Origin of the sequence: Klebsiella africana (genome assembly GCF_020526085.1) — a bacterium.
Lineage (GTDB): Bacteria > Pseudomonadota > Gammaproteobacteria > Enterobacterales > Enterobacteriaceae > Klebsiella > Klebsiella africana.
In genome coordinates, this window is record NZ_CP084874.1 from 5,075,150 (window position 1) to 5,243,981 (window position 168,832).

A 168,832-nucleotide genomic window follows, 5' to 3' on the forward strand; every position below is an offset into this window, starting at 1 on the left:
TCATCTCGGGGCAAGTTTCGTGCTTAGATGCTTTCAGCACTTATCTCTTCCGCATTTAGCTACCGGGCAGTGCCATTGGCATGACAACCCGAACACCAGTGATGCGTCCACTCCGGTCCTCTCGTACTAGGAGCAGCCCCCCTCAATTCTCCAGCGCCCACGGCAGATAGGGACCGAACTGTCTCACGACGTTCTAAACCCAGCTCGCGTACCACTTTAAATGGCGAACAGCCATACCCTTGGGACCTACTTCAGCCCCAGGATGTGATGAGCCGACATCGAGGTGCCAAACACCGCCGTCGATATGAACTCTTGGGCGGTATCAGCCTGTTATCCCCGGAGTACCTTTTATCCGTTGAGCGATGGCCCTTCCATTCAGAACCACCGGATCACTATGACCTGCTTTCGCACCTGCTCGCGCCGTCACGCTCGCAGTCAAGCTAGCTTATGCCATTGCACTAACCTCCTGATGTCCGACCAGGATTAGCTAACCTTCGTGCTCCTCCGTTACGCTTTGGGAGGAGACCGCCCCAGTCAAACTACCCACCAGACACTGTCCGCAACCCGGATTACGGGTCGACGTTAGAACATCAAACATTAAAGGGTGGTATTTCAAGGTTGGCTCCACGCAGACTGGCGTCCACGCTTCAAAGCCTCCCACCTATCCTACACATCAAGGCTCAATGTTCAGTGTCAAGCTATAGTAAAGGTTCACGGGGTCTTTCCGTCTTGCCGCGGGTACACTGCATCTTCACAGCGAGTTCAATTTCACTGAGTCTCGGGTGGAGACAGCCTGGCCATCATTACGCCATTCGTGCAGGTCGGAACTTACCCGACAAGGAATTTCGCTACCTTAGGACCGTTATAGTTACGGCCGCCGTTTACCGGGGCTTCGATCAAGAGCTTCTCCTTACGGATAACCCCATCAATTAACCTTCCGGCACCGGGCAGGCGTCACACCGTATACGTCCACTTTCGTGTTTGCACAGTGCTGTGTTTTTAATAAACAGTTGCAGCCAGCTGGTATCTTCGACTGGTCTCAGCTCCGTCCGCAGGGACTTCACCTACACACCAGCGTGCCTTCTCCCGAAGTTACGGCACCATTTTGCCTAGTTCCTTCACCCGAGTTCTCTCAAGCGCCTTGGTATTCTCTACCTGACCACCTGTGTCGGTTTGGGGTACGATTTAATGTTACCTGATGCTTAGAGGCTTTTCCTGGAAGCAGGGCATCTGTCACTTCAGTACCGTGGTACCTCGTCATCACACCTCAGCCTTGATTATCCGGATTTGCCTGGATAACCAGCCTACATGCTTAAACCGGGACAACCGTCGCCCGGATGACATAGCCTTCTCCGTCCCCCCTTCGCAGTAACACCAAGTACAGGAATATTAACCTGTTTCCCATCGACTACGCCTTTCGGCCTCGCCTTAGGGGTCGACTCACCCTGCCCCGATTAACGTTGGACAGGAACCCTTGGTCTTCCGGCGAGCGGGCTTTTCACCCGCTTTATCGTTACTTATGTCAGCATTCGCACTTCTGATACCTCCAGCAACCCTCACAGGTCACCTTCGCAGGCTTACAGAACGCTCCCCTACCCAACAACACATAGTGTCGCTGCCGCAGCTTCGGTGCATGGTTTAGCCCCGTTACATCTTCCGCGCAGGCCGACTCGACCAGTGAGCTATTACGCTTTCTTTAAATGATGGCTGCTTCTAAGCCAACATCCTGGCTGTCTGGGCCTTCCCACATCGTTTCCCACTTAACCATGACTTTGGGACCTTAGCTGGCGGTCTGGGTTGTTTCCCTCTTCACGACGGACGTTAGCACCCGCCGTGTGTCTCCCGTGATAACATTCTTCGGTATTCGTAGTTTGCATCGGGTTGGTAAGTCGGGATGACCCCCTAGCCGAAACAGTGCTCTACCCCCGAAGATGAATTCACGAGGCGCTACCTAAATAGCTTTCGGGGAGAACCAGCTATCTCCCGGTTTGATTGGCCTTTCACCCCCAGCCACAAGTCATCCGCTAATTTTTCAACATTAGTCGGTTCGGTCCTCCAGTTAGTGTTACCCAACCTTCAACCTGCCCATGGCTAGATCACCGGGTTTCGGGTCTATACCCTGCAACTTAACGCCCAGTTAAGACTCGGTTTCCCTGCGGCTCCCCTATACGGTTAACCTTGCTACAGAATATAAGTCGCTGACCCATTATACAAAAGGTACGCAGTCACACCCGAAGGTGCTCCCACTGCTTGTACGTACACGGTTTCAGGTTCTTTTTCACTCCCCTCGCCGGGGTTCTTTTCGCCTTTCCCTCACGGTACTGGTTCACTATCGGTCAGTCAGGAGTATTTAGCCTTGGAGGATGGTCCCCCCATATTCAGACAGGATACCACGTGTCCCGCCCTACTCTTCGAGTTCACAGCCTGTGCATTTTGGTGTACGGGACTATCACCCTGTACCGTCGGACTTTCCAGACCGTTCCACTAACACACAAGCTGATTCAGACTCTGGGCTGCTCCCCGTTCGCTCGCCGCTACTGGGGGAATCTCGGTTGATTTCTTTTCCTCGGGGTACTTAGATGTTTCAGTTCCCCCGGTTCGCCTCGTTAACCTATGTATTCAGTTAACGATAGTGCAACGAATTGCACTGGGTTTCCCCATTCGGACATCGCCGGCTATAACGGTTCATATCACCTTACCGACGCTTTTCGCAGATTAGCACGTCCTTCATCGCCTCTGACTGCCAGGGCATCCACCGTGTACGCTTAGTCGCTTAACCTCACAACCCGAAGACGTCTTGTTCTGTCCGGTTCGTTGCGCATCGTGAATCCTGCGTTGTTCCGTACTCGCGATGCTCATGGACATAGAGTCCACTCCGCTCGCTGCGTGCGGTACGCCTTGGCTTCACTTTGCTCACGTCACCTTTTACAGTGTCATCTTCAGATTGCGAAAATTTGAGAGACTCGAACACACTTAAACAGTGTGTCGTTTCAATTTTCAGCTTGATCCAGATTTTTAAAGAGCAAAACTTCGCAGTGCACCTTTTCAGGTTCACTCTGAAGTTTTCTTGTGTTCGCAGTAAAGATGGTGGAGCTATGCGGGATCGAACCGCAGACCTCCTGCGTGCAAAGCAGGCGCTCTCCCAGCTGAGCTATAGCCCCATCGAATGAATCTCTTTAACCTTAATTCGTTTTCGGGCGCGGCGTGGTGAAGCGAAGCATACTGAAGTATGCGAGCTTTGCCACAACAAAGCACGAGAGCGAATTTGGTAGGCCTGAGTGGACTTGAACCACCGACCTCACCCTTATCAGGGGTGCGCTCTAACCACCTGAGCTACAAGCCTGCAGAGATTACTTACTGCTCTATTTTCATCAGACAATCTGTGTGAGCACTACAAAGGCAGGTTCTTTAAGGTAAGGAGGTGATCCAACCGCAGGTTCCCCTACGGTTACCTTGTTACGACTTCACCCCAGTCATGAATCACAAAGTGGTAAGCGCCCTCCCGAAGGTTAAGCTACCTACTTCTTTTGCAACCCACTCCCATGGTGTGACGGGCGGTGTGTACAAGGCCCGGGAACGTATTCACCGTAGCATTCTGATCTACGATTACTAGCGATTCCGACTTCATGGAGTCGAGTTGCAGACTCCAATCCGGACTACGACATACTTTATGAGGTCCGCTTGCTCTCGCGAGGTCGCTTCTCTTTGTATATGCCATTGTAGCACGTGTGTAGCCCTGGTCGTAAGGGCCATGATGACTTGACGTCATCCCCACCTTCCTCCAGTTTATCACTGGCAGTCTCCTTTGAGTTCCCGGCCGGACCGCTGGCAACAAAGGATAAGGGTTGCGCTCGTTGCGGGACTTAACCCAACATTTCACAACACGAGCTGACGACAGCCATGCAGCACCTGTCTCACAGTTCCCGAAGGCACCAAAGCATCTCTGCTAAGTTCTGTGGATGTCAAGACCAGGTAAGGTTCTTCGCGTTGCATCGAATTAAACCACATGCTCCACCGCTTGTGCGGGCCCCCGTCAATTCATTTGAGTTTTAACCTTGCGGCCGTACTCCCCAGGCGGTCGATTTAACGCGTTAGCTCCGGAAGCCACGCCTCAAGGGCACAACCTCCAAATCGACATCGTTTACGGCGTGGACTACCAGGGTATCTAATCCTGTTTGCTCCCCACGCTTTCGCACCTGAGCGTCAGTCTTTGTCCAGGGGGCCGCCTTCGCCACCGGTATTCCTCCAGATCTCTACGCATTTCACCGCTACACCTGGAATTCTACCCCCCTCTACAAGACTCTAGCCTGCCAGTTTCGAATGCAGTTCCCAGGTTGAGCCCGGGGATTTCACATCCGACTTGACAGACCGCCTGCGTGCGCTTTACGCCCAGTAATTCCGATTAACGCTTGCACCCTCCGTATTACCGCGGCTGCTGGCACGGAGTTAGCCGGTGCTTCTTCTGCGGGTAACGTCAATCAACAAGGTTATTAACCTTATTGCCTTCCTCCCCGCTGAAAGTGCTTTACAACCCGAAGGCCTTCTTCACACACGCGGCATGGCTGCATCAGGCTTGCGCCCATTGTGCAATATTCCCCACTGCTGCCTCCCGTAGGAGTCTGGACCGTGTCTCAGTTCCAGTGTGGCTGGTCATCCTCTCAGACCAGCTAGGGATCGTCGCCTAGGTGAGCCGTTACCCCACCTACTAGCTAATCCCATCTGGGCACATCTGATGGCATGAGGCCCGAAGGTCCCCCACTTTGGTCTTGCGACGTTATGCGGTATTAGCTACCGTTTCCAGTAGTTATCCCCCTCCATCAGGCAGTTTCCCAGACATTACTCACCCGTCCGCCGCTCGTCACCCGAGAGCAAGCTCTCTGTGCTACCGCTCGACTTGCATGTGTTAGGCCTGCCGCCAGCGTTCAATCTGAGCCATGATCAAACTCTTCAATTTAAGTTTGATGCTCGTGAATTAAACTTCGTAATGAATTACGTATGTTCACTCAGAGACTTGGTATTCATTTTTCGTCCGAGGACGTTAAGAATCCATGTCACTTTGAGTGCCCACACAGATTGTCTGATAAATTGTTAAAGAGCGGTGCAACGCGGCGTTAAGCTCACCGTTGCGAGGTCCCGTATAATACGTTTTCCTCATTCAGAGTCAAGCCCTTATTTTGCTTTTCTCTGTTGGTTTTCAGCGCTGAACTTCACCGCTGAAACCCCGCTGACCCGGCGGCTTGTTTGCCGTTGTTCCGTGTCAGTGGAGGCGCATTATAGGGAGTTCTGAGACGTTGACAAGCCCTGTTTTCAAAAAATTATTCAACCGTCTCTTTTTTGTGCAAAACGCCCTTAGAGCGGTAATTTTTCCAGCGTTGAAAAGCCATAGCGACGCAGAACGGGTAAAAGCTGTTCTGTTTCTGCCGTCAGCGCCATGCAGAATGCTTTATTCTCGTCGCTGGACTTCGCATCCGGCGCTTCATGCTCTAACAGCCAGGCAGTGCGACGGGCAATCGCCGCGCCAGAATCGATCAGCCGCGTGCCCTCCGGCAGAACGCGCTGCAGCTCCTCCTGTAGAAGAGGAAAGTGGGTGCAGCCCAGCACCACCGTATCCGGCGGCTCCTGCATCCGCAGCCACGGCCGCAGGATGCGGCGGAGCTCTTCTAACGGCACAGGCTCGCCGTGCAGCTTCGCTTCCGCCAGCTCCACCAGCTCCGCCGACCCCAGCATTTCAATTCGGCATTCATTGGCAAAGCGGTCGATCAGCTCACGGGTATAAGGACGCTTAACGGTACCGCGCGTCGCCAGCAGGCCAACAATCCCGTTCGCCGTTAAGCGGGCGGCGGGCTTGATCGCCGGCACTACGCCAACGACGGGGAAGGCGAACTTTTCACGCAGGGCAGGCAGGGAGACGGTACTGGCGGTATTGCAGGCGATCACCGCCAGCGCCAAAGGATAGCGTTGCTGGACAGCGGTGACGATTTCCACAACGCGCTCAACGATAAACTCTTCGCTCTTCTCGCCGTACGGGAAAGCGACGTTATCAAAAGCATAGATGTAATGCAGATTCGGCAGCAGCTGCCGAATCTCATTATAAACCGACAACCCACCGACGCCGGAATCAAACACCAGCACGGTGGGACGTGGATCAGAAGGTGTAGCTGCCAGACAAGGTGTATTCCCGTCCTGCAGATTGGTAGCCATAAACTGTCTCGTAATCTTTATCGAACAGGTTGGCTATTTTACCACGAACTGTCAGGTGTGAGGTGACGGGATACGATAAACCGACATCCCAGAGGCTCAAGCCACCCATATTGACGGTACGCGAGTTGTCGTAGTCATAATCGTAACGCTTGCCGATGTAGTGATACGTCACATCCCACCCCAGATCGTAGACCTGGCCGTTCAGCTCATATTTCACCTGCTGCTTCGCCCGGCGATAGAGGATCTTATTGGTTTCATCATCGCGAGGGTCAACATACTGCAGCGTCAGATGATGCTCCACCGGCCCGGTGGTGACATTCCCCGTCCACTCCAGCCCCTTGATCGTCGCCGACTTGACGTTGTAGTAGGCGTTGTTGTCGTAATCGATGAGGTTCTGAATCTCATAGCGATACGCAGAGAGACGCCAGTCGACCGGCCCCGTCAGCCCTTCGAGGCCCACTTCCCACTGCTTCGACTCCTCGGGCTTCAGGTTCGGGTTAGAGGCGATGCCAAAGCGTTCTGCGCCGTACTGCTGCCCGAGGGAGGGGGCGAGGAATCCAGTGCCGTACGAGAGCGTTGTCCGATAACCGTCGATAAATTCCCAGCCTGCCGCCGTCTGCCAGGTACCGTGCCAGCCAAACTGCTCGTCATGATCCTCTCGGCCGGAAGCTTCCAGCGTCACGCTGTCAATCTGCTGCTGGCCCGTGAGATAAAGACCGGTGGTGTCACGCTTATACACGTCGGTACTGGTCGTTCCGCTGGATTTCAGCTTCTCTTGTTTCCAGTCTACGCCGCCGCTCACTGCGCCATGACCCACCACAACATTATTCCCCCACTGGATATAGCGCTGTTCCATATCATCCAGGGTGGTGCCCGCGGCATAGCGGCCAGCGTCGCTGCTGTAGTTGTAATCTTTGATGCGCTGATAGTTTGCAATCAACTGAGAGGAGTAAATCCCGGAGTGATAATGCAAACCGGTATCCCAGGACTGGGTGTAGGACTGGTCTTCATCGTTTCCGCCTGCGTAGCCCCAGTTACCCTGGTCATAGTCAGCGTTGGCGGAATAACCATAGCCGCGGAAGAAACCCGAGAAGTTGTCGTCGAACTGATGCTGTACCCCGCCCCACAGCATTTTATTGCGGTAGCCGTCGCGATCGCTGTCGCCGCTATAAGAGGAATTTGGCTGGACGTTAAATCCTTTGGTGGTCTGATAGGCGCCGGCAGCGGTAACCAGCGTATCGCCAAACCGCTTGTTAAAGGCGCCGTCATAAGACTGATAGCCATTCGTGCCCGCGCCAGCGTTGATTTGCGAACGCTCAGCGTCGGTCATGGTGATAATGTTCACCACCCCGCCGATAGCTCCAGAGCCGTAAACCGCGGAGCGCGGGCCACGGATATATTCCACCCGCTGGACCAGTGAGATAGGGATCTGACTGATATCTACGCCGTTGGAGATTCCCGGACGCGCCATCGGCACACCGTCGATCAGCACCAGCACGTGGCGAGCCTCCGTCCCCCGAACATACAGCGAAGCACTCTGCCCCATGCCGCCGTTGCGGGAAATATCAACCCCGGGAAGACGACGCATCACATCGTTTAAATCTTTGGACTGCCAGCGGTCGATGTCATCGCGCGTCACAACGTCGGTCGGCGCCAGCACGGTATTCACCGGCTGTTGAAAACGGTTTGCTGTCACTACCAGCGTATCTGAATTGCTATCCTGCGCCCAGCCGGAAAATGCCGTGACGGATAAGACCGTCATCAGCGAAGCTTTTTTAATCATTGTAAAAGCATCCGAAACAGAAAAAGGATGCCGCAGGTTTTATCATTTGCTCGCGACGATAAAACCCAGTGCGACGTATTCCGGCAGGTCTTCGGGCTTGGAGGCTGTTTCAAGAAATAATGACTTCCCACGGCTAGCCGCAGTGTCTGCACCGAGTGCGCTCATTTCTCACCTTCCTTACCGCTGCGCGTCAGCCCCAGATTTCCACTGGGTTCCCTTTTAACTCACAGGACCGGTAGGCGAATGCTACAATCAGAATCATATAGATGTCCAGACTGCTAATTATATTTCCCGCGGCATTCGAGGCTGGACATCCCCGGCGCTTTCCCTACAATCCCCGCGTACTTATTTTATTCAGGATGCATCATGACCCCCGAACACCTTCCTACCGAACAATACGAAGCGCAGCTGGCAGAAAAAGTCGTCCGTTTGCAAACCATGATGGCGCCTTTTGCCGCGCCGGTTCCGGAAGTGTTTCGTTCGCCGGTCAGCCACTATCGTATGCGCGCCGAGTTCCGTCTGTGGCACGATGGCGATGATCTGTACCATATTATTTTCGATCAGCAGACCCGGTCGCGGATTCGCGTTGATAGCTTTCCGGCAGCCAGCGCGCTGATCAATCAGCTGATGACCGCCATGCTGGAGGGCGTACGCAACAATCCCGTGCTACGCCATAAGCTGTTCCAGATTGACTATCTGACCACCCTCAGCAACCAGGCGGTCGTTTCGCTGCTGTATCATAAAAAACTCGATGATGCCTGGCGTGAGCAAGCGGAGGCGCTGCGTGACGCCCTGCGAGCCCAGGGACTCAATGTGCATCTGATTGGACGCGCGACCAAAACCAAAATCGAGCTCGATCAAGACTATATAGATGAACGTCTGCCGGTTGGTGGGCGAGAGATGATCTACCGTCAGGTAGAAAACAGCTTTACCCAGCCGAACGCGGCCATGAACATTCAAATGCTGGAGTGGGCGCTGGATGTCACCAAAGGGGCGACCGGCGATCTGCTGGAATTGTACTGCGGCAACGGTAACTTCTCGCTGGCGCTGGCGCGTAATTTCGATCGCGTACTGGCCACCGAAATCGCCAAACCGTCGGTGGCGGCGGCGCAGTACAACATCGCCGCTAACCATATCGACAACGTGCAGATTATCCGCATGGCGGCGGAAGAGTTTACTCAGGCGATGAACGGCGTGCGGGAGTTCAACCGGCTGCAGGGTATCGATCTGCAAAGCTATCAGTGCGAGACCATTTTCGTCGATCCGCCGCGTAGCGGGCTGGACAGTGAAACGGAAAAAATGGTGCAGGCCTATCCGCGTATTCTGTACATTTCGTGCAACCCGGAAACGCTGTGTCGCAATCTGGAGACGCTAAGCCAGACGCACAACGTTACCCGGCTGGCGCTATTCGACCAGTTCCCGTATACCCATCACATGGAGTGCGGCGTTCTGCTGACCCGGAAATAGGCCAAAAAAAACCGGCAACGTCATGTTGCCGGTTTTTTTCCGTTGGCGGCTTACTCGGCCGCCGTATTTTTGCGGTTACGCATCTTGTAGCCGATCCAGAAGACCATCGCGACGGACAGAACGGCCGGGAAGAAGTTAGAACCGATATCCGGGTACTCTGCACGCACGACGGTGCTGTACAACAGCACCCCGAGAATAAAAAAGGCGGCAGCCAGGCCCGGTAGCCCAACGGGCATACTGCGATTCTGATAGCGCTGATGCAGACAGTAGACCGTCAGCAGCAGGGATAAAATGGGGAAGACGGAAAACGGAACTATCGAACTGAACAGCGCCGCAAAGGCGCCATTAATGGATAACCCGGCAATCAGTGCCAGCAGCAGCGTACCTTTATCTTGAACTGAGTGTTTCATTGCTCGTCCTTCACGTTATTCGGAATGATGTGACATTTTTTCTTGTTCACGGCGATACCAGTAATACGCGCCTTTCGAGATCATTCTAAGCTGCAGTACCAACCGTTCTTCCAGCTGTCGGCGCTGCTCAGGGCCGACATCCAGCGCTTCCGCGCCAGCGCTAAAAACGATGGTCACCATAGCTTCAGCCTGCGCTTCGGTAAAGGCGCGCGGCATATGGTTTTCGAGTTCTAAATAGTCGGCAAGTTCCGCAATAAAGTGCTGGATCTCGCGTGCGACGGCGGCGCGAAACGCCGCAGAGGTTCCCGAGCGCTCGCGCAGCAGCAGGCGGAAGGCGTTCGGGTTGTTACCGATAAATTCCATAAAGGTGGAGACCGAGGTGCGGATCACGCTGCCGCCTTTGGCAATCCGCTGGCGCGCCTGGCGCATCAGCTGGCGCAGCATCAGTCCGCTCTCATCGACCATCGTCAGGCCCAGCTCATCGACGTCGCGAAAATGACGATAAAAGGACGTCGGCGCGATCCCTGCTTCCCGCGCCACTTCACGCAAGCTCAGGCTGGCGAAACTCCGCTCAGCGCTAAGTTGGCTGAATGCCGCTTCCACCAGCGAACGGCGGGTTTTTTCTTTTTGTTGTGCTCTTACGCCCATCACGATGTATGAATCCTTCCAATAGCCCTGCTGGCACTATACCAGAGATTAAAACTAATCGGTTTGCCCTGGATTGTGAATGATTGTTTACGAGCCGTTTCTGCTTTTATGCTGCAAAAAAGCACAACGATAATTGGGTTAAAGCGCAGCGAATGTTATCATCGTGTTTATTTTATGTATAAAACAGGTGAGTAATGCCATGTCACACTCTTGGGATTATGATGCAATAGTGATTGGTTCCGGTCCTGGCGGGGAAGGCGCCGCCATGGGACTGGTGAAACAGGGAGCACGCGTTGCCGTCATCGAGCGCTACCATAATGTCGGCGGCGGTTGCACCCACTGGGGTACCATCCCGTCGAAAGCCCTCCGCCATGCCGTCAGCCGTATTATCGAGTTTAACCAAAACCCCCTCTACAGCGACCACTCCCGCCTTCTTCGCTCTTCTTTCGCCGACATCCTTAACCATGCCGACAGCGTCATCAACCAGCAGACTCATATGCGCCAGGGATTCTATGAGCGCAACCACTGTGAAATTCTGCAGGGCAATGCCCACTTCGTGGATGAGCATACCCTGGCGCTGGAGTGCCATGATGGCACGGTCGAAACAGTGACCGCGGAGAAATTCGTTATCGCCTGCGGATCTCGCCCCTACCATCCGGCGGATGTCGATTTCCACCACCCGCGCATCTATGACAGTGATTCGATTCTCAGCCTGCAGCATGAGCCGCGCCATGTGATCATTTACGGCGCCGGGGTGATCGGTTGTGAATATGCGTCGATCTTCCGCGGCATGGAGGTGAAAGTCGATCTGATCAACACCCGCGATCGTCTGCTGGCCTTCCTCGATCAGGAGATGTCAGACTCGCTCTCTTATCACTTCTGGAACAGCGGCGTGGTCATTCGCCATAACGAGGAGTATGAGAAAATTGAGGGGGTGGATGACGGGGTGATCATGCACCTGAAGTCCGGCAAAAAGCTGAAGGCCGATTGCCTGCTGTACGCCAACGGCCGCACCGGCAATACCGACACTCTGGCGCTGGAAAATATCGGTCTGCAGACCGACAGTCGCGGTCAGCTGAAGGTTAACAGCATGTACCAGACCGCCCTCCCGCACATCTATGCGGTTGGCGATGTCATCGGCTATCCAAGCCTGGCTTCTGCCGCTTACGATCAAGGACGCATCGCCGCCCAGGCGCTGGTAAAAGGCGAAGCCTCAGCGCATCTGATTGAAGATATCCCGACCGGGATTTACACCATTCCGGAAATCAGCTCCGTCGGGAAAACCGAGCAACAGCTGACGGCGATGAAAGTGCCATATGAGGTGGGCCGCGCCCAGTTTAAACACCTGGCGCGGGCGCAAATCGTCGGTATGAGCGTTGGTACGCTGAAGATCCTGTTCCATCGGGAAACCAAGGAGATCCTTGGCATTCACTGCTTTGGCGAGCGCGCGGCCGAAATTATTCATATCGGCCAGGCGATCATGGAGCAGAAAGGCGGTGGCAACACCATTGAGTACTTCGTCAACACCACCTTTAACTACCCGACCATGGCGGAAGCGTACCGGGTCGCCGCGCTGAACGGCTTAAACCGCCTGTTTTAACGCCTTGTCGAAATGGCCATCCATCGTACCGCGGATGGCCTCCGCCAGATGTTCATAGCGGCTGCGCAGCGGTGAGCCCGGACGATAAACCAGACCGATGGTGCGTCTTGGCTCTGGCTTAATGCACGGCAGGTAGACCACGCCATCGCGTTTCCTTTCCTGTGGCACCGCCAGCGCCGGCAGCAGGGTAATACCGCTGCCTGCCGCCACCATATTGCGCAGCGTTTCCAGGCTGGTCGCGCGGAAGTGGGTATCCTCATCCGCCCCCGCTTCAAAGCAGAAGCCCATCGCCTGATCGCGCAGGCAGTGGCCATCCTCCAGCATCAGCAGCTTTTCACCGGCCAGATCCGACATCGGCACCCGGTCGCGGTTCGCCCACGGATGATCTTCATAGATAGCCAGCATCATCGGCTCATCGAACAGCGGCACCTCGATAAAGGCCTCGCTCTCTTTGACCAGCGCCAGGATGGCGCAGTCGAGCTTACCGCTGTCGAGCTGAGCCAGCAGCTGATGGGTCTGCGCTTCGTGCAGATACATTTCCAGCTTCGGGAAGGTTTGATGCAGCATCGGAATGATGTGCGGTAGCAGGTACGGGCCAATTGTCGGGATCAGGCCGATATGCAGCGGCCCGGACATGGTTTCCCCTTGTTGGCTTGCCATCTCCTTGAGCACTTTTACTTCGCGTAACACGGTACGCGCCTGATCCACCAGCAACAGCCCCGCCTGGGTAAACAGAACCTTACGGCTGGTGCGCTCCAGCAGCATGACGCCAAGCTCATCCTCCAGCTTGCGGATCTGTCCGCTGAGCGTCGGTTGGCTCACATGGCATGAGTCAGCCGCCCGCCGAAAGTGGCGGTGTTCGGCGAGCGCTACCAGGTATTCAAGATCGCGAATATTCATTATTCATCCTCCATCGCCACGATAGTCCATGGCGATAGATAGCATAGCAACGAACGATTATCCCTATCAAGTTTTCTGTTCAATAATACGCCCATAAAGACGGTCAACCTGTGAAAACCACTGGCCCGTCACACTGTTTCTCTACCCGAACAACTAAAGCCAACGTGAACTTTTGCGGACCTTGCGTCCGCTTTTTTTTGCATAAAAAACCCGGCGTCGCTGGGCTCGGCCGGGTTCGGGAAGGGGATGCCAGAAGATTAGCTCAAGCGAGCCTTCGCCTCGTTGATAGCCTGCGCTACCTGCTGCGGCGAGACGCCGCCTTTCGCTGCGCGTTTCTCGAGGCAGGACTGCAGGGACAGAATCGGGTACACATCGTCTGCAATAACCGGACTAAATTTCTGCAGATCGGCCAGGGCCAGCGCTTCCAGCGGTTTCCCTTGCGCAATGGCTTCCACCACCGCCTCACCAACAATATGGTGCGCCTCGCGGAACGGAACGCCTTTCGCCACCAGATAATCCGCCAGCTCAGTGGCATTGGCATAGCCCTGCTGCGCCGCTTCCGCACAGCGCGGACGTTTTACCTGAATGCCGTCCAGCACCAGGGCCGCCATATGCAGGCAGTCGAGCCAGGTATCCAGGGCGTCGAAAAGCCCCTCTTTATCTTCCTGCATGTCTTTGTTGTAGGCCAGCGGCAGGCCTTTCAGGGTCATCATCATGCCGGTCAGCGCACCCTGCACGCGGCCGCATTTGCCACGAATTAATTCCAGCGCGTCCGGGTTTTTCTTCTGCGGCATCAGCGAGGAGCCGGAGGTCACGCGATCAGAAAGCTCGACGAAGTTCGCCTCGCCGGAGTTGAAGAAAATCAGATCTTCCGCAAAGCGCGACAGATGTACCATGCCGATAGACGCATGGGAAAGCAGCTCCAGCACATGGTCGCGATCGGAAACGCTGTCGAGGCTGTTGCGGGTGGCAGAGGCAAAGCCCAGCCAGCCGGCCAGCTGCTCGCGGTCGATTTCATACGCCGTCCCCGCCAGCGCGCCGCAGCCCAGCGGGCTGACGTCGAGGCGCTTCAGCGCGTCCTGCAGACGGCTTTCGTCGCGCGCCAGCATTTCCACGTAGGCCAGACACCAGTGCGCGAACGTCACCGGCTGGGCGCGCTGCAGGTGGGTGTACCCCGGCATCACCGCGTCCTGATTCTGCTGGGCGGTCTCCACCAGCGCGCTCTGCAGCTGGCGATTGGCCGACAGCAGTTCGACAATGGTATCTTTACACCACAGTTTAAGATCGGTGGCGACCTGGTCGTTACGGCTGCGGCCGGTATGCAGTTTCTTGCCCAGCTGGCCCACTTTATCGATCAGTTTACCTTCCACCCAGCTGTGAATATCTTCGGCATCGCTGGCGAGAATTTGCTGCGGATTAGCGCGCACCTCTTCCAGCAGCACGTTCAGCGCCTCTTCCAGCTGCTGCTGTTCAGCGGCACTCAGAACGCCGACCGTTACCAGCGCTTTCGACCAGGCGACAGAGCCAACGATATCCTGCTCCGCCAGACGATAGTCGAAGCGCAACGAGTCGTTGAACTGTTTGAACCGTTGATCTGCTGCCTGTGTAAAACGCCCGCCCCAAAGTGCCATAACTTGCTTCCTTTATTCGTTAGTTCTGCCGGCGGCGTTGTGCCTCCCGGCCTACAGTCTGTAAGCCCGGCAGACAACGCGCCGCCGGGCATGAAATCTTAAGCCAGAATACGTGTGCCGATCGGCGTGCCGTTAAATAACGCCGGTAGCTGCTCGGCGTGACGCCAGGAGGCGATATCGACCGGACGGCCCAGGGCACGTGCGGCGTCGAGGGCCGCATTCACTTTCACAATCATGCCGTCGGTGATAATCCCCTGCTCGATCAGCTGTTCCGCTTTCTCGGCGGTCATCTCGGCAATACGCTGCCCTTTACCATCGAGGATACCGCTAACGTCAGACAACAGGATAAGATCCGCCCCCAGGGTGGCAGCCAGCGCCGTCGCCGCCTGGTCAGCATTGACGTTCATCAGCTGGCCCTCGTCGGTCACCCCGATAGAGCTCACCACCGGCAGGTAACCGCCGGCCAGCAAGGTATTGATCAGCGTCGGGGAGCCCGGCTGCGCCAGCCCGACATGGCCCAGCTCAGCATCCAGCTGCGTCACCTTCACGCTATCGCCATCGCCGAGGAACAGGCCGACAGAGGCCAGACCGTGCTTTTTCGCCCACGCCAGCAGCGTCTTGTTGGCGGTACCCGCCAGCGCGCCGGTGATGATGTCTATTTGCTCAGCCGGCGTAACGCGCAGACCATTTTTCTTCTGTACCGGCAGGTTAAGCTGTTTCATCAGCTCATCCACCACGCAGCCGCCGCCATGGACGATAATCAGCGGACGCTGATGCGCTTCACGGTAGTTAACCAGTGCGGTAAACAGGCGCTCCAGCGCTTCTTCGCTATCGAGTAAAACGCCGCCGAGTTTGATAATTAATGGGTTCATCATCACACCTTAAATAAGAGACTGCGTCTCAGCGAAGCCGAAACGAATATTCGCGCACTGCACCGCCTGCGCTGCGGCGCCTTTCAGCAGGTTATCTTCAGCCGCGACGACGATAAGATGGTCGTCCTGCACGGCAAAACCGATATCACAGAATGGCAGACCCTCGACGCTTTTCAATGCGGGTACGCCTTTATCATATAAACGTACCAGCGGTTTATCGGCGTAAGCCTGCTGGTAAACCGCCGCGATCTGCGCATGGCCAACGCCCGGCTTCAGGCGGCAGGTAATGGTTTCCAGGATGCCACGCTTAAAATTACCCAAGTGCGGGGTAAAAATTACCTTTGCCCCGAGGTGGCTGGCAATCTCCGGCTGATGGCGATGGTTAAATATGCCGTACGGCTGCAAGCTAACTTCACAGAAGCTGTTGCCGATCGCGGCCTTACGACCCGCGCCGCTCACCCCGCTGGTAGCGTTGATTACCGGCCACTGGTTCAGATCCAGCAGACTGGCATCAATCAGCGGCTTCAGCGACAGCTGCGCCGCCGTCGGGTAGCAGCCTGGCACTGCGATTAACTGCGCGTCTTTAAGCGCATCCGCGCTCCACTCCGCCAGACCATACACCGCCTGTTTGAGCAGGTCGGGATGCTGATGAGTGAAACCGTAATATTTTTCGTAGAACGCCCCATCGTTAACGCGGAAGGCACCGGAGAGATCGAACACCACGCAGCCGGCAGCAAGGAACTGCGGCGCCAGATCGTGACTCACTTCGTGCGCGGTGGCGAGAAACACCACGTCCACGCCAGCGCTGAATTCGCTGATATCGGACATCGGCTGCAGCGGCATATCGACAATGCCTTTGAGCTGCGGATGCAGGTCGGAAATTAATTTTCCCGCATCATTGCTTTGCGCGGAGACCGTTAAAGCGGTTATGTTCATATGCGGATGACGATTGATATAGGTCACCAGCTCTGCGCCGGCATAACCACTGGCACCCACAATCAGCGTATTTAACATTGGAAGCGCATCTCCTTACATTCGATGGGTTTTCTTACGCTCAACGATATTGTATTTTTATTCACAATAAATGCATGAATATTGATACTATCACGACCCAAGGTGTGTCAACAATGAAAAACAATTTACCGCCCTTTATCGAGATTTACCGCGCGTTGATCGCCACACCGTCCATCAGCGCGACCGAAGAGGCTCTCGATCAAAGCAATGAGTCTTTAATCAATTTGCTGGCAGGCTGGTTCCGCGATCTCGGCTTCAATGTTGAGGTACAGCCGGTGCCGGATACGCGCCATAAATTCAACCTGCTGGCCAGCACCGGACACGGCGCCGGCGGCCTGCTGCTCGCCGGGCATACCGATACCGTGCCGTTCGATGATGGCCGCTGGACGCGCGACCCGTTCACCCTCACCGAACACGATAACAAGCTCTACGGCCTCGGCACGGCCGATATGAAAGGCTTCTTCGCCTTTATTCTCGACGCCCTGCGCGATGTCGACGTCACCACACTAAAAAAGCCGCTGTATATTTTGGCCACCGCCGACGAAGAGACCAGCATGGCCGGCGCGCGCTATTTTGCCGAAACCACCCGGCTGCGCCCGGACTGTGCCATCATCGGCGAGCCCACCTCCCTGCAGCCGATCCGCGCCCACAAAGGCCATATGTCCAACGCGATCCGTATTCAGGGCCAGTCCGGCCACTCCAGCGATCCGGCGCGCGGGATCAACGCCATTGAGCTGATGCACGACGCCATCGGCCGCATTATGCAGCTGCGCGATCTGCTAAAGGAGCGCTACCACTTCGAGGCGTTTACGGTCCCTTACCCAACCCTCAACCTGGGCGCTATCCATGGCGGCGATGCCTCAAACCGTATCTGCGCCTGCTGTGAACTGCATATGGATATCCGCCCGCTGCCGGGGATGACCCTTAACGATCTTAATGGTCTGTTGGGCGAGGCGCTGGCCCCGGTCAGCGAACGCTGGCCGGGCCGCCTGACGGTCTCAGAGCTGCATCCGCCGATCCCTGGCTACGAGTGCCCGCCGGACCATAAGCTGGTGCAGGTGGTTGAGAAACTGCTTGGCGCCCAGACCGATGTGGTGAACTACTGCACCGAAGCGCCGTTTATCCAGACGCTGTGTCCGACGCTGGTGCTCGGCCCGGGATCCATCAATCAGGCCCATCAGCCTGACGAGTATCTGGAGACGCGCTTTATCAAGCCGACCCGGGAGCTGATTAGCCAGGTGGTCCACCACTTCTGCTGGCACTAAAATCGCCCTCTTTTTCCGCCCCGCTCTCCCGGGGCGGAACGGTGACGATCGTCACATTTCCATAAGCGATGCTTATCCAGCGACCCCTGAATTAAATTTCGCAAATTACGGCGATTTACTCGTTTGCTGAAGCGATTTCGCAGTAATTGACGTGGGGGTATTTACGTGGCTTTATAAAAGACGGGTTGCTTATCCGTTGCTCACGTTCCAGCGCAGCGGATATAACAAAATAAAATGAGATGGGGTGTCTGGGGTAACATGAACGAACAATATTCCGCATTGCGTAGTAATGTCAGTATGCTCGGCAAGGTGCTGGGCGATACCATCAAGGATGCATTGGGAGAAAATATTCTTGATCGTGTCGAAACTATCCGTAAGTTGTCCAAATCTTCACGCGCCGGCAACGAAGCTAACCGCCAGGAGCTGCTGACCACGCTGCAGAATTTGTCTAACGACGAACTGCTGCCGGTGGCCCGTGCCTTCAGCCAGTTTCTGAATCTGGCCAACACCGCTGAGCAGTACCACAGCATTTCGGCCAATGGCGAAGCGGCCAGCAATCCGGAAGTCATTGCGCGTACCCTGAGAAAGCTCAAAGACCAACCCAATCTCAACGAAGAGACCATCAAACAAGCGGTGGAATCTCTGTCTCTGGAGCTGGTGTTGACCGCCCACCCGACCGAGATCACCCGCCGGACGCTAATCCATAAAATGGTGGAAGTGAACAACTGCCTTAAGCAGTTGGACAACAAAGATATCGCTGACTACGAGCACCATCAGCTGATGCGCCGTCTGCGCCAGCTGATCGCCCAGTCGTGGCATACCGATGAAATTCGTAAGCACCGCCCTTCCCCGGTCGATGAAGCCAAATGGGGTTTCGCGGTGGTGGAAAACAGCCTGTGGGAGGGGGTGCCTAACTATCTGCGCGAGCTGAACGAACAGCTGGAAGCCAACCTTGGCTACCAGCTGCCGGTGGACTTTGTCCCGGTGCGTTTCACCTCGTGGATGGGCGGCGACCGCGACGGCAACCCGAACGTGACCGCCGATATCACCCGCCACGTGCTGCTGCTCAGCCGCTGGAAAGCGACCGACCTGTTCCTCAAAGACGTGCAGGTGCTGATCTCCGAGCTGTCGATGGTGGAGTGTACCGACGAATTGCGCGCCCTGGCCGGCGCCGAGGGCGCTCAGGAACCGTACCGTTACCTGATGAAAAAACTGCGCGCTCAGCTGATGGAGACCCAGGCCTGGCTGGAAGCGCGTCTGAAAGGTCAGAAGCTGCCGAAACCGGCCGGACTGATCACGCAGAACGAGCAGCTGTGGGAGCCGCTGTACGCCTGCTATAAATCGCTGCAGGCCTGCGGCATGGGCATTATCGCCAACGGCGAGCTGCTCGACACCCTGCGCCGCGTGAAGTCTTTCGGCGTACCGCTGGTGCGTATTGATATCCGTCAGGAAAGCACCCGCCACACCGAAGCGCTGGGTGAAATGACCCGTTACCTCGGGATCGGCGATTACGAAAGCTGGTCAGAAGCCGACAAACAGGCTTTCCTGATCCGTGAACTGAATTCCAAACGTCCGCTGCTGCCGCGCCAGTGGGAGCCCAGCGAAGAGACGCGCGAAGTTCTCGACACCTGCAAGGTGATCGCCGAGGCGCCGCGCGGATCGATCGCCGCCTACGTGATCTCGATGGCGAAAACGCCGTCCGATGTGCTGGCGGTTCATCTCCTGCTGAAAGAGGCCGGGATTGGCTTTGCTCTGCCGGTGGCCCCGCTGTTCGAAACGCTGGACGACCTGAACAACGCCAACGACGTCATGACCCAGCTGCTGAATATCGATTGGTACCGCGGCTTTATCCAGGGCAAGCAGATGGTCATGATCGGCTACTCAGACTCCGCCAAAGATGCTGGTGTGATGGCCGCCTCCTGGGCGCAGTATCAGGCGCAGGACGCGCTGATCAAAACCTGTGAAAAAGCCGGTATCGAACTGACGCTGTTCCATGGTCGCGGCGGCTCTATCGGCCGCGGCGGCGCGCCAGCCCACGCGGCGCTGCTCTCGCAGCCGCCGGGAAGCCTGAAAGGCGGCCTGCGCGTCACCGAGCAGGGCGAGATGATCCGCTTTAAGTACGGCCTGCCGGAAGTGACCATCAGCAGCCTGTCGCTGTATACCAGCGCCATTCTGGAAGCCAACCTGCTGCCGCCGCCGGAGCCGAAAGCCGAATGGCGCGATATCATGGCTGAGCTGTCCGACGTCTCCTGCAAGATGTATCGCGGCTACGTGCGGGAAAACAAAGATTTCGTGCCTTACTTCCGTTCCGCGACCCCGGAGCAGGAGCTGGGCAAACTGCCGCTGGGTTCGCGTCCGGCAAAACGTCGCCCAACCGGCGGCGTCGAGTCGCTGCGCGCCATTCCGTGGATCTTCGCCTGGACCCAGAACCGCCTGATGCTACCAGCCTGGCTGGGCGCTGGCGCTGCGCTGCAGAAGGTAGTCGAAGGTGGAAAACAGAGTGAACTGGAAGCCATGTGTCGCGACTGGCCGTTCTTCTCTACTCGCCTTGGTATGCTGGAGATGGTTTACTCGAAGGCCGACCTGTGGCTGGCGGAGTACTACGATCAGCGCCTGGTGAAACCAGAGCTGTGGGCGCTGGGTACCGAGCTGCGTAAGCTGCTGGCTGCCGATATCAACGTCGTGCTGGCCATCGCCAACGACTCCCATCTGATGGCAGACCTGCCGTGGATCGCCGAGTCTATCCAGCTGCGTAATATCTATACCGACCCGCTGAACGTCCTGCAGGCGGAACTGCTGCACCGTTCACGCCAGGCTGAAGAAGAGGGTAAGGACCCGGATCCGCGCGTTGAACAAGCGCTGATGGTCACCATCGCCGGCGTTGCCGCCGGGATGCGTAACACCGGCTAATCTATCACCCCCGGCCGCCCGGCCGGGGGATTTTTCACCCATTCTAGTGGTGCAGCATCTCATCAACGATCTGCTCTTTATGCAGCGCATAGGGATAATAGGTCGGCCAGTTATCCATCTCTTTCAGCAACGCCTCCTGTGATTCATTGCCCATGAAAATATGGAAATGCTGCGATTTACGCGGGCCAATGATATGGTCGCTGAATTGCACAAATTTCGGCGCATTGGCATCGCCCTGCTGGCACTCGAACAGATAACGCACGCCCTTCTTGCCGGAGGCGTAATGCAGAATTTTGTAGCCTGAATAGCGGTATTTGCAGCTATTAACGGTCTGGCCAACGTGGAACTCAATGACGTCATCTTCAATGCCAATCTGCTCCACATCGGTGGCGTAGCCCTTCTTATAATAGGCACGATACTCCTCCACGCTCTTGCCGCCGGGCTTTTTCGCCTTCTGCTCCAGCACCGGATCGAGATCGCCGTTGAGCAGATACGGGTTCACCGACTGCCAGACGCCCTCCCAGTCGCTCAGCGCGCGGTCCTGCACATCTTTATCCGCAAAAATACCTTCGCTGGCCTGACGCTCGACTTCGGTTAACGCCGGTCCATGGCTATGGTTGCCGTGGGCGAACGCCTGGGCGCTGGCTAACGCCATGCCGAATCCCAAGGCCAGTAGGGGGATCTTTCTGGTCATTACTCTCTCCTGAGTTTGATATCAATGGCGACAAATTGTTACGATATAACATATCTTCACTGAGAAGCAAGAGCGACAGACTGGCGCTTTTACCGCTGGAATAATGTTCGGTATGATGAAAGAGGTGATGCGCTGAACGGAAGAATGATGGACAACGATATCAATCAGCTTATTGATTCATTGCTAAAAAAGCAGAATGGCATCGGCCGGGTTCATTTTACCGGCGAGGTGCGCTCGCCTGCTGAGCCGGTGGTGCAAGTGGATTTTCCCCGTCTGAATATCCTCCTCGATGGGCAGTTGCGCGACCAGGCGCTCGGCGATAACGCCCCTCCCCTCGACGCCAACGACGTGCTCTATATTCCTGGCGATAGCTGGAACTGCCCGCAGTGGCAAGCGCCCTGCCTGCTGTTAAGCATCCTGTTCGATAAGCAGCAGCTGGAGTGCTCGCTGCAGCACTGGAATGGCAAGGCGATAACCGTTGTCGAAAAGCGGCAGGCGCTGCGCCGCGGGCCGCGTGTCGGCTCATTTCTGCTGCAGGCGCTCAATGAGCTCCGGATGCAACCGCAGGAGCAGCGAACTGCCCGCAGCATCGTCGTCAGCCTGCTGAGCCACTGCCATGATCTTCTCGGCAGCCAGGCACAAACTTCCTCGCGCAGCCAGGCGCTGTTTGAAGCGATCCGCCAATATATGGACATCCATTATGCGGAACCGCTGAGCCGGGAATCGGTGGCCCAGGCGTTCTACCTCTCTCCCAACTATCTTTCTCATTTATTCCAGAAATGTGGGCCAATGGGCTTCAATGAATATCTGAACCATATTCGTCTCGAACAAGCCCGTATGCTGCTGAAGGGCCACGACATGAAAGTGAAGGATATCGCCCACGCCTGCGGCTTCGCCGACAGCAATTACTTCTGCCGGCTGTTTCGCAAAACCACAGAGCGCTCACCGTCTGAGTATCGCCGTCAATATCACAGCCAGCTGACGGAAAAATCATCCCCGGCCAAAAACTAGATTTTTGTGTGTTAAACCTGACTTTTGTGCGCGCTAAAGTTTCCTCCCATCCCAGGCATCGTCGATAAATGTGATCTAAATCATCCTTACTCGTGATGCGTACATTTATCCAGTTTTTGGCAAATTTGTCATCTGGTGATCCTTCGAACGAAAGCCGTATGCTTACCTCAACGACAGAACCGAATTAAGTATTGAGGAAAACATTATGGAACTCTATCTGGATACCGCCAACGTCGCCGAAGTGGAACGCCTGGCCCGCATCTACCCGCTGGCCGGGGTAACGACCAACCCGAGCATTATCGCCGCCGGTAAAACCCCGGTCTGGGATGTACTGCCGCGCCTGCAAAAAGCCGTTGGTCCAGAGGGCACCCTCTTCGCGCAAACCATGAGCCGCGACGCGCAGGGTATGGTGGAAGAGGCCAAACGCCTGAGCAACGCCGTGCCGGGCATCGTGGTTAAAATCCCGGTCACCGCCGAAGGGCTCGCCGCTATCAAACTGCTGAAGAAAGAAGGCATTCCAACGCTGGGTACCGCCGTCTACAGCGCCTCGCAAGGCCTGCTGGCCGCGCTGGCCGGAGCAAAATACGTCGCACCTTATGTTAACCGCGTCGACGCCCAGGGCGGGGATGGCATCCGCATGGTGCAGGAGCTGCAATCTCTACTGGAAATGCATGCGCCCGAGAGCAAAGTTCTGGCGGCAAGCTTCAAAACGCCGCGCCAGGCGCTGGATTGTCTGCTGGCTGGCTGCGAAGCAATCACCCTTCCACTAGATGTAGCGCAACAAATGCTCGGCACCCCTGCGGTAGAGTCAGCCATAGAGAAGTTTGAACAGGACTGGAATAACGCCTTTGGCACGCTGAACCTGTAACCGGATCCGCGCGCCGCCTGCGGGCGGCGTCACGGTCATCGAGGAGGAATCGAAATGGATCGCATTATTCAATCACCAGGCAAATATATCCAGGGCGCAGGCGCCATCAAGCGCCTCGGCGACTATCTGAAACCGCTGGCCGAACGCTGGCTGGTGGTCGGTGATAAGTTCGTACTGGGGTTTGCGGAAGAGATGCTGCGTAAAAGCCTGGCCGACGCCGGCCTGGCGGCGGAAATCGCGCCGTTCGGCGGTGAGTGTTCGCATAATGAAATCAACCGTCTGCGCGATATCGCCGGCAGTGCGAAGTGCACCGCCGTGCTGGGGATCGGCGGTGGTAAAACGCTGGATACCGCGAAAGCGTTGGCCCACTTTATGAATGTGCCGGTGGCGATCGCCCCCACCATCGCCTCCACCGATGCGCCGTGCAGCGCGCTGTCGGTGATTTACACCGACGAAGGGGAGTTCGACAGCTACCTGATGCTGCCGCACAACCCCAACATGGTCATTGTCGATACGCAGATTGTTGCCGGCGCACCGGCCCGCCTGCTGGCTGCCGGGATTGGCGATGCGCTGGCCACCTGGTTCGAAGCCCGCGCCTGCTCCCGTAGCGGCGCCACCACCATGGCGGGCGGGAAATGCACTCAGGCGGCGCTGGCGCTGGCCGAGCTGTGCTACAACACCTTACTCGAAGAGGGTGAAAAAGCGATGCTGGCCGCCGAACAGCACGTGGTCACCCCGGCGCTGGAGCGAGTGGTGGAAGCCAACACCTACCTGAGCGGCGTCGGCTTTGAAAGCGGCGGTCTGGCGGCGGCGCACGCGATTCATAACGGCATGACGGCCATCCCTGACGCCCACCACTATTATCACGGGGAAAAAGTGGCGTTCGGTACCCTGACGCAGCTAGTGCTGGAAAATGCGCCGGTGGACGAAATAGAGACCGTCGCCGCGCTGTGCCACAGCGTTGGGCTGCCGATCACCCTGGCGCAGCTGGATATCAAAGGTGATATCCCGACCAAAATGCGCCTGGTGGCGGAAGCCGCCTGCGCTGAAGGCGAAACCATTCACAATATGCCGGGCGGCGTTGATTCCGACCAGGTCTACGCCGCGCTGCTGGTGGCCGACCAGTACGGTCAGCGCTTCCTGCAGGAATGGGAATAAACCAGAGCAAAACACCCGGCGTCAGTCGGGTGTTTTTTATGCATCTCTGCGGGCCGGAACAGGCTATGCCCCTCGTCTCTTGATACTGATCATCGCCAACGCCAGTACTATCAACGCAATGCCACAACCTTCCACCTTTCCTGGATTTTCATGTAGTAGCCACCAGGAAAATAGCACGCCACAGACCGGTACGGCCAGCGTACTCAGACCGGCTATACTTGCCGGTAAATTACGCAGTACAAAAAGCCACAGACTCCAGGCCAGCGCCGTTGCCAGGATCGCGCTGTAAGCCAGGGCCCAGAAAACGGGGGGCTGCCAGTCTACCGCCCGTTGCGGGACGAGCCAGGCCACTACGCTCATTACTACGGCGGCATATAGCATCTGCCATGTCGTTAGCGCCAGCAAATCAACCTGCGGATACCGGGTATACATACGCTTCGCGACGATCGCACCTGCCCCCCAGCTCACGCCGGAGAGGATCGCCAGCAAGGCGCTTTTCAGGGAAGTAAAGTCGAGTTGCCACGGCTGAAGTACAAGTATCAGGCCCACGCAGGCCACCCCGATGGCGATATACTGCCATCGCCGCATGCGCTCACCTAAGAATAACGCGGCCATCACCACTACCCAGAATGGCATGGTATAACTCAGGATCGCCACTTTACCGGCGCCACCGCTCATTAGCGCCCACTGTGCCAGACCGACCATGCCACAGGTTTGCAATAACGCGATTGCCAGGGTGTAGCCGAAAGGCGTCGGCTTGAGCGCTTTACCGCGGATCAACATCACTATCCATAGCACTACGGCGCCAAAAATACAGCGCAGCGCCGTGAAGTCAAAAGCGCCGATATAGCTCGTCACTTGCTTCATCGCGATCCAGCTAAAGCTCCAGATCAGCGTTAATAACACCAACCCGCCAAACGCCAGTGGATCGCTCTGCCTTGCCATTACCATAACCCATCCCTGTCAATTATCAGGCTGGCACTATACGCGCTTTATCTTCTGCTCACCCCTGACCTGTATCAGCGTTTTGGGCAAAAAAAAAGCGATGGCGAATACCGGCTTCGCCATCGCACTAAACGTTAATGAAAACTCAGGCCGGGCGTACGCCCAGCGTATGGCAGATGGCGTAGCTCATCTCAGCGCGGTTCAGGGTGTAGAAGTGGAAATCCTTGACCCCTTCCCGGCTTAAGATCTTCACCATATCCATGGCGATATTCGCCCCCACCAGTTGACGGGTTTCGGCGTCGTTATCCAGCCCTTCGAACATTTTTGACATCCACACCGGGATACGGACGTTGGTCATATCCGCAAACTTTTTCGCCTGTTTAAAGTTGGAGACCGGCAGGATTCCGGGAATGATTTCCACGTCGATGCCCGCCGAGACGCAGCGATCGCGAAAACGCAGGTAGCTTTCCACATCGAAGAAGAACTGGGTGATCGCGCGGTTGGCCCCTGCTTCTACTTTGCGTTTCAGGTTCAGTAAATCCGCCTGTGCGCTTTTCGCTTCCGGATGTACTTCCGGATACGCGGCGACAGAGATATCAAAATCGCCCACCTCTTTCAGCAGCGTCACCAGATCGGCGGCATACATATCCGGTTTACCGCTGCCCGGCGGCAGGTCGCCGCGCAGGGCGACGATATGGCGAATACCGTTGTTCCAGTAATCCTGAGCGATAGTGCGCAGCTCATCGCGGCTGGCATCGATACAGGTCAGGTGCGGCGCTGCTTCCAGACCAGTTCGTTCTTTAATGCCTTTGATGATGCTGTGGGTGCGATCGCGCTCGCCAGAGTTCGCGCCATAGGTTACCGAAACAAACTTCGGTTTCAGACTGCTCAGGCGATCGATGGATTTCCACAGGGTTTGCTCCATTTCACTGGTGCGCGGCGGAAAGAATTCAAAAGACACATTAATCTGGCCCTGGACTTCCGCCAGGCTCTGATTCAGGGCTTCCCGCTGATTGGCGTGAAAAAAGCTCATACCTTACCTCATCAATCGCATGTAATGGCTGTTATATTGCGAACTTCTATACGTTTAGACGTCCAGATGTAAAAATGACGGAAAAGCGCGCGGGCGTCAATAGAAAAATCTGCGTAAAGAGTGAGGAATAGGCCTCTAAAATGAAAAAAATTCATATTCCGGCGCTTTGCCAGCCGAAAGAGCTCGCTCTGCAGTCAATATGGGGTAGCACGATGTTCAGCCTGAGACTAGCGAGTCGTCAGGTGATCATCCAGCAGAGAAAGCCATTGCTGCACGGACTCTGCCTGGTGGGGCGCATAGATTACTCCAAGGCTTAACGGCATCGTGTCGCCCTCAGCCACCGGGCAGAACGCCACCCCCTGACGCTGGATCGCGGAAAAGGACGCCGGCAGCAGGATCATGCCTTCCCCGCGCGCAATACGCGCCAGCAGCACATCATGCTCGGCCGGCTCTTCCACATACGTCGGGGCATAGCCAGCCCGGTCGAAAATGCGGCGCGTGTAGTCAAAGAAATCGGGATTGCGCTCGCGTTTAAACCAGAACAGCGGCCGATGATTGAGCGCGCTTAACGTCAGCCCTGGCCTGGCGGCTTCCGCCCAGGAGGCAGGTAATGCCGCGATGAGCGGCTCCTGATACGGCAAAGGATGCAGGTGCAGCCCTTCGGTATTGAGCGGCAGCGCGACCAGCGCCGCATCGAGTTTGCCTTTGCGCACCTGCTGAGCCAGCGCCGGTGAAGCGTGGCGAGTGATATGCAACGCGCGGGTATGTTCGCTCAGCGCAGATTCAACAGCGGCGAAAATGCCTTGTTCGAAGGCGGTCGTCACGCCCAGACGCAAGGGCTGCGGCGAGTGAGCGGAGAGCTGGCTCAATGCCGCCAGCGTGCGTTCCTGGAGCGCCAGCAGAGGTCGAATCATCTCCAGCACCTCTCTTCCCGCGTCGGTCAGGATCAGGCCCTTGCTATGGCGCTGAAACAGCGTCACCCCCAGCTGCGCTTCCAGATGGCGCATATGGCGGCTCAGCGGCGGCTGCGAGATAAATAACCGCTGCGCCGCCCGACTGATGTTATTTTCCTCCGCTACCACGGCAAAGGCGCGCAGCAGGCGAATATCGAGGGAATGTAATCGTGAAGTTGTCATACTGAAAAGGTATCACGAAAAGGGTATTACTCAAGTCCGGCACACTTCCCTACCCTTCCTCTTAACGCACCATCACAGAGAGGAAAAAACGATGTCCAGCGAACGTTATATCATCGGTCAGGAAATGCTTCAGCGGGTGGATGGTAAGGGCGGGGAAGCCGTCGTCGACAGCCTACGGGATATCGCCCCCGATTTCGCCCGCTATCTGATTGAGTTCCCCTTCGGCGATATTTACGCCCGGCCAGGGCTTGATTTGCGCAGCCGGGAAATCGCTACCATCGCCGCACTCACGGCGTTGGGTAACGCCGAGCCACAGCTGAAAGTACACATTGCCGCGGGATTAAACGTTGGCCTGACGCAAGAGGAGATTACGGAAGCGATCATGCAGATGGCAGTCTATGCCGGATTCCCGGCGGCGCTAAACGGCCTGTTTGCCGCCAAAGCGGTTTTTGCGGCGCACTAACAAAAAAGACCAGGCAGCGCCTGGTCTTTTTCTCGGAACTACAGCAGCTGCGCCAGGCGGTTAATATCCGACTGGATCGCCCCGGCGGTCACATCGCGCCCGGCGCCTGGCCCGCGGATCACCAGCGGATTATCGCGATACCAGCGGCTTTCGATGGCGAACACGTTATCGCACGGCAGCAGCGCCGCCAGCGGGTGCTCTTCGCGTACCGCTTCCACACCGACGCGTGCTTTGCCGTTGGCATCAAAGCGCGCCACGTAGCGGAGCACCAGCCCCATCTCACGGGCCGCCTCCAGGCGCTGCAGCATCTGCTCGTTCAGCTCTTCGCCATTCTCAAAGAAGTGATCGACCGACCCCTCTTCACAGTGCGCCGGCACCAGTGATTCCACACGTACCTGATCGGGTTCGATGTCATAGCCCGCTTCCCGCGCGAGGATCACCAGCTTGCGCATCACATCCTTACCGGACAGATCGACGCGTGGATCCGGCTCGGTCAACCCCTGCTGCCACGCCTGATCCACCAGGTCGGTGAACGGCACGGTGCCATCGAACTGCAGGAACAGCCAGGAGAGCGTTCCCGAGAAGATACCGCTCAGGCCGAGGATGGTATCACCGCTGTCGATCAGGTCGCGCACCGTATGGTTCACCGGCAAGCCGGCACCCACGGTGGCGTTATACAACCAGTGGCGCCCCGTCTTCTCAAACGCATCGTGGATCTGACGATATTTATCACTGCTGCTGGCGCCCGCCAGCTTGTTGGCGCTAATGACGTGGAAGCCATGGCTGGCGAAATCAAGATACTGGTCGGCCAGCTGTTCGCTGGCGGTGACGTCCAGCACCACTAAATCATCGTACGGGTGCGCACGCATCCACAGGAACAGCGACTCTTCATCCTGCTCCACCGCTTCGTCGTTAAAGAAAGCCAGCGCCCGGCTGGCGTCCAGCCCCTCGTAGTTCAGCAGGCTGCGTTTACTGTCGACTACGCCGGCGAGAATAAACTCGAAACCGGTGCGCGCCGAGAGCGTAGTTTGTTCGCGAGCGAACAGCTCCAGCCAGCGGGAACCAATGTTCCCTTTGCCGAACAGCATCAGGCCAATACGCTTTTCGGCGCGAAACAAGGACTGATGCAGCCCCTGGATCAGGCTTTCCGTCGGCACGGCGCGCAGCACGGCCACCAGGCTGATTCCTTCTTCCGACTGCCAGGTGAACTCCACCGGCTGCCCTTTCAGCTGCTGCCAGAAACGGTGGCAGTGCAGCGGGTTACGGGTGACTCCCGCGCCCACCATCGCCACCAGCGCCAGCTTCTGACGCAGACGCAGCTCGCCCGGCAGACCGGCTTCATCGAGCAGTTTCAGCGCGCTGTCGGCCACCTCGGAGGTATAGCAGAACTGCAGCAGCTTACGGTCGGCATGGACGCCAACGGCTAACGGGCGCAGCTGAGCGCGTTTGAGCAGAGCGTCCAGCTCTTTATGCGCCAGTTTGAAATCGTGACCGGCCGGCACCTGGAACTCCACCAGGCAGACATCGTCATGACTGGTGACAATCCGGGCACCAGTACCGGAGGCCAGCACGCGCTCAATACGCGTGGAGCCCTGTTCCGGCGTATAGCTGCAGCGTAACTGCAGATCGATATCGCTGGCGGAAACCGGCTGTAGCGTTCGGGCATGGAGCACCGGCGCGGCCAGGCGCGCCAGCTCACTGGCTTCGTCCAGACGCAGCAGCGGCAGCAGGCAGGCGTCTTTCACCTTGCGCGGATCCGCACTGTAGACCCCGGCGACGTCGCTCCAGATAGTGACCCGGGAGGCGCCCGCCAGCGCGCCGATCTGCGTGGCTGAGTAGTCGGAACCGTTACGGCCCAGCAGGACGGTTTCACCGGCCTGGTTGCGGGAGATAAAGCCGGTCACCACCAGACGTTTGTTAGGATGCTGCGCCATCAGCTGCTGCAGCAGTGGATAGGATAATCCTTCGTCCACCTGCGGCTGCGCGGCACGTTCTGCGCGCAGGAACGCGCGCGCGTCAAGCCAGGCGGCTTCCATACCCAGCTGGTTGAGGACCGCCGCCATCAGGCGCGCGGACCACACTTCACCATGGCCGACCACTTCCGCATAAACCGCTTCGGTGACCCCCCCGTCCAGCAGGCCAGCCAGACGCTCAAGGTCATGGATAAAAGCGGCGATCAATATATCCGCCGCGGCGGGCTCTAGCAGACCACCAATCAGCTCGGTGTGATAGCGGCGAAGCGACTGCTGGACCTGATGCGCAGCGAGGCGATCGCTCTGGCTAAGCTTCAGCCAGCTGATCAGCTGGTTGGTGGTGCTGCCAGCGGCAGAGACGACCATCATGTCCCCCGCCTGCGAATACTCCGTCATGATCCCCGCGACGCGCAGGTAACATTTCGCATCCGCTAAACTACTCCCACCAAATTTGTGCAGCTGACGACCCTTCGCCCCTGCCTGCGCAATCACACTCATCTTTATTCCTCGTTTGCTGCCCGGAAGCCATTTTCCAGGTCGGCAATTAAATCTTCACCATCTTCAATACCGGTCGATATACGCAGGAGCGTTTCTGAAATTCCGGCGGCAGCACGCGCTTCAGGCGCCATGCCGGCATGCGTCATCGTTGCCGCATGGGAAATCAGGCTTTCAACGCCCCCCAGCGATTCCGCCAGTGTAAACAGCGACAGCCCGCTCAGGAAACGGCGCAGCGTCTGCTCGTCACCGTCAAGCTCGAAGCTTAACATCGCGCCAAAACCTTTTTGCTGACGCGCCGCAATTTCATGCCCCTGGTTTTCCGGCAGCGACGGATGATACAGCTTTTTCACCAGCGGCTGGGTTTTCAGATACTCAACGATCGCCAGAGCATTGCGCTGCGCTACTTCCATACGTGGAGACAGCGTCCGCAAACCGCGTAGCAGCAGGTAGCTATCGAAGGCGCTGCCGGTGACGCCAATATTATTCGCCCACCATGCCAGTTCGGTGACAGTCGCCGGATCGTTGGCAATCACCACCCCGGCCACCACATCGGAGTGGCCATTGAGGTATTTGGTACAGGAATGCAACACCAGGTCGGCGCCCAGCGCCAGCGGGTTTTGCAGCGCCGGGCTCAGGAAGGTGTTGTCCACCACGCTCACCGCCCCCGCCTCGCGCGCCAGGCCGCAGATTTTCGCAATATCCACCACCCGCAGCAATGGATTACTTGGGCTTTCCACCAGCACCAGCTTCGGTTTTTCCGCCAGCGCTGCCCGCAGTGCCTGCTCATCGTTTTGATCGACGAACTGAACACGATAGCAGCCGCGCTTCGCCAGGCTATCGAACAGACGGTAGCTGCCGCCGTAGCAGTCGTGCGGCGCCACCAGCAGATCGCCAGGTTTCAGGAACACTGTGGTCACCAGTAGGATCGCCGACATTCCGGTATTGGTCAGTACCGCACCCGCACCGCCTTCCAGTTCCGCCAGCGCGCGCTGTACGACATCGCGAGTCGGGTTGCCGCGACGGGAGTAGTCGTGGGCGCGAGGTTCATTAAAGCCGGTGAAATTATAGGTGCTGGAGAGGTGGATCGGCGGGACAACGCAACCGTACTGCTCGTCGTCATTTAAACCGCTACGCACTGCGATGGTGGCCTGTTTACGCGTCATGTTGGGAAGTTCCTGGGCTGAGTCGGTGAAAAGTCAGGCTCCAGAGTAATCATTGTCACAATAGACGTCAATACATCTGGACATCTAAACTTCTTTGCGTATAGATTGAGCAAAGTGCAAATAGCCGTTAAAATTATATGCATTAGCGCACGTCGGCGGCGGCTTATCTCATGTCAGAAAGCCCGCGCATACGGTAAACTACGCGCAATTATAGCCCGGGCGGAATATTCTGGCCCTTCACTAATAAACAGAGGATTAAGGTATCTCATGGCTGAATGGAGCGGCGAATATATCAGCCCATACGCTGAGCACGGTAAGAAGAGTGAACAAGTAAAGAAAATTACGGTTTCCATTCCTCTGAAGGTGTTAAAAATCCTCACCGATGAACGCACGCGTCGTCAGGTGAATAACCTGCGTCACGCGACCAACAGCGAGCTGCTGTGCGAAGCGTTTTTGCATGCCTTTACCGGACAACCGTTGCCTAACGATGAAGACCTGCGTAAAGAGCGCAGCGATGAGATCCCGGAAGCGGCGAAAGCGATTATGCGTGAACTGGGAATCGACCCGGATACGTGGGAATACTGAGACGATAAAAAGGGCGGAATAATCTTCCGCCCTTTTTTCTTTCCCGCCCAGGCAGGCGAGAGAAACAAAAAAGCCGCCCTGAGGCGGCTTCTTCTGGCAACTTACTTGCTGCCCGGGATGCTGAAGCGCTTGTTGAAGCGGTCAACACGGCCACCGGTAGCAACATCACGCTGTTTGCCGGTGAAGAACGGGTGGCATTTGCCGCACACGTCGAGGTTCAGGTCGTGACCAACGGTGGAGCGGATTTTCATGACATTACCGCAAGAACAGGTAGCAGTAATTTCGTCGTAATTTGGGTGAATACCTTTTTTCATGGGAGAACCTCAGTTAAGGCCGCGTCGCTCTTCCAGCCCTAACGCCAGACACCACGCGATATTAGTAATTTCCCGTCGCCTTCTACGCTGCTGACAGCGTGAAGCACGCGGTAATGGTCAATCTTCAATGCGATATAAAGCGCATCAAAGGCGGCGAATCATACAGAATTTAACCAGCATATGCAAACTGATCCGCGCCGCCTTATCGTAATGTGTATACTATCCCGCCAGATTTCAAGTCAGGAAGATGACATGCCCGTCGCCCACGTTGCCCTACCCGTTCCGCTACCGCGCACTTTTGACTACCTGCTGCCTGAAGGCATGGCGGTCAAAGCGGGTTGTCGGGTGCGGGTGCCGTTCGGCAAACAGGAGCGGATCGGCATTGTCGCGGCGGTGAGCGAGCGCAGCGAGTTGCCGCTGGAGGAGCTAAAACCGGTCGCGGAAGCGCTGGACGACGAGCCGGTCTTCTCTACGACGGTCTGGCGACTGCTGATGTGGGCGGCTGAATATTATCATCACCCGATCGGCGATGTGCTGTTCCATGCATTACCTATTCTGCTGCGCCAGGGCAAACCCGCCAGCGCCACGCCGCTGTGGTACTGGTTCGCCACCGAGCAGGGGCAGGTTGTCGACCTTAACAGTCTGAAACGTTCTCCGAAGCAGCAGCAGGCGCTGGCGGCGCTGCGCCAGGGCAAAATCTGGCGTCATCAGGTTGGCGAACTGGAATTCAATGAAGCGGCGCTGCAGGCGCTGCGCGGCAAAGGGCTGGCGGAGCTGGCCTGCGAAGCGCCCGCCCTCACCGACTGGCGCAGCGCGTATTCGGTTGCCGGCGAACGCCTGCGCCTGAATACCGAGCAGGCCACCGCCGTCGGGGCGATCCACAGCGCCGCCGATCGCTTCTCCGCCTGGCTGCTGGCCGGCATTACTGGCTCCGGGAAAACGGAAGTCTATTTGAGCGTACTGGAGAATGTGCTGGCGCAGGGGCGCCAGGCGCTGGTGATGGTGCCGGAGATCGGCCTGACGCCGCAAACCATCGCCCGTTTTCGCCAGCGCTTTAACGCGCCGGTGGAAGTGCTGCACTCCGGGCTCAATGACAGCGAACGTCTCTCGGCCTGGCTGAAGGCGAAAAACGGCGAAGCGGCCATTGTGATCGGCACCCGTTCCTCACTATTTACCCCATTTAAAGATCTTGGCGTCATCGTTATCGATGAAGAGCATGACAGCTCCTACAAGCAGCAGGAAGGCTGGCGCTACCATGCCCGCGACCTGGCGGTATGGCGCGCCCACAGCGAGCAGATCCCGATAATTCTCGGCTCGGCGACGCCGGCGCTGGAGACTCTGCATAACGTTCGCCAGGGCAAATACCGGCAGTTAACCTTAAGCAAACGTGCGGGCAATGCGCGCCCGGCCCAGCAGCACGTGCTCGATCTCAAAGGGCAACCGCTGCAGGCGGGGCTGTCTCCCGCGCTGATTAGCCGTATGCGCCAGCACCTGCAGGCGGATAACCAGGTGATCCTGTTTCTTAACCGCCGCGGCTTTGCGCCAGCGCTGCTGTGCCACGACTGCGGCTGGATAGCGGAATGCCCGCGCTGCGACAGCTACTATACGTTGCACCAGGCGCAGCACCATCTACGCTGCCACCATTGCGATAGTCAGCGTCCTATCCCACGCCAGTGCCCCTCCTGCGGCTCCACGCATCTGGTGCCGGTGGGTATCGGCACCGAGCAGCTCGAGCAGGCCCTGACGCCGCTCTTCCCTGACGTGCCTATCTCGCGTATCGACCGCGATACCACCAGCCGCAAAGGGGCGCTGGAGGAACATCTCGCCGCTGTCCATCGCGGCGGGGCGCGTATTTTGATTGGCACCCAGATGCTGGCCAAAGGCCACCACTTCCCGGACGTCACCCTCGTCTCCCTGCTGGACGTCGACGGAGCATTGTTTTCCGCTGATTTCCGCTCCGCAGAGCGTTTCGCTCAGCTTTATACCCAGGTCTCCGGACGAGCGGGCCGGGCAGGAAAACAGGGCGAGGTCATTCTTCAAACTCACCATCCGGAACACCCTCTTTTGCAGACCCTGCTGTATAAAGGCTACGACGCCTTTGCCGAACAGGCGCTGGCAGAGCGGCAGACAATGCAGCTGCCGCCATGGACCAGCCATGTGTTGATTCGTGCGGAAGACCATAACAATCAGCAGGCGCCGCTGTTTTTACAGCAGTTGCGCAATTTGCTGCAGGCCAGCCCGCTGGCCGACGATAAACTGTGGGTGCTCGGTCCGGTTCCGGCGCTGGCGCCGAAGCGCGGCGGCCGCTGGCGCTGGCAAATATTGTTGCAGCATCCTTCGCGGGTGCGCCTGCAGCATATCGTTAGCGGTACGCTGGCGCTGATTAACACGCTTCCGGAGGCGAGAAAAGTGAAGTGGGTACTGGATGTCGATCCTATTGAAGGGTAAGGCTTCTCTTGCGAGCCGGATCGAAAAATTCAACAAGCATCACGTTTTTCATGAAAATTCTGTAACTCACTGCTGCGACTATCTGATAAAAATGATGCAGCAGTTAGCGCCCAAGGGAAATGCCAGCGCCATTCAGCGAGGAGAAACCAGGTGAAGCCCAAAAAACAAGTGGTTGCCGCCACCATGAAAGACGTCGCCCTCAAGGCAAACGTTTCCACGGCAACCGTGTCCCGAGCGTTGATGAACCCTGATAAGGTGTCGCAAGCCACCCGTAACCGGGTCGAGCAGGCGGCGCTGGAAGTCGGCTATTTACCGCAGTCGCTCGGGCGTAATATGAAGCGCAACGAATCGCGAACGATCCTCGTGATCGTTCCGGATATCTGCGATCCCTTTTTTAGTGAAGTCATCCGCGGTATTGAAGTCACTGCCGCCGAGCACGGCTATCTGGTGTTAATCGGCGATTGCGCCCACCAGAACCAGAAAGAAAAAACCTTTATTGACCTTATCATCACCAAGCAGATCGACGGTATGGTGCTGCTCAGTTCGCGCCTGCCGTTCGACGCCAGCGTGGAAGAGCAGCGCAATTTGCCGCCGATGGTCATGTCGAACGAGTTCGCGCCGGAGCTGGAGCTGCCCACCGTCCACATCGATAACCTGACGGCAGCCTTTAACGCGGTGAACTATCTCCACGAGCTGGGACACCAGCGTATCGGCTGTATCGCCGGCCCGGAAGATATGCCGCTGTGCCATTATCGCCTGCAGGGTTACGTGCAGGCGCTGCGCCGCAGCGGTATCACCGTCGATCCACACTATATTGCTCGCGGCAACTTTACCTTCGAAGCCGGTGCCAACGCGCTGGAGCAGTTGCTGGCGCAGCCGGTGCCGCCGACCGCCGTCTTCTGCCATAGCGATGTGATGGCGCTGGGCGCCTTATCGCTGGCGAAACGCCGCGGCCTGAAGGTGCCGGACGACTTGTCAATTGTCGGCTTCGATAACATCGCGTTGTCTGAATTTTGCGACCCGCCGTTGACCACGGTTTCACAGCCACGGTTTGATATCGGCCGTGAAGGAATGCTGCTATTACTGGAGCAAATGCAGGGGCATAACGTGAACAGCGGCTCGCGTCTGCTCGATTGCGAACTGATTGTTCGCGGCAGTACGCAAAAAATCAGACGATAACCATCAGGCTTTCGGGCCTGCTCTTCTGGTCAAAGGCCCGCCGCTTAAGTAACATGGCGGGCTGACGAACGAATATAAGACAGCGAAACGATAGTGGCACAACGAGATTATGTACGCCGCAGCCAACCGGCTTCTTCGCGGCGCAAAAAGAGCACGACCCGAAGCTCAAGGAATAAGCAAAGCAGCCTTCCGGCGATTTCACCGGCGATGGTGGCGATCGCGGCGGCTGTGCTGGTGGCCTTTATCGGTGGCCTCTATTTCATTACGCATCATAAGAAAGAAGAAGCGGAAGCGATGCAAAATCGCCAGGCCGCCGGCAACGGCTTGCCGCCCAAACCGGAAGAGCGCTGGCGCTATATTAAAGAGCTGGAAAGCCGTCAGCCTGGCGTCCGTGCGCCGACCGAACCGACCGCCGGTGGCGAAGTCATGAAACCGGAACAGCTGACCGACGAGCAGCGCCAGCTGCTCGCCCAGATGCAGGCCGATATGCGCCAGCAGCCGACCCAGCTGACCGAAGTGCCGTGGAACGAACAAACGCCGGCGCAGCGCCAGCAGACGCTTCAGCGTCAGCGTTTAGCGCAGCAACAGCAGCAGGCGCAGCAGCAACAGTGGACGCAAACTCAGCCGCAGACCGTCCAACAGCAGCCGCGCGTTCAGCAGCCGAAGCCGGTTCAGCAGCAACAGCCGAAGCAGACCGCGTCAAACCAGCAGCCGTACCAGGATCTGCTGCAGACGCCGGCGCATACCAATACCACGCAGCCGCGTACCCAGGCCGCGGCGCCGGTAACTCGGGTGGAAGAAGCGCCGAAAACCACCGCCGAGAAGAAAGACGATCGTAGCTGGATGATCCAGTGCGGCTCCTTTAAGGGCGCCGAGCAGGCCGAAACCGTCCGTGCTCAGCTGGCTTTCGAAGGGTTTGCTTCGCACATTACCACCAACAATGGTTGGAACCGCGTGGTCATTGGCCCGCTGAAAGGCAAAGAAAGCGCCAACGAGATGATCACTCGCCTGAAGATGGCTGGTCACGCGAACTGCATTCGTCTCGCCGCCAGGGGTTGAAACCCTCAAAATCCCCCCCATCTATAATTGCATTCGGCCCCGCGAACAGCGCGGGGCCCCTGTTCCGCTTTTGCAACCAAGGGGTCTGCTCGTGACTACAATTGTAAGTGTTCGCCGTAACGGCCATGTTGTTATTGCCGGTGATGGCCAGGCCACGCTGGGCAACACCGTGATGAAGGGCAATGTGAAAAAAGTGCGTCGTCTGTACAACGACAAAGTAATTGCCGGTTTCGCTGGCGGCACTGCTGACGCCTTCACGCTGTTCGAACTGTTTGAACGTAAACTGGAAATGCACCAGGGCCATCTGGTGAAGGCCGCCGTTGAGCTGGCCAAAGACTGGCGAACCGATCGGATGTTGCGCAAGCTGGAAGCGCTGCTGGCCGTCGCGGACGAAAACGCGTCGCTTATCATCACCGGTAACGGCGACGTGGTACAGCCAGAAAACGATTTGATTGCTATCGGCTCCGGCGGTCCTTACGCCCAGGCCGCGGCCCGCGCGCTGCTTGAAAACACCGATATGGGCGCGCGCGACATCGCCGAGAAAGCGTTGGATATTGCAGGTGATATCTGCATCTATACCAACCATTTCCACACCATCGAAGAATTACCTTCTAAAGCGTAAGGATCTCCCATGTCTGAAATGACCCCACGCGAAATTGTCAGCGAACTGGACAAACACATTATCGGTCAGGACGCCGCCAAGCGTTCTGTTGCTATCGCTCTGCGTAACCGCTGGCGCCGGATGCAGCTTAACGAAGAGCTGCGTCATGAAGTCACGCCGAAAAACATTCTGATGATCGGCCCAACCGGCGTTGGTAAAACCGAAATCGCCCGTCGTCTGGCGAAACTGGCCAACGCGCCGTTTATTAAAGTTGAAGCGACCAAGTTCACCGAAGTGGGCTATGTCGGTAAAGAAGTGGATTCTATCATCCGCGATCTGACCGACGCGGCGATCAAAATGGTTCGCATGCAGTCCATCGATAAAAACCGTTACCGCGCGGAAGAGCTGGCGGAAGAGCGCGTGCTTGACGTGCTGATCCCTCCGGCAAAAAACAACTGGGGCCAGGCTGAACAGCCGCAGGAACCGTCTGCAGCGCGCCAGGCGTTCCGCAAGAAACTGCGTGAAGGCCAGCTGGACGATAAAGAGATCGAAATCGATCTTGCTGCGGCACCAATGGGCGTTGAAATCATGTCCCCTCCGGGCATGGAAGAGATGACCAGCCAGCTGCAGTCCATGTTCCAGAACCTCGGTGGCCAGAAGCAGAAACCGCGTAAGCTGAAAATCAAAGACGCCATGAAGCTGCTGATTGAAGAAGAAGCGGCCAAACTGGTCAATCCGGAAGAGCTGAAGCAGGAAGCCATCGACGCTGTAGAGCAGCACGGTATCGTCTTTATCGACGAAATCGACAAAATCTGTAAGCGCGGCGGCAACACCTCCGGCCCGGACGTGTCTCGCGAAGGCGTACAGCGCGACCTGCTGCCGCTGGTGGAAGGCTGCACCGTCTCCACCAAGCACGGGATGGTCAAGACCGACCACATCCTGTTTATCGCCTCCGGCGCGTTCCAGGTGGCCAGTCCGTCCGATCTGATCCCGGAACTGCAGGGGCGTCTGCCGATCCGCGTTGAGCTGAAAGCGCTGACCACCCAGGACTTCGAGCGCATCCTGACCGAGCCGAATGCCTCCATCACCGTGCAGTACAAGGCGCTGATGGCGACCGAAGGGGTGAATATCGAATTCACCGAAGACGGTATCAAGCGCATCGCCCAGGCTGCATGGCAGGTAAACGAAACCACCGAGAACATCGGTGCGCGTCGCCTGCACACCGTGCTGGAGCGCCTGGTGGAAGATATTTCCTATGATGCCAGCGAGATGAACGGCCAGACCGTCACTATTGATGCCGAATATGTGAGTAAACACCTGGATGTTCTGGTGGCAGATGAAGATCTGAGCCGTTTTATCCTATAATCCGGTGCAATGCATTTTCATCACTGTTGATGGGGGCTATAGCCCCCATTTTTATTGGCTAAAATAACTATGACTGATATCAGCCGTTCACAGGCGTGGCTGGAAAGCTTGCGTCCTAAAACGTTACCGTTGGCATTTGCCGCGATTATTGTTGGCACTACCCTGGCCTGGGAACAGGGCCATTTTGATCCCTGGGTCGCCCTGCTGGCGCTGATCACCGCCGGCTTGCTGCAAATTCTTTCCAACCTGGCTAATGACTATGGCGACGCGGTCAAAGGGAGCGACAAACCGGATCGCATCGGGCCGCTGCGCGGCATGCAGAAAGGGGTGATAACCCCCCAGCAGATGAAGCGGGCCCTGATCGTCACCGTCGTGCTGATCTGTCTGTTTGGTCTGGCGCTGCTGTGCGCCGCCTGGCAGAGCGTCGGCGATTTCATCGGCTTCCTCGCCCTGGGTGGCCTGTCTATCGTGGCCGCCATCACCTACACGGTAGGCACCCGTCCGTATGGATATATTGGTCTGGGTGATATCTCAGTACTCGTTTTCTTCGGCTGGCTGAGCGTCCTCGGCAGCTGGTATCTGCAAGCCCATAATGTGGAAGCGGCCATTTTTCTGCCGGCGACGGCCTGCGGTTTACTGGCGACCGCCGTGCTGAACATCAATAACCTGCGTGATATCGACAGCGACCGGCAGAACGGGAAGAACACCCTCGCCGTGCGCCTGGGCCCGGTCAATGCCCGCCGCTATCATGCCTGCCTGTTACTCGGCGCCCTGCTGTGTCTGGCGCTGTTTAACCTGCTGGCGCTACATTCAGTCTGGGGCTGGCTGTTTATTCTCGCCACACCGCTGCTGGTGAAACAGGCGCGCTACGTCCTGCGCGAATCCGATCCGGTGGCGATGCGCCCGATGCTCGAAAAGACGGTCAAAGGCGCTTTACTGACCAACCTGCTGTTTGTTATCGGAATTATTGCCAGTAAGCTGATGGCTTAACTGACAAATATCAATTAACAATTGATGATTTTGCCAACAATGCGATTCGCGGGATATACTAAAAACTCTCGCAGCAACTGAACGTTAAGCCTATGAAATACGATACTTCCGAGCTTTGTGACATCTACCAGGAAGATGTCAACGTCGTGGAACCGCTGTTCTCTAACTTTGGAGGACGGTCGTCGTTTGGTGGACAGATCATTACGGTTAAATGTTTCGAGGATAACGGGTTGCTCTACGATCTGCTCGAGCAGAATGGCCGTGGTCATATTCTCCTGATCGACGGCGGCGGCTCAGTACGACGCGCGTTAATTGACGCAGACCTGGCGCGTCTGGCCGTCCAGAATGAATGGGAAGGGTTGGTGGTCTATGGCGCGGTGCGCCAGGTTGACGACCTTGAGGAACTGGACATTGGTATTCAGGCGCTGGCGGCTATTCCGGTCGGCGCGGCTGGCGAAGGCATCGGCGAAAGCGACGTGCGCGTCAATTTCGGCGGGGTGACCTTCTTCTCCGGCGACCATTTGTATGCCGATAACACCGGGATGATCCTCTCGGAAGACCCGCTGGATATCGAATAAACCTTCCGCCATAAAAAAGGCCTTCTCCATGAGAAGGCCTTTTGTTTATCCGGCGCTTAACTTAGTACAGTTTCTTCGCGCAATCCAGCCAGTCGTTCTTGAACGGACGCTTCATGTTCTCGATGGCATCGATGATGTCGTGGTGCACCAGCTTCTCGTTCTGGATGCCGACGCAACGGCCGCCATGGCCCTGCAGCAGCAGCTCAATCGCATAGGCGCCCATGCGGGAAGCCAGGATACGGTCGTAAGGAACCGGGGAACCGCCGCGCTGAATATGGCCGAGGACGGTGGCGCGAGTTTCACGGCCAGTCTCTTTCTCGATGTAGCTTGCCAGCTCGTCAACGTCGCACATGTGCTCGGTGATGGCCACGATAGCGTGTTTCTTCCCTTTCGCGATACCGGCTTTGATTTCTGCCACCAGATCGTCACGGGTATATTCCACTTCCGGCACCATGATGAACTCACAGCCGCCGGCAATCGCCGCCGCCAGGGTCAGGTCGCCGCAATAACGGCCCATCACTTCCACCACGGAGATACGCTGGTGTGAAGAAGAGGTGTCGCGCAGACGGTCAATCGCTTCTACCACGGTGCTCAGGGCGGTGAAAAAGCCGATGGTGTAGTCAGTGCCTTTGATATCGTTGTCGATAGTGCCCGGCAGGCCGATGCACGGGAAGCCCATCTCGGTCAGGCGCATCGCCCCCATATAGGACCCGTCACCGCCGATAACCACCAGCGCGTCCAGGCCGCGCTTCTTCATGTTTTCGATAGCCACAGCGCGAATGTGTTCTTCGCGGAATTCCGGGAAGCGAGCGGAACCCAGGAAGGTGCCGCCGCGGTTGATCATGTCGGAAACGCTGTAACGGTCGAGCTGAACCATACGGTCTTCATACAATCCGAGGTAACCGTCATAGATTCCAAAAACTTCCAGACCTTCCGTTAATGCCGCGCGCACAACGCCACGAATTGCTGCGTTCATGCCCGGCGCATCACCGCCACTTGTCAACACACCGATTTTCTTAATCATGACTACCTCTGAACTTAGGAAGCAAAAAATAATTCTGTTGCCTGAAGCGCTCCCTCACCAGGAGTGCACGACGCTAATGACAATAGTATATCAAACGCCTCAAGCTGAATTGATTCAGGTCAGACCAAACGGCGGTAATTTATACAAAAAATGCCGATCTGCCCCACATTTTTACATCGAGTTTACAGACTATAACCTAACGCTCAAAAAAGCCCTGCTGCGCCGCTGGCACCACAGAACTGGGATCCTGATGGATAATGACATCGGAACCCGGGAAACGGCGCAGAATCGCCTGCTCCACTTGGTCTGCAATCACGTGGGCTTGCACCAGCGGGAGGTTATCTTCCATTTCCAAATGAATCTGAATAAAGCGGGTCGGCCCTGACTGCCGCGTTCGTAGATCGTGCGCCCCGCGGATGCCGGGCCATGCGGTCACGATGGTGATAATGTCCTGACGCTCCTCGTCAGGCAAGGCGCGGTCAAGTAATGACTGAACCGCTTCATAGCCCATCCGCAGCGCGCTATATAAAATATAGATGCCAATCCCTAAGGCAAACAACGCGTCGGCGCGATGCCAGCCGTACCAGGAGAGGCCCAGCGCCACCAGAATGGCGCCGTTCATCATAACATCAGACTGATAATGAAGCATATCCGCCCGCACCGCCTGGCTCTGGGTTTTTCGCACCACCCAGCGCTGGAAGGTTACCAGCGCCAGTGTGCTGAACAGGGCGATCAACGTGACGACAACCCCGACGCCGGCGGCCTGCAGCGGCTCCGGACGCACCAGGTGCTGAATGCCGGTGAGAAACAGAAACAGCGCCGAGCCGGAGATAAACATGCTTTGCGCCAGCGCCGCCAGCGACTCCGCTTTGCCGTGGCCAAAGGTGTGTTCTTCATCAGCAGGCTGCAGCGAATAGCGAACCACCAGCAGGTTGGTCAGCGAGGCGGCAATGTCCACCAGTGAATCCACCAGCGCAGCCAGAATACTGACAGAACCGGTATACCACCACGCAAAAATTTTGATCAAAAGTAACGCGGAGGCCATAGCCGTCGCTGCAATAGCGGCGCGGCTGACCAACCGGCCATAAGATTGATTCATATAGGCTCCTTCTCCTGCAATGCGCTTAGTATAACCCGAAGTTGTGACGCTCACGGGATGCGCGAAGAAGTTGATTCGCCGAAAAAAGGGCAAAAAAAACCCCCACATCATGTGGGGGAAGACAGGGATGGTGTCTATGGCAAGGAAAACAGGGTTTGTTACTGGGGTTGCAGGGTGTTGCTACTACTCGAAAGCATCATCGCTGAGCCTTTCTGCATCCTTGCAACCTCACGCAACTGATCCATACGTTGCTGGTGCTTAGCATTTAAAACCGCTTGCTGCTCTGGCGTAAGCAGGTGGTACATCTGGTTGCGGACCTTAGCCATTTCGACCTGGCGGGCAACCTGTTCCTGCGCCATCTTTTCTGCCTGAGCGCGCACAGCGTTTTCATCAAAATTTTCTGCGGTGACAAGGCGATGCATTGTCTCCATTTCGCTAACATTAACGGGGAGCCTGTCGTGGCGTGCCCGTTGCATAAGATCCCGTAACTGCTGACGTTGCTGCTCGGTTAAACTTATGCCGTCAAACATATGGCTCTGGCTACCGCGCTGTCCCCCGTCGTCTCCGGGGAGCCAGTTAACGCTGGTAACGACTTCAGCGGCCTGGCTATATGCACTTAGCGCCAGCGTTGAGGCCATGACGGCAGCGATAACATTGCGCATCACATACTCCCAAAACGTTTGTGTCGCGATTCAACGAGAGACAGTCTACGATTCAGGCTGCAAACATGCGTCAGGGGGTGTAAAACAACGTAAAGTCATGGATTAGCGGGCCTTGATGACGTAATTTCTGCCTCGGAGGTATTTAAACAATGAATAAAATCCTGTTAGTTGATGATGACCGGGAGCTCACCTCCCTGTTAAAAGAGCTGCTCGATATGGAAGGTTTTAATGTGCTCGTAGCCCATGACGGGGAACAGGCGCTGGCCCTTCTGGACGACAGCGTTGATTTATTGCTGCTCGACGTGATGATGCCGAAGAAAAACGGTATCGATACGCTGAAAGAGCTGCGTCAGACACACCAGACTCCGGTTATCATGCTAACAGCGCGCGGAAGCGAGCTGGATCGCGTTCTCGGCCTCGAACTGGGCGCAGATGACTATTTGCCTAAACCATTTAACGATCGCGAGCTGGTGGCCCGTATACGCGCGATTCTACGCCGCTCCCACTGGAGCGAGCAGCAGCAGACGACCGAAGCCGGCTCACCAACCCTGGAAGTGGATGCCTTAAGCCTCAATCCGGGCCGTCAGGAAGCCAATTTCGATGGCCAGACGCTGGAGCTCACCGGCACCGAGTTCACCCTGCTCTATCTGTTAGCGCAGCATCTCGGCCAGGTGGTGTCGCGTGAACATTTAAGCCAGGAAGTGTTAGGCAAGCGCCTGACGCCGTTCGACCGCGCTATCGATATGCATATTTCCAACCTGCGGCGTAAGCTGCCGGAGCGCAAAGATGGCCATCCGTGGTTTAAAACACTGCGTGGCCGCGGGTATCTGATGGTTTCCGCTTCATGATTGGAAGTTTGACTGCACGCATCTTCGCCATCTTCTGGCTCACGCTGGCGCTGGTGTTGATGCTGGTGCTGATGTTGCCCAAACTGGATTCCCGGCAGATGACCGAGCTGCTGGAAAGCGAGCAGCGTCAGGGCATCATGATCGAGCAGCACGTCGAGGCCGAGCTGGCCAACGATCCGCCAAACGACCTGATGTGGTGGCGCCGTCTGTTTCGTGCCATCGATAAATGGGCGCCGCCGGGACAACGCCTGCTGCTGGTAACCAGCGAAGGCCGCGTGATCGGTGCAGAACGCAACGAGATGCAGATCATTCGTAACTTTATCGGCCAGGCCGATAACGCCGATCATCCGCAGAAAAAACGCTATGGCCGCCTGGAAATGGTGGGCCCGTTTTCCGTCCGGGACGGGGAGGATAACTATCAGCTCTATCTGATTCGTCCCGCCAGCACCTCACAATCCGACTTTATCAACCTGCTGTTTGACCGGCCGCTGCTGCTGCTGATCGTCACGATGCTGGTCAGCGCCCCGCTGCTGCTGTGGCTGGCGTGGAGCCTGGCGAAACCGGCGCGTAAGCTGAAAAATGCCGCCGACGAAGTTGCCCAGGGTAACCTGCGCCAGCATCCGGAGCTGGAGGCCGGGCCGCAGGAGTTTTTAGCCGCTGGCGCCAGCTTTAACCAGATGGTCACCGCGCTGGAAAGGATGATGACCAGCCAGCAGCGGCTGCTGTCCGATATCTCGCACGAGCTGCGCACGCCGCTTACACGCCTGCAGTTGGGCACCGCCCTGCTGCGCCGCCGCAGCGGAGAGAGCAAGGAGCTGGAGCGGATCGAAACCGAAGCGCACCGGCTGGACAGCATGATTAACGACCTGCTGGTGATGTCGCGTAATCAGGCGAAAAACGCCCTGGTCAGCGAGACGGTGAAAGCCAATCAGCTGTGGAATGAAGTGTTAGACAACGCGGCGTTTGAAGCCGAGCAGATGGGGAAATCTTTCACCGTTGAGTATCCGCCGGGCCCATGGCCGCTGTACGGTAACCCCAATGCGCTGGAAAGCGCGCTGGAGAATATCGTCCGCAACGCCCTGCGCTACTCGCATACGAAAATTTCCGTCAGCTTCTCGGTGGATAAAGACGGGATTACGGTTAACGTCGATGACGACGGCCCGGGCGTCAGCCCGGAGGATCGCGAGCAGATTTTCCGGCCATTCTACCGGACCGACGAGGCGCGCGACCGCGAGTCCGGCGGCACCGGCCTGGGGCTGGCGATTGTCGAAACCGCTATTCAGCAGCACCGCGGCTGGGTGAAGGCCGACGACAGCCCGCTGGGTGGCCTGCGTTTAACAATCTGGCTGCCGCTGTATAAACGAACCTGACGCCGACCCGGCCTGCGCTGGCCGGGAGCATCCCCGGAAATACTTAGTATGGGGGATTATTTCCCCCATAATCTCCGCGAACTATCCTCTATCTTGCCGCTTAAACGCCGTTTCTGCATCGTTCGGCTCCAGCTCACCGACAGGCCCGCTGCCGACAATAAGCGGTGGTACTGATCATCATCAAACGGCATCTGCCAGGCAATCGCCCCGGCCTCATGAACGCTGACATCACTCAGCCGGGAAACCAGCTCGAGCGGCGCATCGCTGGAAACTTGTCCTCCGGCAATCACCCGGTATAGCCAGCCGGTTTTTCCGCTGTTTTGCATAAGCTGCGCCATATCATTGATCGCAAAATGAAAGTTGAGCTTGAAGCACGGCGATCGCGGCTGGGTGACCTGAATCAGCGCCTCGCCCCAGCGAAAGATATCGCCGATATAAACGTTTTGCTCGGTAAGCCCGGTGGTAGAGAGGTTTTCGCCGAACGCCGGGGCGCAGAACCGATCGGCCTGCTGGGGGAATTCACGGATCCAGTCGGCATAATGTTCGCGCGGATAATGACACAGTGCGCGGTCCGGCCCGCCGTGGATTTTCTTCTCCGCCTGCTGGTCCCCATCGAGACCGAGATCGCCGAGCTGCAGTTCGCCATCAACCTGGATTTTACCGATCGCACTGGGACGACTACCTGCGTAGTCCCTGATTTTGCCGATAAAGACATTCACCGGATAATGCATGGCTGCTCTCCTTGCTACAGATATAAAAAAAGCGAGTCATCAGACTCGCTTCTCTCTTAGCGCAATGCAACCTTATTTTTTAGCGGCAAAACGCGCTGCAGCTTCGTCCCAGTTCACCACGTCCCAGAAGGCTTTAATGTAGTCCGGGCGGCGGTTCTGGAATTTCAGGTAGTAAGCGTGTTCCCAGACGTCCAGGCCGATAATTGGGAAGCCGGAAGCGCCGGAAATGGCTTCGCCCATCAGCGGGGAATCCTGGTTAGCGGTGGAGACAACGGCCAGTTTGTCACCTTTCAGGACCAGCCACGCCCAGCCGGAACCGAAACGGGTCGCAGCGGCTTTTTCGAATTCCGCTTTGAAGTTCTCCACGGAACCGAAATCGCGCTCGATAGCCGCTTTCAGGTCGCCCTGCAGGGTGGTACCGGTTTTCAGGCCTTTCCAGAACAGGCTGTGGTTCGCGTGGCCGCCGGCGTTGTTACGCAGTACGGTTTTTTTGTCAGCCGGCAGCTGATCCAGCTTGGTAATCAGCTCTTCAGCGGACAGGTTAGCGAACTCCGGCAGGCTTTCCAGCGCGGCGTTAGCGTTGTTCACGTAGGTCTGGTGGTGTTTAGTGTGATGGATCTCCATCGTCTGCTTGTCGAAGTGCGGTTCCAGAGCATCGTAAGCGTAAGGCAGGGATGGCAGGGTATAGCTCATAATCATCTCCATTATTGTCGAGCGGCTCAAGTGTTAATGCCGCGTAAGCAGTTTGTCCATTATAGTTAATTAAATGGTATTGAAAATGCTTATCAATGCCGTATTTTTCATATGGATATAACCAGAAGAAATACCCGCCGTTTTGTGATGTAGAACAACTAATTAAGTCAGTGGTTGCCAGGGTTCGTCATCCTGTGGCAAGGACTTGAAGGCGGCCAAAGCGGCCAATTTTTACACTCATCCCATCGGAAGCCGCCGTCTCCGATAAAAAAAGATGAGGATAAAATCAATGAACCACGCGATTACGATGGGTATTTTTTGGCATTTGATAGGGGCCGCCAGTGCCGCCTGTTTCTATGCCCCGTTCAAGAAAGTAAAACACTGGTCGTGGGAAACCATGTGGTCGGTCGGGGGGATTGTCTCCTGGCTGATCCTGCCCTGGGCCATCAGCGCCACGCTGTTACCCGATTTCTGGGCCTACTACCGCTCTTTTAGCGCCTCCACGTTGCTGCCGGTCTTTCTGTTCGGCGCCATGTGGGGCATCGGTAATATTAACTATGGCCTGACCATGCGCTATCTCGGCATGTCGATGGGGATTGGCATCGCCATTGGCATCACGCTGATTGTCGGCACGCTGATGACGCCCATTATTAACGGTCAGTTTGCCGTGCTGATGCACACCCAGGGCGGTCAAATGACGCTGCTCGGCGTGCTGGTGGCGGTGATTGGCGTCGGCATCGTCACCCGCGCGGGCCAGCTGAAAGAGCGTAAAATGGGCATTAAAGCCGAAGAGTTCAATCTGAAGAAAGGGCTTCTGCTGGCGGTGATGTGCGGTATCTTCTCCGCAGGGATGTCGTTTGCGATGAACGCCGCCAAACCGATGCATGATGCCGCCGCGGCGCTCGGCGTCGACCCGCTGTACGCAGCGCTGCCAAGCTATGTGGTCATTATGGGCGGCGGGGCGCTGGTTAACCTTGGCTTCTGCTTTATTCGTCTGGCGAAAGTGAAGAACCTGTCAGTCAAAGCCGATTTCTCGCTGGCAAAACCGCTTATCATCAGCAACCTGCTGCTCTCCGCCCTCGGCGGCCTGATGTGGTATCTCCAGTTCTTCTTCTATGCCTGGGGCCATGCCAGCATTCCGGCGCAGTATGATTATATGAGCTGGATGCTGCACATGAGTTTCTACGTACTGTGCGGCGGTGTGGTGGGTCTGGTGCTGAAGGAGTGGAACAACGCCGGCCGTCGTCCGGTGAGCGTCCTGAGCCTCGGCTGCGTGGTGATCATCATCGCCGCCAATATCGTCGGCCTGGGAATGGCCAGTTAACCATCGGGCCATCAGCCAGACAATAACGGCCTTCAGGCGGCGGTGCGACTGCGCTGCCGCCACTGCCCCGGCGACATGCCGATTTCGCGGCTAAAAACCACCGAAAAGTAGTTACTGTCCTCAAAGCCACACTGCATGGCGATATCGCCGATTAAGCGCTCGGTATGCTGCAGCAGATACTGCGCATGGCAGATCCGCAGCTGGCGTAAATAGTGATTGATGGTCATCCCGGTTTGCTGGCGAAACTGCTGGCGAAGCGCCCGCTCGCTGCCGCCCTCCTGCTCGCAGAAACGCTCCAGAACAAAGGGGCGGCTGAGGCTGGACGCCAGCGCAGCCAGCAGTTTGTCGAGTAGTGCTTCGCGCTGCGTCGCCGCCGGATCATCCGTCGCGTAGCGATGGCGCTGCAGCGTCAGCGCCAGCTGGGCAAACAGCAGTTCGGCCATCGCATTTCCCTGCGCGTCGCGCCGGGCGCACTCATGCTCAAGCTGGCTAATCACCTGGCGCGCCTGCGCCATACCGGTGCTGCCCATGCGCCAGTGGGGCTTCCACGGCGTGCCGAAAAGGCCAGGGATCGCCCCGGCCCAGTCAAAATTGAGCTGCAGCCGCTCCGGGCAATAGATGATGTTCTGCAGAACCAGATCGTTAACGGAAGCATAGGAGTGTTTATCTTCGGCGCGAATATAGAACAGATCGCCGCGGGTAATGCGCCAGGGGCGATCGTTAAGGACGTGCAGCCCGTTGCCCCGCCACACCAGCACCAGCTCGCAGAACTCATGGGTATGTTCGGCAAAGACATTTTGCGGGTAGCGGTCTGCCACCGCCACTGCCTGTGTGGCGGAAGGGAAAAACTCCTCTTTACGTAGAATCAGACCGGTCACGGCTCACACTCCAAACGCGGATAACGGCGCATTATTCGCGTTTTTAGTCTGCAATACGTTGACTCTTCTCGCGTTACTGAAGAATGGCGTCGCGCCCCTGGCGGATATCGCGCGGCGACCAGTCGAACTCGCGGCGAAAAAGCGTCGAAAAGTGGTTACTGTCGCCGAATCCGCAGCGATAAGCGATATCTGTCACGCTTTCATCACTGTGGCGCAGCAGATGGCGGGCTTTCATCAGGCGCACCCGATTAAGATAGCGCTGTGGCGTCAGGCCGGTCTGCTGCTTCAACTGGCGGTGCAGTGTACGCAGCGACAGCGAAAACTGCGCCGCCACCTCCTCCCAGCAGATCTCCTGCGCAAAATGGTCTTCGAGCCAGGCCAACAGCTGATTCAACCTCGCATCGTTGTTGGTGGCCTCTTCCGCAAGGCTGCTTTTACGTAACAGCACCAGCAGCTGCATAAACAGGATCTCACGGCTGGCGACGGCATGGGTATCCGTGTCGCTCCCCACGGCCTCGATCTGCGCCACGATATGCCGCACCTGTTGCAGGACGGTTTGATTCACCCGCCAGTGCGAGGGGTAGTTTCCTTCCTGCTCCTGGGGCAGTAGCTGACTGACCCCGGCGAGAAAGCGAAACGCATCCGGCGCGCGATAGAGCACATTGGTCAGACACAGATTGTCCGTGTGCTCGTAAAGATGCCGGTCGTGATCGCGGATAAAACAGACCGAGCCGCCGCCGATGGTATACGGCTGGCCATTGAAGACATGAATACCCGATCCCTGCTCCACGATAACTATTTCATGGAAATCATGGTGATGTTCCGGAAAGGCCGACTGAGGGAGGCGGGGTTCAATAGCCACCGTCGAGATCCCGGCCTTAAAGAAATCCGTACTGTGCAATATGGTCATGATGCCGCCCTCGTAATGAGAAAAATTATCAGTCACCGGCTGATAGTAATGAAGGGTTGGCTATCCGGCCTTCAATTTTTGACCGCGAAATTCGTAAATCCTGCCGCTTTTTCAAGAATCAGCCGGAAAGATGCGGAACTGCCGACGCCATCACATCCCCCTCGCCACCCCCTAAAACCGCAAACTGTGATGTCCCTCACGGTCACCTTTGCTTTCTTGCCAGCGGCCTGTTGGTGCTGTCCGTAACGAGAAGGTGTCGCAAAGCGGCCTTTTTTAGACTGCTGACAATGATTTTAAGAAGGATCGTTTCATGGGAATTCGTCATTGTGTCGCCGTCGATTTAGGCGCCTCCAGCGGGCGGGTGATGCTCGCCAGCTACCAGCCCGGGCCGCGCGCCCTGACGCTGCGCGAAATTCATCGCTTCACCAATAGTCTGCAGAAAGTAGACGGCTTCGACTGCTGGGATGTAGATAGCCTGGAAGGCGAGATCCGCCGCGGGCTGGAGAAAGTGTGTGAGCAGGGCATTCTGATAGACAGTATCGGCATCGATACCTGGGGGGTGGATTATGTCCTGCTGGATAAGCAGGGCCAGCGCGTCGGGCTGCCGATCTCCTATCGTGACGACCGCACTCAGGGCCTGCTGCGTCACGCTGAAGCGCAGCTGGGCCGGGCGGAAATCTATCGCCGCAGCGGCATTCAATTTCTGCCGTTTAACACGCTTTATCAGCTGCGCGCTCTGGTGGAGCAGCAGCCGGAGCTGGTCAGTCAGGCTGCCCATGCCCTGCTGATCCCCGACTATTTCAGCTTCCGCCTGACCGGCAATCTGAACTGGGAATATACCAACGCCACCACCACCCAGCTGGTCAACATTAACAGCGATAGCTGGGATGAGACACTGTTGAACTGGACAGGCGCGCCGTTGGCGTGGTTCGGAAAACCGACCCACCCCGGCAATGTGATAGGCCACTGGATCTGCCCGCAGGGTAACCGTATTCCGGTAGTCGCGGTCGCCAGCCACGACACCGCCAGCGCGGTGATCGCCTCCCCGCTGGCCGACCGTCATGCCGCCTATCTCTCCTCCGGCACCTGGTCGCTGATGGGATTTGAAAGCCTGACCCCATACACCTGCGACGCGGCGCTGCAGGCCAATATCACCAACGAAGGCGGAGCCGAAGGCCGCTATCGGGTGCTGAAAAATATCATGGGCCTGTGGCTGCTGCAGCGCGTGCTGAAAGAACAAAACGTTAGCGACCTGCAGGGGCTGATCGCCCGCACCGCCGCGCTACCGGCGTGCCGCTTCATGATTGACTGCAACGATGACCGCTTTATCAACCCGGCCAGTATGAGCGCCGAGATCCAGGCCGCCTGCCGCGACGCCGGGCAGCCGGTTCCTGAAAGCGATGCCGAACTGGCGCGCTGTATTTTCGACAGCCTGGCGCTGCTCTACGCTCGGGTGCTTAACGAGCTGGCGGCGCTGCGCGGCCAGCCCTTCAGCCAGCTGCATATCGTTGGCGGCGGCTGTCAGAACACGCTGCTCAACCAGCTGTGCGCTGACGCCTGCGGGATCGCCGTCGTGGCCGGCCCGATAGAGGCCTCCACCCTCGGCAATATCGGCATCCAGTTAATGACCCTCGACGAGCTGGCCAATGTCGATGAGTTTCGTCAGGTAGTGCGCGGCAACGCGGCGCTCACCACTTTTACCCCCAATCCTGATAGTGAAATTGCCCGTTTCGTGGCGCAGTTTCAGCCACAACAGACCAAGGAGCTTTGCGCATGACCACTCAACTTGAACAAGCCTGGGAAATTGCTAAGCAGCGCTACGCCGCCGTCGGCGTGGATGTCGAGGAGGCCCTGCGCCAGCTGGACCGTCTGCCCGTCTCCATGCACTGCTGGCAGGGTGACGACGTCGCCGGTTTCGAAAACCCGGCGGGAAGCCTGACCGGCGGCATCCAGGCGACCGGCAACTACCCGGGCAAAGCGCGCAATGCGGAAGAGCTACGCGCCGACCTTGAGCAGGCGCTGAGCCTGATCCCGGGGCCAAAGCGTCTTAACCTGCACGCTATTTACCTGGAATCCGACGCGCCGGTAGCACGCAATGAGATTAAGCCAGAGCACTTTAAAAACTGGGTTACGTGGGCGAAAGCCAACAAATTGGGGCTGGATTTCAACCCCTCCTGCTTCTCGCATCCGCTGAGCGCCGACGGCTTTACCCTGTCGCATGCCAACGATGAAATCCGCCAGTTCTGGATCGACCACTGCAAAGCCAGCCGTCGCGTATCCGCTTATTTTGGCGAACAGCTGGGCACGCCGTCGGTGATGAACATCTGGGTGCCGGACGGCATGAAAGATATTACCGTTGACCGCTTCGCCCCGCGCCAGCGGCTGCTGAACGCCCTGGATGAGGTGATCAGCGAGAAGTTCGATCCGGCGCATCATATCGACGCCGTGGAGAGCAAGCTGTTCGGCATCGGCGCCGAAAGCTACACCGTCGGCTCCAACGAGTTCTATATGGGCTACGCCACCAGCCGCCAGACCGCGCTGTGCCTGGATGCCGGCCACTTCCATCCGACGGAAGTGATCTCCGACAAAATCTCTGCCGCCATGCTCTACATCCCGCGCCTGCTGCTGCACGTCAGCCGCCCGGTACGCTGGGACAGCGACCACGTGGTGCTGCTGGATGATGAAACCCAGGCTATCGCCAGCGAAATCATTCGCCATAACCTGTTTGACCGCGTGCACATCGGCCTCGACTTCTTCGATGCCTCCATCAACCGCATCGCGGCCTGGGTGATTGGTACCCGCAATATGAAAAAAGCGCTGCTGCGCGCCCTGCTGGAACCGACCGCCCAGCTGCGCCAGCTGGAGAACGACGGCGATTACACCGCCCGCCTGGCGCTGCTCGAAGAGCAAAAATCGCTGCCGTGGCAGGCCATCTGGGAGATGTACTGTCAGCGTCACGACACACCGGCGGGCAGTCAGTGGCTGGATAACGTGCGGGCTTATGAGAATGCGGTTCTGAGCCAGCGCGGGTAAACCCTCACCCCGACCCTCTCCCTGCAAGGGAGAGGGAGAAAGAACCGGTAGCCCGGATAAGCCGTTTACGGCGCAATCCGGGGGCACGCACATATTTAGGGTGAGGGGGTCAACCCCGCACCGAATCAACAGGAAAGACAAGACTATGCAGACCATTATCGACGCCTGGTTCGTCCAGGGCATGATCAAAGCCACCTCCGACGCCTGGCTGAAAGGCTGGGACGAACGCAACGGCGGCAACCTGACGCTGCGTCTGGATGAAGCGGATATCGAACCTTACGCGGCGGATTTCCACGCCAAACCGCGCTATATCGCCCTCAGCCAACCGATGCCAACCCTGGCCAACCAGCCGTTTATCGTCACCGGCTCCGGCAAATTCTTCCGTAACGTCCAGCTCGACCCGGCCGCTAACCTCGGCGTGGTGAAGGTCGACAGCGACGGCGCGGGATACCATATCCTGTGGGGCCTGACGGGGGATGCCGTACCGACCTCCGAGCTGCCGGCACACTTCCTGTCGCACAGCGAGCGCATCAAACTGACCGGCGGCAAAGACCGGGTGATCATGCACTGCCATGCCACCAATCTGATCGCCCTGACCTATGTTCTGGAGAATCACAGCGATCTGTTCACCCGCAAGCTGTGGGAAGGCAGCACCGAATGTCTGGTGGTCTTCCCGGACGGTGTCGGCATTCTGCCGTGGATGGTGCCGGGGACCGATGAAATCGGTCAGGCGACCGCCGAAACCATGCAAAAACACTCGCTAGTGCTGTGGCCGTTCCACGGGGTCTTCGGCAGCGGCCCCACGCTGGATGAGACCTTCGGCCTGATCGACACCGCCGAGAAGTCCGCCGAAGTACTGGTGAAAGTCTTGTCCATGGGCGGGATGAAGCAGACCATCACCCGCGAAGAGCTCATCGCCCTTGGCAAACGCTTCAACGTGCAGCCGCTGCAGTCCGCGTTAGATCTTTATCCATAACAACATCGCGCCCCGCTCACCGAGACGGGGCGAAATATCACCTGCAAACCCTACAAACTGACTCATGTGGAGTAAAAGCAATGAAAACAAAGACAAGCTTGATCCTCACCGTTGCCGCCCTGGCGTTGTCCGGTTCCGCCTTAGCCGAAGTTAAAATCGCCCTTGTGGCGAAATCGCTGGGAAATGGCTTCTTCGAAGCCGCCAACGTTGGCGCCCAACAGGCAGCCAAAGAGTTAGGTGATGTCAAAGTGATTTACACCGGCCCGACCACCACCACCGCCGAAGCGCAGATCGACGTGCTGAACGGGTTGATCGCCCAGGGGGTGGATGCGATCGCCATTTCCGCTAACGATCCGGACGCGGTAGTGCCGGTGCTGAAAAAAGCGATGCAGCGCGGCATCAAGGTGGTCTCCTGGGACTCCGGCGTGGCGCCGGCAGGCCGTCAGATCCATCTTAATCCCTCGAATAACGCCTTAATTGGCGAAACCAACGTCAAGCTCGCCGCCGAGGCGCTGAAGGCGCTGAACGTTGAGAAAGGCGAGGTGGCCGTGTTAAGCGCCACCCCAACCTCCACTAACCAGAACATCTGGATTGAGGAGATGAAAAAGGTGCTGCCGCAGTATCCGTCCGTGCAGCTGGTCACCGTCGCCTACGGGGACGATCTGTCAGATAAAAGCTACCGCGAAGCGGTGGGCCTGCTGAAATCATATCCGGACCTGAAAGTCATTGTTTCACCGTCATCGGTGGGGATTGTTGCTGCCGCGCAGGCGGTGAAGGATCAAGGCAAAATCGGCAAAGTCTATGTTACCGGGCTGGGGCTGCCGTCGGAAATGGCCGGCGCGATCAAGTCCGGCGCCAGCAAAAGCTTCGCCATCTGGAACCCGATTGACCTGGGCTACGCGGCCACCTATCTGGCCGACGATTTAGTCAAAGGCACAGCGACCAAAACCGAAGCCAGTATGGGCAAGCTGGGCAAAGTGAAGCTGGATACCGAGGGGAATGGCGCGATGGCCGAGCCGTTTGTCTACGATGCGAGCAACATTGATAAGTTCTCGAAAATTTTCTAACCCTTGTTCCCTCACCCCGGCCCTCTCCCGGAGGGAGAGGGGGAAAGACTGGCCTTCTGCACGATGCAGCCAGGGAGCACTAAATAGCCCCCTTGCTCCTTTGGCGAGAGGGAAGTCCAGCCCTCTGCGCAATGCTATCAGGGCGCACCAAACGGTCCCCTCGCCCCTTTGGGGAGAGGGTTAGGGTGAGGGGTGATTTTTGCGGAGAACTATCATGTCAGCATCAACGCCACTGCTGTCGCTGAAGGGGATCACCAAGATTTTTCCCGGTGTGCGCGCCCTTGAGAACGTGCAGCTTGATCTCTGGCCCGGCAAAGTGACCGCCTTAATCGGCGAAAACGGCGCGGGGAAATCCACGCTGGTCAAAGTGATGACCGGTATTTATCAGCCCGAAGAGGGCGAGATCCTCTATAAAGCGATCCCTATTCATCTGCCAACGCCGGAATCGGCGCATAAGGTAGGGATCACCGCCATTCACCAGGAAACCGTGCTGTTTGACGAACTCTCGGTCAGTGAAAATATTTTCGTCGGCCAGTATCTGTATAAGGGATTGTTAAAAACGCTCGACTGGCCGGCGATGCACCGCAGAGCCAGCGAGATCCTCGCCCGGCTGGAAGTCCAGATCGACCCGCGGGCCACGCTGAAAACGCTTAGCATCGCCCAGCGGCACATGGTGGCAATTGCCCGGGCACTGGCTTTCGACGCCCAGGTGGTGATCCTCGATGAGCCGACCGCCGCGCTCTCGCAACATGAAATTCTGGAGTTTTATCACATCGTTGAGCGTCTGAAGCAGGACGGCAAAGCGATCCTGTTTATCTCGCATAAGTTCGATGAAATTTTCGAGCTGGCCGACTATTACACCATCCTGCGCGATGGGGTGTACGTCAGCTCCGGGGCAATGAGTGACATCACCGAAGAGCGGATGGTGTCGATGATGGTGGGCCGGGCGATCAGCCAAACCTACCCGAAAGTCGGCTGCACACCCGGAGAAACGGTGCTGGAGGTAAACGATCTCTGTCATCCTACCGAGTTTGCCCATATCAGCTTCCGCCTGCGCAAGGGAGAAATTCTCGGCTTTTACGGTCTGGTGGGCGCCGGACGCACTGAGCTGATGCAGGCGCTCTCCGGCGTGTCGCGTCCCTCCTCCGGCGAGATCCGCCTGAACGGTAGATCCATGCACTTTGACCAGCCTGCCGATGCCATCCGCGCGGGCATCGTCTGCGTGCCGGAAGAGCGGCAGAAACAGGGGGCGATCATCGCCCTGCCCATCGCCCAGAACATCAGTCTGCCGCAGCTCAGCAAGCTCAATCCTAACGGCGTCCTGAACGACGCCCGGGAATGGCGGCTGGCCGACGAGTACGCCTCACGCCTGCAGGTTAAAGCCTTCAGCTGGCGCCAGCCGGTGGAGACCCTCTCCGGCGGCAATCAGCAGAAAGTGGTGATCGGCAAATGGCTGGCAACCCAGCCCGAGGTGATTATCCTCGACGAGCCGACCAAAGGCATCGATATCGGCTCAAAAGCCGCCGTGCATCAGTTTATGTCCGAGCTGGTCAGCCAGGGGCTGGCGGTGATTATGGTGTCGTCAGAGCTGCCGGAAGTGATGGGCATGGCCGATCGGATTATCGTAATGCACGAAGGGCTGATGGTCGCTGAATACCAGGCCGGGGAAGCGACGGCGGAAACTATCGTTAGCGCCGCCAGCGGCATCGGCCAGGAGGCAGCATGATGGGACACGCATGGCTTAAACATCGCGAAGCGCTGCTGGCGGTGGTCATTATTTTGATGATCGGCGCCATCGGCAGCCGGGCGCCGTCGTTCGTTTCACCGGGCAATCTGGTGGAGATGTTTAACGATACCGCCATCCTTATCATCCTCGCCCTCGGGCAGATGATGGTGTTACTCACCAAAGGCATCGACCTGTCGATGGCCGCCAACCTGGCGCTGACCGGGATGATCGTCGCCCTGATTAACGCCCACTATCCGGGTATTCCGGTAGTAGCGCTGCTGGCGCTGGCGACTCTGCTGGGCCTGCTGATGGGGGTAGTTAACGGCCTGCTGGTCTGGCGCCTCGGCATTCCCGCCATCGTGGTGACCCTGGGCACCATGAGCATTTATCGCGGCATTATCTTCCTGCTGACTGACGGCGGCTGGGTTAACTCACATCAGATGAGCGCTGATTTTCTCAGTCTGCCGCGCAGCACGCTCGTGGGGCTGCCGCTGTTGAGCTGGTGCGCCATCGCCGCGCTGTTGCTGGTGGGGTATTTCCTGCGCTACAGCCGCACCGGCCGGGCCTTGTATACCGCTGGCGGCAACGCGACGGCGGCGTACTACACCGGCATTAACGCCGGGAAAATGCAGTTCGTCAGCTTCTGTCTCTCCGGCGCGCTGGCCGGCTTCTGCGGCTATCTGTGGATCTCGCGCTTCGCCGTCGCCTATGTCGACGTCGCCAACGGTTTTGAACTCCAGGTGGTCGCCGCCTGCGTGATCGGCGGTATCAGCACCATGGGCGGAAGCGGACGGGTGCTGGGCTGCCTGTGCGGCGCGCTGTTCCTCGGCGTCATCAATAACGCCCTGCCGGTGATCGGCATCTCGCCCTTCTGGCAAATGGCGATTTCCGGGGCGGTGATCGTCATGGCGGTGCTGCTCAACGAGCGCGGCAATCGCGGTCATGGGCGGTTAATCCTGCGCAATGCGGCGTTAGCCAGACAGAAACAGGCGGTGAAATCATGAGCAAGATGATGGTATCGGAAGAGATGAAAAACGCCCCGGCCGCGCCGTCGCCGCTGCGCCGCCTGCTGTGCTGGGAAGGGTTTTTACTGGCGGTCACCCTGGCGGTATTTATCGGCAATGCGGTGGCTTCCCCGTACTTTCTCAATATCTGGAACCTGTCGGACGCGACCTTTACCTTTACCGAGAAGGCGATCGTCGTCCTGCCGATGGCGATGCTAATTATCGCCCGGGAAATCGATCTGTCGGTAGCCTCGACGATGGCGCTCAGCTCAACGGTGATGGGCTTCTGCGCGGCAGCGGGGGTTGATACTCCGCTGCTGGTGGTCATCGGCCTGGGCGTAGGTCTGCTGTGCGGTCTGTTCAACGGCTTGCTGGTGACCCGCTTTAACCTGTCGTCCATTGTGATCACCATCGGCACCATGAGCCTGTATCGCGGCATCACCTATATCATACTGGGCGATCAGGCGCTCAACCACTATCCGGAGAGCTTTGCCTGGTTCGGCCAGGGGTACGTGTGGGGGGCGCTCTCTTTTGAGTTTGCGCTGTTTATCCTCCTCGCCGCCGCCTTCACCTTCCTGCTGCATAAAACCAACTTTGGTCGCCGGACCTACGCCATCGGCAATAACCCGACTGGCGCCTGGTTTTCGGGGATCAATGTTAAGCGTCATAACCTGGTGCTGTTCGCGCTGGTCGGGCTGATGGCCGGGCTGGCGGCGGTCCTGCTGACCTCACGGCTCGGCAGTACCCGCCCCACCCTGGCGATGGGCTGGGAGCTGGCGGTTGTCACCATGGCGGTGCTCGGCGGCGTCAATATTCTCGGCGGCTCCGGCAGCATGCCCGGGGTGATCATTGCCGCCTTTCTGATGGGGCTGGTGACCTTCGGCCTGAGCCTGCTGAACGTCCCCGGCATCGTGATGTCGGTAATTATCGGCGCCATGCTGATCGTGGTGATCTCCCTGCCGATTATTACCCGGCGGATGATGCAGCGAAGACGATGTTAATTTCCCCCTCGCCCTGGCCCTCTCCCCAAGGGAGAGGGAACTGCCCGGCGCACACAGACAGCCTGCAGTCCGGGGCCGGTTTTTCCCCCTCTCCCTGCGGGAGAGGGTCGGGGTGAGGGGAAACGGATTTTCCAAAATAAACATTAAGGAGAATTATCATGAGCTTTATGTTGGCACTACCCAAAATCAGCCTCCACGGCGCAGGCGCTATCGGCGATATGGTCAAGCTGGTGGCCGGTAAACAGTGGGGCAAGGCGCTGATCGTCACCGACGGCCAGCTGGTGAAGCTGGGCCTGCTGGACAGCCTGTTTTCCGCGCTGGATGAACAGCAGATGGCTTATCAGCTGTTTGACGAGGTGTTCCCTAACCCCACCGAAGCGCTGGTACAGCAAGGCTATGCGGCATACCAGGCGACACACTGCGATTTTCTGATCGCCTTCGGCGGCGGCAGCCCGATTGATACCGCCAAGGCGATAAAAATCCTCACCGCCAACCCTGGCCCCTCCACCGCCTACTCCGGCGTCGGCAAAGTGAAAAACGCAGGCGTACCGCTGGTGGCTATCAACACCACCGCCGGCACAGCGGCGGAGATGACCAGCAATGCCGTGATTATCGATAGCGAGCGACAGGTGAAAGAGGTGATTATCGACCCGAACCTGATCCCGGATATCGCCGTCGACGACGCCAGCGTGATGCTCGACATCCCGCCAGCCGTTACCGCCGCCACCGGCATGGATGCCCTGACCCACGCCATCGAGGCCTTTGTCTCCGTTGGCGCCCATCCGCTGACCGACGCCAACGCCCTCGAGGCGATCCGCCTGATCAACCTGTGGCTGCCAAAAGCGGTAGACGATGGACACGATCTGCAGGCCCGCGAGCAGATGGCCTTTGGCCAGTATCTGGCGGGCATGGCGTTCAACAGCGCCGGTCTCGGGCTGGTACACGCCCTGGCCCATCAGCCTGGCGCCACCCACAACCTGCCGCACGGGGTATGCAACGCCATCCTGCTGCCGATCATCGAAAACTTTAACCGCCCGAACGCGGTGGCGCGCTTTGCCCGCGTGGCGCAGGCGATGGGCGTCGATACTCGCGGCATGAGCGATGAAGCTGCCAGCATGGAGGCCATCAATGCCATCCGCGCGCTGAGCAAACGCGTAGGGATCCCCCAGGGTTTCAGCCAGCTTGGCATTAGTAAAGCCGATATCGAAGGCTGGCTGGACAAAGCGCTGGCCGACCCGTGCGCACCGTGTAACCCGCGCACCGCCAGCCGCGATGAGGTTCGCGAGCTCTATCTGGAGGCCTTATGATCCGCAAAGCCTTCGTCATGCAGGTGAACCCCGACGCGCACGAGGAGTACCAGCGCCGCCATAACCCCATCTGGCCAGAGCTGGAAGCAGTGCTGAAAGCACACGGCGCGCACCATTACGCCATTTATCTCGATAAAGAACGCCATCTGCTGTTCGCGACGGTGGAGATTGAATCGGAAGCCCGCTGGGAGGCGGTCGCCAGCACGGAAGTGTGCCAGCGCTGGTGGAAATACATGCGCGAGGTGATGCCCAGCAACCCGGATAACAGCCCGCTGAGCGCGGAGCTCAAAGAAGTGTTTTATCTGGCGTGAAAATAACTGGCCTCCCTCCAGACGGGAGGCCGGTCGATTAAACGGTCATCGCATTATCGCGTAGCGGCTCGGTTTTCGCTTTACCCGCTAACGTAAACGCGGAGATTAAGGTGACGGTCAGGGCAATACCGCCGAGGATCATATAGGTATCCTGAAAGCCGATCCGATCGTACATATTGCCGGCGAAGGCGGAGAGGAAGATCGCCGCCACCTGCTTGGCAAACTGGAAGCCCACCAGATAAATGGTCGCCGACAGCCGGACATCAAACACGCCGGTAATATATTTAAAGGCGCCCACCAGCAGGAACGGCACCTCCAGCGCATGAAGCATTTTCAACGCTACGACTTCCGCGGCGGTAGTGGCGAAGGAAGAGCCAATCATCCTTGCCGCCATCACCATCCCGGCGATCAGCAGGGTATTCTTCGCCCCGATGCGGTTAATAATCCACGGCGAGCTGAACATAATGATGGCATTACATATTTCTCCCGCGGTGGTGGCGAAACCAAAGGCGCGGGTGCCCGCTTCTGGGGTCGCGAAGAATGATTTGAAGAAGGTGGCGAACTGCTGATCGAAGACGTCATACACGCAGGCCACGCCGATGACATACAGAATAAACATCCACATTTTACGCTGGCGGAACATGCGCACCGCCGTTTTCAAATCGACCGCCGGGCGATTGGCGCCGAGCGAGTTCATCACCTGCGCGGCCTGACTGGTCTGTGGTTTGGCGATGGCCACCAGCACCACCAGCAGCAGCGCGGCGGCTGACCCCATCCAGAACACCCATTCGGGATTAATGCTGAACAGCATTCCGGCAGTAGTCGCGCACAGCGCCCAGCCCAGGCAACCAAAGGTGCGCGCCTTGCCGTATTCAAACCCGCTGTTGCGGCTTACCCGTTCGATATAGGCCTCCATCGCGCCGGCGCCCGCAGAGAAAACAAAGCCGATATAGGCGCCGCCGCTCAGCGCCCCGAGCCAGATGTTGGCTTTCAGCAGCGGAGCGAAAACATAGAGGAAGAAGGGAGCGATCAGCACCAGCAGAACGGTCACGATCCACATCAGGTGTTTTTTCAGCCCCAGCTTGTCAGAGATCACCCCGAGAACCGGCTGGAAACAGATGGCGAACAGCGACAGGCTGGAGAAAACGAGGCCGGTTTCGGTTTTATTCAGGCCAATGACGTCCGACAGCCAGATCGGCAGAAACGGAAAGCAGGTGGCCATGATGAAAAAGTAGAGAAAGAAGAACAGCCCGAAAATCCAGAAGTTGGGGTTGTTTTTGTGGGTACAGACGGTCGGGTTCATTATATTTTCCTCAAGAAGGGCCGCGACGCGGCCCGATACCATCACACGCGTTGCAGGCCAATCAGAATGGCGCTTTCCGGGTCGAGGATGGGCAGCGCCAGCCCCGCCTGCTGTAGCCACTCACCGCTCACCGTCTGCGGCGTCGTCATCCATGCCGGCAGCTTGCGCATGGTGTGGCCGCCCTCACCGGTGATCTGAATGTTCGGATGATCGAGGAGCGTCACCTGATAGCGGGCGCTCGCCTCCAGCCCCGCCAGGCGCAGCGGCGCCATCAGGGTGTAGTCCGGCATCGCCAGCTGGCTGACAAGGAAAATCGCCTGCGCTTTATCCGGGCTGACGACACCATGGGCAAGAGTAGTGGCATCCGGCATATCTATTCGCCACTGCACGCCGTGATGGATCACGTTGCGCCACTGCTTATGCAGGGCCGCATATTTGCGGTATCCGGCGCGCTCTTCGTCATCAGCACTCACCGGATCCAGCTCAAGCCCCATATGACCGAACAGCGCCGTCAGGCCGCGGAAGGCGATACTATGCTGGCGGAAGGTGGCATGACAGTGGCGATTGCCAATATGCGCGCCCATTACCTCGGGCGGGAAAAAGTAGCTCATGCCGCGCTGGATGGTGTTGCGCTCAAGGGCGTCATTGTTGTCAGACGCCCAGAAGCGATGGCTGCGCTTGAGGACTTCATAATCGATTCGTCCGCCGCCGGAGGAGCAGGATTCAAATTCAATGTGCGGGAAACGGGCCACCAGCGTATCCAGCAGGCGATAGAACTGGCGCGTTTGCGCGTCCGCGGCGGCGCGTCCCTGATGCCCAGGCTGCACCAGCTCGCGGTTCATATCCCACTTCACGTAGTCCACCGCATGCTCGCCCAGCAGCCAGCTCATCCGCTCCAGCAGATAATCAAACGCTTCGGGAATGTTGAGATTCAGGACAAACTGATGGCGGCCGGTCAGCGGGGTATAGCCCGGCAGCGCCAGCACCCAATCCGGGTGCGCCCGGTACAGATCGGAATCCGGGTTAATCATTTCCGGCTCCACCCAGATACCGAATTCCATACCCAGAGACTTCACGTGATCGATAACCGGCGTCAGGCCATGAGGATATTTTTTCTCATCCAGATACCAGTCGCCAAGCGCCGCCCAGTCGTCGTTGCGCCCTTTAAACCAGCCGTCATCAATGATAAAGCGCTCGACGCCCAGGGCCGCCGCTTCGTCGGCCATACGCATGATGTAGTCCGGGTCGTGGTCGAAATAGATCCCCTCCCAGGTGTTGAGATGCACCGGGCGCGGCTTGTTGCCCGGGAAACGAATAATCCGTTCGCGCAGATAACGATGGAACTGCTGGCTCATGCCGTTCAGCCCGTTCGCCGAGTAGCTGGCATACAGGTACGGCGTCCATAAGGTTTCCCCTTCCGCCAGCGCCATTTCGCCCGGCAGATAGAGCGCCTCGGCCTGCAGATAGCGGCGGCCATCGGTTTTCACCTCCGCCCGCAGGCGATGGTTGCCGCTCCAGGCCAGATGCACGCCCCAGACTTCACCCTGCATCTCGCTAAAAGCGCGGCTCCCGGTGATCAGGGCCGGGAAATGTTCGTGAGACGTGCGCCCGCGGCGGTTCTCCAGCACAAAGCTGTCGTGTTCCAGCGTCAGGCGGTGAGGCTGAAACTCGCGGATCCAGCGGCCATGGAAAGCCATTACCTCACGAGCGCGTTCGGCGACCGGCAGCGTGACCGCCAGGCGATCCACCTGCCATGGGCTGGAACGCAGATTAGTTACGCCATGGCGCACGCTCAGCACGCCGCTGGCATCGAGTGCGATCTCGCTCTGCAGACGCAAACCGGCCTGCGGATCTTCGCTGACCAGGGTCAGCGTCTGGCCCTCGTGCCACACTTCGCTGGTGGTGAACAGCGGAGAGGCATCCAGCCCCTGACGATGGCCTTCAATGCCCGGCGCGCCAAACAGGCCATGACCCAGCTCCGCCATTAAGGTCACTGGCGAATCGACATCCAGCCTGCCATTGGCGACCGGGCGCGTCAGGCTATCGGCATCCTGCGGCGAAAAGTGGCTTAAATGCGGCCCCCAGTAGACAATTTCGGCGAAAGGGCGGGTTTTAATCACAACATCGGCACCGGCGCTTTGCAGGTGAATCAGCGAATCAGACATCAGACATCTCCATAACAAGGAATGTCTTACTGTTGATCCGAAACGTTTCGGATGCCAACCAAAACGTTTCGGATCCGTGATCGGCTTCAGAATTACGGGCTAAAAAGGGGGCAAATCAGGCGGTTTCACCCGGGAAAAATTCCGGTTGCCATAGCACCTGCAGCGTGGAGAGATCCTCCCCGGCGATTAAGCGGCGCACCATATCGGCAATCTGCCGCCCCACGCCCTGACGCGTGGACTGGATCACCGCGGCGACATCGGTCTCTATGATGCTGTCCTGCGGCAGCCCGTCATACACCACTAAGGCGACGCGGTTGTCGCCGGTTAAACGGCCCAGATGGGCGAGCGCCATTGCCGCGCCATCGCCATGGGTATTGCAGTCGGTGATAATCGCAGTAGGCGGCTCCGGCAGGCGCAGCAGTTCCAGCGTGGCCTGATAGCCGCCGCGGCGCGTCGGCGACACGCTGCGCAACCATGCATCGGATAACCCCGCCTCGCGCAGGGCATCGAGGTAGCCGTTACGCCGTTGCAAAATAAACGCCTGATTGTTGTTCTCGCCCAGCAGAGCGATACGCTGGTGGCCCTGCTGAATCAGATGGTGGGTGGCGCGACAGGTGCCGGCATAGTTATCGAAATCAAACCAGGCGTAAGGGTGCGCCAGGCGGCTACGGCCGAGCGCCAGAAACGGAAAGCCGGAGGCCTGCAACTGCGCCAGCCGCGGATCGTCATCCAGGGTATGGGCCACGATTAATGCATCGACGCGACGGCCCTGCACCATGCGCATATAGCCATGTTTATCCGCCTGCTCATCATCGGCGATCAGCAACAAATCAATGTCATGGCGCGCCAGCTCATGGCTGATCTCCCCGACCATCTCGAGAAAAACGTTATTGTTGAGCGGCGCGGGGCGGACAGGGAAGACAAGACCAACGGCATCAATGGTGCCCATTTTCAGACGGCGGGCGAAAGTGTTGGGGCGATAGCCCCGGCGCTGCGCTTCAGCCTCAACCCGGGCGCGGGTCTCCTGCGACACATCGTCGTAGCCGTTCAACGCCCGGCTGACGGTCGTGACGGAGATCCCAAGTTGTTTGGCAATGGCTTTCAGCGACATAAAAATCCCTGTTTTCGCATAGGAAAGCTAGTTTCCCGCAATATGGCTATGGCGTCCAGCGAGCTCGCGTCCCCCGCCGACGCGATGTCAGTTTTGCTCAGCGATCAGCAGGGCCTGCGTATCCGGCTCTAGCGCCTGAAAAACATGCTCCTGATCCGCTGGGTAGCAGATATAGTCGCCCTCGCCGAGCTCTTCCGGCGCCGACGTCAGCCCTACTCGCGCCCGCCCCTGGGTGACGATAATATGTTCCACCGAGCCTGGCGGATGCGGATGCGAAATGCGGTCGGCGCCGGGCTGGGTGAGCAGCAAATAGATGTCCCGACGCGCGCCGGGCGGACAGGCGGCCAGCAAAATGGCCTGATAGTTCGCCTGCTCTGCCACCACTTTGGTCCCCTCGCCGCGGCGGATCACCTGCGTTTTGTTCACCTGTGGCTCGAGCAGGCGGGCAAACGGGATATCCAGCGCTACGCAGAGCGACCACAGCGTTTCCAGACTCGGGTTGCCGTTGCCGGACTCCAGTTGCGATAGTGTGGATTTTGCGATACCCGCCCGACGCGCGACTTCCGCCAGCGAAAGCCCGGTCCGCGCCCGCTCCCGCACCAGACTTTTGGCGATAACGCTGATTGGCTGTGTCATACACGCCCCTTGTTTTTTATATCGAACAATTCGTTCGCCTTGAAAAACGATCATTATATGTTCATTATAATGGAAATTCGTTCGATATGGCTAAGTGATATGAAACAAACTCTCTCCAGTCTCAGCGGAGACACGATAAAAGCGATTGTTTTGGTCTGCCTTGCCGTCGGGGTGGTGGGCATGTCCTATGGGTCGCTGGCGGTGGCTTACGGCTTCCCTTTATGGGTGCCGCTCTTGCTTTCAGTGTCCGTGCTGGCAGGCGCTTCTGAATTCATGTTTATCGGCATTGTCGCCAGCGGCGGTAGTCCGCTGGCCGCCGCCGCCGCTGGCCTGTTAGTCAATGCGCGTCATATCCCGTTCGGGGTGACCGTGCGCGAACTGGTTGGTCGGCGCGCCTTAAGCTTTATCGGGTGCCACATTATGAACGACGAGAGCGTGGTCTTTGGCTTGTCGCAGCCCACCCCCGCGCAGCGCAAAGCGGCCTACTGGCTGTGCGGCGCTGGCGTCGCGCTGATCTGGCCCCTCGGTACGCTAACCGGCGCGGCAGTCGGCAAACTGCTGCCGGCGCCGGAAACCATCGGGCTTGATGCGGTCTTCCCGGCGATCCTGCTGGCGCTGGTGATCCCGGCCTTTAAAAACCGTACCACGCTGATCCGCGCGGGCAGCGGCGCCGCGCTAGCGCTTGCCGCCGTACCGTTTGTGCCCACCGGGCTGCCGGTGCTGCTTTCGCTGTTTGGTTTACTGTCGAGGAAAAAATAATGGGCAATATGACGCTGTTTATCGCCGGTATCGCCATCCTGTCGCTGGGAACCTATCTGATGCGTCTTGGCGGCGCGAAGCTTGGTAATCGGCTGGCATTTTCCGAGCGTTCGCAGGCGCTGCTTTCCGATGCGGCGACGGTGCTGCTTTTTTCCGTCGCCCTGGCCACCACTTTCTATGAAGGCGCGCATTTCGCCGGTATGGCGCGCGTTCTGGGCGTTGCTTTCGCTGTGTTCCTCGCCTGGCGCAAGGTGCCGCTGATCGGCGTGATTATCGCCGCGGCGGTAGCGACGGCGCTGCTGCGCCTGGCGGGTATGCCCTAGGACGAGTAAGCGTAATCTGTAAAACCGCTGTGCTGTCCGGCGATCGTGCCTTCAAGCCACTGAATAACCGGTTCGATTTGCAGCGGGTGCCGCTGGTCTATCGTCAGTACAGGTCCTAACGACATGGGCTGCGCCCGCCCGGCCAGCTGGGCCAGCTCCGGCAAATACTCTTCTCCGGGGTGGCCCGGCGGCCGCGTCGCCAGCCGCGAGGCATAGCGCGCGACGGCCAGCTCCGGAGAGATATGGTTCCAGACCTCAATCACCTGCTCCACGCCCGCCTGCTGTAGCAGTCTCTGCAAGGTCTCTCGCGGCTGAAAGCCGAACCAGGCGTCGATCAACCAGACCATGCTGGCAGGCGATGCGCCGACAATCGACCAGATCACCTCATACGCCGCGCAGCCCAGCTGGCGATTCATCGGCCGGTCGACAGGGGCCAGGCGCGCCATAAACGGCTCTTTGATGCCGTCGATAGTCAATACCGGCAGGCTAAAGGTCTCCGCCAGCAAACGGGTAATGGTGCTCTTCCCCGACGCCGGAATGCCGTTGATTAAAATGGCCGTTTTGCAGCCTGGGGTCAGATGTCTGTTCATAGTAATGCGACAACCTCCTCCCGGCTGCGGGCCGTCCGCAGTTTGGCCATAGTGTCATTATTATCCAGCAGCGCGACGATGGAACGGATGCCCTCCTCGATATGCGCATTGCTGTCCCGGGCGCCAAACATAATAACAATGTCCGCTTTTTCACTGTCCGCAAAGGGAATAGGCTTTTCCAGCACCACCAGGCTAAAGCAGTTGCGTCTGACGCCGCATTCGGGGCGGGCATGGGGGATGGCAATCCCTTCATCAAAAACGTAATAAGCGCCATGATTTAAAGTATTGTCGATCACCGCCTGGCTATATTCCGTCGAAATAAAGCCTTTTGCCTCCAGCGGGCGGGCAGCCAGCTTTATTACCCGCTGCCAGTCGGACTCCACAACGCCAACCTGAATGGCATCGGCCTCAATAAGCAGTTCTTTTATGGTCATTCTCTGTTCCTAGATATTGCGGCGAATAATATTGCGTAAATTATCAATCTGCAGAAACAGCGCATCGATATCCTGCCGGTGGCTCTTACTTTTGGCATATACCGATAATGCCCGGTTGTAAGTCAACATCAGTGTTTTTTGCACGTCGCTATTATCGGGCTGGCGCTGTAATTCGCCTTCCAGTCTGGCGATCTCTTCCGCCAGCTGACGGGACTGTTGATCATAATCCTGCAGCGGGTTTTGCTCTTTTTTCCACAGCGTTTTCAATGATTCAAACATAGCAAGCTCCCTCCCTGGCGGAAGACAGGGCAACAAAAGATATGTGTCGGTAAAAACGCTATTTAAATAGCGCCATTTTTTCCATTAATACGGCAGTCACTGCCTGGTTGGCGGGAATTAAAAATTTCCGTACGCTGTCATTTACTTTTCCTTTCTCAAACGTTGATTTACAGCGATCGACCCACTGCACGTTCATTTCCGTTCCGACGTTCACTTTATTAATCCCTTCGGTGACGGCCAGCCGCATATCCTCATCGCTGACACCTGTGCCGCCATGCAGCACCAGCGGCACGCCCGTCGCTTCGCTTATCGCCTTCAGCCGCGCATGTTGTATCTGCGCTTTACCGGTGTACAGGCCATGCACAGTGCCCACGGAGACGGCCAGCATATCGACCTGCGTCTCCTGTACAAAACGCGTCGCGTCGTCGACGGTAGTAAAACAGATATCTTCGGCAGCCACCGCTTTTCCATCCTCTGACCCGCCGATCGCCCCCAGCTCACCTTCTACCGTAATATTCCGCGGGCGGGCCATTTCCACCACAATCCGCGTGTTACCGATATTTTCCTCGAGGCTTAAGTGAGACCCGTCGTACATTACCGAAGAAAAGCCCGCATTCATTGCCGTCTCGATGGCTTTAATATCGGAGCAGTGATCGAGATGCAGGCAGGTTGGGATATTTTCGCTGTCTGCTAATGAACGCACGGCATCGACCAGTAACCGATACCCCAGATACTCTGCGGTACCGGTTGAAATTTGGATCATTAATGGGCTGTGGCTTTTTTGCGCGGCTTTGAAAAAAGCCGGCAACATCTCAATACAGTGTAAGTTAAACGAGCCAATCGCTTTGAAATTTCTCTCCTGAGCGATATTTAAAATCTCATTAAAATTATACAGACTCATGAACATTTTCCCCTTTCGGCTTAGCGGATTTACCGTTTACAAACCATGCCAGTGCGGCGACAAACACAATAAACACGGCGACAAAGAGCCAGTTATTCTGGAAGGCGTGACCTAATACCAGGCCGGAGCTGATAACGTCTGAATCGCTGAAGGTGACGCCTGTAAAGCCGTAGCTCTCCAGCATGGGCACCAGAATAGCCGGCAGAAAAGTGATAAACAGGCCGTGAATCACCCCGCCGATCATCGCCCCGCGACGTCCGCCCAGCGCATTACCAAATACCCCTGCCGTACCGCCGGCGAAAAAGTTGGTTAACAGCCCGGGGAGAATCATCGCCAGGCCGAACATCGGGAAAACCAGCATGCCGATAATCGAGCCGACAGTTGTCGCCAGAAATCCGACAATCACCGCATTCGGCGCATAGGGAAACAGCACCGGGCAATCGAGAGCAGGCTTTGCATCCGGGACAATACGCATCGCGATACCGCGAAAAGCCGGCACCAGCTCATTGAGTAATAAACGCACGCCGCTATAGAGGACAAAGACCCCGGCGACAAACTGAATGGACTGCATGAAGGCATACATCAGGTAATTAATGCCGCCGGAGAACTGCGCGATGTACTGCGGCCCCGCCGCGATAGCCGGGATGAGATACATCGGCACCATCACCACCGCCATGGCCAGATAGGTATCCTGCAGAAACTTAAAGTTATCAGGCAGTTCGAGATCTTCCGTGGAGCGAGAGCCTCTTCCGACAACTTTAGCGACCGCAGCCTGCACCAGATAGCCGATAGTACAGAAGTGTCCCAGGGCCACATCGTCAGACCCGGTAATGCGCCTGACCACCGGCTGCGCCAGGGCCGGCATTAACACCGCCATCACGCCGCCGAAGATGCCCCCGGTTAAAATCAGCGGTACGCCGGTGAGCCCGGACTTATAGCCAATCACGGCGCCGATCGTCGCCATCCACAGCAGCGCCTGGCCGGTCAGAAAAATATATTTCAGCGGCGTCAGCCGGGCGATAATAATATTGACGGCAAAGATCACCAGCAGCGTCAGCGCCACCTCCGAACCTAATTCCCGATTCGCTAACCCGGCGATGGCGGCCACATCGGTAATATAGCCTTTCATGCCAAATCCCTGGGTGAAGATATCATTCAGGAAGGTCAGCGTGGCGACAATGATGTTTATCCCGGCCATCATAATTAAGAAACCGAGCAGCGTTTTAAATGTCCCTTCCGCGGTTTTGCCTGGCGATTTCTTTTGCAGGATCAGGCCAAGCATGGCAATAAAAGCAATAAGAATGGATGCCTGGCCGAGTAAATCCTTAACGATAAACGCAACGAAGCTATTCATAATCAGCCACCTTCAGATGACGTTCTTTTAAGAATGCGACGATCTTAGTTTCAATCTCCTCTTTATCAGTAAGTTTATTCAATACCACGACACGTTTAATTTCTTCTTCACTGGCATCGGCGGTTAAGATGTCGGCAAAGGTTTTTTGCGTCAGAATCATATCCGATTTAAAAGCCCCAGCTTCGGAAACGGTGGTGTGTTCAATATGAGCGGGAATTTCCAGCTTCTTTAAAACTGCCTTCGCCGTCATTTCAATGGCAAAGCTTGAACCGAGGCCGCAGCCACATACGCATAAAATTTTCAGCATGGAGGGTCTCCTCAAATAATATTGAGTTGCTTGGCAAGTTTATAATGATGTCCTTCAGTATCGACCAGACGTTTTTTCATACTGACTAAATCAATCGGAATAGGTTTGTTACTGGAATTAATTATTATGGCTTTATTTTTCATACCTGACTGAATACAGCGAACCACTTCACTGGCCATAATCGTGCCCTGATAAATCTCTTCACAGGTTGGATCACCGCTGCGTAAACCATAGCCGACGATCGTTTTACGGATACGGACGCCAATTTGTGGTTCCAGCTGTTTGATCATGGTATCAATCGCCCCCTGAAAGCCGGGAGAGTACTCTTTGGTATAGCCTTCTGAGCAGAGGATAACGACGCTATTCTGCGTACTCAGCTTCCGGGTAATCCGTTCCGCGAGCACGGCCAACGGCATCTGTGCCTCCGGGATCAGGGCAATATCCGCATTACATTTAATGGCAGACTGCAATGTTAGTTCTCCACAATAGCCTCCTAATATCTCAACCATAAAAACCCGACCGGGCAGCGCTCTTCCGGTATTTCTTAAACGAGAGACTTCTTTAATAATTTGCTCACAGGCCGTGGAAAAACCAATCGTATAATCACTGCCATACACATCATTATCGATAGTCATTCCCACACCAAAGCAATTAATCTCAAATTCACTAAGGGTATTCAGAAACTGCAGGCTGCCATCCCCCCCGGCCATAATGAGCACATCAATACGCAGAGATTTAAGTTTTTTAGCAATGCTTTCATATTCACTGCGCTGCAGTTTGCGACTGGTTCGCCCCGAGGTAATGATCGGCACTGCGGTAATTGAATAATCAACCAGATCGCGCCACGCCATATCCTGATGACTTTTCTCCAGTAGCCCTGGAATACCGCCATTAAACAGCGTGATATCGGCATTAGCCTGCCTGGCTATCTGGAATATAAAATTATTCATTCCCGAAACATCCCCGCCGCTAATAACGATGCCAATTTTCATGACGCTTCCTCGCTCATTTGCCTGACGACATTTTTCCCTGAGTACAAGCCTTCTATTTGCAATGAAGATCACATAATGCGTATTAAATTACGTTCATGAATAGTTGACAGGTACGGCGAAACACCTATTTCTGTGATACACATCCCATTTAAAGAGAGTGATCTCCATCGCTTTCTGTTTTTAATATCTTTAAATTTCATGGCGTTAAAAAATCGAGATATTCAGGCGTGTTGACCTTTCCTTTGCCATAAAAAGGAGGATTTAAGAAAAGAACGGAAACGTGATTAGTGCCACATTTTTTTCGTAGCAGAGGAAAATATTGGCAAATTTCGCAGAGGCGGGAAGCGGAAAACGAAAACAAAAAAAGCGCCCTGAGGCGCTCTTTCGACAGTCGCTTTACGCTTATTTGTTCAGTTCGGCAGTCATATGCACGCGGTTGCCGGTAAACGCTTCGGTGATTTTGTAAGACGAAGCGCCGGCAGCCTGCGCCTGTGCGGCGATTTTCGCTTCCGCGCCGTCCATTGTGGAGGCGGTTGCGGTCACGGTTTCAGCAGCGAAGGAAGCGAAAGAGGCGGCCATAGCGATTACTGCGACAAAATTTTTGATGCTTTTCATGATATAAACCCTTTCATTTAGTTGTTTAGATAAGGCGCTGTGCCTTGATGTGTTAAATAGTAGCCCGCACATCGCTAAACAAAAAGCGGAAGGATTTGCTGTCATTGTTCAAATTTATTGACCAATATTTAACCCGCAATTAAACGCTGCGGATGGGTGTAAACTGTCGCCCTGCCCGGCTTGCAAAAGCCCACCAGCGTCAGATTGCAGCGCTCGGCAACTTCCACCGCCAAGGTAGTGGCCGCCGAGACCGCGAACAGGATCTCGACGCCGCACATCGCCGCCTTCTGCACCATTTCATAACTGGCGCGGCTGGAGACCAGCGCGGCGCCATGCTGCCACCCCTCGCCGACTTCCGCCCGCCGGCCCAGCAATTTATCCAGGGCGACATGCCGGCCAACGTCTTCAACCCCCCCCGCCAGTTCGCCCGTCAACCGGACCCACGCGGCCGCGTGAGTACAGCCGGTGAGCCGGCCAACCGGTTGAAAGTCGTTAAGATGCGCCAGGGCCTGGTCGAGATTGGCTAAATCGAACGACTGAGTGAACGGCAGCGGCTGGACCGGCTTACCAATATCATTGAGCTGCTCGACGCCACATACGCCGCAGCCGGTGCGTCCGGCCAGCGCGCGACGCCGGGCTTTGAGGCCCATAAAACGCCGGCTGGAGAGCTCAATCTGCACCTCAAGGCCGTTGCACACCGCTACCACGTCCATGCCGAAGATCTCCCGCCGGTGCTCGATAATCCCTTCGGATAAGGAAAAGCCGACGGCGAATTGCTCCAGATCTTTCGGGGAGGCCATCATCACCACATGGGAGATACCGTTGTAGACCAGCGCGACAGGCACCTCTTCCGCTAACTCATCTGGCTGAGGGTGTTGCAGATCCTTGCGCTTCCAGAGGGAGACCTGGCGATATCCTGTGACATTCGTCACATTTTCGATTTGTTCGAGAGGCTTCTTGTTCACTTTGCTTTAACCGTATTGGAACAGGCATACACACAATGTGGTATTCTGTTTTTATCCCTTCAGGAATGAGGGAAATTTGCCCTAATTCTGAACCTTTGCGGCCTTCACCGCAAAGCAAATAACTACATGTGACAATGTCGAAACAAGGAGCGAACCATGCAGGTCAGCAGAAGGCAGTTCTTTAAGATCTGCGCTGGCGGTATGGCGGGAACCACGGCAGCAGCGCTGGGCTTTGCCCCGGCAACTGCGCTCGCGGAGACACGGCAGTACAAATTGCTGCGCACGCGCGAAACCCGTAACACCTGCACATACTGTTCTGTCGGCTGTGGGCTGTTGATGTATAGCCTCGGCGACGGCGCGAAAAACGCCAAAGCATCCATTTTCCATATCGAAGGCGATCCGGATCATCCGGTCAACCGTGGTGCGCTCTGTCCGAAAGGGGCTGGTCTGGTGGACTTTATCCATTCTGAAAGCCGCCTGAAATTCCCGGAATATCGCGCGCCAGGCTCCGATAAATGGCAGCAAATCAGTTGGGACGAAGCATTCGATCGCATCGCGAAGCTGATGAAAGAGGACCGCGACGCCAACTTTATCGCGCAAAACGACGCCGGCACCACCGTCAACCGCTGGTTGACTACCGGGATGCTGTGCGCCTCCGCCTCCAGTAACGAAACCGGCTATTTAACGCAAAAATTCACCCGCGCCCTCGGGATGCTGGCGGTGGATAACCAGGCGCGCGTCTGACACGGACCAACGGTAGCAAGTCTTGCTCCAACATTTGGTCGCGGTGCGATGACCAACCACTGGGTGGATATTAAGAACGCCAACCTGATCGTAGTGATGGGCGGTAACGCCGCTGAAGCGCATCCGGTGGGATTCCGCTGGGCGATGGAAGCCAAAATCCATAACGGTGCCAAACTCATCGTTATCGATCCGCGCTTCACGCGTACAGCGTCGGTGGCTGATTTCTATACCCCGATTCGTTCCGGTACCGACATTACCTTCCTGTCGGGCGTGATCCTGTATCTGCTGAATAACGAAAAATTCAACCGTGAATACACCGAAGCCTACACCAACGCCAGCCTGATCGTGCGTGAGGACTATAGCTTCGACGACGGGCTGTTCAGCGGCTATAACGCAGAAAAACGTCAGTACGACAAAACCAGCTGGAACTATGAGCTGGACGAAAACGGCTTCGCCAAACGCGATACTACGCTGCAACATCCGCGCTGCGTCTGGAACCTGCTGAAACAGCACGTTTCCCGTTATACCCCGGATGTAGTTGAAAACATCTGCGGTACGCCGAAGGCCGACTTCCTCAAAGTCTGTGAATACATTGCTGAAACCAGCGCGCCGGATAAGACCGCGTCGTTCCTGTACGCTCTCGGCTGGACCCAGCACTCCATCGGTGCGCAGAACATCCGCACCATGGCGATGATCCAGCTGCTGCTGGGCAACATGGGGATGGCGGGCGGCGGCGTCAACGCCCTGCGCGGTCACTCCAACATCCAGGGTCTGACCGACCTCGGCCTGCTCTCCACCAGCCTGCCGGGCTACATGTCGCTGCCGAACGAAAAACAGGCCGACCTGCAGACCTACCTGAGCGCCAACACGCCAAAACCGCTGCTGAAAGACCAGGTCAACTACTGGGGCAACTATCCGAAGTTCTTCGTCTCCATGATGAAAGCCTTCTTCGGCGACAATGCCACCGCGGAAAACAGCTGGGGCTATGACTGGCTGCCGAAGTGGGATAAGAGCTACGACGTTCTGCAGTACTTCGAGATGATGAATCAGGGCAAAGTGAATGGCTATATTTGCCAGGGCTTTAACCCGGTCGCCTCGTTCCCGAACAAAAACAAGGTTGTCGCTTCCCTGTCGAAACTGAAGTTCCTTGTGACCATCGACCCGCTCAACACCGAAACGTCCACCTTCTGGCAAAACCACGGTGAGTCGAACGATGTCGATCCGGCGAAAATCCAGACCGAAGTGTTCCGTCTGCCGTCCACCTGCTTCGCCGAAGAGAATGGGTCTATCGTCAACTCCGGCCGCTGGCTGCAGTGGCACTGGAAAGGCGCGGACGCCCCGGGGATCGCTGTCACCGATGGTGAAATCCTCGCCGGTATCTTTACGCGCCTGCGTAAGATGTATGCCGAAGAGGGTGGCCCGGCGCCGGAGCCGGTGCTCAACATGACGTGGAACTACTCCACGCCACACGAGCCGGCATCGGAAGAAGTGGCGATGGAGAGCAACGGTAAAGCGCTGGCGGATATTACCGACCCGGCGACCGGCGCGGTGATCGTCAAGAAAGGCCAACAGCTGAGCTCCTTCGCACAGCTACGCGACGACGGCACAACCTCCAGCGGCTGCTGGATCTTCGCCGGAAGCTGGACGCCGGAAGGCAACCAGATGGCGCGCCGCGATAACGCCGATCCATCCGGTCTCGGCAACACGCTGGGCTGGGCCTGGGCCTGGCCGCTCAACCGCCGCATCCTGTATAACCGCGCCTCCGCGGACCCGCAGGGTAAACCGTGGGATCCGAAGCGTCAGTTGCTGAAATGGGACGGCGCCAAATGGGGCGGCGTGGATATTCCGGACTACAGCGCCGCCGCGCCTGGCAGCGACGTCGGTCCGTTTATCATGCAGCCGGAAGGGATGGGCCGTCTGTTCGCTATCGACAAGATGGCGGAAGGACCGTTCCCGGAACACTACGAGCCGTTTGAAACGCCGCTCGGAACCAACCCGCTGCATCCGAACGTGGTCTCTAACCCGGCCGCTCGCGTCTTCAAAGGCGATCTCGAGCAGATGGGTAAGGCCGAGAAGTTCCCGTACGTCGGCACCACTTACCGTCTGACCGAGCACTTCCACTATTGGACCAAGCATGCGCTGCTCAACGCTATCGCACAGCCGGAACAGTTTGTGGAGATCGGGGAAAAACTGGCGAATAAGCTCGGCATCGGTCACGGCGATACCGTGAAAGTTTCCTCCAACCGCGGCTATATCAAAGCCAAGGCAGTGGTGACCAAGCGTATTCGCACGCTGAAAGTTGACGGTAAGGATATCGATACCATCGGCATTCCTATTCACTGGGGCTATGAGGGCGTGGCGAAAAAAGGCTTTATTGCCAACACCCTGACGCCGTTCGTCGGTGATGCGAACACGCAGACGCCGGAGTTCAAAGCTTTCCTCGTGAACGTGGAAAAGGTGTAACGGAGACGACTTATGGCTTATCAATCGCAAGATATTATTCGTCGTTCCGCGACTAACGGTTTCACCCCCGCGCCTCAGGCGCGGGACCACCAGCAGGAGGTGGCGAAGCTTATCGACGTCACCACCTGTATCGGCTGCAAAGCCTGTCAGGTGGCCTGCTCCGAATGGAACGATATTCGTGATGAAGTCGGTCACAACGTCGGGGTGTATGACAACCCGGCGGACCTGACCGCCAAGTCATGGACGGTGATGCGCTTCTCGGAAGTGGAACAAAACGACAAGCTGGAATGGCTCATCCGCAAGGATGGCTGCATGCACTGCGCGGACCCAGGCTGCCTGAAGGCCTGCCCGTCAGAAGGCGCGATCATTCAGTACGCCAACGGCATCGTCGACTTCCAGTCCGAGCAGTGCATCGGCTGCGGCTACTGTATCGCTGGCTGTCCGTTCGATGTGCCGCGTCTGAACCCGGAAGACAACCGTGTCTACAAATGTACCCTGTGCGTAGACCGCGTCACCGTCGGCCAGGAACCAGCCTGCGTGAAAACCTGTCCGACCGGCGCAATCCACTTTGGCTCCAAAGAGGATATGAAAACGCTGGCCGGCGAACGCGTGGCTGAGCTGAAAACCCGCGGTTATGACAATGCGGGCCTGTACGATCCGGCCGGTGTCGGCGGCACCCACGTCATGTACGTGTTGCACCACGCCGACAAACCGAATCTATACCATGGCCTGCCGGAGAATCCGGAGATCAGCCAGACCGTCAAGTTCTGGAAAGGCATCTGGAAACCGCTGGCGGCCGTCGGCTTCGCCGCGACCTTCGCAGCCAGTATCTTCCACTACGTCGGCGTCGGTCCGAACCGCGCGGAAGAGGAAGAGGACAACCTGCATGAAGAGAAAGACGAGGTGCGCAAATGAAAAGACGTGACACCATCGTGCGCTACACGGCGCCGGAACGCATCAACCACTGGGTCACCGCCTTCTGCTTCGTCCTGGCGGCGGTGAGCGGGTTAGGCTTTTTCTTCCCGTCCTTTAACTGGCTGATGCATATCCTCGGCACACCGCAGCTGGCGAGAATTCTCCACCCGTTCGTCGGGGTGGTAATGTTCGCGTCGTTTATCATCATGTTTTTCCGTTACTGGCATCACAACCTAATCAATCGGGATGATATCTTTTGGGCGAAGAATATTCGTAAGATCGTCGTCAACGAGGAGGTGGGCGATACCGGGCGCTATAACTTCGGCCAGAAATGCGTGTTCTGGGCGGCGATTATTTTGCTGGTACTGCTGCTGGTGAGCGGTGTGATCATCTGGCGTCCGTATTTTGCGCCGGCTTTCTCAATCCCGGTGATCCGATTTGCGCTGATGCTGCATTCATTTGCCGCAGTGGCGTTAATTGTGGTTATCATGGTGCATATCTACGCCGCCCTCTGGGTGAAAGGCACCATTACCGCGATGGTGGAAGGCTGGGTTACCAAAACGTGGGCGAAGAAACATCACCCGCGCTGGTACCGAGAGGTCCGCCAGAAACAGGAAAAGTCATCTGAATGAGTATTCGCATAATCCCGCAAGACGAGCTGGGTTCGAGCGAGAAACGCACGGCGGAAGCAATTCCGCCGTTACTGTTCCCCAGGCTGAAAAATCTGTATAACCGCCGCGCTGAACGCTTGCGCGAGCTGGCCGCTGATAACCCGCTGGGCGATTACCTGCGCTTTGCCGCGCTGATTGCCCATGCCCAGGAAGTGGTGCTGTACGACCATCCGCTGCAGATGGATCTCACCGCCCGCATTAAAGCGGCCAGCGAACAGGGTAAACCGCCGCTGGATATCCACGTTCTGCCGCGCGACAAGCACTGGCACAAGCTGCTGCACTCGCTGATTGCCGAGCTGAAGCCGGAGATGAGCGGCCCGGCGCTGGCGGTCATTGAGAATCTGGAAAAAGCCTCTGAGCAGGAGCTGGAGCAGATGGCCAGCGCGCTGTTTGTTTCCGATTTCGCCTCCGTCAGTAGCGACAAAGCGCCGTTTATCTGGGCCGCGCTGTCGCTCTACTGGGCGCAGATGGCCAGTCTGATCCCAGGAAAAGCGCGCGCCGAATACGGCGAACAGCGCCAGTTCTGCCCGGTGTGCGGCTCGATGCCGGTCTCCAGCATCGTGCAAATCGGCACCACTCAGGGGCTGCGCTATCTGCACTGCAACCTGTGCGAAACTGAGTGGCACGTAGTACGCGTCAAGTGCAGCAACTGTGAACAGAGCCGTGACCTGCACTACTGGTCGCTGGACAACGAGCAGGCAGCGGTGAAAGCCGAAAGCTGTGGCGATTGCGGAACCTACCTGAAGATTATGTATCAGGAGAAGGATCCGAAAGTCGAAGCCGTCGCCGACGATTTGGCCTCCCTGGTGCTCGACGCCCGCATGGAGCAGGAAGGCTTCGCCAGAAGCTCAATTAACCCGTTCATGTTCCCCGGCGAAGGGGAGTAAGTTCTGCGGTGTGATTTCGGGCGGCTCTTGTCGCCCGTATTACTTCTTGCGACACGAGCGCGGGCAGGGATTATTCACCCGAGTCACTGACTTTTATCAGTGGCCAGCCTTTGGCTGGAGAGAGTCGTTTCAGACGAGTTTGTCGCTCATTTGTCGTCCTCTGCTACTCGAATTATTCAGGGTGTAGTTCGTACGGCGTGACCACGCCAGGAATGCCGGCAAAATCCCTCGTATTTCGCGTAATCAGTTCCAGACGATGGAGTTGCGCCGTCGCCAGAATGATGGCATCTGGCAGCTTAAGCTTATACTCCTGCCGCAGAGCAACGCTTCGCTCTGCAATATCCTGCGAGATGTTGATGATATTAAAAGCGCTTAGCGCCATTCGCGTGCGCTGCTCCTGGTGATATTTTTTTGCGCCAACCATCACCTCCATCCAGGTAATCAGACTGATCGCATTCTGCGGTGGCCTGGCCTCCAGCGCTTGTTTGGCTTCGCGACGCCCGCTAAATAAATCAATAAGAATGTTGGTATCAAAAAGCGCAGATCCGCAGGTCATTACCACTCCTTGCGTAGCTGACGTTGATATTCCATGCCATCTTCTTCGCAGTCTTGCCACAGGCCCAGCGCACTGGAGATGATATCTTTAGCTTGATCTTGTTTCTCCAGATATTGTTCAACCGCTTCACGTAACAGTTCCGCTCGCGGAATGTTACGCTGCACTTTAAGGTCATCGAGACGTTGAATGACATCGTCTGATAAATCGAGAAGAATTCTGCCCATATCCCTTTCAGCCATCATGCTCATATATACCTCCAGTATATCACCAGCGATGAAATTATGAGCAATCTACAGCTTTTGAAATCGGAAACAAAAAGGATTTTGCCAGATAAACGCATTTTTGCGAGCCGCTTTCCATAATGCACAAGCGATTTTAACAGGCCTGTCTTTTCGCCATAATCCAGGCTATAACACTGGATATTAAAACAGTAAAAGGAACTACATATGGCGCTGGAAAAAGGAATTGCTTCGCTGGTTGAGGCATTTATTGCGGCAGGTCGTCCGTCATCACGCGATCAACATATTGATGACAGGAGGGCCGGCTATATCGCCAGCGCGGTCCTCGCCGGGGAGACGGAAACGCGAGTGCGGGTGGAGGATATCACGCTGGAGGGGATGAACTTCCGCGTCGTTTCACCGTCCACGGCCAGCGGCTTGTTGCCGACGCTTATCTACTACCACGGCGGCTGTTTTGTCAGCGGCGGCTTTGCCACCCATGACAATCAATTGCGCCAGCTTGCCTGGTTCAGTGGGTGCCGGGTGATCGCCGTGCAATATCGCCTGGCCCCGGAGTACCCTTTTCCGGCGGCGCACGATGATGCGGAACGAGGCGCCAACATTATCCATCGGTATGCGCAGCGGCTTGGCGTTGACGCCGCGCGCGTCACGCTGGCCGGCGACAGCGCCGGCGGCCACCTCACCCTGGTCACGGCTCTGCGCCTGAAAGCGGCGGGAGCATGGCAACCTGCGCAGCTTATCCTGATTTACCCGATGCTCGACGCTACCGCCAGCATGGCAAGCTACGCCAGCAACGGCGAGGATTACATCATTACCCGGGACACGCTGCTTAGCGGCTACGAAATGTATTTAGCGGCCACACCCGCTACCCATCCGGAAGCCAGTCTGCTCTGGCGCGACGATTTTCACGGGCTGCCACCGGTACACATTCTGACGGCGGAGTTCGATCCTTTACGTGATGAGGGCGAAGCGCTGTACCGACGACTGACAGAGCAAGGGGTGGCGAGTTCCTGTCAGCGCTATCTGGGGGTGATCCACGGCTTCTTTCAGTTGGGAGGCATCAGCCAGGCCGCACGAAATGCCATGCGGGATATCGCCTGGCGTGTGGCATCGCCAGGACTATAACTGCCCCAGGCGCTTACTCTTCCTCGTTGCCGCCCTCTTCGTACGAGCCAAAGGGCTTCGCCGGCAGCACGATGTAGATCCCCTCGAAAACGGCGCCCTGTTTATCGTCGCCAAAAAGCTCCACCTGCATTTGCACGCGGGCTTTACGTCCGCGCGCCAGGCGGTCGAGGTCGCCGCTCAGCGATCCCAGGTCGGCGATGGCGCTGGGGCGGCCGCTAATGGGCTGACTGTAACGGATATGCGCATCCGCCAGAATAATGGTGCCTCCCAGGTGCCGCTCGCGCAGCATCAACCAGATAAGCCCCCATCCGGTTAAGGTAGCGAGCGAAAACAGGCTGCCGGCAAACAGCGTATGGTGCGGATTCTGGTTCCCCGCCTCCGGCATGGTGGTAATAAATTTCTGCCCGGTGTACTGCTGAATGCGTACGCCCATTTTTTCACTCAGCGGGATATGCTGATACCACGCCTGCTGGAGCTGTGCGCACCAGTCGCCACGGTGCAAAATATCGTCCAGCGACGCGATCGGTTTAATCATCAGAAAATGACGGATCGGCGTGGTGGTCGGGGTAGTGATCTCCCCCTGGTTCACAAAGCCAAGCTTGGCGAAAAACTCCACCGCATCTTCGCGCGCGCTACAGGTAACCCGTTTCACCCCTTCCTGGCGCGCGACGGACTCCAGGGTCATCGCCATCAGCGTCCCCAGCCCTTTATCCTGCACCGAGGGATGAACGGCCATAAAGCGAATAGAAGCTTCATTCTCCGCATTGATATATAGCCGGCCGACGGCAACCAGATTACCCTCTTCATCCACGACCATCTGATGATGCGCCATCGCATCCCAGGCGTCGCGTTCCGATCCTTTAGGCTGATGCAGCGGCTTACGCAGCATCTCCCAGCGGAACTGGTAGTAGCTCTCTAACTCTTCTGCTGTTTGCGGTACACGAAGGTGATACATAGTCGTACTCTCTTTTGTTACCCGCAGCCTGCCCGGAAGCTGGGTCATACCTGCAACCAAAAGGTCACGGGACCATCATTGACCAAAGAAACCTGCATATCTGCAGCGAATCTTCCGGTCTGGGTGTGCATTTCCTGCTGGCGACAGCGGGCGACGAAATACTCATACAGCGCCTCAGCGCGGTCAGGGGCCGCGCCTTTCGAGAAGCTCGGTCGCATCCCCCGCTCGGTATCCGCCGCCAGCGTAAATTGCGAAACCACCAGCACGCTGCCGCCCGCCTGTTGAACATTCAGGTTCATTTTCCCTTCCGCATCGCTGAAGATGCGGTAGCCCAGCACGCGCTCACAGAGGCGATTCGCCTTTTGTTCATCATCGTCTTTCTCGACGCCCAGCAGCACCAGAAGCCCCGGGCCAATTTCGCCCGTCACTTCGTCCGCCACGGTAACGCTTGCACGGGATACGCGTTGAATTAATGCAATCATGGTTGTTCTGTTTCTTCTGTTTTAAGTTTGCGGTATTCACCGAGAGTGACAGTAATTTCAGCGCCAAGCAAGACGATACACCACGTCCAGTACACCCAAACGAATAAAATAGGTACGACGGCAATGACGCCATAAATCAACTGATATGACGGGAACGCAGTGATATATAAAGCAAAAGCTTTCTTCCCCGCCTCAAAGAGTAGCGCCGCGACCAAGGAACCGATTATCGCATCGCGGTTACGCACCTCGGCCGTCGGCACAATGCTGTAGAGCAGCCAGAATGCCACCCACGATAAAATGAGCGGAAAAATACGCAGCACATCGTCAATCACGCTATTCAGATCGCTGGCCCAGCGTAGCGACAGAAGATAGGAGCTAATCGCCAGGCTCGCCCCCGCCAGCAGCGGCCCCAGCGTGAGGATCATCCAATAGACGGCAAAGGAGTAGGTTTTTGGTCGGGTTCGGGTACTGCGCCAAATGGTATTCAGTGCGCTATCAATGGAATACATCAGCAACAGCGAGGTTACAATCAGGCCGAAAGCCCCCACGGCGGTCATCCGGCTGGAGTTAGCCACAAACTGTTCAATGTAGCCCTGAATCACATCCCCGGTAGCCGGAATAAAATTCGCAAAGATAAAATGACGAATCTGGATGCTGACATCAGAAAACATCGGAAATGCCGCGAACAGCGCGAAAACGACGGCAATAAGCGGCACAAGGGAGAGTAACGACACATAGGCAAGATTACCCGCCAGAGTCGTCATATTATCTTCATCAATACGCCGCCACAGCAGCTTTAGCCAGGAAATCAGCGGACGCATACGACGAGTGGCTTTTTGATGAACGGTTTTTAGCATAGCTGTTTGGCAAAATAGTTGGGAATGGTCTCCTTCCCGGTCACCAGAATACTGGTGATACCCAACTGATTAGCCCCCGCGATATTATCGGCGTTATCGTCGAAAAAGACGGCATTGTCAGCGGAGAAGCCTTCTGATTCGAGGACACTCTGGTAGATCCGCGCTTCAGGTTTACGCATCCCCATCTCCTGAGAAAGATAGATATGGTCGGCAACAGCGCGTATCTCTGGATATTCATCCGGCCAGAAGGTGGTATGCAGACGGTTAGTATTGGAAAGGACCACCACACGATGCCCCTGCTCGCGTAATTTTTGCATAATGGCGGTCACTTCCGGGCGCAGGGCCACAAATACCGCCTGCCAACCGTGGGAAAACTGCTCGTAGCTAAGCGACATGTTCATTTCATGACACATCGCCGCCGCAAAATCTTCATCGCTGATTTCGCCGCGCTCGTGCTGGTGAAACGCCTCCCCCATAGTGAAATGCTGCTTCAGCGTTGCAAGAGGGATACGCGTTAAATCACTCCACGTCCCGAGCACACGGTTGAAGTCAATATCGACAATCACATTACCTAAATCAAAGATATAGAGCATGGTCCTCTCCTTTTGTACCGTGGAAAATTAACTGTAGCGGGAAAGGAGAGGTTTGACTATTCAAGAGTACTGGCTGAATATTCCCCAGCGCCCCTGAAGCTGAGGAATATCGCTTAACAGCAAGGCGGGGCTAGACCTCTTCCTGAGCAAGAATAATTTCTGTCTGATTTTCATCCAGCCACGATTTTAACCCGCCTGACGGGTACTCATCGGTAAACAGCGCAGTCACCTGCGCGACGTTACCAATCTCCACGGCAGCAGAAGCGTGATATTTAGTATGATCGGCGGCGAGAAGAATTTGCCTCGAGTGCGCCATCATCGTTTTCACCACGCTGGCTTCGTTGACATCAAACTCCAGCAGTGCGCCATCGCTTTCAATGGCCCCGACGCTTGTCACCAGATAATCAGCCCGAAAGTCAGCCACAAACGCCGTCGCGGAAGGGCCGATGATTCCGCTATTGTGCGGACGCAGCGTACCGCCGGGCACCATGACCTCGAAGCGTGGGTTGTTATAAAGAATATGCGCCACCCGCAGACTGTTGGTGATGATGCGCAAATGGTTATGGTTTAACAACGCCCGCGCCACCTGCTCAACGGTGGTGCCGATGGTAATAAATACCGTTGAACCATCCGGAATATAGTCAGCCACCGCTTCCGCGATGGCTTTTTTCTCTTCCGTCCAGGAGACTTCACGCTGTTCGAACGCCGTATTGACCACGCTCGACGCTCTGCCCGCCCCGCCGTGGTGACGCGTAATCAATCCCTGCTCGCTGAGTTTACGAATATCGCGACGCACGGTCTGCGTAGACACGTCCAGCAGGCTGGCCAGTTCATCAATATTCATATAACCGCGCTCGCTAATCAGCATAAGCAGCTGATCGTGCCGCGGGTTACCGGTCAGTTCGGTAAGACTCATGAAATTTCCTCGAAAAACCATTGCCCTGGCATTTTATACAAAAAGTGACAGAAAAGATCGGGTTTGATCACAGTCAGGAATACCGGCGCGTCCTCCCGGTCGCGTACATTTCAGCGCAGCGACTCCGCTTGCAAACCTGACGGCCTCTGCCGGGGCGTTTCCGGAAGCCAGGCTGAAGGCCAGTGCGCCGTGAAAAACATCACCGGCCCCCGTGGTATCAACAACGTCAACTGAGAATCCTGGCTGATGTCGCAACACACTATGTGCAATCCAATTGCAGCCCTTGCTCCCTCGTGTCACATACACATGACCATTTGTGAGCGTTTGTGCTTGCCTCAATCCAGCTTCAGGCTCTTTCAGCCCGGTCAAACGCACCAGACCCGGCTCGGAAAAAGCAGCATGATCGCTCAGCGCCACCAGCTCGCTGATATCCTGTGGCGTGACGTCGCCATCCAGCACCGTCATGACGCCCGCTCGACGCGCCAGCGTGAACGCCTTTTTTGCCCCCTCATGCCAGCGAACATCCGCCAGTACCACATCCCACTGGGAAAAATCGATCTCATTCAGCCAATCAGCATCTGGCAATAAATCCGGGCTGGGATAGTTAACGATAATCCGCTCCCCCTGCGCATCAACCATAATCGCCGATTGTGAAGAGTCTGCCCCCACGTAGCGCCGGGTGTAGCGAGTATTTACCCCCAGGGATTCCAGCTCCGCCAGCAGACTGTTTCCGGTATCGTCATCACCCACGCGGCCAATAAAGTCCACCTGCGCACCCAGCTTTGCCGCGGCCACTGCCGCAGTGGCCGCCGGCCCACCGCCCACTTCCGTATAGCGTTTCGCCACATATTTACCTCCTTCAGTCGGTAAACCTTCAACGTAATAGATGCGATCCATCACGGTAATACCCACACAAGCAACACGAATCATGGTCATTCCTTAGGCGTTTCAAGATGGGATCATTTTAATTTCACAAAATGTTTAAAAAGTGACGGCTGTCAATTTTTTGACCATAAATTACAAATACGATCAAAAACAGACATCAACAATAGACCTTAAATGACAAAAAATGACATCCACGTCTCAGGAGAACGTTATGGCAGTTATAGCATTTATCGGATTAGGTCAGATGGGTTCACCCATGGCGAGCAACTTGCTCAAGCAGGGTCATCAACTCAGCGTCTTTGACGTTAACCCGGATGCCGTACAGCGCCTGGTGGAGAAAGGCGCGCAGCCAGCCAGTAGCCCGGCTCAGGCAGCAAACGGCGCGGAGTTTGTCATCACGATGCTGCCAAATGGCGATTTGGTGCGCAGCGTGTTGTTCGGCGCTCAAGGGATCTGCGAGAGCCTTTCCCCGCAAGCGCTGGTGATTGATATGTCGACTATTCACCCGCTGCAAACCGACAAACTGATTACCGATATGCGCGCCAAAGGCTTCGACATGATGGATTGCCCGGTCGGGCGCACTTCAGATCACGCCGTCGCGGGGACATTGCTGCTGCTGGCGGGTGGAACGGCAGAACAGGTAGAGCAGGCGACACCGGTGTTAATGGCGATGGGTAATGAACTCATCAATGCAGGCGGGCCGGGCATGGGTATCCGTGTAAAGCTTATCAACAACTACATGAGCATCGCGCTGAATGCCCTCTCCGCCGAAGCCGCCGTATTGTGCGAAGCGCTAGGGCTCTCCTTCGATGTGGCCTTAAAAGTGATGAGCGGTACCCCCGCCGGAAAAGGCCATTTCACCACCTCCTGGCCAAACAAAGTGCTGAAAGGCGATCTTTCCCCCGCTTTCATGATCGATTTAGCCCACAAAGATCTGGGCATCGCGCTGGATGTTGCCAACCAGCTGCATGTGCCGATGCCGCTCGGTGCCGCTTCTCGCGAAGTTTATAACCAGGCGCGCGCTGCAGGTCGTGGCCGGGAAGACTGGAGCGCCATTCTTGAGCAGGTTCGCGCATCTGCCGGACTGAACAATCAACATTGATAAGTAAAAGGACTGAGGACTGAACAATGACGAAGTACACCCTGAAAGATATAACCCGAGCTTCCGGCGGTTTTGCCATGCTGGCCGTCGATCAACGCGAAGCCATGCGCTTAATGTTTGCCGCAGCGGGGGCGAAATCCCCGGTCAGCGACAGCGTGCTGACCGATTTCAAAGTGAATGCGGCGAAGATTCTTTCTCCTTATGCCTCGGCCATTCTGGTCGATCAGCAATTCTGTTACCGCCAGGTGGTGGAGCAAAACGCCGTGGCCAAAAGCTGCGCCATGATTGTCGCCGCCGACGAGTTTATTCCCGGCAACGGCATCCCCGTTGATAGCGTGGTGATTGATAAAAATATCGATCCGCAGGCCGTGAAGCAGGACGGTGCCAAAGCATTAAAACTGCTGGTGCTGTGGCGCAGCGATGAAGATGCCCAGCAGCGTCTGGACATGGTGAAAGAGTTCAACGAGCTATGTCACTCCAGTGGCCTGCTGAGCATTATCGAACCGGTAGTACGTCCGCCGCGTCGTGGCGATAAGTTCGATCGCGAGCAGGCCATTATCGATGCCGCTAAAGAGCTGGGCGACAGCGGTGCCGATCTCTACAAAGTCGAAATGCCGCTGTACGGCAAGGGCTCTGCGCAAGAGCTACTCACCGCCTCACAACGCCTGAATGAAAACATCAGCATGCCGTGGGTCATTCTCTCCTCTGGTGTCGATGAAAAACTGTTTCCTCGCGCGGTCAGCGTTGCAATGACCGCTGGCGCATCAGGCTTCCTGGCGGGGCGTGCGGTCTGGTCATCGGTTGTGGGGCTGCCGGATACCGAGCTGATGCTGCGCGATGTTTCTGCACCGAAGTTGCAGCGTTTGGGCGATATCGTCGACGAAATGATGGCCCGTCGCCGTTAATACGAGGATCGAAGAATGAAATGGTTTAACACCCTGAGCCACAACCGCTGGCTGGAACAGGAAACCGACCGCATTTTTAACTTTGGCAAGAACGCTGCGGTACCGACCGGATTTGGCTGGCTGGGAAATAGTGGTCAGGTCAGAACGGATATGGGAACGCATCTGTGGATCACAGCCCGCATGCTGCACGTCTACTCCGTTGCCGCATCCATGGGTCGCCCTGGTGCATATCAGTTAGTCAGTCACGGGATCAACGCTCTGAACGGCGCATTGTGTGATAAACGCTACGGCGGCTGGTACGCCTGCGTCAATGACGAAGGCGTGATGGATGCCTCCAAGCAGGGCTATCAGCATTTCTTTGTGTTGCTTGGCGCGGCAAGTGCGGTCACGACCGGTCATCCACAGGCCAGGCAACTGCTCGATGACGCTATCGAAGTGATTGAAAAATACTTCTGGAGTGAAGATGAGCAGATGTGCCTTGAGTCCTGGGACGAAGCCTTCAGCCAGACGGAAGATTATCGCGGTGGCAACGCCAACATGCACGCAGTTGAAGCCTTCCTGATCGTTTACGACGTCACTCATGATCGTAAATGGCTGGATCGGGCGCTACGCATCGCGTCGGTGATTATTCACGACGTGGCCCGCAGCGGTGAGTATCGCGTTAACGAGCACTTCGATTCGCAGTGGAACCCTATCCGCGATTACAACAAAGACAACCCAGCGCATCGCTTCCGCGCCTACGGCGGCACTCCGGGCCACTGGATCGAGTGGGGCAGATTGATGCTGCATCTGCACGCCGCGCTGGAAGCTCGCTTCGAAACGCCACCAGCCTGGCTGCTGGAAGATGCCAAAGGCCTGTTCCATGCCACTATCCGTGATGCCTGGGCACCGGACGGCGCGGACGGTTTTGTCTACTCGGTAGACTGGGATGGTAAGCCTATCGTCCGCGAGAGAGTGCGTTGGCCAATAGTCGAAGCGATGGGCACCGCCTACGCCCTGTACACCCTCACCGGCGATAGCCAGTACGAAGCCTGGTATCAGAAATGGTGGGATTACTGCATCACTTATCTGATGGACTACGAGACAGGGTCATGGTGGCAGGAGCTGGACACCGATAACAAAGTGACCACCAAAGTCTGGGACGGCAAGCAGGATATTTACCACCTGCTGCACTGTCTGGTCATCCCACGTTTGCCGCTGGCCCCAGGGCTGGCTCCGGCTGTTGCTGCTGGTCTTCTGGATATCAACGCAAAATAGGTCATAAGGATAGCAACCATGCACAGCGGCGGAAAAACCATTCAACTTCAGGCCGGACACTATCAGGCAAAAATCGTCACGGTTGGCGCGGGACTGGCGGAACTGACGCACCATGGACGTCACGTTGTTATTCCGCACAAGCCTGAAGAGATGCCGCTGGCGCATCTGGGGAAAATATTGGTTCCCTGGCCTAATCGCATAGCAAACGGCTGCTATCAGCATAACGGCAAGGCATTTCAGCTTGCCGTTAATGACCTTGCTTCGCAGTGCGCGATTCATGGCCTTTTAGCCTGGCGGGATTGGCAGATTAACCAGCAGTCGGCATCGGAAGCGTCGCTGATGATTTTTCTGCCACCTTCTTACGGCTATCCCTTTTCGCTGCTTGTCGAAGTCATGTACCGCCTGGACGCCATAGGCGGTCTGCATGTTTCTATCAGCACGCTCAATATCGGCGATCAACCAGCCCCTTACGGTTCCGGCGCGCATCCCTATTTAACCTGCGATCTTGAGAAAATAGATAGCTGTACGCTAACCCTTCCGGCAGACGAGGTATTGAGCATTGATACCCAGGAATTGCATCGCGTTGAGCACACAGAGCTAAATTTCACCACGCCACGCCCTATCGCGGCGACGCAGATCGATCACACCTTTAAAACGACAGCGCCGGACGATGAGTGGGAAGTCAGGATGTTCAGCGCAGCAAAAAATATGACGACGTTTCTACGCTGCGACCAGCCCTGGCTGCAGGTTTACAGCGGCGAGAAATTAAATCGTCTGGGACTTGCCGTAGAACCCATGACCTGCCCGCCTGATGCTTTTAATTCCGGCATCAGTCTTATCTCTCTGGCTCCCGGAGAGATGCATCGGCTGCACTTTTTGATTGGCGCTGAATAACGCCGCCCCGGACAAAAATTACCGAATTACCCTATATCTACGGAGACGAAAATGAATTCGTTACAACAACGGTCAAGCGCATTAGAACTCACAACCCTACGGGATGGCTTTGCGCTAACGTATCAACAGCGCCTGATTCTGCGCCATACCTCGCAAACCCCTTGCCTGTGGATTGGCACCGGCGTCGCGGATATTGATATGTTTCGCGGCAACTTCAGTATTAAAGACAAACTGAATGAAAAAATTGCTCTCACGAGTGCCACGGTCAGTGAATCGTCTGACGGCTGGCGGGTCGATTTCAGCAGCGGCACCACCATCAACGCGACCCTGAAAATCTCCACCGATGAACAGGGCCGCCTGAAACTGGACCTGCAAAACGACGATCTGAGCCACAATCGCATCTGGCTGCGGCTGGCCGCTAACCCGGCCGATCATATCTACGGCTGCGGTGAACAGTTCTCTTACTTTGATTTACGCGGCAAGCCGTTCCCACTGTGGACCAGCGAACAGGGCGTAGGTCGTAATAAAAATAGCTATGTCACCTGGCAGGCGGACTGCAAAGAGAACGCGGGCGGCGACTATTACTGGACCTTCTTCCCGCAACCAACCTTTGTCAGCACTCAAAAATACTACTGCCACGTTGATAACAGCTGCTACATGAATTTCGACTTTAGCGCACCGGAGTATCACGAACTGGCGCTGTGGGAAGACAAAACCACCCTGCGCTTTGAGTGCGCCGACACCTATATTTCCCTGCTGGAAAAACTGACCGCGCTGTTAGGCCGCCAGCCAGAGCTGCCGGACTGGATTTACGACGGCGTCACGCTAGGTATTCAGGGCGGCACCGAGGTTTGCCAGAACAAACTGGACACCATGCGCAACGCGGGCGTGAAGGTGAACGGCATCTGGGCGCAGGACTGGTCCGGGATCCGTATGACCTCCTTTGGCAAGCGCGTGATGTGGAACTGGAAGTGGAACAGCGACAACTACCCACAGCTGGATAGCCGTATTAAGCAGTGGAAAGAAGAAGGCGTGCAGTTCCTCTCGTATATCAACCCGTACGTTGCCAGCGATAAAGATCTCTGCGCCGAAGCGGCAGAACGCGGCTATCTGGCAAAAGATGCCGCTGGCGGTGACTACCTGGTTGAGTTCGGCGAGTTTTACGGCGGCGTGGTCGATCTGACTAACCCGGAAGCCTACGATTGGTTCAAAGAAGTCATCAAGAAGAACATGATTGAGCTTGGTTGCGGCGGCTGGATGGCAGATTTTGGTGAATACCTGCCGACCGATACGTATCTGCACAACGGCGTCAGCGCCGAGATCATGCACAACGCCTGGCCTGCGCTGTGGGCGAAATGTAACTACGAGGCGCTACAGGAGACCGGCAAGCTCGGCGAGATCCTGTTCTTTATGCGTGCGGGTTACACCGGCAGCCAGAAGTACTCCACCATGATGTGGGCGGGCGACCAAAACGTGGACTGGAGCCTTGATGATGGCCTCGCTTCGGTCGTCCCTGCGGCGCTGTCGCTGGCGATGACCGGCCACGGCCTGCACCACAGCGATATCGGCGGCTACACAACCCTGTTTGAGATGAAGCGCACGAAAGAGCTGCTGCTGCGCTGGTGCGACTTCAGCGCCTTCACCCCGATGATGCGCACCCACGAAGGTAACCGCCCTGGCGATAACTGGCAGTTTGATGGCGATGCAGAGACTATCGCCCACTTTGCCCGTATGACCACCGTCTTCACCACCCTGAAACCGTATCTCAAACAAGCCGTTGCGCAGAACGCCGCCTCCGGCCTGCCGGTGATGCGCCCGCTGTTCCTGCACTACGAAGACGATGCGACAACCTACACCCTGAAATATCAGTACCTGCTGGGGCAAGATCTACTGGTTGCACCGGTTCACGAGCAGGGTAAATGCGACTGGACGCTGTATTTGCCAGAAGACAGCTGGGTCAACGTCTGGACCGGTGAAACTCACCAGGGTGGCGAAATTACCGTCGATGCACCCATTGGCCAGCCTCCCGTCTTCTATCGCGCGAAGAGCGAGTGGGCATCACTGTTTGCCACTTTACGCCACATCTAATACGGCTCGCCCGCGGGGAGACTCGCGGGCAAACGGAGAATAACAATGAGTCAAAATTCAGCTAATCCGGCAACCCTACTCTTGCCTTTTAAAGAAAAACTCGCCTATGGGCTGGGTGATTTAGGTTCCAATATCCTGCTGGACATTGGCACGCTCTATTTACTCAAATTTTATACCGATGTCCTTGGTTTACCGGGAACTTACGGCGGTATTATTTTCCTTATCGCCAAGTTTTTTACCGCATTTACCGATATGGGCACCGGGATTATGCTCGATTCGCGGCGTAAAATCGGTCCAAAAGGTAAATTCCGTCCATTCCTGATTTACGCAGCTTTCCCGGTTACGCTTCTGGCTATCGCTAACTTTGTCGGCACGCCGTTTGAAATCACCGGCAAAACGGTGATGGCGACGGTGCTATTTATGCTGTACGGACTGTTCTTCAGCATGATGAACTGCTCTTATGGCGCGATGGTACCCGCGATAACGAAAAACCCGGATGAGCGCGCTTCGCTTGCCGCCTGGCGTCAGGGCGGCGCGACGCTCGGCCTGCTGCTGTGCACCGTCGGCTTTGTGCCAGTGATGAACCTGATCGAAGGCAACTCGCAACTGGGTTATATCTTCGCCGCCACGCTGTTCTCCCTGTTCGGCCTGCTGTTTATGTGGCTGTGCTATGCGGGAGTTAAAGAGCGCTACGTCGAAGTTAAGCCCGTTGATGCGGCGCAAAAGCCGGGGTTACTGCAATCCTTCCGCGCCATCGCTGGCAACCGCCCGCTGTTTATTCTGTGCATTGCCAATCTCTGTACGCTCGGCGCGTTTAACGTCAAGCTAGCGATTCAGGTCTATTACACCCAGTACGTCCTGAATGACCCCATCCTCCTCTCCTGGATGGGATTTTTCAGCATGGGCTGTATCTTTATTGGCGTCTTTTTAATGCCCATGATGGTCAGACGCTTTGGTAAGAAGAAGGTTTATATCGGCGGCCTGCTGATTTGGATTGCGGGCGATCTACTCAACTACTTCTTTGGCGGCGGGTCGGTCAGTTTTGTTGCTTTCTCCTGTCTGGCCTTCTTTGGTTCGGCGTTCGTCAACAGCCTGAACTGGGCGCTGGTCTCCGACACGGTGGAATATGGTGAATGGCGCACCGGCGTGCGTTCTGAAGGTACTGTGTACACCGGATTTACCTTCTTCCGTAAAGTGTCGCAGGCGCTGGCTGGCTTCTTCCCCGGCTGGATGCTGACCCAGATTGGCTATGTGCCCAACGTGGTGCAATCGGCGGGTACCGTCGAAGGCTTACGCCAGCTGATTTTTATTTATCCGTGCGCGCTAGCGGTGATCACCATCGTGGCGATGGGCTGTTTCTACAACCTTAACGAGAAGATGTATGTCCGTATCGTTGAAGAGATAGAAGCCCGTAAACAACCTGTCTGATAATAATAATGAATAGCGCCCTACGGGGCGTTATTGAGGAGCGATTATGTCTGACCATGATCCGCTAACGCTAAAACTGAGCCTACGGGAAAAATGCGCCTATGGCGTGGGTGACTTCGGCTCAAATTTGATGCTGTGTATCGGCACGCTGTATCTGCTTAAATTTTATACCGATGAACTAGGGATGCCTGCATATTACGGCGGGATCATCTTTCTGGTAGCGAAGTTCTTCACTGCCTTCACCGATATGCTGACCGGCATATTACTGGACTCGCGGCGTAATATCGGCGCAAAGGGGAAATTCAGGCCTTTTATTCTGTATGCCTCATTCCCCGTCGCGCTGGTCGCCACAGCGCAGTTTTTAGCGACAGATTTTACGCTAACGGTGAAAACGGGGCTGGCGACGGTGCTGTTTATGTTGTTCGGTCTGTTCTATAGCCTGATGAACTGCTCTTACGGGGCGATGGTTCCCGCCATCACTAAAAACCCGCACCAGCGCGCAGAACTCGCCGCGTGGCGACAGGGCGGCGCAACCCTGGGCCTGCTGCTGTGTACCGTTGGCTTTATGCCCATTCAGGCGCTTTTTACAAGTTCACCTTCGCTTGGCTATCTGATTGCTGCGCTGATCTTCTCCGTTTGCGGGTTATTCAGCATGTGGTGGTGCTTTAGCGGGGTGAAAGAGCGCTATATTGAAATCGTACCGGATCATCATAAACCCAGTATTCTCAAGTCATTCTGCGCGATTTTCCGTAACCCTCCTCTGCTGGTGCTGTGTATTGCTAACCTGTGTACGCTGGCGGCATTTAACATCAAGCTGGCGATTCAGGTTTATTACACCCAGTACGTACTGAACGATATCCATCTGCTGTCATGGATGGGCTTTTTCAGTATGGGATGCATTCTGGTGGGTGTTTTTCTTGTCCCCACAACGGTGAAGCGCTTCGGTAAAAAGCAGGTTTACCTGGGTGGACTGGCATTGTGGGCCATAGGCGATGTGCTGAACTTTTTCTGGGGAAGTACATCATTTTTATTTGTGACGTTCTCCTGCATGGCCTTCTTTGGCACTGCCTTCGTTAACAGTCTGAACTGGGCGCTGGTTCCGGATACGGTTGATTACGGTGAGTGGAAAACGGGTATTCGTGCGGAAGGGTCGGTTTATACCGGTTATACCTTTTCACGAAAAATTTCCGCAGCGCTTGCTGGGTTCTTGCCAGGAATTATGCTGACGCAAATTGGTTATATCCCCAATGTTGCGCAAAGTGAAACTACGCTACTCGGTTTACGCCAGCTTATTTTCCTCTGGCCCTGCAGTCTGGCGATTATCGCGGCATTCACTATGGGCTTATTTTACAAGCTCAATGAAAGCCGTTTTGCTTTTATTATCGAGGAAATTGGCCAACGAAAAAAACAACACAACCCGGTATTGTGAATAACTAAAAGACCTCTTTTTTAATTATTGCCGCTCTATCCATTTTAATGGATAGCGGCTCCCCTACGTTAAAAAATGGATTTATTATGAAAAAAATAAACGCGATACTTCTGTTAACCTCTGTTATCTCTACCTCTGCGTTTGCTGGTGCTTATGTGGAAAATCGCGAGGCGTATAACCTTGCATCCGATCAGATGGAGGTCATGCTGCGCGTTGGCTATAACTTTGATATGGGCGCTGGCTTGATGCTCACCAACACCTATACTCTACAACGCAAAGATGAGTTAAAGCATGGCTATAACGAAATCGAAGGCTGGTATCCGCTATTCAGACCAACGGATAAATTAACGATTCAGCCGGGAGGGCTAATTACCGACAAGAGCATTGGCTCCAGCGGTGCGGTTTATCTGGATGTGAATTACAAATTTACCCCATGGTTTAATCTGACCGTGCGTAACCGCTATAATCACAATAACTACAGCTCAACTGACTTAAACGGTGAGCAAGATAATAATGATACCTACGAAGTAGGTACCTATTGGAATTTTATTATCACCGATAAATTCTCTTATACTTTTGAACCACACTATTTTACGCGGGTGAATGACTTTAATAGTAGCAACGGTAAAGACCATCACTGGGAAATTACCAATACCTTCAGGTATCGGATCAATCAAAACTGGCTGCCTTACTTTGAACTACGCTGGCTGGATCGCAATGTGGAGCCGTACCACCGGGAGCAAAACCAGATTCGCGCTGGGGTGAAGTATTTCTTTTAAGTTTTTTAGGCAAAAAAAAGCCGCTGATAATCAGCGGCTTTTTCATAGCAAGAAGCGTTAATTAATCTTCTTTAGAACCACGCATCGCGCGTTTACGGTCGTTCTCGGTCAGGTGACGTTTACGGATACGGATAGAGGTCGGAGTGACTTCTACCAGTTCGTCGTCATCGATGAACTCCAGAGCCTGTTCCAGGGTCATCTTAACCGGCGGAACCAGAACCGTGGCTTCGTCAGTACCGGACGCACGCATGTTGGTCAGTTTCTTACCGGTCAGGCAGTTTACGGTCAGGTCGTTAGAGCGGCTGTGAATACCGATGATCTGGCCTTCGTAAACTTCCGCACCGTGACCGAGGAACAGCTTACCGCGATCCTGCAGACCGAACAGCGCGAACGCTACCGCTTTACCCTGACCGTTGGAGATCAGCACGCCGTTGTTACGCTGGCCCACTTCGCCCGGACGAACGTCGTCGTAGTGGCTGAAGGTGGAGTACAGCAGACCGGTACCGGAGGTCATGGTCATGAACTCTGAACGGAAGCCGATCAGACCGCGGCTTGGGATCACGTAGTCGAGACGTACGCGGCCTTTACCGTCCGGATTCATGTTTTTCAGGTCGCCTTTACGCTCGCCCAGCGCCTGCATCACAGAACCCTGGTGCTGCTCTTCGACGTCCAGCGTCACGTTCTCGAACGGCTCTTGTTTACGGCCATCGATTTCACGGAAGATAACTTTCGGACGGGAAACCGCCATCTCGAAACCTTCACGACGCATGTTTTCAATCAGAACGGACAGGTGCAGTTCACCACGGCCGGAAACGCGGAACGCATCAGCGTCTTCGGTTTCTTCAACGCGCAGCGCCACGTTGTGTACCAGCTCTTTGTTCAGGCGGTCCAGGATCTGGCGAGAGGTAACGAACTTACCTTCTTTACCGCAGAACGGAGAGGTGTTGACGTTGAAGAACATGGAAACGGTCGGCTCATCAACGGACAGGGCCGGCAGCGCTTCGACATTCTGCGGGTCGCAGATGGTGTCGGAGATGTTCAGCTCGCCCAAACCGGTGATCGCGATGATGTCGCCAGCTTCAGCTACGTCGCTCTCGATACGCTCCAGACCCAGGTGAGTCAGCACTTTACCGACTTTACCGTTACGGGTTTTGCCTTCGCTATCGATGATAGTGACCTGCTGGTTCGGCTTCACTTTACCGCGTTTGATGCGGCCGATGCCGATGACGCCAACGTAGTTGTTGTAGTCCAGCTGGGAGATCTGCATCTGCAGCGGGCCGTCAAGGTCAACGTCCGGCGCCGGCACGCGATCGACAATCGCCTGGTACAGCGGGGTCATGTCGTCAGCCATGTCTTCGTGGTCCAGACCCGCGATACCGTTCAGCGCGGACGCGTAAACGATCGGGAAGTCCAGCTGTTCGTCGGTCGCGTCGAGGTTAACGAACAGGTCGAACACCTGATCGACAACCCAGTCCGGACGCGCGCCCGGGCGGTCAACTTTGTTAATGACCACGATCGGCTTCAGACCGTGGGCAAAAGCTTTTTTGGTCACGAAGCGCGTTTGCGGCATCGGGCCATCAAAGGCATCTACCACCAGCAGCACAGAGTCAACCATGGACATAACACGCTCAACTTCACCTCCGAAGTCGGCGTGCCCTGGGGTATCAACGATGTTGATACGGTAATCATTCCATTTGATTGCGGTGTTTTTCGCGAGGATGGTAATCCCACGCTCTTTCTCCAAATCGTTGGAGTCCATCACACGTTCTTGTGCTTCAGTACGTGCGTCGAACGTACCGGATTGCTGTAGCAGCTTGTCAACCAGGGTAGTTTTACCATGGTCAACGTGCGCGATGATGGCGATATTACGCAGATTTTCGATCACAACTTTGCCTCAGGCATTAGAAATAGCGCGTTATTGTACACGTATTAAGCGAAGGACTGAACAGGATCACAAACATCCTCCGCAAACAAGTATTGCAGAGTTTCTTTGTGACCGCTTTCACGGAGCGATAAAAGGGCACCGTAACAAAAATTGCACCAAAATGGTGCTCAATGTTCACACTGAGGCACTACTTTGGTGCATTATCTCCATCATGGTGCAGTCCTTTTGCACTATGGTGCGCATGATACAGCGTTTTATGGGGCATTTAAAAGTTGGCACAGATTTCGCTTTATATTTTTTAAGGCAACAACGCCACTTTTAAGCAGTATGAAGTTTTCGTTACCACGACGACAATGACCAATCCGGGAGAGTTTAAGTATGTCCGCTGAACACGTTTTGACGATGCTGAACGAGCACGAAGTGAAGTTTGTCGATCTGCGCTTCACCGATACCAAAGGTAAAGAACAGCACGTCACGATTCCGTCTCATCAGGTAAATGCCGAATTCTTCGAAGAAGGCAAAATGTTTGATGGCTCCTCGATTGGTGGCTGGAAAGGTATCAACGAATCTGACATGGTCCTGATGCCGGACGCGTCCACCGCGGTCATTGACCCGTTCTACGAAGAACCGACCCTGATCATCCGTTGCGATATCCTCGAGCCAGGCACTCTGCAGGGCTACGACCGTGACCCGCGCTCCATCGCGAAACGCGCTGAAGAGTATCTGCGTGCCACCGGTATCGCCGACACCGTCCTGTTCGGGCCGGAACCAGAATTTTTCCTGTTTGACGACATCCGTTTCGGCGCCTCTATTTCTGGCTCCCATGTCGCGATCGATGACATCGAAGGTGCGTGGAACTCCTCCACCAAATATGAAGGCGGTAACAAAGGCCACCGTCCGGGCGTGAAAGGGGGTTACTTCCCGGTTCCGCCAGTAGACTCTTCTCAGGATATCCGTTCCACCATGTGTATGATCATGGAAGAGATGGGCCTGGTTGTTGAAGCTCACCACCACGAAGTGGCTACCGCAGGTCAGAACGAAGTGGCAACCCGCTTCAACACCATGACCAAAAAAGCGGACGAAATTCAGATTTACAAATACGTTGTTCACAACGTCGCTCACCGCTTCGGTAAAACCGCGACCTTTATGCCGAAACCAATGTTCGGCGATAACGGCTCCGGCATGCACTGCCATATGTCTCTGGCGAAAAACGGGACTAACCTGTTCTCCGGCGACAAATACGCTGGTCTGTCTGAGCAGGCGCTGTTCTACATCGGCGGCGTCATCAAACACGCTAAAGCCATCAACGCCCTGGCGAACCCGACCACCAACTCCTACAAGCGTCTGGTCCCGGGTTACGAAGCGCCGGTTATGCTGGCTTACTCTGCCCGTAACCGCTCTGCCTCTATCCGTATTCCGGTGGTGACCTCTCCGAAAGCGCGTCGTATCGAAGTGCGCTTCCCGGACCCGGCTGCTAACCCGTACCTGTGCTTTGCGGCGCTGCTGATGGCTGGCCTTGATGGTATCAAGAACAAAATCCATCCGGGCGAAGCAATGGACAAAAACCTGTATGACCTGCCGCCGGAAGAAGCGAAAGAGATCCCGCAGGTTGCCGGCTCTCTGGAAGAAGCCCTGCAGGCCCTGGATGCTGACCGCGAGTTCCTGACCGCTGGCGGCGTGTTCACCAATGACGCTATCGATGCCTACATCGCCCTGCGTCTGGAAGAGAACGACCGCGTACGCATGACGCCGCATCCGGTTGAGTTCGAACTGTACTACAGCGTCTAATTTTGCTGTAAATCCAGGGTATGTCGTGTTGTGGCGCGAGATGCCCAGGATATTTTGTTGCCGTGGAAACTTTCAGCCCATCTCAGGATGGGCTTTTTTCTCCACCAACACGCTGATCTCACGAGCTTTTTACCGATAAAAAGCTATACTGCACTAAATTGGTGCACTCATTTTCAGGAGACTGTCGAATGGCAACAGGCACACTGCCCGATGCTGGGCAGATCCTTAACTCCCTTATCAACAGTATTTTACTGGTCGATGATGACCTGGCGGTGCACTTTGCCAACCCTGCGGCGCAGCAGCTGCTGGCGCAGAGTTCGCGCAAGCTGTTTGGCACCCCGTTACCTGAGCTATTGAGCTATTTTTCGTTGAATATCGGGCTGATGCAGGAAAGCCTGCAGGCGGGCCAGGGGTTTACTGATAACGAAGTGACGCTGGTTATCGATGGCCGTTCGCACATCCTGTCGTTGACCGCCCAGCGGCTGCCGGAAGGCTTTATTCTGCTGGAAATGGCGCCGATGGATAATCAGCGCCGCCTGAGCCAGGAGCAGCTGCAGCATGCGCAGCAGGTCGCCGCCCGCGACCTCGTCCGCGGCCTGGCGCATGAGATAAAAAATCCGTTAGGCGGCCTGCGCGGCGCGGCCCAGCTGCTCAGCAAAGCACTGCCCGACCCGGCGCTAACGGAATATACCAAAGTGATCATTGAGCAGGCCGACCGGCTGAGAAATCTGGTCGACCGCCTGCTCGGACCACAGCATCCGGGCATGCACGTTACCGAAAGCATCCACAAAGTCGCCGAACGGGTAGTCAAACTGGTTTCCATGGAGTTGCCGGACAACGTGAAGTTGGTCCGCGATTACGACCCCAGCCTACCGGAACTGCCCCACGACCCGGATCAAATTGAACAGGTGTTGCTGAACATCGTCCGTAATGCGCTGCAGGCGCTGGGGCCGGAAGGGGGCGAAATTGTTCTCCGCACCCGCACCGCTTTCCAGCTGACGCTGCACGGGGTGCGTTATCGCCTCGCCGCCCGTATTGACGTTGAAGATAATGGCCCGGGTATTCCGCCCCATCTCCAGGATACGTTGTTCTATCCAATGGTCAGCGGTCGCGAAGGCGGTACCGGCCTGGGCTTATCTATCGCCCGCAGCCTTATCGATCAGCACTCCGGCAAAATTGAATTCACCAGCTGGCCGGGTCATACCGAATTTTCGGTATACCTGCCTATTCGGAAGTAGAGGTGTTTATGCAACGAGGGATAGCCTGGATCGTTGATGACGATAGCTCCATCCGCTGGGTGCTTGAACGCGCGCTCACCGGGGCCGGCTTGAGCTGCACAACGTTCGAAAGCGGCAATGAGGTGCTAGATGCCCTCACCACCAAAACCCCGGATGTACTGCTGTCAGATATCCGTATGCCGGGAATGGATGGTCTGGCGCTGCTCAAACAGATTAAGCAGCGCCATCCAATGCTTCCGGTCATCATAATGACTGCGCATTCCGATCTGGACGCCGCGGTCAGCGCTTATCAGCAGGGCGCGTTTGATTATCTGCCCAAACCTTTTGATATCGATGAAGCCGTCGCCCTCGTCGACCGGGCGATAAGCCACTATCAGGAGCAACAGCAGCCGCGAAATGCGCCGATAAGTAGCCCAACCGCCGATATCATTGGCGAAGCGCCAGCTATGCAGGATGTCTTTCGTATTATTGGCCGCTTGTCGCGCTCATCCATCAGCGTGCTGATCAATGGCGAATCCGGTACCGGTAAAGAGCTTGTCGCACATGCCCTGCATCGCCATAGCCCACGTTCAAAAGCGCCGTTTATCGCGTTGAATATGGCGGCGATCCCCAAGGACCTGATTGAGTCCGAACTGTTCGGCCATGAAAAAGGAGCCTTTACCGGCGCCAATACCGTCCGTCAGGGTCGCTTTGAACAGGCTGACGGCGGTACGCTGTTCCTGGATGAAATTGGCGATATGCCGCTTGATGTCCAGACTCGTCTGCTGCGCGTACTGGCGGATGGTCAGTTTTATCGCGTGGGCGGCTACGCGCCGGTGAAGGTCGATGTGCGGATCATCGCCGCCACCCACCAGAATCTGGAGCAACGGGTGCAGGAGGGGAAATTCCGGGAAGATTTATTCCACCGCCTGAACGTTATCCGGGTACATTTGCCGCCGCTGCGCGAGCGCCGGGAAGATATTCCGCGTCTGGCCCGCCATTTTCTGCAGATAGCCGCCCGTGAGCTGGGTGTTGAAGCCAAACAGCTGCATCCGGAAACGGAGACAGCGCTGACCCGCCTGGCGTGGCCAGGCAACGTCCGTCAGCTGGAAAACACCTGTCGCTGGCTCACCGTCATGGCCGCCGGCCAGGAGGTGCTGACGCAGGATCTGCCGAGCGAACTGTTTGAGACCACGGTTCCGGACAGCCCGACGCAGATGCAGCCCGACAGCTGGGCGACGCTGCTGGGTCAGTGGGCCGATCGGGCGCTGCGATCCGGTCATCAAAACTTGCTTTCAGAAGCGCAACCCGAAATGGAGCGCACGCTGCTGACGACCGCCCTGCGCCATACTCAGGGGCACAAGCAGGAGGCTGCGCGCCTGCTGGGATGGGGGCGTAATACTCTGACACGTAAGCTAAAAGAGTTGGGCATGGAGTAGTGATTAACGGCATGATGAAAAATCGCCGATCAGCGCAAAGTGCTGCTATTTTGTACTTTACTGTTCCGATGAGTTGAGTATGATCGTGCCCGGCATTAGGGGAGAGCATCATGTTTGAATCACTGGTGAGTATGATATCGAGCGGCGCCGCTGCGAGTCACACGCCACAAACGGCAGTCGCTGCCGTGCTGTGCGCTGCGCTGGTCGGGCTGTTTAGCTAATTATTCCCCCTCTCCTGCGGGAGAGGGGGAAAACATTAAATAACCCGTGAGAACTGCTGCATCCGGGCCTTTTGCCGTAGATAGGCATCAAAGCACATACAGATGTTGCGGATCAGCAGGCGGCCTTTCGCTGTTACCTGAATAGCCTTACTATCCACCTCCACCAGCCCGTCATGCGCCAGCGGCGCCAGCAGCTTCAGATCCTCGGCAAAATAAGACGCAAAATCCACGTCCCACTGCGTCTCGACCGCCGCGATATCCAGCCGGAAGTTACAGATCAGCGCCTTAATCACGTCGCGACGCAAACAGTCATCGCGAGTTAACGCGATCCCGCGCCACAGAGCGTCCCCTTGCTCTGCCACCTGCTGGTAGTACTGCTTGAGCTCTTTTTGGTTCTGGGCGTAGCTGTCGCCAATCATGCTGATCGCCGAAACGCCCATCCCCAGCAGATCAGTATCCCCCTGGGTGGTGTAACCCTGGAAATTGCGGTGTAGTATGCCATGACGTTGCGCGACCGCTAATTCATCGTCTGGGCGTGCAAAGTGGTCCATGCCGATAAACTGATAGCCTGCCGCCGTCAGCGAGCCGATGGTCTCCTGGAGGATCTCCAGCTTCTGTTCAGCGGAGGGCAGATCGGCATCTTTAATCTTCCGCTGAGCGGCAAAGAGCGTGGGCAGATGCGCGTAGTTAAACACGCTCAGACGGTCAGGATTAAGCTCGGCAACCTTTTGCAGGGTAAAGGCGAAGCTCTCCGGCGTTTGCTTCGGCAGGCCGTAGATGAGGTCGATATTGGTTGAGGTAAAACCAATCTCCCGCGCATGGTGGAGCAAATCAAAGATGAACGCTTCGTCTTGCTCACGGTTAACCAGGCGCTGAACCTCTTTATTGAAGTCCTGCACGCCCATACTCAGGCGGTTGAAACCCTCAGCGCGTAAATGATCGAGGACATCCAGCTCGATCTCACGCGGATCGACCTCAATGGAGATCTCGGCTTCCGCGCTGAAATGGAAGTGGCTGCGCAACAGATCCATCAGACGACTGATTTGCGCCTTATTGAGATAGGTTGGCGTGCCGCCTCCCCAATGCAATTGCTTAACCTGACGACTGGCAAACAGCGGCGCGCGGTGAATGATCTCCTGTTCAAGGACATCAAGATATTGATCGGCTTTATGCTGTTGGCGGGTGACTATCTTATTGCAGCCGCAGAAATAACACAGCTTATGGCAAAACGGGATATGCACGTACAGCGACAGGGGACGCTGTGGGTAACGGGCCACAGCGGCATCGAATTCCGCCGCGCCGAATTGCGGTGAAAACTCCAGCGCGGTGGGATACGAGGTATAGCGCGGCCCGGAATAGTTATATTTCTGGATCAGGGCCAGATCCCAGTCGATTATCTGCTCAGACATGCTCACTCCTTCCGATGGTGCCGCCGACGGGTACGCCGTCCCGGCCCCACCGCACCGCGGGTCATGAGCCGGTTGCGCAGCCATTTCTGACGCCGCGACAACCGTCGTAGTTTAACGAATAACCACAGCAGATAACATATAACCAGAAGGGTTATAAGCAGTACCGGGAATCCGATGGGATGCAAATGTTAGTTTCCACCCTTCAGCAGACGCATCATATCTTCCTGACGTTCTTCCTCTTCTTCATCTTCGTCATCGTAAGAGAGGCCGAGCTGCTGCATCAGCTCATCAATGCGATCCAGTTTGGCGTCCACCCAGCTCTGCTCTTCAGCATTCAGGGTGCCGCCCTCTTCCAGACGTTCCAGCAGCGCGTCCAGGCGCTCATCATTCTCCAGCAACTCCAGCTCAGCCTGCGGTGAAAGCATAGGTTTCTCGCTCTTTGGTTTATGCTGCTTGGGAGCTGGGGTACTGCTTTCGCTTACGCCCAGCGGGATCGGTTTTTTACTACCCACGCGCGGATCTTGCGCCTGACGCTGTTTTTTACCCGCTGAAGCCGCATCGCCGCCATTCGCGCGACTTCCAGCCGCATGGCCACGATGTTTCTTCTGCCGTTTGCGATCGCGAGCTTCCTGATTTAATTCTTCACGCGACTTGCGGCCGGATTTGCCACGGGTGGCGGATGTCGGTTTTTTCATGATGTGTAATCTTCAGACAGTAATATTCAGTATAGAATTGAGGCGGAATCTAGCAGAAAGCAAGCAAAGAAAAAAGGCGACAGATTACTCTGTCGCCTTTTTCCTCACTGACCACCCTTAACGGGCTCTTCTTTCCCTGTTCGCTAACGACTCACCCTGTCTTTCCCTTAGCGTCCAACTATCCTTGTTGCTTCCTTTTCCCTTTGAAACGTCTCCAAGACGCGCGTCATCCTGACAATCCTATGGTCTTCGCCTCCTGGCGCTTCCTGACTCCTCGTCCTGAGTCCTAATCCTTTCAGCATCCCCGCCGTTGTGTATTACTTTACCTTGTTGACAAAAATCGACAACCAGTCTGGCCGTTAAAAATTCATTTTCAGATTTCTCTATTTTTATAAATCATTTATTTTCAGAAAGTTACTACCATATAGTCTCATTTCTCTCAGGTATGTCCTATACGAAGAATAGCCAATGTCTCACAAAGAGCATGGTTTTTACTTACAGAACCGACGTGCGGTAAAAACAGCCTTTTTCTGCTGTTCAGGTATAATCCCTGCCATAGCCTGTTTTAACGGAGACGACCGTCTTGACCAACTGGAATTATCAACTGACGCACTTTGTCACTAGCGCGCCAGATATCCGCCATCTTCCTGCCGATACTGGTATTGAAGTGGCGTTCGCCGGCCGCTCCAATGCGGGGAAATCCAGCGCGCTGAATACGCTGACCAACCAGAAAAACCTGGCGCGCACCTCCAAAACGCCCGGACGTACGCAACTGATAAACCTGTTCGAAGTCGCAGAAGGCAAACGCCTGGTCGACCTGCCCGGCTATGGTTATGCGCAAGTCCCGGAAGAGATGAAGATCAAATGGCAGCGTGCGCTGGGGGAATACCTGGAAAAACGTCTGTGCCTGAAGGGTCTCGTGGTGCTGATGGACATTCGTCATCCGCTTAAAGATCTCGATCAGCAGATGATTCAGTGGGCCGTGGAGAGCAACATCCCGGTACTGGTGCTGTTAACTAAAGCGGACAAACTGGCCAGCGGTGCGCGTAAAGCTCAGATCAATATGGTTCGGGAAGCGGCGATTGCCTTTAACGGTGATGTGCAGGTGGAAGCCTTCTCTTCACTGAAGAAGCAGGGAGTGGATAAACTGCGCCAGAAGCTGGATAGCTGGTTTAATGACATCCCGCCGCAGGAAGAGAGTGTAAACGAAGAGTAATCGTCATAATCGACCGGATAAGAGCGTAACAGTCCCTTGTCCGGATTCTCTACCAGGAAAGTGCACCTGTGTGTACTTTTACTCCACGACTTTCCTTTCACGCAATAAAAAACGCCCCGGTCATAAATGACCGGGGCGGCTAAAATATTCAGCCAAATCCGATTACGTGAAGTAAAAGGTCTGAAAGATAGAACATCTTACCTCTGTACCCTACGCGAATAACTTTACTCTTCTTTCGCTCACGGATAAAGCATTTTTTGTAGTTTTTTTTCACTATTTACATAGCAAATTCAAATGATCCTCACAAAACGCTATAAGTTATGTTGCTTACTTACAGAAAATCGCTTTGTGCTTTGTATACTTAGTGCGCTTGATCCCAGTTTTCTCCGCTGCCCACTTCCACCAGCAACGGTACCGCCAGGGTGGTGCTGTTCTCCATCAGTTCATGGATCTTCTTCGACACCACATCAAGCTCATCTTTGTGCACTTCAAAGACCAGTTCATCGTGAACCTGCATGATCATCCGCACGCGAGGTTGCTCGTTTCGCAGCCATTCATCAACGGCAATCATTGCCCGTTTAATGATATCCGCTGCCGTCCCCTGCATCGGGGCGTTGATCGCTGCGCGCTCGGCACCGGCGCGACGGGCACCATTGCTGGATTTGATATCCGGCAGATAAAGTCGACGACCATCCAGCGTTTCAACATACCCTTGCTCTTTCGCCTGAGCGCGGGTGCGCTCCATATACTCCAGGACGCCCGGGTAACGCTCGAAATAAAGATCCATGTATTTCTGCGCTTCCTTACGCGGGATGTTCAGCTGGCGGGCCAGGCCGAAGGCGCTCATACCGTAGATCAGACCGAAGTTGATGGCTTTCGCACTGCGGCGCTGTTCGCTGCTGACGCTGTCCAGTGGTAAGCCAAATACTTCAGCCGCTGTCGCCCGGTGAATATCTTTCCCTTCAGCGAAAGCGGTCAGCAGTCCTTTATCTCGTGACAGGTGCGCCATAATGCGCAGCTCGATTTGCGAGTAGTCCGCCGAGACAATGACGTAATCTTCCGGCGCGATGAACGCCTGGCGAATCCGTCGCCCTTCTTCGTTACGCACCGGAATGTTTTGCAAGTTGGGATCGGTAGATGACAAACGACCGGTAGCGGTGACCGCCTGATGATAGGAAGTATGCACGCGGCCCGTTTTGGGGTTAATCATCAGCGGCAACTTATCGGTATAGGTGGACTTCAGCTTCGCCAGCCCACGATACTCCAGAATCACTTTCGGTAACGGATAATCCAGCGCCAGCTCTTCCAGCACTTCTTCAGAAGTGGACGGCGCGCCGCCCGGCGTTTTCTTCAGCGGCTTGATACCCTGTTTTTCAAACAGGATCGTTTGCAGCTGTTTAGTGGAGGAGAGATTAAACGCTTCCCCGGCAATCTCATGCGCGCGCTGTTCCAGTTCAACCAGACGCTGGGCGATCTCCTGCGAGTGCGCATGCAGCACAGCAGGATCGATTTTCACACCGTTGCGCTCAACGCGCGACAGCACCGGCACCAGCGGCATTTCGATCTGCTTAAAGATATTCAGCGGGCCTTCATGCTGCTGCAGCTTCGGCCACATCTTCAGATGCAGCTGGAGCGTAACGTCTGCGTCTTCCGCCGCGTAGCGACCAGCCTCTTCCAGCGCAATCTGGTTAAAGGTGAGCTGGTTCTTTCCTTTACCGGCGATCTCTTCAAAGGTAATAGTTTTATGCTTCAGCCAGCGGTCGGAAAGACTATCCATATCGTGGCGGCCCGCCACGCTGTCGAGAATGTAGGATTCCAGCATGGTATCGAACGCAATCCCGCGCAGCTCAATGTCATAATTGGCCAAAATACCGCGATCGTATTTGAGATTTTGCCCGACCTTGAGCAGCTTCTCATCCTCCAGCAGCGGTTTAAGCAGCGCCAACACGCGATCGCGCGGGATCTGATCCGGCGCATCAAGGTAATCATGCGCCACCGGAACATAGGCGGCCACACCCGGCTCAACAGCGAATGAAAGGCCGACCATATTGGCGGAAATATTATCCAGGCTGTCGGTTTCCGTATCAAAGGCAAAGAGCGGCGCCTGCTTCAGCTTATCGATCCAGGTGAGCAGCGTAGCCTCATCAAGGATAGTGACATAATGCTCTGCTGAAAGGGCGGAGGCCGGTTCATCCTCTGCTTCTGCCTGTGCCGCTGCCGTAGGCTCTGCAGGTTTAGCGGCCGGTTTGCCCCCCTTCGCTTGCAGCCATTTTCCGGCCTCAACGTCGGTTGTCCAGCGCTTAAACTCATACTGCCTGAACAGCGCCAGCAAATCGTCAGCCGCCGGTGGCTGCACCTCCAGCTCTTCGCACGTGAGTTCCAGCTCGACGTCGGTTTTTATGGTCGCCAGCTGATAAGAGAGATAAGCCACATCCTTGTTCTGCTCGAGCTTCGCCGCCATCGTTTTCGCGCCGCGGAAGCTCAGTTCAGCGATCTTCTCCGGTTCCGCATACAGCGTATCGAGGCCGCCAAGGCCTTGCAGCAGCGCCTGGGCGGTCTTTTCGCCCACGCCCGGCACGCCAGGAATGTTATCCGAGGAGTCGCCCATCAGCGCCAGGAAATCGATAATCAGCTCCGGCGGGACGCCATATTTGATGACTACCTCATCCGGTCCGAGGATGGTGTTGGTCATGGTATTGATCAGGGTGATCCCCGGCGTCACCAGCTGAGCCATGTCTTTATCACCGGTGCTGATCAGCACCGGACGACCCGCCCTTTCCGCTTCCCGCGCCAGGGTGCCAATCACATCGTCGGCTTCAACGCCCGGAACCGCCATCAGCGGTAACCCCATCGCTTTCACCATCTTATGCAAAGGCTCGATCTGCGCACGCAGATCGTCCGGCATCGGCGGGCGGTGGGACTTGTAATGTTCGAACAATTCATCACGGAAGGTTTTCCCTTTCGCATCAAAGACCACGACGGCGTGGGTGGGTTGATACTGCAGGATCAAACTGCGCAGCATATTGAGTACGCCGTACATGGCCCCGGTGGGCTCCCCTGCGCTGTTAGTTAGCGGCGGAAACGCATGATACGCCCGATAAAGATAGGAGGAGCCGTCAACGAGGATGAGAGGGTTTTCTGGGATCTGAACCATAATTTCCGTGCCTGTTTATCAGATTATGGGTAAAGGATGCCACAGACGGGCATGAAATCCTGAATTTTTCCCGCATTTCGCGGAAAAGATTCAATGATCGTCGCGATCGCATGACAACTTTGCTTGTGGATAACTTTGTGCATAGTTTTACTGCGTCAGCTTATCCAACCTTGAAAATAAATGAATAAATACTATTAGTCTTTATATATCAGCTAGTTAAAAACATACCGACGATCCTGGCATCAATTTGATGACCCAATGTTCCATGTGGATAGAAGATCCTTGTTTTTTTCTGTTCTCGTAACACCCGTCATTTGCCGCGTTTTCTGGTAAAATCAGCCTCTTGCGCAGCTTAAAGGCGCTCTTTGTCAGCCTAACTTTCTGAATAAACTAACTATGTCGAGATTACTCGCTGCGATAACACTTCCGCTGAGTATCGCCTTAACCATCTTAGTCACCATTATCTGCTCTGTACCGATCATCGTCGCCGGGCTGATTAAACTGCTGGTCCCTGTTCCTGCGGTATGGCGCTCTATATCCATTTTTTGCAATTTTATGATGTACTGCTGGTGCGAAGGGCTGGCGCTGCTGTTGCATCTCAATCCCTGGCTAAAATGGGACGTTCAGGGGCTGGAAGGCCTGAACAAAAAGAACTGGTATCTGCTGATCAGCAACCACCATAGTTGGGCAGATATCGTGGTGCTGTGCGTGCTGTTCCGCAAGCATATTCCGATGAATAAGTACTTCCTTAAACAACAGCTGGCATGGGTACCCTTCATTGGCCTCGCCTGCTGGGCGCTGGATATGCCCTTTATGCGCCGCTACTCGCGCAGCTATCTTATTCGTCACCCGGAGCGCCGCGGTAAAGATGTCGAAACCACCCGCCGTTCGTGTGAAAAATTTCGCGCGCATCCGACGACTATCGTCAATTTTGTGGAAGGCTCGCGTTTTACCGAAGAAAAAAAGCGCGAAACGCGCTCTCCTTACCACAACTTGTTACCGCCGAAAGCCGCTGGTATCGCCATGGCGCTCAACGTACTCGGTTCGCAGTTCGATAAACTGCTGAACGTCACGCTGTGCTACCCGGATAATCATACAAGACCATTTTACGATATGTTAAGCGGCCGCCTGACGCGCATTGTAGTACGTATCAATCTGGTCCCTATTGGCGAAGAGCTGCACGGCGATTACGTTAACGATAAGAACTTTAAGCGTGGCTTCCAGCGCTGGCTGAATGGCCTATGGGAAGAGAAAGACCGTCAGTTGACTGACATCATGCGGGACAAAGAACAGTAGCTATTGCAAAACAGATAAAGTAACGCCGGTCAGTGACCGGCGTTTTTTTATTTCTTCTCTACCAGTTGCTTCACGGTATCCGCATATTGTGCGACGAAGACATCCATATTGCTGGTATCCATCCCCTGCGGGTTCAGCTGGTATTTACCATTAACATACATAGCCGGTACGCCCTGCAGCTGCAGATCGGCTGCCGCTTTCTCTTGCTGAGCGACCAGAGATTTCACCACGAAGCTATTCCATGCGGCATCGTAGTCTTCCCCTTTCACGCCAGCGTCGACAAACACTTTACGAATGTCAGCCACACTCTGCACAGTCTGGTTTTTCTGCACGGCTTCGAACATCGGGGCAGTAATTTTGTCTTCAACGCCCAGCGCGATGGCCACCGCCCATGCCTGCGTCAGATCCTTGCCCAGCGGGCCCAGGAACTCAACGTGGTATTTGGTCATTTTGGTGCCTTCCGGCAGTTTCTGACGCACATTGTCAGAGACATGCAGTACTTCTTCAAACTGGTAGCAGTGCGGGCAGTAGAATGAAAAGAACTCAAGCACCTGCGGCTCGCCAGCAATCGGCTTATCAAGGGTAATGTACTGCTTGCCGTCGGTGATCTGGGCAGCGGATGCACTAAAAGCCAGAATCATACCAGCCAGCGCCAGCCAAACTTTTTTCATGATTTACTCTCTCCTGGATATATCACATTAATACATTGGCGTTAACTGAAGCGGGGGTTCCTGTAGAACCTTCACCTGCTCAAGAAAAGTCGACGTCTGTCCCCGCCAGTAATCCTCCCCGGTTAACCAGGGGAAATTGACCGGAAAAGCGGGATCGTCCCAGCGTCTGAGCAACCACGCCAGATAATAAACCAGTCGCATAGCGCGTAAAGGTTCAATTAGCGCGATTTCATCGCTGTTAAAAGGGCTGAATTCCTCATAGGCCTCGATGATCGTCTCCAGCTGCATACGCTGTTCAGCCTTATCGCCGTTGAGCAGCATCCACAGATCCTGAATTGCCGGGCCGGTGCGCGCATCATCTAAGTCGACAAACAGTGGCCCGTCGCGCCAGAGGATATTACCCGCATGGCAGTCACCGTGCAGACGCAACGTATTCCCGCAACCGTGCCATTGCTGCATGACAGCAGCAATGAGTTTATCGGTCGCCTTCAGGAAATCGGCCTTCAGGCCAGAGGGGATAAGTGTCGCCTGTTCAAACACCTGGCGCGGTTCCAGCAAATACTCCTGCACGCCAATTTCCGGGCGAGCAGTAAAGCGCTGTTTGCGGCCAGTCTGGTGCAGACGCCCCAGATAGCGGCCAACCCATTCCATCTGATCAAGGTTATCCGCTTCGAACTGACGGCCGCCAAGGCTTGGGAACACGGCAAAGTAGAATCCCTGATGCTGATGAAGCGTGCTGTCGTTAACTAAGAGCGGCGCAGCAACGGGCACTTCATCCTCTACAAGCTGAAGCGCAAACTGGTGTTCTTCAAGGATCTGTTCTGCGGACCAGCGCTCAGGACGATAGAACTTTACCACATAGCGATGGCGCTCTTCGTCCTGGAACTGATAAACGCGGTTCTCATAGCTGTTTAGCGGGGTGAGACCGGAGTCCACCCGCATACCCAGATCGAATAACCCATCGATAATGGTATCCGGGCGAAGCGTCTGAAAAGTAAAAGCCTTATCGTGCATCCTGACATCCGATAATCGTACGAATAGTTCAGGATATCATCTCATTGCGTTTTACGCGGTAGCGCTTACAACCTTTTACTCTTTTATTACCCCGCGGGCGCGCAGCAGCGCGGTTTTAAAGTCCTCTTCATAATCCTTCTGAATACCCGGGATAACGGCATCTTTGGAAGAGTCGCGCATCTTCAGATGATAGATCAGAATATCGTCGGAAAGATCGCTCAGTTCGCCATCATAGCCGGCCTCTTTCGCCAGCTTCTGCAAAAATTGCATCAGATTCAGTTCAGGCTCTTTTTGCCAGGCAGGCTGGAGGAGTTCAATTACTTCATTCAGACGTTTACATTTCATGGTCATGCTCCTTACTCTTGATAGAGACAAGTTAACAGGGTCAATCCCACAATGAAAGAGGCGATATTCATATGCAAAGCGAGGCGATAACCGGCGTCGTGCTGGCGGGCGGTAGGGCCACGCGGATGGGGGGCATTGATAAAGGATTGCAGTTGCTCAATGGTCGCCCTCTATGGCGTCACGTCGCAGAGACATTAGCCCCGCAGGTAGATAAGTTAGTGATTAGCGCCAACCGTCACCTTACGCAGTGGCAAGCCAGTGGATATCCGGTGTTTCGCGATACGCAGACGGGTTACCCAGGTCCTTTAGCCGGTATGCTTGCCGTGATGCAGCAGGTCGCGAGTCCATGGTTTGTTTTTTGCCCCTGCGACACGCCCTTCATTCCGCCATTTTTAGTTGAGCGCTTTATCCAGCAGAGAGGGGACGCACCGGTCGTTTGGGCCCATGACGGCGAGCGGGATCATCCCGCCGTTGCGCTGGCGCATCGTCAAATCATTCCGCATCTGGAGGCTTATCTTGCCAGCGGCGAACGCCGGGTAATGATGTTTATGCGCCAGATGGGCGGGCATTCGGTCAGCTTCAGCGAGGTGAAATCAGCTTTTATGAATGTGAATACGCTAGAGGATTTGCAACGTATGCAGGAGCCATCATGATCCCGCTATTAGCGATTGCCGCCTGGAGCGGTACCGGAAAAACGACATTATTAAAGCGTCTAATTCCTGATCTGTGTGCTCAAGGATTACGCCCGGGACTGATAAAGCACACCCATCATGATATGGACGTGGATAAGCCGGGCAAAGATAGCTATGAACTGCGTAAGGCGGGCGCTGCGCAAACCATTGTCGCCAGCGAACAGCGGTGGGCATTGATGACCGAGACGCCAGAGAAGCCGGAATTAGATCTCACGTGGCTGGTCAGTCGAATGGATGCCAGCAAACTGGACCTGGTTTTAGTGGAGGGGTTCAAACATGAACCTGTGCCGAAGATCCTGCTTTTTCGGCAAAACAGCGGCCATCGTGTAGAAGAGCTGGTAATTGATGAGCATACCATCGCCGTGGCCAGCGATGTGCCCATCGCGACCTCGCTTCCGCAGTTGGATTTAAATGATATTCAACAGATAGCGACATTTATTGTGAGTTGGTTAGAGAGGCAATAGTCATTTATCGACGGTGATATAGGTGGGATTTTCCCGGAGGCGGTGCTACGCACCTTGTCCGGGCTACGGTTTTGTAGCCCCGGTAAGCGCAGCGCCACCGGGGAGGCATACCGGCACGCTGCCAGGACGACTGAAACGCAAAAAGCCCATCCGGCAGGATGGGCTCTTCACTTGTTTGATGCCTGGCAGTTCCCTACTCTCACATGGGGAGACCCCACACTACCATCGGCGCTACGGCGTTTCACTTCTGAGTTCGGCATGGGGTCAGGTGGGACCACCGCGCTAGTGCCGCCAGGCAAATTCTGTTTTATCAGCCCGTCTTTAAGACGTACTGATTAATCTGTATCAGAGCTGAAAATTCTCTCAATCCGCCAAAACATCTTCGGCGTTGTAAGGTTAAGCCTCACGGTTCATTAGTACCGGTTAGCTCAACGCATCGCTGCGCTTACACACCCGGCCTATCAACGTCGTCGTCTTCAACGTTCCTTCAGGAGACTTATAGTCTCAGGGAGAACTCATCTCGGGGCAAGTTTCGTGCTTAGATGCTTTCAGCACTTATCTCTTCCGCATTTAGCTACCGGGCAGTGCCATTGGCATGACAACCCGAACACCAGTGATGCGTCCACTCCGGTCCTCTCGTACTAGGAGCAGCCCCCCTCAATTCTCCAGCGCCCACGGCAGATAGGGACCGAACTGTCTCACGACGTTCTAAACCCAGCTCGCGTACCACTTTAAATGGCGAACAGCCATACCCTTGGGACCTACTTCAGCCCCAGGATGTGATGAGCCGACATCGAGGTGCCAAACACCGCCGTCGATATGAACTCTTGGGCGGTATCAGCCTGTTATCCCCGGAGTACCTTTTATCCGTTGAGCGATGGCCCTTCCATTCAGAACCACCGGATCACTATGACCTGCTTTCGCACCTGCTCGCGCCGTCACGCTCGCAGTCAAGCTAGCTTATGCCATTGCACTAACCTCCTGATGTCCGACCAGGATTAGCTAACCTTCGTGCTCCTCCGTTACGCTTTGGGAGGAGACCGCCCCAGTCAAACTACCCACCAGACACTGTCCGCAACCCGGATTACGGGTCGACGTTAGAACATCAAACATTAAAGGGTGGTATTTCAAGGTTGGCTCCACGCAGACTGGCGTCCACGCTTCAAAGCCTCCCACCTATCCTACACATCAAGGCTCAATGTTCAGTGTCAAGCTATAGTAAAGGTTCACGGGGTCTTTCCGTCTTGCCGCGGGTACACTGCATCTTCACAGCGAGTTCAATTTCACTGAGTCTCGGGTGGAGACAGCCTGGCCATCATTACGCCATTCGTGCAGGTCGGAACTTACCCGACAAGGAATTTCGCTACCTTAGGACCGTTATAGTTACGGCCGCCGTTTACCGGGGCTTCGATCAAGAGCTTCTCCTTACGGATAACCCCATCAATTAACCTTCCGGCACCGGGCAGGCGTCACACCGTATACGTCCACTTTCGTGTTTGCACAGTGCTGTGTTTTTAATAAACAGTTGCAGCCAGCTGGTATCTTCGACTGGTCTCAGCTCCGTCCGCAGGGACTTCACCTACACACCAGCGTGCCTTCTCCCGAAGTTACGGCACCATTTTGCCTAGTTCCTTCACCCGAGTTCTCTCAAGCGCCTTGGTATTCTCTACCTGACCACCTGTGTCGGTTTGGGGTACGATTTAATGTTACCTGATGCTTAGAGGCTTTTCCTGGAAGCAGGGCATCTGTCACTTCAGTACCGTGGTACCTCGTCATCACACCTCAGCCTTGATTATCCGGATTTGCCTGGATAACCAGCCTACATGCTTAAACCGGGACAACCGTCGCCCGGATGACATAGCCTTCTCCGTCCCCCCTTCGCAGTAACACCAAGTACAGGAATATTAACCTGTTTCCCATCGACTACGCCTTTCGGCCTCGCCTTAGGGGTCGACTCACCCTGCCCCGATTAACGTTGGACAGGAACCCTTGGTCTTCCGGCGAGCGGGCTTTTCACCCGCTTTATCGTTACTTATGTCAGCATTCGCACTTCTGATACCTCCAGCAACCCTCACAGGTCACCTTCGCAGGCTTACAGAACGCTCCCCTACCCAACAACACATAGTGTCGCTGCCGCAGCTTCGGTGCATGGTTTAGCCCCGTTACATCTTCCGCGCAGGCCGACTCGACCAGTGAGCTATTACGCTTTCTTTAAATGATGGCTGCTTCTAAGCCAACATCCTGGCTGTCTGGGCCTTCCCACATCGTTTCCCACTTAACCATGACTTTGGGACCTTAGCTGGCGGTCTGGGTTGTTTCCCTCTTCACGACGGACGTTAGCACCCGCCGTGTGTCTCCCGTGATAACATTCTTCGGTATTCGTAGTTTGCATCGGGTTGGTAAGTCGGGATGACCCCCTAGCCGAAACAGTGCTCTACCCCCGAAGATGAATTCACGAGGCGCTACCTAAATAGCTTTCGGGGAGAACCAGCTATCTCCCGGTTTGATTGGCCTTTCACCCCCAGCCACAAGTCATCCGCTAATTTTTCAACATTAGTCGGTTCGGTCCTCCAGTTAGTGTTACCCAACCTTCAACCTGCCCATGGCTAGATCACCGGGTTTCGGGTCTATACCCTGCAACTTAACGCCCAGTTAAGACTCGGTTTCCCTGCGGCTCCCCTATACGGTTAACCTTGCTACAGAATATAAGTCGCTGACCCATTATACAAAAGGTACGCAGTCACACCCGAAGGTGCTCCCACTGCTTGTACGTACACGGTTTCAGGTTCTTTTTCACTCCCCTCGCCGGGGTTCTTTTCGCCTTTCCCTCACGGTACTGGTTCACTATCGGTCAGTCAGGAGTATTTAGCCTTGGAGGATGGTCCCCCCATATTCAGACAGGATACCACGTGTCCCGCCCTACTCTTCGAGTTCACAACCTGTGCATTTTGGTGTACGGGACTATCACCCTGTACCGTCGGACTTTCCAGACCGTTCCACTAACACACAAGCTGATTCAGACTCTGGGCTGCTCCCCGTTCGCTCGCCGCTACTGGGGGAATCTCGGTTGATTTCTTTTCCTCGGGGTACTTAGATGTTTCAGTTCCCCCGGTTCGCCTCGTTAACCTATGTATTCAGTTAACGATAGTGCAACGAATTGCACTGGGTTTCCCCATTCGGACATCGCCGGTTATAACGGTTCATATCACCTTACCGACGCTTTTCGCAGATTAGCACGTCCTTCATCGCCTCTGACTGCCAGGGCATCCACCGTGTACGCTTAGTCGCTTAACCTCACAACCCGAAGATGTCTTCAGATTGCGAAAATTTGAGAGACTCGAACACACTTAAACAGTGTGTCGTTTCAATTTTCAGCTTGATCCAGATTTTTAAAGAGCAAATATCTCAAACGTCACCCGAAGATGAGTTTTGAGATATATCGGCACGCGTCTTTCACTCACGAACCAGCAAGTGGCGTCCCCTAGGGGATTCGAACCCCTGTTACCGCCGTGAAAGGGCGGTGTCCTGGGCCTCTAGACGAAGGGGACACTGAAGTCTCAATCGCAAGACGCCTTGCTTCTTTACGTTCATCAGACAATCTGTGTGAGCACTACAAAGGCAGGTTCTTTAAGGTAAGGAGGTGATCCAACCGCAGGTTCCCCTACGGTTACCTTGTTACGACTTCACCCCAGTCATGAATCACAAAGTGGTAAGCGCCCTCCCGAAGGTTAAGCTACCTACTTCTTTTGCAACCCACTCCCATGGTGTGACGGGCGGTGTGTACAAGGCCCGGGAACGTATTCACCGTAGCATTCTGATCTACGATTACTAGCGATTCCGACTTCATGGAGTCGAGTTGCAGACTCCAATCCGGACTACGACATACTTTATGAGGTCCGCTTGCTCTCGCGAGGTCGCTTCTCTTTGTATATGCCATTGTAGCACGTGTGTAGCCCTGGTCGTAAGGGCCATGATGACTTGACGTCATCCCCACCTTCCTCCAGTTTATCACTGGCAGTCTCCTTTGAGTTCCCGGCCGGACCGCTGGCAACAAAGGATAAGGGTTGCGCTCGTTGCGGGACTTAACCCAACATTTCACAACACGAGCTGACGACAGCCATGCAGCACCTGTCTCACAGTTCCCGAAGGCACCAAAGCATCTCTGCTAAGTTCTGTGGATGTCAAGACCAGGTAAGGTTCTTCGCGTTGCATCGAATTAAACCACATGCTCCACCGCTTGTGCGGGCCCCCGTCAATTCATTTGAGTTTTAACCTTGCGGCCGTACTCCCCAGGCGGTCGATTTAACGCGTTAGCTCCGGAAGCCACGCCTCAAGGGCACAACCTCCAAATCGACATCGTTTACGGCGTGGACTACCAGGGTATCTAATCCTGTTTGCTCCCCACGCTTTCGCACCTGAGCGTCAGTCTTTGTCCAGGGGGCCGCCTTCGCCACCGGTATTCCTCCAGATCTCTACGCATTTCACCGCTACACCTGGAATTCTACCCCCCTCTACAAGACTCTAGCCTGCCAGTTTCGAATGCAGTTCCCAGGTTGAGCCCGGGGATTTCACATCCGACTTGACAGACCGCCTGCGTGCGCTTTACGCCCAGTAATTCCGATTAACGCTTGCACCCTCCGTATTACCGCGGCTGCTGGCACGGAGTTAGCCGGTGCTTCTTCTGCGGGTAACGTCAATCAACAAGGTTATTAACCTTATTGCCTTCCTCCCCGCTGAAAGTGCTTTACAACCCGAAGGCCTTCTTCACACACGCGGCATGGCTGCATCAGGCTTGCGCCCATTGTGCAATATTCCCCACTGCTGCCTCCCGTAGGAGTCTGGACCGTGTCTCAGTTCCAGTGTGGCTGGTCATCCTCTCAGACCAGCTAGGGATCGTCGCCTAGGTGAGCCGTTACCCCACCTACTAGCTAATCCCATCTGGGCACATCTGATGGCATGAGGCCCGAAGGTCCCCCACTTTGGTCTTGCGACGTTATGCGGTATTAGCTACCGTTTCCAGTAGTTATCCCCCTCCATCAGGCAGTTTCCCAGACATTACTCACCCGTCCGCCGCTCGTCACCCGAGAGCAAGCTCTCTGTGCTACCGCTCGACTTGCATGTGTTAGGCCTGCCGCCAGCGTTCAATCTGAGCCATGATCAAACTCTTCAATTTAAGTTTGATGCTCGTGAATTAAACTTCGTAATGAATTACGTATGTTCACTCAGAGACTTGGTATTCATTTTTCGTCCGAGGACGTTAAGAATCCATGTCACTTTGAGTGCCCACACAGATTGTCTGATAAATTGTTAAAGAGCAGTGCCGCTTCGTTTTTCGCTGCGGCGCGGGGTGTGCATATTACGCTTTCCCGCTGCAGAGTCAAGCATTTATTTTTGCTTTTCTCTGTGAGGTTTTCACCGTAACCCCGCTGACCCGGCGGCTTGTTTGCCGTTGTTCCGTGTCAGTGGAGGCGCATTATAGGGAGTAATTCTGAGGTGACAAGGGGAAATTCAAAAAAACTTTTCAACCGTCTCTTTTTTCAACAATGCGGCGAGGAAAGTCGCAAAAAACCACCGTTTTGGCGTTTTAACCGACGAAACGGGGCGCCTGGTGGCATACTGTTAGAGTAAAGAAAAGAAAGGAACGGCATTTATGTCTTTAAGCGCACAGCAACTGGCGGCACAAAAGAACATCTCCTGGGTACTGGCCGAGAAGCTCGCCCAAAAAATACTGACTGGCGAATATCAGCCGGAAAGCATTCTTCCCGGCGAAATGGAGTTGGGTGAGCAGTTCGGTGTGAGCCGTACTGCCGTCCGTGAAGCAGTGAAAACGCTCACGGCAAAAGGCATGTTGCTGCCTCGCCCTCGCATTGGTACCCGGGTGATGCCGCGCAGCAGCTGGAACTTCCTTGATAAGGAACTGCTCTCCTGGTGGCTAACAGAAGATAACTTTGAAGAAGTGGTGAGCCACTTTCTCGTCATGCGCAGCAGCCTGGAGCCCCAGGCCTGTTTTCTCGCCGCCACCCACGGCACCGCCGGGCAAAAAGCGCAGCTCAATACATTAATGGAAGAGATGATTGCTCTGAAACGCCATTTTCAGCGCGAACGCTGGATAGAAGTCGATATGGCCTGGCATGAACATATCTATGAAATGAGTGGTAATCCTTTCCTCAGCTCTTTCGCCTCGCTGTTTCATTCGGTCTACCACACCTACTTCACATCGATTACGCAAAATGAAGTGGTGAAGCTCGATCTCCACCAGGCGATTGTCGATGCCATTCTTAACAGTGATGCGCCGGGGGCGTTGCTCGCCTGCCAGGCGTTGTTGAACGCCCCACACCACGTAAATCAATAACAAGGATTTGGCATGAGCGGAAAAAAAGGGCGCAGCATGGCCGGCCTGCCGTGGATCGCGGCGATGGCCTTCTTTATGCAGGCGCTGGATGCCACCATTCTTAATACCGCCCTTCCGGCTATCGCCCACAGCCTGAATCGTTCCCCGTTAGCAATGCAGTCGGCCATTATCAGCTATACGCTGACGGTGGCGATGCTGATCCCGGTCAGCGGCTGGCTGGCCGATCGCTTCGGCACGCGCCGGGTCTTTATTATCGCCGTGAGTCTGTTCACCCTCGGCTCACTTGCCTGCGCCCTCTCCAGTTCATTAATGGAGCTGGTCATTTTTCGCGTGATTCAGGGGATCGGCGGGGCGATGATGATGCCGGTGGCGAGGCTGGCGCTGCTGCGCGCCTATCCCCGCAGCGAGCTGCTGCCAGTGCTGAACTTTGTGACCATGCCGGGTCTGGTGGGGCCAATTCTGGGCCCGGTACTCGGCGGGGTATTTGTCACCTGGGCCAGCTGGCATTGGATTTTCCTGATAAACATTCCCATCGGCGTGATTGGCATTCTGTATGCCCGAAAATATATGCCGAATTTCACAACGCCGCGCCGGCGCTTCGATACGATCGGTTTTCTGCTATTCGGCTTAAGCCTGGTACTGTTTTCCAGCGGCATTGAACTGTTTGGGGAAAAAATCGTGGCGACATGGCTGGCGCTGGCCGTAATTGCCGTCAGTCTGTTACTGCTCCTGGCCTATATTCGCCACGCGCGTCGCCATCCGGCGCCGCTAATCTCGCTCTCTTTATTTAAGACCCACACGTTCTCGGTCGGCATCGCCGGCAACCTCGCCACGCGGTTGGGTACCGGCTGCGTGCCGTTTCTGATGCCGCTGATGCTGCAGGTTGGCTTCGGCTATCCGGCTATTATTGCCGGCTGTATGATTGCCCCTACCGCTATCGGCTCCATTATTGCGAAATCTACCGTTACCCAGGTGCTGCGCTGGTTTGGCTATCGTAAGACCCTGGTGGGGATCACGGTGTTTATTGGCCTTATGATTGCCCAGTTCTCGCTGCAGTCGCCAGAGATGCCGCTGTGGATGCTTCTTCTGCCACTTTTTGTGCTGGGGATGGCGATGTCCACGCAGTTTACCTCGATGAATACCATTACGCTGGCCGATCTGACGGATGACAATGCCAGCAGCGGTAATAGCCTGTTGGCGGTGACCCAGCAGCTTTCAATCAGTCTCGGGGTGGCCATCAGCGCTGCGGTGCTGCGCTTCTATGAAGGTTTTGACAATGCCAGCACGGTACAGCAGTTTCACTACACCTTTATAACCATGGGCGTGATAACCATCATATCGGCGCTGATGTTTATGCTGTTAAGAGCGAAGGATGGCCGCAACCTGATTAGCGAGCGGCACAAACGCTAAGCGGAGCCGCGAACCACCAGCTCCGGCGTTAACTGAACGCGCTGCTGTTTTTGCTGCGGATCGGCCATTCGATGGATCAACACATCGATGGCCAGTTCTCCCAGCTCATCTTTTGGCTGATGAATGGTGGTCAACGGCGGCGTCATATAGCGTGCCAGCTCAATATCATCGTAGCCCACCAGCGCCATGTCCTGCGGGATCTGCAAACCGGCCTGGTACAACGCCTGATAAGCGCCAACCGCCATCGCATCGTTGCCGACAAACACCGCCTGCGGCCGCTGCGGCAAAGCCAGCAGCTGCTGCATCGCGCTAAACCCGCCGCCAAACTCAAAATCACTGGTCACCACGTATCCGTCGGCAACTGGCAGGCCGCAGCGCGCCATCGCAGCATGGTAACCTTCAAGGCGCAGACGCGCCGGGGTTTTATCCAGCGGGCCGGCAATACAGGCAATGCGTGAATGCCCCTGGTCAATCAGATACTGGGTCGCCATATCGCCGCCGAGCAGCGAGTTATCCTGAATCAGATCGCTATCGCCATCAAAGGGGGCCCAGTCCATCATGACCGTCGGTACCGACGGATAGCGCTGCATGATTTCCGGAGAGGGCTGATGAGTCTCTGTGCACAGCAGAAGTAATCCATCGACGCGTTTTTGCATTAGCGTCTCCAGATTACGATTCATTCGCTGCTCATCACCTTCCGTATTACAGAGCACGAGACTATAACCCCGCTCAAAGCAGCTGCGCTCCACGCCCCGCACCAGTTCCGAATAAAACGGATTGGTACTGGCGGTAATCAGCATGCCGATGGTGCGGGTTTGATTAAGCTTGAGGCTACGCGCCAGCGCAGAGGGGGCGTAGTTGAGGCTTTTGATCGCGGCGTCGACTTTGGCGGTAATCGCCTCGCTGACAAAGCGGTCCTTATTGATGACGTGTGACACCGTCGATGTGGAAACGCCCGCGACGCGGGCCACATCTTTCATCGTAGCCAAGCATTACCCCTGTTGCGCTAAAAATTCATCAATCTCTGTGCGCCACGGCACGGACGGCTGCGCGCCTTTGCGGGTCACGGCGATCGCCGCGGCAGCATGCGCAAAGCGGATCGCTTCTGGCAGGGAAGTCCCTTCCAGCAGCGCGGTCACCAGCGCGCCGTTAAAGGTATCACCGGCCGCGATAGTATCAATGGCCTGCACCCGAAAGCCCGGGATCCGCCGGCTTTCGCCTTCGGCACTGAGCCAGACGCCGCGGCTGCCGAGGGTGATCATCACCGTACCAATGCCTTTGGCATGCAGTACGTCGGCGGCTTTTGCCGCATCTTCGTCACTCTCAACGCGAATACCGGTCAGCTTTTCCGCTTCGGTTTCGTTAGGGGTAATAATATCCACCAGCGCCAGCAGTTCATCCGGTAGTTCACGCGCTGGCGCAGGGTTCAGCACTACGGTGGTCTGATGGTGATGAGCGATTTTCGCCGCCGCCAGCACGCTCTCCAGCGGTGACTCCAGCTGCATCAACAACGCCTGTGCGCTGGCGATCCGCTCTTTTTCCGCCTCTACCTGAGCGACTGATAATGCCGCATTGGCGCCAGCATGAATACCGATGACATTCTCACCTTCGGCGTTAACGAAGATTAACGCCACGCCGGTCGCTTCCCCGGCGACTGCGCGCACAGGCGCCACGTCGATTTTATCGCTCGCCAGCTGACGACGGATGCGGTCACCGATATCGTCATCGCCGGTGCAGGCGATAAACGCGATATCCGCTCCACTGCGCCCGGCGGCCACCGCCTGGTTGGCCCCTTTACCACCGAACGCCACCTGATAGTGGTTGCCGGTGACGGTTTCGCCCGGCGTCGGGAAAGTGTCAAGGTTAAGAATGTGATCGGCATTAATACTGCCAAGGACGACAAGTTTGCCTGCGGTTTTCATCATTTCTGTTCCCGGGAAAGCGCGCCACCGGGATCCGGTGGCGCATGCCCTGCTTTTCTTTTTTTATATTGTCCCTCGGACCGTTGCCAGTCCGAATCGCATATTACTGCTTAACGACCAGCTTCAGCTCAACCGGGTAGTTAGCTTCCACTTTTTCGCCCTTCAGTACCTTATCAGCAGTCTCAACGCCTTTCGCGCCGATCTGCTCCGGCAACTGTGCGACGGTCGCCGCCAGTTTGCCACTGTTTACTGCTTTTTCGCCATCCGGAGTGCCGTCAAATCCAACCACCATCACATCAGACTTGCCTGCGGTCTGCAGTGCACGCAGGGCGCCCAGCGCCATTTCATCATTTTGCGCGAACACCGCCTGGACGTCAGGATGTGCGGTCAGCAGGTTCTGCATCACGTTCAGCCCTTTGGTGCGGTCGAAATCAGCCGGCTGACTGGCCAGGACGTTGAACTTGTGCGCCGCCACAGCCTGTTTAAATCCTTCGCCGCGCTCACGCGCCGCAGAAGTCCCGGCAATGCCCTGCAGTTCAATGACTTTCGCACTTTCTCCCACTTTTTTCGCGATGTAATCGCCCGCCATTTTTCCGCCCTGCACGTTGTCAGAGGCAATATGGCTCACGACATCGCCTTTTGTGGCCTGACGGTCAAGAGTGATGACCGGGATTTTCGCCTGGTTCGCCATCTTCACGGCGTTGCCGACGGCATCAGAGTCGGTTGGGTTGATCAGCAGCAGCTTCGCGCCGCGCACCGTTAAATCCTGGACGTTCGCCAGCTCTTTCGCCGGGTTGTTCTGAGAATCCAGCACCACCAGGTTGTAGCCCAGCTTGTCAGCTTCTTTTTGCGCGCCGTCTTTCAGCGACACGAAGAACGGGTTGTTGAGGGTAGAGATAACCAGAGCGATGGTGTCTTTGGCCATCGCGTTCGCGCTAACAGTCGCACTTAGCGCAACAGCAGAGACCAGGGTCGCCAGTTTTTTCATATTCATAGTTAAGATGTCCTGTAGAGTTCTCAGTTACTGCTTTTTGTTATCTACCAGTACCGCCAGCAAGATCACCACCGCTTTAACGATCATCTGGTAATAGGAAGAAACGCCTAAAAGATTAAGACCATTATTCAGGAAGCCAAGGATCAGCGCGCCAATCAGCGTGCCGACAATGCGTCCTTTGCCGCCCGCGAGACTGGTGCCGCCGAGCACCACTGCCGCAATAGCGTCCAGCTCATAGCCTGTCCCCGCCGTTGGCTGCGCGGAGGAGAGGCGCGCCACTTCGATAATCCCGGCCAGCGACGCCAGCATTCCGCACAAGGCGTAGACGATAATTTTGACTTTATTAACGCTAATCCCGGACAGACGCGTCGCCGCTTCATTACCGCCCAGCGCGTAAATATAACGGCCCAGCCGAGTATGGTGCAGCATGTACCAGGCCGCCAGGAAGACAATCGCCATGATCCATACCGGCGTCGGGATCCCCAGCGGACGCCCGATGCCAAACCAGCCGAACAGATCGGCGTTATCGCTAAAGCCGGTATTGATCGGGCTGCCGTTGGTGTACACCATGGTCACGCCGCGCAGCAGCAGCATCATCACCAGGGTGGCGATGAAGGCCTGCACGCGGCCTTTCGCCACGATCACCCCGGTGACTGCGCCGATTGCCGCCCCTAATGCGAGCGCAGCCGCGACCGCCACCAGCGCATTCACTTCAATGCCAACGATCGACGCCGCCACCGCACCGGTGAGCGCCAGCAGGGAACCGACGGACAGGTCGATCCCCGAGGTCAGTATAACCAGCGTCATCCCTACCGCCATGATGGCGTTTACGGAGGTTTGCTGCAGAATATTGAACAGGTTATTGACGGTAAAAAAGTTGGGGCTCATGGTCGACACCACCGCGATCAGCACCAGCAGGGCAATCAGCGATTTTTGCTCCATCAGCCACGCTTTTGTGAAATAGCGGCGACCAGAAACAGCCTGGGTAGTCATCTTTTTTACTCCTGATTCACACGGTTAAGCTTGCCCACAGCGGCAGCCATCAATACTTCCTGGGTGGCCTGCTCGCGTGTGAATTCACCGCCGAGATGCCCTTCATGCATCACTATGATGCGATCGCTCATGCCCAACACTTCCGGCATCTCGGAGGAGACCAGAATGATGCTCAGGCCATCGGCTTTGAACTGATTGATGAGCTGGTAGATCTCTTTCTTCGCCCCGACGTCGACGCCGCGGGTCGGTTCATCGAGGATCAGCACCTTCGGCCGGGTCATCAGCCCGCGGGCGATGGCGACCTTTTGCTGGTTGCCACCGGAAAGCAGACCGATCGCCTGCTCCATGGACGGCGTTTTCACGTTAAACAGCCGAATGAAATCACTCACCGCCTGCTGTTCATCTTTATGCTTAAGGCTGCCGCCCGCCCGGCTGAAATAGCGCAGCGCCGTCAGGGACATGTTTTCTTTAACCGACATCCCCAGTACCAGGCCATCGCGCTTACGGTCTTCGGAGATATAGACAATGCCGTTCGCCAGGCCATCCTGCGGCGAGCGGGTCACCACTTCGCGACCGTCGAGCGTGACGGAACCACTGCTGCGCGGCAGCGCGCCGTACAGCACTTTCATCAGTTCTGTCCGCCCGGCGCCCATCAGCCCGGCAACACCCAGGATTTCCCCCTGGCGCAAGGTAAAGGTCACGTTTTCCACGCCCGGGCCGCAGAGATTATCGACCTTCAGGCGCACCGCGCCCGGCGCCTTGTCGAGATGCGGATACTGATCTTCCAGCTTACGGCCAACCATCATCTCGATCAGACGGTCTTCATCCAGCGAGGTGACCTCACGTTCGGCGATAAACTGCCCGTCGCGGAACACAGTTACGTCGTCGCAAATCTCGAAGATCTCTTTCATGCGGTGGGAGATGTAGACGATACCGCGCCCCTGCGACTTCAGTTCGCGAATGACGCGGAACAGCGATTCGGTTTCGGTATCAGTCAGCGCATCGGTCGGTTCATCCATGATGATGACTTTCGACTCGAAGCTCAGCACTTTAGCGATCTCCACCATTTGCTGATCGCCAATCGACAGATCGCCCACCAGCTTCTGGCTGGTAAAGCGGAGATTCAGCTTCGCCAACAGCTTGTCCGCTTCGGCATACATCCGCTTCCAGTCGATTTTGCCAAAGCGGTTCACGAACTCGCGGCCGAGGAAGATGTTCTCGGCGATCGTCAACTGCGGGATCAGGTTCAGTTCCTGATGAATTATGCCGATCCCGGCTTCCTGGGAGGATTTTGGGCCGTTAAAGGTCGTCTCTTTGCCTAACCACAGCAAAGAACCGGCATCACGGGTGTAGATCCCGGTCAGCACCTTCATCATGGTGGATTTGCCAGCGCCATTCTCCCCAACCAGCGCCATCACCCGGCCAGCATAGACATTCAGCGCCGCGCCGGAGAGCGCCTTGACGCCAGGGAACGCTTTATCGATCCCTTTCAGTTGCAATAAGGCTTCCATGACGACGACCTCAGAACGTAACGCCGGCACAGAGAATAATATTCGCAAACGGGGAACACTCCCCGCTGCGAATTACCGCCTGACTGTCTGCGGTTTGTTTTTTGAACTGCTCATGGCTGGTGTAACGAATTTCAATGGTATTTCCCTGGTGCTGCTGCAGCTGCTCAAGGTGGTTGAGCAACGTCGCGTGAAGCTGCGGATTATGGATTTTAATCTCTTCCGCGATGACAGCCGCTTCAACCTGCATTTCCGTCGTTACCACTTCCAGTACCTGCATAAAGGAAGGTACGCCCTGAGTCAGCGCCATATCAATGCGCGTGCTACTGCGGGGAACCGGTAATCCGGCATCGCAGACCACCAGCGTATCGGTGTGGCCCAGGCAGGAGATGACCGCGGAAATATCAGCGTTAAGTACGGTGCCTTTTTTCATTTTTCTCTTTTGCTCCACTAGCGAAACGTTTCGCTAACATAATTATTATCAATGTGTGAGCAGAAAACCATCACCAGAAGAGAGAAATGTGATCGCCATCGAAACGTTTCGCGAGACAGAGACAGGACGTGACAGCCGGAACAAGAAACAAAAAGCCCTTCACAAGGGAAGGGCTTTTTTACATTAGATTTCGACCTGAGTACCGAGCTCGATAACCCGGTTTGGCGGAATTTCAAACTGATCCGGCGCGCGCAAGGCGTTGCGCTGCAGCAGCAGATAAAGCTTGCCGCGCAGGCGCAGATACCATGGCCGTTTGCCGATAATCAGCGACTCATGCGACATAAAGAACGAGGTCTCCATCATCCGGCAACTGAGCCCTTCCAGGCCACAGCGGTGGAACACCTCTTCAACGTTAGGCGTTTCCCGCCAGCCGTAGCTGGCCACCACCCGCCAGAAGGAGGGGGACAGCTGTTCAATCTGCACCCGGCGAACGTTATGCACGTAAGGCGCATCTTCGGTGCGTAGGGTCAGGAGGATCACTCGCTCATGCAGTACCTTGTTGTGCTTCAGGTTATGCAGCAGGGCAAAGGGGATCACGTTCAGGGCGCGGGACATATACACCGCAGTACCCGGCACACGCACTGGCGGTGACTTCTCCAGCGAAGAGATCATCGCTTCCAGCGAGTTACCATGCTCGTGCATCCGGCGCAGCAGGCGGAAACGCTCGCTCTTCCAGGTCGTCATCACCGTAAACATCACCATACCCAGGGACAACGGCAGCCAGCCGCCGGAGACAATCTTATCGAGGTTCGCCGAGAACAGCGGAATATCAATGCACAGGAAGGCCACCAGCATCAGGCCGACAAATAGCTTGTTCCAGTGCCAGTTTTTGCGCGCCACGGTCGCCGACAGAATGGAGGTCAGCACCATGGTGCCCGTTACCGCGATACCATACGCCGCCGCCAGGTTAGAAGAATGCTCAAAGCTGACGATAACGATGACCACAGAAACGTATAGCAGCCAGTTAATGAATGGAATGTAAATCTGCCCGGACTCCATTTCCGAGGTATGGATAATGCGCATCGGCGACAGATAGCCCAGACGTACTGCCTGACGGGTCAGAGAGAAGACCCCGGAAATCACCGCCTGCGAGGCGATAACCGTCGCCAGCGTGGCGATAATCAGCATCGGGATCAGCGCCCACTCAGGCGCCAGCAGGAAGAACGGGTTTTTAATCGCTTCCGGGTGCTTCAGCAGCAGCGCGCCCTGGCCAAAATAGTTCAGCACCAACGAGGGCAGCACCACGGAGAACCAGGCTACGCGGATCGGCAGTTTGCCGAAGTGGCCCATATCGGCATACAGCGCTTCCACCCCGGTAATCGACAGCACCACCGCGCCAAGCGCAATAAAGGAAACGGTCTTGTACTGCAGGAAGAAGTGCACAGCCCAGTAGGGGTTCAGCGCCTGCAGAACTTCCGGATTAGCGTAAATGCTTCGCGCGCCCAGCACCGCCAGCAACAGGAACCAGATCAGCATAATCGGCGCAAACAGCTTGCCGACCATGCCGGTGCCGTGCTTTTGGATCACAAACAGCAGGGTAAGCACGATAATGGAGATAGGGACAATCCAGGTATCGAGCTGCGGGGCGATAATTTCTAACCCCTCAATTGCCGACATCACCGAAATGGCTGGGGTAATCACCACTTCGCCATAGAAGAAGCTGCCGCCGACCAGGCCGAGGATCACCAGCACGGAGGTCATTCTGGCCGAGGTGTTGCGTCCGGCCAGCGACATCAACGTTAAGATCCCGCCTTCCCCGGCGTTATCCGCCCGCATCACGAAGGTGATGTATTTAATTGATACGGTAAAGATTAACAGCCAGAAAATTAGCGACAAAAAGCCAAAAACGGCATCGCGCTCTACGCCAAAGCCAAACTGACCTGACAGGCATTCGCGCAAGGTATACAGTGGACTGGTACCGATATCGCCGTACACCACGCCGATGGCCGCCAGCGTTAACGCCGGCAACGATTGTTTATTATCAGTGCTCATAGACTAGTCTTTTCGTTTATAAAACAAATGTGTGCCTAGTCCCTTGGCCCACAAAAAGCGCACAGTATGCACGATTATTTGCGAAATCGTACCCCTAACAGACACCATATTAACCTGGCTCAAAAAAAATAAATCGATTCTTCAGGCTATTACCGCCCCTGCTCTAACATCTATACTCGTCCAAATAACGATACACGACAAAGCATCCAACACAATTATGGCTCAAACACATTTACTGGCTGAAAGAATTTCCCGGCTCAGCGCGGCACTTGAAAAAGGACTCTTTGAACGCAGTCATGCGATACGCCTCTGCCTGCTGGCGGCGCTCAGCGGCGAGAGCGTTTTTTTGCTCGGTCCGCCGGGGATCGCCAAAAGCCTGATTGCCCGCCGCCTAAAATTTGCCTTCCAGCAGGCGCGCGCGTTTGAATACCTCATGACCCGCTTCTCCACCCCGGAAGAGGTTTTTGGGCCACTGTCCATTCAGGCGCTGAAAGATGAAGGCCGTTACGAACGTTTAACCGCCGGCTACCTGCCGGAAGCGGAAATCGTGTTTCTCGATGAAATATGGAAAGCAGGCCCGGCTATCCTCAACACCCTACTGACGGCGATTAACGAACGTCATTTCCGCAACGGCGCGCACGAAGAGAAAATCCCGATGCGTCTGCTGGTGGCCGCGTCGAACGAACTTCCCGAAGCTGACAGCAGCCTGGAAGCACTGTATGACCGTATGCTGATCCGTCTGTGGCTCGATAAGGTGCAGGATAAAGGCAATTTCCGTTCAATGCTGCTGAGCCAGCAGGATGAAAACAGCAATCCGGTCCCCAGCGCTTTACAGGTCAGTGACGAGGAATTTACCCAATGGCAGCAGCAGATCGGCAATATCAAACTGCCGGACGCTGTGTTTGAGCTGATATTCCAGCTCCGCCAGCAGCTGGACGCCCTGCCAAATGCTCCGTATGTGTCAGATCGCCGCTGGAAAAAAGCCATACGCCTGCTGCAGGCCAGCGCCTTCTTCAGCGGCCGCGACAGTATCGCGCCGATTGACCTGATCCTGCTGAAAGATTGTCTGTGGCACAACGTCGAAAGTATGAACCTGATGTCGCAGCAGCTGGAAACGCTAATGACCTGTCACGCCTGGCAACAGCAGGCGATGCTGACGCGACTGGGAGCGATTGTGCAGCGACGCATTCAGATCCAACAGCAGCAAAGCGACAAAACGGCGCTGAAGGTCACCCGCCTTGGCGGGATGTTTAGCCGTAAGCCGCATTATGAACTGCCAGCGGAGATTCAGGGGGCAACCCTGACGCTGCTGCTGCAGCAGCCGCTCAAACTTCATGATATGGAAGTGATACATATCACCTTCGAGCGCGATGCTTTATCTAGTTGGCTGGAAAAGGGCGGCGAGATCCGCGGAAAGCTTAACGGGATCGGCTTTCCCCAACTGCTTAATATGGATGTCGACACCAGCCAGCACCTGGTGGTCCGCGACGTCAGCCTGCAGGGCTCACGCCTCGCGCTGCCCGGCAGCGCAGCGCAGGAGAATATGCCGGCGGAAATTCGCCAGCAGCTGGAAGCGCTGGATGATGAGTGGCACCAGCAACATAACCGCTTCAGCGAGCAGCAAAAGTGCCTGTTTATCCCGGTCGAGTGGCTGGGAAGAATTGAAGCCAGCCTGCAGGACGTCGGCGCGCAGATTAAACAGGCGAAGCAGCCATGACGCTCGATATGCTGAATGTCATGCTGGCAGTCAGCGAAGAGGGAATGATCGAGGAGATGCTGCTGGCGCTGCTGGCCTCTCCTCAGCTGGCGATTTTCTTTGAAAAATTTCCCCGGCTGAAAAACATCATCGCGGCAGATATTCCACGCTGGCGGGAAGCCGTTCGCGCTCGCTTAAAAGAAGTTAACATCCCGCCGGATCTGGACGTCGAAGTGCAAACCTATCAGCAGGCTCAGCTGCTCTCTACCTCGCAGTTTATCGTCCAGCTTCCACAGATCCTCGGCAAACTGCACCAGCTCCAGTCCCCTTTTGCCGCCCAGGCGCAGAAGCTGGTGGACGACAATGCCACCTTTACTCCGGCGCTGCATACGCTGTTTTTACAGCGCTGGCGCCTGAGCCTGGTGGTGCAAGCCACCAGCCTTAACCAGCAGCTGCTGGATGAGGAGCGCGACCAGTTGCTCAGTGAGGTCCAGGAACGAATGACGCTCAGCGGTCAGCTCGATCCAGTGCTGGCGGACAATGACACCGCCGCCGGACGCCTGTGGGACATGAGCGCTGGCGAACTCAAACGAGGCGACTACCAGCTGATCGTGCGCTATGGCGATTTTCTTAACCAGCAACCGGAACTGCTGCAGCTGGCGGAACAGCTGGGGCGTTCACGGGAAGCGAAATCCGTCCCGAAAAAAGATGCGCCGATGGAAACTTTCCGCAGCCTGGTACGCGAACCGGCGACGGTGCCAGAGCAGGTCGACGGCCTCCAGCAGAGCGATGATATTCTGCGCCTGCTGCCGCCGGAGCTGGCGACGCTCGGCATCACGGAGCTGGAGTTTGAATTTTATCGCAAGCTGGTGGAGAAGCAGTTGCTCACTTACCGGCTGCACGGCGACGCCTGGCGCGAGAAAATCACCGAACGCCCGGTGACGCGCCAGGATTTTGATGAACAGCCGCGCGGGCCGTTCATTGTCTGCGTCGATACGTCAGGATCGATGGGCGGTTTTAACGAACAGTGCGCTAAGGCCTTTTGTCTGGCCCTGATGCGCATCGCGCTGGCCGATAACCGCCGCTGCTTTATTATGCTGTTCTCCAGCGAAGTGGTGCATTACGAGCTGACCAGCGAGAGCGGACTGGAGCAGGCGATCCGCTTCCTGAGCCAGCGTTTTCGCGGCGGTACCGATTTGGCCAGCTGTTTTCGCGCCATTATTGAACGTCTGCAAAACCCGCAATGGGTGGATGCCGATGCTGTCGTGATCTCTGACTTTATTGCCCAGCGGTTGCCGGATGAGGTGATTGCTCAGGTGGGGGAGTTACAGCGTAAGCATCAGCACCGTTTTCACGCGGTGGCGATGTCGGTACATGGCAAGCCCGGTATCATGCGTATCTTCGATCATATCTGGCGCTTTGATACCGGGTTGCGTAGCCGCCTGCTGCGACGCTGGCGGCGATAACGTTACAACAGAGCGGAAACGCTTTCGCGAACCTGCGCTGGCCATACGCCGCACTGCACCTGACCGATATGGTCAAGCTGCAGCAACAGCATCGTCAAACGAGACTGGCCAATGCCGCCGCCGATAGTCTGCGGCATCTCACCACGCAACAGCGCCTGGTGCCACTCCAGTTTCAGACGATCTTCATCGCCGGTCAGCGCCAGCTGGCGTTTCAGCGCTTCGGCATCAACGCGGATCCCCATTGAAGAGATCTCGAACGCATCCTCCAGCACCGGGTTCCACACCAGGATATCGCCGTTCAGACCGGCAAAACCTTCAGAAACCTCAGTACTCCAGTCATCATAATCCGGCGCACGGACGTCGTGACGCTTGCCATCAGATAGTTTGCCGCCGATACCGATTAAGAAAACAGCGCCCAGCTCTTTGGCAATCGCCCGCTCGCGGCCTTTGGCGTCAAGATCCGGATAGCGGCTCAGCAGCTCCTGGCTGTGAACAAAGTGAATCTGTTCCGGCAGAAATGGCGTCAGACCAAATTCCTGACTGACCGCCAGCTCGGTGGCTTTGATCCCGGCGTAAATCGCCTCGACGGTTGCCTTTAGGGTGCCGACGTGACGCTCTTCATCCCCCATCACGCGCTCCCAGTCCCACTGGTCGACATAGACGGAATGGATCGGTGTCAGACGGTCTTCATCGGGGCGAAGGGCCTTCATATGCGTGTACAGCCCTTCGCCCGCGCTGAAGTCGTGTTGTCCCAGGGTTTGACGCTTCCACTTCGCCAGTGAATGAACCACTTCGAACTGGGCGTCGGGCAGTGTTTTCACTTTTACCTGAACCGCTTTCTCGCAGCCGGACAAGTTATCCTGCGTCCCATCACCCACACGGCTTAAGATTGGCGCCTGGACTTCAATCAGGCCAAGCTTCTCTTCCAGCTGACGGGAAAAGTGGGATTTAACGAAACTGATCTGGCGTTGTTTTGCGATATATACGGTTTTCATTTTTTATGACTCCTGCGTCCTGTTGCCATTGATTAAGCAACAAAACAGCGCCCCAATACAATAATCAATCAATAAAAAGCCGCATCAACTTTTAATTCATTAAAATATGGCGCTAAAATAGTAAGAACCCTCAAACTTCATAAGAAAAAGATATGGAAAATTATCAGATCGACAATCTGGACCGCGGCATTCTTGATGCGCTGATGGCTAACGCCCGTACCGCCTATGCCGAACTGGCCAAACAGTTCAGCGTCAGCCCGGGCACCATTCACGTACGCGTCGAAAAGATGAAGCAGGCGGGCATTATTACCGGTGCGCGTATAGATGTTAGCCCCAAGCAGCTGGGATACGACGTTGGGTGCTTCATCGGCATTATTCTAAAAAGCGCCAAAGACTACCCCTCCGCCCTCGCCCGCCTGGAAAGTCTGGAGGAGGTTACCGAGGCTTACTACACCACCGGCCACTACAGCATCTTTATTAAGGTGATGTGTAAATCCATCGATGCTCTGCAGCAGGTACTTATCAACAAGATTCAAACAATCGATGAAATTCAATCCACTGAAACGCTGATCGTGCTGCAGAACCCGATCATGCGTACCATCAAGCCCTAATCGCTTTTTTTAATCCCACATTTTTCCACAGGTAGATCCCAGCTCGCTCACAGCGTACAATACGCCACTCTGAACAGTTGAGCGGGCGATCGGCGATCTATGGCAGACATTACACTTATCAGCGGCAGCACCCTGGGCAGTGCGGAATATGTAGCAGAACATCTGGCGGAAAAGCTGGAAGAAGCGGGCTATAGCACTGACATCCAGCACGGTCCGCTGGTGGACGATCTGCAGGCGCAAGGGATCTGGTTAGTGATCTCTTCCACCCATGGCGCCGGGGACATTCCCGACAACCTGGTTCCCTTCTATGACGCGCTGCAGGAGAAGCAGGTCGATCTTTCCGCCGTGCGCTTTGGCGCCATCGGGATCGGCAGCCGCGAATACGACACCTTTTGTGGCGCGATCGATAAAGTAGAAGCGGCGCTGAAGGACTGCGGGGCAAAACAGATCGGTGAGACGCTGAAGATCAACGTCCTGGAACACGAAATTCCGGAGGATCCGGCGGAAATCTGGCTGGGATCCTGGAAAAATTTGCTCTGAGAATTGTAAAGATCGTCCGATCTTCTGTGGATAACCATGCTTAAAAGCTTGGATCAACCGGTAGTTATCCAAAGAATAACCGTAGTATGGTTTTTGTGCTGTGTATAACCCTTCATTCTGATCCCAGCTTATACGGACCAGGATCACCGATCATTCACAGATAGTGATCCTTCTTAAGTTTTTGATCTTACTTAATGGATCCGACTTATCCACAAAGAGAGTCGATCCTAATAAGAGATCACAATAGAACAGATCTCTATATAAAGATCTTCTTTTTAATAGTCAGGATCCCGGAGTCTTTCTCGAAAGCCTAAAGTTGAGTAGAATCCACGGCCCGGGCTTCAATCCATTTCCACACCGCGTTATGCGAGGCAGACCACCATGTTTTATCAGGATCCTTTTGACGTCATTATCATTGGCGGGGGTCATGCAGGCACTGAGGCCGCAATGGCCGCAGCGCGTATGGGTCAACAGACCCTGCTTTTGACACACAATATCGACACGCTGGGGCAGATGAGCTGCAACCCGGCAATTGGCGGCATTGGGAAAGGACACCTGGTAAAAGAAGTGGACGCGCTCGGCGGTTTGATGGCCAAAGCGATCGATCAGGCTGGCATTCAGTTTAGGATACTAAACGCCAGCAAAGGGCCCGCTGTGCGCGCTACCCGCGCCCAGGCCGACCGCGTGCTGTACCGTCAGGCGGTGCGTACTGCGCTGGAGAACCAGCCTAATCTGATGATCTTCCAGCAGGCGGTGGAAGATCTGATTGTCGAAAACGATCGCGTCGTGGGCGCCGTCACTCAGATGGGCCTCAAATTCCGAGCGAAAGCGGTGGTACTGACCGTTGGGACCTTCCTGGATGGCAAAATTCATATTGGTCTGGACAACTACAGCGGCGGCCGCGCCGGCGATCCGCCGTCAATCCCGCTGTCTCGTCGACTGCGTGAACTGCCGCTGCGCGTAAGCCGCCTGAAAACGGGTACCCCGCCGCGTATTGACGCGCGCACCATCGATTTTAGCGTGCTGGCACAACAGCACGGCGATAATCCGATGCCGGTGTTCTCGTTTATGGGATCCGCCGACCAGCATCCGCGTCAGGTGCCGTGCTACATCACGCACACTAACGAGAAAACTCACGACGTGATCCGCAATAATCTCGATCGCAGCCCTATGTACGCCGGGGTGATCGAGGGGATCGGGCCACGCTATTGTCCGTCGATCGAAGACAAAGTCATGCGCTTTGCCGATCGCAATCAGCATCAGATCTTCCTTGAACCGGAAGGCCTGACCTCAAACGAAATTTATCCGAACGGCATCTCCACCAGCCTGCCGTTTGATGTGCAAATGCAAATCGTCCGCTCAATGCAGGGGATGGAGAACGCGCGAATCGTCCGTCCTGGCTACGCCATTGAGTACGATTTCTTCGACCCGCGCGATCTGAAGCCAACGCTTGAAAGCAAATTTATTCAGGGTCTGTTCTTCGCCGGCCAAATCAACGGTACCACCGGTTATGAAGAAGCGGCGGCTCAGGGGCTGCTGGCTGGTCTTAACGCCGCCCGCTTCTCTGCGGAAAAAGAGGGCTGGGCGCCGCGTCGCGATCAGGCTTACCTCGGCGTGCTGGTGGACGACCTGTGTACTCTGGGTACCAAAGAGCCGTACCGCATGTTCACCTCGCGTGCCGAATATCGCCTGATGTTGCGTGAAGATAACGCCGATCTGCGTTTGACCGAACAAGGTCGCGAGCTGGGGCTGGTGGATGATGAACGCTGGGCGCGCTACAACGAGAAGCTGGAAAGCATTGAACGTGAACGCCAGCGTCTGAAATCGACCTGGGTGAACCCGCAGGCCGAAAGCGCCGCCGAAGTGAACGTTCACCTGACCGCGCCGTTGTCGCGTGAAGCCAGCGGTGAAGATCTGCTGCGCCGTCCGGAAATGACCTATGAGCAGCTGGTTCGTCTTTCGCCGTTCGCGCCGGGTCTGCAGGATCAACAGGCGGCTGAACAGGTTGAGATCCAGGTGAAATATGAAGGTTATATCGCGCGCCAGCAGGATGAGATCGAGAAACAGCAGCGCAACGAGAACACCTTACTCCCGGCGACGCTCGACTATCGCCAGGTTACCGGGCTGTCAAACGAGGTAATCGCCAAACTGAACGACCATAAACCGTCGTCGATAGGGCAGGCGTCACGTATTTCCGGGATCACCCCGGCAGCGATCTCTATTTTGCTGGTTTGGCTGAAAAAGCAGGGCATGCTGCGTCGTAGCGCCTGATTGCGGTAGCCTGCCAGCGCTGATTTCCCAGTTGCATAATCGGCGTTCGCCTTTATCATTCATAGCCCGGTAAGCGTTAGCGCCTCCGGGCTCATTATTTTTTGAAGGGATTTACCGTGCTCAACAAACTTTCTCGTCTGCTGGATGAAGCGGGTATTTCGCTCACCGATCACCAGAAAAATCAGCTGGTGGCTTACGTCGGGCTGCTCGATAAGTGGAACAAGGCCTATAACCTGACTTCCGTTCGCGATCCGAATGAGATGTTAGTGCGTCACATCCTCGACAGCATCATTGTGGCGCCTTACCTGCAGGGCTCGCGCTTTATCGATGTCGGGACCGGACCTGGGCTTCCAGGTATTCCACTTGCCATCGTGCGCCCGGAGTCGCATTTCACCTTGCTGGACAGTCTCGGCAAGCGTGTGCGCTTTCTGCGTCAGGTACAGCATGAGCTTAAGCTGGCTAACGTCACCCCGGTGCAGAGCCGCGTGGAAGCCTTCCCCGCCGAGCCGCCGTTTGACGGCGTGATAAGCCGCGCTTTCGCATCGCTCAATGATATGGTGAGCTGGTGCCACCATCTGCCGGCAGAGAACGGGCATTTCTATGCGCTCAAAGGGTTAGCGCAAAAAGAAGAGATGGAAAGTCTGCCGGAAGGATATGCCATTGCCGAGGTGATCGAGTTGCATGTTCCTCAGCTGGAAGGGGAGCGACACCTGGTGGTGATTACGCCAAAATCGCGTTAATTTTTATCAAAAAATGTGGAAAAAATGTGGCCCGCGCATGTTACAAAAATAAAAGGCGCCCCCCGATATTATCGGGCTGCATTTAACCATGTTTTTACTATGGCTTTTCTTGCGGTTAACTTTAGCTAAGTGATTCACTGATAAAATAGTCAACTTTGAAAATATCAGGGTGCTAAAAATCGACAATGATGAGTGACCTGTTGATGTTAAATTTTTATTATAAATGTCAATAAAAGGTTTTTATTGTATGTTGGGTTGTTTTAGATAATGACCTCACTTTTTATCTTGAATATCAAAAACATGAAAAATAGTGTTTTATGTCCTTGATTCATTAAAGGGCGCTTGAAATGTTTATTATGTGATCTAATGCACGCTTTAATTGCCGTGTTTCCTCGTTATTTGCAGTTTTGTATGACCGCTCACAGAACGCTGAAATGCACGGAAAGTTGTCCGTTGGAAAATAATTAAACATTTATTCACTATTTTGCTACTTATTGTTTGAAATCACGGGGCGTCACCGTATAATTTGTCCGCTTTTTGATGCTTGACTCTTCGTCTTAAAGGACGTTTTATACGACACGCGACATACCTCAAAGGGAGCAGGAGTAAAAACGTGATGTCAGTGTCGCTCTTGAGTCGAAACGTTGCTCGCAAGCTTCTGTTTATTCAGTTACTGGCCGTAATAGCAAGTGGACTGCTGTTCAGCCTCAAAGACCCCTTCTGGGGCATTTCCGCAGTATGCGGCGGTTTGGCAGTAGTTTTGCCAAACCTGATATTTATGATTTTTGCCTGGCGTCATCAGGCGCATACACCAGCAAAAGGCCGCGTGGCCTGGACCTTCGCCTTCGGTGAAGCCTTCAAGGTGTTGCTAACCTTCGCCCTTCTGGCGATGGCGCTGGCCGTTTTAAAAGTGGTATTTTTGCCGCTGATCGTGACGTGGGTTTTGGTGCTGGTGGTACAAGTTCTGGCGCCAGCTGTAATCAACAACAAAGGGTAAAAGGCATCATGGCTTCAGAAAATATGACGCCGCAGGAATACATAGGTCATCATCTGAATAACCTTCAGATTGACCTGCGTACTTTCTCGCTGGTGGATCCGCACAACCCCCCGGCCACCTTCTGGACGCTCAACATTGACTCCATGTTTTTCTCGGTGGTTCTCGGTCTGCTGTTCCTGGCCATGTTCCGTAGCGTTGCCAAAAAAGCAACCAGCGGTGTACCAGGGAAATTCCAAACCTTCATTGAGATGATCATCGGCTTCGTCCATGGCAGCGTCAAAGACATGTACCATGGCAAGAGCAAGGTCATCGCGCCGCTGGCGCTTACCGTGTTCGTCTGGGTCTTCCTGATGAACCTGATGGACCTGCTGCCAATCGACCTGATTCCTTACATCGGCGAACACATTTTCGGCCTGCCTGCACTGCGCGTGGTTCCGTCTGCTGACGTGAACATCACCCTGTCGATGGCGCTTGGCGTGTTCATCCTGATTATTTTCTACAGCATCAAAATGAAAGGCGTAGGTGGGTTCGTTAAAGAACTGACCATGCAGCCGTTCAATCACTGGGCGTTCATTCCTGTCAACTTAATCCTTGAAGGGGTAAGCCTGCTGTCCAAACCGGTTTCTCTCGGTCTGCGACTGTTCGGCAACATGTATGCCGGTGAGCTGATTTTCATTCTGATTGCTGGTCTGCTGCCGTGGTGGTCACAGTGGGTTCTGAATGTGCCTTGGGCCATTTTCCACATCCTGATTATTACGCTGCAAGCCTTCATCTTCATGGTTCTGACGATTGTCTATCTGTCGATGGCATCTGAAGAGCATTGATTTTTACCAACACTACTACGTTTTAACTGAAACAAACTGGAGACTGTCATGGAAAACCTGAATATGGATCTGCTGTACATGGCTGCCGCTGTGATGATGGGTCTGGCGGCAATCGGTGCTGCGATCGGTATCGGCATCCTCGGGGGTAAATTCCTGGAAGGCGCAGCGCGTCAGCCGGATCTGATTCCTCTGCTGCGTACTCAGTTCTTTATCGTTATGGGTCTGGTGGATGCTATCCCGATGATCGCTGTAGGTCTGGGTCTGTACGTGATGTTCGCCGTCGCGTAGTAAGTTGTTAGAAACCTAAGCCACAGAGTTAATTAAAGAGGTATTGTGCTGTGAACATGAACGCAACAATCCTCGGCCAGGCCATCGCGTTTGTTATCTTCGTATGGTTCTGCATGAAGTACGTATGGCCGCCTTTAATGGCTGCCATCGAAAAACGCCAGAAAGAGATTTCTGACGGTTTAGCTTCTGCAGAACGCGCTAAGAAAGATTTGGACCTTGCACAGGCCAACGCGACCGACCAGCTGAAAAAAGCGAAAGCGGAAGCCCAGGTAATCATTGAGCAGGCGAACAAGCGCCGCTCTCAGATTCTGGACGAAGCTAAAGCTGAAGCAGAACAGGAACGCACCAAAATCGTTGCACAAGCGCAGGCTGAAATTGATGCTGAGCGTAAACGTGCTCGCGAGGAGCTGCGTAAGCAGGTCGCTATCCTGGCTGTTGCTGGCGCCGAGAAGATCATCGAACGTTCCGTGGATGAAGCTGCTAACAGCGACATCGTGGATAAACTTGTCGCTGAACTGTAAGGAGGGAGGGGCTGATGTCTGAATTTGTAACGGTAGCTCGCCCCTACGCCAAAGCAGCTTTTGACTTTGCCGTCGAACACAACAGTGTTGAACGCTGGCAGGATATGCTGGCGTTTGCCGCCGAAGTGACCAAAAACGACCAAATGGCAGAGCTTCTCTCCGGTGCTTTGGCGCCGGAAACGCTCTCAGAAGCGTTTATCGCTATCTGCGGCGAGCAACTCGACGAAAACGGCCAGAACCTGATTAAGGTGATGGCGGAAAATAATCGTCTGAAGGTGCTCCCGGACGTTCTTGAGCAATTCATTCACCTGCGCGCGGCCAGCGAGGCCATCGCAGAGGTAGAAGTAATATCTGCCAACCAACTGAGTGATGAACAGCTTGCCAGGATCGTCAGCGCGATGGAAAAACGTCTGTCACGCAAAGTTAAGCTGAATTGCAAAATCGATAAGTCTGTAATGGCAGGTATTATCATCCGTGCGGGTGATATGGTCATTGATGGCAGCGTACGCGGCCGTCTTGATCGCCTTGCAGACGTCTTGCAGTCTTAAGGGGACTGGAGCATGCAACTGAATTCCACCGAAATCAGCGAACTGATCAAGCAGCGCATTGCTCAGTTCAATGTTGTGAGCGAAGCTCATAACGAAGGTACTATTGTTTCTGTAAGTGACGGTGTTATCCGCATTCACGGCCTTGCCGAATGTATGCAGGGCGAGATGATCTCCCTGCCGGGTAACCGTTACGCAATCGCACTGAACCTGGAGCGCGACTCCGTAGGTGCGGTAGTTATGGGTCCGTACGCCGACCTCGCCGAAGGCATGAAGGTGAAATGTACTGGCCGTATCCTGGAAGTTCCGGTTGGCCGTGGCCTGCTGGGCCGCGTGGTTAACACCCTGGGCGCGCCAATTGATGGTAAAGGTCCGCTGGAAAACGACGGTTTCTCCGCTGTTGAAGCGATCGCGCCAGGCGTAATCGAACGTCAGTCGGTCGATCAGCCGGTACAGACCGGTTATAAATCCGTTGACGCCATGATCCCAATCGGTCGTGGTCAGCGTGAGCTGATCATCGGCGACCGTCAGACCGGTAAAACGGCGCTGGCCATCGATGCCATCATCAACCAGCGTGATTCCGGCATTAAGTGCGTCTATGTCGCTATCGGTCAGAAAGCCTCCACTATTTCTAACGTGGTGCGCAAACTGGAAGAGCACGGCGCGCTGGCCAACACCATCGTGGTGGTAGCGACTGCATCTGAATCTGCTGCACTGCAATACCTGGCGCCATACGCCGGTTGCGCAATGGGCGAATACTTCCGCGACCGCGGTGAAGATGCGCTGATCGTTTACGATGACCTGTCTAAACAGGCTGTTGCTTACCGTCAGATCTCCCTGCTGCTCCGTCGTCCGCCAGGACGTGAAGCGTTCCCGGGCGACGTATTCTACCTCCACTCCCGTCTGCTGGAGCGTGCTGCGCGTGTTAACGCCGAATACGTTGAAGCCTTCACCAAAGGTGAAGTGAAAGGGAAAACCGGTTCTCTGACCGCGCTGCCGATTATCGAAACGCAGGCGGGTGACGTTTCCGCATTCGTTCCGACCAACGTAATCTCCATTACCGATGGTCAGATCTTCCTGGAAACTAACCTGTTTAACGCTGGTATTCGTCCTGCGGTTAACCCGGGTATCTCCGTATCCCGTGTTGGTGGTGCAGCGCAGACCAAGATCATGAAGAAACTGTCCGGTGGTATCCGTACCGCGCTGGCGCAGTATCGTGAACTGGCGGCGTTCTCCCAGTTTGCATCCGACCTTGACGATGCAACCCGCAAACAGCTGGACCACGGTCAGAAAGTGACCGAGCTGCTGAAACAGAAACAGTATGCGCCGATGTCCGTCGCGCAGCAGTCTCTGGTTCTGTTCGCAGCAGAACGTGGTTACCTGGCTGATGTAGAACTGGCGAAAATCGGTAGCTTCGAAGCCGCTCTGCTGGCTTACGTCGACCGTGATCACGCTCCGCTGATGCAAGAGATTAACCAGTCCGGTGGCTATAACGACGAAATCGAAGGCAAGCTGAAAGGCATCCTCGATTCCTTCAAAGCAACCCAGTCCTGGTAACGTCTGGCGGTCTGTCTTAGGGCAGGCCGCAAGGCATTGAGGAGAAGCTCATGGCCGGCGCAAAAGAGATACGTAGTAAGATCGCAAGCGTCCAGAACACGCAAAAGATCACTAAAGCGATGGAGATGGTCGCCGCTTCCAAAATGCGTAAATCGCAGGAGCGCATGGCGGCCAGCCGTCCTTACGCAGATACTATGCGCAAAGTGATTGGTCACCTTGCGAACGGTAATCTGGAATATAAGCACCCTTACCTGGAAGAACGCGACGTTAAGCGCGTGGGCTACCTGGTGGTGTCGACCGACCGTGGTCTGTGCGGCGGCTTGAACATTAACCTGTTCAAGAAACTGTTGGCGGAAATGAAAGCATGGTCCGATAAAGGCGTTCAGTGCGACCTCGCAATGATCGGCTCTAAAGGCGTCTCTTTCTTTAACTCCGTTGGCGGCAACGTGGTTGCACAGGTGACCGGTATGGGGGATAACCCATCCCTGTCCGAACTGATCGGCCCGGTAAAAGTGATGTTGCAGGCCTATGATGAAGGCCGTCTGGACAAGCTGTACGTTGTCAGCAACAAATTTATTAACACCATGTCTCAGGTTCCGACGATCACTCAGCTGCTGCCGTTACCGGCATCAGAAGATGCTGATCTGAAACGCAAATCCTGGGATTACCTGTATGAGCCCGATCCGAAAGCGCTGCTGGATACCCTCCTGCGCCGCTACGTCGAATCTCAGGTTTATCAGGGCGTGGTTGAAAACCTGGCCAGCGAGCAGGCCGCCCGTATGGTGGCGATGAAAGCCGCGACCGATAATGGCGGCAGCCTGATTAAAGAGCTGCAGTTGGTATACAACAAAGCTCGTCAGGCCAGCATTACTCAGGAACTCACCGAGATCGTCTCGGGGGCCGCCGCGGTTTAACCAGGTTATTTCGTAGAGGATTTAAGATGGCTACTGGAAAGATTGTCCAGGTAATCGGCGCCGTGGTCGACGTCGAGTTCCCTCAGGATGCCGTACCACGCGTGTACGAAGCCCTTGAGGTACAGAATGGTAATGAAGTTCTGGTGCTGGAAGTTCAGCAGCAGCTGGGCGGCGGTATCGTACGTACCATCGCCATGGGTTCTTCTGATGGTCTGCGTCGTGGTCTGGATGTAAAAGACCTCGAGCACCCGATCGAAGTCCCGGTAGGTAAAGCAACGCTGGGTCGTATCATGAACGTACTGGGTCAACCGGTTGACATGAAAGGCGACATCGGCGAAGAAGAGCGTTGGGCTATCCACCGCGCGGCACCGTCCTATGAAGAGCTGTCCAGCTCTCAGGAACTGCTGGAAACCGGCATCAAAGTTATCGACCTGATGTGTCCGTTCGCGAAGGGCGGTAAAGTTGGTCTGTTCGGCGGTGCGGGTGTAGGTAAAACCGTAAACATGATGGAGCTGATCCGTAACATCGCGATCGAGCACTCCGGTTACTCTGTGTTTGCGGGCGTAGGTGAGCGTACTCGTGAGGGTAACGACTTCTACCACGAAATGACCGACTCCAACGTTATCGATAAAGTATCCCTGGTGTACGGCCAGATGAACGAGCCGCCGGGAAACCGTCTGCGCGTTGCGCTGACCGGCCTGACCATGGCTGAGAAATTCCGTGACGAAGGTCGTGACGTACTGCTGTTCGTCGATAACATCTATCGTTACACCCTGGCCGGTACTGAAGTATCCGCGCTGCTGGGTCGTATGCCTTCAGCGGTAGGTTATCAGCCGACCCTGGCGGAAGAGATGGGTGTTCTGCAGGAACGTATCACCTCCACCAAAACCGGTTCTATCACCTCCGTACAGGCGGTATACGTACCGGCGGATGACTTAACTGACCCATCCCCAGCGACTACCTTTGCTCACTTAGATGCAACCGTAGTACTGAGCCGTCAGATCGCTTCCCTGGGTATCTACCCGGCCGTTGACCCGCTGGACTCCACCAGCCGTCAGCTGGATCCGCTGGTTGTTGGTCAGGAACACTACGACACCGCGCGTGGCGTTCAGTCCATCCTGCAGCGTTATCAGGAACTGAAAGACATCATCGCCATCCTCGGTATGGACGAACTGTCTGAAGAAGACAAACTGGTGGTAGCTCGCGCGCGTAAGATCCAGCGCTTCCTGTCCCAGCCGTTCTTCGTGGCAGAAGTCTTTACCGGTTCTCCGGGCAAATACGTGGCGCTGAAAGACACCATCCGTGGCTTTAAAGGCATCATGGAAGGCGAATACGATCACCTGCCAGAGCAGGCGTTCTACATGGTCGGTTCCATCGACGAAGCCGTGGAAAAAGCCAAAAAACTTTAACGCCTTAATCGGAGGGTGATATGGCAATGACTTACCACCTGGACGTCGTCAGCGCAGAGCAACAAATGTTCTCTGGTCTGGTCGAAAAAATCCAGGTAACGGGTAGCGAAGGTGAACTGGGTATTTACCCGGGCCACGCGCCGCTGCTCACCGCCATTAAGCCTGGTATGATTCGCATCGTTAAACAGCACGGTCATGAAGAGTTTATCTACCTGTCCGGCGGCATTCTTGAAGTGCAGCCTGGCAGCGTGACCGTTCTGGCGGATACCGCAATTCGCGGTCAGGACCTCGACGAAGCGCGAGCGCTGGAAGCGAAACGCAAAGCGGAAGAGCACATTAAGAGCTCTCACGGTGATGTGGATTACGCTCAGGCGTCTGCGGAACTGGCCAAAGCGATCGCTAAACTGCGCGTTATCGAGTTGACCAAAAAAGCGATGTAACACCGGCTTGAACGTAAAAAGCCAGTCTGGTTTTCCAGACTGGCTTTTTTTATGGCTCGCCACAGATCCGCGGATGAAGCGAAAACAAAATTCCCGCTTAATTGTTATTGATTAGTTAAATGAGGAGGCGTAGACTCTTTTTATGTGATGTACGTCACAAAAAAGAACGTTATTAAACTGCACCTGCGTCAGGAAATCATCATGAAACTGTTTCATAAAATCATCGCCAAATTTAGCGTACTGAGCTTCTAAGTTCCGCGCTATCTCCACCCGCTTACACGACGTATCGCCCATCAAAACGACAACACAGGCGATGTGCAACCGGGAAAAGAAGGTCACCTGATAGGTGGCCTTTCGTTTTTATGGATAGCATCAATCACTTTACCGCCCTCCCCCGCCAGCGACTGGCGACTATTTATCCTGGTTCATCCCGCTGTGGATGCCTGAAACTGCCTGCCGCTGCCGCTTTATTCAGGTGGCGAAAAAACAGCAAAAGCAGTGAGATAGTCAATGATTACCCTCCCTGCCCTCCTTTTTCAGCGTTAAACTGATTTGCAGTGGTCAAAATTAGCGTCATAAAATGATGGATAGCTGTGAGCCTGGACGTTTTCTCCACGTCTCGTTTTATGATGAAAAATATGTAGAAATTTCAACGTGAAAGGCTTTTACTTTTCGTTCTAACTACCGTCAGGATGAGTATGTCAAATAGTGCGATGAGCGTGGTTATCCTTGCCGCAGGCAAAGGGACCCGCATGTATTCCGATCTTCCTAAGGTGCTGCATACCCTGGCCGGGAAGCCAATGGTGCAGCATGTCATTGATGCTGCTAACGATTTAGGCGCCAGTGCGGTACATCTGGTATATGGCCACGGTGGCGAACTGCTGCGTCAGACGCTGCATGAAGACAACCTGAACTGGGTGCTGCAGGCCGAGCAGCTCGGTACCGGGCACGCCATGCAGCAGGCGGCGCCGTTCTTCAATGATGATGAAGACATTTTGATGCTCTATGGCGACGTGCCGCTGATCTCCGTTGAGACGCTACAGCGCCTGCGCGCTGCGAAACCACAGGGCGGTATTGGCCTGTTGACGGTGAAGCTGGATGATCCAACCGGTTATGGGCGCATCACGCGTGAAAATGGCCAGGTGACAGGTATCGTTGAGCATAAAGACGCCAGCGAAGCGCAGCGCCAGATTCAGGAAATCAACACCGGGATCCTGATCGCTGGCGGAGCAGATCTCAAGCGCTGGCTGGCGAAACTTACCAATAACAACGCTCAGGGCGAATACTACATCACCGATATCATCGCCATGGCGCACCAGGAAGGGCACGAGATCGTCGCGGTGCATCCGCAGCGTCTGAGCGAAGTCGAAGGCGTCAACAATCGCCTGCAGCTTGCGCGCCTGGAGCGCGTCTACCAGGCTGAGCAGGCGGAAAAGCTGCTGCTGGCGGGCGTGATGCTGCGCGATCCGGCGCGTTTCGATCTTCGCGGTACGCTGCAGCATGGGCGCGATGTAGAGATCGATACTAACGTTATTCTGGAAGGCAACGTGGTGCTGGGCGATCGAGTGAAAATCGGCGCCGGCTGCGTGATCAAAAACAGCACCATCGGCGATGACTGCGAAATTAGCCCCTACAGCGTGGTGGAAGATGCCCAGCTGCAGGCTGCCTGCACCATCGGCCCATTTGCTCGTCTGCGTCCGGGCGCCGAACTGCTGGAAGGCGCCCACGTTGGTAACTTCGTGGAAATGAAAAAAGCGCGTCTCGGAAAAGGCTCCAAGGCGGGTCATCTGACCTATCTGGGCGATGCGGAGATCGGTGATAATGTCAATATCGGCGCGGGCACCATCACCTGCAACTACGATGGCGCGAATAAGCATAAAACGATTATTGGCGATGATGTCTTTGTCGGCTCGGATACTCAGCTGGTGGCGCCCGTCATGGTAGGCAACGGCGTTACTATCGCCGCCGGGACCACCGTTACGCGCAATATCGCCGATAACGAGCTGGTGTTGAGCCGCGTACCGCAGGTCCATAAGCAGGGCTGGCAGCGTCCGGTGAAGAAGAAATAATTTGGATTATCGCCGGGGAAATTTCCCCGGCGAACCAGGATGAGAGGGTCAACATAGATCCCCGTCCGCAGGCAGTACCATAACAATAACCCCACTCTCTACAAGGCTCGGGGCGCCCGGAAAACGGGCAAATACAGGTCAGCGACAACGCATGGCATATCGCCATTATCAGGAAATTTAACTATGTGTGGAATTGTTGGCGCAGTCGCGCAGCGTGATATTGCTGAAATCCTTCTCGAAGGTTTACGTCGTCTGGAATACCGTGGCTATGACTCTGCCGGTCTGGCAGTGGTCGACAGCGAAGGTCATATGACCCGCGTGCGTCGCCTGGGTAAAGTTCAGATGCTGGCTCAGGCGGTAGAAGAGCAACCGTTACACGGTGGCACCGGGATCGCCCATACTCGCTGGGCGACGCACGGCGAACCGTCTGAGAGCAATGCGCATCCGCATGTTTCTGAACACATTGTGGTGGTCCATAACGGGATCATCGAGAACCATGAGCCGCTGCGCGCCCTGCTGCAGTCTCGCGGCTACGTCTTTGTCACCGAGACCGATACCGAAGTTATCGCCCATCTGGTGCACTGGGAGCTGGAACAAGGCGGTACCTTGCGTGAAGCTGTCCTGCGCGCCATCCCGCAGCTGCGCGGCGCCTACGGTACGGTGATCATGGATACCCGTGACCCGGGAACTCTGCTGGCTGCCCGCTCCGGTAGCCCGCTGGTGATTGGCCTGGGCATGGGCGAAAACTTTATCGCTTCCGACCAGCTGGCATTGCTGCCAGTGACCCGCCGCTTTATCTTCCTCGAAGAGGGCGATATTGCCGAAGTCACTCGCCGCTCGGTGGTGATTTTTGATAAGTCCGGTGCACAAGTGAATCGCCAGGAGATCGAATCCAATCTGCAGTATGACGCTGGCGATAAAGGTATCTACCGCCACTATATGCAGAAAGAGATTTTCGAGCAGCCGAACGCGATTAAGAACACCCTGACCGGGCGCATCAGCCATGGCGAAGTGGATCTCAGCGAGCTGGGACCGAACGCCAATGAAATGCTGGCTCAGGTTGAACATATTCAGATTGTTGCCTGTGGGACGTCCTATAACTCCGGTATGGTCTCCCGCTACTGGTTCGAAGCACTAGCCGGCGTCCCGTGCGATGTGGAAATCGCCTCCGAATTCCGCTATCGCAAGTCCGCGGTGCGTCGCAATAGCCTGATGATCACTCTCTCCCAGTCGGGTGAAACCGCCGATACCCTGGCGGCGCTGCGTCTGTCGAAAGAGCTAGGCTATCTCGGCTCGCTGGCTATCTGCAACGTGCCGGGCTCGTCACTGGTGCGCGAGTCCAATCTGGCGCTGATGACCAAAGCAGGAACGGAAATCGGTGTTGCCTCGACCAAAGCCTTTACCACTCAGCTAACCGTGCTGTTGATGCTGGTGGCGAAACTGGCGCGACTGAAAGGTCAGGATGCGTCTATTGAGCATGATATCGTCCACGGCCTGCAGGCTCTGCCGAACCGTATCGAGCAGATGCTCTCCCAGGACAAGCGTATTGAGCAGCTGGCAGAGCGTTTCTCTGATAAGCATCATGCGCTGTTCCTTGGCCGCGGCGATCAGTACCCGATCGCTATGGAAGGGGCGCTGAAGCTGAAAGAGATCTCCTACATTCACGCGGAAGCCTATGCGGCGGGCGAGCTGAAACACGGCCCGCTGGCGCTGATTGATGCGGAAATGCCGGTGATCGTGGTGGCGCCGAACAACGAACTGCTGGAAAAACTGAAATCCAACATCGAAGAGGTTCGTGCCCGCGGCGGTGAACTGTATGTCTTTGCCGACGGTGAAGCCGGCTTCAACGGTAGCGATAACATGCACATCATTGAGATGCCGCATGTGGAAGAGACCATCGCCCCTATCTTCTATACGGTTCCGTTGCAGCTGTTGGCTTATCACGTCGCGCTGATCAAAGGCACTGACGTTGACCAGCCGCGTAACCTGGCGAAATCGGTCACGGTTGAGTAAAGCATCCTGTCTTGCAAAGGGCTGCCGGCGGCGGCCCTTTTTTATTTTCACTTGCTGTTTGTCATCGATTTTGTGCGCAATATTTTGGCTGGTGGTAGATGACAAACGAACGTTTTGCGGTCCGATTTCGCTGTCATAAAAAGAAAATTATTCTGTCATTGCACGGTCATGATTACAGATAACTATCTGAGTTGTATGACTATTATTTGCTGTAAAATCCCTTCTTTCGACCTGTCATAAAACTGTCATAATTCGTACATTTTACTGTCACCTCTTTGACCTATTTTGCTCACCATAGCCTCGAAACAATGATTTACGTATCCCAGCAGGAGACATTATGAACGTTATGCGTACCACCGTCGCAACAGTTGTCGCCGCGACCTTATCGATGAGCGCTTTCTCTGCCTTCGCAGCAGCAAGCCTGACTGGCGCAGGCGCAACTTTCCCTGCGCCGGTGTATGCCAAATGGGCTGACACCTATCAGAAAGAAACCGGCAATAAAGTAAACTACCAGGGTATTGGTTCCTCTGGTGGCGTTAAGCAGATTATTGCCAACACCGTTGATTTTGGTGCTTCTGATGCTCCGCTGGCTGATGACAAACTGACCCAGGAAGGTCTGTTCCAGTTCCCGACCGTGATTGGCGGCGTGGTACTGGCGGTTAACCTGCCTGGCGTGAAATCCGGCGAACTGGTGCTGGATGGCAAAACCCTGGGCGATATCTACCTGGGTAAAATTAAAAAATGGGATGACGAAGCGATCGCTAAACTCAACCCGGGCCTGAAGCTGCCGTCGCAGAACATCGCTGTGGTCCGCCGCGCCGATGGTTCCGGTACCTCCTTCGTCTTCACCAGCTACCTGTCCAAAGTGAATGAAGAGTGGAAATCGAAAATCGGCGCCGGCTCTACCGTTAACTGGCCAACCGGTCTGGGCGGTAAAGGCAACGACGGTATCGCCGCCTTTGTTCAGCGTCTGCCGGGTTCGATTGGTTACGTTGAATACGCTTATGCCAAGCAAAACAACCTGGCCTACACCAAACTGGTCTCTGCCGACGGCAAGCCGGTTAGCCCGACTGAAGACAACTTCGCTAACGCCGCAAAAGGCGTTGACTGGAGCAAGTCTTTCGCTCAGGACCTGACCAACCAGAAAGGCGAAAATGCATGGCCGATCACCTCAACCACCTTCATCCTGGTACATAAGGCGACCAACAAGCCGGAACAGACCGCTGAAGTGCTGAAGTTCTTCGACTGGGCGTATAAAAACGGCGGGAAAGAAGCGAATGCGCTGGATTACGCGACGCTGCCGGAAAGCGTGGTAGAGCAGGTTCGCGCAGCATGGAAAACCAACGTCAAAGACAGCAGCGGTAAAGCGCTGTACTAACAGTAGATTTTTGACGAAGATGGCGGGGGCGTTCAGGCGCTGCCCGCCCTACGGTTCAGACTGTAGGCCCGGGAGCCAACGCCACCGGGCATTTATTCGAACAAGTTTTAATACGTAAAGAGTAATCTATGGCTGCAACCAAGCCTGCATTTACCCCTCCGGGGAAAAAGGGTGACATGATTTTCAGTGCGCTGGTAAAACTGGCTGCGCTGATTGTGCTATTGATGCTGGGCGGCATCATCGTTTCCCTGATCATCTCTTCCTGGCCGAGCATTCAAAAGTTTGGCTTTGCCTTTTTGTGGACCAAAGAGTGGGATGCGCCTAACGAGATCTTCGGCGCGCTGGTCCCGATTTACGGAACCCTGGTCACCTCTTTTATCGCGCTGCTGATCGCCGTCCCGGTGAGCTTCGGCATCGCGCTGTTTCTGACCGAACTGTCCCCCGCCTGGCTCAAGCGTCCGCTGGGCATTGCGATTGAGCTGCTGGCGGCAATCCCGAGCATTGTGTACGGCATGTGGGGCCTGTTTATTTTCGCACCGCTGTTTGCGACTTACTTCCAGGAGCCGGTCGGCAACGTCCTGTCGACCATCCCGTTCGTCGGTGCGCTGTTTGCCGGCCCGGCGTTTGGTATCGGCATCCTCGCCGCTGGCATCATTCTGGCCATCATGATCATCCCTTATATCGCCGCGGTCATGCGCGATGTTTTCGAACAGACGCCGGTGATGATGAAAGAGTCGGCCTATGGCATCGGCTGCACCACCTGGGAAGTGATCTGGCGCATCGTTTTACCGTTCACCAAAAACGGGGTGATTGGCGGGGTGATGCTCGGTCTGGGCCGCGCGCTGGGTGAAACCATGGCGGTTACCTTTATCATCGGCAACACCTACCAGCTCGACAGCATCTCGTTGTATATGCCAGGGAACAGTATTACCTCCGCGCTGGCTAATGAGTTCGCCGAAGCGGAAACCGGCCTGCACGTGGCGGCGCTGATGGAGCTGGGTCTGATCCTGTTCGTTATCACCTTTATCGTTCTGGCAGCGTCGAAGTTTATGATTATGCGCCTCGCGAAGAATGAGGGGGCACGCTAATGGCGACCATTGAATTGCAAACTACCGCCGAACTGGCGGAGTCCCGTCGCAAGATGCAGGCCAAACGCCGTATGAAGAACCGTATTGCTCTGGCGCTGTCGATGGCGACCATGGCGTTTGGTTTGTTCTGGCTTATCTGGATCCTGATGGCGACGATAACCCGCGGCTTCGACGGCATGAGTCTGGCGCTGTTCACCGAAATGACGCCGCCGCCGAATACCGCGGGCGGTGGTCTGGCTAACGCCCTCGCCGGCAGCGGCCTGCTGATCCTGTGGGCAACCGTCTTTGGTACGCCGCTGGGTATCCTCGCCGGAATTTATCTGGCGGAGTATGGCCGCAAGTCGGTGCTGGCGGAAATCATCCGCTTTATCAACGACATTCTGCTTTCCGCGCCGTCTATCGTGGTCGGCCTGTTCGTCTACACCATCGTGGTGGCGCAGATGCAGCACTTCTCGGGCTGGGCGGGCGTTATCGCGCTGGCGCTGCTGCAGGTGCCTATCGTTATTCGTACCACCGAAAACATGCTGAAGCTGGTGCCGGATAGCCTGCGTGAAGCGGCCTATGCGCTGGGGACGCCGAAGTGGAAGATGATCTCGGCGATCACCCTGAAAGCCTCCGTCTCAGGGATTATGACCGGGATCCTGCTGGCTATCGCCCGTATCGCCGGGGAAACAGCGCCGCTGCTGTTCACCGCGCTGTCCAACCAGTTCTGGAGCACCGACATGATGCAGCCGATCGCTAACCTGCCGGTGACCATTTTCAAATTTGCCATGAGTCCGTTTGCGGAGTGGCAGCAACTGGCATGGGCTGGGGTATTGATTATCACCCTGTGCGTCTTGCTGCTGAACATCCTGGCGCGCGTTATCTTCGCCAAGAAGAAACACGGTTAATTTTTTGCGGCGCAGCAACTGCTGCGCTGAATGAGGAAGAGATAGAGATGAGTATGGTGAATACAGCTCCGGGTAAGATTTCAGTTCGTAACCTGAACTTCTACTACGGCAAATTCCATGCCCTGAAGAACATCAACCTGGATATTACCAAAAACCAGGTGACGGCGTTTATCGGTCCGTCAGGCTGTGGTAAATCCACCCTGCTGCGCACGTTCAACAAGATGTTCGAACTGTATCCGGAGCAGCGCGCGGAAGGCGAGATCCTGCTGGATGGCGACAACATTCTGACCAACACCCAGGATATCGCCCTGCTGCGCGCTAAGGTTGGCATGGTGTTCCAGAAACCAACGCCGTTCCCGATGTCCATTTATGACAATATCGCCTTCGGCGTGCGCCTGTTTGAAAAGCTGTCCCGTGCTGATATGGACGAGCGCGTGCAGTGGGCGCTGACCAAAGCCGCATTATGGAACGAAACCAAAGATAAACTGCACCAGAGCGGGTATTCTCTCTCCGGTGGTCAGCAGCAGCGTCTGTGCATTGCCCGCGGTATCGCGATCCGCCCGGAAGTGCTACTGCTTGATGAGCCGTGCTCCGCGCTGGACCCGATCTCCACCGGGCGTATCGAAGAGCTGATCACCGAGCTGAAACAGGACTACACCGTCGTTATCGTGACTCACAACATGCAGCAGGCTGCGCGTTGCTCCGACCATACGGCATTTATGTATCTTGGCGAGCTGATTGAGTTCAGCAACACGGACGACCTGTTCACCAAGCCCGCGAAGAAACAAACTGAAGATTATATTACTGGCCGCTACGGTTGATTTGCCCTTGTGCTTTCAGGCTCTCACCAGTTGGGCAATCAGGAGACACCATGGACAACCTAAATCTTAACAAACATATTTCCGGCCAGTTCAACGCTGAACTGGAGTATATCCGCACCCAGGTGATGACCATGGGGGGGCTGGTGGAGCAACAGCTTTCTGATGCGATCACCGCCATGCATAACCAGGACAGCGATCTGGCGAAACGCGTGATTGACGGCGACAAACAGGTCAACATGATGGAAGTGGCGATCGATGAAGCGTGCGTGCGCATCATCGCCAAGCGCCAGCCGACCGCCAGCGACCTGCGCCTGGTAATGGCGATCATCAAGACTATCGCTGAGCTGGAACGTATTGGCGACGTGGCGGATAAAATCTGCCGCACCGCGCTGGAGAAGTTTTCCCAGCAGCACCAGCCGCTGCTGGTGAGCCTCGAATCGCTGGGCCGCCACACGGTGCAGATGCTGCATGACGTACTGGATGCATTTGCGCGTATGGATCTCGACGAAGCGGTACGTATCTATCGTGAAGATAAGAAAGTCGACCAGGAGTATGAAGGCATCGTGCGTCAGCTGATGACCTACATGATGGAAGACTCGCGCACTATCCCCAGCGTCCTGACGGCGCTGTTCTGCGCACGCTCCATCGAGCGTATCGGCGATCGCTGCCAGAATATCTGCGAATATATTTTCTACTTCGTTAAAGGTCAGGATTTCCGTCACGTTGGCGGCGATGAGCTGGATAAACTGCTCGCTGGCAAAGATCCGAAAGAGTAATAATCATTCTGTCTAATTCTGGTAAATGGCTTTATCAGAATTAGATATGTTTTTCCCGGCGGCAGCGAGATTGCTGAGATTATCGTCACAATTAACAATCTGCCCGTTTGAGTTATTCATTTTATCGCGTAACAATCAGCGTCCACTCCTGAGCTTTAACGCTCAGGGTGGTTTAAACGGATTGTGACTGCGACAGCAGGCAAAACCTGATATTGCCCCACGGCGGCGATATCAGGTTTTTTTGTTTTATGCGGGCCAATAATGGCTGAATGAGGGTTGCTACCGCGATGTGCGGGCAAAACCTGAAGAGGATTATCTGTTAAAGCAGATCGTCTTCTTCAGGTTTTTTTGTTTTTGTCTAACCGCAAAAATAATAGCTATTGCGACATCAAACGGTATGGATACGGCTATTAGCACCGCACGGAATAGGGGTTGCTGTCGTGTTTTATTTACGCCAATGATTATATAAGGGAATATTATGATGAGAAAAAACAGGATCGCTTCGGCGATAGTCTTGCTGGCGCCGCTTTGTTACTCAACCCACCTGCTGGCAAGCCCGTTGACGGTGGAACAACGGCTTGAGCTGCTGGAAAAAGCGCTCAAAGACACGCAAAAAGAGCTCAAAAAATATCAGGACCAGGAGAGAAAAAGAGACCAGATTTGGGCCTCATGGTCTCCGCCTGCGGAAAGTCAGAAGCGCAAGACCGGGGTGGCGGCTGCCGGGCCGAAAACGGCGGTTAAACCGGATGCGGTGCTGGTTAAAAATCAACAACCTGTCACCGATGGCGCGCCAGCCTACAGCGCGATGACGCTGACCGACTTTAGCAAGTTCGTGAAAGATGAAATTGGCTTTAGCTATAACGGCTACTTCCGTTCCGGCTGGGGTACCGCCTCGCACGGCTCGCCAAAATCATGGGCGATTGGCTCGCTTGGTCGCCTGGGCAACGAATATTCCGGCTGGTTCGATCTGCAGCTGAAGCAGCGGGTATTTCAGGAAGGCGATAAACGCGTCGATGCCATCGTGATGCTCGACGGGAACGTCGGCCAGCAGTACTCCTCAGGCTGGTTTGGTGACAATGCCGGCGGCGAAAACTACATCCAGTTCTCGGATATGTACGTTAACACTAAAGGGTTCCTGCCGTTTGCCCCGGAAGCCGATTTCTGGGTCGGCAAACACGGGGCGCCAAAAATCGAAATTCAGATGCTGGACTGGAAAACGCAGAGAACCGATGCGGCGGCCGGCGTAGGGCTGGAAAACTGGCAGGTGGGCGCCGGAAAATTCGATATCGCGTTGATTCGCGAAGATGTCGATGATTATGACCGTTCTTTAAGCAATAAGCAGCAAATTAACACCAACACCCTGGACGTTCGCTACAAAGAGATTCCGCTGTGGGATAAAGCCAGCCTGATGGTTAGCGGGCGCTATGTCGCCGCCAACCAAAGTTCCTCTGAGAAATATAAAGAGGGCAATGAAGGTTATTATCCGTGGAAAGATACCTGGATGACGGGGGCCTCGTTAACGCAGAAATGGGCTAACGGCGGCTTCAACGAATTCTCTTTCTTACTGGCCAATAACTCTATTGCCAGCAGCTTCTCGCGCTATGCCGGATCCAGCCCCTATACCACCTTTAATGGCCGCTATTATGGCGATCATACCAATGGCACCGCTGTGCGTTTAACTTCGCAGGGGGAAACCTATTTACGCGATGACGTTATTATGGCGAATGCCATCGTCTACTCCTTTGGTAACGACGTCTATAGCTACGAAACCGGAGCTCACTCCGATTTTGAATCTATCCGTACGGTTCTGCGACCGGCTTATATCTGGGATAAATATAACCAGACCGGCGTCGAGCTGGGATACTTCAAACAGCAAAACAAAGATGTTACCGGCAAGAAATATAACGAATCCGGCTACAAGACCACGCTGTTCCATACCTTCAAAGTCAATACCAGTATGCTGACCTCGCGCCCGGAAATTCGCTTCTATGCCACCTATATTAAAGCGAAGGATATTGACCTGGATAAGGCCGCGAATAATACCACCAGTATTTTTGAAGACGGCAAGAACGATCAGTTTGCCGTGGGAGCGCAGGCGGAAATCTGGTGGTGAGACGATAACAAAACGGACACAACAGAAGAGGAATAACGATGAAACGACATGCCCTTTATTTCGCCCTGGCGCTGGCGGGCGCGGCATTTACCCTTCAGGCGGCGCCATTACCCGCGATGCCGGACCCAGGCCTGCCGGTGAGCCACTTTATCACCCAGGTTAACGCGGATAAAAGTATCACTTACCGCCTGTTTGCCCCTGATGCCCGGCGGGTTTCGGTAGTCACCGGCGCCACGCCGGACTCTTTTGTCTCGCACGACATGACCAAAGCAGCGGGCGGAGTCTGGACATGGAAAAGCGAGCCGATGAAAGCCAATCTCTATGAATACTATTTCGATGTGGATGGCTTCCGCTCGGTAGATACCGGTAGCCGCTATCAGAAGCCGCAGCGCCAGGTGAACACCAGTTTGATTCTGGTGCCGGGCAGTATTCTTGACGATCGGACGGTAGCACATGGCGATCTGCGCACCCTCACCTATCACTCGAAGGCACTGAACGCTGAACGTCGTCTCTATGTCTGGACGCCGCCGGGATATAGCGGAACCGGCGATCCGCTGCCGGTGCTCTATTTCTATCATGGCTTTGGCGACAGCGGCCTGTCGGCCATCGATCAGGGGCGGATCCCGCAAATCATGGATAACCTGCTGGCGGAGGGCAAGATTAAGCCGATGCTGGTGGTGGTCCCGGATACCGAAACCGATATCCCGGAAGCGGTAGCGGAAAACTTCCCGCCGCAGGAGCGGCGCAAAACCTTCTATCCACTTAATGCGCAGGCGGCGGATAAAGAGCTCATGCAGGATATTATTCCGCTGATCGATGCCCGATTTAACGTGCGTAAAGATGCCGACGGCCGGGCGCTGGCGGGCCTCTCACAAGGTGGTTATCAGGCGCTGGTGTCCGGAATGAATCATCTGGAGAGCTTTGGCTGGCTCGCCACCTTTAGCGGCGTCACGACTACCACGGTGCCGAATGCCGGCGTGGAAGCGCAACTGAAGCAGCCTGACGCGATCAATAAGCAACTGCGCAACTTTACCGTCGTCGTCGGAGAAAAAGATTCTGTGACCGGTAAAGACATTGCTGGTCTGAAAAGCGAGCTGGAAAAACAGAAGATTAACTTCGACTATCACTCGTATCCTGGCCTGAACCATGAAATGGACGTCTGGCGCCCGGCCTACGCCGAGTTTGTGCAGAAACTGTTTAAATAACTGTTAGGGGGCCTTCAGCCCCCGTTTTTGGCTTGTGAAGGACGACAAGATGAAAATGATTGTGACCGAAGATTATGAAGAGATGAGCCTGGTCGCCAGCCATCATGTTCTGGGCTATATCACGGCGCCGCGGCGGGTGAATCTGGCGGTGACGGCGGGGAGTACGCCAAAGCGGATGTATGAGCATCTAACCGCCGCCGTGAAAGGCAAAGCATTCTATGATCGGGTGCACTATTACAACTTCGATGAGATCCCCTTTCGCGGCCAGTCGCGAGAAGGCGTCACGATATCTAATCTGCGCCAGCTGTTTTTTACCCCGGCGCAGATCAAAGAAGAGAACATTCACAAGCTGACGCTGGACAACGCTGCGCAGCACGATCGTCAGCTGGAAGAGGCTGGCGGCCTTGATCTGATGGTGCTGGGGCTGGGGGCTGACGGCCATTTTTGCGGCAACTTGCCGAATACCACCCGCTTTCATGATCAGACGTTCGAAGTGCCGATTCGCGGGGATATGATTGCTCTTGTCGCTAACAGCGAGATGGGCGGGGATATCTCGGCAGTACCGGACAGCTATGTCACCATGGGGCCGAGAAGCGTGATGGCGGCGAAAAATCTATTGCTGATTGTCAGCGGTGCCGCAAAAGCACACGCGTTAAAGCAGGTGGTGGAAGGCCCGGTCAGCGAGCAGGTGCCGGCTTCAGTGCTCAAATTGCACCCTTCGCTGGTGATTATTACCGATAAGGCGGCAGTGGCGGAATTGCAGCACTAAAAAGCCGCTGACCAGCGGGGCTACCATTGTGATCAACCGTAGCCCGGCCGAGCGTAGCGACGCCGGGTCTTAACGAGTAATATCCCAGCCGCGCGCTTGCCACAATGCCGGCAGCTCTGCCAGATCGGTAAAGGTCGTCACTTTGGGATGATCGATCGGCTGGTTATGCGGATCGGCGCAGAAATAAAACACCTCCATGCCGGCGGCAATCCCCGACTGAGCACCGGCGCTGGAGTCATCCACCAGAATACAGTTTTCAGCTTTTACCTGCATGGCTTCTGCCGCATGAAACATCAGTGCCGGATCGGGTTTCCAGCGCTGAATATCGTAGCCGCTGTACAAGCGGTCAGTAAAATGGTGCAGCAGGCCGGTGCGTCCGAGCGAGTGTTGCATCTTACTGACCGGGCCATTGGAAACCACGCACATCGGGACGCTTACTGCATCCAGCAGCGCCTGGGCTCCGGGAATCACCTCCAGCTCGCTATCGAACAGGCGAGCGACTTCCGCCCGGTAAATCGGCTCCAGGGTGGCCTTTTGCAGGTTAACGCCATACTCAGCGTTGATGGTGTCGATAATTTCGTACAGCTTTACCCCTTTGAAGCGCTTAAAAATCTCCGCCAGGTCCAGCGTAATGCCGAATTCCTGAAACATGTGAACGTAAGCGCGGGAGCAAATCACCTCGCTGTCGACCAGCGTGCCGTCACAGTCAAAAAATACTGCTTCTGGTTGAGTCATAGCCTTTCCATATTAACAAGTTTAACGTTTTCGTAATGCCCAATGCCGCGACGCAATCGTTGCCGTATAAGCAAAATAAATGAAAAAAATTACCATACAACCGCGCCTGGTGCCGTAATTTGGTATAGGATAGCCTCGAATTTTCCCTCCTTACGTTCGGAAACCGATAATGAGTCAACAACAAACCAGCCAGTCTTCTGGCCAGGGTCTGCTGGAGCGCGTATTTAAGCTGCGCGAGCACGGCACCACGGTGCGCACCGAAGCCATCGCCGGTTTCACCACGTTCCTGACGATGGTGTATATCGTTTTTGTTAACCCACAAATTCTTGGCGTAGCGGGCATGGATACCAGCGCCGTGTTTGTGACCACCTGTCTGATTGCCGCTTTCGGCAGTATCCTGATGGGTCTGTTCGCGAACCTGCCGGTCGCCCTGGCGCCGGCGATGGGCCTGAACGCCTTTTTCGCCTTTGTGGTGGTGCAGGCGATGGGGCTGCCGTGGCAGGTGGGCATGGGCGCCATCTTCTGGGGCGCCGTGGGTCTGCTGCTGCTGACCATCTTCCGCGTACGTTACTGGATGATCGCCAATATTCCGCTTAGTCTGCGCGTCGGGATCACCAGCGGTATCGGTCTGTTTATCGGCATGATGGGCCTGAAAAATGCCGGCGTGATTGTCGCCAATCCGGAAACGCTGGTCAGCATTGGTCATTTAACCTCCCACAGCGTACTGCTGGGCGTGCTGGGCTTCTTTATCATCGCGATTCTGGCGTCGCGCAATATTCACGCCGCGGTCCTGGTCTCTATCGTCGTGACCACCCTGCTGGGCTGGATGCTGGGCGACGTGCATTACACCGGAATCGTCTCGGCGCCGCCGAGCGTTAGCTCGGTAATTGGTCAGGTCGATCTGGCGGGTTCCCTGAACCTGGGCCTGGCCGGCGTGATCTTCTCTTTTATGCTGGTCAACCTGTTTGACTCCTCCGGGACGCTGATCGGCGTGACGGATAAAGCGGGTCTCGCGGATGCTAATGGTAAATTCCCGCGCATGAAGCAAGCGCTGTTTGTCGACAGCGTCTCGTCGGTGGCAGGCTCCTTCATCGGTACCTCGTCGGTGACGGCCTATATCGAATCTTCCTCCGGCGTTTCCGTGGGCGGGCGCACCGGCCTCACCGCCGTTGTCGTCGGTATCCTGTTCCTGCTGGTTATCTTCCTCTCTCCGCTGGCGGGAATGGTTCCTGGTTATGCCGCCGCGGGCGCGTTGATTTACGTCGGCGTGCTGATGACTTCCAGCCTCGCGCGGGTGAAGTGGAACGATCTGACCGAGGCGGTACCAGCGTTCATCACCGCGGTGATGATGCCGTTTAGCTTCTCGATCACCGAAGGTATCGCCTTAGGCTTTATCTCTTATTGCGTGATGAAGATCGGTACTGGCCGGCTGCGCGAGCTCAGCCCGTGCGTGGTTATCGTCTCGCTGCTGTTTGTGCTGAAAATTGTCTTTATTGATGCGCATTGATCCGCACGCATGATGAAAAAGCCCGGCATCGCTGCCGGGCTTTTTTATGCTTTAACCCGCTGAATAAAGTCGCCAAAGGCGGTTAGCTGGCCGCGGAGATGGTCGAGGGTGCTTTGATCAACCACTTCACCCGACTGCGGATCCACTTTGTTCTGGATCACTCCGCCCATAAATTCCGGTTTATTCATCACCATCGCATCGAGGAAGACCAGAATCTGCCGCAGATGATACTGGCAGCGTGCGCCGCCGATGGCGCCCATTGAGCTGGTTTGAATCAGAACCGGTTTGCCAGCCAGCGGCTGCTCGGGCAAGCGTGACAGCCAGTCGATAGCGTTTTTCAGGCCGCCAGGCACGGAATAGTTATACTCGGGAGTCACAATCACCACGCCATCCGCCTCGCGGATCTGTTGCGCAATATCCTGCACGCGCTGCGGGAATCCCTCTTCCTCCTGCATATCGGCATCGTATAGCGGAATATCACCGATCGACGGCAGCGCGGCGATTTCCATGCCAGCCGGCGCAATGCCAGGCAGGGTACGCGCGACCATTCCATTAAACGACCCTTTACGCAGGCTGCCGAGTAACGTTACCACTTTCAAAGTATCTGACATGATTGCTCCTTTTTATCATGATATGCCGGTGAGACCGGTTAATTGAGGGATAGGGTTTTTTCCGTGGGTAAACTGGTAAAGCGCATCAGGCGCGCCGAGGGTTCTTGCGCGCGCCGCTGGGCATCCGCCAGGCTGTGCCAGTCGCCCCCCTTACCGTCATATTCCCAGACCTTCAGCGGGCCAATATTCGGGGTTGCGGCAATCGACCAAACCAGCAGTGATTCAGCATCACAGATGGCTTCTATCGGCTGGCTGCCGGCGGTACGCAGGCGACCAGAGCCCGGCAGCAGTTGCAGTTGAGCCGGTGCTTCACCCGTCAGTTTCAGCACGCTTCGGCGTAGCGCAACCAGCTGGCTGCGCGCTTCGTCCGGATCGTGTTGAATGTTAATCCACAGATTCTCGTTGTTACTGAAATTTTGTCTGTCGGCGTCGTGGCTGCGGACAGTGCGCTGCAGTTCCATGTCGAGGCCGCAATCTCCCTCGGTGGTCAGCGCGACACCAACGATATTACCAGTATAAGAGATAGAGAAGCGGGGAAGATGGCGATCGCTAAAAACCGGTCGGCCATTCGCTTCATTGATGATTTCAGGCAGCTCACTGATGCCGTATAGCATAAACAGCAGCTCGGCAAGCAGCGAGCGCGACGCGCAAAAGCGAGCCTGGCGATATGTCGGGAGAAGACGTGCGGATTGATGACAGGCCGCTGACAAACGTGTCGATAGCGGCTCCCCGGTACTGAGAATCCCTCTTGCAAAATGCGTTGCCATACGTCGCTCCGTGAGTAATGGACATGGGTAAAGAAAGTGGGCGCTATTATCGCCTGGTATTAACAGGTTTTAATGCCGAAATCCCCCCTTGAAAAGAGAATTTGTTTGAATTTTACAAATTCTTGCGCAATAGGGGGGAATCGGCCTAAATCAAGGCTTACAGCGTACCGGAATAGAGTACTTTTAACGTATCTCTCAGCCAGACGAGTTTCGGGTTGTAGCTGTTGCGCTTATGCCATAGCAGGGTGAAGGGAACGCGCAGCTTTTCCAGATGCTGCGTCTCCAGGGGGAGCGGCCGGGAGACCAGCGGCAGCTGGTGCTGCTGATTATAGTGCTGGCAGTAGCGCGGCGCGGTGGCCAGCATCGTATGCTGCGGCTGAGCGGCCATAAAGAGGGATTGCTCAAACCCCGGCACGGTCAGCGCCACGTTACGCTTATAGCCCAGCTCCTGCAGTACGTCGTCCAGGGCCCAGGTATCGCGTTGTTCCCAGCAAATAGTGATATGCGGATAGCGTAAGAATGCCGCCAGATCCCACTCTTCGCTGAGCGCCGGATGATCGGCGCGCAGCCAGACCTGCGGCAGGTCGGTGAACAGCACATCAAAATCGATATACCACGGCAGCAGGCTTAGCAGCTCCCGCGACTGCGGATGGCTTTCGCGTCCGCAGAAGCCGATATCCACCTCACCGCGGATGATGGCGTCCAGGGAGTCGTAGTCCCAGTTGCGCAAACGAATCGATGCCTGCGGATAGCGCTGATAGATGCGCTGAGAGAGGGTGTTAAACAGGATCATCAGCAGCGGCGCTTCCGCCGCCAGTTCGAATTTGAGGCCGCTGGGCATGGTATGGTGCGGTTTATCGAGGATCTGGTTGCCCATCTGCATCCAGTCCGCCAGATCCTGCTCCATGCTGCTGACCAGCGGCGTGGGCGCCAGGCCCAGCGGGGTTTTGACAAACAGCGGATCGTCAAACCAGGCACGCAGTTTGGCCAGCGACTTGCTCACCGCTGACGGCGAAATGTTCATCCGCTTCGCCGTACGGGTAACGCTGAGCTCCTGGGTCAGGAGCTGCAGGCAGAGGAGTAAATTAAGATCAAGACTCGACAGCGGCTTCTTCATCGTATTGCGCAACCCGCGGCGGGGTGATGACGACCAGTAACAAAACAAGGCTCACTATGCTACAGGCAATGAGTATCCCGATCAGCATATTCATTGCGCTGAGTCCGATGATGGCGGCGAGCCAAATCCACAGCGATGAACCGCACACCTGCGCGATGCCGAGGACCGAGCTGGCGACGCCCGCGCGCAGCGTGAACGGCCCCAGCGCCTGGCTCATCGCGACGCCGAACCCAACGGAGAAGCCGGCGCAAATCATGCCCAGCCCGATCAGGGTAACGGCCTGGCGAGTGGCGAGGCTCAGCGTCACGCCTGCCGCCAGAAACAGCACCTGTGAGGTCAGCATTAAGGTGCGGGGGGTAAACAGCGACAGGGCGAACGGCGTTGAGAAGGAGACCGCCATGCTGATCATCGCCATCAGAGCCATCGCCATTGAGTAAGTTCCCCGGTCGAACCCCATCTCTTCCATCATTAGTACCGGCGAGACGTTCACGTAGGTCAGGATCGCCGTCACGCTAAGGGTGGTAATGAGAATACGGCTAAGAAAAAAGCGGTTCAGCAGCGATTCGCCAGCGTCATGCTGCGGTGATGCCGTCTGCGGAGGCGCCGCCGGGCGCGTTTCACGCAGGATAAAGACCGACAGCACAGCGACCATGACGCCCATGCCGGTCATCGTGTAGAACAGGCTCTGCCACGGATATTTCAGCATAATCAGGTGGCCAAGCACCGGCGCCAGGACGGGGATAATGCAGGTGATGCCGTTGAGCAACGACAGCACCTTGGCGCGGCGACGGTCGTCCAGCGTATCGCGCAGGATAGCGAAAGCCACCACGTAGCAGCTGCCGGCGCCGATCCCCTGGATAAAGCGTCCGGTGAGGAAGTGGCTGCTGGTGTGCGCCTGCGCGCAGATCAGGGAGGCGATAACAAAGATCGCTGCACCTACAATAGCGACAGGCTTGCGCCCTGAACGGTCGGCGATGCGGCCAGCAAACAGCATCGCGGAGGCCATTCCGGCCAGATAGACTGAGAAGGCAATATGTAATTGCGCCTCGCTGGCCCCCAGGTCCTGCGCAATACGCGGCAGGCCGACGAGATACATATCGATGCCGGAGGGATAGAGCAGAACCAGGGCAAAGCTGCAGAGAAGAAAGCGTGTCATGGGATCCTCGCGATGTGAATGGCGTTCAGCATAGTGAGGAACGCGCCGCAAGACGAGTTGCCATTTGGACAACGCTCTTTTCCTGGCAGGAAATGCGAGCTAACGACTGCGGGTTCGCCAGACGCGGGCCATCCCCTCGCTCTCCGGCCGAACGCTTTCGAAGCCGAACTTCGCGTACAGTTCAGGCACATCCGCCACCAGCGTAACGTAGGCACCCTCAAAAGCGTTAGCGTCCAGCCAGGCGACCAGCTTCTCCATCACCAGCCGGCCAAGGCCTTTTCCCTGGTGAGCCGGATCGACGGCGACGTCGACAATATCGAAATTAATCGCGCCATCGCCGACGATACGTCCCATCGCGATCGGCGTCTCCTGCCAGAGGATATGTACGCCGTAACAGCTATGCGGCAGTCCGGCTCTGGCGCCTTCCAGGGGGCGCGGCGACATGCCCGCCGCCACCCGCAGGTGGCAAAACGCTTCGGCGGAGGGCACTTTCTCGATCACGGTATATTCAACGGTCATGCTTTAGCCTCAGGGTAATAGAGAGATAAAAGTAGAGAACGTTGCGCAGCAAAGGGCAAGAAAAAACCCGCATTAACGCGACGTTAATGCGGGTTAGTGAACATTTACGGACTGACGGTTACTTACCGATGCAAAAGCTGGAGAAGATGCGGCCCAGCAGATCGTCGGAAGTGAACTCCCCGGTGATCTCGCTCAGCGCCTGCTGCGCGAGGCGCAGCTCTTCCGCCAGCAGTTCCCCGGCCCAGGCGCCCAGCAGCTGGGCTTTGCCTTGCTGCAGATGATTCGCCGCCTCTTCCAGGGCCTGCAGGTGACGGCGGCGGGCGAGGAAGCCGCCTTCCATATTGGTATCGAAGCCCATGCTCTGTTTGAGATGGTTACGCAGCACCTCCACGCCTTCGCCGGTACGCGCCGACAGGCGAATAAGTGAGTGGCCATTTACTTCGCTGATACCCAGCGCTTCGCCGGTGACATCGGCTTTATTGCGCACCACGGTAATCGGCAGTTTAGCAGGCAGGCGCTCGATAAAGTCTGGCCAGATCTCCGCCGGGTCAACGGCGCTGGTGGTGGTGCCGTCGACCATAAACAGCACCCGATCGGCCTGGGCAATCTCCTGCCAGGCGCGTTCAATGCCGATACGCTCCACTTCATCATTGGCGTCGCGCAGGCCCGCGGTATCGATGATATGCAGCGGCATGCCGTCGATATGGATATGCTCGCGCAGCACGTCGCGGGTGGTGCCGGCGATGTCGGTGACGATTGCTGCTTCGCGGCCCGCCAGGGCGTTCAGCAGGCTCGATTTACCGGCATTTGGCCGCCCGGCGATCACCACCTTCATCCCTTCTCGCAGCAGACTGCCCTGACGAGCTTCAGCACGGACGGCGTCGAGATCGGCCATCACCTCGTTCAGCTGGGCTTCAATTTTACCATCGGAGAGGAAATCGATTTCTTCATCCGGGAAGTCAATCGCCGCTTCCACGTAGATGCGCAGGTGAGTGAGCGCTTCCACAAGATGATTCACCCGCGCGGAGAACGCCCCCTGCAGCGAGTTCAGCGCCGAGCGCGCCGCCTGTTCTGAGCTGGCGTCGATAAGGTCGGCGATGGCTTCAGCCTGCGCCAGATCGAGCTTGTCGTTAAGGAACGCGCGCTCGGAGAATTCGCCCGGCCTGGCGATGCGCAGGCCCGGCAGGGTCAGAATACGTTTGAGCAGCAGGTCGAGAATGACCGGGCCGCCGTGGCCCTGCAGCTCAAGCACATCTTCCCCGGTAAAGGAGTTCGGCCCGGGGAACCACAGCGCAATCCCCTGATCCAGCGGCGTACCGTCAACATCGTTGAACGGCAGGTAGTCGGCATAGCGCGGCTTCGGCAGCTTGCCGAGTACCGCCTGCGCGACGTCGCGCGCCTTAAGGCCGGAGATACGCAGGATGCCCACCCCACCGCGTCCCGGAGGGGTTGCCTGGGCGACGATAGTGTCGTTATGGCTCATGGTGACTCTCTATGTAGATGTAAAAAAGGCGGTCGATTGACCGCCTTCTCTGGCATTAACGCTACCGTAGATACTCGAAATAATTCAAGTTGCAGAAAGGCGGCTAGTTAGTGAGGCCCCAGGCGCTTACGGTAGTAAGTGACTGGGGCGAACTAATGAAGCCAACGCATCTGCGGCTTGAAGAATGAAGAGTATCAGGATTTCTTCTTCTCGCGGCTATGAAGGCCACGCTTCTCCAGACCACGGTAAATCAGCTGCTGCTGAATAATGGTGACCAGGTTGCTGACGATGTAGTACACCACCAGGCCAGACGGGAACCACAGGAAGAACACCGTGAAGATGACCGGCATAAAGGTCATGATCTTCTGCTGCATCGGGTCGGTCACGGTGGTCGGCGACATCTTCTGGATGAAGAACATGGTCGCGCCCATGATGATCGGCAGGATGTAGTACGGGTCCTGAGCAGACAGGTCGTGGATCCACAGGATAAACGGCGCATGACGCAGTTCAACCGAGGCGCTCAGCATGTAGTACAGCGCAAGGAAGATCGGCATCTGAATAATCAGCGGGAAGCAGCCGCCCAGCGGGTTTACTTTTTCCGCTTTATACAGCGCCATCATTTCCTGGCTTTGACGTTGTTTATCGTCGCCCAGACGCTCACGCATGGCCTGAATCTTCGGCTGCAGCATGCGCATCTTCGCCATGGAGGTGTACTGCGCTTTGGTCAGCGGGTACATGATGCCACGAACGATAAAGGTGATAACGATGATCGAGAAGCCCCAGTTGCCGAGGAAGCTGTGGATGAATTTCAGCAGCTTGAACAGCGGTTGGGAGATGAACCACAGCCAGCCGTAATCGACGGTCAGATCCAGGTGCGGCGCAACGGCAGCCATTTTGTCCTGAATCGCCGGGCCGACCCACAGCGTGCTCTGCAGTTTGTCGGTCTGGCCTGGCTGCACCAGTACCGGCTGCGATTTGTAGCCAATAGCGACAACGCCGTTGCCGAGGTTGGCGGTGTAGAAGTTATTCGTCCCGTTATTCCGCGGCACCCATGCGGTGGTGAAGTACTGCTGCAGCATGGCAACCCAACCGTTTTTGGTGCTGACGTTCAGGTTTTCGTTATCCAGAATGGTATCGAATTTATATTTTTCGTATTTCGAATCCGCAGTGGAGAACGCGGCGCCACGGAAAGTATGCATCGTGGACAGGCCACCGGTCTGCGTATCGCGACTGGACGGCAGCGCAGCGGTCTGCTTCAGCTGACCGAAGGTCGAGACTTCCAGAGGCTTCTCGCTGGCATTCTGCACGCTGTAACCCACGTTCACCGCATAGCCACCGCGCTTCAGGGTGAAGGATTTGGTGAAGACGTTGCCGGCTTTATCGGTGTAGGTCAGCGGGATAACGAGCTCATCCTGGCCATCGGCCAGCACAAACGCCTCTTTATCGACGTTGTACAGCGGACGCGGGCCATTTGCCGGGTTATCCGGACCGTCACGGCCGGTTAAGCCGCTCTGCGCCTGGTAGACAAACTGCGGCGTGGTTTCCAGTAACTGGAACGGTTCGGTCGATTTCAGCGTTTTTGGATACGCCAGAAGCAGCGCCTGCTCAATATCGCCACCGTTGGTGTTGATAGTCAGCTCAAGCACGTCGGTTTTAACCGTAATCAGTTTCCCCTGGCCACTGGCCGGTACGCCCTGGTCGGCGGCGCTACCCGCTGCTGTGGTCGTAGTCTGCGTGGTCTGCTGCTGGGGCTGCGGATTTTTGTCCTGCTCCCAGGCTTGCCAGATCATGAAAGACACGAACAACAAAGCGATGATAAGAAGATTGCGTTGCGAATCCATCGTTAGTGTTCTCTGGTATCAAATGGTCCAGGCGGGACGGGATCGTCACCACCAGGGTGTAAAGGGTGGCATTTTAATACGCGTTTCATCGTCAACCAACTGCCTTTTATCACTCCAAACCTGCGTAAGGCCTCAATTCCGTATTGAGAACAGGTTGGGGTGAAACGGCAATGCGGCCCGAGTAGCGGACTAATCAGGCGCTGATAAACTCGAATCAGGCCGATCAGGACCCGCGAGCCAGGCGACAATGGCGGCGCCATAATTTTTCCAACGCTTCCGAGAGAGCACGGTTATCGAGGTCGGCAACCCCTCTTTTCGCCACCACCACGAAATCCATTGGCGGGAGTTCATGTTGACGCAAACGAAAACTTTCACGCGTCAGACGTTTAATCCGATTGCGTTCATGTGCGCGTTTCACGTTTTTCTTGGCGACGGTGAGACCGATGCGGGGATGCCCCAGCGAATTCAGGCGGCCGAGGATGGTGATTTGCGGCGTGCCAGCCCGTTGTGGCTGCTGGAAGACGAAAGTGAAATGACTGGGAGTTAACAAGCGTAACTCCCTGGGAAATGCGAGCTTAACCACGCAGGGTTAGCTTTATTACTTGGAAACGGTCAGACGAGCGCGGCCTTTAGCACGACGACGTGCCAGAACCTGACGACCATTTTTAGTAGCCATACGAGCACGGAAGCCGTGAGAACGGTTGCGCTTCAGTACAGACGGTTGAAAAGTGCGTTTCATGGCGATTTCTACCTAAACTTGAATAAATTCACTGACTTTTGCGTAGACCCGAACGAACTTCGAACGACTTACGCCTCAGCGTGGGTGATTAAAGAGGCCGGATTGTAATAATTGTACACTCCGGAGTCAATTCTCTTTCCTTATTTCTCGCACCTCGTCGCACAAAAAATAAGCTGAGACGCGTGACGAAAACGGGCATTACGCGCCGGGTGGGGGATTATACGGCCTGGCTGGTAAAGCGCAAGGATCCGCAAGGATCTTTATTAGATCGTTTCCGCCCAAAAGCGGCATAGCTCATTAATTTTTCCAATATGCGGCGGAAATCGTGCTTCACTCCCCGCAGGATCGATTACACTTACCCGGTTTCGATCCTTCCTGTGGATAAATCGGGAAGAATCTGTTGAGAAACACAAGATCTCTTTCTCAGTTTAGGCTATGATCCCCGGTCCCGATCGCGATCCCCGGATCCGCAGCGGGTAATAACCGCAGATAGCGGTTCGCACGTCACCCCTTTTGTGCAGGGGCTTTTCGGCTAATGCAGGGTCTTGTCGACGTGTGCCAACAATCACGATTGTTTCAGTTTTTCTTTGATATCGATTTTATGTTCGAGTGGAGTCCGCC

148 protein-coding genes, 3 tRNA genes, 5 rRNA genes, 1 pseudogene and 1 riboswitch (1 of these 158 only partly in view) are annotated in these 168,832 nt (G+C 55.8%); of the genes and pseudogenes, 79 read left to right on the plus strand and 78 right to left on the minus strand.

From position 1 onward, the window contains the following. From LGL98_RS24375 to btuB, 6 genes are all read right to left on the minus strand, one after another. Positions 1-2,779: ribosomal RNA gene (locus LGL98_RS24375) — 23S ribosomal RNA — on the minus strand (it extends 123 nt beyond the left edge of the window). 306 nt (positions 2,780-3,085) lie between these two features. Beyond that, positions 3,086-3,161, minus strand: a tRNA-Ala gene (locus LGL98_RS24380). Positions 3,162-3,266: 105 nt separating this feature from the next. Continuing rightward, positions 3,267-3,343, minus strand: a tRNA-Ile gene (locus LGL98_RS24385). A gap of 71 nt (positions 3,344-3,414) precedes the next feature. Continuing rightward, positions 3,415-4,954, minus strand: a 16S ribosomal RNA gene (locus LGL98_RS24390). Together the 16S and 23S rRNA genes with 2 tRNA genes alongside form the textbook arrangement of a ribosomal RNA operon. A 395-nt stretch (positions 4,955-5,349) precedes the next feature. Beyond that, positions 5,350-6,201, minus strand: coding sequence for a glutamate racemase (gene murI, locus LGL98_RS24395; RefSeq protein ID WP_002883026.1), 852 nt, complete (start codon positions 6,199-6,201; stop codon positions 5,350-5,352). Beyond that, positions 6,146-7,984: a TonB-dependent vitamin B12 receptor BtuB gene (btuB, locus tag LGL98_RS24400; RefSeq protein ID WP_136031350.1), complete on the minus strand. Its 1,839-nt coding sequence runs from the start codon at positions 7,982-7,984 to the stop codon at positions 6,146-6,148. The genes murI and btuB overlap by 56 nt, the downstream gene beginning before the upstream one ends. Before the next feature lie 65 nt (positions 7,985-8,049). Next, a riboswitch (cobalamin riboswitch) is annotated at positions 8,050-8,236 on the minus strand. A 114-nt stretch (positions 8,237-8,350) separates the two neighbouring features. Here btuB and trmA point away from each other — a divergent pair. Further along, positions 8,351-9,451, plus strand: a complete 1,101-nt coding sequence (gene trmA / locus LGL98_RS24405; protein ID WP_004203692.1) for a tRNA (uridine(54)-C5)-methyltransferase TrmA — start codon at positions 8,351-8,353, stop codon at positions 9,449-9,451. 50 nt (positions 9,452-9,501) lie between these two features. On the opposite strand, the gene LGL98_RS24410 is transcribed toward trmA, so the two are convergent. Both LGL98_RS24410 and fabR read right to left on the minus strand, forming a co-directional pair. Further along, positions 9,502-9,861 carry a YijD family membrane protein gene (locus LGL98_RS24410; RefSeq protein ID WP_004203691.1) on the minus strand — a complete coding sequence of 120 codons (360 nt, stop codon included), beginning with the start codon at positions 9,859-9,861 and terminating at the stop codon, positions 9,502-9,504. 15 nt (positions 9,862-9,876) lie between these two features. Beyond that, entirely contained in the window at positions 9,877-10,512 is a 636-nt protein-coding gene (gene fabR / locus LGL98_RS24415; protein ID WP_004151856.1) for an HTH-type transcriptional repressor FabR, read from the minus strand. 196 nt (positions 10,513-10,708) lie between these two features. On the opposite strand from fabR, the gene sthA reads away from it, so the two are divergent. Then, a complete protein-coding gene (gene sthA / locus LGL98_RS24420; RefSeq protein WP_002883016.1) occupies positions 10,709-12,109 on the plus strand; it encodes a Si-specific NAD(P)(+) transhydrogenase in 1,401 nt (466 codons plus the stop codon). Here sthA and oxyR read toward each other — a convergent pair. The 4 genes from oxyR to argC form a co-directional block, all read right to left on the minus strand. Next, entirely contained in the window at positions 12,092-13,009 is a 918-nt protein-coding gene (gene oxyR, locus LGL98_RS24425; RefSeq protein ID WP_002883015.1) for a DNA-binding transcriptional regulator OxyR, read from the minus strand. The two genes, sthA and oxyR, sit on opposite strands and share 18 nt — an antisense overlap. Positions 13,010-13,266: 257 nt before the next feature. Further along, positions 13,267-14,640 (minus strand): argininosuccinate lyase, encoded by a 1,374-nt coding sequence (gene argH / locus LGL98_RS24430; protein WP_136031348.1) that lies wholly within the window; start codon positions 14,638-14,640, stop codon positions 13,267-13,269. A 98-nt stretch (positions 14,641-14,738) separates the two neighbouring features. Then, positions 14,739-15,515 (minus strand): acetylglutamate kinase, encoded by a 777-nt coding sequence (argB, locus tag LGL98_RS24435; RefSeq protein ID WP_085955164.1) that lies wholly within the window; start codon positions 15,513-15,515, stop codon positions 14,739-14,741. Positions 15,516-15,521: 6 nt separating this feature from the next. Beyond that, positions 15,522-16,526 (minus strand): N-acetyl-gamma-glutamyl-phosphate reductase, encoded by a 1,005-nt coding sequence (gene argC / locus LGL98_RS24440; RefSeq protein WP_136031346.1) that lies wholly within the window; start codon positions 16,524-16,526, stop codon positions 15,522-15,524. Between the two features lie 113 nt (positions 16,527-16,639). Here argC and argE point away from each other — a divergent pair, with 113 nt between their 5' ends. Together argE and ppc are read left to right on the plus strand one after the other, a co-directional pair. Then, positions 16,640-17,791, plus strand: a complete 1,152-nt coding sequence (argE, locus tag LGL98_RS24445; RefSeq protein WP_136031344.1) for an acetylornithine deacetylase — start codon at positions 16,640-16,642, stop codon at positions 17,789-17,791. 258 nt (positions 17,792-18,049) lie between these two features. Further along, positions 18,050-20,701, plus strand: coding sequence for a phosphoenolpyruvate carboxylase (gene ppc / locus LGL98_RS24450; RefSeq protein WP_136031342.1), 2,652 nt, complete (start codon positions 18,050-18,052; stop codon positions 20,699-20,701). Between the two features lie 43 nt (positions 20,702-20,744). Here the strand turns inward: ppc and zinT are convergent, their stop codons facing one another. Beyond that, a complete protein-coding gene (zinT, locus tag LGL98_RS24455) occupies positions 20,745-21,395 on the minus strand; it encodes a metal-binding protein ZinT (RefSeq protein ID WP_004187297.1) in 651 nt (216 codons plus the stop codon). 24 nt (positions 21,396-21,419) lie between these two features. On the opposite strand from zinT, the pseudogene LGL98_RS24460 reads away from it, so the two are divergent. The 3 genes and pseudogenes from LGL98_RS24460 (at position 21,420) to gldA (ending at position 24,432) form a co-directional block, all read left to right on the plus strand. Beyond that, positions 21,420-22,406: pseudogene (locus LGL98_RS24460) on the plus strand (AraC family transcriptional regulator). 205 nt (positions 22,407-22,611) lie between these two features. After that, positions 22,612-23,274: a fructose-6-phosphate aldolase gene (gene fsa, locus LGL98_RS24465; RefSeq protein WP_136031340.1), complete on the plus strand. Its 663-nt coding sequence runs from the start codon at positions 22,612-22,614 to the stop codon at positions 23,272-23,274. Positions 23,275-23,328: 54 nt separating this feature from the next. Then, positions 23,329-24,432 carry a bifunctional L-1,2-propanediol dehydrogenase/glycerol dehydrogenase gene (gldA, locus tag LGL98_RS24470; RefSeq protein ID WP_016162055.1) on the plus strand — a complete coding sequence of 368 codons (1,104 nt, stop codon included), beginning with the start codon at positions 23,329-23,331 and terminating at the stop codon, positions 24,430-24,432. Between the two features lie 63 nt (positions 24,433-24,495). Here gldA and LGL98_RS24475 read toward each other — a convergent pair whose 3' ends face one another. The 3 genes from LGL98_RS24475 to LGL98_RS24485 all read right to left on the minus strand — a co-directional run bounded on the left by LGL98_RS24475 (position 24,496) and on the right by LGL98_RS24485 (position 27,546). Next, positions 24,496-25,377 (minus strand): DMT family transporter, encoded by an 882-nt coding sequence (locus tag LGL98_RS24475; RefSeq protein WP_168435283.1) that lies wholly within the window; start codon positions 25,375-25,377, stop codon positions 24,496-24,498. Positions 25,378-25,522: 145 nt separating this feature from the next. Then, entirely contained in the window at positions 25,523-26,410 is an 888-nt protein-coding gene (metF, locus tag LGL98_RS24480; RefSeq protein ID WP_002882952.1) for a methylenetetrahydrofolate reductase, read from the minus strand. 227 nt (positions 26,411-26,637) lie between these two features. Next, complete coding sequence (locus LGL98_RS24485) at positions 26,638-27,546, minus strand: LysR family transcriptional regulator (protein ID WP_136031336.1); 909 nt, start codon at positions 27,544-27,546, stop codon at positions 26,638-26,640. Positions 27,547-27,637: 91 nt separating this feature from the next. On the opposite strand from LGL98_RS24485, the gene LGL98_RS24490 reads away from it, so the two are divergent. Continuing rightward, positions 27,638-28,009 (plus strand): carboxymuconolactone decarboxylase family protein, encoded by a 372-nt coding sequence (locus tag LGL98_RS24490; RefSeq protein ID WP_136031334.1) that lies wholly within the window; start codon positions 27,638-27,640, stop codon positions 28,007-28,009. A 38-nt stretch (positions 28,010-28,047) separates the two neighbouring features. On the opposite strand, the gene LGL98_RS24495 is transcribed toward LGL98_RS24490, so the two are convergent. Then, entirely contained in the window at positions 28,048-30,480 is a 2,433-nt protein-coding gene (locus LGL98_RS24495) for a bifunctional aspartate kinase/homoserine dehydrogenase II (RefSeq protein WP_136031332.1), read from the minus strand. Positions 30,481-30,482: 2 nt separating this feature from the next. After that, positions 30,483-31,643 carry a cystathionine gamma-synthase gene (gene metB, locus LGL98_RS24500; protein ID WP_049165344.1) on the minus strand — a complete coding sequence of 387 codons (1,161 nt, stop codon included), beginning with the start codon at positions 31,641-31,643 and terminating at the stop codon, positions 30,483-30,485. A 267-nt stretch (positions 31,644-31,910) separates the two neighbouring features. On the opposite strand from metB, the gene metJ reads away from it, so the two are divergent. After that, positions 31,911-32,228, plus strand: coding sequence for a met regulon transcriptional regulator MetJ (gene metJ, locus LGL98_RS24505; protein ID WP_002882924.1), 318 nt, complete (start codon positions 31,911-31,913; stop codon positions 32,226-32,228). Between the two features lie 101 nt (positions 32,229-32,329). Here metJ and rpmE read toward each other — a convergent pair whose 3' ends face one another. Next, positions 32,330-32,542 carry a 50S ribosomal protein L31 gene (gene rpmE / locus LGL98_RS24510; RefSeq protein ID WP_002882922.1) on the minus strand — a complete coding sequence of 71 codons (213 nt, stop codon included), beginning with the start codon at positions 32,540-32,542 and terminating at the stop codon, positions 32,330-32,332. A gap of 252 nt (positions 32,543-32,794) precedes the next feature. Between rpmE and priA the strand changes: the two genes are divergently transcribed. The 7 genes from priA to rraA all read left to right on the plus strand — a co-directional run bounded on the left by priA (position 32,795) and on the right by rraA (position 40,762). Continuing rightward, positions 32,795-34,990, plus strand: a complete 2,196-nt coding sequence (gene priA, locus LGL98_RS24515; RefSeq protein WP_136031330.1) for a primosomal protein N' — start codon at positions 32,795-32,797, stop codon at positions 34,988-34,990. Positions 34,991-35,140: 150 nt separating this feature from the next. After that, positions 35,141-36,169, plus strand: coding sequence for a DNA-binding transcriptional regulator CytR (cytR, locus tag LGL98_RS24520; protein WP_002882921.1), 1,029 nt, complete (start codon positions 35,141-35,143; stop codon positions 36,167-36,169). Between the two features lie 93 nt (positions 36,170-36,262). Next, the gene (ftsN, locus tag LGL98_RS24525; protein WP_136031328.1) at positions 36,263-37,228 is read left to right on the plus strand and encodes a cell division protein FtsN; all 966 of its coding nucleotides are present in this window, start codon (positions 36,263-36,265) and stop codon (positions 37,226-37,228) included. Positions 37,229-37,319: 91 nt separating this feature from the next. Continuing rightward, entirely contained in the window at positions 37,320-37,850 is a 531-nt protein-coding gene (gene hslV / locus LGL98_RS24530; RefSeq protein WP_002882918.1) for an ATP-dependent protease subunit HslV, read from the plus strand. A gap of 9 nt (positions 37,851-37,859) precedes the next feature. Continuing rightward, complete coding sequence (hslU, locus tag LGL98_RS24535) at positions 37,860-39,194, plus strand: ATP-dependent protease ATPase subunit HslU (RefSeq protein ID WP_136031327.1); 1,335 nt, start codon at positions 37,860-37,862, stop codon at positions 39,192-39,194. Between the two features lie 69 nt (positions 39,195-39,263). Beyond that, positions 39,264-40,184, plus strand: coding sequence for a 1,4-dihydroxy-2-naphthoate polyprenyltransferase (menA, locus tag LGL98_RS24540; protein ID WP_136031325.1), 921 nt, complete (start codon positions 39,264-39,266; stop codon positions 40,182-40,184). Positions 40,185-40,276: 92 nt separating this feature from the next. Then, entirely contained in the window at positions 40,277-40,762 is a 486-nt protein-coding gene (gene rraA, locus LGL98_RS24545) for a ribonuclease E activity regulator RraA (RefSeq protein ID WP_002882913.1), read from the plus strand. A 61-nt stretch (positions 40,763-40,823) separates the two neighbouring features. On the opposite strand, the gene pfkA is transcribed toward rraA, so the two are convergent. The 3 genes from pfkA to cpxP all read right to left on the minus strand — a co-directional run bounded on the left by pfkA (position 40,824) and on the right by cpxP (position 43,547). Then, positions 40,824-41,786: a 6-phosphofructokinase gene (pfkA, locus tag LGL98_RS24550; protein ID WP_002882911.1), complete on the minus strand. Its 963-nt coding sequence runs from the start codon at positions 41,784-41,786 to the stop codon at positions 40,824-40,826. Positions 41,787-41,982: 196 nt separating this feature from the next. After that, positions 41,983-42,885, minus strand: coding sequence for a CDF family cation-efflux transporter FieF (gene fieF / locus LGL98_RS24555; protein ID WP_008807873.1), 903 nt, complete (start codon positions 42,883-42,885; stop codon positions 41,983-41,985). A gap of 158 nt (positions 42,886-43,043) precedes the next feature. Then, positions 43,044-43,547 carry a cell-envelope stress modulator CpxP gene (gene cpxP / locus LGL98_RS24560; RefSeq protein ID WP_002882903.1) on the minus strand — a complete coding sequence of 168 codons (504 nt, stop codon included), beginning with the start codon at positions 43,545-43,547 and terminating at the stop codon, positions 43,044-43,046. 149 nt (positions 43,548-43,696) lie between these two features. Between cpxP and cpxR the strand changes: the two genes are divergently transcribed. Further along, positions 43,697-44,395 carry an envelope stress response regulator transcription factor CpxR gene (gene cpxR / locus LGL98_RS24565; RefSeq protein WP_002882901.1) on the plus strand — a complete coding sequence of 233 codons (699 nt, stop codon included), beginning with the start codon at positions 43,697-43,699 and terminating at the stop codon, positions 44,393-44,395. Continuing rightward, positions 44,392-45,765: an envelope stress sensor histidine kinase CpxA gene (gene cpxA, locus LGL98_RS24570; protein ID WP_002882898.1), complete on the plus strand. Its 1,374-nt coding sequence runs from the start codon at positions 44,392-44,394 to the stop codon at positions 45,763-45,765. Before cpxR ends, cpxA begins: the two co-directional genes overlap by 4 nt. A gap of 56 nt (positions 45,766-45,821) precedes the next feature. Here cpxA and yiiM read toward each other — a convergent pair whose 3' ends face one another. Both yiiM and sodA read right to left on the minus strand, forming a co-directional pair. Beyond that, the gene (gene yiiM / locus LGL98_RS24575) at positions 45,822-46,496 is read right to left on the minus strand and encodes a 6-hydroxyaminopurine reductase (RefSeq protein WP_136031323.1); all 675 of its coding nucleotides are present in this window, start codon (positions 46,494-46,496) and stop codon (positions 45,822-45,824) included. A gap of 72 nt (positions 46,497-46,568) precedes the next feature. Next, on the minus strand, positions 46,569-47,189 hold the full coding sequence (gene sodA, locus LGL98_RS24580) for a superoxide dismutase [Mn] (protein ID WP_002882894.1): 621 nt from the start codon (positions 47,187-47,189) through the stop codon (positions 46,569-46,571). Positions 47,190-47,478: 289 nt separating this feature from the next. On the opposite strand from sodA, the gene rhaT reads away from it, so the two are divergent. Then, the gene (gene rhaT, locus LGL98_RS24585; RefSeq protein ID WP_002882892.1) at positions 47,479-48,513 is read left to right on the plus strand and encodes an L-rhamnose/proton symporter RhaT; all 1,035 of its coding nucleotides are present in this window, start codon (positions 47,479-47,481) and stop codon (positions 48,511-48,513) included. A gap of 32 nt (positions 48,514-48,545) precedes the next feature. Here rhaT and rhaR read toward each other — a convergent pair whose 3' ends face one another. Next, complete coding sequence (gene rhaR / locus LGL98_RS24590) at positions 48,546-49,391, minus strand: HTH-type transcriptional activator RhaR (RefSeq protein WP_136031321.1); 846 nt, start codon at positions 49,389-49,391, stop codon at positions 48,546-48,548. Positions 49,392-49,464: 73 nt separating this feature from the next. Next, positions 49,465-50,301 (minus strand): HTH-type transcriptional activator RhaS, encoded by an 837-nt coding sequence (gene rhaS / locus LGL98_RS24595; protein WP_002882888.1) that lies wholly within the window; start codon positions 50,299-50,301, stop codon positions 49,465-49,467. A 310-nt stretch (positions 50,302-50,611) separates the two neighbouring features. On the opposite strand from rhaS (LGL98_RS24595), the gene rhaB reads away from it, so the two are divergent. From rhaB to rhaM, 9 genes are all read left to right on the plus strand, one after another. Further along, positions 50,612-52,078: a rhamnulokinase gene (rhaB, locus tag LGL98_RS24600; RefSeq protein ID WP_136031317.1), complete on the plus strand. Its 1,467-nt coding sequence runs from the start codon at positions 50,612-50,614 to the stop codon at positions 52,076-52,078. Further along, complete coding sequence (gene rhaA, locus LGL98_RS24605; protein WP_032741520.1) at positions 52,075-53,334, plus strand: L-rhamnose isomerase; 1,260 nt, start codon at positions 52,075-52,077, stop codon at positions 53,332-53,334. The genes rhaB and rhaA overlap by 4 nt, the downstream gene beginning before the upstream one ends. Before the next feature lie 145 nt (positions 53,335-53,479). Then, on the plus strand, positions 53,480-54,310 hold the full coding sequence (gene rhaD / locus LGL98_RS24610; protein ID WP_136031315.1) for a rhamnulose-1-phosphate aldolase: 831 nt from the start codon (positions 53,480-53,482) through the stop codon (positions 54,308-54,310). 80 nt (positions 54,311-54,390) lie between these two features. After that, on the plus strand, positions 54,391-55,377 hold the full coding sequence (rhaS, locus tag LGL98_RS24615) for a rhamnose ABC transporter substrate-binding protein (RefSeq protein WP_136031313.1): 987 nt from the start codon (positions 54,391-54,393) through the stop codon (positions 55,375-55,377). A gap of 214 nt (positions 55,378-55,591) precedes the next feature. Beyond that, positions 55,592-57,103: a sugar ABC transporter ATP-binding protein gene (locus LGL98_RS24620; protein ID WP_136031311.1), complete on the plus strand. Its 1,512-nt coding sequence runs from the start codon at positions 55,592-55,594 to the stop codon at positions 57,101-57,103. Further along, entirely contained in the window at positions 57,100-58,107 is a 1,008-nt protein-coding gene (locus LGL98_RS24625; protein WP_168435281.1) for an ABC transporter permease, read from the plus strand. The genes LGL98_RS24620 and LGL98_RS24625 overlap by 4 nt, the downstream gene beginning before the upstream one ends. Further along, complete coding sequence (locus tag LGL98_RS24630) at positions 58,104-59,108, plus strand: ABC transporter permease (RefSeq protein WP_136031309.1); 1,005 nt, start codon at positions 58,104-58,106, stop codon at positions 59,106-59,108. The genes LGL98_RS24625 and LGL98_RS24630 overlap by 4 nt, the downstream gene beginning before the upstream one ends. A gap of 158 nt (positions 59,109-59,266) precedes the next feature. Beyond that, a complete protein-coding gene (gene fucO / locus LGL98_RS24635) occupies positions 59,267-60,415 on the plus strand; it encodes a lactaldehyde reductase (RefSeq protein ID WP_136031307.1) in 1,149 nt (382 codons plus the stop codon). Next, positions 60,412-60,726, plus strand: a complete 315-nt coding sequence (gene rhaM, locus LGL98_RS24640) for an L-rhamnose mutarotase (protein ID WP_004181618.1) — start codon at positions 60,412-60,414, stop codon at positions 60,724-60,726. The genes fucO and rhaM overlap by 4 nt, the downstream gene beginning before the upstream one ends. Positions 60,727-60,763: 37 nt before the next feature. Here rhaM and LGL98_RS24645 read toward each other — a convergent pair whose 3' ends face one another. The 4 genes from LGL98_RS24645 to LGL98_RS24660 form a co-directional block, all read right to left on the minus strand. Next, positions 60,764-62,029, minus strand: a complete 1,266-nt coding sequence (locus tag LGL98_RS24645) for an MFS transporter (RefSeq protein WP_136031305.1) — start codon at positions 62,027-62,029, stop codon at positions 60,764-60,766. 41 nt (positions 62,030-62,070) lie between these two features. Continuing rightward, positions 62,071-64,194: an alpha-galactosidase gene (locus LGL98_RS24650; protein WP_136031303.1), complete on the minus strand. Its 2,124-nt coding sequence runs from the start codon at positions 64,192-64,194 to the stop codon at positions 62,071-62,073. Between the two features lie 115 nt (positions 64,195-64,309). Beyond that, positions 64,310-65,305 carry a substrate-binding domain-containing protein gene (locus tag LGL98_RS24655; RefSeq protein WP_136031301.1) on the minus strand — a complete coding sequence of 332 codons (996 nt, stop codon included), beginning with the start codon at positions 65,303-65,305 and terminating at the stop codon, positions 64,310-64,312. Positions 65,306-65,392: 87 nt separating this feature from the next. Next, positions 65,393-65,941, minus strand: a complete 549-nt coding sequence (locus LGL98_RS24660; RefSeq protein WP_002882865.1) for a helix-turn-helix domain-containing protein — start codon at positions 65,939-65,941, stop codon at positions 65,393-65,395. Positions 65,942-66,040: 99 nt separating this feature from the next. On the opposite strand from LGL98_RS24660, the gene LGL98_RS24665 reads away from it, so the two are divergent. Then, the gene (locus LGL98_RS24665) at positions 66,041-66,700 is read left to right on the plus strand and encodes an AzlC family ABC transporter permease (protein ID WP_136031299.1); all 660 of its coding nucleotides are present in this window, start codon (positions 66,041-66,043) and stop codon (positions 66,698-66,700) included. Then, positions 66,700-67,023 carry an AzlD domain-containing protein gene (locus tag LGL98_RS24670; RefSeq protein WP_136031297.1) on the plus strand — a complete coding sequence of 108 codons (324 nt, stop codon included), beginning with the start codon at positions 66,700-66,702 and terminating at the stop codon, positions 67,021-67,023. The genes LGL98_RS24665 and LGL98_RS24670 overlap by 1 nt, the downstream gene beginning before the upstream one ends. On the opposite strand, the gene LGL98_RS24675 is transcribed toward LGL98_RS24670, so the two are convergent. The 9 genes from LGL98_RS24675 to fdhD all read right to left on the minus strand — a co-directional run bounded on the left by LGL98_RS24675 (position 67,020) and on the right by fdhD (position 73,460). Beyond that, a complete protein-coding gene (locus tag LGL98_RS24675; RefSeq protein ID WP_002882862.1) occupies positions 67,020-67,613 on the minus strand; it encodes a P-loop nucleotide/nucleoside kinase family protein in 594 nt (197 codons plus the stop codon). The genes LGL98_RS24670 and LGL98_RS24675 overlap by 4 nt on opposite strands. After that, positions 67,610-68,047, minus strand: a complete 438-nt coding sequence (locus LGL98_RS24680; protein WP_002882861.1) for a PTS sugar transporter subunit IIA — start codon at positions 68,045-68,047, stop codon at positions 67,610-67,612. The genes LGL98_RS24675 and LGL98_RS24680 overlap by 4 nt, the downstream gene beginning before the upstream one ends. A 9-nt stretch (positions 68,048-68,056) precedes the next feature. After that, the gene (locus tag LGL98_RS24685; RefSeq protein ID WP_002882858.1) at positions 68,057-68,326 is read right to left on the minus strand and encodes a hypothetical protein; all 270 of its coding nucleotides are present in this window, start codon (positions 68,324-68,326) and stop codon (positions 68,057-68,059) included. 58 nt (positions 68,327-68,384) lie between these two features. After that, positions 68,385-69,227: a class II fructose-bisphosphate aldolase gene (locus LGL98_RS24690; protein WP_136031295.1), complete on the minus strand. Its 843-nt coding sequence runs from the start codon at positions 69,225-69,227 to the stop codon at positions 68,385-68,387. Further along, positions 69,214-70,581: a PTS sugar transporter subunit IIC gene (locus tag LGL98_RS24695; RefSeq protein ID WP_136031293.1), complete on the minus strand. Its 1,368-nt coding sequence runs from the start codon at positions 70,579-70,581 to the stop codon at positions 69,214-69,216. Before LGL98_RS24695 ends, LGL98_RS24690 begins: the two co-directional genes overlap by 14 nt. Then, positions 70,574-70,888, minus strand: coding sequence for a PTS sugar transporter subunit IIB (locus tag LGL98_RS24700; RefSeq protein ID WP_004151864.1), 315 nt, complete (start codon positions 70,886-70,888; stop codon positions 70,574-70,576). Before LGL98_RS24700 ends, LGL98_RS24695 begins: the two co-directional genes overlap by 8 nt. An 11-nt stretch (positions 70,889-70,899) precedes the next feature. Further along, positions 70,900-71,880 carry a 6-phosphofructokinase gene (locus tag LGL98_RS24705; protein ID WP_002882831.1) on the minus strand — a complete coding sequence of 327 codons (981 nt, stop codon included), beginning with the start codon at positions 71,878-71,880 and terminating at the stop codon, positions 70,900-70,902. A 402-nt stretch (positions 71,881-72,282) separates the two neighbouring features. Further along, positions 72,283-72,495 carry a YdgH/BhsA/McbA-like domain containing protein gene (locus tag LGL98_RS24710; protein ID WP_114266707.1) on the minus strand — a complete coding sequence of 71 codons (213 nt, stop codon included), beginning with the start codon at positions 72,493-72,495 and terminating at the stop codon, positions 72,283-72,285. 128 nt (positions 72,496-72,623) lie between these two features. Next, the gene (fdhD, locus tag LGL98_RS24715) at positions 72,624-73,460 is read right to left on the minus strand and encodes a formate dehydrogenase accessory sulfurtransferase FdhD (RefSeq protein ID WP_136031291.1); all 837 of its coding nucleotides are present in this window, start codon (positions 73,458-73,460) and stop codon (positions 72,624-72,626) included. Positions 73,461-73,616: 156 nt separating this feature from the next. Between fdhD and fdnG the strand changes: the two genes are divergently transcribed. From fdnG to fdhE, 4 genes are read left to right on the plus strand one after another with little or no spacing between them, the layout of a single operon-like run. Continuing rightward, entirely contained in the window at positions 73,617-76,667 is a 3,051-nt protein-coding gene (gene fdnG, locus LGL98_RS24720) for a formate dehydrogenase-N subunit alpha (protein WP_136031290.1), read from the plus strand. A gap of 12 nt (positions 76,668-76,679) precedes the next feature. Then, positions 76,680-77,582, plus strand: coding sequence for a formate dehydrogenase subunit beta (gene fdxH, locus LGL98_RS24725; RefSeq protein ID WP_002882822.1), 903 nt, complete (start codon positions 76,680-76,682; stop codon positions 77,580-77,582). Then, a complete protein-coding gene (fdoI, locus tag LGL98_RS24730) occupies positions 77,579-78,214 on the plus strand; it encodes a formate dehydrogenase cytochrome b556 subunit (protein WP_008807902.1) in 636 nt (211 codons plus the stop codon). The genes fdxH and fdoI overlap by 4 nt, the downstream gene beginning before the upstream one ends. Continuing rightward, the gene (fdhE, locus tag LGL98_RS24735; RefSeq protein WP_136031288.1) at positions 78,211-79,140 is read left to right on the plus strand and encodes a formate dehydrogenase accessory protein FdhE; all 930 of its coding nucleotides are present in this window, start codon (positions 78,211-78,213) and stop codon (positions 79,138-79,140) included. The genes fdoI and fdhE overlap by 4 nt, the downstream gene beginning before the upstream one ends. 172 nt (positions 79,141-79,312) lie before the next feature. Here fdhE and LGL98_RS24740 read toward each other — a convergent pair whose 3' ends face one another. Both LGL98_RS24740 and LGL98_RS24745 read right to left on the minus strand, forming a co-directional pair. Continuing rightward, on the minus strand, positions 79,313-79,696 hold the full coding sequence (locus LGL98_RS24740; protein ID WP_136031286.1) for a type II toxin-antitoxin system VapC family toxin: 384 nt from the start codon (positions 79,694-79,696) through the stop codon (positions 79,313-79,315). Next, complete coding sequence (locus LGL98_RS24745; RefSeq protein ID WP_168435282.1) at positions 79,696-79,938, minus strand: ribbon-helix-helix domain-containing protein; 243 nt, start codon at positions 79,936-79,938, stop codon at positions 79,696-79,698. Before LGL98_RS24745 ends, LGL98_RS24740 begins: the two co-directional genes overlap by 1 nt. A 204-nt stretch (positions 79,939-80,142) precedes the next feature. Here LGL98_RS24745 and LGL98_RS24750 point away from each other — a divergent pair, with 204 nt between their 5' ends. Then, positions 80,143-81,060, plus strand: a complete 918-nt coding sequence (locus LGL98_RS24750; protein WP_136031282.1) for an alpha/beta hydrolase — start codon at positions 80,143-80,145, stop codon at positions 81,058-81,060. A 13-nt stretch (positions 81,061-81,073) separates the two neighbouring features. Here LGL98_RS24750 and fabY read toward each other — a convergent pair whose 3' ends face one another. The 6 genes from fabY to LGL98_RS24780 all read right to left on the minus strand — a co-directional run bounded on the left by fabY (position 81,074) and on the right by LGL98_RS24780 (position 85,793). Further along, positions 81,074-82,015, minus strand: a complete 942-nt coding sequence (gene fabY, locus LGL98_RS24755; protein ID WP_012543287.1) for a fatty acid biosynthesis protein FabY — start codon at positions 82,013-82,015, stop codon at positions 81,074-81,076. 44 nt (positions 82,016-82,059) lie between these two features. Then, complete coding sequence (dtd, locus tag LGL98_RS24760; RefSeq protein WP_002882809.1) at positions 82,060-82,497, minus strand: D-aminoacyl-tRNA deacylase; 438 nt, start codon at positions 82,495-82,497, stop codon at positions 82,060-82,062. Then, positions 82,494-83,354: a virulence factor BrkB family protein gene (locus tag LGL98_RS24765; protein WP_136031280.1), complete on the minus strand. Its 861-nt coding sequence runs from the start codon at positions 83,352-83,354 to the stop codon at positions 82,494-82,496. Before LGL98_RS24765 ends, dtd begins: the two co-directional genes overlap by 4 nt. Then, entirely contained in the window at positions 83,348-83,947 is a 600-nt protein-coding gene (yihX, locus tag LGL98_RS24770) for a glucose-1-phosphatase (protein ID WP_136031279.1), read from the minus strand. The genes LGL98_RS24765 and yihX overlap by 7 nt, the downstream gene beginning before the upstream one ends. Positions 83,948-84,077: 130 nt before the next feature. Next, the gene (locus tag LGL98_RS24775) at positions 84,078-84,863 is read right to left on the minus strand and encodes a DeoR/GlpR family DNA-binding transcription regulator (RefSeq protein WP_136031277.1); all 786 of its coding nucleotides are present in this window, start codon (positions 84,861-84,863) and stop codon (positions 84,078-84,080) included. Positions 84,864-84,896: 33 nt separating this feature from the next. After that, positions 84,897-85,793, minus strand: coding sequence for a sugar kinase (locus LGL98_RS24780; protein WP_136031275.1), 897 nt, complete (start codon positions 85,791-85,793; stop codon positions 84,897-84,899). 166 nt (positions 85,794-85,959) lie between these two features. Between LGL98_RS24780 and yihU the strand changes: the two genes are divergently transcribed. The 8 genes from yihU to ompL all read left to right on the plus strand — a co-directional run bounded on the left by yihU (position 85,960) and on the right by ompL (position 95,630). Beyond that, positions 85,960-86,850 (plus strand): sulfolactaldehyde 3-reductase, encoded by an 891-nt coding sequence (gene yihU / locus LGL98_RS24785; RefSeq protein WP_136031273.1) that lies wholly within the window; start codon positions 85,960-85,962, stop codon positions 86,848-86,850. 26 nt (positions 86,851-86,876) lie between these two features. Continuing rightward, positions 86,877-87,755 carry a sulfofructosephosphate aldolase gene (gene yihT, locus LGL98_RS24790; protein ID WP_136031270.1) on the plus strand — a complete coding sequence of 293 codons (879 nt, stop codon included), beginning with the start codon at positions 86,877-86,879 and terminating at the stop codon, positions 87,753-87,755. 15 nt (positions 87,756-87,770) lie between these two features. Next, positions 87,771-89,012, plus strand: a complete 1,242-nt coding sequence (gene yihS / locus LGL98_RS24795; protein ID WP_136031268.1) for a sulfoquinovose isomerase — start codon at positions 87,771-87,773, stop codon at positions 89,010-89,012. A 3-nt stretch (positions 89,013-89,015) separates the two neighbouring features. Then, positions 89,016-89,906, plus strand: a complete 891-nt coding sequence (locus LGL98_RS24800; protein WP_369763389.1) for an aldose-1-epimerase — start codon at positions 89,016-89,018, stop codon at positions 89,904-89,906. Between the two features lie 51 nt (positions 89,907-89,957). Further along, entirely contained in the window at positions 89,958-91,994 is a 2,037-nt protein-coding gene (locus LGL98_RS24805) for an alpha-glucosidase (protein WP_136031265.1), read from the plus strand. A 45-nt stretch (positions 91,995-92,039) separates the two neighbouring features. Further along, positions 92,040-93,422 (plus strand): MFS transporter, encoded by a 1,383-nt coding sequence (locus tag LGL98_RS24810; RefSeq protein WP_136031263.1) that lies wholly within the window; start codon positions 92,040-92,042, stop codon positions 93,420-93,422. 46 nt (positions 93,423-93,468) lie between these two features. Beyond that, positions 93,469-94,851 carry an MFS transporter gene (locus LGL98_RS24815; RefSeq protein WP_136031261.1) on the plus strand — a complete coding sequence of 461 codons (1,383 nt, stop codon included), beginning with the start codon at positions 93,469-93,471 and terminating at the stop codon, positions 94,849-94,851. 86 nt (positions 94,852-94,937) lie between these two features. After that, positions 94,938-95,630 carry a porin OmpL gene (gene ompL / locus LGL98_RS24820; RefSeq protein ID WP_110276076.1) on the plus strand — a complete coding sequence of 231 codons (693 nt, stop codon included), beginning with the start codon at positions 94,938-94,940 and terminating at the stop codon, positions 95,628-95,630. Between the two features lie 61 nt (positions 95,631-95,691). Here ompL and typA read toward each other — a convergent pair whose 3' ends face one another. Then, positions 95,692-97,515, minus strand: a complete 1,824-nt coding sequence (gene typA, locus LGL98_RS24825; protein WP_136031259.1) for a ribosome-dependent GTPase TypA — start codon at positions 97,513-97,515, stop codon at positions 95,692-95,694. Positions 97,516-97,893: 378 nt separating this feature from the next. Between typA and glnA the strand changes: the two genes are divergently transcribed. The 4 genes from glnA (at position 97,894) to LGL98_RS24845 (ending at position 102,180) form a co-directional block, all read left to right on the plus strand. Then, positions 97,894-99,303 carry a glutamate--ammonia ligase gene (glnA, locus tag LGL98_RS24830; RefSeq protein ID WP_004203622.1) on the plus strand — a complete coding sequence of 470 codons (1,410 nt, stop codon included), beginning with the start codon at positions 97,894-97,896 and terminating at the stop codon, positions 99,301-99,303. A gap of 188 nt (positions 99,304-99,491) precedes the next feature. Continuing rightward, positions 99,492-100,541 carry a nitrogen regulation protein NR(II) gene (gene glnL, locus LGL98_RS24835; RefSeq protein ID WP_136031257.1) on the plus strand — a complete coding sequence of 350 codons (1,050 nt, stop codon included), beginning with the start codon at positions 99,492-99,494 and terminating at the stop codon, positions 100,539-100,541. A gap of 8 nt (positions 100,542-100,549) precedes the next feature. Further along, on the plus strand, positions 100,550-101,959 hold the full coding sequence (gene glnG / locus LGL98_RS24840; RefSeq protein ID WP_008807911.1) for a nitrogen regulation protein NR(I): 1,410 nt from the start codon (positions 100,550-100,552) through the stop codon (positions 101,957-101,959). Between the two features lie 110 nt (positions 101,960-102,069). Beyond that, on the plus strand, positions 102,070-102,180 hold the full coding sequence (locus LGL98_RS24845; RefSeq protein ID WP_004152951.1) for a YshB family small membrane protein: 111 nt from the start codon (positions 102,070-102,072) through the stop codon (positions 102,178-102,180). 35 nt (positions 102,181-102,215) lie between these two features. Here LGL98_RS24845 and hemN read toward each other — a convergent pair whose 3' ends face one another. Both hemN and yihI read right to left on the minus strand, forming a co-directional pair. Next, a complete protein-coding gene (gene hemN, locus LGL98_RS24850) occupies positions 102,216-103,589 on the minus strand; it encodes an oxygen-independent coproporphyrinogen III oxidase (protein ID WP_136031246.1) in 1,374 nt (457 codons plus the stop codon). A 188-nt stretch (positions 103,590-103,777) separates the two neighbouring features. After that, on the minus strand, positions 103,778-104,284 hold the full coding sequence (yihI, locus tag LGL98_RS24855) for a Der GTPase-activating protein YihI (protein WP_025710904.1): 507 nt from the start codon (positions 104,282-104,284) through the stop codon (positions 103,778-103,780). 583 nt (positions 104,285-104,867) lie between these two features. Between yihI and yihA the strand changes: the two genes are divergently transcribed. Then, entirely contained in the window at positions 104,868-105,500 is a 633-nt protein-coding gene (yihA, locus tag LGL98_RS24860; RefSeq protein WP_136031243.1) for a ribosome biogenesis GTP-binding protein YihA/YsxC, read from the plus strand. Positions 105,501-105,648: 148 nt separating this feature from the next. Here the strand turns inward: yihA and spfP are convergent, their stop codons facing one another. Together spfP and polA are read right to left on the minus strand one after the other, a co-directional pair. Then, on the minus strand, positions 105,649-105,696 hold the full coding sequence (spfP, locus tag LGL98_RS26435) for a small protein SpfP (RefSeq protein WP_071892919.1): 48 nt from the start codon (positions 105,694-105,696) through the stop codon (positions 105,649-105,651). 165 nt (positions 105,697-105,861) lie between these two features. Then, positions 105,862-108,654, minus strand: coding sequence for a DNA polymerase I (gene polA / locus LGL98_RS24865; protein ID WP_136031242.1), 2,793 nt, complete (start codon positions 108,652-108,654; stop codon positions 105,862-105,864). Between the two features lie 396 nt (positions 108,655-109,050). On the opposite strand from polA, the gene yihG reads away from it, so the two are divergent. Further along, positions 109,051-109,950, plus strand: coding sequence for a 1-acylglycerol-3-phosphate O-acyltransferase, YihG family (gene yihG, locus LGL98_RS24870; RefSeq protein ID WP_136031240.1), 900 nt, complete (start codon positions 109,051-109,053; stop codon positions 109,948-109,950). Positions 109,951-109,997: 47 nt separating this feature from the next. Here yihG and dsbA read toward each other — a convergent pair whose 3' ends face one another. From dsbA to LGL98_RS24885, 3 genes are all read right to left on the minus strand, one after another. Then, positions 109,998-110,621, minus strand: a complete 624-nt coding sequence (dsbA, locus tag LGL98_RS24875) for a thiol:disulfide interchange protein DsbA (protein WP_004146224.1) — start codon at positions 110,619-110,621, stop codon at positions 109,998-110,000. Between the two features lie 27 nt (positions 110,622-110,648). Continuing rightward, positions 110,649-111,635 (minus strand): serine/threonine protein kinase, encoded by a 987-nt coding sequence (locus tag LGL98_RS24880; RefSeq protein ID WP_136031238.1) that lies wholly within the window; start codon positions 111,633-111,635, stop codon positions 110,649-110,651. Between the two features lie 75 nt (positions 111,636-111,710). Next, positions 111,711-111,980, minus strand: a complete 270-nt coding sequence (locus LGL98_RS24885; RefSeq protein ID WP_002882612.1) for a YihD family protein — start codon at positions 111,978-111,980, stop codon at positions 111,711-111,713. A 71-nt stretch (positions 111,981-112,051) separates the two neighbouring features. Between LGL98_RS24885 and mobA the strand changes: the two genes are divergently transcribed. Continuing rightward, entirely contained in the window at positions 112,052-112,633 is a 582-nt protein-coding gene (gene mobA, locus LGL98_RS24890) for a molybdenum cofactor guanylyltransferase MobA (protein WP_136031236.1), read from the plus strand. Then, positions 112,630-113,136 carry a molybdopterin-guanine dinucleotide biosynthesis protein MobB gene (gene mobB, locus LGL98_RS24895; RefSeq protein WP_136031234.1) on the plus strand — a complete coding sequence of 169 codons (507 nt, stop codon included), beginning with the start codon at positions 112,630-112,632 and terminating at the stop codon, positions 113,134-113,136. Before mobA ends, mobB begins: the two co-directional genes overlap by 4 nt. A gap of 180 nt (positions 113,137-113,316) precedes the next feature. On the opposite strand, the gene rrf is transcribed toward mobB, so the two are convergent. From rrf to LGL98_RS24915, 4 genes are all read right to left on the minus strand, one after another. After that, positions 113,317-113,432: ribosomal RNA gene (gene rrf / locus LGL98_RS24900) — 5S ribosomal RNA — on the minus strand. Between the two features lie 96 nt (positions 113,433-113,528). Further along, a 23S ribosomal RNA gene (locus tag LGL98_RS24905) occupies positions 113,529-116,430 on the minus strand. A 178-nt stretch (positions 116,431-116,608) separates the two neighbouring features. Further along, positions 116,609-116,684: transfer RNA gene (locus LGL98_RS24910), tRNA-Glu, on the minus strand. A gap of 85 nt (positions 116,685-116,769) precedes the next feature. After that, positions 116,770-118,309, minus strand: a 16S ribosomal RNA gene (locus LGL98_RS24915). Between the two features lie 477 nt (positions 118,310-118,786). Here LGL98_RS24915 and LGL98_RS24920 point away from each other — a divergent pair. Both LGL98_RS24920 and mdtD read left to right on the plus strand, forming a co-directional pair. After that, entirely contained in the window at positions 118,787-119,488 is a 702-nt protein-coding gene (locus LGL98_RS24920) for a FadR/GntR family transcriptional regulator (RefSeq protein ID WP_136031592.1), read from the plus strand. Between the two features lie 12 nt (positions 119,489-119,500). Further along, positions 119,501-120,898, plus strand: coding sequence for a multidrug transporter subunit MdtD (gene mdtD / locus LGL98_RS24925; RefSeq protein ID WP_136031594.1), 1,398 nt, complete (start codon positions 119,501-119,503; stop codon positions 120,896-120,898). On the opposite strand, the gene rbsR is transcribed toward mdtD, so the two are convergent. The 7 genes from rbsR to kup form a co-directional block, all read right to left on the minus strand. After that, on the minus strand, positions 120,895-121,887 hold the full coding sequence (rbsR, locus tag LGL98_RS24930) for a ribose operon transcriptional repressor RbsR (RefSeq protein ID WP_136031596.1): 993 nt from the start codon (positions 121,885-121,887) through the stop codon (positions 120,895-120,897). The two genes, mdtD and rbsR, sit on opposite strands and share 4 nt — an antisense overlap. A 3-nt stretch (positions 121,888-121,890) precedes the next feature. Continuing rightward, positions 121,891-122,823, minus strand: a complete 933-nt coding sequence (rbsK, locus tag LGL98_RS24935) for a ribokinase (protein WP_168435292.1) — start codon at positions 122,821-122,823, stop codon at positions 121,891-121,893. A gap of 100 nt (positions 122,824-122,923) precedes the next feature. Next, positions 122,924-123,814 (minus strand): ribose ABC transporter substrate-binding protein RbsB, encoded by an 891-nt coding sequence (gene rbsB, locus LGL98_RS24940; protein WP_012969238.1) that lies wholly within the window; start codon positions 123,812-123,814, stop codon positions 122,924-122,926. A 27-nt stretch (positions 123,815-123,841) separates the two neighbouring features. Further along, positions 123,842-124,807: a ribose ABC transporter permease gene (gene rbsC, locus LGL98_RS24945; protein ID WP_004202322.1), complete on the minus strand. Its 966-nt coding sequence runs from the start codon at positions 124,805-124,807 to the stop codon at positions 123,842-123,844. Between the two features lie 5 nt (positions 124,808-124,812). Further along, positions 124,813-126,318, minus strand: a complete 1,506-nt coding sequence (gene rbsA / locus LGL98_RS24950) for a ribose ABC transporter ATP-binding protein RbsA (RefSeq protein ID WP_136031598.1) — start codon at positions 126,316-126,318, stop codon at positions 124,813-124,815. A 10-nt stretch (positions 126,319-126,328) separates the two neighbouring features. Continuing rightward, positions 126,329-126,748 carry a D-ribose pyranase gene (rbsD, locus tag LGL98_RS24955; protein WP_136031600.1) on the minus strand — a complete coding sequence of 140 codons (420 nt, stop codon included), beginning with the start codon at positions 126,746-126,748 and terminating at the stop codon, positions 126,329-126,331. A gap of 183 nt (positions 126,749-126,931) precedes the next feature. Then, a complete protein-coding gene (gene kup, locus LGL98_RS24960; protein WP_136031604.1) occupies positions 126,932-128,800 on the minus strand; it encodes a low affinity potassium transporter Kup in 1,869 nt (622 codons plus the stop codon). 217 nt (positions 128,801-129,017) lie between these two features. Here kup and ravA point away from each other — a divergent pair, with 217 nt between their 5' ends. Both ravA and viaA read left to right on the plus strand, forming a co-directional pair. Next, complete coding sequence (ravA, locus tag LGL98_RS24965) at positions 129,018-130,517, plus strand: ATPase RavA (protein ID WP_136031605.1); 1,500 nt, start codon at positions 129,018-129,020, stop codon at positions 130,515-130,517. Beyond that, on the plus strand, positions 130,514-131,962 hold the full coding sequence (gene viaA / locus LGL98_RS24970; protein WP_136031607.1) for an ATPase RavA stimulator ViaA: 1,449 nt from the start codon (positions 130,514-130,516) through the stop codon (positions 131,960-131,962). Before ravA ends, viaA begins: the two co-directional genes overlap by 4 nt. Before the next feature lie 2 nt (positions 131,963-131,964). On the opposite strand, the gene asnA is transcribed toward viaA, so the two are convergent. Beyond that, a complete protein-coding gene (asnA, locus tag LGL98_RS24975) occupies positions 131,965-132,957 on the minus strand; it encodes an aspartate--ammonia ligase (protein ID WP_136031608.1) in 993 nt (330 codons plus the stop codon). 152 nt (positions 132,958-133,109) lie between these two features. Between asnA and asnC the strand changes: the two genes are divergently transcribed. From asnC to LGL98_RS25090, 23 genes are all read left to right on the plus strand, one after another. After that, complete coding sequence (asnC, locus tag LGL98_RS24980; protein ID WP_002882510.1) at positions 133,110-133,568, plus strand: transcriptional regulator AsnC; 459 nt, start codon at positions 133,110-133,112, stop codon at positions 133,566-133,568. A gap of 99 nt (positions 133,569-133,667) precedes the next feature. Further along, positions 133,668-134,108: an FMN-binding protein MioC gene (gene mioC, locus LGL98_RS24985; protein WP_136031610.1), complete on the plus strand. Its 441-nt coding sequence runs from the start codon at positions 133,668-133,670 to the stop codon at positions 134,106-134,108. A gap of 381 nt (positions 134,109-134,489) precedes the next feature. Further along, entirely contained in the window at positions 134,490-136,379 is a 1,890-nt protein-coding gene (mnmG, locus tag LGL98_RS24990) for a tRNA uridine-5-carboxymethylaminomethyl(34) synthesis enzyme MnmG (protein ID WP_136031612.1), read from the plus strand. A gap of 116 nt (positions 136,380-136,495) precedes the next feature. Further along, a complete protein-coding gene (rsmG, locus tag LGL98_RS24995; RefSeq protein ID WP_136031614.1) occupies positions 136,496-137,119 on the plus strand; it encodes a 16S rRNA (guanine(527)-N(7))-methyltransferase RsmG in 624 nt (207 codons plus the stop codon). Between the two features lie 616 nt (positions 137,120-137,735). Further along, a complete protein-coding gene (gene atpI / locus LGL98_RS25000) occupies positions 137,736-138,116 on the plus strand; it encodes a F0F1 ATP synthase subunit I (protein ID WP_136031691.1) in 381 nt (126 codons plus the stop codon). A gap of 8 nt (positions 138,117-138,124) precedes the next feature. Beyond that, positions 138,125-138,940 carry a F0F1 ATP synthase subunit A gene (atpB, locus tag LGL98_RS25005; RefSeq protein ID WP_025711372.1) on the plus strand — a complete coding sequence of 272 codons (816 nt, stop codon included), beginning with the start codon at positions 138,125-138,127 and terminating at the stop codon, positions 138,938-138,940. A 48-nt stretch (positions 138,941-138,988) separates the two neighbouring features. Continuing rightward, positions 138,989-139,228 (plus strand): F0F1 ATP synthase subunit C, encoded by a 240-nt coding sequence (atpE, locus tag LGL98_RS25010; protein WP_000429386.1) that lies wholly within the window; start codon positions 138,989-138,991, stop codon positions 139,226-139,228. A gap of 50 nt (positions 139,229-139,278) precedes the next feature. Next, on the plus strand, positions 139,279-139,749 hold the full coding sequence (gene atpF, locus LGL98_RS25015) for a F0F1 ATP synthase subunit B (RefSeq protein ID WP_004107293.1): 471 nt from the start codon (positions 139,279-139,281) through the stop codon (positions 139,747-139,749). A 14-nt stretch (positions 139,750-139,763) separates the two neighbouring features. Further along, a complete protein-coding gene (atpH, locus tag LGL98_RS25020) occupies positions 139,764-140,297 on the plus strand; it encodes a F0F1 ATP synthase subunit delta (RefSeq protein WP_004202307.1) in 534 nt (177 codons plus the stop codon). A gap of 12 nt (positions 140,298-140,309) precedes the next feature. Further along, positions 140,310-141,851, plus strand: a complete 1,542-nt coding sequence (gene atpA / locus LGL98_RS25025; RefSeq protein ID WP_004144995.1) for a F0F1 ATP synthase subunit alpha — start codon at positions 140,310-140,312, stop codon at positions 141,849-141,851. Positions 141,852-141,901: 50 nt separating this feature from the next. Further along, entirely contained in the window at positions 141,902-142,765 is an 864-nt protein-coding gene (gene atpG / locus LGL98_RS25030) for a F0F1 ATP synthase subunit gamma (RefSeq protein ID WP_004144996.1), read from the plus strand. Between the two features lie 26 nt (positions 142,766-142,791). Beyond that, positions 142,792-144,174: a F0F1 ATP synthase subunit beta gene (gene atpD / locus LGL98_RS25035; RefSeq protein ID WP_004144997.1), complete on the plus strand. Its 1,383-nt coding sequence runs from the start codon at positions 142,792-142,794 to the stop codon at positions 144,172-144,174. Positions 144,175-144,194: 20 nt separating this feature from the next. Next, entirely contained in the window at positions 144,195-144,614 is a 420-nt protein-coding gene (locus tag LGL98_RS25040; protein ID WP_001251971.1) for a F0F1 ATP synthase subunit epsilon, read from the plus strand. A gap of 698 nt (positions 144,615-145,312) precedes the next feature. Then, entirely contained in the window at positions 145,313-146,683 is a 1,371-nt protein-coding gene (gene glmU / locus LGL98_RS25045; protein ID WP_136031615.1) for a bifunctional UDP-N-acetylglucosamine diphosphorylase/glucosamine-1-phosphate N-acetyltransferase GlmU, read from the plus strand. Positions 146,684-146,866: 183 nt separating this feature from the next. Further along, positions 146,867-148,696, plus strand: a complete 1,830-nt coding sequence (gene glmS / locus LGL98_RS25050) for a glutamine--fructose-6-phosphate transaminase (isomerizing) (RefSeq protein WP_136031617.1) — start codon at positions 146,867-146,869, stop codon at positions 148,694-148,696. Positions 148,697-149,033: 337 nt separating this feature from the next. Continuing rightward, positions 149,034-150,074: a phosphate ABC transporter substrate-binding protein PstS gene (gene pstS / locus LGL98_RS25055; RefSeq protein WP_004150308.1), complete on the plus strand. Its 1,041-nt coding sequence runs from the start codon at positions 149,034-149,036 to the stop codon at positions 150,072-150,074. Between the two features lie 128 nt (positions 150,075-150,202). Beyond that, positions 150,203-151,162 (plus strand): phosphate ABC transporter permease PstC, encoded by a 960-nt coding sequence (gene pstC, locus LGL98_RS25060; RefSeq protein ID WP_061156293.1) that lies wholly within the window; start codon positions 150,203-150,205, stop codon positions 151,160-151,162. Continuing rightward, entirely contained in the window at positions 151,162-152,052 is an 891-nt protein-coding gene (gene pstA, locus LGL98_RS25065; protein ID WP_004151547.1) for a phosphate ABC transporter permease PstA, read from the plus strand. Before pstC ends, pstA begins: the two co-directional genes overlap by 1 nt. 47 nt (positions 152,053-152,099) lie before the next feature. Beyond that, positions 152,100-152,873: a phosphate ABC transporter ATP-binding protein PstB gene (gene pstB, locus LGL98_RS25070; RefSeq protein WP_004145006.1), complete on the plus strand. Its 774-nt coding sequence runs from the start codon at positions 152,100-152,102 to the stop codon at positions 152,871-152,873. 50 nt (positions 152,874-152,923) lie between these two features. Beyond that, a complete protein-coding gene (gene phoU, locus LGL98_RS25075) occupies positions 152,924-153,649 on the plus strand; it encodes a phosphate signaling complex protein PhoU (RefSeq protein WP_004145007.1) in 726 nt (241 codons plus the stop codon). A gap of 478 nt (positions 153,650-154,127) precedes the next feature. Beyond that, on the plus strand, positions 154,128-155,762 hold the full coding sequence (locus LGL98_RS25080) for a carbohydrate porin (protein WP_136031618.1): 1,635 nt from the start codon (positions 154,128-154,130) through the stop codon (positions 155,760-155,762). A 38-nt stretch (positions 155,763-155,800) separates the two neighbouring features. Then, positions 155,801-156,967 carry an esterase gene (locus LGL98_RS25085; RefSeq protein WP_136031620.1) on the plus strand — a complete coding sequence of 389 codons (1,167 nt, stop codon included), beginning with the start codon at positions 155,801-155,803 and terminating at the stop codon, positions 156,965-156,967. A 49-nt stretch (positions 156,968-157,016) separates the two neighbouring features. After that, the gene (locus LGL98_RS25090) at positions 157,017-157,736 is read left to right on the plus strand and encodes a glucosamine-6-phosphate deaminase (protein WP_136031623.1); all 720 of its coding nucleotides are present in this window, start codon (positions 157,017-157,019) and stop codon (positions 157,734-157,736) included. Between the two features lie 69 nt (positions 157,737-157,805). Here the strand turns inward: LGL98_RS25090 and yieH are convergent, their stop codons facing one another. Continuing rightward, positions 157,806-158,471, minus strand: coding sequence for a 6-phosphogluconate phosphatase (gene yieH, locus LGL98_RS25095; RefSeq protein WP_136031624.1), 666 nt, complete (start codon positions 158,469-158,471; stop codon positions 157,806-157,808). Between the two features lie 169 nt (positions 158,472-158,640). Between yieH and LGL98_RS25100 the strand changes: the two genes are divergently transcribed. After that, the gene (locus tag LGL98_RS25100; RefSeq protein ID WP_136031628.1) at positions 158,641-159,978 is read left to right on the plus strand and encodes an NCS2 family permease; all 1,338 of its coding nucleotides are present in this window, start codon (positions 158,641-158,643) and stop codon (positions 159,976-159,978) included. A 44-nt stretch (positions 159,979-160,022) separates the two neighbouring features. On the opposite strand, the gene LGL98_RS25105 is transcribed toward LGL98_RS25100, so the two are convergent. The 10 genes from LGL98_RS25105 to rpmH all read right to left on the minus strand — a co-directional run bounded on the left by LGL98_RS25105 (position 160,023) and on the right by rpmH (position 168,211). Further along, a complete protein-coding gene (locus LGL98_RS25105; RefSeq protein ID WP_136031630.1) occupies positions 160,023-160,589 on the minus strand; it encodes an NADPH-dependent FMN reductase in 567 nt (188 codons plus the stop codon). 38 nt (positions 160,590-160,627) lie between these two features. Further along, positions 160,628-161,203, minus strand: a complete 576-nt coding sequence (locus LGL98_RS25110) for a 4'-phosphopantetheinyl transferase family protein (protein WP_168435296.1) — start codon at positions 161,201-161,203, stop codon at positions 160,628-160,630. A gap of 310 nt (positions 161,204-161,513) precedes the next feature. Continuing rightward, positions 161,514-162,473, minus strand: coding sequence for an HTH-type transcriptional regulator YidZ (gene yidZ / locus LGL98_RS25115; protein ID WP_136031634.1), 960 nt, complete (start codon positions 162,471-162,473; stop codon positions 161,514-161,516). After that, positions 162,448-163,629, minus strand: a complete 1,182-nt coding sequence (locus LGL98_RS25120) for an MFS transporter (protein WP_136031636.1) — start codon at positions 163,627-163,629, stop codon at positions 162,448-162,450. Before LGL98_RS25120 ends, yidZ begins: the two co-directional genes overlap by 26 nt. Before the next feature lie 99 nt (positions 163,630-163,728). Further along, positions 163,729-164,148: a GNAT family N-acetyltransferase gene (locus LGL98_RS25125; RefSeq protein ID WP_136031638.1), complete on the minus strand. Its 420-nt coding sequence runs from the start codon at positions 164,146-164,148 to the stop codon at positions 163,729-163,731. A gap of 118 nt (positions 164,149-164,266) precedes the next feature. After that, the gene (gene mnmE, locus LGL98_RS25130) at positions 164,267-165,631 is read right to left on the minus strand and encodes a tRNA uridine-5-carboxymethylaminomethyl(34) synthesis GTPase MnmE (RefSeq protein ID WP_021313053.1); all 1,365 of its coding nucleotides are present in this window, start codon (positions 165,629-165,631) and stop codon (positions 164,267-164,269) included. 194 nt (positions 165,632-165,825) lie between these two features. After that, on the minus strand, positions 165,826-167,472 hold the full coding sequence (gene yidC / locus LGL98_RS25135) for a membrane protein insertase YidC (RefSeq protein WP_136031640.1): 1,647 nt from the start codon (positions 167,470-167,472) through the stop codon (positions 165,826-165,828). Between the two features lie 2 nt (positions 167,473-167,474). Then, positions 167,475-167,732: a membrane protein insertion efficiency factor YidD gene (gene yidD / locus LGL98_RS25140; protein WP_004151536.1), complete on the minus strand. Its 258-nt coding sequence runs from the start codon at positions 167,730-167,732 to the stop codon at positions 167,475-167,477. Continuing rightward, positions 167,696-168,055 (minus strand): ribonuclease P protein component, encoded by a 360-nt coding sequence (gene rnpA / locus LGL98_RS25145; protein WP_004151535.1) that lies wholly within the window; start codon positions 168,053-168,055, stop codon positions 167,696-167,698. Before rnpA ends, yidD begins: the two co-directional genes overlap by 37 nt. Before the next feature lie 15 nt (positions 168,056-168,070). Beyond that, positions 168,071-168,211, minus strand: a complete 141-nt coding sequence (gene rpmH, locus LGL98_RS25150) for a 50S ribosomal protein L34 (protein ID WP_000831330.1) — start codon at positions 168,209-168,211, stop codon at positions 168,071-168,073. Between the last annotated feature and the right edge of the window lie 621 nt (positions 168,212-168,832).

Bases quoted from the DNA above. Each gene is read 5' to 3' on its own strand.
- sodA (WP_002882894.1), bottom strand. From the start codon at position 47,189: ATGAGCTATACCCTGCCATCCCTGCCTTACGCTTACGATGCTCTGGAA.
- metF (WP_002882952.1), bottom strand. From the start codon at position 26,410: ATGAGCTTTTTTCACGCCAATCAGCGGGAAGCCCTGAATCAGAGCCTG.
- trmA (WP_004203692.1), top strand. From the start codon at position 8,351: ATGACCCCCGAACACCTTCCTACCGAACAATACGAAGCGCAGCTGGCA.
- LGL98_RS24775 (WP_136031277.1), bottom strand. From the start codon at position 84,863: ATGAGTCTTACCGAACTGACCGGTAACCCGCGGCACGATCAGCTGCTT.
- viaA (WP_136031607.1), top strand. From the start codon at position 130,514: ATGACGCTCGATATGCTGAATGTCATGCTGGCAGTCAGCGAAGAGGGA.
- ompL (WP_110276076.1), top strand. From the start codon at position 94,938: ATGAAAAAAATAAACGCGATACTTCTGTTAACCTCTGTTATCTCTACC.
- atpA (WP_004144995.1), top strand. From the start codon at position 140,310: ATGCAACTGAATTCCACCGAAATCAGCGAACTGATCAAGCAGCGCATT.
- yieH (WP_136031624.1), bottom strand. From the start codon at position 158,471: ATGACTCAACCAGAAGCAGTATTTTTTGACTGTGACGGCACGCTGGTC.
- LGL98_RS24670 (WP_136031297.1), top strand. From the start codon at position 66,700: ATGGGCAATATGACGCTGTTTATCGCCGGTATCGCCATCCTGTCGCTG.
- LGL98_RS24655 (WP_136031301.1), bottom strand. From the start codon at position 65,305: ATGTCGCTGAAAGCCATTGCCAAACAACTTGGGATCTCCGTCACGACC.
- yiiM (WP_136031323.1), bottom strand. From the start codon at position 46,496: ATGCATTATCCGGTGAATGTCTTTATCGGCAAAATCAGGGACTACGCA.
- glnA (WP_004203622.1), top strand. From the start codon at position 97,894: ATGTCCGCTGAACACGTTTTGACGATGCTGAACGAGCACGAAGTGAAG.
- yihT (WP_136031270.1), top strand. From the start codon at position 86,877: ATGACGAAGTACACCCTGAAAGATATAACCCGAGCTTCCGGCGGTTTT.
- LGL98_RS24685 (WP_002882858.1), bottom strand. From the start codon at position 68,326: ATGTTTGAATCATTGAAAACGCTGTGGAAAAAAGAGCAAAACCCGCTG.
- LGL98_RS24740 (WP_136031286.1), bottom strand. From the start codon at position 79,696: ATGACCTGCGGATCTGCGCTTTTTGATACCAACATTCTTATTGATTTA.
- LGL98_RS24710 (WP_114266707.1), bottom strand. From the start codon at position 72,495: ATGAAAAGCATCAAAAATTTTGTCGCAGTAATCGCTATGGCCGCCTCT.
- rhaA (WP_032741520.1), top strand. From the start codon at position 52,075: ATGACCACTCAACTTGAACAAGCCTGGGAAATTGCTAAGCAGCGCTAC.
- kup (WP_136031604.1), bottom strand. From the start codon at position 128,800: ATGAGCACTGATAATAAACAATCGTTGCCGGCGTTAACGCTGGCGGCC.
- phoU (WP_004145007.1), top strand. From the start codon at position 152,924: ATGGACAACCTAAATCTTAACAAACATATTTCCGGCCAGTTCAACGCT.
- rhaS (WP_002882888.1), bottom strand. From the start codon at position 50,301: ATGACCATATTGCACAGTACGGATTTCTTTAAGGCCGGGATCTCGACG.
- mnmG (WP_136031612.1), top strand. From the start codon at position 134,490: ATGTTTTATCAGGATCCTTTTGACGTCATTATCATTGGCGGGGGTCAT.
- LGL98_RS25120 (WP_136031636.1), bottom strand. From the start codon at position 163,629: ATGACACGCTTTCTTCTCTGCAGCTTTGCCCTGGTTCTGCTCTATCCC.
- hemN (WP_136031246.1), bottom strand. From the start codon at position 103,589: ATGTCTGAGCAGATAATCGACTGGGATCTGGCCCTGATCCAGAAATAT.
- cpxR (WP_002882901.1), top strand. From the start codon at position 43,697: ATGAATAAAATCCTGTTAGTTGATGATGACCGGGAGCTCACCTCCCTG.
- LGL98_RS24485 (WP_136031336.1), bottom strand. From the start codon at position 27,546: ATGACAACTTCACGATTACATTCCCTCGATATTCGCCTGCTGCGCGCC.
- LGL98_RS25125 (WP_136031638.1), bottom strand. From the start codon at position 164,148: ATGACCGTTGAATATACCGTGATCGAGAAAGTGCCCTCCGCCGAAGCG.
- LGL98_RS24645 (WP_136031305.1), bottom strand. From the start codon at position 62,029: ATGAACCCGACCGTCTGTACCCACAAAAACAACCCCAACTTCTGGATT.
- yihS (WP_136031268.1), top strand. From the start codon at position 87,771: ATGAAATGGTTTAACACCCTGAGCCACAACCGCTGGCTGGAACAGGAA.
- LGL98_RS25105 (WP_136031630.1), bottom strand. From the start codon at position 160,589: ATGTCAGATACTTTGAAAGTGGTAACGTTACTCGGCAGCCTGCGTAAA.
- fabY (WP_012543287.1), bottom strand. From the start codon at position 82,015: ATGTATCACCTTCGTGTACCGCAAACAGCAGAAGAGTTAGAGAGCTAC.
- LGL98_RS24780 (WP_136031275.1), bottom strand. From the start codon at position 85,793: ATGATTCGTGTTGCTTGTGTGGGTATTACCGTGATGGATCGCATCTAT.
- gldA (WP_016162055.1), top strand. From the start codon at position 23,329: ATGGATCGCATTATTCAATCACCAGGCAAATATATCCAGGGCGCAGGC.
- yihI (WP_025710904.1), bottom strand. From the start codon at position 104,284: ATGAAAAAACCGACATCCGCCACCCGTGGCAAATCCGGCCGCAAGTCG.
- polA (WP_136031242.1), bottom strand. From the start codon at position 108,654: ATGGTTCAGATCCCAGAAAACCCTCTCATCCTCGTTGACGGCTCCTCC.
- glmU (WP_136031615.1), top strand. From the start codon at position 145,313: ATGTCAAATAGTGCGATGAGCGTGGTTATCCTTGCCGCAGGCAAAGGG.
- yidC (WP_136031640.1), bottom strand. From the start codon at position 167,472: ATGGATTCGCAACGCAATCTTCTTATCATCGCTTTGTTGTTCGTGTCT.
- LGL98_RS24765 (WP_136031280.1), bottom strand. From the start codon at position 83,354: ATGCTAAAAACCGTTCATCAAAAAGCCACTCGTCGTATGCGTCCGCTG.
- LGL98_RS24745 (WP_168435282.1), bottom strand. From the start codon at position 79,938: ATGATGGCTGAAAGGGATATGGGCAGAATTCTTCTCGATTTATCAGAC.
- rhaB (WP_136031317.1), top strand. From the start codon at position 50,612: ATGGGAATTCGTCATTGTGTCGCCGTCGATTTAGGCGCCTCCAGCGGG.
- murI (WP_002883026.1), bottom strand. From the start codon at position 6,201: ATGGCTACCAATCTGCAGGACGGGAATACACCTTGTCTGGCAGCTACA.
- LGL98_RS24680 (WP_002882861.1), bottom strand. From the start codon at position 68,047: ATGACCATAAAAGAACTGCTTATTGAGGCCGATGCCATTCAGGTTGGC.
- LGL98_RS24495 (WP_136031332.1), bottom strand. From the start codon at position 30,480: ATGAGTGTGATTGCGCAGGCAGGGGCGAAGGGTCGTCAGCTGCACAAA.
- LGL98_RS24625 (WP_168435281.1), top strand. From the start codon at position 57,100: ATGATGGGACACGCATGGCTTAAACATCGCGAAGCGCTGCTGGCGGTG.
- LGL98_RS24660 (WP_002882865.1), bottom strand. From the start codon at position 65,941: ATGACACAGCCAATCAGCGTTATCGCCAAAAGTCTGGTGCGGGAGCGG.
- atpI (WP_136031691.1), top strand. From the start codon at position 137,736: ATGTCAGTGTCGCTCTTGAGTCGAAACGTTGCTCGCAAGCTTCTGTTT.
- LGL98_RS24810 (WP_136031263.1), top strand. From the start codon at position 92,040: ATGAGTCAAAATTCAGCTAATCCGGCAACCCTACTCTTGCCTTTTAAA.
- LGL98_RS24650 (WP_136031303.1), bottom strand. From the start codon at position 64,194: ATGTCTGATTCGCTGATTCACCTGCAAAGCGCCGGTGCCGATGTTGTG.
- argB (WP_085955164.1), bottom strand. From the start codon at position 15,515: ATGATGAACCCATTAATTATCAAACTCGGCGGCGTTTTACTCGATAGC.
- LGL98_RS24630 (WP_136031309.1), top strand. From the start codon at position 58,104: ATGAGCAAGATGATGGTATCGGAAGAGATGAAAAACGCCCCGGCCGCG.
- LGL98_RS24705 (WP_002882831.1), bottom strand. From the start codon at position 71,880: ATGAAAATTGGCATCGTTATTAGCGGCGGGGATGTTTCGGGAATGAAT.
- menA (WP_136031325.1), top strand. From the start codon at position 39,264: ATGACTGATATCAGCCGTTCACAGGCGTGGCTGGAAAGCTTGCGTCCT.
- pstB (WP_004145006.1), top strand. From the start codon at position 152,100: ATGAGTATGGTGAATACAGCTCCGGGTAAGATTTCAGTTCGTAACCTG.
- atpE (WP_000429386.1), top strand. From the start codon at position 138,989: ATGGAAAACCTGAATATGGATCTGCTGTACATGGCTGCCGCTGTGATG.
- pstC (WP_061156293.1), top strand. From the start codon at position 150,203: ATGGCTGCAACCAAGCCTGCATTTACCCCTCCGGGGAAAAAGGGTGAC.
- rpmE (WP_002882922.1), bottom strand. From the start codon at position 32,542: ATGAAAAAAGGTATTCACCCAAATTACGACGAAATTACTGCTACCTGT.
- pstS (WP_004150308.1), top strand. From the start codon at position 149,034: ATGAACGTTATGCGTACCACCGTCGCAACAGTTGTCGCCGCGACCTTA.
- argE (WP_136031344.1), top strand. From the start codon at position 16,640: ATGAAAAACAATTTACCGCCCTTTATCGAGATTTACCGCGCGTTGATC.
- LGL98_RS25110 (WP_168435296.1), bottom strand. From the start codon at position 161,203: ATGCTATACGGCATCAGTGAGCTGCCTGAAATCATCAATGAAGCGAAT.
- rraA (WP_002882913.1), top strand. From the start codon at position 40,277: ATGAAATACGATACTTCCGAGCTTTGTGACATCTACCAGGAAGATGTC.
- cpxP (WP_002882903.1), bottom strand. From the start codon at position 43,547: ATGCGCAATGTTATCGCTGCCGTCATGGCCTCAACGCTGGCGCTAAGT.
- mobA (WP_136031236.1), top strand. From the start codon at position 112,052: ATGCAAAGCGAGGCGATAACCGGCGTCGTGCTGGCGGGCGGTAGGGCC.
- sthA (WP_002883016.1), top strand. From the start codon at position 10,709: ATGTCACACTCTTGGGATTATGATGCAATAGTGATTGGTTCCGGTCCT.
- yihU (WP_136031273.1), top strand. From the start codon at position 85,960: ATGGCAGTTATAGCATTTATCGGATTAGGTCAGATGGGTTCACCCATG.
- mioC (WP_136031610.1), top strand. From the start codon at position 133,668: ATGGCAGACATTACACTTATCAGCGGCAGCACCCTGGGCAGTGCGGAA.
- LGL98_RS24700 (WP_004151864.1), bottom strand. From the start codon at position 70,888: ATGCTGAAAATTTTATGCGTATGTGGCTGCGGCCTCGGTTCAAGCTTT.
- argH (WP_136031348.1), bottom strand. From the start codon at position 14,640: ATGGCACTTTGGGGCGGGCGTTTTACACAGGCAGCAGATCAACGGTTC.
- LGL98_RS24675 (WP_002882862.1), bottom strand. From the start codon at position 67,613: ATGAACAGACATCTGACCCCAGGCTGCAAAACGGCCATTTTAATCAAC.
- LGL98_RS24475 (WP_168435283.1), bottom strand. From the start codon at position 25,377: ATGGCAAGGCAGAGCGATCCACTGGCGTTTGGCGGGTTGGTGTTATTA.
- mnmE (WP_021313053.1), bottom strand. From the start codon at position 165,631: ATGAGCCATAACGACACTATCGTCGCCCAGGCAACCCCTCCGGGACGC.
- pfkA (WP_002882911.1), bottom strand. From the start codon at position 41,786: ATGATTAAGAAAATCGGTGTGTTGACAAGTGGCGGTGATGCGCCGGGC.
- rbsA (WP_136031598.1), bottom strand. From the start codon at position 126,318: ATGGAAGCCTTATTGCAACTGAAAGGGATCGATAAAGCGTTCCCTGGC.
- rbsD (WP_136031600.1), bottom strand. From the start codon at position 126,748: ATGAAAAAAGGCACCGTACTTAACGCTGATATTTCCGCGGTCATCTCC.
- LGL98_RS24750 (WP_136031282.1), top strand. From the start codon at position 80,143: ATGGCGCTGGAAAAAGGAATTGCTTCGCTGGTTGAGGCATTTATTGCG.
- atpH (WP_004202307.1), top strand. From the start codon at position 139,764: ATGTCTGAATTTGTAACGGTAGCTCGCCCCTACGCCAAAGCAGCTTTT.
- argC (WP_136031346.1), bottom strand. From the start codon at position 16,526: ATGTTAAATACGCTGATTGTGGGTGCCAGTGGTTATGCCGGCGCAGAG.
- rhaT (WP_002882892.1), top strand. From the start codon at position 47,479: ATGAACCACGCGATTACGATGGGTATTTTTTGGCATTTGATAGGGGCC.
- rpmH (WP_000831330.1), bottom strand. From the start codon at position 168,211: ATGAAACGCACTTTTCAACCGTCTGTACTGAAGCGCAACCGTTCTCAC.
- glnL (WP_136031257.1), top strand. From the start codon at position 99,492: ATGGCAACAGGCACACTGCCCGATGCTGGGCAGATCCTTAACTCCCTT.
- LGL98_RS24920 (WP_136031592.1), top strand. From the start codon at position 118,787: ATGTCTTTAAGCGCACAGCAACTGGCGGCACAAAAGAACATCTCCTGG.
- glmS (WP_136031617.1), top strand. From the start codon at position 146,867: ATGTGTGGAATTGTTGGCGCAGTCGCGCAGCGTGATATTGCTGAAATC.
- yidD (WP_004151536.1), bottom strand. From the start codon at position 167,732: ATGGCGCCGCCATTGTCGCCTGGCTCGCGGGTCCTGATCGGCCTGATT.
- LGL98_RS24880 (WP_136031238.1), bottom strand. From the start codon at position 111,635: ATGCACGATAAGGCTTTTACTTTTCAGACGCTTCGCCCGGATACCATT.
- metJ (WP_002882924.1), top strand. From the start codon at position 31,911: ATGGCTGAATGGAGCGGCGAATATATCAGCCCATACGCTGAGCACGGT.
- asnC (WP_002882510.1), top strand. From the start codon at position 133,110: ATGGAAAATTATCAGATCGACAATCTGGACCGCGGCATTCTTGATGCG.
- dtd (WP_002882809.1), bottom strand. From the start codon at position 82,497: ATGATTGCATTAATTCAACGCGTATCCCGTGCAAGCGTTACCGTGGCG.
- fdoI (WP_008807902.1), top strand. From the start codon at position 77,579: ATGAAAAGACGTGACACCATCGTGCGCTACACGGCGCCGGAACGCATC.
- hslU (WP_136031327.1), top strand. From the start codon at position 37,860: ATGTCTGAAATGACCCCACGCGAAATTGTCAGCGAACTGGACAAACAC.
- LGL98_RS24490 (WP_136031334.1), top strand. From the start codon at position 27,638: ATGTCCAGCGAACGTTATATCATCGGTCAGGAAATGCTTCAGCGGGTG.
- mdtD (WP_136031594.1), top strand. From the start codon at position 119,501: ATGAGCGGAAAAAAAGGGCGCAGCATGGCCGGCCTGCCGTGGATCGCG.
- fsa (WP_136031340.1), top strand. From the start codon at position 22,612: ATGGAACTCTATCTGGATACCGCCAACGTCGCCGAAGTGGAACGCCTG.
- atpB (WP_025711372.1), top strand. From the start codon at position 138,125: ATGGCTTCAGAAAATATGACGCCGCAGGAATACATAGGTCATCATCTG.
- glnG (WP_008807911.1), top strand. From the start codon at position 100,550: ATGCAACGAGGGATAGCCTGGATCGTTGATGACGATAGCTCCATCCGC.
- btuB (WP_136031350.1), bottom strand. From the start codon at position 7,984: ATGATTAAAAAAGCTTCGCTGATGACGGTCTTATCCGTCACGGCATTT.
- rhaS (WP_136031313.1), top strand. From the start codon at position 54,391: ATGAAAACAAAGACAAGCTTGATCCTCACCGTTGCCGCCCTGGCGTTG.
- LGL98_RS25090 (WP_136031623.1), top strand. From the start codon at position 157,017: ATGAAAATGATTGTGACCGAAGATTATGAAGAGATGAGCCTGGTCGCC.
- LGL98_RS24815 (WP_136031261.1), top strand. From the start codon at position 93,469: ATGTCTGACCATGATCCGCTAACGCTAAAACTGAGCCTACGGGAAAAA.
- rbsB (WP_012969238.1), bottom strand. From the start codon at position 123,814: ATGAATATGAAAAAACTGGCGACCCTGGTCTCTGCTGTTGCGCTAAGT.
- oxyR (WP_002883015.1), bottom strand. From the start codon at position 13,009: ATGAATATTCGCGATCTTGAATACCTGGTAGCGCTCGCCGAACACCGC.
- fieF (WP_008807873.1), bottom strand. From the start codon at position 42,885: ATGAATCAATCTTATGGCCGGTTGGTCAGCCGCGCCGCTATTGCAGCG.
- LGL98_RS24620 (WP_136031311.1), top strand. From the start codon at position 55,592: ATGTCAGCATCAACGCCACTGCTGTCGCTGAAGGGGATCACCAAGATT.
- yihX (WP_136031279.1), bottom strand. From the start codon at position 83,947: ATGCTCTATATCTTTGATTTAGGTAATGTGATTGTCGATATTGACTTC.
- LGL98_RS24805 (WP_136031265.1), top strand. From the start codon at position 89,958: ATGAATTCGTTACAACAACGGTCAAGCGCATTAGAACTCACAACCCTA.
- priA (WP_136031330.1), top strand. From the start codon at position 32,795: ATGCCCGTCGCCCACGTTGCCCTACCCGTTCCGCTACCGCGCACTTTT.
- yidZ (WP_136031634.1), bottom strand. From the start codon at position 162,473: ATGAAGAAGCCGCTGTCGAGTCTTGATCTTAATTTACTCCTCTGCCTG.
- LGL98_RS24845 (WP_004152951.1), top strand. From the start codon at position 102,070: ATGTTTGAATCACTGGTGAGTATGATATCGAGCGGCGCCGCTGCGAGT.
- pstA (WP_004151547.1), top strand. From the start codon at position 151,162: ATGGCGACCATTGAATTGCAAACTACCGCCGAACTGGCGGAGTCCCGT.
- LGL98_RS25040 (WP_001251971.1), top strand. From the start codon at position 144,195: ATGGCAATGACTTACCACCTGGACGTCGTCAGCGCAGAGCAACAAATG.
- zinT (WP_004187297.1), bottom strand. From the start codon at position 21,395: ATGACCAGAAAGATCCCCCTACTGGCCTTGGGATTCGGCATGGCGTTA.
- fdxH (WP_002882822.1), top strand. From the start codon at position 76,680: ATGGCTTATCAATCGCAAGATATTATTCGTCGTTCCGCGACTAACGGT.
- LGL98_RS24695 (WP_136031293.1), bottom strand. From the start codon at position 70,581: ATGAATAGCTTCGTTGCGTTTATCGTTAAGGATTTACTCGGCCAGGCA.
- LGL98_RS25100 (WP_136031628.1), top strand. From the start codon at position 158,641: ATGAGTCAACAACAAACCAGCCAGTCTTCTGGCCAGGGTCTGCTGGAG.
- yihG (WP_136031240.1), top strand. From the start codon at position 109,051: ATGTCGAGATTACTCGCTGCGATAACACTTCCGCTGAGTATCGCCTTA.
- rhaM (WP_004181618.1), top strand. From the start codon at position 60,412: ATGATCCGCAAAGCCTTCGTCATGCAGGTGAACCCCGACGCGCACGAG.
- ppc (WP_136031342.1), top strand. From the start codon at position 18,050: ATGAACGAACAATATTCCGCATTGCGTAGTAATGTCAGTATGCTCGGC.
- mobB (WP_136031234.1), top strand. From the start codon at position 112,630: ATGATCCCGCTATTAGCGATTGCCGCCTGGAGCGGTACCGGAAAAACG.
- metB (WP_049165344.1), bottom strand. From the start codon at position 31,643: ATGACGCGTAAACAGGCCACCATCGCAGTGCGTAGCGGTTTAAATGAC.
- rhaD (WP_136031315.1), top strand. From the start codon at position 53,480: ATGCAGACCATTATCGACGCCTGGTTCGTCCAGGGCATGATCAAAGCC.
- LGL98_RS24690 (WP_136031295.1), bottom strand. From the start codon at position 69,227: ATGAGTCTGTATAATTTTAATGAGATTTTAAATATCGCTCAGGAGAGA.
- rbsK (WP_168435292.1), bottom strand. From the start codon at position 122,823: ATGATGAAAACCGCAGGCAAACTTGTCGTCCTTGGCAGTATTAATGCC.
- ravA (WP_136031605.1), top strand. From the start codon at position 129,018: ATGGCTCAAACACATTTACTGGCTGAAAGAATTTCCCGGCTCAGCGCG.
- dsbA (WP_004146224.1), bottom strand. From the start codon at position 110,621: ATGAAAAAAGTTTGGCTGGCGCTGGCTGGTATGATTCTGGCTTTTAGT.
- fucO (WP_136031307.1), top strand. From the start codon at position 59,267: ATGAGCTTTATGTTGGCACTACCCAAAATCAGCCTCCACGGCGCAGGC.
- atpD (WP_004144997.1), top strand. From the start codon at position 142,792: ATGGCTACTGGAAAGATTGTCCAGGTAATCGGCGCCGTGGTCGACGTC.
- LGL98_RS24885 (WP_002882612.1), bottom strand. From the start codon at position 111,980: ATGAAATGTAAACGTCTGAATGAAGTAATTGAACTCCTCCAGCCTGCC.
- fdhE (WP_136031288.1), top strand. From the start codon at position 78,211: ATGAGTATTCGCATAATCCCGCAAGACGAGCTGGGTTCGAGCGAGAAA.
- LGL98_RS25080 (WP_136031618.1), top strand. From the start codon at position 154,128: ATGATGAGAAAAAACAGGATCGCTTCGGCGATAGTCTTGCTGGCGCCG.
- LGL98_RS24410 (WP_004203691.1), bottom strand. From the start codon at position 9,861: ATGAAACACTCAGTTCAAGATAAAGGTACGCTGCTGCTGGCACTGATT.
- LGL98_RS25085 (WP_136031620.1), top strand. From the start codon at position 155,801: ATGAAACGACATGCCCTTTATTTCGCCCTGGCGCTGGCGGGCGCGGCA.
- LGL98_RS24665 (WP_136031299.1), top strand. From the start codon at position 66,041: ATGAAACAAACTCTCTCCAGTCTCAGCGGAGACACGATAAAAGCGATT.
- atpG (WP_004144996.1), top strand. From the start codon at position 141,902: ATGGCCGGCGCAAAAGAGATACGTAGTAAGATCGCAAGCGTCCAGAAC.
- rbsC (WP_004202322.1), bottom strand. From the start codon at position 124,807: ATGACTACCCAGGCTGTTTCTGGTCGCCGCTATTTCACAAAAGCGTGG.
- cpxA (WP_002882898.1), top strand. From the start codon at position 44,392: ATGATTGGAAGTTTGACTGCACGCATCTTCGCCATCTTCTGGCTCACG.
- asnA (WP_136031608.1), bottom strand. From the start codon at position 132,957: ATGAAAACCGTATATATCGCAAAACAACGCCAGATCAGTTTCGTTAAA.